Origin of the sequence: Streptomyces sp. NPDC052109, from assembly GCF_040680195.1 — a bacterium.
GTDB lineage: Bacteria > Actinomycetota > Actinomycetes > Streptomycetales > Streptomycetaceae > Streptomyces.
The window spans coordinates 302,220-488,481 of sequence record NZ_JBFAWF010000003.1; the positions used below are offsets into that span (position 1 = coordinate 302,220).

160 protein-coding genes and 16 pseudogenes (1 of these 176 running past the window's edge) are annotated in these 186,262 nt (G+C 71.4%); 95 read left to right on the forward strand and 81 right to left on the reverse strand.

What is annotated here, in order from left to right:
* The 4 genes in view from AB0L59_RS10060 to AB0L59_RS10075 are tightly spaced (at most 13 nt apart) and all read right to left on the reverse strand, a layout consistent with a single transcriptional unit that may run on beyond the window.
* Positions 1 to 323, reverse strand: partial view of an ATP/GTP-binding protein gene (locus AB0L59_RS10060; protein ID WP_365581624.1) — the 5' portion only. Its footprint begins 271 nt before the window's first position; only the first 323 of its 594 coding nucleotides appear in the window; the start codon lies at positions 321 to 323; its stop codon lies off the left edge, out of view.
* A 13-nt stretch (positions 324 to 336) separates the two neighbouring features.
* Positions 337 to 702, reverse strand: a complete 366-nt coding sequence (locus tag AB0L59_RS10065) for a DUF742 domain-containing protein (protein ID WP_365581364.1) — start codon at positions 700 to 702, stop codon at positions 337 to 339.
* Positions 699 to 1,106, reverse strand: coding sequence for a roadblock/LC7 domain-containing protein (locus tag AB0L59_RS10070; RefSeq protein WP_365581366.1), 408 nt, complete (start codon positions 1,104 to 1,106; stop codon positions 699 to 701). The genes AB0L59_RS10065 and AB0L59_RS10070 overlap by 4 nt, the downstream gene beginning before the upstream one ends.
* Positions 1,103 to 3,139 (reverse strand): ATP-binding protein, encoded by a 2,037-nt coding sequence (locus AB0L59_RS10075; protein WP_365581368.1) that lies wholly within the window; start codon positions 3,137 to 3,139, stop codon positions 1,103 to 1,105. Before AB0L59_RS10075 ends, AB0L59_RS10070 begins: the two co-directional genes overlap by 4 nt.
* Before the next feature lie 762 nt (positions 3,140 to 3,901).
* Between AB0L59_RS10075 and AB0L59_RS10080 the strand changes: the two genes are divergently transcribed.
* Together AB0L59_RS10080 and AB0L59_RS10085 are read left to right on the forward strand one after the other, a co-directional pair.
* Positions 3,902 to 4,786: a hypothetical protein gene (locus tag AB0L59_RS10080; RefSeq protein ID WP_365581369.1), complete on the forward strand. Its 885-nt coding sequence runs from the start codon at positions 3,902 to 3,904 to the stop codon at positions 4,784 to 4,786.
* Between the two features lie 157 nt (positions 4,787 to 4,943).
* A complete protein-coding gene (locus AB0L59_RS10085; RefSeq protein ID WP_365581371.1) occupies positions 4,944 to 8,318 on the forward strand; it encodes a pyruvate carboxylase in 3,375 nt (1,124 codons plus the stop codon).
* A 96-nt stretch (positions 8,319 to 8,414) separates the two neighbouring features.
* Here the strand turns inward: AB0L59_RS10085 and AB0L59_RS10090 are convergent, their stop codons facing one another.
* The 7 genes and pseudogenes from AB0L59_RS10090 to AB0L59_RS10120 form a co-directional block, all read right to left on the reverse strand.
* Positions 8,415 to 8,876 carry a hypothetical protein gene (locus tag AB0L59_RS10090; protein WP_365581373.1) on the reverse strand — a complete coding sequence of 154 codons (462 nt, stop codon included), beginning with the start codon at positions 8,874 to 8,876 and terminating at the stop codon, positions 8,415 to 8,417.
* Between the two features lie 91 nt (positions 8,877 to 8,967).
* Positions 8,968 to 9,744, reverse strand: coding sequence for a polysaccharide lyase family 7 protein (locus tag AB0L59_RS10095; RefSeq protein ID WP_365581374.1), 777 nt, complete (start codon positions 9,742 to 9,744; stop codon positions 8,968 to 8,970).
* 111 nt (positions 9,745 to 9,855) lie between these two features.
* A complete protein-coding gene (locus AB0L59_RS10100; RefSeq protein WP_365581375.1) occupies positions 9,856 to 11,064 on the reverse strand; it encodes a chitinase in 1,209 nt (402 codons plus the stop codon).
* A gap of 228 nt (positions 11,065 to 11,292) precedes the next feature.
* A pseudogene (locus AB0L59_RS10105) lies at positions 11,293 to 13,335 on the reverse strand (TIM-barrel domain-containing protein); the annotation flags it as partial.
* 641 nt (positions 13,336 to 13,976) lie between these two features.
* A complete protein-coding gene (locus AB0L59_RS10110; RefSeq protein WP_365581376.1) occupies positions 13,977 to 14,192 on the reverse strand; it encodes a tautomerase family protein in 216 nt (71 codons plus the stop codon).
* A gap of 26 nt (positions 14,193 to 14,218) precedes the next feature.
* Entirely contained in the window at positions 14,219 to 15,127 is a 909-nt protein-coding gene (locus AB0L59_RS10115) for an SDR family oxidoreductase (protein ID WP_365581378.1), read from the reverse strand.
* A gap of 32 nt (positions 15,128 to 15,159) precedes the next feature.
* The gene (locus AB0L59_RS10120) at positions 15,160 to 15,915 is read right to left on the reverse strand and encodes an SDR family oxidoreductase (protein ID WP_365581379.1); all 756 of its coding nucleotides are present in this window, start codon (positions 15,913 to 15,915) and stop codon (positions 15,160 to 15,162) included.
* 141 nt (positions 15,916 to 16,056) lie between these two features.
* Here AB0L59_RS10120 and AB0L59_RS10125 point away from each other — a divergent pair, with 141 nt between their 5' ends.
* From AB0L59_RS10125 to AB0L59_RS10135, 3 genes are all read left to right on the forward strand, one after another.
* A complete protein-coding gene (locus AB0L59_RS10125) occupies positions 16,057 to 16,926 on the forward strand; it encodes a helix-turn-helix transcriptional regulator (RefSeq protein ID WP_365581380.1) in 870 nt (289 codons plus the stop codon).
* A gap of 278 nt (positions 16,927 to 17,204) precedes the next feature.
* Entirely contained in the window at positions 17,205 to 18,329 is a 1,125-nt protein-coding gene (locus tag AB0L59_RS10130) for a GNAT family N-acetyltransferase (protein ID WP_365581381.1), read from the forward strand.
* Positions 18,330 to 18,435: 106 nt separating this feature from the next.
* Positions 18,436 to 21,075: a glycosyl hydrolase gene (locus AB0L59_RS10135; protein ID WP_365581383.1), complete on the forward strand. Its 2,640-nt coding sequence runs from the start codon at positions 18,436 to 18,438 to the stop codon at positions 21,073 to 21,075.
* A 41-nt stretch (positions 21,076 to 21,116) separates the two neighbouring features.
* On the opposite strand, the gene AB0L59_RS10140 is transcribed toward AB0L59_RS10135, so the two are convergent.
* Genes AB0L59_RS10140 through AB0L59_RS10165 form a run of 6 tightly spaced genes read right to left on the reverse strand, consistent with a single transcriptional unit; the run spans position 21,117 to position 26,706 of the window.
* Positions 21,117 to 21,695, reverse strand: a complete 579-nt coding sequence (locus AB0L59_RS10140) for a hypothetical protein (RefSeq protein ID WP_365581384.1) — start codon at positions 21,693 to 21,695, stop codon at positions 21,117 to 21,119.
* 40 nt (positions 21,696 to 21,735) lie between these two features.
* Complete coding sequence (locus AB0L59_RS10145; protein ID WP_365581386.1) at positions 21,736 to 22,488, reverse strand: ABC transporter ATP-binding protein; 753 nt, start codon at positions 22,486 to 22,488, stop codon at positions 21,736 to 21,738.
* A gap of 3 nt (positions 22,489 to 22,491) precedes the next feature.
* On the reverse strand, positions 22,492 to 24,102 hold the full coding sequence (gene mdlC / locus AB0L59_RS10150; protein ID WP_365581388.1) for a benzoylformate decarboxylase: 1,611 nt from the start codon (positions 24,100 to 24,102) through the stop codon (positions 22,492 to 22,494).
* Complete coding sequence (locus AB0L59_RS10155) at positions 24,099 to 24,944, reverse strand: ABC transporter permease subunit (protein WP_365581390.1); 846 nt, start codon at positions 24,942 to 24,944, stop codon at positions 24,099 to 24,101. The genes mdlC and AB0L59_RS10155 overlap by 4 nt, the downstream gene beginning before the upstream one ends.
* Entirely contained in the window at positions 24,941 to 25,741 is an 801-nt protein-coding gene (locus tag AB0L59_RS10160; RefSeq protein WP_365581392.1) for an ABC transporter permease, read from the reverse strand. Before AB0L59_RS10160 ends, AB0L59_RS10155 begins: the two co-directional genes overlap by 4 nt.
* Positions 25,738 to 26,706, reverse strand: a complete 969-nt coding sequence (locus AB0L59_RS10165; RefSeq protein WP_365581393.1) for an ABC transporter substrate-binding protein — start codon at positions 26,704 to 26,706, stop codon at positions 25,738 to 25,740. Before AB0L59_RS10165 ends, AB0L59_RS10160 begins: the two co-directional genes overlap by 4 nt.
* Before the next feature lie 140 nt (positions 26,707 to 26,846).
* Here AB0L59_RS10165 and AB0L59_RS10170 point away from each other — a divergent pair, with 140 nt between their 5' ends.
* Complete coding sequence (locus AB0L59_RS10170) at positions 26,847 to 27,713, forward strand: DUF1932 domain-containing protein (protein ID WP_365581395.1); 867 nt, start codon at positions 26,847 to 26,849, stop codon at positions 27,711 to 27,713.
* A 222-nt stretch (positions 27,714 to 27,935) separates the two neighbouring features.
* On the opposite strand, the gene AB0L59_RS10175 is transcribed toward AB0L59_RS10170, so the two are convergent.
* Positions 27,936 to 28,943 carry a Ppx/GppA family phosphatase gene (locus AB0L59_RS10175; RefSeq protein ID WP_365581396.1) on the reverse strand — a complete coding sequence of 336 codons (1,008 nt, stop codon included), beginning with the start codon at positions 28,941 to 28,943 and terminating at the stop codon, positions 27,936 to 27,938.
* A gap of 203 nt (positions 28,944 to 29,146) precedes the next feature.
* Between AB0L59_RS10175 and AB0L59_RS10180 the strand changes: the two genes are divergently transcribed.
* The 6 genes from AB0L59_RS10180 (at position 29,147) to AB0L59_RS10205 (ending at position 38,148) form a co-directional block, all read left to right on the forward strand.
* Positions 29,147 to 30,061, forward strand: coding sequence for a DNA-3-methyladenine glycosylase 2 family protein (locus tag AB0L59_RS10180; RefSeq protein ID WP_365581397.1), 915 nt, complete (start codon positions 29,147 to 29,149; stop codon positions 30,059 to 30,061).
* Positions 30,062 to 30,420: 359 nt separating this feature from the next.
* A complete protein-coding gene (locus tag AB0L59_RS10185) occupies positions 30,421 to 31,602 on the forward strand; it encodes an FAD-dependent oxidoreductase (RefSeq protein ID WP_365581398.1) in 1,182 nt (393 codons plus the stop codon).
* A gap of 136 nt (positions 31,603 to 31,738) precedes the next feature.
* Entirely contained in the window at positions 31,739 to 33,556 is a 1,818-nt protein-coding gene (locus AB0L59_RS10190) for an RICIN domain-containing protein (protein ID WP_365581400.1), read from the forward strand.
* A 92-nt stretch (positions 33,557 to 33,648) separates the two neighbouring features.
* Positions 33,649 to 34,464, forward strand: a complete 816-nt coding sequence (locus tag AB0L59_RS10195; protein WP_365581401.1) for an inositol monophosphatase family protein — start codon at positions 33,649 to 33,651, stop codon at positions 34,462 to 34,464.
* A 43-nt stretch (positions 34,465 to 34,507) separates the two neighbouring features.
* Positions 34,508 to 35,863 (forward strand): FAD-binding protein, encoded by a 1,356-nt coding sequence (locus AB0L59_RS10200; RefSeq protein ID WP_365581403.1) that lies wholly within the window; start codon positions 34,508 to 34,510, stop codon positions 35,861 to 35,863.
* A 110-nt stretch (positions 35,864 to 35,973) separates the two neighbouring features.
* Complete coding sequence (locus AB0L59_RS10205; RefSeq protein WP_365581404.1) at positions 35,974 to 38,148, forward strand: discoidin domain-containing protein; 2,175 nt, start codon at positions 35,974 to 35,976, stop codon at positions 38,146 to 38,148.
* 55 nt (positions 38,149 to 38,203) lie between these two features.
* On the opposite strand, the gene AB0L59_RS10210 is transcribed toward AB0L59_RS10205, so the two are convergent.
* The gene (locus AB0L59_RS10210) at positions 38,204 to 39,157 is read right to left on the reverse strand and encodes a helix-turn-helix transcriptional regulator (RefSeq protein WP_365581406.1); all 954 of its coding nucleotides are present in this window, start codon (positions 39,155 to 39,157) and stop codon (positions 38,204 to 38,206) included.
* A 133-nt stretch (positions 39,158 to 39,290) separates the two neighbouring features.
* Between AB0L59_RS10210 and AB0L59_RS10215 the strand changes: the two genes are divergently transcribed.
* From AB0L59_RS10215 to AB0L59_RS10230, 4 genes and pseudogenes are all read left to right on the forward strand, one after another.
* Positions 39,291 to 39,632: an ANTAR domain-containing protein gene (locus tag AB0L59_RS10215; protein ID WP_365581408.1), complete on the forward strand. Its 342-nt coding sequence runs from the start codon at positions 39,291 to 39,293 to the stop codon at positions 39,630 to 39,632.
* Between the two features lie 109 nt (positions 39,633 to 39,741).
* Positions 39,742 to 41,197: pseudogene (locus tag AB0L59_RS10220) on the forward strand (ornithine decarboxylase).
* Between the two features lie 480 nt (positions 41,198 to 41,677).
* The gene (locus AB0L59_RS10225) at positions 41,678 to 43,960 is read left to right on the forward strand and encodes a catalase (protein ID WP_365581409.1); all 2,283 of its coding nucleotides are present in this window, start codon (positions 41,678 to 41,680) and stop codon (positions 43,958 to 43,960) included.
* A 143-nt stretch (positions 43,961 to 44,103) separates the two neighbouring features.
* Positions 44,104 to 44,346, forward strand: coding sequence for a chaplin (locus AB0L59_RS10230; protein ID WP_365581410.1), 243 nt, complete (start codon positions 44,104 to 44,106; stop codon positions 44,344 to 44,346).
* A gap of 54 nt (positions 44,347 to 44,400) precedes the next feature.
* Here AB0L59_RS10230 and AB0L59_RS10235 read toward each other — a convergent pair whose 3' ends face one another.
* From AB0L59_RS10235 to AB0L59_RS10250, 4 genes and pseudogenes are all read right to left on the reverse strand, one after another.
* Positions 44,401 to 45,156 (reverse strand): class I SAM-dependent methyltransferase, encoded by a 756-nt coding sequence (locus tag AB0L59_RS10235; protein WP_365581411.1) that lies wholly within the window; start codon positions 45,154 to 45,156, stop codon positions 44,401 to 44,403.
* A gap of 249 nt (positions 45,157 to 45,405) precedes the next feature.
* On the reverse strand, positions 45,406 to 46,587 hold the full coding sequence (locus AB0L59_RS10240; protein WP_365581413.1) for an acyltransferase: 1,182 nt from the start codon (positions 46,585 to 46,587) through the stop codon (positions 45,406 to 45,408).
* 583 nt (positions 46,588 to 47,170) lie between these two features.
* On the reverse strand, positions 47,171 to 47,308 hold the full coding sequence (locus AB0L59_RS10245; protein WP_365581638.1) for a hypothetical protein: 138 nt from the start codon (positions 47,306 to 47,308) through the stop codon (positions 47,171 to 47,173).
* Positions 47,309 to 47,336: 28 nt separating this feature from the next.
* Positions 47,337 to 47,579 (reverse strand): annotated as a pseudogene (locus AB0L59_RS10250) (hypothetical protein); the annotation flags it as partial.
* Positions 47,580 to 47,707: 128 nt separating this feature from the next.
* Here AB0L59_RS10250 and AB0L59_RS10255 point away from each other — a divergent pair.
* Both AB0L59_RS10255 and AB0L59_RS10260 read left to right on the forward strand, forming a co-directional pair.
* Positions 47,708 to 48,268, forward strand: a complete 561-nt coding sequence (locus AB0L59_RS10255; RefSeq protein WP_365581626.1) for a substrate-binding domain-containing protein — start codon at positions 47,708 to 47,710, stop codon at positions 48,266 to 48,268.
* A gap of 774 nt (positions 48,269 to 49,042) precedes the next feature.
* Positions 49,043 to 49,540: a hypothetical protein gene (locus tag AB0L59_RS10260; RefSeq protein WP_365581415.1), complete on the forward strand. Its 498-nt coding sequence runs from the start codon at positions 49,043 to 49,045 to the stop codon at positions 49,538 to 49,540.
* Between the two features lie 35 nt (positions 49,541 to 49,575).
* Here the strand turns inward: AB0L59_RS10260 and AB0L59_RS10265 are convergent.
* Both AB0L59_RS10265 and AB0L59_RS10270 read right to left on the reverse strand, forming a co-directional pair.
* Positions 49,576 to 49,686: pseudogene (locus tag AB0L59_RS10265) on the reverse strand (Ku protein); the annotation flags it as partial.
* 292 nt (positions 49,687 to 49,978) lie between these two features.
* The gene (locus AB0L59_RS10270) at positions 49,979 to 50,932 is read right to left on the reverse strand and encodes a hypothetical protein (protein ID WP_365581416.1); all 954 of its coding nucleotides are present in this window, start codon (positions 50,930 to 50,932) and stop codon (positions 49,979 to 49,981) included.
* A 1,009-nt stretch (positions 50,933 to 51,941) separates the two neighbouring features.
* Here AB0L59_RS10270 and AB0L59_RS10275 point away from each other — a divergent pair.
* The 3 genes from AB0L59_RS10275 to AB0L59_RS10285 all read left to right on the forward strand — a co-directional run bounded on the left by AB0L59_RS10275 (position 51,942) and on the right by AB0L59_RS10285 (position 55,585).
* A complete protein-coding gene (locus tag AB0L59_RS10275; RefSeq protein ID WP_365581418.1) occupies positions 51,942 to 52,379 on the forward strand; it encodes a Fur family transcriptional regulator in 438 nt (145 codons plus the stop codon).
* 33 nt (positions 52,380 to 52,412) lie between these two features.
* Entirely contained in the window at positions 52,413 to 54,638 is a 2,226-nt protein-coding gene (gene katG / locus AB0L59_RS10280; protein ID WP_365581419.1) for a catalase/peroxidase HPI, read from the forward strand.
* Between the two features lie 233 nt (positions 54,639 to 54,871).
* The gene (locus tag AB0L59_RS10285; RefSeq protein ID WP_365581420.1) at positions 54,872 to 55,585 is read left to right on the forward strand and encodes a DUF4232 domain-containing protein; all 714 of its coding nucleotides are present in this window, start codon (positions 54,872 to 54,874) and stop codon (positions 55,583 to 55,585) included.
* Positions 55,586 to 55,704: 119 nt separating this feature from the next.
* Here AB0L59_RS10285 and AB0L59_RS10290 read toward each other — a convergent pair.
* A pseudogene (locus AB0L59_RS10290) lies at positions 55,705 to 55,866 on the reverse strand (heme-binding protein); the annotation flags it as partial.
* A 505-nt stretch (positions 55,867 to 56,371) separates the two neighbouring features.
* Here AB0L59_RS10290 and AB0L59_RS10295 point away from each other — a divergent pair.
* The 3 genes from AB0L59_RS10295 (at position 56,372) to AB0L59_RS10305 (ending at position 61,417) form a co-directional block, all read left to right on the forward strand.
* Positions 56,372 to 57,691 carry a glutamyl-tRNA reductase gene (locus AB0L59_RS10295; protein ID WP_365581421.1) on the forward strand — a complete coding sequence of 440 codons (1,320 nt, stop codon included), beginning with the start codon at positions 56,372 to 56,374 and terminating at the stop codon, positions 57,689 to 57,691.
* The gene (gene hemC, locus AB0L59_RS10300; protein ID WP_365581422.1) at positions 57,688 to 58,653 is read left to right on the forward strand and encodes a hydroxymethylbilane synthase; all 966 of its coding nucleotides are present in this window, start codon (positions 57,688 to 57,690) and stop codon (positions 58,651 to 58,653) included. Before AB0L59_RS10295 ends, hemC begins: the two co-directional genes overlap by 4 nt.
* Before the next feature lie 85 nt (positions 58,654 to 58,738).
* Entirely contained in the window at positions 58,739 to 61,417 is a 2,679-nt protein-coding gene (locus AB0L59_RS10305) for a LuxR C-terminal-related transcriptional regulator (RefSeq protein WP_365581424.1), read from the forward strand.
* On the opposite strand, the gene AB0L59_RS10310 is transcribed toward AB0L59_RS10305, so the two are convergent.
* The 3 genes from AB0L59_RS10310 to AB0L59_RS10320 form a co-directional block, all read right to left on the reverse strand.
* Positions 61,403 to 61,672, reverse strand: a complete 270-nt coding sequence (locus AB0L59_RS10310; RefSeq protein WP_365581425.1) for a hypothetical protein — start codon at positions 61,670 to 61,672, stop codon at positions 61,403 to 61,405. The two genes, AB0L59_RS10305 and AB0L59_RS10310, sit on opposite strands and share 15 nt — an antisense overlap.
* Before the next feature lie 91 nt (positions 61,673 to 61,763).
* Positions 61,764 to 63,224: a catalase gene (locus AB0L59_RS10315; RefSeq protein ID WP_365581427.1), complete on the reverse strand. Its 1,461-nt coding sequence runs from the start codon at positions 63,222 to 63,224 to the stop codon at positions 61,764 to 61,766.
* Between the two features lie 116 nt (positions 63,225 to 63,340).
* Complete coding sequence (locus AB0L59_RS10320; protein WP_365581428.1) at positions 63,341 to 64,039, reverse strand: aquaporin; 699 nt, start codon at positions 64,037 to 64,039, stop codon at positions 63,341 to 63,343.
* On the opposite strand from AB0L59_RS10320, the gene AB0L59_RS10325 reads away from it, so the two are divergent.
* The 3 genes and pseudogenes from AB0L59_RS10325 to AB0L59_RS10335 form a co-directional block, all read left to right on the forward strand.
* On the forward strand, positions 64,038 to 64,160 hold the full coding sequence (locus tag AB0L59_RS10325) for a hypothetical protein (RefSeq protein ID WP_365581429.1): 123 nt from the start codon (positions 64,038 to 64,040) through the stop codon (positions 64,158 to 64,160). The genes AB0L59_RS10320 and AB0L59_RS10325 overlap by 2 nt on opposite strands.
* A gap of 233 nt (positions 64,161 to 64,393) precedes the next feature.
* Positions 64,394 to 64,537 carry a hypothetical protein gene (locus tag AB0L59_RS10330; protein ID WP_365581431.1) on the forward strand — a complete coding sequence of 48 codons (144 nt, stop codon included), beginning with the start codon at positions 64,394 to 64,396 and terminating at the stop codon, positions 64,535 to 64,537.
* Between the two features lie 49 nt (positions 64,538 to 64,586).
* A pseudogene (locus tag AB0L59_RS10335) lies at positions 64,587 to 65,131 on the forward strand (hypothetical protein); the annotation flags it as partial.
* Here the strand turns inward: AB0L59_RS10335 and AB0L59_RS10340 are convergent.
* Genes AB0L59_RS10340 through AB0L59_RS10350 form a run of 3 tightly spaced genes read right to left on the reverse strand, consistent with a single transcriptional unit; the run spans position 65,094 to position 69,067 of the window.
* Positions 65,094 to 66,551: a benzaldehyde dehydrogenase gene (locus AB0L59_RS10340; RefSeq protein ID WP_365581433.1), complete on the reverse strand. Its 1,458-nt coding sequence runs from the start codon at positions 66,549 to 66,551 to the stop codon at positions 65,094 to 65,096. The pseudogene AB0L59_RS10335 and the gene AB0L59_RS10340 overlap by 38 nt on opposite strands.
* Before the next feature lie 57 nt (positions 66,552 to 66,608).
* A complete protein-coding gene (locus AB0L59_RS10345) occupies positions 66,609 to 68,243 on the reverse strand; it encodes a thiamine pyrophosphate-dependent enzyme (protein ID WP_365581435.1) in 1,635 nt (544 codons plus the stop codon).
* On the reverse strand, positions 68,240 to 69,067 hold the full coding sequence (locus AB0L59_RS10350) for a GntR family transcriptional regulator (protein ID WP_365581437.1): 828 nt from the start codon (positions 69,065 to 69,067) through the stop codon (positions 68,240 to 68,242). The genes AB0L59_RS10345 and AB0L59_RS10350 overlap by 4 nt, the downstream gene beginning before the upstream one ends.
* 455 nt (positions 69,068 to 69,522) lie before the next feature.
* On the opposite strand from AB0L59_RS10350, the gene AB0L59_RS10355 reads away from it, so the two are divergent.
* The 7 genes from AB0L59_RS10355 (at position 69,523) to bla (ending at position 77,249) form a co-directional block, all read left to right on the forward strand.
* Positions 69,523 to 70,374: a hypothetical protein gene (locus tag AB0L59_RS10355; protein WP_365581438.1), complete on the forward strand. Its 852-nt coding sequence runs from the start codon at positions 69,523 to 69,525 to the stop codon at positions 70,372 to 70,374.
* A gap of 301 nt (positions 70,375 to 70,675) precedes the next feature.
* A complete protein-coding gene (locus tag AB0L59_RS10360) occupies positions 70,676 to 71,344 on the forward strand; it encodes a fumarylacetoacetate hydrolase family protein (RefSeq protein WP_365581440.1) in 669 nt (222 codons plus the stop codon).
* 18 nt (positions 71,345 to 71,362) lie between these two features.
* Positions 71,363 to 71,935: an NAD(P)H-dependent oxidoreductase gene (locus AB0L59_RS10365; protein WP_365581441.1), complete on the forward strand. Its 573-nt coding sequence runs from the start codon at positions 71,363 to 71,365 to the stop codon at positions 71,933 to 71,935.
* The gene (locus AB0L59_RS10370; RefSeq protein WP_365581443.1) at positions 71,932 to 73,407 is read left to right on the forward strand and encodes a DHA2 family efflux MFS transporter permease subunit; all 1,476 of its coding nucleotides are present in this window, start codon (positions 71,932 to 71,934) and stop codon (positions 73,405 to 73,407) included. Before AB0L59_RS10365 ends, AB0L59_RS10370 begins: the two co-directional genes overlap by 4 nt.
* On the forward strand, positions 73,404 to 73,835 hold the full coding sequence (locus AB0L59_RS10375; RefSeq protein WP_365581445.1) for a heme-binding protein: 432 nt from the start codon (positions 73,404 to 73,406) through the stop codon (positions 73,833 to 73,835). Before AB0L59_RS10370 ends, AB0L59_RS10375 begins: the two co-directional genes overlap by 4 nt.
* A 166-nt stretch (positions 73,836 to 74,001) precedes the next feature.
* Complete coding sequence (locus AB0L59_RS10380; protein ID WP_365581447.1) at positions 74,002 to 75,531, forward strand: MFS transporter; 1,530 nt, start codon at positions 74,002 to 74,004, stop codon at positions 75,529 to 75,531.
* Between the two features lie 788 nt (positions 75,532 to 76,319).
* The gene (gene bla / locus AB0L59_RS10385; protein ID WP_365581449.1) at positions 76,320 to 77,249 is read left to right on the forward strand and encodes a class A beta-lactamase; all 930 of its coding nucleotides are present in this window, start codon (positions 76,320 to 76,322) and stop codon (positions 77,247 to 77,249) included.
* A 206-nt stretch (positions 77,250 to 77,455) separates the two neighbouring features.
* Here the strand turns inward: bla and AB0L59_RS10390 are convergent, their stop codons facing one another.
* Positions 77,456 to 77,845 carry a VOC family protein gene (locus AB0L59_RS10390; RefSeq protein WP_365581450.1) on the reverse strand — a complete coding sequence of 130 codons (390 nt, stop codon included), beginning with the start codon at positions 77,843 to 77,845 and terminating at the stop codon, positions 77,456 to 77,458.
* Between the two features lie 488 nt (positions 77,846 to 78,333).
* On the opposite strand from AB0L59_RS10390, the gene AB0L59_RS10395 reads away from it, so the two are divergent.
* Together AB0L59_RS10395 and AB0L59_RS10400 are read left to right on the forward strand one after the other, a co-directional pair.
* The gene (locus tag AB0L59_RS10395) at positions 78,334 to 78,516 is read left to right on the forward strand and encodes a hypothetical protein (RefSeq protein ID WP_365581452.1); all 183 of its coding nucleotides are present in this window, start codon (positions 78,334 to 78,336) and stop codon (positions 78,514 to 78,516) included.
* 70 nt (positions 78,517 to 78,586) lie between these two features.
* Positions 78,587 to 79,477: an SDR family oxidoreductase gene (locus AB0L59_RS10400; RefSeq protein ID WP_365581453.1), complete on the forward strand. Its 891-nt coding sequence runs from the start codon at positions 78,587 to 78,589 to the stop codon at positions 79,475 to 79,477.
* Between the two features lie 26 nt (positions 79,478 to 79,503).
* Here AB0L59_RS10400 and AB0L59_RS10405 read toward each other — a convergent pair whose 3' ends face one another.
* The 7 genes from AB0L59_RS10405 to AB0L59_RS10435 all read right to left on the reverse strand — a co-directional run bounded on the left by AB0L59_RS10405 (position 79,504) and on the right by AB0L59_RS10435 (position 89,258).
* Complete coding sequence (locus AB0L59_RS10405) at positions 79,504 to 81,057, reverse strand: N,N-dimethylformamidase beta subunit family domain-containing protein (protein ID WP_365581455.1); 1,554 nt, start codon at positions 81,055 to 81,057, stop codon at positions 79,504 to 79,506.
* A gap of 169 nt (positions 81,058 to 81,226) precedes the next feature.
* Entirely contained in the window at positions 81,227 to 82,225 is a 999-nt protein-coding gene (locus tag AB0L59_RS10410; protein ID WP_365581456.1) for a hypothetical protein, read from the reverse strand.
* A 175-nt stretch (positions 82,226 to 82,400) separates the two neighbouring features.
* Positions 82,401 to 83,405, reverse strand: a complete 1,005-nt coding sequence (locus tag AB0L59_RS10415) for an aminoglycoside phosphotransferase family protein (protein WP_365581457.1) — start codon at positions 83,403 to 83,405, stop codon at positions 82,401 to 82,403.
* Between the two features lie 125 nt (positions 83,406 to 83,530).
* Positions 83,531 to 85,360 (reverse strand): alkaline phosphatase family protein, encoded by a 1,830-nt coding sequence (locus tag AB0L59_RS10420; RefSeq protein WP_365581458.1) that lies wholly within the window; start codon positions 85,358 to 85,360, stop codon positions 83,531 to 83,533.
* Positions 85,361 to 85,536: 176 nt separating this feature from the next.
* Positions 85,537 to 86,763, reverse strand: a complete 1,227-nt coding sequence (gene efeB / locus AB0L59_RS10425) for an iron uptake transporter deferrochelatase/peroxidase subunit (protein ID WP_365581459.1) — start codon at positions 86,761 to 86,763, stop codon at positions 85,537 to 85,539.
* The gene (locus AB0L59_RS10430; RefSeq protein ID WP_365581460.1) at positions 86,760 to 88,007 is read right to left on the reverse strand and encodes an EfeM/EfeO family lipoprotein; all 1,248 of its coding nucleotides are present in this window, start codon (positions 88,005 to 88,007) and stop codon (positions 86,760 to 86,762) included. The genes efeB and AB0L59_RS10430 overlap by 4 nt, the downstream gene beginning before the upstream one ends.
* 477 nt (positions 88,008 to 88,484) lie before the next feature.
* Positions 88,485 to 89,258 carry a polysaccharide deacetylase family protein gene (locus AB0L59_RS10435; RefSeq protein WP_365581461.1) on the reverse strand — a complete coding sequence of 258 codons (774 nt, stop codon included), beginning with the start codon at positions 89,256 to 89,258 and terminating at the stop codon, positions 88,485 to 88,487.
* A gap of 510 nt (positions 89,259 to 89,768) precedes the next feature.
* Between AB0L59_RS10435 and AB0L59_RS10440 the strand changes: the two genes are divergently transcribed.
* From AB0L59_RS10440 to AB0L59_RS10450, 3 genes are all read left to right on the forward strand, one after another.
* A complete protein-coding gene (locus AB0L59_RS10440) occupies positions 89,769 to 90,212 on the forward strand; it encodes a hypothetical protein (protein ID WP_365581463.1) in 444 nt (147 codons plus the stop codon).
* Between the two features lie 69 nt (positions 90,213 to 90,281).
* Positions 90,282 to 91,304 (forward strand): prolyl aminopeptidase, encoded by a 1,023-nt coding sequence (pip, locus tag AB0L59_RS10445; protein WP_365581464.1) that lies wholly within the window; start codon positions 90,282 to 90,284, stop codon positions 91,302 to 91,304.
* A 60-nt stretch (positions 91,305 to 91,364) separates the two neighbouring features.
* Positions 91,365 to 92,000, forward strand: coding sequence for a DinB family protein (locus tag AB0L59_RS10450; protein ID WP_365581466.1), 636 nt, complete (start codon positions 91,365 to 91,367; stop codon positions 91,998 to 92,000).
* A gap of 14 nt (positions 92,001 to 92,014) precedes the next feature.
* Here the strand turns inward: AB0L59_RS10450 and AB0L59_RS10455 are convergent, their stop codons facing one another.
* Positions 92,015 to 92,380: a hypothetical protein gene (locus AB0L59_RS10455; RefSeq protein ID WP_365581468.1), complete on the reverse strand. Its 366-nt coding sequence runs from the start codon at positions 92,378 to 92,380 to the stop codon at positions 92,015 to 92,017.
* Positions 92,381 to 92,693: 313 nt separating this feature from the next.
* Between AB0L59_RS10455 and AB0L59_RS10460 the strand changes: the two genes are divergently transcribed.
* On the forward strand, positions 92,694 to 93,260 hold the full coding sequence (locus AB0L59_RS10460; RefSeq protein WP_365581469.1) for a dihydrofolate reductase family protein: 567 nt from the start codon (positions 92,694 to 92,696) through the stop codon (positions 93,258 to 93,260).
* A gap of 77 nt (positions 93,261 to 93,337) precedes the next feature.
* On the opposite strand, the gene AB0L59_RS10465 is transcribed toward AB0L59_RS10460, so the two are convergent.
* Positions 93,338 to 94,129, reverse strand: coding sequence for an SDR family NAD(P)-dependent oxidoreductase (locus AB0L59_RS10465; RefSeq protein ID WP_365581470.1), 792 nt, complete (start codon positions 94,127 to 94,129; stop codon positions 93,338 to 93,340).
* An 83-nt stretch (positions 94,130 to 94,212) separates the two neighbouring features.
* Between AB0L59_RS10465 and AB0L59_RS10470 the strand changes: the two genes are divergently transcribed.
* Positions 94,213 to 94,824, forward strand: a complete 612-nt coding sequence (locus AB0L59_RS10470) for a TetR family transcriptional regulator (protein ID WP_365581471.1) — start codon at positions 94,213 to 94,215, stop codon at positions 94,822 to 94,824.
* Here AB0L59_RS10470 and AB0L59_RS10475 read toward each other — a convergent pair.
* Together AB0L59_RS10475 and AB0L59_RS10480 are read right to left on the reverse strand one after the other, a co-directional pair.
* Positions 94,801 to 96,729, reverse strand: coding sequence for a cellulase family glycosylhydrolase (locus AB0L59_RS10475; RefSeq protein ID WP_365581472.1), 1,929 nt, complete (start codon positions 96,727 to 96,729; stop codon positions 94,801 to 94,803). The two genes, AB0L59_RS10470 and AB0L59_RS10475, sit on opposite strands and share 24 nt — an antisense overlap.
* Positions 96,730 to 96,841: 112 nt before the next feature.
* Positions 96,842 to 98,908, reverse strand: coding sequence for a SpoIIE family protein phosphatase (locus tag AB0L59_RS10480; protein WP_365581473.1), 2,067 nt, complete (start codon positions 98,906 to 98,908; stop codon positions 96,842 to 96,844).
* A 180-nt stretch (positions 98,909 to 99,088) separates the two neighbouring features.
* Here AB0L59_RS10480 and AB0L59_RS10485 point away from each other — a divergent pair, with 180 nt between their 5' ends.
* Together AB0L59_RS10485 and AB0L59_RS10490 are read left to right on the forward strand one after the other, a co-directional pair.
* Positions 99,089 to 101,548: a SpoIIE family protein phosphatase gene (locus tag AB0L59_RS10485; protein WP_365581475.1), complete on the forward strand. Its 2,460-nt coding sequence runs from the start codon at positions 99,089 to 99,091 to the stop codon at positions 101,546 to 101,548.
* Positions 101,549 to 101,665: 117 nt separating this feature from the next.
* Complete coding sequence (locus tag AB0L59_RS10490) at positions 101,666 to 102,472, forward strand: maleylpyruvate isomerase family mycothiol-dependent enzyme (protein WP_365581476.1); 807 nt, start codon at positions 101,666 to 101,668, stop codon at positions 102,470 to 102,472.
* A 12-nt stretch (positions 102,473 to 102,484) separates the two neighbouring features.
* Here the strand turns inward: AB0L59_RS10490 and AB0L59_RS10495 are convergent, their stop codons facing one another.
* A complete protein-coding gene (locus AB0L59_RS10495; RefSeq protein WP_365581478.1) occupies positions 102,485 to 103,654 on the reverse strand; it encodes a PP2C family protein-serine/threonine phosphatase in 1,170 nt (389 codons plus the stop codon).
* Positions 103,655 to 103,721: 67 nt separating this feature from the next.
* Positions 103,722 to 106,625: a lectin gene (locus AB0L59_RS10500; RefSeq protein WP_365581479.1), complete on the reverse strand. Its 2,904-nt coding sequence runs from the start codon at positions 106,623 to 106,625 to the stop codon at positions 103,722 to 103,724.
* A gap of 270 nt (positions 106,626 to 106,895) precedes the next feature.
* Between AB0L59_RS10500 and AB0L59_RS10505 the strand changes: the two genes are divergently transcribed.
* Positions 106,896 to 108,731 carry an arabinofuranosidase catalytic domain-containing protein gene (locus tag AB0L59_RS10505; protein ID WP_365581480.1) on the forward strand — a complete coding sequence of 612 codons (1,836 nt, stop codon included), beginning with the start codon at positions 106,896 to 106,898 and terminating at the stop codon, positions 108,729 to 108,731.
* 40 nt (positions 108,732 to 108,771) lie between these two features.
* Here AB0L59_RS10505 and AB0L59_RS10510 read toward each other — a convergent pair whose 3' ends face one another.
* From AB0L59_RS10510 to AB0L59_RS10530, 5 genes are all read right to left on the reverse strand, one after another.
* Entirely contained in the window at positions 108,772 to 110,418 is a 1,647-nt protein-coding gene (locus AB0L59_RS10510; protein WP_365581482.1) for an APC family permease, read from the reverse strand.
* A gap of 108 nt (positions 110,419 to 110,526) precedes the next feature.
* Positions 110,527 to 111,516 (reverse strand): hypothetical protein, encoded by a 990-nt coding sequence (locus AB0L59_RS10515; protein ID WP_365581484.1) that lies wholly within the window; start codon positions 111,514 to 111,516, stop codon positions 110,527 to 110,529.
* Positions 111,517 to 111,661: 145 nt separating this feature from the next.
* Positions 111,662 to 111,913, reverse strand: a complete 252-nt coding sequence (locus tag AB0L59_RS10520) for a non-oxidative hydroxyarylic acid decarboxylases subunit D (protein ID WP_365581485.1) — start codon at positions 111,911 to 111,913, stop codon at positions 111,662 to 111,664.
* Between the two features lie 36 nt (positions 111,914 to 111,949).
* Positions 111,950 to 113,374, reverse strand: a complete 1,425-nt coding sequence (locus AB0L59_RS10525; RefSeq protein ID WP_365581486.1) for a non-oxidative hydroxyarylic acid decarboxylases subunit C — start codon at positions 113,372 to 113,374, stop codon at positions 111,950 to 111,952.
* An 84-nt stretch (positions 113,375 to 113,458) separates the two neighbouring features.
* A complete protein-coding gene (locus tag AB0L59_RS10530; RefSeq protein WP_365581487.1) occupies positions 113,459 to 114,049 on the reverse strand; it encodes a non-oxidative hydroxyarylic acid decarboxylases subunit B in 591 nt (196 codons plus the stop codon).
* 114 nt (positions 114,050 to 114,163) lie between these two features.
* Here AB0L59_RS10530 and AB0L59_RS10535 point away from each other — a divergent pair, with 114 nt between their 5' ends.
* Positions 114,164 to 115,087 carry a helix-turn-helix transcriptional regulator gene (locus AB0L59_RS10535; RefSeq protein WP_365581488.1) on the forward strand — a complete coding sequence of 308 codons (924 nt, stop codon included), beginning with the start codon at positions 114,164 to 114,166 and terminating at the stop codon, positions 115,085 to 115,087.
* Positions 115,088 to 115,138: 51 nt separating this feature from the next.
* The gene (locus tag AB0L59_RS10540; RefSeq protein ID WP_365581490.1) at positions 115,139 to 115,438 is read left to right on the forward strand and encodes a hypothetical protein; all 300 of its coding nucleotides are present in this window, start codon (positions 115,139 to 115,141) and stop codon (positions 115,436 to 115,438) included.
* Between the two features lie 42 nt (positions 115,439 to 115,480).
* Here the strand turns inward: AB0L59_RS10540 and AB0L59_RS10545 are convergent, their stop codons facing one another.
* Together AB0L59_RS10545 and AB0L59_RS10550 are read right to left on the reverse strand one after the other, a co-directional pair.
* Positions 115,481 to 116,749, reverse strand: coding sequence for a Tat pathway signal protein (locus AB0L59_RS10545; RefSeq protein WP_365581492.1), 1,269 nt, complete (start codon positions 116,747 to 116,749; stop codon positions 115,481 to 115,483).
* Positions 116,750 to 117,923: 1,174 nt separating this feature from the next.
* A complete protein-coding gene (locus tag AB0L59_RS10550) occupies positions 117,924 to 118,535 on the reverse strand; it encodes a TetR/AcrR family transcriptional regulator (protein ID WP_365581494.1) in 612 nt (203 codons plus the stop codon).
* A gap of 193 nt (positions 118,536 to 118,728) precedes the next feature.
* Here AB0L59_RS10550 and AB0L59_RS10555 point away from each other — a divergent pair, with 193 nt between their 5' ends.
* The 4 genes from AB0L59_RS10555 to AB0L59_RS10570 all read left to right on the forward strand — a co-directional run bounded on the left by AB0L59_RS10555 (position 118,729) and on the right by AB0L59_RS10570 (position 121,794).
* On the forward strand, positions 118,729 to 119,748 hold the full coding sequence (locus AB0L59_RS10555; RefSeq protein WP_365581495.1) for an aldo/keto reductase: 1,020 nt from the start codon (positions 118,729 to 118,731) through the stop codon (positions 119,746 to 119,748).
* Positions 119,749 to 119,828: 80 nt separating this feature from the next.
* The gene (locus tag AB0L59_RS10560; protein WP_365581496.1) at positions 119,829 to 120,704 is read left to right on the forward strand and encodes an LLM class flavin-dependent oxidoreductase; all 876 of its coding nucleotides are present in this window, start codon (positions 119,829 to 119,831) and stop codon (positions 120,702 to 120,704) included.
* A 71-nt stretch (positions 120,705 to 120,775) separates the two neighbouring features.
* The gene (locus tag AB0L59_RS10565) at positions 120,776 to 121,210 is read left to right on the forward strand and encodes a heme-binding protein (protein ID WP_365581498.1); all 435 of its coding nucleotides are present in this window, start codon (positions 120,776 to 120,778) and stop codon (positions 121,208 to 121,210) included.
* Between the two features lie 101 nt (positions 121,211 to 121,311).
* On the forward strand, positions 121,312 to 121,794 hold the full coding sequence (locus AB0L59_RS10570; RefSeq protein ID WP_365581500.1) for a carboxymuconolactone decarboxylase family protein: 483 nt from the start codon (positions 121,312 to 121,314) through the stop codon (positions 121,792 to 121,794).
* On the opposite strand, the gene AB0L59_RS10575 is transcribed toward AB0L59_RS10570, so the two are convergent.
* A complete protein-coding gene (locus tag AB0L59_RS10575) occupies positions 121,760 to 122,725 on the reverse strand; it encodes a LysR family transcriptional regulator (protein WP_365581502.1) in 966 nt (321 codons plus the stop codon). The genes AB0L59_RS10570 and AB0L59_RS10575 overlap by 35 nt on opposite strands.
* Positions 122,726 to 122,797: 72 nt before the next feature.
* Between AB0L59_RS10575 and AB0L59_RS10580 the strand changes: the two genes are divergently transcribed.
* Complete coding sequence (locus AB0L59_RS10580; protein ID WP_365581503.1) at positions 122,798 to 123,187, forward strand: RidA family protein; 390 nt, start codon at positions 122,798 to 122,800, stop codon at positions 123,185 to 123,187.
* A 219-nt stretch (positions 123,188 to 123,406) separates the two neighbouring features.
* Here AB0L59_RS10580 and AB0L59_RS10585 read toward each other — a convergent pair whose 3' ends face one another.
* The 9 genes from AB0L59_RS10585 to AB0L59_RS10625 form a co-directional block, all read right to left on the reverse strand.
* Complete coding sequence (locus AB0L59_RS10585; RefSeq protein WP_365581505.1) at positions 123,407 to 124,675, reverse strand: hypothetical protein; 1,269 nt, start codon at positions 124,673 to 124,675, stop codon at positions 123,407 to 123,409.
* A gap of 682 nt (positions 124,676 to 125,357) precedes the next feature.
* On the reverse strand, positions 125,358 to 126,239 hold the full coding sequence (locus tag AB0L59_RS10590) for a DMT family transporter (protein WP_365581506.1): 882 nt from the start codon (positions 126,237 to 126,239) through the stop codon (positions 125,358 to 125,360).
* Positions 126,240 to 126,450: 211 nt separating this feature from the next.
* Complete coding sequence (locus AB0L59_RS10595; protein WP_365581507.1) at positions 126,451 to 128,199, reverse strand: carbohydrate binding domain-containing protein; 1,749 nt, start codon at positions 128,197 to 128,199, stop codon at positions 126,451 to 126,453.
* 198 nt (positions 128,200 to 128,397) lie between these two features.
* Positions 128,398 to 128,679 carry a hypothetical protein gene (locus tag AB0L59_RS10600; RefSeq protein WP_365581509.1) on the reverse strand — a complete coding sequence of 94 codons (282 nt, stop codon included), beginning with the start codon at positions 128,677 to 128,679 and terminating at the stop codon, positions 128,398 to 128,400.
* A gap of 101 nt (positions 128,680 to 128,780) precedes the next feature.
* Positions 128,781 to 129,476: a maleylpyruvate isomerase N-terminal domain-containing protein gene (locus tag AB0L59_RS10605; RefSeq protein ID WP_365581511.1), complete on the reverse strand. Its 696-nt coding sequence runs from the start codon at positions 129,474 to 129,476 to the stop codon at positions 128,781 to 128,783.
* Positions 129,477 to 129,507: 31 nt separating this feature from the next.
* Complete coding sequence (locus AB0L59_RS10610; protein WP_365581513.1) at positions 129,508 to 130,323, reverse strand: ABC transporter permease; 816 nt, start codon at positions 130,321 to 130,323, stop codon at positions 129,508 to 129,510.
* 50 nt (positions 130,324 to 130,373) lie between these two features.
* Positions 130,374 to 131,267 (reverse strand): ABC transporter permease, encoded by an 894-nt coding sequence (locus AB0L59_RS10615; protein WP_365581515.1) that lies wholly within the window; start codon positions 131,265 to 131,267, stop codon positions 130,374 to 130,376.
* 3 nt (positions 131,268 to 131,270) lie between these two features.
* Positions 131,271 to 132,479, reverse strand: a complete 1,209-nt coding sequence (locus AB0L59_RS10620; RefSeq protein WP_365581628.1) for an ABC transporter substrate-binding protein — start codon at positions 132,477 to 132,479, stop codon at positions 131,271 to 131,273.
* Between the two features lie 26 nt (positions 132,480 to 132,505).
* Positions 132,506 to 133,537, reverse strand: coding sequence for an ABC transporter ATP-binding protein (locus AB0L59_RS10625; RefSeq protein ID WP_365581517.1), 1,032 nt, complete (start codon positions 133,535 to 133,537; stop codon positions 132,506 to 132,508).
* Between the two features lie 110 nt (positions 133,538 to 133,647).
* Here AB0L59_RS10625 and AB0L59_RS10630 point away from each other — a divergent pair, with 110 nt between their 5' ends.
* Together AB0L59_RS10630 and AB0L59_RS10635 are read left to right on the forward strand one after the other, a co-directional pair.
* Positions 133,648 to 134,388, forward strand: a complete 741-nt coding sequence (locus tag AB0L59_RS10630; RefSeq protein WP_365581518.1) for a GntR family transcriptional regulator — start codon at positions 133,648 to 133,650, stop codon at positions 134,386 to 134,388.
* Positions 134,389 to 134,425: 37 nt separating this feature from the next.
* Complete coding sequence (locus AB0L59_RS10635; RefSeq protein ID WP_365581520.1) at positions 134,426 to 135,187, forward strand: cache domain-containing protein; 762 nt, start codon at positions 134,426 to 134,428, stop codon at positions 135,185 to 135,187.
* 19 nt (positions 135,188 to 135,206) lie between these two features.
* Here AB0L59_RS10635 and AB0L59_RS10640 read toward each other — a convergent pair whose 3' ends face one another.
* The gene (locus tag AB0L59_RS10640) at positions 135,207 to 135,815 is read right to left on the reverse strand and encodes a flavin reductase family protein (protein WP_365581521.1); all 609 of its coding nucleotides are present in this window, start codon (positions 135,813 to 135,815) and stop codon (positions 135,207 to 135,209) included.
* Between the two features lie 165 nt (positions 135,816 to 135,980).
* Between AB0L59_RS10640 and AB0L59_RS10645 the strand changes: the two genes are divergently transcribed.
* Both AB0L59_RS10645 and AB0L59_RS10650 read left to right on the forward strand, forming a co-directional pair.
* Positions 135,981 to 136,865, forward strand: a complete 885-nt coding sequence (locus AB0L59_RS10645) for an EamA family transporter (protein ID WP_365581522.1) — start codon at positions 135,981 to 135,983, stop codon at positions 136,863 to 136,865.
* A gap of 168 nt (positions 136,866 to 137,033) precedes the next feature.
* The gene (locus AB0L59_RS10650) at positions 137,034 to 137,561 is read left to right on the forward strand and encodes a hypothetical protein (protein ID WP_365581524.1); all 528 of its coding nucleotides are present in this window, start codon (positions 137,034 to 137,036) and stop codon (positions 137,559 to 137,561) included.
* 45 nt (positions 137,562 to 137,606) lie between these two features.
* On the opposite strand, the gene AB0L59_RS10655 is transcribed toward AB0L59_RS10650, so the two are convergent.
* Both AB0L59_RS10655 and AB0L59_RS10660 read right to left on the reverse strand, forming a co-directional pair.
* A complete protein-coding gene (locus tag AB0L59_RS10655) occupies positions 137,607 to 138,395 on the reverse strand; it encodes a thioesterase family protein (protein ID WP_365581526.1) in 789 nt (262 codons plus the stop codon).
* 506 nt (positions 138,396 to 138,901) lie between these two features.
* Complete coding sequence (locus AB0L59_RS10660; protein WP_365581527.1) at positions 138,902 to 139,552, reverse strand: NAD(P)H-dependent oxidoreductase; 651 nt, start codon at positions 139,550 to 139,552, stop codon at positions 138,902 to 138,904.
* A 144-nt stretch (positions 139,553 to 139,696) separates the two neighbouring features.
* Here AB0L59_RS10660 and AB0L59_RS10665 point away from each other — a divergent pair, with 144 nt between their 5' ends.
* From AB0L59_RS10665 to AB0L59_RS10680, 4 genes are all read left to right on the forward strand, one after another.
* A complete protein-coding gene (locus tag AB0L59_RS10665) occupies positions 139,697 to 140,089 on the forward strand; it encodes a helix-turn-helix domain-containing protein (protein WP_365581529.1) in 393 nt (130 codons plus the stop codon).
* Between the two features lie 183 nt (positions 140,090 to 140,272).
* On the forward strand, positions 140,273 to 140,689 hold the full coding sequence (locus tag AB0L59_RS10670) for a nuclear transport factor 2 family protein (RefSeq protein ID WP_365581530.1): 417 nt from the start codon (positions 140,273 to 140,275) through the stop codon (positions 140,687 to 140,689).
* 103 nt (positions 140,690 to 140,792) lie between these two features.
* Positions 140,793 to 141,332, forward strand: coding sequence for a hypothetical protein (locus AB0L59_RS10675; protein WP_365581532.1), 540 nt, complete (start codon positions 140,793 to 140,795; stop codon positions 141,330 to 141,332).
* 280 nt (positions 141,333 to 141,612) lie between these two features.
* Positions 141,613 to 141,972, forward strand: a complete 360-nt coding sequence (locus AB0L59_RS10680) for a S41 family peptidase (protein ID WP_365581533.1) — start codon at positions 141,613 to 141,615, stop codon at positions 141,970 to 141,972.
* Between the two features lie 7 nt (positions 141,973 to 141,979).
* On the opposite strand, the gene AB0L59_RS10685 is transcribed toward AB0L59_RS10680, so the two are convergent.
* The 3 genes and pseudogenes from AB0L59_RS10685 to AB0L59_RS10695 form a co-directional block, all read right to left on the reverse strand.
* A complete protein-coding gene (locus AB0L59_RS10685; RefSeq protein WP_365581535.1) occupies positions 141,980 to 143,458 on the reverse strand; it encodes a glutamate--cysteine ligase in 1,479 nt (492 codons plus the stop codon).
* Positions 143,459 to 143,801: 343 nt separating this feature from the next.
* Complete coding sequence (locus tag AB0L59_RS10690; protein ID WP_365581536.1) at positions 143,802 to 144,263, reverse strand: pyridoxamine 5'-phosphate oxidase family protein; 462 nt, start codon at positions 144,261 to 144,263, stop codon at positions 143,802 to 143,804.
* Positions 144,264 to 144,462: 199 nt separating this feature from the next.
* Positions 144,463 to 144,546, reverse strand: a pseudogene (locus AB0L59_RS10695) (IS5/IS1182 family transposase); the annotation flags it as partial.
* A 133-nt stretch (positions 144,547 to 144,679) separates the two neighbouring features.
* On the opposite strand from AB0L59_RS10695, the pseudogene AB0L59_RS10700 reads away from it, so the two are divergent.
* A pseudogene (locus AB0L59_RS10700) lies at positions 144,680 to 145,929 on the forward strand (IS256 family transposase).
* Entirely contained in the window at positions 145,929 to 146,294 is a 366-nt protein-coding gene (locus AB0L59_RS10705; protein WP_365581537.1) for a hypothetical protein, read from the forward strand. The pseudogene AB0L59_RS10700 and the gene AB0L59_RS10705 overlap by 1 nt, the downstream one beginning before the upstream one ends.
* Positions 146,295 to 146,545: 251 nt before the next feature.
* On the opposite strand, the gene AB0L59_RS10710 is transcribed toward AB0L59_RS10705, so the two are convergent.
* Both AB0L59_RS10710 and AB0L59_RS10715 read right to left on the reverse strand, forming a co-directional pair.
* Complete coding sequence (locus AB0L59_RS10710; protein WP_365581539.1) at positions 146,546 to 146,671, reverse strand: hypothetical protein; 126 nt, start codon at positions 146,669 to 146,671, stop codon at positions 146,546 to 146,548.
* A 676-nt stretch (positions 146,672 to 147,347) separates the two neighbouring features.
* Positions 147,348 to 147,926, reverse strand: coding sequence for a TetR/AcrR family transcriptional regulator (locus AB0L59_RS10715; protein WP_365581540.1), 579 nt, complete (start codon positions 147,924 to 147,926; stop codon positions 147,348 to 147,350).
* A 91-nt stretch (positions 147,927 to 148,017) separates the two neighbouring features.
* On the opposite strand from AB0L59_RS10715, the gene AB0L59_RS10720 reads away from it, so the two are divergent.
* Both AB0L59_RS10720 and AB0L59_RS10725 read left to right on the forward strand, forming a co-directional pair.
* The gene (locus tag AB0L59_RS10720; protein WP_365581542.1) at positions 148,018 to 148,461 is read left to right on the forward strand and encodes a DUF1772 domain-containing protein; all 444 of its coding nucleotides are present in this window, start codon (positions 148,018 to 148,020) and stop codon (positions 148,459 to 148,461) included.
* A 160-nt stretch (positions 148,462 to 148,621) separates the two neighbouring features.
* Positions 148,622 to 149,231: pseudogene (locus AB0L59_RS10725) on the forward strand (transposase); the annotation flags it as partial.
* Between the two features lie 268 nt (positions 149,232 to 149,499).
* On the opposite strand, the pseudogene AB0L59_RS10730 reads toward AB0L59_RS10725, so the two are convergent.
* A pseudogene (locus AB0L59_RS10730) lies at positions 149,500 to 149,681 on the reverse strand (hypothetical protein); the annotation flags it as partial.
* 226 nt (positions 149,682 to 149,907) lie between these two features.
* Here AB0L59_RS10730 and AB0L59_RS10735 point away from each other — a divergent pair.
* The 7 genes and pseudogenes from AB0L59_RS10735 to AB0L59_RS10765 all read left to right on the forward strand — a co-directional run bounded on the left by AB0L59_RS10735 (position 149,908) and on the right by AB0L59_RS10765 (position 154,131).
* Positions 149,908 to 150,453: a DUF4232 domain-containing protein gene (locus AB0L59_RS10735; RefSeq protein ID WP_365581544.1), complete on the forward strand. Its 546-nt coding sequence runs from the start codon at positions 149,908 to 149,910 to the stop codon at positions 150,451 to 150,453.
* 546 nt (positions 150,454 to 150,999) lie between these two features.
* A pseudogene (locus AB0L59_RS10740) lies at positions 151,000 to 151,151 on the forward strand (transposase); the annotation flags it as partial.
* A gap of 169 nt (positions 151,152 to 151,320) precedes the next feature.
* Positions 151,321 to 151,617: pseudogene (locus AB0L59_RS10745) on the forward strand (transposase); the annotation flags it as partial.
* A 476-nt stretch (positions 151,618 to 152,093) separates the two neighbouring features.
* The gene (locus tag AB0L59_RS10750) at positions 152,094 to 152,414 is read left to right on the forward strand and encodes a transposase (protein ID WP_365581545.1); all 321 of its coding nucleotides are present in this window, start codon (positions 152,094 to 152,096) and stop codon (positions 152,412 to 152,414) included.
* A gap of 169 nt (positions 152,415 to 152,583) precedes the next feature.
* Complete coding sequence (locus AB0L59_RS10755) at positions 152,584 to 152,949, forward strand: YbaK/EbsC family protein (RefSeq protein WP_365581546.1); 366 nt, start codon at positions 152,584 to 152,586, stop codon at positions 152,947 to 152,949.
* A complete protein-coding gene (locus AB0L59_RS10760; protein WP_365581547.1) occupies positions 152,946 to 153,380 on the forward strand; it encodes a GNAT family N-acetyltransferase in 435 nt (144 codons plus the stop codon). The genes AB0L59_RS10755 and AB0L59_RS10760 overlap by 4 nt, the downstream gene beginning before the upstream one ends.
* A gap of 43 nt (positions 153,381 to 153,423) precedes the next feature.
* Complete coding sequence (locus tag AB0L59_RS10765; RefSeq protein WP_365581549.1) at positions 153,424 to 154,131, forward strand: SDR family oxidoreductase; 708 nt, start codon at positions 153,424 to 153,426, stop codon at positions 154,129 to 154,131.
* 243 nt (positions 154,132 to 154,374) lie between these two features.
* Here the strand turns inward: AB0L59_RS10765 and AB0L59_RS10770 are convergent, their stop codons facing one another.
* Positions 154,375 to 154,827: a helix-turn-helix domain-containing protein gene (locus AB0L59_RS10770; RefSeq protein WP_365581550.1), complete on the reverse strand. Its 453-nt coding sequence runs from the start codon at positions 154,825 to 154,827 to the stop codon at positions 154,375 to 154,377.
* A gap of 96 nt (positions 154,828 to 154,923) precedes the next feature.
* On the opposite strand from AB0L59_RS10770, the pseudogene AB0L59_RS10775 reads away from it, so the two are divergent.
* The 3 genes and pseudogenes from AB0L59_RS10775 (at position 154,924) to AB0L59_RS10785 (ending at position 157,425) form a co-directional block, all read left to right on the forward strand.
* Positions 154,924 to 156,230, forward strand: a pseudogene (locus AB0L59_RS10775) (MFS transporter).
* Between the two features lie 85 nt (positions 156,231 to 156,315).
* Positions 156,316 to 156,453 carry a hypothetical protein gene (locus AB0L59_RS10780; RefSeq protein ID WP_365581551.1) on the forward strand — a complete coding sequence of 46 codons (138 nt, stop codon included), beginning with the start codon at positions 156,316 to 156,318 and terminating at the stop codon, positions 156,451 to 156,453.
* A gap of 429 nt (positions 156,454 to 156,882) precedes the next feature.
* Positions 156,883 to 157,425, forward strand: coding sequence for a helicase associated domain-containing protein (locus AB0L59_RS10785; RefSeq protein WP_365581552.1), 543 nt, complete (start codon positions 156,883 to 156,885; stop codon positions 157,423 to 157,425).
* A gap of 400 nt (positions 157,426 to 157,825) precedes the next feature.
* On the opposite strand, the gene AB0L59_RS10790 is transcribed toward AB0L59_RS10785, so the two are convergent.
* Positions 157,826 to 159,043: a Fic family protein gene (locus AB0L59_RS10790; protein WP_365581554.1), complete on the reverse strand. Its 1,218-nt coding sequence runs from the start codon at positions 159,041 to 159,043 to the stop codon at positions 157,826 to 157,828.
* A 194-nt stretch (positions 159,044 to 159,237) separates the two neighbouring features.
* Here AB0L59_RS10790 and AB0L59_RS10795 point away from each other — a divergent pair, with 194 nt between their 5' ends.
* Both AB0L59_RS10795 and AB0L59_RS10800 read left to right on the forward strand, forming a co-directional pair.
* Positions 159,238 to 159,642, forward strand: a complete 405-nt coding sequence (locus AB0L59_RS10795; RefSeq protein WP_365581555.1) for a MarR family transcriptional regulator — start codon at positions 159,238 to 159,240, stop codon at positions 159,640 to 159,642.
* A 214-nt stretch (positions 159,643 to 159,856) separates the two neighbouring features.
* On the forward strand, positions 159,857 to 160,477 hold the full coding sequence (locus tag AB0L59_RS10800) for a CGNR zinc finger domain-containing protein (RefSeq protein WP_365581557.1): 621 nt from the start codon (positions 159,857 to 159,859) through the stop codon (positions 160,475 to 160,477).
* A 147-nt stretch (positions 160,478 to 160,624) separates the two neighbouring features.
* Here AB0L59_RS10800 and AB0L59_RS10805 read toward each other — a convergent pair whose 3' ends face one another.
* Entirely contained in the window at positions 160,625 to 161,233 is a 609-nt protein-coding gene (locus AB0L59_RS10805; RefSeq protein WP_365581559.1) for a TetR/AcrR family transcriptional regulator, read from the reverse strand.
* Positions 161,234 to 161,667: 434 nt separating this feature from the next.
* Here AB0L59_RS10805 and AB0L59_RS10810 point away from each other — a divergent pair.
* Positions 161,668 to 162,851 (forward strand): annotated as a pseudogene (locus tag AB0L59_RS10810) (YbfB/YjiJ family MFS transporter).
* Between the two features lie 331 nt (positions 162,852 to 163,182).
* Here AB0L59_RS10810 and AB0L59_RS10815 read toward each other — a convergent pair.
* A complete protein-coding gene (locus tag AB0L59_RS10815; protein WP_365581560.1) occupies positions 163,183 to 164,445 on the reverse strand; it encodes an ATP-binding SpoIIE family protein phosphatase in 1,263 nt (420 codons plus the stop codon).
* A gap of 188 nt (positions 164,446 to 164,633) precedes the next feature.
* On the opposite strand from AB0L59_RS10815, the pseudogene AB0L59_RS10820 reads away from it, so the two are divergent.
* Both AB0L59_RS10820 and AB0L59_RS10825 read left to right on the forward strand, forming a co-directional pair.
* Positions 164,634 to 165,729: pseudogene (locus tag AB0L59_RS10820) on the forward strand (IS701 family transposase); the annotation flags it as partial.
* A gap of 309 nt (positions 165,730 to 166,038) precedes the next feature.
* Positions 166,039 to 166,919 (forward strand): IS5 family transposase gene (locus AB0L59_RS10825; RefSeq protein ID WP_365581562.1). Its coding sequence is split into 2 segments (ribosomal slippage): positions 166,039 to 166,402 and positions 166,402 to 166,919, totalling 882 coding nucleotides; the frame shifts between segments, so codons are not numbered across the junction.
* Between the two features lie 85 nt (positions 166,920 to 167,004).
* Here AB0L59_RS10825 and AB0L59_RS10830 read toward each other — a convergent pair.
* Positions 167,005 to 167,886, reverse strand: a complete 882-nt coding sequence (locus tag AB0L59_RS10830; protein WP_365581564.1) for an alpha/beta hydrolase — start codon at positions 167,884 to 167,886, stop codon at positions 167,005 to 167,007.
* Between the two features lie 101 nt (positions 167,887 to 167,987).
* Positions 167,988 to 168,275 (reverse strand): alcohol dehydrogenase catalytic domain-containing protein, encoded by a 288-nt coding sequence (locus AB0L59_RS10835; protein WP_365581566.1) that lies wholly within the window; start codon positions 168,273 to 168,275, stop codon positions 167,988 to 167,990.
* 809 nt (positions 168,276 to 169,084) lie between these two features.
* Between AB0L59_RS10835 and AB0L59_RS10840 the strand changes: the two genes are divergently transcribed.
* From AB0L59_RS10840 to AB0L59_RS10865, 6 genes are all read left to right on the forward strand, one after another.
* Positions 169,085 to 170,311: an acyl-CoA dehydrogenase family protein gene (locus AB0L59_RS10840; protein ID WP_365581568.1), complete on the forward strand. Its 1,227-nt coding sequence runs from the start codon at positions 169,085 to 169,087 to the stop codon at positions 170,309 to 170,311.
* A gap of 5 nt (positions 170,312 to 170,316) precedes the next feature.
* Positions 170,317 to 171,549, forward strand: a complete 1,233-nt coding sequence (locus AB0L59_RS10845; protein WP_365581570.1) for a CoA transferase — start codon at positions 170,317 to 170,319, stop codon at positions 171,547 to 171,549.
* A complete protein-coding gene (locus AB0L59_RS10850; protein ID WP_365581572.1) occupies positions 171,546 to 172,328 on the forward strand; it encodes a crotonase/enoyl-CoA hydratase family protein in 783 nt (260 codons plus the stop codon). Before AB0L59_RS10845 ends, AB0L59_RS10850 begins: the two co-directional genes overlap by 4 nt.
* Positions 172,329 to 172,388: 60 nt before the next feature.
* Positions 172,389 to 173,375 carry a 3-hydroxyacyl-CoA dehydrogenase NAD-binding domain-containing protein gene (locus tag AB0L59_RS10855; protein ID WP_365581574.1) on the forward strand — a complete coding sequence of 329 codons (987 nt, stop codon included), beginning with the start codon at positions 172,389 to 172,391 and terminating at the stop codon, positions 173,373 to 173,375.
* Positions 173,372 to 174,277: a 3-hydroxyacyl-CoA dehydrogenase gene (locus tag AB0L59_RS10860; RefSeq protein WP_365581576.1), complete on the forward strand. Its 906-nt coding sequence runs from the start codon at positions 173,372 to 173,374 to the stop codon at positions 174,275 to 174,277. Before AB0L59_RS10855 ends, AB0L59_RS10860 begins: the two co-directional genes overlap by 4 nt.
* A gap of 212 nt (positions 174,278 to 174,489) precedes the next feature.
* Positions 174,490 to 174,816 carry a MarR family transcriptional regulator gene (locus AB0L59_RS10865; protein WP_365581630.1) on the forward strand — a complete coding sequence of 109 codons (327 nt, stop codon included), beginning with the start codon at positions 174,490 to 174,492 and terminating at the stop codon, positions 174,814 to 174,816.
* Here AB0L59_RS10865 and AB0L59_RS10870 read toward each other — a convergent pair.
* Positions 174,733 to 175,701, reverse strand: coding sequence for an IS701 family transposase (locus AB0L59_RS10870; protein WP_365581578.1), 969 nt, complete (start codon positions 175,699 to 175,701; stop codon positions 174,733 to 174,735). The two genes, AB0L59_RS10865 and AB0L59_RS10870, sit on opposite strands and share 84 nt — an antisense overlap.
* A gap of 14 nt (positions 175,702 to 175,715) precedes the next feature.
* Between AB0L59_RS10870 and AB0L59_RS10875 the strand changes: the two are divergent.
* The 6 genes and pseudogenes from AB0L59_RS10875 to AB0L59_RS10900 form a co-directional block, all read left to right on the forward strand.
* Positions 175,716 to 176,579: pseudogene (locus tag AB0L59_RS10875) on the forward strand (YihY/virulence factor BrkB family protein); the annotation flags it as partial.
* Between the two features lie 76 nt (positions 176,580 to 176,655).
* Positions 176,656 to 177,228: a phosphatase PAP2 family protein gene (locus AB0L59_RS10880; RefSeq protein WP_365581579.1), complete on the forward strand. Its 573-nt coding sequence runs from the start codon at positions 176,656 to 176,658 to the stop codon at positions 177,226 to 177,228.
* A gap of 152 nt (positions 177,229 to 177,380) precedes the next feature.
* Complete coding sequence (locus AB0L59_RS10885; RefSeq protein WP_365581632.1) at positions 177,381 to 177,752, forward strand: phage holin family protein; 372 nt, start codon at positions 177,381 to 177,383, stop codon at positions 177,750 to 177,752.
* A gap of 56 nt (positions 177,753 to 177,808) precedes the next feature.
* Positions 177,809 to 178,165, forward strand: a complete 357-nt coding sequence (locus AB0L59_RS10890) for a DUF3618 domain-containing protein (RefSeq protein WP_365581581.1) — start codon at positions 177,809 to 177,811, stop codon at positions 178,163 to 178,165.
* A 5-nt stretch (positions 178,166 to 178,170) separates the two neighbouring features.
* Positions 178,171 to 178,437, forward strand: a complete 267-nt coding sequence (locus tag AB0L59_RS10895; protein WP_365581582.1) for a DUF4235 domain-containing protein — start codon at positions 178,171 to 178,173, stop codon at positions 178,435 to 178,437.
* Between the two features lie 319 nt (positions 178,438 to 178,756).
* Entirely contained in the window at positions 178,757 to 180,307 is a 1,551-nt protein-coding gene (locus AB0L59_RS10900) for an ISL3 family transposase (protein ID WP_365581584.1), read from the forward strand.
* Positions 180,308 to 180,318: 11 nt separating this feature from the next.
* Here AB0L59_RS10900 and AB0L59_RS10905 read toward each other — a convergent pair whose 3' ends face one another.
* On the reverse strand, positions 180,319 to 181,065 hold the full coding sequence (locus AB0L59_RS10905; protein ID WP_365581586.1) for a hypothetical protein: 747 nt from the start codon (positions 181,063 to 181,065) through the stop codon (positions 180,319 to 180,321).
* A 1,135-nt stretch (positions 181,066 to 182,200) separates the two neighbouring features.
* On the opposite strand from AB0L59_RS10905, the gene AB0L59_RS10910 reads away from it, so the two are divergent.
* Entirely contained in the window at positions 182,201 to 182,629 is a 429-nt protein-coding gene (locus tag AB0L59_RS10910; protein WP_365581588.1) for a hypothetical protein, read from the forward strand.
* Between the two features lie 304 nt (positions 182,630 to 182,933).
* A complete protein-coding gene (locus AB0L59_RS10915; RefSeq protein WP_365581590.1) occupies positions 182,934 to 183,437 on the forward strand; it encodes an ATP-binding protein in 504 nt (167 codons plus the stop codon).
* Here AB0L59_RS10915 and AB0L59_RS10920 read toward each other — a convergent pair.
* The gene (locus tag AB0L59_RS10920) at positions 183,418 to 184,566 is read right to left on the reverse strand and encodes an IS630 family transposase (RefSeq protein ID WP_365581634.1); all 1,149 of its coding nucleotides are present in this window, start codon (positions 184,564 to 184,566) and stop codon (positions 183,418 to 183,420) included. The two genes, AB0L59_RS10915 and AB0L59_RS10920, sit on opposite strands and share 20 nt — an antisense overlap.
* A gap of 152 nt (positions 184,567 to 184,718) precedes the next feature.
* Here AB0L59_RS10920 and AB0L59_RS10925 point away from each other — a divergent pair, with 152 nt between their 5' ends.
* The 3 genes from AB0L59_RS10925 to AB0L59_RS10935 form a co-directional block, all read left to right on the forward strand.
* Entirely contained in the window at positions 184,719 to 185,444 is a 726-nt protein-coding gene (locus AB0L59_RS10925) for a DUF4839 domain-containing protein (RefSeq protein WP_365581592.1), read from the forward strand.
* 135 nt (positions 185,445 to 185,579) lie between these two features.
* Positions 185,580 to 186,017 carry a hypothetical protein gene (locus tag AB0L59_RS10930; RefSeq protein WP_365581593.1) on the forward strand — a complete coding sequence of 146 codons (438 nt, stop codon included), beginning with the start codon at positions 185,580 to 185,582 and terminating at the stop codon, positions 186,015 to 186,017.
* Positions 186,018 to 186,067: 50 nt separating this feature from the next.
* Positions 186,068 to 186,262: hypothetical protein (locus tag AB0L59_RS10935; protein WP_365581594.1), on the forward strand; the 195-nt coding region annotated here is incomplete at its 3' end.

Below are 186,262 nucleotides of genomic sequence, written 5' to 3' on the forward strand. Positions count from 1 at the left end.
CGGGTGTCCACCAGGACGACCGCGCCGAGCGTGCCGGCGAACAGGCGGTCCCACAGGAACCAGAACCGCTCCTGGCCCGGCGCGCCGAACAGGTACAGCACATTGCGGGCGTCCAGGGTGATCCGGCCGAAGTCGAAGGCGACGGTGGTGGCGGACTTGCCACGCACCTGCCGGATGTCGTCGACCGCCTCGCCCGCCCGGGTCATCGTCTCCTCGGTGGTGAGGGGACGGATCTCGCTGACCGAGCGGACCAGGGTGGTCTTGCCGACGCCGAAGCCGCCCACGACCACGATCTTGAATCCGTTGTCGGCGGAGGCACCCAACGGGGTGCGCGCGTCAGATGTTGCGGAGTCCAACGAGCACCTGCTCCAGGATGTCGGGGTCGGTAATGGCCGGTCTGCGTGGATGGCGGGCGCTGACGCGGCCCGCCGCCAGCAGGTCGCACAGCAGCACCTTGGTGATGCTCACGGGCAGCTTCAGCTCGGCGGCGATCTCCACCACCGAGGTGGGGGACCGGGTCAGCTTCAGGATCGCCGCGTGCTCCGACTGCATCCCGGTCACCGGGTCCGACTCGGCGACGACGAGGGTGACCAGGTCGAAGGGGCTGTCGGGGTCGGTCCGGCTGCGGCCCTGGGTGATGGTGTACAGCCGGTCGGGAGCGTCGTCCCGCCCCGGCCGGCTCGTACCGGGAGCGCCGCTCATGACGTGCGGGGCAGCGCGGTCAGGTACTCGCCGAGCTGCTCCACCAGTTCGCTCATGTTGTGCCCGACGACCCCGGCGTCCGCGTCCTCGGTGGTGACGACGGCGAGATGGGCGCCGGCACCCGCCTCCACGATGAACAGCACGCCGCCGTAGAACTCGGTCATCGCCGAACGCACGCCTCCGCTGCCGTCGCCGAACTCCACGGAGGCCCCGTGGGACAGCGACTGGATACCGGCGGCGATCGCGGCGAGCTGGTCGGCCTGGTCGACGCTCAACTCCGGGGTGCGGCACAGCTTCAGCCCGTCCCGGGAGAGCACGAGCCCGTGCCGGGCGCCCGGGGTCCTCTCCAGCAGGCCCTCCAGGAGCCAGGTGAGCTTGTCGTCGGCGGTGGTCGGGCCGGTCATGAAGTGGTGTCGCCTTCCGGGTGCGCGTGCGGGTGGGAGGGTGAGGGGGAGGCGGGCTCGCCGGGGAGGTCCTGCCGGGCGCCTGCGCGATCGTCCGAGGCGCCGTCCGGTGCGGATCCGCCGGGAGCGTCCGGTGCGCCGCCGTCGCCGGAACGCGGTCCGGCCACGGCGTCCCGGCAGGCGGTCGAGGCATCGCGCGCGGCCCCGGCCGCGTGGCCGCCCCGGGCGCCGTCCGGCGGGGTGCGGTCGGCGGGGTGGGCGGTGTTGCCCCGCGCGGCAGCGGTCGGGGACGGGGCGGCCCCGTCGTCCGAGGCGGCCACCCGCGAGGCGTCGCCGAGGTCCCGGGCCGTCGCCTCCGGCGCGGCGGCCGCGCGACCGTCGTGTGCGGGGCTCTGCCGGCCGTCGGCGTCCGAGGTGCCCGGCGCGGCGCTCTGCCGGCCACCGGCGGCCCCTTCGTCCGATGCCCTGCCCTGTCGGCGGCGGCCTCCTCCGTCAGGCCCGGCCACCTCGGACGAGCCGGGAGCGTGGGTGGGGTGCGCGCCGGCCGGCGTGGCCTCGTCCGGGTCGCCGGTCTGCGGCGCGGCCGCTGTCGGTACGGCCGGGTCGGCGGTGGGGCGGCCGGAGTCCTCTGAGGCGGGGCGGACGGCCCGGCGGAAGCTGCTGAAGCGGGTGGCGCGGGTCCCGCCCCCGTCCGCCGACGCGGGTTGCGGCGCGCCGGAGCGGGGCGCCGAACGGGAGCGCTCGGCCTCGGCGAGCGTACGGCCCCGGCGCCGCTTGGGCAGCCCGGCCGGCCCCTCCTCCGCAGGCGCGGCGGTCTCATGGACCCGGACGGTCTCCACCCCGGCCGGAGCCGCGGCCGGCCCCGCGGTCTCCGGCAGCGGTGTGGCAGCCGCCGGTGCGGGGCCGGTGAGAACGTCCTGCGGGATGAGCATCAACACGCCCGTACCACCGCGCGCGGAGGGCCGGAACGACACCTTCAGGCCGTGCTTGCGTGCCAGCCGCCCGACCACGGCGAGACCGAGCCGGGTACCGGTCAGACCGCCCAGCTCGGAGACGTCGCCGCAGACCGCACGCTCGGCGCGGCGCAGCTGCACATCGCCCATCACCAGCCCGCTGTCCTCCACGGACACGATGACCCCGGACGGCACCTCCTCCACATAGACGTGCACCTCGGCGGTCGGCGGCGAGAAGTTCGCGGCGTTGTCGAGGAGTTCGGCGAGCGCGTGCATCACGCCCTCGGCGGCGTGCCCGGCGACGGCGGTCTCGCTCACCGAGTGCACCCGAACCCGCCGGTAGCCGGCGATGCGCCCCATCGCGCCGCGCAGGATCGACTCCATCCCGATCGGCCGCGCCCAGCGGCGGCCCGAACGCGCCCCGGTCAGCACGGCGATGGAGTCGGCGAGGCGGCCGGCCTGGGCGGTGCGGTGGTCGAGGTGAAGCAGGTCGGCGAGGACGTCCTCGTCGCTGTGCCGGTCCTCCATCGCGCGCAGGTCGGCGAGCGTGGCCGTGGCCAGGGCCTGCATCCGGGCGGCCGCGTTGGAGGTCGCGGAGATCGCCGTGGCACGTTCGCGCCGGGCCTGCTCCAACTCGACCGTCAGCCGGGCGTTCTCCTTGCGGATGCGCTCGGTCTCCGCGCCGCTCTCCTGCTCCAGACGGGCCCGGTCGGCCGCGAACGACTCGCTGAACTCGATTCGCTGCCGGGCGAGTTCGTCGATGAGCCGCTGCTGCTCCAGGCGTGACTCCTCGGTCGTGCGGGCCTGTTGCTGCAGCAGCCGCCCGAGGTCCCGGGTGACGCTCTCCAGCCGGCGCCGGACTCCGCGCGTGGTGCGCAGGGCGTGCGTCGCCGTGGCCACCGCCGCGCTGAGCACGACCGCCGCCGTGCCCGCGCCCCAGGCGAGCGGGGCGCGCACCGAGTCCGGGGCCGCCGCCACGGCCGCGCAGACCACGAGAGCCGACAGCGCACCGGTCACGGCGAGGACGGTGAGGAACGTACGAGGGGAAGGTCGGTCGCCGGGATGCGTGGGCGGGGTCATGGGTCCGGTCCGGTCCTCGCGGCAGAGACGGGCGGGTGGGGGCTGGAAGGAACGTTCGGGTGGTGAGAGGTGACACTCGGTGGTGAACTCGCGGTCACTATACGAGAGTTCGTGATCGAAACGGAAAGGTTCCGCGCTCGCCCCGGGAACCGAGCGGTCATACCCCGCCTCGGCCGTGAAGAGGACGGCCCGCGCGATGCGGGCCCGCGCGCCGCATCGAGCCGCGACGGGGGCCTGCACGGGAGGACGGATCCGAGGGCCTGAAGGTTGCCTTTCCGCCACGGATTCCGCCGCTGTGGCCCTGTGGGTCTTCCCACACCCTCGTGCCTCCGTAATGGATCTTGACGCCCGCCTCCCGGCTCGCTGAACTGTCATCGATCGGGTCTCACCACCACAGAGGCCCACACCGGGGGAGGACCGGGCGCATGTCGGAACGGCAGCGGCGCGACCAGCGGGGGACGGACGAGTCCCGGAACGCGGGCGGCGCGGGGAGCGCATGCCTCGCCTCCCCGGGTTCCAGGACCGGCGCCGGACGCCGTGTACGCGCGCTCACCGGAGACGAGGGCGGCCCTTCCGGGTGAGAGGGCGGTGCCGCGCCCCGCGCGCAGGGGTGGGTCGACCGGGAAAGATCCGTACATCTGTACGGTGACGGCGGAAACGGGCGGACAACGGGAAAACGCCCCGCGACCGGAATGCCGGACGTGGGGTGAAGGGGGCGATGGACATGACGGGGGAGCCGGAGGCGATGGGCTGCCGTGTCTCATGACGACTGAAGGGCGCATCGACTGGTGCCGCGCGCTGCTCGCACGGTTCGCCCGGTTCACCGGGCGCACGCTGCGGGGCGAGTGGCACGCCATCGTCGTCGAACCGGCGCGGAGGCTCGCGCGGCGGGGGTTGTCCGGACTGCTGCTGGCGTTCGTCGCCGCGTTCGGCGTCATCTTCTTCCACGCGATCGCCCAGCACCCGCTCGGCGCGTTATGGGTGACGCGGCTCGGCGGTGTCAAGGCCGACCTGCCGCTGTGGCTGTCGATGCTGCGCACACCCGTCTCGCTGTACGTCCCGGCCCTCGATCTGCCGGTGTGGGCGGGCATCACCCAGCTGTTCCTCGCCTTCGCCTGGGCCGAACTGGCCCTGGGCCGGGCCCGGACGCTGGCGATCTCCTACGCCACCACTCTGGCCGGCACGCTCACTGCCCGCGTGATGATCGCGACGGGCCCCGGCTGGTGGGGCTTCGGGCTGCCGCCCGAGTGCGCGCACGTGCTCGACACCGGACCCTCCGCGGCCGTCGTCGGCCTGTTCACCTATCTCGCGGTGATCAAGCGCGCGCCCGTGGTGTTCACCCTGACCGGCGGCTCGATGGTGTGGGAGTCCATCGCCGTGCCCAACCTGGCCGGACGCGAGCACCTGATCGCGGTGGGCTCGGCGATCGTCCTCGGCCTCCTGCACGGCCGCGGCGCACGACTGCGGGCGCGTCCGCGGTTGCCGCTGCCCACCCGGACCGGCGGGCCCGCGCCCGCGCGGCCGCCGGCGGCTCCCGCCCCCGTGCCGCCACGGGCCGTGCCCGCTCCGGCGACCACCGAGCGTCCGCCCGCTCCGGCGGCCGCCCAGCGTTCGGCGGACACGGCGATGACGTCCCTGGAGTGCTGATCCCAGCGCGCGTGCCTGTGGCGCCGCCCACCCCGGCCATGTGATGGTTTTCGCACGTCGACACGGGCGGCCACCCCCTAAGGTTGCCCCGAGGTACGGCAGGGCGTGGCTGACACCATGGTGTTCGTCGCCGGCAGGCAGCTGAAGGGAATCCAGGATGTTCCGCAAGGTGCTGGTCGCCAACCGTGGAGAGATCGCGATCCGCGCGTTCCGGGCGGGCTTCGAACTCGGTGCGCGCACCGTCGCCGTGTTCCCGCACGAGGATCGCAACTCACTGCACCGGCTGAAGGCCGACGAGGCGTACGAGATCGGGGAGCCGGGACACCCGGTGCGGGCCTACCTCTCCGTCGAGGAGATCGTGGCCGCCGCCCGCCGGGCCGGCGCCGACGCCGTCTACCCGGGTTACGGCTTCCTGTCCGAGAACCCCGAACTGGCCCGCGCCTGCGAGGAGGCGGGCATCACCTTCGTCGGCCCGAGCACGGCCACGTTGGAGCTGACCGGCAACAAGGCCCGCGCGGTCGCCGCCGCCCGCGCCGCCGGCGTGCCCGTGCTCGGCTCCTCCCAGCCCTCCACCGACGTGGACGAACTGGTGCGCGCCGCCGAGGACATCGGCTTCCCCGTCTTCGTCAAGGCCGTCGCGGGCGGCGGCGGGCGCGGCATGCGCCGCGTCGCGGACCCCGCCCAGCTGCGCGAGTCCATCGAGGCCGCCTCCCGCGAGGCCGACGCCGCGTTCGGCGACCCGACCGTCTTCCTGGAGAAGGCGGTCGTCGACCCGCGCCACATCGAGGTGCAGATCCTCGCCGACGGCGAGGGCAACGTGATCCACCTCTACGAGCGCGACTGCTCGCTCCAGCGGCGCCACCAGAAGGTCATCGAGCTCGCCCCCGCCCCCAACCTCGACCCCGAGGTACGGGCACGGATCTGCGACGACGCGGTGCGCTTCGCCCGCGAGATCGGATACCGCAACGCAGGCACCGTCGAGTTCCTCCTCGACCCCGACGGCAACCACGTCTTCATCGAGATGAACCCGCGCATCCAGGTCGAGCACACCGTGACCGAGGAGGTCACCGATGTCGACCTCGTCCAGGCCCAGCTGAGGATCGCCTCCGGGGAGACCCTCGCCGACCTCGGCCTCGCCCAGGACACGATCACCCTGCGCGGCGCCGCCCTGCAGTGCCGCATCACCACCGAGGACCCGGCCAACGGCTTCCGCCCGGACACCGGCCGGATCAGCGCCTACCGCTCCCCGGGTGGCTCCGGCATCCGCCTGGACGGCGGAACCACCCACGCCGGTACGGAGATCAGCGCGCACTTCGACTCGATGCTGGTCAAACTCACCTGCCGGGGCCGGGACTTCAAGGCGGCCGTCGGCCGGGCCCGGCGTGCAGTGGCCGAGTTCCGCATCCGCGGCGTGGCCACCAACATCCCGTTCCTGCAGGCCGTGTTGGACGACCCGGACTTCCAGGCGGGCCGGGTCACCACCTCCTTCATCGAGCAGCGCCCGCACCTGCTCACCGCCCGCTCCTCCGCGGACCGCGGCACCAAGCTGCTCACCTACCTCGCCGACGTCACGGTCAACAAGCCGCACGGCGAACGCCCCGACCTGCTCGACCCCGTCACCAAGCTGCCCCCGCTGCCGGCCGGCGAGCCCCCCGCGGGCTCCCGCCAGCTGCTGGTCGACCTCGGCCCCGAGGGCTTCGCCCGCCGGCTGCGCGAGTCGCCGACCACCGGTGTCACCGACACCACCTTCCGTGACGCCCACCAGTCCCTGCTCGCCACGCGCGTGCGTACCAAGGACCTCCTCGCCGTCGCCCCCGTCGTCGCCCGCACCCTGCCGCAGCTGCTCTCCCTGGAGTGCTGGGGCGGCGCCACCTACGACGTCGCGCTGCGCTTCCTCGCCGAGGACCCCTGGGAGCGGCTCGCGGCGCTGCGCGAGGCCGTGCCCAACATCTGCCTCCAGATGCTGCTGCGCGGCCGCAACACCGTCGGCTACACCCCGTACCCGACCGAGGTGACCGACGCCTTCGTGCAGGAGGCCGCCGCCACCGGCATCGACATCTTCCGCATCTTCGACGCCCTCAACGACGTCGGCCAGATGCGCCCCGCCATCGACGCCGTACGCGAGACCGGCACCGCGATCGCCGAGGTCGCCCTCTGCTACACCGCCGACCTCAACGACCCGGCCGAGCGGCTCTACACCCTCGACTACTACCTGCGCCTGGCCGAGCAGATCGTCGACGCCGGCGCGCACGTCCTCGCGATCAAGGACATGGCCGGCCTGCTGCGCGCCCCGGCCGCCGCCAAGCTCGTCTCCGCGCTGCGCCGCGAGTTCGACCTGCCCGTGCATCTGCACACGCACGACACGGCCGGCGGCCAGCTCGCCACCTACCTCGCCGCGATCCAGGCGGGCGCCGACGCGGTGGACGGCGCGGTCGCCTCCATGGCCGGCACGACCTCGCAGCCCTCGCTGTCGGCGCTGGTCGCCGCCACCGACCACTCCGACCGCCCCACGGGGCTCGACCTGCAGGCCGTCGGCGATCTGGAGCCGTACTGGGAGGGCGTCCGCAAGATCTACGCCCCGTTCGAGGCGGGCCTCGCCTCCCCGACCGGCCGTGTCTACCACCACGAGATCCCGGGCGGCCAGCTGTCCAACCTGCGCACCCAGGCCGTCGCCCTCGGCCTCGGCGACCGCTTCGAGGACATCGAGGCCATGTACGCCGCCGCCGACCGCATCCTCGGCCGCCTGGTGAAGGTCACCCCGTCCTCCAAGGTGGTCGGCGACCTCGCCCTGCACCTGGTCGGCGCCGGTGTCGCCCCGAAGGACTTCGAGGAGACCCCCGACAGGTTCGACATCCCGGATTCGGTGATCGGCTTCCTGCGCGGCGAGCTGGGCACCCCGCCCGGCGGCTGGCCCGAGCCGTTCCGCACCAAGGCGCTCCGGGGCCGGGCCGCGGCCAAGCCGGCGCCCGAACTGTCCGCCGAGGACCGCGAGGGCCTGGCCAAGGACCGCCGGGCCACCCTCAACCGGCTGCTGTTCCCCGGCCCCACGCGGGAGTTCGACACCCACCGGCAGACCTTCGGCGACACCAGCATCCTGGACAGCAAGGCCTTCTTCTACGGACTGCGTCCGGCCAAGGAGTACGCCGTCGACCTGGAGCCCGGCGTCCGGCTGCTGATCGAGCTGCAGGCGATCGGCGAGGCCGACGAACGCGGTATGCGCACGGTGATGTCCACGCTCAACGGCCAGTTGCGGCCCATCCAGGTCCGCGACCGGAACGCGGCCTCGGACGTGCCGGTGACCGAGAAGGCCGACCGCGCCAACCCCGGCCATGTGGCGGCGCCGTTCGCCGGTGTGGTGACCCTCGCCGTGGCCGAGGGCGACGAGGTCGCCGCCGGCGCCACCGTCGCCACCATCGAGGCGATGAAGATGGAGGCCACCATCACCGCGCCCAGGGCGGGCCGGGTCTCGCGGCTGGCCATCAACCGCATCCAGCAGGTGGAGGGCGGCGACCTGCTGGTGGAACTCGACTGACGCCCAGGGCGCCTGACGCACCGCGCGCCGCGGCCGGGGCTCCGGTCGCGGCGCGCCCATCCGTGGCCCCCGGCCCGACCCGGGGAAGGCCGGGTGTCAGTCCCAGAGCGGGTAGGTCATGACCTGGTTGAAGCCGTCCGGCCGGGCGCCGGTGTAGGTCAGGCTCATCTGGGCGTAGCGCTGGAAGGACGGATGCTTCTTCCACTGCTCCCGCCCGGTGAGCCGGATGACGACCGGGTAGCTGTGGAAGGTGCCGGCCGCGCAGTACGGCTTGCAGTCGTTGACCCAGTTCACGCCCACGGCCTTCGCCCCGTTCGGACCCCACTGGGTCCACTGGAGGCCGGCGAGCCGGCTGTTGCCGTCGCCGCAGGCCAGGATGAATTCGGCCGGGCGGACGTTCTTGTGGAAGAAGCAGTCGACGAGCACGGGCCGGGTCACACCGGCCCGCCCCCCGGCCGCGGCCGGGGTCGGCGGACTGGCAGAGGCCGTCGTCATCGCCGCTGTCAGCAGGGCTCCCGCCGCCAGGGTGACCGCCGTTCCCACCAGTGTTCCGCGCATGGCCGCTCCCACCGTCGTGCTGTGTCCGACCGTCCACTCGACGCTACGACCGCGCGGCCGTTTGCACCAATCGCGCAGGTCGCGCGGCGTGTCACCCGTGCTTGACAGTCAGGCCGTAGAACGCGACACGGGCGCCGTTGGTGGTGCTGTCCGAGGACGACTGGTTGTAGGACCCGGCCTTGAAGTACTGCTTGTACGGCTGGAACGACGACGGGATGGCGTAGTGGGTGGTGCTGCCGTTGACGGTCAGGTCGATGGTGTTCCCGCCCGAGACGGCGATGGTGTAGCTCCAGGTCTTGCCGATCGAGACATGTCCCACGGTGTGCGTGGTCTGCCCGCCGGACGGGGAGTTCTCCGTGCCGAGGACGATGTCGCCGTTGGCGTGGTAGTACAGCTCCAGCAGCGGCTTGGTGGAGGAGCCGCCGCTGCCGAGGTGGATCTGGCCCACGCACACGTTCTTCGTCACGGACACCACGCGCAGGGTCGCGTTCATCCTGTGCGACCCGGACAGCGCCCAGTCGGCGGCGCTGCCGTCGCGGTTCATCTCGCGCAGCTCGGAGCGGGCGTAGTTGGAGTTCGGCGTGGTGACGCCCTTCTCCGGCGCCCAGAAGGTCATGGCCCCGTCGCGGGTGTCGGTGTAGAAGTACGCGTCCTGGTAGCCGTTCGCCCCCTGGAGCCGGGACGAGGGGATCGTGGTCGGGCTGCCCGGGGAGCCGACGGGCTCCTGGAGCTCCCAGAGGGACAGGTCGAAGTTGCCGCCGGGGGCGACATGCGGGTCGGCAGCGAGCGCGCTGGGGCTGCCGAGGAGGGCGAGCGCGAGGGCGAGGCCCGTGGTGGTGGGCACCGCGAGGAGCCGTACTCGGGTCATGGTGGGTCCCTTCGTCAGACCGGGATGCGTTCAGCTATGTGAACACTGAACGCATCCTTGGTCGCCGGTGACCCGAGAAGCTAGAGGTCTGAACCAGAGCCGTCAAGTGGGTCAGCAGGCGCCCTCGTCCTGCCACGGGCCCCATTCCGAGGCGCCGGGCACCTCGTTCTGGGTCCACCACTTGGCCTTCCAGTTGTGCTTGTTGTACGAGACCTCGTCCCCGGCCGTGTACACCGCCGACGAACTCCACGCCGTCTTGCAGGTGGTCGGGGTCGGGGTCGGGGTGGGCGTCGGCGTGGTGGTCGGCGGGGTCACCCCCGCGAACTTCACCGAGTACTTGGCGAAGTCCCAGTCGTTCTGCGCCACGCTGGAGCAGGTGCCGGACGTGCGGCCGCCGTTGTCAGGCGGACTGCACTGCCGGTCGCGGTTCAGGGACCAGAACGTGAACCGGTCCATGTTGTGGCTCGTCGCGTAGTCCAGCACGGTCTGGAAGTCCGCCTGGGTGAAGTACTCGCCCGAGTCGCTGCGGCCGTTCATGCCGGAGAAGCCCTCGTGGGCGTACGCGGTCGCCTGGTCCCAGCCGAAGGTGGACTGCAGGATCGCGTTGAAGTTGGTCAGCGCGCTGGTCTGGCTCGCCGCGCCGTTGAAGCCGCCGTCGAACGGCATGATGGAGAAGTTGTTCGGCGTGAAGCCCTGGGACTTGGCCTCCAGCAGCATCTGCTTGCCGAACCAGCCGGTGCCGTCCGCGGTGCCGGCCGTCGTCACGGAGACGTACAGCCCCGGGTTGTTCTGCTGGAGGATCTTGGCCGCGCCGATCTCGTTGTGGATCGCCGCCGTGTTCTCGTACTCCGGCTCCTCCAGGTCGAAGTCGATCGCATGCAGGCCGTACTTGGTGATGACCTGCTGGTACGCCGCCGCCGTGGACGCGGGGTCGGCGCAGGCCTGGCCGAGCTTCGTGCCGCCGTAGCCGCCGATGGAGACCGAGACGTCACCGCCCTTGCCGCGGATCGTGTTGATCATCGACTGCACGGCCGTGTCCGAGGAGACCGGTGCGGTGCCGCCCCAGGTGGGCGAGCAGCCACCGCCGTTGGGGGCGAGGACGAAGGCGAGCTGGAAGGCCTTGAGGCCGGTGGCGTCCATGATGGCGGCCGGGTCCGGCGGATCGTTGTCCAGCGGCATGAGATAGGGAGCGGCGGCGTACCAGCGGTTGCCGAGCGCGGTGGTCGCGCCCGAGGCGTTGCTCGCCACGAGCGCGGTGGTGCCCGCGGCGGCGAGCGTGACGGCGGCCGCCGCGCCCAGACATGCCCGAAGAGGTCTCACTGCGTGCCTCCGGAGGGTGGGGGTGGGGAGGTCCCCGGAACAGGGGGAGCCCCACCCTCCGGGAGCTGTTGCGGTCACGTCAATGAGTTGGACTAGACCAACGCTCACTTTGGACTAGACCATACGATTCTTTTACTTCCCGTCGACCAGGCGCACAAGGAAGCCCCGGTCCAGGGACAGGGTCGGTGTGGTGACGGTCGTGACGTGGGTGCCGGGGTCGTACGACCAGGCGGATGCGGGCAGTTGGCGTCCGTCGAGGAAGACCCGCCGTGGTGCCGTGTCGCCGTGCACGGTGAACCGGTAGGAACGAGCGTCCACCTTGCCCGCGTACGCACCCCTGCTCGCGCCCACCGACACGGTCGTGCCGTCGCCCCCGGTGCGTACGGACACCCGCTGGGCGGCGGCCGCGCCCCGGGTGAAGTCGCGGGTCACCCCGTCGTCCTCGTACAGCGTGTAGTGGCGGGTGCCGTGGGCCGCCGGATACAGGTCCCAGTCCAGCTCGTGCCGGTCCCGGGTCTGCCAACTCGTCGTCCCCTTCGGCCACATCGGCACGATCGCACCCTCGCGTACGAACAGCGGGAGCGTGTCGAGGGGGGCGTGGTAGCCGTTGACCGTGGTCGGGCCCTGGTAGGTGCGGCCGGTCCAGTAGTCCGTCCAGGTGCCCTTCGGCAGGTAGATGCCGTCGCGGGTGTCGGAGTCCTGGTACACCGGGGCGACGAGGAAGTCGGGGCCGGACAGGAACTCGTACGTCGCCTGGTCCGACAGCGTCCCCGGGTCGTCCGGGTACTCCAGCCACAGTGGACGCACCGCGCCCACACCGGTCTTCGCCGCCTCGGCGGACAGTGTGTACATGTACGGCAGCAGCCGCTCCTTCAGCTGCAGGTACTTCCGGTTGATCGAGGTGTACGGCTCCCCGTCCAGCCAGGGCTGCTGGTCGGCGGGCTTCCTGGTCGTGACGTCGGTCGCCCAGCCGTCCATGGTCATGATGGCCGGCAGGAACGCCTTCCACTGCAGGTCGCGGGCGTACATCTTGGCGTCGTGGCCGTAGATGCTGCCCACGTCACCGGTGTTGTACGCGATGCCGGACAGGGTCGCGCCGGCGTAGGTCGGGATCTGCCAGCGGATGTAGTCCCAGGACAGCTTCTGGTCGCCGCTCCACAGCACCCCGCAGCGCTGCGCACCCGCCCAGGACACCGGCAGCCAGACGAAACCGCGGGCGTCGCTGTTGTCCTCGATCCCCTTCTTCGCGGCGTCGCACGCGTCCAGCGCGAACCTGTAGCCGTTGCCGACCCAGGCCACGTCCAGCTTGGCCACCCGCTGGCCCGCCTCGACCTGGTCGGCGAGCTTGTCGATGCCGTCCTGGGTCCACAGGCCGAGCTGGGCGTGGTGGTCCTGCAGGCCCTGGGCGGTCTGCTCCAGGTTCTCGTACCCGCAGCCGTAGCCGTCGTTGACCAGCATCCAGCCGAGCGGCATCTGATGCTGCGTGTATCCGTCGGCGGTCTTCAGCGCGTCGAGGGTGTGCCGTTCGCCCCGGTTGGCGTTGTGCAGATAGCAGTCGGAGTCGCCGGGTTCGAGCCCGTACACCGGCGGCATGAACGGCTTGCCGACCAAAGCGGTGTACTCCCCGATGACTTGCTTGGCGTCGCCGAGGAAGTAGTAGGCGTCCAGGCGCCGTTCCTGCTGGCCGGTGGTCACCGGCGAACCGAAGGTGTACACGCCCGGCGCGAAGGTGTTGCGGAAGGCGCCGTAGCCCGCGCTGGAGAGGTAGAAGGGCTGGGAGTTGTTGTAGCCGCCCTCGTCCCAGTCGAAGCTGTTGGACACGTACATGGTCCGCCCGCGGTGCGAGAAGCTGCCGTTCTGCTCGCCGCCGCCGAAGAACTGCTCGTCCGGGCCCCGCTGGAGGCTCTGCCGCATCCCGCCGGTCGACCAGCGCAGCGGCTTGTCCTCCTGCCAGATCCGGGTGCGGTCGTCGGGCTTGTACAGCCCGAAGCGCAGCGGCTTCTTGTACACGCGCAGCACGGCCTGAGGCGAGCGGATGCCGTAGTAGTCGCCCGCGTCGAACGACGAGGTGTGCCGCTCCGCGGCGGGCTCCTTGCGCACGATCGCCGAGCCCGCCGGATCGCTCAGCGAGCCGGACGGGTCGGCCTGCAACCGCAGTTGACCTCCCGTCAGGAAGTCGGCCTGTGCCACGAGCCGCCCGGCTGCGACGGTGTACCTGCCGGCGCCGCCCGAGAAGGACGTGAGATCGCCGGCGTCCGTGGTCGCGGGCAGGTAGGCGGCACCGGTGAAGGAGTTGGCGTGCACGTCGTACGGCACGACGACCACGTGGTAGGTCCCGGACGCCCGCGGGATCACCGTGGCCTCCGGGTCGGCGGTGCCCGCGCTGGACGCCACCTGCTTGCCGTGGTCGTCGTAGACGTACAGGTCGAAGTCGTCGGAGGGCCTGTCCCACGTGATCGACAGCGGCACGCCGCCCTCGGGGTTGTCGTCCCAGTAGCCCGCCGGCACCGAGACCGTCAGGTCGAAGCGGTCGCAGACCCTGTTGTCCGGATCGGCCGCCGCGTCCGGGCAGCTCTCGGGCCCGCCGCCGGTGCCTTTGGCGTAGACCGGGCTCTGCCAGCCGACGCTTGCGTGGGCCGGGTCGAGTACGGCGCCGGAGGCGGTGGCGGCGGCCTGGGCGGGCGCCGGGACGGCGAGCGCGGTGGCCGCCAGGGCGGTCGCCAGCCCCAGCGGTACCCAGGCCGGCCACGGCACACGGTGTCGAAGTCTTCGCACGGCGGAACAGCTCCCCTCGCAGCACTGCGGACTGACTGTTCTTGCTCTCGATGCGCGTAAGCGCTCGAAATATGCTTCGATCGAGCAGTTTTACGCACGAAGACTCAGGGTTGGCACAGGTTCATGTCAAGAGCGCGTCAGTCCACAGGCGGCTCCTGGAGCATGGCCAGGGTCAGCACACCGCCGCCGATGCCCCAGCCGCCGTCCGTCACCTCCTCGACCAGGACCATGGTGCTGGCGCGGGCCCGGTCGCCGTAGATCTCGGCGTACAACTCGGTCGTGCGGGTGACGATCAGCTCCTTCTGCTGGTCGTCCAGGCTTCCGGCGGGCACCTTGAAGTTCGCGAACGGCATGATGGATCTCCTCACTTGACGGCGGATCAGAGCGAACTGCCCGTGGCGAGCAGGTCGTCGAGGCCGGCACGGCGGAAAAACTCGGCCCGGATGCGGTCGGCGACCGCGGACACGACCTCGCTGCCGTCAGCGGCGGGGTCGACGTGGGTGCGCAGCGGCCGGCGGCCGGCGGGCAGCTCCACCAGCCGTACGACGGCCGCGGCGACCTCCGCCGGGTCCGCGTCCGGCGGGATCAGCGCCGCGAGCCGCTCGTCCAGCCCCGTCAGCAGGGCGCCGTAGCGCTCGTCGTAGGCGGCCGCGCGCCCCGTGTCGGCGGGCGTGCCCGCGTGCAGGAAGTGGTTCGTACCGGAGGTGAAGGCGCCGGGCACGACGATCGCCGTGTCGATGCCGAACCGGACCAGCTCACCGGCGTAACTGACCGCCGGCGCGTCCATCGCCGCCTTCGCCGCGAAGTACGGCCCCAGGAAGGGCGGACAGCCGCCGCGGGTGCTGGAGCTGCCGATCCACACCAGCAGGCCCTCGCCGCGGTCCCGCAGATGCGGCAGCGCGGCCCGGTTCAGGCGCTGGGCGCCCAGCACGTTGACGTCGTACAGCTCCGCCAGTTGCTCGGGGGTGAAGGCTTCGGCGGGGCCGGAGACCATGTGGCCCGCGTTGTGGACCACCACGTCCAGCCGGCCCTCGGCGGCCAGCACCCGGGCCACGGCCGCGTCGGCGGAGTCCTGGGCGGTGACGTCCAGGTCTACGGCGTACAGGCGGACGCCGTGTTCGGCCGCATAGTGGTCCAGGCTCGCCACGGCGGCCGCGTTGCGGTCGGCCGCCTGCCGGATCCCCGCGTAGACGGTGTGACCGGAGCCGGCGAGGGCGCGCACGGTCAGCGCGCCGAATCCGCTGGAGGCGCCGGTGACCAGGATGGTTCGGGGAGTGTCGGTCGTCATGGTTCCTCGCTGCAAGTGGGGGTGGCCGGTGGTCAGACGAGTCCGCCGTTGGCGCGCACGACCTGGCCGTTGATCCAGTGGCCGGCCGGGGAGGCGAGGAACGCCACCACCTCGGCGACCTCCGCGGGCGTGCCGAGGCGTTCCAGCGGCGGCTGAGCGGCCAGGCGGGCCACGGTCTCCTCGTCCTTGCCGTCCAGGAACAGCTCGGTGGCCGTGGGCCCGGGGGCGACCGTGTTCACGGTGACGTCCCGGCCGCGCAGTTCCCGGGCCAGCACCAGGGTCAGCGCCTCGACCGCGCCCTTGCTCGCGCTGTAGACGCCGTACGTGGGAAAGGCCAGGCCCACCACGGACGTGGAGAAGCCGACGAACGCGCCGCCCCGGCGCAGCGTACGGGCCGCCTCCCGGGCGACCACGAACGTGCCGCGGATGTTGGTGCGGTGCAGCGCGTCGAGCTCAGCGAGGTCCAGTTCGGCGATCGGCGCGAGATACATCCGGCCGGCCGTGTGGACCACGACGTCGACTCCGCCGAACTGTTCCGCGGCCGTCCGGAACAACGCGGCGACCTGCTGTTCGTCGGCGACATCGGCGCGCACGGCGACCGCGCTGCCGCCGGCCGCGGTGATCTCCTGGACCGCGGCCTCGGCCAGGTCGCGGCTGCCCGCGTACCCGATCACCACGGCGCAGCCGGCCGCGGCGAGCCGGCTCACCGTGGCCCGGCCGATGCCGCGGGACCCTCCGGTGACGACGGCGACACGGGGCGCCGAGGGGGTGCTTGCTTCGGTGGACATGAGATCTCCTGCCGCTGTGGGGCGTGGCGCCCGGTGGGTGACTCCACCGTGGGCCGCCGCAGCGGCGGCAGCCACGGCTGCGCTCACCCTGGGGCCGGCAACCCCTGGCTCCGCATGTCCCGAGGCGCGACCATGGAGGGCGTGAACCATGCAGAGGTGGCCGCCTTCCTGAAGTCCCGGCGCGACCGGGTCCGCCCCGCCGACGTCGGACTGCCCGTGGGCCCCCGCCGCCGGGTCCCGGGCCTGCGCCGCGAGGAGGTGGCCCAGCTGGCCGGTCTTTCGGCCGACTACTACACCGAGCTGGAGCGGGGCCGCGGCGCCCAGCCCTCCGCGCAGGTCCTGGCCGCCCTCGCGCGTGCGCTTCGGCTCGGCGGAGACGAACGCGACCACCTCTTCCACCTCGCCGACCGTCCGCTGCCCGCCGAGGCGTCCGGGCCCACCGCACTCGCCCAGCCTGCCCTGCTCGGCCTGCTGGACCGGCTCACCACGACACCCGCCCAGGTCATCTCCGACCTGCACGAACCCCTCGTCCAGAACCCCCTCGCCGTGGCGCTGCTCGGCGAGATGCCCCCCGGACGCGGAACCGGGCGGAGCTTCGTGTACCGCTGGTTCACCGACCCCACCGCCCGTGGCCTCTACCCGGCCGAGGACCATCCGCACCACTCCCGCGTTTGCACCGCCGACCTCCGGGCTGTCGCGGCCCGGCGCGCCAAGGACCCCGACGTCACCGGGCTGGTGGCCACACTGCTGCGGCGCAGTACGGAGTTCGCCGAGCTGTGGGAGCAGCGGGAGGTGGCCCTGCGCCGCACCGACCACAAGCGGATCGTCCATCCCTCGCTCGGCGTCATCGAGCTGGACTGCCACAACCTCTTCAGCGAGGACGGCCGTCAGCGCCTGCTGTGGTTCAGCGCCCCGCCCGGCACCGAGGGGGCCGCGCAGCTGGAGCTGCTCTCGGTCATCGGGACCCAGGACCTCAGCGCTGCCGAGGGGGCGGGGCGCCGGCCCAGCTGAGGGAGCCGAGGCCGACTTGTCACGAAGTCGCCACACCCGTGGCGGATCATCCGTCGCCTGAGGCACCCTTGACAGTGTGCGTACTGTTTCGCGACGTTTGAGCAGTCGCGCGCGGAGGGGAATTCTGCGCACATCGGAACCAGCGACAGGACGCGCCCGGCGCGTCATGGGGGGAGCGGTCGCCATGCGATCCATGAGCCACGATCCATACGCCTCACCGGTCTGTGCCGCCTCGGGCACACCGTTCGCCGAGCCTGCGGAAGGACGGTCGAACTGAGGTGGAGATCACCATCCACAGACCCGGTGAGCTGACACCCGAGCAGCGCGGGGCCTGGCACCGTGCGATGGACGAGTCGCCCGAGTACGCCAATCCGTTCCTGGCACCGGAGTTCGCGATCGGCGTCGGCCGGTACCGCGGCGGGGCGCGGGTGGCGGTCCTGCGCGAGGGCGGGGAGGCCGCCGGGTTCTTCCCCTATGAGCGGGGGCCGTTCGGGACCGGGCGGGCCATCGGGCTGGGGCTGTCCGACTGCCAGGCCCTGGTGCACCGGCCCGGGGTCACCTGGAACGCCGAGGAACTGCTGCGGGCCTGCGGGCTCGGCATCTTCGAGTTCGACCATCTCGTCCAGGAACAGCGTCCGTTCGCACCGCACGTCACCGGCACCTTCGCCTCACCCGTGATCGATGTGAAGCCCGGCGACGGCGGCTACCCCGACTGGCTGCGCGGCACTTATCCGGGGCTGGCCAAGACCACGCTGAAGAAGGAACGGCGGCTCGGCCGGGACATCGGCGAGGTGCGTTTCGAGTTCGACGAGCGCGACCCGCAGGTACTGCGCACGCTCATGCGCTGGAAGTCCGCGCAGTACCGCAGGACCGGCCGCATGGACCGGTTCTCCCGGCCGTGGATCGTGGGCCTGGTCGACCATCTCTTCCGCGTCCGTGAGGAGCACTTCACCGGAGTGCTGTCGGTGCTGTACGCGGGCGACCGTCCGGTCGCGGCCCACTTCGGCCCCCGGTCGAACACGGTACTGGCGGCCTGGTTCACCGCCTACGACCCCGAACTGCACTACTACTCACCGGGGTTGATGATGCATCTGCGCACCGCCGAGGCGGCCGCCCGGGCCGGGGTGACCCTGGTCGACCTCGGCCGCGGCGACAAGGAGTACAAGGACTGGCTCAAGACCCGCGAGCTGCGGGTCGCCGAGGGCTTCGCGGCCCGCCGGCACCCGGTCGCGCTGACCTGGCGGCTGTGGCGCAGGCCGGTGCGAGGGCTGCGCAACACGGTCAACGCCCATCCGCAGCTGCGCGAGCCGGCCGACCGGCTGCTGAAGACGCTGGGCAGGGTGCGCAGCCAGGGCGTGGCGGCCCCCTCGGGAGCCCGCAAGAGTCACCTCCCGGAGGGGTAGTCACTGGCAGGTTCTCGTCAAACTTTCGCCAAGCGGCGGACGTTTTCACGCCAACGTGATCGGGTCTCCTGCGTCAGCAGTCTCGCTGCACCTCGGGAGGTCCTTGGTGTCCGTACCAACCCACAGAAGGCGGTGGTTCACCGTCTGTGCGCTCACCGCGTCCGCCGCACTCGTCGCGATCCCTCCGTCTTCCGCCTCCGGGCGCTCGCCGAGCCCCTTCGGTGTCCGTGTTCTCGGCCAACTCGCCAAGGAGCGCGCGCAGTCGGTGGGCGCCATGTCCCCGCACGCGGCGGCGGACGACGACGGCGGCAACGAGGCGGACGAGATCGCCGAGGGCGCGGACCAGTACGCCGAGGCCCGTACGTCGCCGGGTGTGGTCGCCCCGGGCGCGTACGGCGCCGCCTGGCACGACCTGACCAACCTCAGGAGCACAGGCGGCAGATGGCACAACATCACCGACCTGCCGTACAACTCGGACGACCCGCGCTACCGTGACATCGACTCCAACTCCAGCGGTGGAAGCGGCAATGTCACCGGCCGGATGGCCGCGATCGCCGCCGACGACGACGGTTACGTCTACGCGGGCAGCGCCGGCGGCGGGGTGTGGCGCTCGCGCAGCGGGGGCGGCCACTGGCAGCCCATCAGCGACCGGCTCCCCGCCCAGTCCACCGGCGCCCTCGCCCTCGACGGCGCGGGCCGGCTCTGGCTGGGCACCGGCGAGGCCACCACCAACGCCGACGCCTACCTCGGCAGCGGCGTCTACGTCCTCACCCAGCCGCACCACGGCACCTTCTCCGCACGCAGCCGGGTCGGCGGCGACGAGCTGGAGAGCACCACCATCCACGAGCTGCGCTTCGGCGGCGGCAAGGTGTGGGCGGCCACCAGCGAGGGCGTGTGGAGCCACTCCACGAAGAAGCTCGGCGGTCCCTGGAAGCTGGAGTTCGCACCCAACCCCGACTTCATGCCCGGCGGTTCGAAGGCCGACGACCCGGACGCCCCGTACAAGAACATCGCCAACGACATCGCCATCGACCCCAAGGACCCGTCCAAGGTGGTCCTCGCCGTCGGCTGGCGCAGCGGCGACGACTACAACGGCTTCTACACGAAGACGGGCGGCACCTGGACCCGGATCACCAGCGGCCTCGGTGACCTTCCCGCCGACGCGGACAACGTCGGCAACGTCACCTTCGCCCGCTCCGCCGACGGCTCCCGCTACTACGCCATCGAGCAGTCCCCGGAGCAGCTGAACACCAACCCGGACAGCGGCCTGGAGGGCATCTACGTCTCCAGGTCCGGCTCCCCGGCGGGCCCCTGGACGAAGATCGCCGACTACAAGGGCCTGGCCGCCGACAACTCGGCGCTGACGACGGCCGGTTACATGCCCGGCGTCCAGGCCTGGTACAACCAGTTCCTCGCCGTCGACCCCAGCGACCCGCAGCACGTGTACGCGGGCCTGGAGGAGGTCTACGAGACCAAGGACGGCGGCGGCACCTGGTCCACCGTCGGCCCGTACTGGAACTTCACCTTCTCCTGCTGGAGCATCGACCCGGCCAAGCAGACCGGCGACTGCAACCCCACCACCCACTCCGACCAGCACGGTGTCGCGATCGGCCGCTACCACGGCAAGAGCTTCGTGTACGTCGGCAACGACGGCGGCATCTACAGGCGCCCGGTGAACGGCTCCCAGGACGCCTCCGGGCACGCCACCGACTGGACGTCCCTGAACGACGGCACCATCGACACCCTGCAGTACTACTCCGTCGGCATCGGCAAGGACCTCGACCACGGCGGCCTTTCCGTCACCGGTGGCCTGCAGGACAACGGCCAGTCGATCCTGCGCGGCGACGACAGGGTGATGGGCTCCAACTTCGGCGGTGACGGCGGCGACACCCTCACCGATCCCGCCAACGGCTGCGACATCGCCCAGGAGTACGTCTACCTCGCCGTCCAGGTGACACAGAACTGTGCGGTGAACGACGGAAGCTGGGTCACCGACCCGAGCAAGGCCACCTCGTACTCGGTGGCCCCGCCCGACAACGCCACCAGCGAGGCCCGGTTCATCGCCCCGCTGGCGGCGGACATGAAGGACGGCAACACCTGGGTCGCCGGCGGCCGGCACATCTGGGTCCAGACCCACGGCTACGCCATCCGCAGCGGCAAGGAGTGGACCAGCGTCCACGACCTGGGCGCCGGCCGCACCGCGACCGCCGTCGCCGCGTCCGGCGGCAAGGTCTACGCCGCCTGGTGCGGCCCCTGCAACAACCAGGGCTTCGCCCGTGGCATCGCCGTCGGAAACGCGGACGGCACCGGCTGGCACGACATCAACCTGCCGGTGGACGGCACGGTGCCGAACCGCTACCTGAGCGGCTTCGCGGTCGACCCGAAGAACGCCGACCACGTCTTCCTGGCCGTCAACGGTTTCTCCCGGCACTGGACCGAGGGCCCCGGCGCCGGCGTCGGCCATGTCTTCGAGTCCACCGACGGCGGGACGACCTGGAAGGACGTCTCGGCCAACCTGCCGGACGTGCCCACCAACTCGGCGCTGGTGACGGCGGACGGCGGCCTCGCCGTCGCCACCGACCTCGGCGTCGTCTACCGCGCCCCGGGCCACGCCACCTGGCAGCGGATCGGCAGCCTGCCGGCCGTCGCGGTCCTCCAGCTCAAGACGAGCCCGGACGGCGGCACGCTGTACGCCGCCACGCACGGCCGGGGGATCTACACGGTCAAGGTGCGAGACCTGCGCTGACGGATCGATCCATCAGGAGGGGCGGTCCCGGCGCTCCGGGATCACCCCTCCTGCGCGTACGGCACCACCAGCACGTCCAGTGTGAGGACCGGGCGTGCGGCGCCTGCCACGTCGGGTGCCTTGGCGGATGCGGTGACCTCGGCCGTACCGCCCCGGGTGCCGGCGCAGCGCAGGGTCGCGTGCGCCGTGCCGTCCGAGTCCACCCGCCAACCGGACGGCACGACGAGCGCCGGAGCCGAACTCAGCACGCCCGTCCACCGTTTGTCGTCCGGGCGTGGCCGCAGCACGAGCGTCACCACCGTGCCGGGGCGGACGCACAGCCGGCGCCGGACCGGGTCGCCCGGCGAGACGGCGACTTCCGCCTGCCCGGCGACGCAGGCGCGCGCCGAGGGGCCGGCCGGCGCCCCGGAAGGAGGGGCGGCCGGCGTGGTCGTCCCGCCGGAGGACGCGGGGCCGCCCGGAGAGGCCGGGGCGCCGGGCGGCGCCGACGCACGGGGCGACGAGGGCCGCGGTGACCGGCTCCCGGAGGCTCCCGCCTTCGCGCCCCCGCCCCCCGACGCCCCGCAGCCCGCCAGCACGACGACCACCGCGATCGCGCAGCCACCCGCCCACCACCGCATGCCACACCTCCCGGCCTCCTGGTACGCCTCCCAGGATGCCTCAGCCTGCTCCGCGGACGGCCCGTCCGACCTCCGTGCGCAGTCTCACGAACCCGGGAAGGCCCCGCGTGGTGAGCTGGTCCCGCTCGCCGGGGAGGTCGACCGGGAGGTCGCGGACGACGCGGGAGCCAGGGCCGGCGGAGAGGACGACCACGCGGTCGCCGACGTACACGCTCTCGTCGATGTCGTGGGTGACGAACACGATGGTCGTGTCGTCCGAGCGGTGGACCTCCAGCAGCAGGTCCTCCAGATCCTCGCGGGTGCCCGCGTCGAGGGAGCCGAACGGCTCGTCCATCAGCAGCAGGGCGGGCCGGCAGACGAGGGCGCGGGCGATGGCGACCCGCTGCTGCATCCCGCCGGACAACTCGCGGGGATGGCGCCGGGCCACCCCGTGCAGGCCGACGCGTTCGAGGATCGTCTCGGCCTCGGCCCGGCGGGCGGAGCGCCCGAGGCCCCGGCGGCGCAGCGGCAGGGCCACGTTGTCGCGGACGGTGAGCCAGGGCAGCAGCGAGCGGCCGTACTCCTGGAAGACGACCGCGAGCCGCTCGGGTACGCCCGTCACCGGTGTCCCGTCGATCGTGACGGAGCCCTCCTGGGTGGGCAGCAGCCCGGCGATGGTGCGCAGCAGCGTGGACTTGCCGCAGCCCGAGGGGCCGACCACGCTGAGGAACTGCCCGTCGGGCACGGTGAGGCTGATGCGGTCCAGAACGTGCTGGTCGGCGAAGTGACGGCTGACGGAGTCGAGGCGCAGCATCCCTCACCCGGCCCAGGGCTCGTACAGGGTGCCCGCGCTGCCGCTGACCCGCAGGTGCAGCAGGAAGGGGCCGGTGTCGTCACCGCGGGCCAGCGCGTGGTCGAGCGCGGCCGGCAGCTCCCTTGCACGCTCGGCGCGGGCCGCCGGGCAGCCGAAGGACTCCGCGAGGGCCGCGAAGTCGATGCCGGTGATGTCCGTGCCGGGGACGGGCACGACGCCGATCCGGCGGCCCAGGGCGCGGACGGCCGCGTAACCGCCGTTGTCCAGCAGGACGTAGGTGACCGGGGCCGCGTGCCGGGCCGCGCTCCACAGGGCCTGCACCGTGTACAGCGCCGAGCCGTCACCGACCACGCACACCACCCGGCGCCGGTCGGCGAGCGCCCGGCCCACCGCGAGGGGCAGGCCCCAGCCGAGCGCCCCGCTGCCCGTGGTGAGGAAGGCACCGCTCGACTCGACGGGCACGCGCGCGTGCAGCGTGTCACGGTGGCTCGGCGCCTCCTCGACGAGGACCCGGTCGCGCGGCAGCCGGGCGCTGAGCAGATCGAAGAACAGCTCCGGGGTGATGTGCCCCTCGGCGCGCGCCGGGGCGGGGGCCGGCCGGGGCGGCGGCGGGTCGCGGTCGGGCTCCTTCCTCAGCAGCCCCGAGAGCCGTTCCAGGGCGGGCCGCAGGGTGGTGACGATGCTGGTGCCGGTGGGCAGCCAGGCGGCCTGGCCGGCGTCGCAGTCCAGGTGGAACAGCTCGGTGCCGGGCGCGAGCGGCGGCCCGTCGTCCGCCACGTGATAGGTGAACACCGGGGTGCCGAGGGCGACCACCACGTCGTACGGGGCCAGGCGTGCGGCCAGTTGCCGGGGGATCGGCGGCAGGAATCCCTGGAACAGCGGATGCGTCTCCGGGAAGCCGGAACGGCCGGAGAGCGGGCTGATCCACACCCCTCCGTGGATCCGTTCGGCCAGCGACCGGACCTGGTCCAGCGCGTCCTCGTCGTCCACGCCCGGGCCCACCACCAGCGCCGGGCGGGCACAGGTGTCCAGCCGGGCGGCTAGCGCGTCGAGGGCCTCAGGGGCGGCCGTGAACGCGGAGTGCACCGTGCGGGGCGCGACGGGCTCGGCGGGCCGGTCCCAGTCGTCCTCGGGCACCGACACGAACACCGGGCCGCGTGGATGGGTCATCGCGGTCCGGTACGCCTCGGCGAGCACCGCCGGCACGTCCTCGGCCCGCTCCGGCTGACGGGCGGACTTCACATACGGGCGCGGGAACAGGGCCGGTTCGTCGGCGCCGAGGAACGGCCGCAACTGGATCAGCGAGCGTGCCTGCTGGCCCGCCACGATGACCAGCGGCACCCGGTCGCGGAAGGCGTTGAACACCGCGCCGAGCGCGTGCCCGACCCCGCCGGCCGAGTGCAGGCTGACGAAGGCGGCCCGCCGGGTGCCGAGCGCGTGCCCGGCCGCCATGCCGACGGCGACGGACTCCTGCAGGCCCAGCACATAGGTGAAGTCGTCGGGCCAGTCGCGGAACATCGGCAGTTCCGTCGAGCCCGGATTGCCGAAGACCGTGGTCATGCCGGTGTCACGCAGAAGCCGTACGACCGCCTCGCGGACCGTGGCCGTCGTCATGCCGTCCTCCCTGTGGATGTCCTGGGGCCGACGAGCCGCTTCTCGACCGCCAGCAGTCCGGTGTTGAGCAGATGGCCCAGTGCGCCGAGCAGCATCAGCGCGGCCCACACGGTGAGCAGGTCGGAGCGTGTCTGGGCGTCGGTGAGCGTGAAGCCGATGCCGTTGTCGCTGCCCGGCAGCAGCTCGGAGAACACCATCAGGATCAGGCACAGCGACAGGCCGAGCCGGAGCCCCGCGCAGATCCGGGGGAGTGCCGAGGGCAGGACCAGGAACCACAGCCGCTCGGGCGCGGTCAGCCGCAGCACGGCCGCCACCTCGAGCCGTAGCGGGTCGGTGGCCCGGGCGCCCTCGGCCGAGTTGATCAGCACCGGCCATACGGCGCTGAACACGATCGACGCCACCTGCATGGGCGTACCGAAGTCGAAGACGACGACGAACACCGGTACCAGCGCGGGCGGCGGCACGGCCCGCGCGAACTGGAGCACCGGGTTGCACAACGCGTACGCCCGCCGCGAGCGACCCACCGCGATCCCCAGGGTGATCCCGGCGACGGCGGCGAGCGCGAACCCGGCCGCCATCCGCCCCAGGCTCGGCAGGATGGTGTCGACGGCGGCCGAGGTGAGGAACAGATGGCCCACGGGCCCGGAGAACCACAGGTCGCGGGCGTGCCGGGCGATCCGCAGCGGCGGCGGGAAGTAGACGCTGCCCTGCGCCCGGGCGGCCAGCTCCCAGCAGCCGACGGCGACCAGGAGCACCGACCAGCGCAGGAGGAAGGGGACGGCCGTGGCCCGGGGAGAGCCGGCTGCGGATCCGGGCCGTTCGCCGGCCTGTGTCTCCGTCATGGGCGCACCCGCTCCGACTTCCCCGATTCCGGGCGGGGTTCCTGCGCCCAGGCGAACAACCGCCGCTCGGCGCCGACCAGCAGACCGTTGATCACCAGCCCGAGAGCGCCCGCCCACACCACCCCGGCCAGCACGTCCCGGGTGCCGTCCGTCTCCGTCTGGGCCTGGGCGATGAAGATGCCGAGGCCCTGGCCGAAGCCGGAGAGGATCTCCGTCGCGACGGCCAGGATCAGCGCGACCCCGGCCGAGATCCGCACGCCGGCGGCGATGAACGGGGCGGTGGCCGGCAGTTGCGCCCGCAGCAGCACCGCGAGCCGCCCGAACCCGAAGGCGCGCAGGGTGTCCTTGGCGAGCGGGTCGGTCTCGCCGAGGCCGTAGACGGTGTTGAACAGCACCGGCCAGAGCGAGGCGTACGCGATCAGCGTCACCTCCGTCCGCGTGCCCGACCCGAGCAGCAGCGACACGAGCGGGATCAGCGCGACGGACGGCAGCGGCCGCAGGAACTCGATCACCGCGCGCACGGCTGCCTCCACGACCGGCACCACACCCAGCAGCAGCCCCAGCGGTACGGCGATCGCACAGGCGAGCCCCAGTCCCAGCGCCCACGCCCGCAGCGTCATCCCGATCCCATCGAGAAACGCAGGGTCGCCCGCCAACCGCGCGGCGCGGGCGAGGACTTCGGAGGCGGGGGGCAGATAGCTGCGCCGTACGATCCCCGCCCGGGCGACCGCCTCGCAGACCCCGAACGCCCCCGCCGCACCGAGCAGGCCCAGCAGCAATTCCTGACGCCGCGTCATTTCACCAGCAGGGGTGTCGGATCGATGTCCTTCTTCACCATGCCCTGGGCGCGCATGAGCTGGATGAGGCGGTGGAGCGCCGCCGGGTCGGCGGTCGCCGGATAGGCGGGCAGATGGATGGACTTGGCCTGGCCGGCCGTCACCTTGGCGTACTTCGGCAGTTCCGCGCGGACCGCTCCGGGATCGTCGGAGGCGAGCTTGGAGGCCGCCTCGACGGCACGACGGAAGCCCGCTGCGGCCTTCGGGTGCTTCTTCACGAAGTCGGCCGTGGTGACGTATCCGCTGGCGGGCAGCCCGAGCGCCGGTCCCGATCCGCCGTCCAGCAGCACGCGGGCACCCAACTCGCCCTGGATGGCGGTGTCGAAGGGCTCGACCGCGTGGGCGGCGTCCACCTGGCCCTTCTGCAGGGCGGGGCCCATCTGCGGGAACAGGAGCTGCCGGTAGACGGGACGCCCCGCGCCCCGGGCGTCCAGGATGGCGTTCAGGGTCAGGGACTGGATGTTGTTGAGGACGGCGACGGCGACCTTCTTGCCCGCGAGGTCCGCGGGTGACTTCAGGGCGGAGTCCTTGGGTACGAGGACGTCCATCATGTGTGGGGCGATCCGGACGCCCTCGGCGACGATGCGCAGGTCCAGGGTGCCCTTCTCGTACGCCTGGAAGTAGGTGACGTAGTTCGCGCTCGCGATCACGTCCACCTGGCCCTTGAGCAGCGCCGGCAACGCCTGGATGCTCTGCTGCACGGGCTGGATGCGCACGTCCAGGCCTTCCTTGGCGAACAGCCCGCGGTCCCGGGCCAGATAGAGGGCGGCGGAGTCGGTGAGCGGCAGTGCCGCCACGGTCAACTGCTCCCGTCCGTCACCGGGGTGCGACGTCCCGCCGCTGCCGCAGCCCACGAGGACCAGTGCCGCCGCGGTGACGAGCGCGGCGAGCCGTTTCGTTCCCGATCGTGATCGACGTAATGCCATACAGGCATGACTACCCTTCAATTGTCATGATCGCTACAGGCCGGGGGGTGTGGGTTTCGGGGTCTTTGGAGCAGGACGAAGCGGGCGCTCAGGAGGCATGCGGGCCGGGTGGGAGGGCGCGGGGCCGTTAGGGTCGCCGTATGGTTCGACGGGACGTGGGGATCCTGCATCCCGGCGCGATGGGCGCACGGGTGGCCGCGCAGGCGGTGGCGGCGGGCGCGACGGTGTGGTGGGTGCCGGAAGGACGCTCCGCCGGCACCCGGGAGCGGGCCGACGAGGCCGGACTGCGTGCCGCCGCGGACCTGGCGGAGCTGGCCGGGCGGTGCCGGATCGTCCTCGGCGTGTGCCCGCCGGCCGCCGCGCTCGATGTCGCGGCGCGCGTCGCCGCCGCCGGCTTCCGCGGGGTGTACGTCGACGCCAACGCGGTCAGTCCCCAGCGGATGGCCGAGATCGGCGCGTTGTTCGCGGACGGCACGGTGACGCTCGTGGACGGCGGGATCACCGGCCCGCCGCCCCGGACGGCCGGCACCACCCGCCTGTATCTGTCGGGCGACCCCGACGCGGTCACGGCCGTGTCCGCGCTCTTCGACGGCACCCTGCTCACCCCGCACCCCCTGACCGGCCCGGTCGGGCGCGCCTCGGCCCTCAAGCTGTCCTTCGCCGCCTACAACAAGATCTCCTACGCCCTCGCCGCACACGCCTCCGCACTGGCCGACGCCCATGACGTCCTCGACGAGCTGCGGGACCTGGCCGCAACTGCGCTTCCCGGCACACCACTCGCCGATCCCGAGCAGCTGGCGAGCGCCGGGCCGCGCGCCTGGCGCTGGGAGCCGGAGATGGAGGAGATCGACCGGGCCTGCGAAGGAGCGGGCGTGCCGGGGGAGTTCGCGCGGGCCGCGGCCGGGACGTTCGGGCGTTGGGACGCCCACAAGGACGATCCGACGGTGACGGCCGACCGTCTCGTCGCCGAACTCCGGCACGGCCCGGGCCAGGACGGAAACCTGTAGCCGGCCGGGGGAGACCCACGACGCAGCGCTCCGCCGCGACCTGTCGGAAGCCGGCCGGTTCGGTTCGGCCGGGTTGAACTGCGGATATCGGCTGGTGCCGGGTCCGGGTCCGGGTCCGGGTCCGGGACCGGGCCGGTCCGCAGGTGGCGATGCCGATCTCCGCCGGGCCGATCTCCGTCGCGCTCCGGCCCTCCGGCGGGTCCCGTCGTGATCCGATCCCGGTCAGGCCGGTGGGCCGGCGATGCGCAGGGTCGCCGCCGGAGACCGCGCTTCCGTGTCGGCCGCGCCGGTCACGTCCGTCCACCAGTCCGCGCCGTCCTCGATGTAGCGCAGCAGGACGCCCTCGCGGATCGCCCACGGGGAGACGACGGCGCCGCGCACCCCCATGAGTTTCAGCGCGGTGTGCCCGACGACCGCTCCGGCCAGGCTCTGCTCGGCGCGCGGCGCGGAGATCCCGGGCAGCTGGGCACGCTCGGCGGCGGGCAGTGCGGCGAGGGTGCGGACCGCCTCGCGCAGGTCTCGGCGGCGCATCTCCCGCTGCACGAACGGGCCGTGCCGGCCGGGCGCCGCCCCGCACAGCCGCGCCAGCTGCTGGAACGTACGGGAGCTGACCGCGGCGGTGCGCGGCCGTTCCCAGCGGATCCGCGAGGCCACGTCCCGCAGCTCATGGCGGATCCGGCGGCGCAGCTCCCTCAGTTCCTCCGGCCCCGGCGGGTCCTGGGCACCGAGGTACTCCTGGGTGAGCCGCTTGGCGCCGAGCGGCAGGGAAGCGGCGAAGTCGGGCAGCCGGCCCCGGCCGAAGGCCACCTCCAGGGAGCCGCCGCCGATGTCGAGCAGCGCGAGCGGTCCGGCGTGCCAGCCCAGCCAGCGCCGGGCCGCCAGGAAGGTCAGCTCGGCCTCGGTCTCGCCCGGCAGGACGCACATGTTGATGCCGGTTCCCGCCGCCACCCGGCACAGCACCTCCTGCCGGTTCGGGGCGCCGCGCACCACCGCGGTCGCGAAGGCCAGCGGCCCCGGCGCATGCCACCCGCGGGCCGTGGCGCCCGCCGCGGACACCGCCTTCACCAGCCGCTCCACCGCCTCGTCGGCGATGGAGCCGTCCACACCGACGTGTTCGGACAGGCGCAGCTTCCACTTCACGGTGTGCACCGGCAGCGGAACGCCGCCCTCCACATCCGCGATCACCAACCGAACCGTGTTCGACCCCGCATCCAACACGCTCACCCGCATGGCCGGGGAGTACCCACTTTCGCGTCAGGAACCCGTCATTCGAGGGGCGCTCGTGCGCACAGCACGGCCGAGGTGCCTCACGGGGGCGCTGTGCGGGGCGCCCGTGCCGGGTGGCACCGCCCGGGCGGTGGTCTCCCTGCGCGGTCGGGGCTTTCGGGGCAGGATGGTCCTCGTGACCGAGGAATCGCAGACGCAGGCGAGCCATGCACCAGCCCCCCGACCGGTCCCTGCACTGGCAGCCCGGCTTCCCCGTTGACGCGAAGCTGACCCTGAAGGGTCTGCGCCGGGGCCCGGTCGACCCCACCCACCGTGTCGAGCCGGACGGCACGCTGTGGCGCACGGCGCTCACGGGCTCGGGGCCGGTCACGTACCGCGTCCGTCAGCAGCGCCTGGACGACCTCCACATCGACGCCTGGGGGGCGGGCGCCTGCGAACTCGTCGACGCCGTCCGCATCGAACTGGGCGCGGGTGACCGCCCTGACCTCTTCCGGCCCGGGCATCCCGTCCTCGAGGCCGCGTGGCGGCGCATGCCGGGCCTGCGCGTGCCGTGCACCGGGCGCCTCTTCGAGGCGATCGTCCCGGCGATCATCGAACAGCGGGTCGTCGGCCTGGACGCCAGCGCGTCGTTCACCCGTCTGGTCCTGGCGTACGGAGCGCCGGCGCCCGGTCCCGCACCCGCGGGCATGCGGGTCCCGCCTGCGCCCGAGGTCTGGTGGACCATCCCGAGCTGGGAATGGCGCAGGGCCGGCGTCGACCTGCACCGCTCCCGCACGGTCGTCGAGGTCGCCCGCCACGCCGCCCAGCTCGACCGGACCGCCGGCGACCCGGTCCGCGCGTACGAGCTGATGGCGAGGCTGCCGGGCATCGGCGCCTGGACCGCGGCCCAGGTCGGCCACCGCGCGCTCGGCGACGCGGACGCGCTGCCGCTGGGCGACTACCACCTGGGCCGCATGACCGGCATGGCCCTGCTCGGCCGCCCCCTGCGGGACGACGAGATCGAGGAGTTCTACGAGCCCTTCCGGCCGCACCGCTACCGGGTCGTCCGGCTGATCGAGCTCAATCCCCGGCTGGCTCCCCGCCGCGCCCCGCGCGCTCCCCTGGGACGGCCGCTGCGTTGAACGGCAGGGCGCTGATGCGGGTGCCCTGACGCGCCGGCCCGGCGGACGCCGCGAGGAGCGGCCTCGGTGGACGTCCGGCGCCCGCCCGGACCACGCGCCCCGGCTCCCGCAGCGGCACAGTGAGTCACGGCTGCGCCGCCGCGGTGTTCCCGGTCCCGCCGGATCCTCCTGGACGTGGCCACCCGGCCGGCGCACCGCCCGGACGCCTGCCGGCCCGGCATCCGACCCCCCACCGCCGGGCAGCACCGGGTGCCGCGTCCTTGCGACCCCGCGCTGTCCGGATCTCGGCCCCCGGGCCGCCGCCGCGCCCGGCCCTGGCCTTAGATGGTCACGACCACTGTCGGCGCGAGGAGCGGCACTTGAGCGGGACGGACGCGACGAGGGTACTGGTGATCGGCGGCGGCATCGCGGGGACGGCGGCCGCGCTGGGGCTGCACAAGGCCGGCTTCGAGGTCACCGTGTACGAGGCACACCCCGACACGGCCGAGGACATCGGGGCGTTCCTGACCCTGGCGAGCAACGGCATGCGCGCTCTGGCCCAGCTCGATGCCACGGACGCCGTCACGGCCGTCGGTTTTCCGCTGACTTCGCTGCGGCTGCTCGACAGCGACGGCACCGAGCTGACGCACGCACCGCTCGGCGAGGTCGCCGACCCCGGGCTGCGCTACCGCTGTCTGCGGCGCGGCGAGCTGAACGCGGCCCTCCAGGGCGAGGCGGTCCGGCGCGGCGTCCGACTGCGCCACGGCGCCCGCCTGGTCGCCGTCACGGACGGCCCGCACGGCGTCACCGCCCGGTTCGCCGACGGCAGCACCGCCCATGCCGACCTCGTCGTCGGCGCCGACGGGCTGAGCTCCACCGTGCGGCGGATCCTCACCCCCGGCGTGCGGCCCGGGTACGCGGGGCAGCGGGTCTTCTACGGCTACTCCGGCACCGCACCCGGCCCGAACGGCACCGGAGTCATCACCTTCGTCCGGGGCAGCGAGACCACCTTCGGGTACGCTGTGGCGCCGGACGGGCAGACGTACTGGTTCGCCCGGGTGAGCACCGAACCCCTGCCCGTCGGCGGTTCTGCGCACCCCGCCCCGTGGCGCGAGGACCTGCTGCCGCTGCTGCGCAAGGACTCCGCACCCGCCGCGGACATCGTCGCCGCCTCACAGGGCCCCGTCATGGTGGTCAACGCCACCGAGATGCCGCTCGGCGCGGTGTGGCACCGGGGACGCGTCCTGCTCATCGGCGACGCCGCGCACGCGGCCTCCCCGGCGACCGGCCAGGGGGCCTCGATGGCCCTGGAGGACGCCGTCGTCCTCGCCAAGGCGCTGCGCGACCTGCCGGGTGCGCCGGCCGCGTTCGCCGCCTACGAACGGCACCGCCGCCCCCGGGTGGAGCACAACATCACCGTCAGCGGCGGTCTCTCCCGCGGCGCCCGGACCCCGGCCCGGCCGGGCCCCGTCGTCGCCCGTCCCGCGGAGCCGGACGAGACGCTCCTGCGCCAACTGGACTGGGAAAGCCGGCTGTTCGCGGCACCACCCGAGCAGCCCTGACCGGCTCCTCAGGCCCGGGCGAACGCGCGCGAAAGTGCAAGAGGCGGAGCACGGGAGTCCATTGCCGGGGCAACGGCCGGGGCCGGATCGTTCCGTGCAACCGGCCCTTCGGCAACAAGGAGCACAGGTGCGACTCTTGAGCAGAGCAGGCGGCGCCCTGGCCGCGACAGCCGCCCTGGTCGCGGGCGGTGGCATCGCGTCGCCGGCGTCCGCCGTCCCACCCGCCGGCGCCGGCTACACCGTCACCGTGGGGGCCCCGGTACCGTTCACCCACCCCACGGACACCCCCGCCAGCCCCTACCTCGACCGGGACGGCACCTTCCACTACCAGCAGTCCGCCGCGCTGTACGGCGCCAAGGACGCGCGCACCTGGGACTTCTACACCGGCAAGGACTTCGACTCCGCGACCTTCGACAAGACCCTGAGCAAGGCGGTGAACCCCGCCGACCCCGCCGACCGCAACGACGACACCACCTGGCGCTGCGACAACAGCCCCACCGGCCGGGAGGCGACGTACGCGCCGAGCGGCTCCGGCTACGCCCAGAAGAACTACTGCGACCTGTCCGGGGTGTGGGTCGATCCCGACACCGGCGACTGGTACGGCCTGGTGCACAACGAGTTCACCCCGCAGCCCTTCGGCGACGGGCTGCACTACGACGCCATCGACTACGCCGTCTCCACCGACCGGGGCCGCACCTGGACCATCGAGGACCACGTGATCACGTCCCCGTACAGCACCGAGCGCGGGGACACGACGGCCTTCCCGAACCAGACGTACTCCTACGGCGACGGCGACCAGCGCCTCTTCGTCGACACCGCCTCCGGCTACTTCTACGTCTATTACGGCTCCCGGATCATCGACAAGAGCGGCGGCTGGAAGGCGTTCTACGAGCACGTGGCCCGCGCCCCCATCGCCGCCAAGATGGCCCCCGGCTCCTGGCGCAAGTGGTACGACGGCGCCTGGGCCCAGCCCGGCACGGGCGGCAGGGAGAGCAACGTCGTCCCCGTCGACGACGCCCACCCCACCGGCTACACCCCCGCCGCCGCCGAGTACGACCCGGCCAACCCCGGCACCGCCGCCCAGCAGATCGCGGCCGGCACGATGCCCCCGACCTCGCCGCTGTTCGTGATGAACATCGCCTACGACGCCTATCTCGGGCTGTACATCGGCGAACCGCAGGCCGTCGACCAGAGCGGGAACGCGCCGCAGTACCTCTACGCCACCGATGACCTGACCACCCAGAAGTGGCACCTGATCGGGGACACGGGCAGCTACACCGACGCCTCCTGGTACCGCTGGTTCCTCGACAGCGCCAACCGCACCAGCTCCACGATCGTCGGCAGGTCCTTCCGCTCCTACTGCGCGTTCGGCTGCTCGCACGACGCCTCCGGCGAGTACGTCGACCTCACCGTCGACTCCACCGCGCCCGCGGCCGCGCCCATGGACACCACCCGCGGCTACCGCATCGCGAGCGGTGCGGGCCGCATCCTCGCCCAGGCCTCGAGAGGCACCGCCACCACCTCGCTCGCGCGGCCCACCGGATCCGGCCGTGACGCCTGGGTCTTCACGCCGACCGGCGACGGCGCCTTCACCATCGCCAACGCCGCGAGCGGCCGGCTGCTCGGCGTCGACTCCGCCTCCATCGTGGGCCGCGCCTGGGGTGCGAAGCCCGCGGTCACCGCCGCGCGGACCGGCGGGCCCTCCACCGGACAGCAGTGGTTCGTGATCCCGGGCGCCTCCGGCGGGGGCTACCGTCTGGTCAACCGCTACAGCGGACTCGTGCTCGGCCTCTCCGGCAGCTCCGGCCGCCTCGCCGAGACCACGCCGGTGCGCACCTGGACGGACCGCAGCGGGAGTTCCGTCGGCGCCGGACGCACCGCCGCCGAGCAGACCCTGTCCCTCACCCCGGCCGGATACCCGCACATGGGGAAGGGTTCGGCCGGCCACCCCTAGCCGACCGGTCCAGGCCCGCGCCGTGTTCCCACCCCGCCCGGGTCCAACCCCCGCACGAGCTCTGGGAACTTGACCACGGTTATCCTGCGCACATGTCGATCACCAACGGGGACCTTGACGCCGAGCTGGCCGTGTCCGCCGCGCAGGCGGGCGCTGCCGTGGTCCGTGACCTGTACGGCAGCCGGTTCGAACGCTACGACAAGTCCGCCGGTGACTTCGCGACCGAGGCGGACTTCGCCGCCGAGCGGGCCATCCTGGACGTGCTGCGTGCCGCCCGCCCCGACGACGCCGTGACCGGCGAGGAGAGCGGATGCTCCGGCGCCGCCGGCGCCCACCGCCGCTGGCTCGTCGACCCGCTGTGCGGCACCCTCAACTACGCGGTGCGGACCATGCTCGTCGGTGTGAACGTCGCCCTGCGGGAGGGGCCGGCGGTGACGGCCGCCGCCGTCGCCGATCCGTTCGGCGGCGAGGTGTTCTGGACCGACGGCGAGGTGGCCCGGGTCCGCAGGGACGGCTCCGACGAGCGGCTGACTCCCTGGGCCGGGTCCTCGCTGGTGGACGTCAACCTGGACCCGCCGTTCCCCAACGCCCCCGGTTTCCAGGCGGCCCGCCTGCTCGCCGGCCCGGGCTTCGCCGAGCGTTTCCGGCCTCGGGTCATCTCCAGCACCCTCGCGGTGGCCTGGGTCGCCGCCGGACGCCGGGCCGCCTATGTCACCGACGGAGACCTGCGCGACAGCGTGCACTTCGCGGCGGGGATCGCCCTGTGCCGGGCGGCCGGCTGCACGGTGACCGGCCTGCACGGCGAGCCCGTGCTCAGCGGCGCGAACGGGCTCGTCGCCGCGGCCGACGCGGAGACCCACGCCGCCCTGCTCGCCCTCGTCAAGGAGCGGGAAGGCGAGGCTCGTTGACGGCGTTCTCGACGCGCCCCACGCCGTCTGATGTGATTCCGGCATGACGCCGGCCCACCACCTCGCCGCCCGCTTCGGCCGGGCCCTGGACAGCGACCCGGACACCCTGCGGTCGTGCGCGCAGGACTTCGGGCACATCGTGCACGGCACGCCCCTCGGCGTGCTCCGTCCCCGGTCCGCCGCAGAGATCAAGGACCTGCTGGTGTTCGCCGGGCCCCGGGGCATCCCGGTGAGCGTGCGCGGCGGCGGCCACTCGATGTACGGCCAGGGCCAGGCGGATGGCGGGATCGTGCTGGACCTGCGGGCGATGAAGGAGGCGGGTCCCGTCACGGAGGACCACGTCACGGTCCAGGCAGGGGCGTCGTGGCGGGATGTGCTGGCGGCCACCCTGCCGTACGGCCGCACCCCGCCGGTCCTCACCGACTACCTCGGCGCGGGAGTCGGCGGTGTCCTGTCGGCGGGCGGACTGGGCGGCGCCGGCCACCGGCACGGCCTGGTCGCGGACCAGGTGCTGGAGCTGGAAGTGGTGACCGGGGCCGGGGAGCACCGGGTCTGCTCGCCCGACCGGGATCCCGAACTGTTCCACGCCGTGCTCGCCGGACTCGGCCAGTGCGCCGTCATCGTGGCCGCCACCCTGCGCGTGGTCCCCGCGCCCGCCCGGATCCGCCGCTACTGCCTGCACTACGCCGACCTCACCCGGTACCTCGCCGACCAGCGGCGGCTCGCCGAGGAGCAGCGGTTCACCTATCTGGAGGGCCAGGCCCGGCCGGCCGACGGGAACGGCTGGCAGTACATGATCGAGGCCGTGGCCCCGCACGACGGCCCGTGCCCGCCCGACGACGACGCCCTGCTCGCCGGACTCGCGCACGATCCCGTCGCCCTGGAGACGGAGGATCTCTTATTCGGCGAGTTCGCCCATCGCGTGGACACGGACGAGGAGGTTCTTCGGGAGACGGGGGAGTGGCTGCATCCGCACCCGTGGCTCAATCTGCTCCTCCCGCGCGACACCGCCGAGTCCGTCGTCCGGGCCGTGCTCGACGACCCGGCCTTCCACGATCTGCGCGACACCGGTCTCGTCCTGCTGTACCCGCTGCTCTCCGGCCGGCTGCGCGCTCCCCTCTTCCGCCGTCCGTCCGGTCAAGTCCTGTATCTTCTCGCCCTGTTGCGCACGGCTCCGCCCGGCAGCCCGGAGACGGTCGCGGAGATGGTGGCCGCCAACCGCGCCGCCTACGAGCTCGCCCGCTCCCAGGGCGCCGTCGCGTACCCCGTCAACGCGCTGCCCATGTCGGACGCCGACTGGCGGGACCACTACGGCAGCCGCTGGCCGGCCTTCGCCGACGCCAAGCGGCGCCACGACCCCCATGGCGTCCTGGCGCGGGGACACGGTCTGCGGTTCTGAAGGTTTTGATGCCCGAAGACTTGCCGCCCGCTTGTCTCATCACTTAAATCAAAACATGAACTAAGTTGCCGGGTCAGCCGTTTGACCCGTTTCCCCTTGGGAGCCGCCCGATGAGAATCCGGACGAGAAGTCGTACGGGACCCAGATCCCTGGGTGTCGCGCTGGCCGCCACGGCGGCGCTGCTCACCCTGCCCCTCGCCCACACCCCGGCCGCCGCGGCCGGGAGCCAGACCTGCGACACGGCCGATGCCGCCCAGGGACGGCCCGCCACGGCGTCCTCCACCGAGAACGCCGGCACCCCGGCCTCCGCCGCCTTCGACGGCACCGCCACGACGCGCTGGTCCAGCCAGTTCTCGGACCCGCAGTGGCTCCAGGTCGACCTCGGCTCGGTCAAGGACCTGTGCTCGGTCGACCTGAACTGGGAAACGGCCTACGGCAAGGATTTCCAGCTCCAGGCCTCCTCCGACGGGCAGAACTGGACCACCCTCAAGACCGTCACCGGCGCCACCGGTGGCACGACGTCGTACGACGTCAGCGGCTCCGGCCGGTACGTCCGCATGTACGGCACCGCGCGCGGCACCGGCTACGGCTACTCCCTCTGGGAGATGGCCGTGCACACCACCGCCACCGGGACGACGGGGCCGATCCAGGGCGGCGGTGACCTCGGCCCCAACGTCATCGTCGTCGACCCCTCGACCCCGAACCTCCAACAGAAGTTCGACGACGTCTTCAAGCAGCAGGAGTCGGCCCAGTTCGGCACCGGCCGCTACCAGTTCCTGCTCAAGCCCGGCACCTACAACGGCATCAACGCCCAGATCGGCTTCTACACCTCCATCTCGGGACTCGGCCTGAACCCCGACGACACCCAGATCAACGGTGACGTGACGGTCGACGCCGGCTGGTTCAACGGCAACGCCACGCAGAACTTCTGGCGTTCGGCGGAGAACCTCGCCATCAGGCCCTCGAACGGCACCGACCGCTGGGCCGTGGCCCAGGCCGCGCCGTTCCGCCGTATCCACGTCGAGGGCGGCCTCGACCTCGCCCCGTCCGGCTACGGCTGGGCCTCCGGCGGCTACATCGCGGACTCCAAGATCGACGGCACGGTGGGCCCGTACTCCCAGCAGCAGTGGTACACCCGGGACAGCTCCGTCGGCGGCTGGACCAACGGCGTCTGGAACATGACGTTCTCCGGCGTCCAGGGGGCACCCGCGACGAACTTCGACAGCGGCCCGTACACCGCGCTGGACACCACCCCCGTCTCGCGCGAGAAGCCGTTCCTGTACCTGGACGGCTCCACCTACAAGGTGTTCGTCCCGGCCCAGCGCACGAATGCCCGAGGCGTCTCCTGGCCCAACACCCCCGGCACCTCCATCCCGCTCGACCAGTTCTACGTCGTCAAGCCGGGAGCCACCGCGGCCACCATCAACGCGGCCCTCGCCCAGGGCCTCAACCTGCTGTTCACGCCCGGCATCTACCATCTCGACCAGACGATCGACGTCACCCGCGCCAACACCGTCGTCCTCGGTCTCGGCCTCGCCACGCTCGTCCCGGACAACGGCATCGACGCGATGCACGTGGCGGACGTGGACGGCGTACGGCTCGCCGGGTTCCTCATCGACGCCGGACCGGTCAACTCCGACACGCTGCTGCGCATCGGCACGCCCGGCTCGACCGCCGACCACTCGGCGAACCCCACCACCATGCAGGACGTGTTCGTCCGTATCGGTGGCGCCGGACCCGGGCTCGCCACCAATTCCGTGGTCGTCAACAGCAACAACGTCATCGTCGACCACACCTGGCTCTGGCGCGCCGACCACGGCAGCGGCGTCGGCTGGGACACCAACCGCGCCGACTACGGCCTGCGGGTCAACGGCAACGACGTGCTCGCCACCGGCCTGTTCGTCGAGCACTTCAACAAGTACGACGTCTACTGGAACGGAGAACGCGGCCGGACGATCTTCTTCCAGAACGAGAAGGCGTACGACGCCCCGAACGCCGCCGCCATCACCCATGACGGCATCGTCGGCTACGCGGCCTACAAGGTCGACGACTCCGTCACCACCCACGAGGCCTGGGGCCTGGGCAGCTACTGCAATTACACGGCCGATCCCACGATCGTCCAGTCCAACGGCTTCCAGGTACCGCAGACCAGTGGCATCAAGATGCACGACCTGCTGGTGATCTCCCTCGGCGGCAACGGCCAGTACGCCCACGTCGTCGACGGCACCGGCGCACCCACCTCGGGAACCAGCACCGTCCCGTCCAAGGTGACGTCGTTCCCGTAGCCCCACGCCGCGTCCCGGGACGGTGCCCGCCCCCGTCCCGGGACGCACTCCACCCTCAGCCGCCGGACAGGGTCGTGTGCGGGGAGCGCCGGTAGGTGTCGCGGTACAGGGCGGCGAAGCGGCCCGGGTGGTGGAAACCCCAGCGGGCGGCGATCGCCGTGACCGTCTCCCCGTTGCCCGGCCCGGCGGCCGCCAGGTCCTGATGGGCGTGCGCGAGCCGCACCCGGCGCAGATGCGCCAGCGGGGTGGTGTCCAGATGCCGTCGGAAGGCGTACTGCAGGGCGCGCACCGTCACATGGGCCGCCCCGGCGATGTCGGCGACCGTGACCGGCTGGTCGGCGTGATCGTCGATGTAGGCGAGGGCACGGCGCAGCATCGCCGGATGCCCGTCGCGGCGGTCGGTCGCGGTGGGCTCGGCCAGGGCCGTGTTCGGGAAGGCGGCCAGGACACTCGCCGCCAGATGCTGCGCGGCCGTCGCCGCGATCAGCGGTTGGTCGGCGATCTCGGGGTCGGACAGCACATGGTCGCGCAGATGGGTGATCGTGTGGCTCAGCTGGCGGGCGGCGGCCGCCGAGCGCGGCCGGTGGCCGGTCAGCCGTACCGGCCGCGCGCCGTCCGGGCCCGCGGCCACCTGGGCGAGCAGCGCCGGATCCAGCATCGTGATGTTGTAGCGGGCGTGGCAGATCCGCCCCGCGTACGGCAGGTCGGGCTGGGCGAACAGCACCGTCTCACCCGGCCCGAAGGAGTCCTCGACACCCTGGAAGCGGTGGTCCCGCACGGTTCCCTCGTGGACGGTGCACAGGCAGATCCGGCCCAGCGGGGTCACCGAGTAGCTCATCTCGAAGTCCAGTGCGATCTCGTCGACACTCACCGGGGCGATGGCGCTGCGCCGGATCCGGGCCCGGCCGGCATCGGGGGTGCTGCTGCCGATGCGCATCCTGGCGTAGGCCCGGCTGAGGAAATCCTCCGTGACCTCCAGGTCCGCGCTGTCGAAGCTTAGCGTGTCCATATCTCGCGCATCCCCCGGATTCTTCCGAATATGTAATCCCTGACCAGGCGTTTTTCGTTTTCTGTACGACTGCTCGCGGTGTCGTTCGTCTGGTGGCTGGCGCCCGACCGGCGTTCCGCACAGGGTGAGCGGCATGATCGGACGCGATGAGCAGGCGGACCAGCTGACGGCACTCCAGGAGGAAGTGACGCAGCTGCGCCGGGCCGTGGTCTCGCACGCCGTCGTCGACCAGGCGATCGGCGTGGTCATCACCGCGGGCGGGCTTCGCCCGGAGCAGGGCTGGGAGGTCCTCAGACAGGTCTCCCAGCACACGAACGTCAAGGTCCGGGACGTGGCCCGCTGTCTGGTGCTGTGGCCGTCCTCCGGCCGGCTCCCGCACGACGTCCGCCGGGCCCTGTCCGCGGCGGTGGCCCGCGCACGGGACTCCGCGGCCGCCGACGGGGACGACGTCGTGAGCTGCCGGCCGGCCCGCTGAGGGGAGCTTTGCGGCTTTCGAGCGCACGCGGAGTGCAACACGGAGGGGGCGGCCCCGGCAGACACCGGGAGCCGCGCCCTCGGCATGCCCGCGCAGGAAGAGGACGCTCATGGATCACTCGCGCGCACCCGTACTCGAGGCCCTCGAGGAGTTCCGGCGTCGCGGGGACGTGGTGTTCGGACCTCCGGGGCACAAACAGGGCCGCGGTACCGATCCCCGGGTCGCAGACGTCCTCGGCATCGCGTGTTCCGCTCGGACGTACTGACCCTCAACGGACTGGACGACCGCCGTGAGTCCCAGGGGGTGCTGGAACAGGCTCAGGAGCTGATGGCCGACGCGGTGGGCGCCGAACACGCCTTCTTCTCGACCTGCGGCAGCTCCATGTCCGTGAAGACCGCGATGTGCTCGGGCGCGGGCCCGGGGGAGAAGCTGCTGCTGTCCCGCAACGCGCACAAGTCGGTCGTCGCGGCGGTGATCATCAACGGGGTGGAGCCGATCTGGGTCCACCCGAAGTTCGACGCCGAACGGCACATGGCCCATCCGCCGGAGCCCGACGACGTCCGCGACCGGCTGCGCGAGCACCCGACGCCAGGGGCATGCTCCTGATCACGCCCACCGACTGGGGCACCTGCGCCGACATCCGGGGCGTCGCCGACGCCTGCCACGCCTACGACGTACCGCTCATCGGGGACGAGGCCTGGGGCGCCCATCTGCCCTTCCATCCGGATCTGCCGGCCTGGGGCATGGACGCCGACCTGGTGGTCACCAGCGTGCACAAGATGGGCGGTGCCATCGAACAGAGCTCGGTCTTCCATCTGCAGCACGACCGGGTGGCGCCCGAGGTCCTCAAACAGCGCGAGGACCTGCTCGGCACCACCAGCGCCTCCTGTCTGGTGTACGGCGCCCCGGACGGCTGGCGGCGGCAGATGGCCGAGCAGGGCCGCGAGCTGCTGGACGCGGCCGTCCACCGGGCCGAGCGCATCCGCGCGGAGTTGGGGGAACTGCCCGGACCGCGGGTCATGGGCGGCGAGGTCGTCGGAGAGGGCCTGGCGGCCGAGTTCGACCCGATGAAGATCGTCATGGACGTCCGGGGCCTCGGCGTCAGCGGGATGCAGGCGGCCGAGTGGCTCAGGGCGCACCGGCATGTCGACGTGGGCGGCTCGGACACCCGCCGGATCAGCGCCTCGATCACCCATGCGGACGACGACGAGACCGAGAAGGTCCTCCTGGACGCCGTGCGGTCCCTGGTGGAGAACGCCGGTTCCCCCGAACGGCGGCCCGCCGTCCGGCTGCCCGAGCCCCGGGTGCTCGAACTCGAACAGGCGGTCCAGCCGCGCGAGGCGTTCGTCGGGCCCGCCGAACAGGTCCCCGCCGAACGGGCCGTGGGCCGGATCTCCGCCGAGACGATCAGCCCGTACCCGCCCGGCGTGCCCGTCGTGGCCCCCGGCGAGGTGATCACGCAGGAGGTGCTGGACTTCCTGCGCAGCGGAGTGAAGCACGGCTTCCGCATCTCCGACGCGGTGGACCCGTCGCTCGAGACCCTGCGGGTCATGGCCCGCCCGTGACCGGTCACGGGCGCGGACCGACGGCCGGCCGTCCCGCGGGCCGCCGCCCGGGGCCCGCCCGTGTGCGGCCGGCTCCGCCGAACTGCGGGGGCAGGGGGCAGCGCCTAAGGTGGCGGGTGCGGGCGGCCGGGTGCTTGCCTGCTCGGGTCAAGAAGCCGGCCCCCCTGATGAAGAAACCCTCGGCAGGGGTCACTTGGGCCCCGCTCGACGGTCCCCGGGCCCGGACGCACGCGTCCGGCGGGCCTGCCGTCCCGGCTACTCGATGGGAGACGGCCCGACTTCACCCCGACCGGAAGTCCCCCGCGATTCCCGGTTTCGGACGCCCCGGCCCGGGGACCTCGGAACGAGGGCCGCGTCGACCCCCTTTCACCTGATCTGTTCGTGTTGTCGGCCGTATGCCCGGGTGCGGCCACCGTGCGTCGGACACCCCGCCTCGCCGGTGCCGGGCCCGCCCCCGTGACCAGCGAAGGAATGAGAGAGATGAGCGAGACGAACCCCCTCAAGCGAGCGGCGGACAAGGTGACGGACGCCCTGCAGGGAGGTGAGGGCGCGGGCCCGGAGGAGGGCATCCCCGGCAAGCCCGGCGCCCGGACGCCGTCCGTGGCCGAGCCGACCGAACCCCATGAGCCGTACCCGCCCAAGCCCGACCAGACCGGCCCCGACACCGTCTCGCCCACCGGCCAGCCCACCGGCGCCGACCAAGCCCGGATGGCGCAGAGCGGCAGCTACCTCACCAACGCCCAGGGCACGCGGCTGTACGACACGGACCACTCGCTCAAGGCGGGCCCCCGCGGCCCGGTCCTCCTGCAGGACCACCACCTGCGCGAGAAGGTCATGCACTTCGACCACGAACGCATCCCCGAGCGCGTGGTCCACGCCCGCGGTGCGGGAGCGCACGGTGTCTTCCGCAGCTACGGCACGGCGGCGAACGTGACGAAGGCGGCATTCCTGGCGGAGGACGTCGAGACCCCCGTGTTCGTCCGCTTCTCCACCGTGCTCGGCTCGCGGGGCTCCGCCGACACGGTCCGGGACACCCGTGGTTTCGCGACGAAGTTCTACACCAGCGAGGGCGTCTTCGACCTGGTCGGCAACAACATCCCGGTCTTCTTCATCCAGGACGCGATCAAGTTCCCGGACGTCGTCCACGCCGCCAAACCGCACCCCGACCGTGAGATCCCGCAGGCCCAGAGCGCCCACGACACCTTCTGGGACTTCGTCACCCTGCACACCGAGGCAACCCACCACACCCTGTGGAACATGTCCGACCGGGGCATCCCGCGTTCCTTCCGCACGATGGAGGGCTTCGGCATCCACACCTTCCGCCTGGTCGACGCGGCCGGCGGGACGACGCTGGTGAAGTTCCACTGGAAGCCGAAGCTGGGCGTGCACTCGCTGGTGTGGGAGGAGGCGCAGATCATCAACGGCGTCGACCCGGACTTCCACCGCCGGGACCTCGCCGACGCCATCGAGGCAGGGGCCTACCCCGAGTGGGAGTTCGGCATCCAGACCTTCCCCGACACCCCCGACCAGACCTTCGAGGGCATCGACCTGCTGGACCCCACCAACATCGTCCCCGAGGAACTCGCCCCCGTGCAGCCCATCGGGCTGCTCACCCTCAACCGCAACCCGTCGAACTTCTTCGCCGAGACCGAACAGGTCGCCTTCCACCCCGGCCACCTCGTCCCCGGCATCGACATCACCGACGACCCGCTGCTGTCCGGCCGGCTCTTCTCCTACCTGGACACCCAGATCACCCGGCTGGGCGGCCCCAACTTCGCGCAGATCCCGATCAACCGGCCGCACGCGCCCGTCAACGACATGCTGCGCGACGGCATGCACCAGACCGCGGTGCACCGGGGCGCGGCCCCCTACCGCCCCAACTCCCTCGACGGCGGCTGCCCCTTCACGGCCGGCGCCGACGCGGGCGCGTTCGTCGAGGCTCCGGTACGGGTACCGGAGGCGACGAAGGTCCGAGAGGCGCCGGCGTCGTTCGACGACCACTTCAGCCAGCCGCGCCGGTTCTGGCTCAGCATGAGCCCCGTGGAGCGCGAGCACATCATCGGCGCCTACACCTTCGAACTGGCCAAGTGCTACGAACAGGCCATCAGGGAGCGGGCGTTGCAGGTGCTGGCGAACATCGACCCGGAGCTGTGCGCGGGCGTCGCCGCAGGCCTCGGTCTGCCCGCCCCGCGGCCCACCGTGCCCCTGGCCGACGTGGCGCCGAGCCCCGCCCTGTCCCAGGTCGGGCGCACCTGGCCGACCGACGGCCGGGTCATCGGCATCGTCACCGGCCCCGACGGCGACCTGGACGGGGTACGGGCCGTACGCCAGGAGGTGCTGGACGGCGGCATGGTCCCGCTGGTCATCGCGCCGACGGGCGGCACCCTCGGCTCCGGGACGGACGCGCTGAGCGTCCAGCGGACCTATGCCACCGCACGGTCCGTCGAGTTCGACGCCCTGCTGGTGGCCGGCACCCCGGGCGTCGGCGTCGACGCCTTCGGCGCCCGTGACGCCAAGGCGGGCCTGCCCGCCGCCCAGGAGGGCACTCCCGACCCACGTGTGGGACTGCTGCTGGCGGAGGCGTACCGGCACGGCAAGGCCATCGGCGCCACCAAGGGCGCGCAGAGCACGCTGGAAGCAGCCGGCATCCCCGTCGACGCACCCGGTGTGATCGCCGGCGACGGCGCCACGACGGTCCTGCAGCAGCTCACTCAACTGCTCGGCACCCACCGGGTCTGGGACCGCTTCCCGTCCAGCGCCTGACGGCCCGGGCACCATCAGGCGGCGGTGCGGGGGCGCTTGGGGGCCCACTCGGTCCGGGCCCCCGGACGGCGTACCCGGAGAGGCGGACCATGCGAGGCACGGCTGTGATGGAGGGGTCCCTCCGTCAACCAGTGAGGCAGATCATGCGTCTTCGCAGTTTCGCCACGACGGCCGTTCTCGCGGGTGCCCTCGCCGTGGGAGGCACGGCGACCGCTTTCGCGGCCGGCTCGGACACGACGACCGGCACCGCCGCCAACAGCCCGGGCGTCCTTTCGGGCAACGTCGTCCAGGTCCCGGTCGACATTCCGATCAACTTCTGCGGCAACTCCTTCACCATCGTCGGGCTGCTGAACCCGGCCACGGGCAACGTCTGCGTCAACAAGTGACGCCGTAGGCGCGCCGGCTCCCGGAACACGGGAGCCGGCGCACCGCTGTCGGGCCTAGCAGGGGCGGCGGAACAGGGCCGTCCAGAGGAACTCCTCGCCGAACAGCGCGGAGTCCGCCGCTTCCTGGCGCATGGCGCGCAGTTCGATCTCCTGTAGGTCGCAGAAGATCCGGCGCAGTGACTCCGGGGTGTAGGCGAGGCCGCCGTGCAGGCCGGGCTCGCGGTAGAAGGCGGCGTCGGGGAGTTCGGAGCCCATCCGGCCGGCGGCGAAGCAGGTGAGCGCGAAGTGGCCGCCGGGCGCCAGCACGCGCTCCAGCAGCGCCAGATGACTGACGCGGCGGTGCGGCGGCAGGTGGTGGAAGCAGCCCGAGTCGTAGACCAGGTCGTAAGGGCCGCTCAGCTCGCCCATGGCCGGTGAGGTCAGGGCGAAGGCGTCACCGCAGTGGAACCGCACGACGCCGCTCTCCCGCGTGGCCCCCGACTCCCGCGCGCGCTCCTCTGCCCAGGCGAGCGCGGCGGGGGAGAGGTCGACGGCGTCCACTTCGAAACCCCGCGCGGCGAGGTGCAGGGCGTTGCGGCCGGGACCGCAGCCGAGGTCGAGGGCCCGTCCCGGCGCGATCAGGCCGCGGTCCAGGTAGGACACCAGGTTCTCGTCGGGCTTCGCGGCGAAGAACGGCACCGGGCGGTCCCGGTCCGTGTAGAAGCCGTCCCACCACTCGGCCGCGCCCCCGCTCCAGCGGTCGGCCTCGGGCGCGAACAGCCCGTCCAGGAGTCGCAGTACGTCGTCGACCGTGCGGATGTCCCGGTCCATCCGGCCCCCTTCCCCGATGGACAGAACCTAGGGGTGGGGACGGGCGGACGCCAGCTCGCGGCGCCGGGCCGGAGGGCACGGGCGGGCGTGTGGGGGCGCGGCGGAGGGAAGGCGGAGGCGTTCCCCCGGAGCCGGCCCGCAGGCCTTCCGAAACCCTGCGGCGCACCGGCACACGGCCTTTCGGGAGCGAGCCGAGGGCACTTTCTCCTCCGCCCGCCGGTGCCTGCGCGGGTTCTTCGGTGGACCTGCTCAGTCCCGTGCCGCGGCCGGCGCCTCACCTTGGGCCTCGGCCGGGTCCGGCTGCGAGGCGGGGCTCCGGCGCCGCCGCAGCAGCAGGCGTCTCGCGGGGCGCTCCACCGCCTCGTACAGGATCCAGGACAGCCCCAGCGACACCGCGAACGCGGTCGTGGTGACGGCGAGCCCCGCCAACAGCCCGAAATGCGGCTTCGTCCCGAGCAACTGGGTGGCGGACCGGAGCACCAGCAGATGGATCATGTAGAAGGCGAACGACAGCTCGCCGAGCCGCACCAGCCGCCGGCGCCGCCACAGTGAGGGCAGCCCCTGGACGTCCGCGACGGCCGCGGCCGGAATGAGCAGAGCGAACCCGGCGATGGTGCACACCGTGGCGGAGTAGCCGGGCGTGACCTGCGGGACGAGGAAGTAGCCGATGATCGCCAGGGCGAGCGACGCCTCAAGTCCGGGCCCGCGCCACCGGCCGAGCAGCACCAGCCGCGCGGTCACCGCGCCGAGGACGAACTCGGGCAGCCGGGCCGCGGGGAAGGAGTACAGCTCGTAGGCCCACCAGTGGTGGGCGTCCGCCCAGGCCAGTACGACGACCGCCGTGACCGACAGGGCGCCGAGCGCGACCGAGCCGCGCGCGCCGAGCCGGCGCAGCAGCAGGATCAGCAGCGGGAAGGCGGCGTAGAAGAACGCCTCGCACGCGAGGGACCAGCTGACCGGGTTCAGCGTCTGCCACCAGGGGCGCCACCAGGAGTGCAGCAGCAGCACGTTCGACACGGCCTGCTTCGGCGTCGGCCGCGGCTGGTGCGCCAGCGTGTAGGTCATGGCCAGGGCGACGGCGAGGGTGACCAGGTGCACCGGGTAGATCCGCGCGATACGCCGTCTCCAGAAGGCGAGTGCGCGGTCGCGGGGCCGTGCCGACCAGGTCAGTACGAATCCGGACAGCACGAAGAAGAAGGACACTCCGGTGGCACCGGCGCCGAATCCCCAGGACACGAGGCGGCCGCCGGTGCCTGAGAAATAGCCGAAGTTGTTCACGTGCAGTCCGAACACCAGCAGAGCCGCCATCCACCGCAGTCCCGTGAGGGACGGCAGTGAGGGCATGGCGCCGGCTGGGGAATCCCTGGCGGTCGTGTCGCCGGTACGGGCGGGCGGCGTCGTCCGGAGCGCCCGGGTCGTCGCCGTGGTCATCGAATCACCTGCCGCAGAGGGTTGGCGTGGAGCATGAAGGGGTACCTTGCCCGTTCCCCCCTGTTCCATCACGCCACATGGCAAACATCACACTGCTGGCGAACGAGGGACCCCTCCGTATGCCACGGACGGCCGGGCCGGGTGCACCCGTACGAGTGACACCCGGCCCGCCGCCTTGATCGGACGGGGCGGCCGGCTCCTTCCTGATCCGCTCCTGCATGAACGCCGAGGGCTCCGGCGTCCTCCAGGTACTGGTGGATGCAGGCCGTCGTGCCGGGCCGGTTGAGGATGTACCGCAGCCCGAGGGCCACTTGTGGTGGAAGGTGTCCGCGATGCGCGCGTGCTGGAGCTTGTCGCCCGCGTAGCGCATCGTCGCCGCGATGTCCGCCGTGGGGTCGGCCCCGGACAGATGGAAGGAAGGCGGGGCGCAGTACAGGTAGTTGACACGGCTTGTTGATCGGGCGGCCCAGGTCGACCGCGGGCGGGTTCTCCTCACGGAAGCCGTCCGGGTGCGCCTGAAGGTCCAGGGCGATGCCCTTCCCGCTCCTACACAGCCCGACCCCGTGCTCGCGCAGGGACTTCCTCAGCTCCGCGACACGCGCGTCGTCCGCCCGCGCGGGTGCAGGAAGAGCGCCATGCAGTCGGCGCGTGGGGACAACTCGGTGTGCTCGTGATCGAGTTCGGCCACCGTGGGCACCATGTCGTCGATCGGCAGGCGCACGACACGTACGGGTCGAGGGCGATCTCCGCGCGGCACCTGCGTAGAACGCGGGGCGCGGCTTGAGGTCCGTTGCGACGGCGTGCCCCCACTCCAGGGCCTCGACGGTCGCGGCGTCGGTCACGGTGGCGGCGTAGCCGTATCAGGGCCGATGCGGACGCCCTTGGCCGTCTCGCACAGCATGATCTGCGGGTCCTCGAGGTGCTCGAACCGCTGGCTCGTGGCGCGCGGGGTGACCACCTGGGGGGGAGACGATCTCGTCGTCCAGCAGCCGCCCCGGGTCCGACTCCGCCGTCCTGGACCGGCTCGGACACCGCACGGCCACCGTTTCGTCGGCCGCCGGGCGCCCGGGCCCGCGTCGACTTCGTGCACACCGCCGAGGGCGAGGGCGTACGGCAGGCCATGCAGCACCTCGTGGAACCCGGCCACCGCGAGATCGTGCACATCGACGGCGAAGCGGCCCCGGTTCCGCCGAGCGCCGCACCTACCGGGCGGCGATGCGCCGGTACGGGCTACAGGCCGAGCAGCGCGTCGCCTCCGGCGCCCACGCCGGGCGATCCGCCATCGAGGCGGGCCGCCTCCTGCTCGCCGAGCGGGATGCCGGAACGGCCCTGCCCGCGGCCGTCCTCGCCAGGCAGCGACCGCGGCGCCATGGGCCTGTCGACGGCGCCGGCCCGGGTCGGCGCGGAGGTGCCCCGCGGCCTCTCAGTCGTCGGCTACGACCCCAGCCACCCCTTCCGTCTGATGCCGAGCGGCCTGACGGCCGTACGCCAGGGAGCCCGGCTCATGACCGAACACGCCGTGCGCTTCGCCGTCCAGCGCCTGGAGGATCCCGAACTGGCACCAAGGGAGGCGGGGTTGGATCCGAAACTCGTCGTACGGGGCACGAATGGGACGTCGCCGGCCCGAAACCGGCGCGGGGGCGGTCAAGCGGCTTGCCGGGCAAGGGCCTTGACGAGCTGATCCCGTGTCGTCCTCGACCGGCCCGGCACGCCCGCCGCACTCGCCCGTTTCCGCAGCTCCGCCTTCGACAGGGACGCCGGGTCTTCGGTGTCCTTCCGCCCCGCCGCCTTCTTCTCGCCGCAGGCAGGCTTCCCGTCACCCTGTCTGCCGCCCCGGGACCGGCTCTGCTCGACGCGCCGGCTGAGCGCCTCCATGAGGTCGATGACGTTCGTCGCCTCCGGGGGCTCCGGTTCGCCGACGACGTCCAGACCTTGCGCTTCGCGGCGACGAGCTTCCTGACCCGCTCCTCGTAGGTGTCGTGGCACTCGCCGGGGTCCCAGTGGACGGGAGGGCGTCGATCAGCTGCTCGGCGGTCCGCAGCTCCTTGCTGTCGCTCTTGGCGCGCCGCTCCGGCTGGGTACAGCGGACGAAGAGGGACTGGAGCAGCTACATCGCAACGCGAGCCGAGGACCTCATCTCCGCCAGTAAGGTCGGTGGTCAAAATCGGGGCGACGCCCGGTCCGGGCGCATTCGACAATCGCCCGGTGACTGATGAGAAGCGTTGCCTCACCCTTCGCGTTGTCGTTCCTGATCCCGCCCAGAGGGGCGCAAACGTGGAGGTTCGGGCCCTGATTGATGGTAAAGACATCCTGGCTGACGCATTCACAGAGGGTCCGGGCGAAGATCCCCAGTACCTCTTGGTGCCCGGCGGCCCTCTCGCTGCTGCGTCGGAACCGCACGAGGTGCGGCTGGCCCGAGGCATCGTGCACCGAGGGCTGCTGCGGCGCTCTCTACGTGACCATCCAGCGCGACGGCGATGACGTGGTCTGGGACGGGTGGCGCAATCCCGACGAGGACGAGGTCGGCCTGCCCGCCTTCCGCTTTGAGGCTCAGGAGTACCAAAGAGAAGTCGAGCGGGCGACCGCGGACCGCAGCTGGGAATGGCCGGCGCGGACCGTTGCACGGCTGCTGGAACAAGACCTCCGAGAACGCACCGACTGGCTCGCACGGTGGGAATGCGAACTCGGCGCCGTGTCCGCCTGGCCCTGGGAACCGGCCCAGGTCAACGTCTTCCTCTTCCATCCAGGACGCTCTGCTGTCAAGGAAGATCATCCATGGCTGCAGTTTCGGATGATTCTCGCCGTCTCCGGTGACGACCCGGCAGATCAAGCTGACCGGCTCGCCGCCCAACTCGTCGCGGCTGACCCGCGCCGAGCCGCCGAGGTCTGCGGTGGCTCACCGGAGTTCGCCAGGCAACTCGGTTACCCCTGGCCGCAGCGTCGCAGAGCCTGAACACAGGGGGTGGTCTCCGCCGGCACGCAACACCGTCAGGTTTCCTCCGGCTGGACGACCACGTACTCGCGCTCGTCGATCTCGTAGCCCTTGACGATCCGGTCGGTGGCGACCTCCTTGCCCGTGCGCTCGTTGACGTGCTTGGTGCGGACACGGTCCGAGGCGCCGCGCTATGTCGCGTCACCTCCCGTGTCCCCATCCGGGCGCCGATGTCCCACCATCACCCCCTCGCACCGTCGCGCGCTCGCCTCCCACAGCCGGACGACCCCGCCGATCAGGGATGGGCCACGGCCACCTGCCTGGGCGCCCCCACGAGCATCCGTGGCCGATCGGTCACCGCCCTTCCCCCGTCCCCGGACCGACAGCCCACACGACGCAGCCGGACGGCCCCACAACGTGTGGCGGGCGGCAGCCCGCGCCGTGCGAGCCCGTCACGCCTTATGTGCCCCCCGCACCGGCGGCGAGCCGCTCCGCCCGCGCCGTGGCCGCCTCGGCCCGGCGCCGCGCCTCCCGGACGGCACGGTCGCACTGCCGGACCCGCTCCCGCGCGTACCGTTCCTCGGCCCGGGCCTGCCGCAGTTCCTCCTCGGCGTTCCGCAGCGCCGCGCGCAGCTCGCCCACGCGCCCCTCCACCTCGGCCACCCGGTCGCGGTCCTCCTCGGCCTCCCGTCCGGCGGCCTCGGCCTCGGCCTCGCGGGCCCGCAGCTCCCGCTCGGCGTCGCGGGCGGCGCCGCGGGCGTCGGCGAGACGGCGCCGACGGGCGAGCTCGTCCCCGCGGTCCACGGCCCTGCCGCGCTTTCCCTCCGTTCCGCCGCCGCTCTTCGTTCCGCGGACGGCGGACTTCTCCCCCTCGGCGTGCCTCTTCGACCCGGTCGGGGCCGGGGCCGCGGGACGGCGCTGGAGGACGCCCTCGTCGACCTCCGGATAGCCGAACGTCGAGCCGAGCGGCTTCACCAGCCGTCCCGCCGCCCAGGCACGGGCAGCCTCCGGGTCGGCGAGAACGGCGCGCAGGGTCTCCTCCACCTCGCGCTGGACCCCTTCACCCACCGGATGCCCGGCCTCCGCCGCCAGCCGCCGGGCCTGCCGCCCGAGGGCGCCGATCACCTCGCTCTGCCGACGGGCGAGCTTGCGCAGCTGCGGACCGTCCAGTTCGCGATGGGCCCGCCGCAGCTCCTCGCCGAGGCCGAGCAGCGGCTCGACCTCCTCCCGCCGCCGGCGTACGAGCAGATTGCCGGCCCAGGCGGCCAGGCTCGGTCGCCGCAACGCGCCGATCTCCTTGGCGAGGGCCTGGTCTCCGGCCTTGCGGGCCTCCAGGGCGCGGCGGTCGCGCGCGGCGACGAATTCCTCCGGCCGCAGCCCGTACAGCTCGTCGGCGACGGCGTCCAGGTCCACCAGCGTCCCTCTCGACGGCCACCTCGGTGACGGGGTACGAGTCTCTCACCGAGTGCCGTCCACGCGCCTGATGCGGCCGTTCGTCCGGGTGAGGCGGTGGGGCCGCACCAGCGACTTTCGGCGCCGGATCCCCCTCCTTCGGCCCTGCGCCGTAGGCCGTCGGCGGACGGTGCCGGTGCGGCCGGGCCCGGCAGGGTGACCGTATGCAGAGGACCAAGGGGATCGGGCGCGCGCAGTTCCTGGCCGGCCTGGTCTCCGCGGGACTCGCCGCGGCCGTGCTGCCGTCGGGTCCGGCCCGCGCCACAGGCCCGACCTGTTCGGAAGGGGCTGACCTGCCCCGAGCCCGACGTGGCCAGCCTTCCGGCTGCGGCCCGCGCGCTTGCGGCGCTCTCCCGGCGGCCACGGCGGGAACGGGCCGAGGCCGGCGGCGTGCAGGAGGTGCAGACCGGCGCGTTCGACGCCGTTGCACACGGCCCCCGGGCACGGCCGTCGCCGCGACGAGCGGGGTGGCCATGGCGTCGGTGGCCCTCGCGCCCCGGTGCCACACGCGCAGGTTCCGGCCGTGGCGTCCGTGGGCCCGTTCCATCGGGGGAGTGCGATGTCGGTTCCCGGCGGCGGGCGCCGTCCGGACGATCGGTGCGGGGGTCAGGGTCGGGGGCGGGGCGTGCGCGGGGGCGTCGCATCACCCGTTCGGAGGACCGTCCGGCTTGCCGCGCCGACGTCGCCGGGCCGGAGACACATGATGCGGGCATGGCCCCGCCTCGCTTTCCGGCCGCGCTCGCCCCGTCCCGCCGCCGACCGGACCGGCCGCCGCTACCGCCCGCACCTTTCGCTGAGCGAGCGTCGTCCGCCTCGCCGGGCAGAGCCATGCGAAGGCAAACGGGAGGGCAAACACTCGGGCCGGTCGCCGGGGCCGGCGCGGAGGTGGACGGCGGGCGACGCCGGGCGACCAAAATTGCATCGTTCGTTTTCTTGAACCGCTCGTGTTTGTGAGGGTAGGTTCGGCCTCATGACCGCCTCCCCGCCCCCGACCACCGCCGAGGAGCTCCGCGGTGCCGGCCTGCGCGTGACGGCAGCCCGCGTCGCGCTGCTGGAGACCGTCCGGGCGGGCGACCACCTCGACGTCGAGGCGATCGCCTCCGGGATACGCCACCGCGTCGGCCACATCTCCCTGCAAGCCGTCTACGAGGCCCTTCACGCCCTCACCGCGGCGGGTCTCGTGCGCCGTATCGAGCCGGCCGGTCACCCGGCCCGGTACGAGGGACGCGTGGGGGACAACCACCACCACATCGTGTGCCGGTCATGCGGCACCGTCGCCGACGTCGACTGCGCGGTCGGCGACGCGCCCTGCCTGACCGCCTCCGACGACCGCGGCTTCGCCATCGACGAGGCCGAGGTCGTCTACTGGGGCGTGTGCCCCGACTGTTCCACCGGCCGCAGTTCCTGAGCACCGATTTCCGCACAGTTCGGAAGGATTGCCATGACCGAGAACCACGATGCGATCGTCACAGACGCGAAGTCGGAGGAGGGGAGCGGCGGCTGCCCCGTCGCCCACGACCGGGCTCTGCACCCGACCCAGGGCGGTGGCAACCGCCAGTGGTGGCCGGAGCGGCTCAACCTGAGGATCCTTGCCAAGAATCCCCCCGTGACGAACCCGCTCGGTGAGGAGTTCGACTACGCCGAGGCGTTCCAGAGCCTCGACCTTCCGGCCGTGAAGCGGGACATCGCCGAGGTGCTCACCACCTCCCAGGACTGGTGGCCCGCCGACTTCGGCCACTACGGCCCGCTGATCGTCCGGATGGCCTGGCACAGCGCCGGTACCTACCGCATCAGCGACGGCCGCGGCGGCGCGGGCGCCGGCCAGCAGCGCTTCGCCCCGCTGAACAGCTGGCCGGACAACGTCAACCTGGACAAGGCCCGCCGGCTGCTGTGGCCGGTGAAGAAGAAGTACGGCCAGAAGATCTCCTGGGCCGACCTGATGGTCCTCGCCGGCAACGTGGCGCTGGAGTCCATGGGCTTCGACACCTTCGGCTTCGGCGGCGGCCGCGAGGACGTCTGGGAGGCGGAGGAGGACGTCTACTGGGGTCCCGAGACCACCTGGCTGGACGACAAGCGCTACACCGGCGACCGCGAGCTCGAGAACCCGCTCGGCGCCGTCCAGATGGGCCTCATCTACGTCAACCCCGAGGGCCCGAACGGCAACCCGGACCCGCTGGCCGCGGCCCGCGACATCCGTGAGACGTTCCGCCGCATGGCGATGAACGACGAGGAGACCGTCGCCCTGATCGCCGGCGGCCACACCTTCGGCAAGACCCACGGCGCCGGCCCCGCCGACGCGGTCGGTGTCGACCCCGAGGCCGCCGGTCTCGAGGAGCAGGGCCTCGGCTGGAGGAGCACCTACGGCACCGGCAAGGGCCGGGACGCCATCGGCTCCGGTCTCGAGGTGACCTGGACCGCCACCCCGACCCAGTGGGGCAACGGCTTCTTCGACAACCTGTTCCGCTACGAGTGGGAGCTGACCGAGTCCCCGGCCGGCGCCAAGCAGTGGGTGGCCAAGGACGCCGAGGCGACGATCCCCGACCCGCAGGACCCGTCGCAGAAGCGTCTGCCGACGATGCTCACCACCGACCTGTCGCTGCGCTTCGACCCGATCTACGAGCCGATCTCCCGCCGCTTCCACGAGAACCCGCAGGAGTTCGCCGACGCCTTCGCCCGCGCCTGGTACAAGCTCACCCACCGTGACATGGGTCCGAAGTCGCTGTACCTCGGCCCTGAGGTCCCGGCGGAGACGCTGATCTGGCAGGACCCGCTGCCGGAGCGCGAGGGCGAGCTGATCGACGACGCCGACATCGCGGCCCTGAAGGCCAAGCTGCTCGACTCCGGTCTGTCGGTGTCCCAGCTGGTCACCACCGCCTGGGCGTCCGCCTCCACCTTCCGTGGCAGCGACAAGCGCGGCGGCGCCAACGGCGCCCGTATCCGCCTGCAGCCGCAGCGCGGCTGGGAGGTCAACGAGCCCGACGAGCTGGCCCAGGTGCTGCGCACCCTCGAGGGCGTCCAGCAGGAGTTCAACGCCTCCGCCGGCGCCAAGAAGGTGTCCCTGGCCGACCTCATCGTCCTCGGCGGTGTCGCCGCGGTCGAGAAGGCCGCCAAGGAGGGCGGCTTCGAGGTGCGGGTGCCCTTCACCGCGGGCCGTGTGGACGCCACCGAGGAGCACACCGACGCCGAGTCCTTCGAGGCACTGGAGCCGACCGCGGACGGCTTCCGCAACTACCTCGGCAAGGGCAACCGCCTGCCCGCCGAGTACCTGCTGGTCGACCGGGCGAACCTGCTGAACCTGAGCGCCCCGGAGATGACCGTGCTCGTCGGTGGTCTGCGCGTCCTCGGCGCCAACCACCAGCAGTCGCAGCTCGGCGTCCTCACCAAGACGCCCGGCGTCCTCACCAACGACTTCTTCGTCAACCTGCTCGACATGGGCACGACGTGGAAGTCGACCTCCGAGGACCAGACCACGTTCGAGGGCCGTGACGCCGTCACCGGCGAGCTGAAGTGGGCCGGCAGCCGCGCCGACCTCGTCTTCGGCTCCAACTCCGAGCTGCGCGCCCTCGCCGAGGTCTACGCCGGCGACGACGCGAAGGAGAAGTTCGTCAAGGACTTCGTCGCCGCCTGGGACAAGGTCATGAACGCGGACCGGTTCGACCTGGTCTGACCACTGCTCCGAGCACGGCTTCGAGGGCGTTCGGGCCGACCGCACTGGTCGGGCCGGGCGCCCTCGTCGTGTGAGCGGGGATCCGGCTCTTCGGTCACTGAACGGTCACAGGAGATCCACAACGGTCACAGACGATCCACAGCGGAAACCCGGGATCGGGTCCTTCTGTCTCCCTCGGTGAGCACCGGCACGAAAGCCGGTCGAACCACGCACACCGAACATCGGGGGACCTCATGCACCACCGCACCGCCATCCGCCTCGCCGCTTCGGCGACGGCCGTGATCGCCGCCGTGCTGTCACTGACGGCCTGCGGGCCGGACGAGGTCGACGGCGCGGGGAAGACGTCCTCCCCGGCCCCGACCTCCGCGGCCCCTTCCAGCGCCGCCCCCGCTTCCGCGAGCCCCGCGCCCACGGGCGCGCCGGCCTCCGGATCAGCCGGCCGGGGCGCGCCGACCGCCTCGGGTGCCCCGGTCTCTCCCGCGTCCGACACCTCGGCCCGCACGGCGCCGGCCTGTTCGGCGTCGGCCGTGGAGGCGACGGCCCGCCAGGCGGCCCACCGTCCGGACGGCACCGGTACGGGCGCGGCGGTCGTCGAGTTCACCAACGTCTCCGGGCACGCGTGCGTCCTGCGCGGACACCCGACGGTGGCCGGGGCCGGCAACGGTTCCCCCGAGCACAACAGCCCGCTCAAGGTGACCCCCACCGGCCTCGCGTCGCCCGTGCGCCTGTCGCCGGGCGGCAAGGCATGGGTGAAGCTGACCTTCGTGCAGGTCCAGGGCGAGGGCGACGGCTACTGCGCGTCCGGCGCGAAGCCCGCCGTCTACCCGACGCTCGTGGTCGGACTGCCCGGCGCGGGGGCGCACCAGGTCGCGCTTTCGGACGGTGAGTTCGCCGAGTGCGACAACACCGTGACCGCGACCGCGGTCTCGGCGGCGAAGCCTTCCTGACCGGCACGAGCGGGCGGCCGGCCGCGAGTACGCCTCGGCGCGCCGGCCGCGGGGACCGCGCCTCCGGGGCCGGGTACGACTTCGGTGGTGAGGCGCGGAATCGCACCATGAATGTCTCGGCGGCCGAGCACCGCCGCGCCGGCCCGGGCGTCCTTCTCGTCCAGATCGCCGGACCGGGCACCCGCGACACGGATGCCTGCGACCGGGGCACCCTTGGCGGCCACCGGCGCGCCGCCTGCGAGGAACGGCGTGCCCGGGATGTCCTTGTGGTCCGGGGCTTTGGCACTGCCCGTGCCGTCGGGCGTGGCGTTGCCGTGGTGGTCGACCACTGCGGCTGTGTGCAGCGGAGCAGTCGGGAGCGGATCAGGGACCGTACGCCCTCAGGGGTTTCCGGGGAGACTGGTCCGCGCTCATGCAGAAGGGGCTGTCGTCGGCCAGGCGGCCGAGCCGGACGTTCGAGACGCCGACCCCGAACTCGCCGCGGAGAGTTCCGGCGGCGGGTGTTGCAGCGGGCCGGCCAGGCCGATGCCGTCCTTCTGCAGGTGCCGGTGGCGCCGTGGTCGCGGGCGCCCTGGAGGGTCTCGCGTTTCGGGGACGCGTGGACCGAAGCCCCTGATCCTCGACGTCCGTGCCGGCGGATCAAGTCCAGCCTGACACCGAAATCCCGTAGGCGCCGCGCTGCCTCCTCCGCCGCGGCGAAAAGGCCACATCACCAGGATCGGGCGATGTGCGTTCACCAAGCCGCGCCGGAGGCTGGGGTGCGGCTGGCGAACACGAGGAGGAGCGGTGAGCGTATTGGCAGTCGGCCTGAGCCACAAGAGCGCGTCGATGGCCGTCCTGGAACGGGCCTCGGTCACCGGGGACACGCTCGGCAAGCTGCTGCATGACGTGGCGCAGGCCGAGACCGTGGCCGAGGTGTTCGTGGTCTCGACGTGCAACCGGATCGAGGTGTACGCCGACGTCGACCGGTTTCACGCCGGCGTGACAGTGATCTGCGAGCTGCTCGCGCGGCACTCCGGGGTCCCGCTCGACGACCTGACCCCCCACATGTACGTGCACTACGAGGATCGCGCCGTCAGCCACCTGCTGGCCGTGGCCTGCGGGCTGGATTCGGTGGTGGTGGGCGAGGAGCAGGTGGTCGGCCAGGTGCGCGAGGCGATCAAGCTGGCCGCCCGGCAGGGCACCATCGGACGGGGCCTGGGCGACCTGGGCCGGGCCGCGCTGCGCGCGGGCAAGCGAACCCGGGCCGAGACCGGGATCGGCCGAGCCGGGGCCGGCCTGCTGGGCCTGGCGGTGGAGCTGGCCGCGCCGCGCCTGGGCGAGCAGGGTCTGGCGGGCCGGGATGTGCTGGTGGTCGGGGCCGGGTCGATGAGCGCGCTGGCGGTGGCGACCGCGGCCAGGAGCGGGGCGGCCGCGATCGTGGTGGCCAACCGGACACGCCGGAAGGCGGAGCGGCTGGCCGCCCGGCCGGGCGCGGCGGTGACCCGCGTCGTCGGCCTGGAGGACCTGCCCGCCGCCATGGCGGAGGCGGACGTCGTGATCTGCTGCACCGGTGCGGCCGGGTGCGTGATCACCGCCGACATGGTCCCCGCCCGGCGGCGCGGCGGCCTGGTGCTCCTGGACCTGGCGATGCCCCGCGACGTGGAGCCCGCCGTGGCCGACCTGCCGGGCGTGACGGTGATCGGCATGGACGCGCTCAGCGAGCACCGGACCAGTGCCGGTGCCGACGACGTCGCAGCGGTGCGGGCGATTCTGGAGACCGAACTGGCCGCCTACCGGTCGGCGGTCGACGCCGCCCGGGTCGCTCCCATCGTGGTCGCGCTGCGCGCCAAGGCGGCCGGAGTGGTCGACGCCGAACTGGCCAGACTGGCCGGCCGGCTGACTCCCGAGGCGGCGAGCGGCCTCTCCCTGGACGAGATGGCCCAGGCGATGCGGCGAGTGGTGGACAAGCTCCTGCACGAGCCGACCGTCCGGGTGAAGGAACACGCGGGATCACCGAAGGGTGAGGATTACGCGGCGGCGCTGCGCGTCCTGTTCGATCTCGAGCCGCGCGCGGTCCAGGCGGTCACCCGGGTACCCACGCCGGGGCAGGAGGAGCTCCCGTGAACGCACCGACGCTGCGGCTCGGTAGCCGCAGGAGCCCGATGGCCATGGCTCGGTCCGGGCGGGTGGCCGGCGTGATCACCGCGCGGACCGGCCGACCGGTGGACGCCGTCGGGGTGACGACGCCGGGCGACGTCAGCCCAGCGCAGCTGGATCGGATCGGCGGCAACGGAGTGTTCGTCGGCGCGCTGCGCGAGGCGCTGCCCGGTGACGAGGTCGACGTGGCCGTGCATTCGCTGAAGGACCTGCCGACCGGGCCGGCGGCGGGCATCGCACTGGCGGCGGTGCCGCCCCGCGAGGACCCTCGGGACGCGCTGGTCGCGCGGGACGGCGCCAAGCTCGCCGACCTGCCGCCCGGCGCCACGATCGGCACCGGCTCGCCGCGGCGGGCCGCGCAGGTGCTGCGCCTGCGCGGCGACCTGCGATGCGTGCCGATCCGCGGCAACGCGGGCACCCGGCTGGGCAAGGTGAACTCCGGCGAGCTCGACGCGGTGGTGCTGGCCCGTGCCGGGCTGGACAGGATCGGCCGGGCCGACGCCGTGACCCAGGTCTTCGAGCCGGACGAGATGCTCCCGGCCCCCGGCCAGGGAGCCCTCGCCGTGGAATGCCGTGCCGACGAGCTCGAGCTCGCGCTGCTGCTCGGCGCCCTGACCTGTCCGGCCGACCTGGCCGCGGTGACCGCCGAGCGCAGCCTGCTCCAGGCGCTCGGGACCGGGTGCACTGCCCCGGTCGGCGCCTACGCGGCGGGCACGCGGCCGCTCCGGATGCGGGCCGCCGTCTTCGGCGCCGACGGACGGCGGGTGCTGCGCGCGCACGGTGCCGCCCCGCGCGACTCCGCGGCCTGCCTCACCGAAGCCCTGCGACTCGGCCGTGAAGTGGCCGCGGAGCTGCTCCGCGCCGGGGCGCGCGATCTCATGGAAGTGACCGCTTCCGGGCTCTGCGACACGCCGGCCCTCCGGTGGTGAGGCACCCGCCGGAGGGAATTCACCACTGACCTGTGCGATGGTCGGAAGTGCGCACCGTGCCCCTGCCCACTTCACTGTGACCGCCATGAGAACTGCAGGCCGATCCCAGGGCGCCGATGCCCGGACGGCACCTGCTGTCCGGGGTCGGATCGTCTCCCGCCCCGCGCTGTACGCGCGGCTTGCCGGGGCGGCACGCGTCACCACGGTGTCGGCGCCGGCCGGCAGCGGGAAGACCTTCCTGTTGCGGTCCTGGGTCCGCGAGACAGGTCTGGCGGAACGTGCCGCGAGTGTCTCGGTGCAGCGTGAGGAGCGCGACCCGCAGCGGTTCTGGATCAGCGTCTGCGACGCCCTGCGGGCCACGGACGCCGGGTCCGGCCTGGTGCGGCCGTTGACGGAGGCGCCGGACCTGGACGGGTGGGCCATCGTGGAGCGGCTGCTCAAGGACCTGGCACCGCTGGAGGACCCGGTCTGGCTGATCATCGACGACCTGCACGAGCTGCGCTCGACGGAGGCGCAACGCCAGCTGGAACTGCTGCTGATGCGCGCGCCGCCGGAGCTGCGGTTCGTGCTCGCCACCCGGCGGGATCTGCGCCTGGGCCTGCACCGGCTGCGGCTGGAGGCGGGCCTCACCGAGATCCGCGCGGACGGTCTGCGGTTCAGCCTGGACGAGGCGGAAGCGCTGTTCCACGGTGCCGGGGTGGAGCTGTCCGGGGCCACCCTCGCGCGGCTGTACGAGCGGACCGAGGGATGGGCCGCGGGGCTTCGGCTGGCCGCTCTGTCACTGGCCGGGCATCCGGACCCGGAGGGATTCGCGGCCGGGTTCGCCGGCAGCGAGCGGACGGTGGCCGATTACCTGCTGGCCGAGGTGATGGAGCGGCAGAGCGCGGAGGTCCGGCGACTGCTGCTGCGGACCAGCGTGCTGGAACGGGTCAATGGCGAGCTCGCCGACCTCCTGACGGGCGGTTCCGGCGCGGAACGGGCCTTGCAGGACCTGGAGGAGGCCGGGGCGTTCGTCATCTCGCTGGACGCGCGGCGGTCCTGGTTCCGCTACCACACGATGTTCGCGGACCTGCTCCAGCTGGAACTGCGGCGCAGCGCTCCGGACGAGGTGCCCTCGGTACATCGCGCCGCGGCCGGCTGGTACGCGGACCACGGGTGTCCTGTGGAGGCGATCCGGCACGCCCGGGCGGCGGGGGACTGGGGTGCGGCGGGCCGCCTGCTGTCGGACCACTGGATCGGTCTCGGCCTGGACGGACAGGCCGCCACGGCCCACGCGCTGCTGGCCGGGTTCACCGCCGAGATGATCTCGGCCGACGGGGAGCTCACGGCGCTGGCCGCGCTCGACGAAGCCGAACACGGCTCGCTGGCGGAGGCGGAGCGCCGGCTGGTCCTGGCCACCCGAGGCTCGGCGCCGGTGCCCGCGGAGCGGCGGGAGCATGTCGAGCTGATGGTCACCGTGCTGCGGCTCCTGCTGGCCCGCCAGCGCGGCGACCTGCCGGCCGTGGTCGAGGAAGCGCAGCGGCTGCTTGCCTCTGGTGACGCCCTTGACGCGGCGGAGCTCGAACGCGGGGCCGAGCTGCGCGCCCTGGCGCTGATCAGCCTGGGCATCGCCGAGACCTGGTCCCAGCGGCACGAAGACGCCGACCGGCACCTCGAACGGGGTGTCGCGCTGGCCCACCGGATCGGGCGGCCGTATCTGGAGATCCTGGGGCTGGCGCACTGGGCGGTCGTGGCGCTCGGCAGGGAGGTCGCCGTGGCCGCCGAGCGCGGGCGGCAGGCCATGGAGCTGGCCCGCCGGCACGGCTGGACCGACGAGCGGATCGTCACGGCCGCTCATGTGGCGCTCGGCCTGCACATGCTCTGGCGGGGACGGCTCGACGAGGCGGAGCCGTGGCTGGAGCGAGCCGAGCGGGCGGTGCGCCAGGAGGCCGATCCGGTGACGGGCCTGATCCTGTACTACGGCCGCGGGCTGCTGGAGCTAGCCCGTGGCCGGGACGAGGACGCGCTGGCCGGTCTCCGCTCGGCCGAGCACGTGAGCGGTCTGGTCGCCGCCCGTCATCCGCTCGCCACGAAGGCACGGGCGTTCCAGCTGCACACATGGGTGCGGCTCGGTGAAGCACAGCGTGTCGAACAGGCGCTGGCCGAGATGGATCCGGCCGAGCGCGAGAGGGGGGAAACCCGGGCCGCGCTGGCGGCGCTGCGGCTCGCCCAGGACGATCCGCAGGCGGCGACCGCCGCGCTGGCGCCCATCCTCGACGGCTCCGCCCCTCTCATGGAACCCCGTGGCTGGCTGGTGCAAGCCTTCCTGCTCGAGGCGATCGCACGCGACGCGCTCGGTGACCAGGCCGCCACCGGGCATGCCCTGGAACATGCGCTCGATCTCGCCGAGCCCGACGCCACGGTGCTGCCGTTCCTCCTCCACCCCGCGCCGGGCGTGCTGGAGCGCCACGCCCGGCGCGGCACCGCTCATGCCGCCATGATCTCCGAGATCCTCGACCTCCTGGCCGGGAAGCGGGAAGCGCCGGCGGTCGACGCACCGGCGCGTCTGTGCGAGCCGTTGACCCACAGTGAGATCCGCGTCCTGCGCTACCTGCCGACGAACCTGCCGGCCCCGGAGATCGCCGACGAGCTGTCCCTGTCGGTGAACACCGTGCGGACACACATGCGGCACCTTTACGGGAAACTCGGCACACACACCCGTAGTCAAGCCGTGGAGCGAGCTCGGGCCCTGGGCCTGCTCGCACCCTCTTCACGAGGTTCGTGAGCCGGGTCGCTCGCCGCCGGCCCGGCTGCCGGCGGGCTGGCCGCCGCAGCGACGGAGCTCGATCAGCTCCAGGCCGAGCGCCTCGATCTGGCCCAGCACGCCATGCAGCGCGGCACGATCGGGCAGCGTCCCGGTGAGCAGGGTTTCGGCTCCCCGGGACTCGGCACGCAGGCCGGGAAACGCGCTGAGGAAAGTCCGGCTCAGGTGCCCACACACACGGATCTCGTAGCACGCGGATGTCGTCGGATCGTTCATGGCGTCAGCGTTCCGCCCAGATTCTGGGCTGTTGAGGGGCCATGGGCCGGTGCCTGTCGACGCCAGGCCCATGGGTGGTTCGTGTCGCCGGTCAGGACTGCTGCCCGCTGCGGACTGCCTTCTCGACCCTCTCGCCGAGGGTCTGGTCCACGTTCCTCCAGTACTGGAAGGCGCGCTCGAGCACCGGCTCGGACACGCCGCCCAGCAGGTGGCCGGCGATGTTGGACACCAGCCGGTCGCGCTCGGCGTCGTCCAGGACCTCGCGGACCATGGTGCGGGCCTGCCCCCAGTCGTCGTCTTCACGGCGCAGCGTGTAGGCGGACCGGACCATGTCGCCGTCGGCGGACCAGTGCACCTCCGCGGCCGCGACCGGGTCGGCCTGCGGGCCGCCGTAGGAGTTGGGCGCGTACACCGGGTCGGAGACGTTGCGGACACGCATCACGCCGTCCTTGGAGTACGAGTGCACCTCGACCTTCGCCGAGTTCACCGGGATCTGCTTGTAGTTGACCCCGAGCCGGGCGCGGTGCGCGTCGGCGTAGGAGAACCCGCGGGCCAGCAGCATCTTGTCCGGCGACAGCCCGGTGCCGGGCACCTGGTTGTTCGGCTCGAACGCGGCCTGCTCCATCTCGGTGTGGAAGTCGCTCACGTTGCGGTCCAGCGTCAGCCGGCCCACCTCGTGCAGCGGGTAGTCGCCGTGCGGCCACACCTTGGTCAGGTCGAACGGGTTGAACCGGTAGGTCTTGGCGTCCTCGAACGGCATGATCTGCACCTTCAGCGTCCAGCTCGGGTACTCCCCGCGCCTGATCGCCTCGAACAGGTCACGCCGGTGGTAGTCGCCGTCCTTGCCGGCCAGGTCGTCCGCCTCGGCCTGGGTGAGGAACTCGATGCCCTGGTCGGTGATGAAGTGGTACTTGACCCAGAACAGCTCACCGTCGGCGTTGAGCCAGGAGTAGGTGTGGCTGGAGTACCCGTTCATGTGCCGCCAGGTCCGCGGGATGCCCCGGTCACCCATCAGCCAGGTCACCATGTGCGCCGACTCCGGGGACAGGGTCCAGAAGTCCCACTGCATGTCGTTGTCCCGCAGCCCGCTGTCGGCGCGGCGCTTCTGGGACCGGATGAAATGCTGGAACTTCAGCGGGTCGCGGATGAAGAACACCGGGGTGTTGTTGCCCACGAGGTCGAGATTTCCCTCGGAGGTGTACATCTTCAGCGAGAACCCGCGCGGGTCCCGCCAGGTGTCCGGGCTGCCCTGTTCCCCGGCCACGGTGGAGAACCGGATGAGCGTGTCGGTGCGGGTGCCCGGCTGGAACACCGCGGCCTTGGTGCAGGCGCTGACGTCGTTCGTGACCTCGAAGTGTCCGAACGCGCCCGCCCCCTTGGCGTGCGGCTGACGCTCGGGGATCCGCTCCCGGTTGAAGTTGGCCATCTGCTCGATCAGGTAGTGGTCCTGCAGCAGGATCGGGCCGTCGGGGCCGACGGTCAGCGAATGGTCGTCGCTGGCCACCGGGATGCCGGCATCGTTGGTCGTCGGCTTGGGCTGGTTGCTGGTCATGGGTCGTTTCTCCTCTGTGGAGGTGGTGGAATGCGGGGTGGTGGAAAGCGGGGGGGCGACCGACCCGGGGGCCGGCCGCTCCGGGGTGTACAGGGCCGGTGAGGGCCCGTGCTCGGTCACTTGTCGCCGGGGTTGAGCGCCAGGAACGCCAGCCCCGCCGCGATGCCGGCGGCCAGCTGGACGACGAGGTAGACCCAGATCGTCGACCAGCCGAACAACCCTGCGGTGGCGCCGCCGAGCGCGACGGCAGGGTTGAACACGCCGCCGGAGATGCCGCCGACGGCGACCGCGCCGGCCGCGACGGTGAAACCGATCGCGAGCCCGTAGAACCCGTTGCCGGGCTGGTCCTTGCTGGTGGCCACGTTCAGCACGACGTAGCACAGAGCGAAGGTGACCAGCAGCTCGACCACCGCCGTGGCCGCCTCGGTGTGCCCGGACAGCGTCAGGGTCCTGACCGTCCCGGGGTTGACCACGACGCGGCCGATGATCCCGGCGACGATGCCGGCGACCAGCTGCGCGACCACGTACGCGGCCGCGTCCCGGACTCCGATCCGGCGGCGGACCAGTGCCGCCAGCGTCACCGCCGGGTTGTAGTGGCCGCCGGAGATGTGCCCGCCGGCGTAGACCATGACCATCAGGGTGGCGCCCGCCGCCAGCGGCACGAATGCGCTGCCGCTCAATGCGGCCATCGCGACCGCGAACGTCAGGAAGAACGCGCCGATGAACTCGGTGACGTACTTCCGCGCCGCCTCCCCGTACTGCGGGAGAGGGCCCGCGTATGCGGTCGCTTCCTCGCGTGTGATTGCTCCTGCCATGGTGGTGCTCCGTTTCTTGCTGATCGGCCTGACCGACGCCCTCAGCCTCGCGACCGCCCTGGTGAACCGGCATCGCATGGTTCTGGTGGTTTTCGGGCTGAATGTCCGAATCGCGGGCTGAGCTGCCCGCCGCTGTAGGACGACGGATGCCCTGATGGCTGGGCTGGTGGCCGACCGGCCCTTGGTGAGGCACGCGTCATGCGGACTTGGTGAGGCCGGAGGGCGCGGCCGGCGGGGGAACGCGTGAAGGGCCCGCCACGCCGTACCCCAGCGTCGGCCACTCCTCCCGTCTGACCGGAGCGTTCGACGCTGGTTCCTTCGGAGACCGTCCTCGTACACGTGGAGGTCGGCCTCATGGCCGCCAAGCATCTGCCGGTGCGCGACGACGGCGAGGAGCGGGCGTTCTTCTCGGCGGAGGCACGCGTCCCGGCCGGCTCCCACTGGCTGTCGCACGTCCGCGCGATGAGCCGCCGGGGGGAGCCGGATGCAACGGCATGACGCACGGCGGTCGCGGTGCTTACGGACGCGAGGCCTTCGAGCGGCCGGCGGCCGGCTGGTACGGGACCTGGTGTGCCGTCTGATCATCGACGCGCAGGACGTCCTGATCACCCTGGTCGCACCCGCCGGCACCGAACCGGCCGTGGACGCGGTCGCCTACTGGAAGCTCGTGGCCCTCCCGACCGGCGAGGATCCGCTCGATGCGCTGATCCCTCGGCCGGCCGCCGCCTGCGGCGAACCGCGGGGGCTGGAGTTCCACTTGGACGACTGACCGTCGGCGACCGCCTGTCGCCGTACGTGGCCGGGCGGACCCTGCGCCACCTCGACCTGATCGCGCACCTGCCGTGGGTCGCCGGGCCGCCCGCCGAGGCCCGCGCGGCGGCGCGCGGGTCGCCGCAGAAGATCGCCGGCACCACGTTCTCCGCCGCGCTCTCCGACAGGGACGCGCTGCTGATCGGCACCGGGAGGGCCCTCCCCAGCGCCTTCGCGCCGTCCGCGATCGCGCTGTACCAGCGAGTGATCGAGGGCGTGCTCGTGGCCGCTCCCTGCGGACAGGTCAGCAGGGGTAGGCGGGCTGGCTCGCGCGGGCGGTGATCCAGCGGGTCTCGGTGAAGGCCTCGATGTTCGACGCGCCGCCGAAGCGTGCGCCGGTGCCGGAAGCGGCGATGCCCCCGAAGGGGGCCACGGCCTCGTCGTTGACGGTCTGGTCGTTGATGTGCACCAGTCCGGTGGGGATGCGCTCGGCGAGGTCGAGGCCGCGCATCACGTCGGCGGTGAGAATGCCCAGGGACAGCCCGTAAGGGGTGGCGGTCGCAAGGGCGACCGCCTCGTCGAAGTCGGAGAAGGCGCGGACCGGGGCCACGGGACCGAAGACCTCCTGCGCATAGGCGGGCGAGGCGTCGGTCACGCCGGTGAGTACGGTGGGCCGGTAGAAGAGGTCCTCATACGTGCCGCCGGCCGCCAGCCGGGCGCCGCCTTCGACACTGGCCGTCACCAGGCCGTGGATCCTGTCCCGCTGACCGGCGTCGATGATCGGACCGAGCGCGACCTCCTCCTTGGCCGGGTTGCCGACGGGCAGGTGCTCGGCCTTGTGCGCGAGTCGTGCGACGTACTCGTCGGCGATCGAGACGTGGACCAGGTGGCGCCCCGTGGTCATGCACACCTGGCCCTGGTGGAAGAAGGAGCCCCAGGCGGCGGTCGAGGCGGCGCGGTCGAGGTCGGCGTCCGGCAGGACGATCAGGGCGGAGTTACCACCGAGTTCCAGGTGGGCGCGCTTGAGGTGCTCGGCGGCAGCGGCACCGACCTTACGGCCGGCGGCGGTGGAGCCGGTGAAGGAGATCACCCGCACCTGCGGGGCCGCCACCAGCGCGGCCCCGGTGTCGGCGGTGCCCGGCAGGAGGTGCAGGACGTCGTCGGGCAGCCCGGCCTCCTCGAAGACCCGCATGATCGCCACCCCGCCGGAGACGGCCGTACGCAGGTCGGGCTTGAGGAGCACCGCGTTGCCGAGGGCCAGGGCAGGGGCCACAGAACGGATGCCCAGGACGAGCGGCACGTTGAACGGGGCGATGACGCCGACCACCCCGGCGGGCACGCGGCGCGCCAGGCTCAACCGGGGTTCGGCGGAGGGCAGCACCTCGCCCACGGGGCGGGAGACGAGCGCGGCGGCCTCGTAGCACTCCTGCGCGGCGGTCGTCATCTCGAAGGCGGCCTTGCCGGGGATGCTGCCGGCCTCGCGGACGAGCCACCGCTGGATCTCCTCGGCGTGCCGGGTGAACAGGTCACCCGCGCGGCGCAGTACGGCGGCGCGCTCGGTGTACGGCGAGCGGGCCCAGGCCCGTTGGGCGCGGGCCGCGCGTTCGGCGGCGACGGCCACATCGTCGGGGGTGGCGACGCCGATGGTGTCCAGCGTCTCGCCGGTGGCGGGTTCGATCACCTGGGCGCTACCGCCCGTCGGGACCGTCCAGCCGCCTATGTGGGCCTTGCCGGACCAGAGAGAGGGATCGAGCAGGGACATGACGGCCTCCCAGGGGGCGGGTCGGGAACAGCGGGCGGAGCTACGGCTGGTGGCTGGTCAGGGGCGGAACTCACCCGCCGCCGTGACGGAGACTTCGAGGACCAGCGGCTTGGTACGGGACGCCAGGTCAGGGCAGAGGGCGTCGAGGGCCGCGCACAGATCGGCGTAGTCGGTGATCCGGCGCGTGGGGCAGCCGAGCGATTCGGCCAGTCCGGCGACGCTGACCTCCTCGAACGCCGGCCAGGGGGGCTTGCCGCCGTGCTGTGCGGCGAGTTTGTCCATGACGGCGTAGCGGCCGTTGGCGAGGACGACGAAGACGGCACCGACCCCGTAGTGAGCGGCGGTCCACAGGGCCTGGATCTGGTAGAGCGAGGAGCCGTCGCCGACGACCGCGACCACCGGGCGGTGAGGTTGCGCCATGCGTACGCCCACGGCGGCGGGCAGGGCGAAGCCCAGGCCGCCCATGGCGGCGCTGAGGAAGCCGAGCGGGGCCCGGGCGGGGAGCAGGGCGTGCAGATCAGGGCGTGCGGAGGGCGCCTCCTCGACCACGACCGTCTCCGCCGGCAGCCATTCGGCGAGCGTCGCCAGCACCTGCGCCGGGCTCAACGGCTCGCCTGGCTGCGGCGGTTCGGGACGTGGCGGCCGTCGTAGCGTCCGGGAAGCCGCCGGCGTCCGGGGCGGGATGCGGCGGGCGAGCCGGTCGCAGAAGTCGGACAGCGGGGCGACGAGGGCCAGTTCGGCGGGGGAGTGATGGGCTTCGGCCGGGTCGTCGGTGACGACGACGACCCGGGCGTCCGTCAACTTCCCTGGGGCGTAGGGGTACTGGCGCAGGAAGGGGGCGCCCACGCACAGCACCAGGTCATGGGGATCCAGCGTGGTGCGCAACCGAGGGCGGTCGGCGGGCAGGTGGCCGCCGAACAGCCGATGGTCCTGCGGGAAGCCGGCGCGGGCGCCGAAGGGCTCCTGCCATACGGGGCAGTCGAGCCGCTCGGCCAGCACGGTGAGGGCGGCCCAGGTGTCCGCGCCGTCGGCGCCCGAACCCACGACCAGGACCGGTGAGGCCGCCTCGGCCAGCAGCTCGGCCACCTCGGCGACGTCCCGTGGGTTCGCGGCCGCCGATCGCCGCACCGCCGCCGGCGTCGGAATCGGCAGATCCTCGGCCGGCTGCGCCCAGTCGTCCATCGGCACGATCACCAGCGCCGGGCCCCGTGCCTCTCGGGCGGCATGGACGGCCCGCCCGATCGCCCCGGGCACGTCCTGGGCGCGCACCGGCGACTCCACTCGCACCGGGTAGTCCCCGGCCAGCCCTTCCAACCGCCCCGCGAGGAAGGGCTGTTGGGCCAGGTGCCGACGGTCCTGCTGCCCCACGAGGACGACCAACGGCGCCCGGTTGACACGGGCGGTGGCCAGCGCGCCCACCGCGTTGCCGAGTCCGGCGGTGGTGTGCAGCACCACCAGCGCGGGTCGCCCGCGGGTGAGCGCCCAGCCGGTGGCGGTGCCGACCACCGAGCCCTCGTGCAGGGCCAGGACGAACTCCAAGTCCTCGGGCAGATCGGTGAGCAGGGAGACCTCGGTCGAGCCGGGGTTGGAGAAGATGGTCGTCAGGCCGTGCAGACGCAGTACGTCGAAGGCGGCGTCCCGGACCGTACAGCCGGCGGTGGCAGGTCCGTCCGCCGCTTCCGACCCGGTCACGAGAGCGTGCTCCGCGGGGCGGTCACCTGGCCGCCCAGGGTCACGTTCGTGCGCAACCAGGCAGTGAGGGCCTCGGTCAGGCCGGTGTCGCGGGCGGCGCGGTCACCCTCGCCTTCGCGGGTCGAGGTGATCCGTTCGAGGACCTGGCGGTGGTAGTCGCGGACCACGGACGCCGCGTGCCCGGGGTCGCGCGAGGCGATCGCGGCCACGATCCGCATCCGCTCCGTGTGCAGCGGGCCCGCCACCCGTCCGAAGCCGCCGCCCTCACCGCCGGAGAGCTTCACGGCGAGTCCGAGCTGCATCTCGGTGATGAACCGGCACAGGGCGGCGAGCAGAGGGTTGTGCGAGATCTCCGAGAGCACGGCGAAGAACTCGCGCAGCGCAGCGGCGGTCCGCTCCACGCCCTCGGCGGCGGGAATCGCCTGGGCCGCTTCGCGCAACCGGCCGACCTCCTCGTCCGCTGCGTGTTCGGCGGCGAGTTCGGCGGCGTAGGCGTTGAGGGCGCCGAGCAGGCCGAGGACCTCGCGGGCGCCCACCTTCTCGACCTGGACGAGGGAGGCGATGGATACGGCGAGCAGGGTGTCGCCCTGTGCGGTGACGGTTGCCCGACTGCCGTTGCGGGCGTTGACCAGACCCATGGCGGTCAGCACGCGGACCGCCTCGCGCACGGTGGGGCCACTGACGTCGTAGTACGCGGCCAGTTCCCGTTCGGCGGGCAGTCGCGAGCCGTCGGGCAGGGCACCGCTGAGGATCTGTGCGCGCAGGTCCTCCACGATCTGGTCGGCCACCCGGCCGCGGAAGATCTTCGGGGGGTTCTGAGGCACGGACATGTCACTCCCGAGGTTGTCCCAGACGTTGACGGGCCGGGTTGCCTGGATCTCTGTCACCTTGAGGTTAACCTACTTGGTAGGTAGGGGGCAAGGGAGGCTGGCTGCTTGACTCGCTCGGCCGGATCGGCGAAGGGTCGGCGTCGGCGTGTGAGAGGCGAAGGTCTCGTCCATGCCTCGCTGGACGCGCCCGTGACAAGGCCCCTTGAAATTTCATGAGAGCTTGTTGCCTACCTTGACACCAACCTACCAAGAAGGTTTCTTGGATGCGGAAGGACGACCGCGAACGTCGTCGACATGCGACGACCGGAAGCCGTCCAGAGGGCGCGCCCGGCTCGGCCGGCCCGCCCGGACCCCCGAGCGCCGTCGTTCACCACATCTCGCCCGCCTGCCCCCGCACGCCGCCGGCCGCGCGGCCCAGCGGGCCGGCACCCGACCAACGGAGGACTGCGATGAAGATCGCGCCGTACGACCCGAACGCGTTCAAGATGGACCATCCCAGGGGGACGGTCTCGTTCAACTACCTGCTCATGGGCGACCGGGACAAGCCCCTGGAGAACTACCGCTACATCCTCGGCCGCCAGGAGGCCGACTTCTACATGCCCCGGCACTGTCACACCTTCGAGCAGATCCGTCTGCCCCTGGTCGGCGACATGAACCTCGGTGAGCAGGGGATCCTGCGCGAGGGCGAGGTCGGCTACTTCCCCGAGGGCCAGACCTACGGCCCCCAGGACGACAAGCTCACCGACCCCAAGCAGCTCCAGCTCGTGCTGCAGTTCGGCGGCGCCTCCGCGCTCGGCATGGGCGCCGGCCGCGGCCGGGGCCCGGACAACGCGGAGGCACAGGCCGAGCGCCGCGCCCGCCGGGAGCAGAAGTTCCCCAAGCCCCGCTACAACGGCGTCGTCATCAGCGACCCCGAACACTTCAACTGGCTGCCGGTGGCCGGCTGGCCGGGGGTGAAGCGCAAGCACATCGGCACCTACACCGAGCGGCAGTTCTGGGTCGAGTTCGTCAAGATCGAGGCCGGCGCCGAGTGGATCTCCGAGAGCGAGACCGCCAAGCGGCTGTCCGTCGTGCTCTCCGGCACCGGCACGGTCGAGGGCAGCGGGATCGGCCGCCTCGGCGCCGTCGAGGCCGACGCCGGTGAGAAGGCGCGGTACGCGGCGGACGAGGAGCTGGTGCTGTTCGTCGTCGGGCTGCCGCCGATCCAGCCGCCGGTGGAGCCGGACGAGGACAAGTTCGTCACCGTGGTGACGGACGGGGGGATCCGGTTCGAGGACCCCAAGGACGCGGACGGGAAGTAAGCCGAACCCCCTCGGACGAGAAAGCACCGTCTGTGAAAATTGCCTCACGGCGGACGCCCTCCGGCGATCGGCTCCGTTTCGCCGAAGTGGTTCCGCGTCAACTCGTCGACATCCAGGCCGCCTTCGTACGGCGACTGGAGACCGACGGCGTGCACCGGGACGACGCTCTCGCCCGGTCCCGGCTCGCCGTCCCCGGCGATGTCCCCGCCCTGCTCCAGGCGGACCCCGACTCGGGGCCGTACGGTGGCTGTTCGACTGGGTCGTCCTGTGCGCCGACACCGGCGTCCTGGACGGGGACTGCATGTGGTCCGACGAGCCGGAGCGGCTCGGGCCGCCCGTCGGCCGGCCGCACACCGTCTGGTGCATGGGCGGCAACTACCTGCGCCGGCGCCCCGCGCGCGGCGAAAGACCGCCACCCCGGCGCGGGCCCGGCGGCGGCCTCAAGGCCACCGGCGTCCTCGCGGGTCCGCACGACGACCTGCGGTACCCCGCACTCAGCGACAAGGTCGATACGGAGATGGAGCTGGCGGTCGTGATCGGCCCCCGCTCCCGCTTCCTCACCCCCGACAACGCCATGGACGCCGTGGCCGGCTACGTCGGCCTCTGCGACGTCACCTCACGGGATGTCGCCGAACTGGACAACAACCGCATGGACCGCGCCAAGGGTTTCGACACCTACGGCATCTGCGGGCCCTGGTTCGTCACCGCCGACGAGATCCCCGACCCGCACGCCCTGCGGATCCGCCAGTGGGTGGGCGGCGAGGCGCGCCGGGACGGCAGTACCGCCGAGATGTTCCACACCATTCCCGAGCAGCTCACCTGGCTCACCGCCGCGCTCACCCTCGCGCCCGGCGACGTGCTGTCCACCGGAGCCCCGCCCGGCCAGGGCGCCGTACGGCCCGGCGACGTCGTACGCGGCGAGGTCCAAGGGCTCGGAGTCATCGAGAACAAGGTCGTCCTCGACGGCTGAGCGACCGGAGGTCACCCCATGTCCCCACCCAAGCTGCAGATCATCATCGGCAGCACCCGTCCCGGCCGACGCGGCCCGGCGATCGCCGCCTGGTTCCACGCCCTGGCTCTCAAGCACCCCGGCTTCGACACCGAACTCGTCGACCTCGCCGAGGTAGGACTGCCGTTGCTGGACGAACCGCACCCCCCGCAGCGCGGCCGGTACGAGCACGAGCACAGCCGGCGCTGGAGCGAGACCGTGAGCGCGGCCGACGCGTACGTGTTCGTCGTCCCCGAGTACAACCACAGCTTCAACGCCGCCACCAAGAACGCCCTGGACTACCTGGCCAGGGAGTGGCGGGGCAAGCCGGTCGCCTTCGTCGGGTACGGCGGGGTCGCCGCGGGTGCCAGGGCCGTACAGGCACTCGTGCCGGTCGTGACCGCACTCGGCATGGTGCCGCTCAGCGGCGCCGTGCACATCCCCTTCGTCCGGCTGTCGTTCACCGAGGACGGCAGGTTCGAGCCCGCCCCCGGGCTCGACGACAGCGCCACCGGGCTGCTCGACGACCTGCTGCGCATCGCCATGGGCCGCCCCGCCACCCCGGTCCGATGAGCGCGCGCCCGCCCACGGCACCCGCCGACCGCGTACGGGGCGCGGGACGCGGGCCCCGCATCGACGTCAGTCAGAAAGTGGCCGTCTGTGTCGTCTACGTGGCCGGGCTGTTCCTGAGCACCCTCGACATGACCATCGTCAACGTCGCCCTCCCGACGATCGGCCGTGCCTTCGACGTCCCCGCCACGGCCGTCGACATCGTGTCGATCTCGTACCTGGTGAGCCTGGCCGTCTCCGTCCCGGCCTCCGGTTGGCTGGGCGACCGCTTCGGCGGCAAACGCACCCTGCTCACCGCAGTCGCCGTCTTCACGGCCGGCTCGGCACTGTGCGGGATGGCCACGAGCCTCGGCCAACTGGTCCTGTTCCGGGTGGTGCAGGGCGTCGGCGGCGGCATCCTCGCCTCCGTCGGCATGGCGATGCTGCTGCGCGCCTTCGCCCCGCACGAACGGGTGCGGGCCTCGGCGGTCCTCAGCATCGCCAACGGCCTCGCGCCCACCCTGGGCCCGGTGCTCGGCGGCATCCTGGTCACTCAGGTCTCCTGGCGCGCGATCTTCTACGTCAACGTGCCCGTCGGCGTCTTCGCCACCGTCTTCGGCGCGCTGTGCCTGCGCAATCAGCCGGCCCGGCCCACCGAGCGCTTCGACCTCGGCGGCTTCGCGCTCGCCGCGTCCGGGTTCGCGCTGCTGATGTACGGCGTCTGCGAAGGCCCCGAACAGGACTGGGGCACCGCCCCCGTGGTCGCCGCCCTCGCCGGTGGAGCCTCCCTGACCGCCGCGATGACCGTCGTCGAACTGCGCAAGCGGACGCCGATGATCGACGTACGGCTGCTGGGCAACCGGCTCTTCGCCTCCGGCACCGCCGTGATGACCGTCGAATCGGTCACCTTTCTCGGCGCCCTGTTCACCCTCACTCTCTACCTGCAGGACGAACGGGGCATGACCGCGCTGAGCGCCGGGCTCACCACCTTTCCCGAGGCTGTCGGAGTGGTCGCCGGTTCACAGCTCGCCAGCCGGGTGCTCTACCGCAGGCTCCGGCCCCGCCGGCATCTGATGCTCGGCGCCGGCGGAACCAGTGCCGTCATCGCCACCATGGCGCTGATGCTGCGGGCGGACACCCCTGTCCCGCTGGTCGTCCCCCTGCTCTTCGGCATGGGCCTCGCCGTCGGTCAGGTCTTCGTGGGCACCCAGTCCGCGTCGTTCGCGACCGTGTCCTCCGTGTCCTCCGGCCGCGCCTCGAGCCTGTTCAACGTCGGCCGCAGGCTCGGTGGCGCCACCGGGGTCGCGGTGGCCTCCACAGTCCTGGTCGCGGCCGGAGCATCCGGCTACCGCGCCGCCTTTCTCACCCTCGCCGCCGTCAACCTCCTCGGCCTGTACGCGGCCACCCGCGTCAGCGACACCGACGCGGCGAGCACGATCTCCCCTCCCGAGGAAACCAACCACCCGAAAGAGAAAGAAGAGGAGCCACAGCCATGACCGCACTGACGCTGCACCAGGCGTCCGAGATCGTGGACGCCGCCCTGAGCCACGCCCGCGCACTGGGCCTGCGCCCGCTGACCGTCACCGTCCTCGACCCCGGCGGCCACCCGCTGGTCGTCAAGCGGGAGGAGAAGGCCGGCATCCTGCGCCCTCAGATCGCCCACGCCAAGGCATGGGGCTGCCTCGGCACCGGCCACGGCGGCGCCGCCGGCGCCCGGCACGCCACCCGCGACCCCGCCTTCTTCGCGGCCCTCGCCGCCATCTCCGAGGGCCGCATCGCCTCCTCCAAGGGCGGCGCGCTGATCCGGGACGAGGAGGGCGAACTGCTCGGCGCCGTCGGCGTGAGCGGTGACCGTCCCGACAACGACGAGGCCGTCGCCGTCTTCGGCGTCCAGAAGGCCGGTCTGGTCGCCGACGTCGGCTGACGACTCCCTGCACGATCGGGGGCCGGGACCGAGGTCAGGGACGGTACCGGCCCCGACGGAAACGGATGTGGCTCCCAGTGAGAGCCGCATTCCCCGGCGGGGCGCCCCCGCGCCCCCACGGCATCGAACCTCCGCACAGATAGCCGATGGGAAACCGAGGTACACCATGGCACACGCGCCGGACGACCTCAGTGCAACACCACCCACCCCCGGGCACAGGGTACGGCCCGGGACAGCCGAGTACCCCGAACTCACCACCCGGCGCCGCGCCCAAGCCCTGGCCGTGTGCATCGCCGCCGCCTTCCTGACCCTCCTGGACGTCAGCATCGTGACGGTTGCGCTGCCCTCCATGGAGCACCACCTGCACCTGTCGTCCTCCCAGGCCACCTGGTCGGTGGCCGGCTACACGCTCACCTTCGGACTCGTCCTGATACCGAGCGGGCGGCTGGGCGACGAGTTCGGCCGTAGGCGGGTCTTCCTCGTCGGCATCGCGCTGTTCACCGCCACCGGCCTGCTGTGCGCGCTCGCCCCCGACGCCACCTGGCTCGTGGCCGCACGACTCGCCCGAGGTGTCTCCGCGGGCCTGGTCGCACCCCAGGTCGTCGGCTTGCTGCACCAGATGTACCCACCACGCGAACGCGGGCGGGCCTTCGGTTACTACGGCGCCACAGTCAGCCTCTCCACCGCCGTCGGCCCCCTCCTGGGCGGTGCGATCCTCCAGGGCTTCGGCACGGCCGAGGGCTGGCGCTGGATCTTCTACCTCTTCGTCCCCCTCGACCTGATCGCCCTGCTCCTGGCCGTGCGCGTCCTGCCCGCGGGCCGACGCGCCGCACGGCACGGCGGCCTCGACCTCGTCGGCACCCTGCTGCTCGCCCTCGCGGTCACCGCCGTCATGCTGCCGCTGTTGCAGAGCGGAACCTGGGCGAACCGCCTTTGGTGGCCGGCCGGAGCCGGCCTCGCCCTGGTGGCCGTGTTCGTCCTCTGGGAGCGTGCGCTCGCCCGCCGGGCACGCCAACCCCTGGTCGACATCACCCTGTTCCGGGAGCGCACCTACTGGGTCGGCGCACTGGTCGCCGCAGCACTCTACGGCGGCTTCACCGGCATCTTCATCGTCCTGGCGCAATTCCTCCAGCAGGGCATGCACTACGCGCCGTTCAAGGCGTCCCTGTGCACGGTGCTGTTCACCGTCGGCTCCGCCGTCTGCGGCGTCGTCAGCGGCCGTGTCGTGCACCGGGCCGGCCGTCCGCTGGTCATCGCGGGCACCGCCCTCACCGCAGCGGGCCTGGCTGTGACCGCCCTGGTGGTGGGCGGATCCGGCGCCGGGGACAACATGTTCCTGCGGATGGCGCTGCCGCTGCTGGTGGCCGGGTGCGGCGCCGGGTTCGTCATCGCGGCCAACCAGACCCTCGCCCTCCAACAGGTCCCACGGCGGGAGGGCAGCACCGCGGCGGGCGTGTACCAGACCGGCATGAAGATCGGCACCTCGTTGGGCACGGCCCTGGCCGGTTCCCTCTACTTCAGCCGGCTCCTCGCCACCCACCGCGACTTCCCCGCCGCCGCCCGTACGGGCCTGCTCGGCGCGGCCGCCCTCGCCGCCGTCGCCTTCGCCGTTGCCCTGCCGGGCCTCACGGTCCGCGAACGAAGGGACACGGCACCGGCGGCGGACCTCGCGGAGGAGACCGAGCCGGCACGGTGAGCGAGCGCACCCGCCCACCAGTCGGAGAGGCAAGCACCATGACACCCGCGCAGGGCACCGTCGTCGACATCCCCGTCGAGGACGCGACCGCCGACGTCTACCCGTCGACGGTCTGCCCCGTCCCGCGGTGCTCCTCCGCTCGACGCCTTCGGGATGCGCCTCCACGTCCGGTCGACGGCCGACCGGCTCGCCGCGGCCGGCCACACGATGCTCGTGCCCCATGTGGTCCCTCGGCACGCCCGGGCCCCGGTGGGGGAACTGCCCGAGGTCATCGACGCCTCCGCGCCGACCGGTCTGGCACTGCCGGGCCGCCCAGGTACGCGGCGCGTACGTCGGCGATCATCCCGTCCGTGACGGGCTGGGCGGCGCCTTCCGTTGTAGCCGTTCGCTCGGCGGCCCGCAGCCCGTCGTAGCTCAGTTCCCGCTGGAGACCGTCGGAACATCTCGGAGATGTGCACGGTGTCGCCCGGCCGCGCGTACGCGAGCGGCTCGCCGACCTTCGGGCGTTCAAGCGGGTGCACCTCCGCCACGACTGCGCTCGGCAACGGTCTGCCACTTCTGCGCGTGTCCGGGTGGCTCGGACCCAAGGCCATCAAGGAGGCGCCGAAGACGTACGGACACCTCACGGCATGGTCCGGTGCCTTCGCAGGTCGGGGAGGCGACTTCGTATATCAATAAGGCATGAGGTGTTCACACTTCACTCTTGGACATGAGTGATGTCCGGCTGTTTCGCTGTCCCCGTCGAGCATCGCGAAGCCGATACACGGCCGATCAGGAGGACTGTGCTCATGACCAGCTCCCACCACACCGGCTCCCTGGCCCGGCGCGGCCTGTTCAAGGCGGGCCTCGCCCTCACCACCGCGGGCGTGACGGCCACCGCCGTCTCCGCGCCCGCCGCGTCAGCGGCACCCGGCGCCGAACCGCATGGCGCCGAGGCCGACTTGAGCGCACTGGAGCGGCGGCACGGTGCCCGGCTCGGCGTGTACGCGCGCAACGTCCGCACCGGACGGACCGTGTCGCACCGGGCGGGGGAGCGGTTCGCGATGTGTTCGACCTTCAAGGCGTTCGCCGCGGCGGCGATCCTGCGCGACCAGGCCGACTGCGCACCGCTGGACAAGGTGATCCACTATCCGCCGCACGACATCCTGTCCAACTCGCCGCGCACCGAGGAGCATGTGGACACCGGTATGACCGTGGCGGACCTGTGCGCGGCGGCGATCCAGTACAGCGACAACGCGGCGGGCAATCTCCTGCTGCGTCAGATCGGCGGACCCGCCGGACTCACCCGGTTCTTCCGTTCGCTCGGCGACCGGGTGAGCCGGCTCGACCGGTGGGAGACGGATCTGGGCAGCGCGATCCCCGGCGACCCCCGTGACACCACCACCCCGCAGGCCCTCGGCCGCGGCTTCGAGCGGCTCACACTGGGCAGGGCGCTCACCGGGCCCGACCGGGAGCGGCTGGTCGCCTGGCTGAAAGGGAACACCACCAGCGCCGCGCGGTTCCGCGCCGGGCTGCCGCGCGACTGGGTCCTGGCCGACAAGACCGGCACCGGTGACTACGGCAGCGCCAACGACATCGGCGTGGCCTGGACGACCCGCGGGACACCGGTCCTGCTCACCGTGCTCTCGGCCAAGCCGGCCCAGGACGCACCGGCCGACGAGGCACTGGTGGCGGAGGCGGCCCGCATCGTGGCCCGGGTTCTCGCGCCGGGCGAGTAGCGACCGGCGCCTCAGGACACACCACCTCCCGGCGGTCCTCGTACTCCAGGGCCCTCACCCCCGGGCCGACCTCGCGCACGCGCTCGTGCGCGAGGCCCTCACCGACGGGCATGTGCACGCCTGTCTCGACGTACGCACCACCGAGGGCACCCCCCGCCTCCTCGGCGTCCTCAGGAAGGAGGGCTTCGGCAGGTGAGGGCCGCCGGTTACGAAGGCCAGCCGCCGTAGGGGACGGTGATCAGTTCCATGGCGTGGCCCGCCGGGTCCATGAAGTACACGCCGCGACCGCCGTCGTTGTGGTTGATCGTGCCTGGCTGCCGCCGGTGCGGATCGGCGTAGTGCTCGATGCCGCGCTGCCTGATGCGGGTGTACGCCGCGTCGAACTCCTCCTCGGAGACCAGGAACGCGTAGTGCTGCGGTGCGATCTCGTCCTCGGGGACGGTGGCGAAGTCCAGTGTGACTCCGTTGCTCAGCGCGACCGCGACGAACGGGCCCCACTCCCCGGCGATCTCGAGACCGAGCAGTTCGGTGAAGAACTCGGCGGACTCCCGGTTGTCCCGGGCATGGACGATGGTGTGGTTCAACTCGACCGACAAGGAATGCCTCCACGGCATGTCCTGGCACCTCCATGCCTCACCCAGCCGGTGACCGGCACGCGATGCCGCCGTCGATCTTAACCGGCGTGGCGGCACGCGTCGACGGCGTCTCCTCCGGTTCAGCCGGCCGTGTCGCCCGCGGCCACGGGATGTGCCTCGAGTTCCGCGGTGGCGAGCAGATCGCTGATCAGCTCCGACGACCGCCGACATAAGTGCTGGTCAGATCAGCGTCACCGCCCACGCACCAGGCCCGGTCGGCGGGCCACCACGGGTCGGTCGAAGTCCCAGCGGCCGTATCCGTTCCACCGGCCGAGCCAGCACCGCTCGGGGGTGGTGGTGTGCCGGGCCGGCACGGGGACAGCACGGCCCACCGGCGATCCGGCAGTACCAGTTTCCCAGTACCGCCAGTAACATGATCACCTTGTCTTCGGGTGTACCAGTCAGTCAACTTGGCGCGTTCCCCGGACGTGCCCTGCCCGGAGATGGCGATGTCTTCTGTCAACGATGCGCTGGAAAACGCGCGCCTCACCTATGAGCGGCACATGCGGACGTGCCGTCAGTGCCATGCCGACGGCGCGGCCTGCGCCGTGGCCAAACATCTCCTGCGGATCTACAACAACGCCCGCAGGGACCACCTGCGGGCGGGAGGGCGCCACGCCACGACCGACTGACCGGGCTTTTCGGCCCGTCTGATCGGGGGAACCCGGTCGCCGTCCCGTCCCCGAGACGCAGGAGGCCGCCGTGACGGACCAGCACGGTGACCGGCCGAACCCGGTCACGCGGCACGCCCGCCCCGATTTCCCCTCCCAGGACCAGCCGCATCCGGGCTGGACCGGCCCCATGGACCCGCCCCCCGACCACGGCGAGGACTCCTACCGCGGCGCCGGGCGGCTGGAGGGCCGCAGGACCGTGATCACGGGAGGGGACTCCGGGATCGGCCGGGCGGTGGCGCTGGCGTTCGCCCGTGAGGGCGCCGATGTGCTGTTCACCCACCTCGCCGAGGAGGAGGACGAGGCCCGTGAGACGTCCCGGCTGGTGGAGGACGCCGGACGCAAGGCGGTCGCCGTCCCCTGCGACATCCGCGCGGAGGACAACTGCCGGGCGCTGATCGAGCGGGCGGTCGACGAGTTCGGCCGCATCGACGTCCTCGTGAACAACGCCGCCTACCAGATGTCCCAGCCGGACGGCATCGAGGCGATCAGCACCGAGCAGTTCGACCGGGTCGTGCGGACGAACCTGTACGGCATGTTCTGGCTCACCAAGTTCGCCCTGCCGCACATCCCGGCCGGCGGCTGCGTCATCAACTCCACGTCCGTGCAGGCGTACAAGCCCAGCCCGCATCTGCTGGACTACGCCATGACCAAGGGTGCGATCGTCACCTTCACCCAGGGGCTCGCGCAGATGGTGGCCGAGCGCGGCATCCGGGTCAACGCGGTGGCGCCGGGGCCGGTGTGGACGCCGCTGATCCCCTCGACCATGCCGGACACGAAGGAGTTCGGGAAGCAGGCCCCGCTCGGCCGTCCGGCCCAGCCCGCCGAACTCGCCCCCGCCTACGTCTTCTTGGCCTCCCCGCAGGCGAGTTACATCACCGCCGAGATCCTCAACGCGACCGGCGGCACTCCGCTGCCCTGACCTCGGGCCCGTACCCCTCGGGGACATCAGGCCCCGTACACCTCGCGCACGTTGGCGCGCGGCGGCGGGGTGTGCCGGACCGCGGGGCCCTTCGCGAACGCCCGCAGGAGGTTCTCCGTGGTGCGGGTGACGAAGGCGCGGGTACGGGCGTCCATGCCGTGGTCGCGCCCGAACACGCCGGTCCCGGCCGCCAGGGCCTCCACCCAGCGCATGGTCCCGGTCGCGAACACACCGGCGCCACTGCCTGCCGTGTAGTACGCCGAGTCGCTGTGGCTGGGCCGCCCGCCGCAGACCAGCGGGGAATGGGCGACGATCTCCAGTGGGCCGGGGGTGGGGGAGCCGGGGGTGATCCGGTCGTACTCCACGCCGACGAGATGCGCGAAGCCGTCGCCGGGACGGACGCCGGTGCCGTCGTACAGCCAGTGGTCGGCTGCCCGCACGACATAGGGGGCGTCGACGGGATAGCCCTCGTAGAGCACGCCGGTCAGGGAGGACTCGGGATCCGCGGCGGGCGGGAGACGGTAGTCGGTGGTCACCAGGGCCGGCCGTGAGCCGTAGCAGGGGTCGGCCCGGTAGGCGGTCTTGTAGCAGACCACGGTACGGTCGTCCGCCCCTTCCCCGGCCTCCAGCCGGGCCCGGCGGAAGCAGGTGTTCGCGCCGAGGAAGGCGATGTTCGTCCCGGCGTCCCGGGCGGCGGTCACCTCGGCCCGCTGCTCCGGCGTCCAGTATTCGTCGTGGCCCAGGCAGACGACGCAGTGCGCGCCGCGCAGCACTCCGGGATCGCGGTGGACGTCGACGCCGGTGGTGTAGGCGAGCGGTATGCCGAGGCGCTCCGCCAGCACCACCAGCGCCCACTCGTAGACCTGGAACTTCTCGGCGCCCGAGCGGTCGTAGGGCCGGTCGAAGCTCACCGCGAGGGAGCGGGTGGCGTACGCCCCGGACGCGCCGTTGTAGAGGCTGCTGCCGCCCCAGCGGTTGTACGCCTGCCAGGTGGCGGGGGCGTGCAGCAGGACCGTGCGGCCCGTGCCGTCGGTGGAGCGGACGATCAGCGGAACGTACCGCTGGTGACCCGTGTCCGCCTCCAGCCTCAGCAGGTAGGCGCCTTCCGGCCAGCCCGAGGTGTCCACCGGGAGCGTCACCGGCCAGTCGGCGCGCACGGTGCGGGTGGCGGGCAGCACGCGCGGGGCCGGCTGGGCGCGGCCGGGTATGCGCTCGGACGTCCAGATCCGGCGCGCCTGTCTGCCGCCGTACCAGCCGACCCGGAACGCGGACACCCGGAACGCCGGGGCGGTGGTGGACACGTGCAGCCCGAACTGCTCGCCCGGACTCACGCTGACCCGGTCCGGATAGCCGGCCACCGCGTCCGGCGGGCCGGTGTCGCCCAGACGCCACTCGGCGGTGCCCGGCGCGTCCCGCTCGGCCTCGGGCCGGAGCCGCCCGGCCGGGGCCGTGGTGGCGTGCGGATGCGGCGGTGCCGCCGTGCACGCGGCGGCCGTGCCGAGGCCGGCGCCCGCGCAGAGGCTGAGAAAGCGCCGGCGGCCGAGGCCGTCGGGCGGCGTTGTGTCGTGTGCCGGGGCCACTTCACCTCCCGGGGTGTGTCGGCTCCAGCGTCCCGACGCCCACGCGCCCGGCGCAACCCGCGGAGCCCGGCGCACACCGGCCGGCAGGCCGCGCGCACCAGCCGGGCGGGGGCACCGGCGGTACGGCCGAACGGGTGACGCGGCCGGCGCCGTCCGGCACTGTCGGGCGTCAGGTGCGGAACCCGATGTGCACGTGGTCGTGGTGGGTGGCGTCGCTGAAGAACTGACCGGCCCCGCCGCCCGCCAGCGGCACGGGACCGCCCACGTTGTACGACCCGGCGGCCGCCGCGTCCCGCATGAACCGCTCGATCAGACCGCGTGACGTCGCCGGGTCGACGACCGCGTGACCGTCGATCCGCCACACGTCGAAGGCCCGGCCGCGCGGATGGTCGCTGGGCCGGCTGGTGCCGAACACGTCCAGCGGGTGCCCGGAGCGGACGACGCTCACCTCCAGGCGGTACGTCCGCGCCAGCGCGAGCATCGCCCTGGCCACGCTGGTGTGCACCTGACCACTGCGCAGGTCCGCCGCCGCGGCGGGAGGCAGCATGATCCGGTCGTCGGACAGCACGGTCCGGACGGCCGGCGCGGGCGACCGGACGGCCGGACCGGGGCGGGCCGGATGCAGGGCGCCGACCGTCCAGCCGGACCCCGACCGGGAGAGACGCACGTCGACCGTCGTCCCGCCGGCGCTCACCGTGCCACCGCGCCGGGTCCACTGCCGGCACACCACCAGCACGCTGGCCGAGCGGGACAGGATGCCGCCGTACTGCGCGTCCACGACCTGCAGCGCCGCCTGGTCGGCCGTCGGCAGCAACGGCCCGGCCTGTGCCACGAGGGCCGTCGGCAGCCCGAGCGCCGCTACCCGCTCCCGCGCCGCCGCCGCTTGGCCGTGTCCCTCGGCCCAGGCCCCGATCGCCTCCACCAGTCGCACGGCCCGCAGTTTCGCCGCCGGTTGCACCTCTGCGGACGTGGGCCGCCAGGGGGTGGTGCGCGGCAGAGCGGGAGAGGGCGACGGCGACCCGCCGCGGGTCGCGGCCCGCGGCGACGGGTGCGCCACCGGAGCCTTGCCGCCCGAACAGCCCGCCGCCCCGAACGCGACACCGGTCAGCGCCGCGAGAAGGGCACGGCGGCCGGGCGGGGGAGTGGCGGGCACACGCGAGTCGGTCATGGGGACCAGTGTCCGCCGCGCGAGGCGCGCCCGGCGAACGCGAGCGGCACCTCTCCCGCGGGGCACCGCCGGGCGGCCCGGCGCTCCCCGCGCGAGCGACGCTCATGGCTCCCCGCCCGGTGGCACGTGCGGGCGAGGCGGTGACGTCCTCGGCATGCCGGAGGGACCCGGCCGGCTAGGCGAACGGCGGGTCGTCGAGGATCCCCAGCAGGGACTGTGAGCTCTGTTCGGCACCCGGGACGGAGCCGGAGGGATCGGGAAACGTGCGGCCCCAGGACGCGGCGCGGGTGAGGGCGCTCAGGCGCCAGGCGAGGTGAGCGGCGCGGCGCAGGTCCGCCGCCGTGCGACCGGGAGCGGCCCAGGGCTCCAGGTAGGCGTCGAGCAGCCGGGCGAGGACCTGCGGCCCGTACCGCGCGCGAGCCTTGGCGACGGGGATCCGCAGGCTGCAGAACGGGTGGGACACGGCCGCGTCGCCCCAGTCGAAGAAGGTGAACCGGCCCGGCGCCGGGTGGAACAGCTGGCCGTCGTGCAGGTCGGCGTGGTCGAGGGTGTCCTCGATGCCGAGGGACGCGAGTTCGGCGCACCAGTCCGCGAGCCGGGGCCGCAGCTCCTCCAGCCGGGCGCGTGCTTCCGGGGGCAGTGCGGCGCTCCCGGCCAGCAGCCCGTCGAACGCCCCGGGCAGGTCGGCGGTCCGGGCGGAGGGCACCCCCAGCCGTTCCATGTCGGGTACGTGCGGGGTGAGCGCGCGCTGCATGCCCGCGTACCGGCGCAGCAGCTCCTCCCAGGTCCCCGACGCGACCGGCTCCCGGGAGAGCACGGTGCGGAACAGCTCTCCTCCGTCGGGCAGCAGGACCCACGCACGCTCGGCGTCGACGGCAAGCGGTTGCAGCACCTGGCCCGGCACCCAGCGGGCCAGCGCGGCGGTCAACGGGCCCTCGAAGGCGCCGGCCGGCGGATTCGCCTTGAACCAGACGGCGTCCCGCCCCTCGACGGGCACCCGCACCAGCACGGACCACGGCCGCAGCCGCACACTCAGCTCGCCGCTCGTGCGCAGGCCGCGCGCGGCGAGCTGCTCCGCCACCCAGTCGAGGGCCGCGACCCGCCACGACTCCTGCTCCCACGGAGTGGGCGCGTACTGGTGGTTGCTCCGGTCCACGACGAACGAGAACTCACGTTGCACGGCACCATCTCAACATCGCGAACGAAGAGCCGGCCACCCCGTTTCGCGGGGCGCCGACCGCGGGGTGCGCGAACGCGCCCCCGGTCACCGACCGGGGGCGCGTCACTGGGTGCGGAACTGCGGGATCAGGCCTGCTGCTTGCGGCGCAGCGTCAGGTACGTGCCGGTCGCGCCCGCGGCCAGCAGGGCACCGACACCGAGGCCGACCGGCAGGGTCGGGAAGCCGGAGGAGTCGGTCGACGCGGCCGTGTTCTGCATGGCCGGGCCGGGGGTGATGCTCGTGGACACCGGCGCGACGTGCTTGATCGGGCCGACGTGCTCGACCGATCCGTCGGAGTTCAGCAGCACCTGCTTGTTGTTCGGGTGCCGGAAGTCGAACATGCCCGAGAGGGAGCCCGCCGTTGCGTCGAAGGAGTGGTCGCCGACGCGGCCGGTGCGCCAGTTGTCCTCGATGAACCGGGTGATGGACGCCTGGTCCGTCAGGGTGTGGTCGACCTTGTTGACCTTGCTGTACGGCGAGATGACGAGCAGTGGCTGGCGGGTGCCGGGGCCGCAGCGGTCCGCGTAACCGCCGGACGCCTTCGGGCCCTTCTGGCAGGCCGGGCTGTCGGTCGCCTTGCCGTTGGAGCCGAGCGAGGTGTCCGCCGAGCCGTTCTTCGGGGCCACGTAGGCGTGGTCGTACCAGCCGTCGGAGTCGTCGTAGGCGACGACGATCGCGGTGGACTTCCACTGCGGCGAGCTCTGGATGGCGTTGATCTGCTTCACCAGGAAGTGCTGCTCGTCGGTGGGGTCGGAGTAGCCGGCGTGGCCGTCCTGGTACTCGCCGGCCTTGACGAAGCTGACGGCCGGCAGCTTGCCCGCCTTCAGCGCCGCGGAGAAGTCGGTGAGGTCGTAGTTGTGGTTGGCCTGACCGTTGTGGCCGATCTCGGACACGCTCTTCGGGGCCAGGTGGTGCGGGTTGGCCGTCGACTTGTAGTACGCGAACGGGTTGTGGTGCGGGCTGTAGTCGACCGCGGAGGCGCCGCCCACGTTGGTGTGCGCCGTGTCGCACTTGGCGTACGAGCCCGACTTGCCGTCCCAGGCGGTCGACGGACGGAAGCCGCCCTGGAACCAGCCCCAGCTCACCTTCTTGGCGTTGAGCAGGTCACCGACGTTCTTCCCCTGCATCGACGCCAGCGCGTTGCTGCTCGTGTGGTCCTTGTCGGAGCAGTCGTCGAAGGCCGGGTCGGGGTCGTTGATGACCGTGCCCACGCCCTTGGCGTCGGGGGACTTCACCGTGTACGCGTCGGGCGTCGACGTCTGCTTCGGGTTCTCCGTGCCGGAGGCCGGGTCCACGGAGATCACGCCGTGCGTCTGACCGGAGACCAGGTTCAGCGCGCCGGGCGTGGAGGGGCCGTAGACGGAGCTGAAGCTGCGGTCGGACATGGAGTAGTGCTGGGCGTAGTTCCACAGCGCGGTGACGGTGTTGCCGTCGTAGTAGTCCATGACCAGGCCGGGCTCGCCGAACAGGCCGCCGCTGCACTTGTCGACCTCGGTGTTCTGCACGAACTGGTCGGCCTTGCCGCCGTTGTACGCGAGTTGCTCGGCACCGTAGTTGTGGTTCTGGTCGCAGGTCATCGCCTGGGACGGGGACAGCCGCTTCGGCGCGTACTGGTTCGGGTTCTTCTTCAGCAGCCCGGCGTGCGCGAGGGTGTCGATGTCCTTCGGGGTGTTCTTCGACGCCGTGAACTTCGTGCCGTCGGTGTTGGCGGCCTTCGGGTACGTGGCGAAGTAGTGGTCGAAGGAGATGTTCTCGTCGAAGAGCACGACGACGTGCTTGATCGGCGTGGCGGTCGAGGACTGGCCTGCGGACACGGCCGCCCAGCCGGGTGCGTTGCTGCCGAGCACGGTGAGCGCGGCGGCTCCCGCGAGAGCGCCCAGGCTCCGCATCGCGGCTCGTCTTCCTCTGCTGGCCATGGTGGTCTACCCCTTTGGACAGAACGTCTGTGCGTCGTACGAGCAGGGATGCTGCGCCCGTTGCGGGGCGCGTCGGCGGAGCCATGATTGCGCGCAGGTGAACACCGAGTCAGGGATCCTGGGGCAACTCTTGACGATGTGTTGACCCGATCGGGGGCCGAGTTGTCCGGACAGGTTCAGCCGAACAGGGCGCGCCCGTACCAGTCCGCGGCGTCCCGTACGCCGGGCAGCGCGAAGAAGTAACCCCCGCCGAACGGGCTGATGTAGTCCGTCAGCGGCTCACCTTTGAGCCGGTGCTGCACGGTCTCGAACTGCCGCTTCAGGTCCTGCTGGTAGCAGGAGAACAGCAGGCCCATGTCGAGGTTGCCGTTGTCGTCCATGCCCCGGTCGTAGTTGTACGCACGGCGCAGCAGGCGCTGGTCGGCGGTGGCGGCGGTGCGCGGGTTGGCGAGCCGCATGTGCGCGTCCAGCGGGATGACGTCACCCTTGGGGTCGTCGGCGTACTTCGGCGTGTCGTGTTCGTGGTCGCCGTCCAGCGGCGCCCCGGACTCCTTCGCCCGCCCGAACATCCGCTCCTGCTCGCCGAGCGAGACCCGGTCCCAGAACTCCACGAGCATCCGGATGAGTCTGACGACCTGGTAGCTGCCGCCGACCGCCCAGTCTGGCTCGCCCATCCCCCTGTCCACCCACACCAGGCGGTCCATCTCGCGGGCGCTGGTGGTGTCCGGGTTGGCGGTGCCGTCCTTGAACCCCAGCAGATTGCGGGGTGTTCCGGCTGGCCGGGGCGGGCTGGAGAAGCCGTCGAGGCGCCAGCGGACCTGCGCGGCACCCCGGGTGTGCCGGGCGATGTCCCGCAGCGCGTGCAGGGTGGTGTCCGGCTCGTCGGCGTGCAGTTGGAGGCTGAGGTCGCCGTGGCACCAGTCGGCCCGGAGGTCGTCGTCGGGGAAGGCGGGCATGGCGGTGAGCCGCCGGGGCCTGAGCGCGCCGAGCCCGTACCGGTCGTCGAAGAGCGAGGCGCCGACGCCGACGGTCACGGCCAGTTGACCGGCGGGCAGCCGGCCGCCGAGGACGCCCGAGTCGGCGGGCGGGCCGGTGATGCCCACCGGGGACGGCGTCCCACCGGAGGTGAGGAAGCGGGCCCGGTCGGTGAGCGTGCGCAGCAGGTCGGTGAGTTCGGCCCGGCTCTCGGCGGTCACGTCGAGGGAGGCGAACACGCAGGTCCGGCGTGGGGCCGCGATCGCCGACGCCTGGTGCACGCCGTGGAAGGGGGCGACGGACGCCGTCGTCGTGGTGGTGGCGGTGCCGGGGGCGGCGGCGCTCGTGGCGAGGCCGGCGCCCGCCAGGGCGGCGCCGCGCAGGAAGCCGCGCCGGCCCAGGCCGTCGGGTCGTTCGGCGGTGCTCACACGGTCCTCCGGGGGTCGCACAGGGTGGCCACCGACGCCAGGCGCTCCACGAGGTCGCCGAACACCGCGTTCACGTCCTCCCGCTGTGTGCGGGTGAGACGGGCCGGCGGGGTCCAGGTGGCGCCGTGGTGGAAGCCGTCGAGCGTGTGCCGGGCGCGGTCCAAGTCCTTCTGGAGTTCGGCAAGACCGGCGTACCTGGTCGCCAGCAGCGGGCTCAGCCGGGACAGCACCTCGCCGGTGCCGTCCAGATTGGCGCGGGCGGTGGCGAGGTTGCTGCCGCTGCCGTAGTCGGTGCGGGCGGTCAGCTCGAACTGCACGGTGTTCTCCAGGATCTCGTGCGCGCGCAGACCCAGCTGGGCGGGGTCCATGCGGGTCTGCGACCAGTTGTCCCGCAGCCCGGTCACCGCCTTGACCAGCGCGGCCGCCGGGGCGCGCAGGCCGGCGGCCGAGTCGCCGTGCCACAGCCCGTACTCGATGCGGTGGAAGCCGGCGAAGTCCTTGTCGCGCACTCCGCCGGGCAGCCCGGCGTCGGTGCCGTTGATCGCTCCGTCCGCGTCCCCGAAGGCGTCGTACGCCGCCCCCAGCCGCTCGTACTCCAGGTGCGCCGGCAGCCAGGCCGACCGGGCCGCCGCGAGGTCGCCACCGTCGATCGCGTCCCTGAGCTTCGCCGTCAGCCGCACGACGTCGTCGAGTCCGGTGCCGACCCACTTCTGGTAGGCGAGGGCGGGCGGGATCAGATCGTGCTCCGAGAGCGGTGCGGCGCCCGGGCCGCGCTGTCCGCCGGTGATGTGCACGCTGGGTCCGGTGACGGCGTCGGCGTCGTCGGGCACGCACTTGAAGGCGTACGTCCCCCTGCCCAGCCGGACCGTCAACTGCCGTGTCGTACCGGGCCCGATGCCCTCCACCTCGCCGTAGACCACCTGGCTGCCGGGGTCCTCCAGGTACACCTCGGCGGCGGCGTCGGACGAGTTGTGCAGGTCGAAGGTCCGCACGCCCGGCTCGGGACGGGTCCAGCCGTGGCCGCAGCGGCTCTCCGACACCTCGATGACGATGTGCCCCGACGGAGCGCCGGCGGCCCGGCCGTGGCGCGGGCCGCCGAGCGAGGAGCCCAGCAGCGTGCCCGCGAGGGCCACGGCGAGGACGACGAACACGGCGGGAGCCGTCCGCAGACGAACGGACCGCGTGCCGAGGCGAGGCAACGGCATGGCGAGCCTTTCCGGGACGACGTGATGCAGCGGCCTCATGGTAGGCACCCCTCCGGATCCGAACAGCCGTCCCAGGACTTCGATGACCAAGATTTCCCCCGGGGTTCACCGGCGCGTGGCCGGCCGCCGCCGTCCCGCATCGAACAGAGGCACCTCGAAAAGAGGTGTTCGTGCGGCCGATGCCCCCGCCTCGCCTCCCTCCGGCCCACGGCTGTCATCCCGGCCAGGTCGCCGAGCTGTTCGTGCCCCACGTGGGCGAACCGGTCCTGCCGCTCGTGCCGTTCCCGCACGGCGGCTTCCGGCGCACCGAGCGCGACCGGGGCAGTGTCGCCGGACTCGTCCGGGCGCCCGCTGCCGACCCTGCGTGGACCGGCGAACTGGGCAGCGGGCGGGGTGCGGTGGCGGACGTGCTCGGTGGCGGGCGCACCCAGGTCTCAGGTCCCGGGTCCGTGGTCGTCGACGCGGTCCGCGTCCTCGACATCCCCGCAGGCGACGTCGCCCGCCCCGAGGACCCGTTCAGCGCACCGGGAAACCGAAGGAGTAGCCCTGCTGCTTCAGCCAGGGCAGGAGGGCGCGCAGCGCGGCCACGGTCTGCGAACGGTCGCCGCCCGCGTCGTGGAAGAGGAGCGTCGGGCCGTTGGCCAGCTCGCTCTTGACGGTGGTGACGATCGCCTCGGTGCCCGGCCGCTCGAAGTCCTTGGAGTCCACGTTCCAGCCGAGCGGCCGCATCCCGTGCCGGGCCGCCAGGTGCCGGCTGTACGGGGTGAAGGCGCCGCCCGGAGCCCGGTAGTACATCGGGCGAACGCCGCCGGACGCCTTGGTGATCTGCCGCTCGGCGTCCAGGATCTGCTGCGACTGATAGGCCTCGGGCTTCTTGTCCATCGTGGTGTCGTGCGACACCGTGTGGTCGCACAGCCGGTGCCCCGCCGCCACCACCTGCCGGACCAGCTCCGGATGCGCCTGGGCCTGCGGGCCGATCATGCAGAACGTCGCCTTCACCCCGTACTCGCGCAGCACTTGGAGCACCTGAGGGGTCCAGACCGGGTCCGGGCCGTCGTCGATGGTGATGTTCACCGCGTGCGCGCCCCCGTCCGAGGCGTGGGCGATGTCGGCCGACACGGGTGCCGCCTTCGGCGCCGCGGGACGGGCCGCGCTCCCCGTCCCCGCCGCAGTTCCACCGGGCTGGCCGGCCTGCGCGGTCCACACCGACGTGGCGGCCGCCAGCGCCGTGACTCCGACCGCCGCAGCGACCACCCGGCCGTACCATCCCCGCCCGCCATGCCGCGCCATGCCCCGCCCCGTTTCCGTGCCGTGTCCCTGTGGTGTTGTGCACGCGTGTTCCGCGCACCTGTCAGGACGGCCGGGGTTGATCGCGGGATCCGGCTGTTACCGATCACGGACAATTCCGGGGCGCTTTGGCGACAGACTCCCGACCACCGCGGCGGACAGCGGCGGAAGACACCGCGGATAACGGGGTACCCCGTGTCGTACGAGGGACGCAGCAGCACTCATCGGGCCCGAGGGACAGGGTGATTCGGATGCCGCCACCAGCAGCGCCGACGTACGGCTCGGCCGCCGGGCCGCCACGGCCCGAGGCCCTGACGAGGATCATGCTCCGGCCGCCGGCCGGCCGCCTGCCGCTGGGCTTCTTCGCCTTCGGTACCGGCAGCATCCTGTTCAGTGCCGTGCAGCTGCGGTGGGTGCCCCTGGAGCAGAGCCGGCCGGTGATGCCGCTGATCCTGGTGTTCGTCGTACCCCTGGAACTGCTGGCCGGGGTGCTCGCCTTCCTGGCCCGCGACGGTGGCGCGGCCTGCGGCCTGCGGCCTGTCCGTGCTGGGCTGTGCGTGGGCGGGCAACGCGCTGGTGACCCGGTCCGGGCCGCCGGGGCAGCCCGGCGCCGGGGTGGCGGTGTTCCTGCTGAGCGTCGCCCCGCTGATGCTCCTGCTGAGCGTCGCCGCGATCCCCGGCACGCCGCTGTTCTCCGTGTTGCTGCTGGTCGGAGCCTGCCGCTTCGTCCTGACCGGCGCCTACGAGGCGGGCGGCGCGGCGCTCCTGCGCACCGCCGCCGGCTGGACCGGGGTGGCCCTGGCCGCCTTCGCCCTCTACGGCGGCTTCGCGCTCCTGCTGGAGGACTCCGCCCAGCACACCGTCCTCCCGCTGGGTCGCCGGGGCCGTGCCCGTACGTCCCTGCAGGGCGATCTCGGCCACCAGCGGGAGCGGGCCGAGCGGGAGGCCGGCGTATGACGGCAGCTGTGAGCGCGCCTCTCGCGGATCGGCTGTGGGGGGCGTTCCGCCCGGCGCTACGGTGACCTGATGCCCCTCTATCCGGAGATCGAACCGTACGCACACGGCATGCTCGACGTCGGCGACGGCAACCAGGTCTACTGGGAGACCTGCGGCAACCCCGACGGCAAGCCCGCCGTCGTCCTGCACGGCGGACCGGGTTCCGGGTGCACCCCGTACGCCCGGCGGCTGTTCGACCCGGCCGCGTACCGGATCGTCCTGCTCGACCAGCGTGGCTGCGGCCGGTCCACGCCGCACGCGAGCCGTCACGACACCGACATGAGCGTCAACACCACGGCCCATGTCATGGCCGACCTGGAACTGCTGCGCCGGTATCTGGGCATCGAACGGTGGCTGCTGTGGGGCGTGTCCTGGGGGTCGGTGCTCGCGCTGCGCTACGCGCAGACCCGTCCGGGCGCCGTCTCCGAGCTGGTGCTCACGGGCGTCGCCACCGGGTCTGACGCCGAGGTCCAGCTGCTGACCCGGGGTCTCGGCCGGATCTTCCCGGATGCCTTCGAGGCGTTCCGGTCCCAGGTGCCCGCCGACGAGCGCGACGGCAATCTCGCCGCCGCCTACAGTCGGCTGCTCGAGTCGTCCGACCCCGAGGTGCGGGAACGGGCCGCGCGGGCCTGGACCGACTGGGAGACCGCCACGATTCCCGCGCCCCCGCGTTCCGTCGCCCGCTACGAGGATCCCGCCTTCCGCATGGGCTTCGCCCGCACCGTCACCCATTACTGGGGCAACGGCCATTTCCTCGGCGCGGGCAACGCCGAGGGCGTGATCCTGCGCGACGCCCACCTCCTCAGGGGCGTCCCCGGCACCCTCGTCCAGGGCAGCCTCGACTTCGGCAACCTCCTCGGCGTCGTCTGGCGGCTGCGAAGCGCGTGGCCCGACTGCGAGTTGATGATCGTGGACGACACCGGGCACACCACCGGGACGCCCGGTATGGAGGAGGCGTTGGTCGCGGCGACCGACCGGTACGCGGCCCGCACCCGGCCGTCGACGGCACGCGGAAAAGGAGGCGCGAACCCGGCGCCGGATGTGCCAGGCTGACCGGCCGGCACGAAGTCCACGCCGGCCGGATCGGCCGGTGCGTCCACCCGGGAGTGTTCGATGACAACCCCACCGCCCCGACTGCTCCCGCTGCTGGACCAGTTCGACTTCGCGTGCGAACGCCTGCTCGACCGTCTGGCCGGGCCCGTCATGGACAGTGGCGATGGCGGGGACACCAAGGTCGAGCCGCTGACCGACGACGAGTACTTCTGGGAACCGGCCCCCGGCTGCTGGTCGGTCAGGCGACGCGTGGACGGACCGGGACCGCGGGCGATCCTCCTCGCCGGCGGCGGCCCGTGGGGGCGGGACGCCGCGCCGTACCCGCACCCCTGGCCACCGCCTTTGACCACCCTCGCATGGCGGCTGAGCCACCTCACCGAGATGCTGTCCCTGCGCGCCGACCACACCGCCGGCAGCCGCTCGGCGACGCGGGAGAACCATCCCGTCGCCGGGAACGCCGCCGATGCGATCGCAGCCCTCGAGACCGGCGCCGCCGACTGGCGGCAGGCACTGCTGAGCGCCGACGACGCGGCGCTGGACACGGTGGGGTACTGCACCTACCCCTACGGCGGCGACGCGGAGGAACCCTTCCTCGACATCGTCTGGTGGGTCAACCAGGAAGTGCTGCACCACGGAGCCGAGATCGCCCTGCTCCGCGACCTCTTCCGGGCTCACCGGCAGAACCCGGCGAACTGACGGCCGCGGCCGGCTCACTCCCCGGCCAGCGCCGCTCGTACGACCGCGGCGGCCGCCGTGCCCGCGGCGCGTACCGGTTCGGTGCTGCGCGCTGCACGGCCCAGCATGAAGGCCCCCTCCAGCAGGGCGATGACCGAGCTCGCCGTCTCCCGGGCGGCGGGCCCGGGGATGCCGCCCTCGGCGTAGTAGGCGGCGAGGCGGTCGATCCAGTCGGCGAACACCTCCGAAGTCGCCCTCCGCAGGGCGTCGTTGGTGCCGGCGACCTCCATCGCCACCGTCGCGACGGGACACGGGTCGGCGAAGTCCAGTTCGGCGAGGGTGCCCGCCGCGGCCGCGAAGGCGTCGGCGGTGGCCGCCACCCCGTCCTCGTACGGCGTCATGAGCGCGGTGATGAGCTCCAGGTAGACGGCGCCCTAGGTGCGGATCACCTCCTCGCCCAACTGGGCCTTGTCACCGGGGAAGAAGTGGTAGATGGAGCCGAAGGGCGCACCCGCCGCCTCGACTTCGGTCCTTCATGAAGCGAGAGCGGATGCACTGGTGAGCAAGGTGAGCCGGCCACACGGGAACAGGGCCGACAAGCGACCACCGGCAGGGGCAGCGCATCCGGCGGCGTGTCGAAGTGCGCGTGGCTCGTTCGACGCTTGGCTGGAGGCTCGATCCGCCTCGCAGGAACGGACCGACGAAGGAGAGGCCATGAGGATCCGCGCCCGCGTCAGCATGAGCGCCGACGGCTATGTGACCACCCCGACCGGGTGGCCGGCGATGACCGCCGACCCCGCGTTCGTGTCCGGCGAGAGCCACGGCATCCGGGAGTTCCTCGACGGGTGCGAGGCGGCGCTGATGGGCCGGACCACCTTCGAGCCCGCGCTGACCAACAATCGCTGGCCGTGGCCGCGTCTGGAGGTGTTCGTGCTCGGCTCCCACCGCCCGGCCGGCACCCCCGACAACGTCGTCACCGACAGCGATCCGGAGCGCCTTCTGGAGCGGATCCGCGCGGCCAACCGGGGCGGTGACGTCCACCTCGTCGGCGGTCCGCGCACGATCCAGACCTTCCACGCCCTCGGCGCCCTCGACACCCTGGAACTGGTCATCGTGCCGCTGCTGTTCGGCGGGGGGACGCGGCTGACGCCCGCGCTCGATCCGTCCGTCGGGCTCACCTTCCAGCGCGAGCGCGCGCTGCCGGGCGGAGCCGTGGAGATCGTCTACTCCTGCGAGGGCAGCCGGTCCCCGCTGCCGGGCGTCCCCGCCAGTCAGCGCTGAGCACCGGGCGCGGGGCGTGCCGGGCCCCGCCGGCCCGGGCCTGACCTGCCCCGGCGGAGCACACCGGAAGCGGTGCCTCAGCGGCTGGAGCGCTGCGCGGCGACGATCGCGTTCATGGTCGGCTCCGCCCCCGCGAGCCGCTGCACCCGCTCGGCGAATCCCGGGAACTGCGACGCGACCTTGGTGAGGAACCGAAGCTCGGGCGGGGCCACGTTGACCTCGGCGACATCGCGCTCGATCGCGCGCGTCACGCCCCGGCACACCTGCTGCGGCGAGACGGTGCGGACGCGGCCGGGCGTCGAGGAGCCCGTCTTGGCGAACATGCCCAGCTCGCGCACGAAACCCGGCTGGACGATCGAGACGCCGACACCCGTGCCGTGCAGGTCCTGGCGGAAGGCCAGCGAGAAGCCGCGCAGCCCGAACTTCGTCGCGGTGTACAGGGACGACGACTTGGTGGCCGCCATGCCGGACAGCGAGCCGACGAAGCAGATGTGGCCGCGTCCGGCGGCCACCATGCCGGGAGCGAGCAGCCGGGCGAGCATCGCGGGGGCGCGCAGGTTCACCGCGAGGGCCCGGTCGATCTGCTCCGGCGTGTAGTCGAGCACGTCGCCGCTGGAGGGCAGGGCCGCGTTGGCGATCAGGATGTCCGTGCCGGCCGCCTCCTCGGCCAGACGCCGCACGTCGTCGGGGTCGGCCAGATCGGCCGCGATCGTCCGGGCGCCGTAGCGCTCGGCGAGCGGTGCGAGCGCCCCGACCCGCCGGCCGGTGAGAACGAGGCGGGCGCCACGAGCGGACAGCTCCGCGGCGAGCGCGCCGCCGAGGCCGCCGGTGACGCCGGTGAGCAGAACGGTTGACCCGGCAATGTGCACGACTACCCTCCAGTCCTGTTCGTTCGAACGAACGATAGAGAGCCCGGAAGGCCCTGTCCACCGGTGATGGAAGAATGCACGCCATGCCGCACGCCACCCCCTCCGCCCCGATGCGCCAGCGCATCATCACCGCCGTCCTGCGGATCATCGGCGAGGACGGTGTCGCGGCGGTCACCAACCGTCGGATCGCCAAGGAAGCGGGCGTCTCTCTCGGTTCGGTCACCTACCACTTCGAGACCCAGCACGAGCTGCTGCGGGAAAGTCTGCTCCAGTTCGTGCGCGAGGAGGCACGGTACTTCACCGAACTGGCCGAGCAGTGTCGGACGGAGGGGCTGGGCGTCGAGGACGCGGCGAGTCTGGCGGGCCAGGTCGCCTGCGGCTCGGCGCTGGACAGTGCCCATCTCGCCCCCTTCGAGCTGTATCTCCACGCCGGGCGCGACGAGCGGCTGCGGGAGGCGGCCGCCGAGGCCTTCGGGGCCTACGACCTGCTCGCCGCCCGGATCCTCACCGCGCTCGGCATCCCGGACGCGGAACGCCTCGCCGCCACGACGGTCGCCCTCGTGATGGGCCTGCAGCTGCGGCGGCTGGCCACGGGCAGCCCGGCCGACGACCTGGTCGACGCCCTCCTGCTGCTGATGCGGGGGGCCGCCGACCGGTCGGTCACGACTGATTCAGGAAATCCGACGGCACAGTAGGGCGGCGGGCCCCGGGCGGCTGCCCACCCGCGTGGTGAAGGCGATGCCGGCGGCGTACTCGCCGTCGGCGCACTGGCCCTTGTAGTCGCCGTACGCGAAGTCGCCACCGGCGGCGTCGGCGGGGCGGTTGTCGGACCGGTCGAACCACACCGTGCGGCCGGCTCCCGCCAGCGGGTTCCGGGCCGGTACGCACAGGGCCGCCGACACCCGCTCGCCACGGGCGCTGTAACCGATGAGGAAACTGCCCTCGGGGCACTGCAGTTTGGTGTACCCGGACGCCCAGTCGCCGTCGGCCGGGACGTAGCGTTCGTCCGTGACGGCCGTCTGGTCGCCGCCGGCCGCGCGCAGGTCGCCCGGGCCGCTGCCGGTGCTGTCGGTGCACAGCCCCCGGCCGCTGGTGTGGCCGAGGCCGGCGAGCCGCAGTCCGTCGGGACAGGTGGCCTTGTACGCGCCGGGGTCCCAGTCGCCCGCCGCCCGGACGCGCAGCGACTCCACCGCGTCGCCGTGGTCGATGGAGAGCATCCGCCAGGCGGGGACGGCCGCCACCGGACCGGTCCGGCTCGGCGCGGTCATGAGGTGCTGCCAGGCCGCGCCGCGCCAGTCGTCCCCGTCGAGGATGCCGGAGCGGTGCCCCGACTCGTCGTACCGCAGCAGCGCCCAGTCGTCGTGGCCCGCGAAACCGACCAGCGGCCAGAAGGCGAAGTCGGTGTCGTGGTCGGCGAAGTAGTCGGTGGTGTCGCCGAACCAGGTGCGTGCCGCCGGGTTCGACTCGTCGGAACCGATGCCGAACTCGCTGACCCAGACGGGTGCGGTGTAGTGCCGGCCCGACTCCTCGACGAAGAACGCCTCGTCCTGGAGTGCGGCGTACAGGTCGTCGCGGCTCAGGTCCTGGTAGCGCGGGTCGTGCGTCTCGCCGATGCCGGTCGCGCCGCTGTGGTGGGGGCCGGTGTAGCCGTAGAAGTGCGCGGAGTAGACCAGTTTGTGGGCGTCCACGAGGGTGTGGGAGAGAGTGCGGGCGGGGGTCAGCACGGGCCGGCCGTGGGGGAGACCGTCCGCGGGGACGCCGGTCCAGTTGATGCCCTCGATCACGATGAGCAGGCGCGGGTCGGCCTCCGTGAGGATGCGGTCCGCGGCGAGCCGGGCCGCCGCGTACCAGTCGTGGTCGTCGCCCATGCCCCAGTTGGGGTCGTCCAGCACATCGCGCCGCACCTCGTTGTACAGGTCCGCTCCGACGACACCGGGGACACCGGCGTAGCGGCGGGCCATGAAGACCCAGTCGTCGGCCCACGACTGCGTCGACTGCGAACTGTTCCAGCGCTCGTTGCCGTCGATGCCGCAGCACCAGCGCGAGGTGTTGGTGTGGTTGTTGAGGATCACCGCGAACCCGCTGCCGCTGAGCGCCTCCACCACGGCGTCATAGATCTCCAGCGGTGTCCTGCCCCGTAGTTGGGGGTTGGCGGCGACAGCGCTGTCGGGGACCGGGGTCGTACGGTGGATCATCTCGTTCGAGAACGGCAGCCGGATGGTGTTGATACCCAACTGGTGGAAATCGGCCAGCAGTTGGCCGAGCGGCACCCGGTCGAGGCCGAGCGGGATGCCGTGCGAGTCCTGGCCGGCGTGATGGTTGGCGGGGTCGTCGGCGCTGCCACTGCCCGTCCAGGAGCCCTGTGCGCCGTCCCAGTTGGCGCCCTCCAGCCGGAACCGGTTGCCCCGGCTGTCGACGATGTAGCGGCCCTGGGTCGACAGGGGAGGGGACCAGCCTGCGGCGGACGTGGCATCAAACTCCTGTGGAACCGGCACGGTTGGGGTCTGTGCGGTGGCCGACGTCGCGGTGGACGTGGTGGCGGCGAGCAGGAAGCCCGCGACAGCGACGGCCAGGCGCAGCGCGGCAGGGGCGATCGGCATCTGGGGAGCCCTTGACGTGAGGGGATGGGGGGTGTGGGGCGACCAGGGTGACGACGTCGGTCTGGTGGGCGGAGTGTCCACCACGCGACACGGTTCAGGGAAGAGGTGAGGCTCAGAGGGCGCGGGCGACGAGCAGAGCCACGTCGTCGTGGTCGTCGGAGTCGCGCAGTCCGTACAACAAGGCGTCGCAGATCTCCTCCAGCGGCCTGTGCGGCTCGTCCAGGAGGTCCAGCAGGGCGTTCAGCCGGTCGTCGATGGCGTGCTGACGGGTCTCCACCAGGCCGTCCGTGTACAGGATCAGCAGATCATCGGGGCGCAGCTCGACCGTCGAGGTCTCGAACCGGACGCCGCCGACGCCGAGCGGTGCGGCCGTCGGCAGGTCCAGAAGCCTCGGCGCTTCGCCGGGCCGGACGAGCGCGGGCGGCATGTGTCCTGCGTTGGCGATGGTGCACTGCCCGGTCGCGGGCTCGTACACCGCGTACAGGCAGGTGACGATGTAGTGCTCCAGATCGCAGGTGATCTTGTCCAGATGCTGGAGCACCGCTCCGGGCTCGAGGTCGAGATCGGCGTAGGCACAGGTGGCGGTGCGCAGCCGCCCCATGGTGGCGGCCGCGTCGATGCCGTTGCCCATGACGTCACCGACCACCAGGGCGGTCTTCTCGTCGGCCAGCGTGACGACGTCGTACCAGTCCCCGCCGACTTCGCTGGTGGCCTGCGCGGGCTGGTAGCGGGAGGCCAGCTCCAGACCGGTGTGGTGCGGGGAGTGGTCGGGCAGCAGACTGCGCTGCAGGGTGAGCGCGGTGTTGCGGACGCTCTGGAACCAGCGGGCGTTGTCGATGGCCACGGCGGCGCGGCCGGCGAGTTCGGTCGCGAGAATCACGTCGTCCTCGTCGAACGGCGCCGGACTGCGGGTCCGCTTGAGGTCGAGGACGCCGAGCACCTCGCCGTGGGCGATCAGCGGCACGGCCAGATAGGAGTGGACACCGGCCTCCTCGAGCAGGGCACCGGCCGAGGCGTCCCGCGCGATGCGCGGCAGATCGTGCGGCCCGACGTGCCGTACCAGAACCGGCCGCCCGGTGTGGACGCACAGCGTGACCAGGCGGTCACCCTCATAGGCGGCGACGTCGCCGGGAGCGTCGGCGGCGCGCAGCGCGACCGTGGGGTGAGCCGCCTTCAGGGCGAGGGCCCGGAAGAGCTCGGGGCCGTTGTCCGGTCTGCGCAGACGGCGGCACGACAGGGCGGAGTCGAGGACGTCCACGGCGACCACGTCGGCCAGCGCCGGCGCGGCGATCTCGGCCAGTTCACGGGCGGTCTGCTCCACGTCCAGCGCGGTGCCGACCCGCGCGGAGGCGTCCGCGATGAGCGCCAGGCGACGCCGCGCCCGGTCGGCCTCCGCCGCCGCGCGGTGCCGCTCGGTGACGTCGACGACCGAGACGGCCGCGCCCAGGACCCGCCCGCCGGGATCCTCCAGACGGTAGAAGGACAGCGACCAGGCGTGCTCGTGGCCGGGATCGGACGGGGGACGGCCGACGTGGTACTGGTCGAGCAGGGGCGTGCCGGTGGTGAGCACCTGACGCAGCGCGGACTCGACGGTGGCGACGTCCGGGAAGGGCAGGGTCTCCCTCAGCCGGCGGCCGATGTGCTCCTCGGCCCGCATCCCGTCGATCCGCTCCAGCGCCGGGTTGACCAGGAGATACCGGAGGTCGGGGTCGAGGAGGGCCAGTCCGATCGGGGACTGGTTGATCAGCTGCTCGCACAGGGCCAGGTCGGTCTCGACACGCTGGAGCAGGGTGTGGTCGGCCGCGATGCCCAGGGCGTAGACGTCCCCGAGGTCGTCCAGCAGCCGCATGGTCCGGAACTCCGTCAGCCGGCTGCTGCCGTCCTTGTGCCGTACCGGGAACGCGCCGGCCCAGCCCCGGCCCGTCTCCAGCACCTCCGCGAACAGACTCGCCACGGACTGCAGGTGCTCCGGGCGGACGAGCAGGCGCGCCGCGGGCTCGCCGAGGGCCTCCTCCGCCGAGTAGCCGAAGAGGTCCTCGGCCTGAGGGGTCCAGAAGACGATGCGGCCATGGGTGTCCAGGACCACCGCGGCCACGCTCAGCACGTCCAGCAGCCCGGTCGGCCCGGGTGGCTCGTTCGCCTGTTCCTCGTGGCCGGCCTCGAAGGATTCCACTGCCATGCCGGTTCACCTCCACGGGAGGGGTGGGCATCCGCGGGCGCCGGCGGCGCGTCCTTCCATGGTCCCTCCGGCCCGGGCACCACCCGACCGCACGCCGCGTCCGGGCGGCATTCCTTCCTATCTCCGTATCCATGCACAACAGCGGGCAAACAGGCTCATAGTGGTGTATGGGTGGAACTGATGAAATCTGCGCCAGAGGGCTTCGCAGCAGCCGCGCCCCGGGAGCCGCGTGATCTCTTCGATGCGTCCGGCGACGCGGCTGCGGTGATATCGGAACACGGCACCGTGCTCGGCTGGACCCGCAGTGCCGAGGAACTCCTCGGCTACGGGGCGGCGGAGCTCGTCGGCACGCGGGTCGCGCGCCTGCTGACCACGCCCGAGGATCCCGTCCGGCTCGCCGGAGTCGTGCAGCGGTGCCGGGCCGGAAACGGCTGGAGCGGAGAGATCGCCGTACGGCACCGCGACGGCCGCAGCCTCGACCTCGAGCTGCGGGTCTCGGCCTCGTTCCGCATGGGCGACACCGAGTGCTTCCTGCTGTCGGCCCGTGCACAGCGGCAGCGGTGGACCGTGGGACAGTCGGTGCTGGACGGCTTCCTGACCCGCGCACCGCTCGGCATGGCCGTCATGGACACCGAGCTGCGGTACGTCTGGCTGAACGACACCCTGGAACGGTTCGGCGGGGTCCCGCGGTCCGCGCGGCTCGGGCGGCGGCTGAGCGAGCTGCTTCCGGGGGTGCAGGCGGAGGCCCTGGAGGGCCTGATGCGCAAGGTGCTCGCGACGGGCATGCCGGTGACCGACCACGAGTACATGGGCTGGAGCTGGGCCGACCCCCACCGCCGGCACGCCTACTCGGCCTCGTTCTTCCCCCTGGTGGACGCCGGGGACGCGATCACCGGCGTCTGCTACATGGTCCAGGACGTCACCGAGCGCTGGAACGCCCGCCAGCTGCTGACCATGGTCAACGAGGCCGGCACCAGCATCGGCAGGTCGCTCGACGTGATGGAGACCGCTCAGGAGCTCGCCGACTTCGCCGTGCCCCGCTTCGCCGACTTCGTCATCGTCGACCTGCTCGAACCCGTGCTCAGCACCGAGGGTCACGGAGCGTGGCTCACCGACGCGGGACCCGCGTCCATCCGGCCGGTGATGCGCCGGGCGGCGCTGCGCTCGGTGCGCGACGGCTCTCCGGAGGCCGTCGTCCGGATCGGCGAGCGGGTGGACTTCCTCCCGCCGCCCCACAGCGCGCATCTGATCATCGAGGGAGAGCCGCTGCTCATCCCGGTCCTCGACCCCTCCGACAGGCTCTGGGCCACCCGGGAGCCCGAGCGCGCGGAACGCATCCGCGCGTACGGGCTGCACTCGCTCATCGCCGTGCCGATGCGGGCGCGCAACACCGCGCTCGGCCTCACCACGTTCGCCCGGTCGCTCAACCCCGTCTCCTTCGGCCCCGACGACGTCCTGCTGGCCCGGGAACTCGTGGCCCGCGCGGCCGTGTGCGTCGACAACGCCCGCCGCTACACCAGGGAGCACACGGCGGCCGTCACCCTGCAGCGCAGCCTGCTGCCTCCCGCCCTGACGGGCGGCACCGCGCTGGAGGTGGCCTCCTCCTATCTGCCGGCGGACCCCTCGGGCGGCGTCGGCGGCGACTGGTTCGACGTGATCCCGCTGTCCGGCGCACGCGTGGGCCTCGTCGTCGGCGACGTGGTGGGCCACGGCATCACCGCCGCGGCGGGCATGGGCCGGCTGCGGACCGCGGTGCAGACCCTCGCGGCCATGGAGATGCCGCCCGACGAGCTGCTGGCCCACCTCGACGACCTGGTGCTCCGGCTGAGCGACGAGGAGGCCGCCGCCGGCACGGCCTCGCGCAGCACCTTCATCGGCGCGACCTGCCTCTACGCCGTGTACGACCCGGTCACCAGGCGGTGCGCGATGGCCCGGGCCGGACACCCGCCGCCCGTCGTCGTGGCACCGGACGGACACGCCTACTTCCCCGAGATCCCCGCCGGACCCCCGCTCGGGCTGGGCGGCATGGCCTTCGAGGCGACCGAGCTCGACCTGGCCGAGAACAGTCTCTTCGGCCTCTACACCAACGGTCTCATCGCAGGGTGCGACCACGACGTGGAGCGCGGCATGTCGCGGCTCGGGGAGGTCCTCGGCCGCACCGGCGAGGACCTGGAGGCGCTGTGCGCGTCCGCCGTGCGGCAACTCCTGCCCGTGCCGCAGCGCGACGACATCGCCCTGCTCCTGGCCCGTACCCGCGCCCTCGGAGCCGACCGGGTCGCCTCCTGGGACGTACCCACCGACCCGGCCGCCGTCGGCGCCCTGCGTACACGGGCCACCCGGCAGGTCGTGGAGTGGGGCCTCGGCGAGGAACTGGCCATGACCACGGAGCTCGTCGTCAGCGAACTCGTCACCAACGCCATTCGCTACGCCACCCCGCCCATCCGGCTACGGCTCCTCCGCGACACCCGCCTCACCTGCGAGGTCTCCGACGCCAGCAGCACGGCCCCCCGGCTCAGGCACGCCAGGAGCACGGACGAAGGCGGCCGCGGGCTCTTCCTGGTGGCCCAGTTCGCGCATCGCTGGGGCGCCCGGTACAGCGGCGAGGGGAAGATCATCTGGGCCGAACAGGAGATCCCCTGAGCCTGGATTTGCCCTGGAGTGAACTCCAGCGTCCAGACTGGCCCTGACGGGATCCGTACCAAGAGCACACGTACCGAGAACACGCGTGCCGAGAACAGAACAGGATGGCGGCGGCCGATGGCAGTGACCAGCAGGGCGGGGCATCCCCTGCCGTACGACACCTACCGTGAGGCCGTCGCCCGCGAGACCCTGCGCTTCACCGAGGTGGTCGAGGGCGCCGACCCGGCGCGCGCCGTACCCTCCTGCCCGGGCTGGAACCTGGCCGACCTCAGCCGGCACGTGGGAGCACTCCAGCGCTGGTTCTGCACCCTGCTGACCGGGCTGGTGCAGGAGCCTCCCCGCAGCCGCGACGTCGAGCTGGGTCTGCCGGAGCACCCACGGGACTACCCGGACTGGGTGGCGGCGGGGGTGCCCGTCGTGGCGGCCGTGCTGCGGGACACCGACCCCGACGCACCGATGTGGGTCTGGGGCGAGGACCCCCATGCGCGGTTCTGGGCCCGCCGGATGCTCTTCGAGACGCTGGTGCACCGGGTGGACGCGGAACGTGCGGTCGGCCTGGTCTCGGACATCGACCCCGCGCTCGCGGCGGACGGGGTGGACGAGTTCCTCGTCAACCTGCCGCACGCGGGTCTCTTCGCCCCCGCAGTGACCAAGCTGCGCGGCGCCGGCGAGCTCCTCGCGTTCCGATGCGCGGACGTCGGCGGGGGGGCCGGGGAGGAATGGCTCGTGCGGCTGGAGCCGGACGGTTTCCGCCCGGTGGTCCGCGCCGTGGAGGAGTCCGAGCCGGTCACGGCGGCGGTGCGCGGGCAGGCGGCAAACCTCCTGCTCCTCCTCTACGGGCGGCGGTCGTACCAGGACTCCGCCTTCGAGGTCTCGGGACAGACCGCGGTCCTCGACAACTGGTTCACCCACACGGCCTTCTGACCCGGGCCGCGCTCACTCGTCCGGTGGCGGTGCCGCCGCCTCGGGCAGCAGGCAGACCGCGAGCGCCGCGGTGTCGTCCTTGAAGCCGTTGTGGCTGAAGGCCAGCAGGTCGTCATGGAGCCGGTCGAGCAGTTCCTTCGGCGAAAGCGGACCCCAGGCGCGGAGACGGTCGAGGAGCGGATAGAAGGTGCCGGTCGCGTCCCGTGTCTCCGTGACGCCGTCCGTGTACAGCAGCAGCTGGTCGCGGGGCCCGAACGGGTAGGTGTCGACCTGGTACGGCTCCTCGACCAGCATGCCGAGATTGAGGGGTGGCCCCGACCGCCCACGGTCCAGTTCGCGTACCTCGCCGGCGCGCAGTGAGACCGGCGGCGGATGGCCGCAGTTGACGATCCGGACGACCTGGCCGCCTGCGGGGATCTCGGCGAACACCGCGGTGACGAACCGCTCGACGGTCTCGTTCCCGCCGAGCTGTGCCGCCCTGCGCCTCATGCTGGTGTCCACCCGGTCCGCCAGCGCGGGGAGATCGGGTTCGTCGTACGCCACCTCGCGGAACGCCCCGAGCATGGCGGCGGCGGTCTCGACCGCCAGCAATCCCTTGCCACGGACGTCGCCGATGAGCAGGCGGACCCCGAAACGGGTCGGGACCGCCTCGTACAGGTCACCGCCGATGCGTGCCTCCGCCGCGGCGGAGAGGTAGAGGCTTTCCAGGCGGAGGTTGCCGATCCGGTGCGGTACCGGGCGCAGCAGGACGCGCTGCGCGGTCTCGGCCACGAACCGGACGTCGGCGAGCGTGCGCTCACGCCGGACCCGCTCGGCGGCCGCGATCGTGCCGAGGCTGCCCACCAGGGCCGTACAGATGTAGGACGCGACGTAGTGACGGTCCCACAGATAGCCGACCGACCGGCCCGCACAGCACGGCGTACCGGCCAGCACCCCTTCCAGGGCGACGGCGAACACCGCGGCGGCGGCGACGGTCCCGGGCCCGTGCGCGAAGGCGGCCAGTACGGGCACGGCGATCAGCGCGAAGCTCACCGGCCAGTCGACGGGCGTGAGCGGCTCCAGCAGCAGCACGGCCACGACATACAGGATCGGCAGCCAGCGCAGCCACGCCGGAGGCGCCGGCAGCCGAGGTTGCGTGGCTGCCGGCGCCTCCTGTTCCCGTTCCGTCCGTCCGTGCTTCACCCGTCCAGCCTGATGCGGCGCGCCTCCCATCCCCGTGATTGCTCCACTCAACGGCATGTTCCGGTGGTCAGCTCCGTCCCGCTGCCGACGACGCGCCGCCGAAACCGATCGCGAAGACGTGCAGGCCCCCGGCGGCGACGTCGGACGGCAGACGCACGCTGCTGACCGTCTTTCCCGGACTCAGTGCCACCGGCTTCGTGGCGAACACGTACGTCGTGGTGGTGTCGGACGCGGTGCCCGCGTGATTGCGGTACGGCATGGTCACCGCGACGGTGTTGTCGGGGCGCGGCGAGGCGGCGCCCGCGCTCAGCGTCCAGTCGGACAGGCCGAGGGCGACCGCCTGGGTCGTGCCGTCCGTGTAGGTGACGGTCGCGGTGCCGGAGACGGGTCCGTTGTTGGCGGCGCCCAGGAAGGAGATGCTGCCGGAGCCGGACGCCGGCACCGTCTGCCCGTTCGCCTCGTAGTTGTCCGGCGCGCCGGGCGCCACCGCTGGCCAGGTGAAGGAGACCCCGCCGACGGTGACCTTCGAGCCGGGCGTTACCCCCGCGCCGGCCAGGGCGTGGGCGGAGTAGCTGTAGCCCGCGCCGTCGAAGTTGCCCGAGGCCGCGGCGGTGTCGCCGGACGTGCCGACGTCGGTGTAGCCGGGTGTGCCCGGGTAGGAGCGCGGGGCGGCGGAGGCGGCCGAGGCCCAGGAGGTGTTGGGGGAGGTGCCGAGTACGTAGGTGAGAGTGCCACCGCTGCCGACGGCGCCGTCGGGCGCGTGCGCCGCGTTCCACGCCGTGCCGTTCCAGGTGGCCGACTGGACGTACGGAGCGTCGTCCGCGGCACCCGTGCCGTTGATGGTGAGGGTCCGGCCGGCGGGCAGGGTGATCACGGCCTGCGGGAAGAGCGGGCTGCCCAGCGCAAGATCGGCGGTGCCGGGGGTCTCCGGATACATGCCGAGCGCGGACCACACGTACCAGGAGCTCATCTCGCCCAGGTCGTCGTTGCCCGCGAGACCGGACGGGCTGTCGGTCCAGATCTGGTCCTGGACCTGCCGGACGACCTTCTGCGTCTGGTACGGGCGGCCGATGTAGTCGTACTCCCAGGGGATGTTGAGGCTGGGCTCGTTGCCCAGGTCGGTGTATCCGCCTGCGCCCGTCAGCGAGGACAAGTCGGTGTCCAGGAACGTGGCCAGAGCCGCGTCCCCGCCCATGGCGGTGGCCAGCCCGTGCACGTTGAACGGCACCATCGGCGTGTACTGCCAGGAGTCGCCCTCGACGAAGTTCTTGCCCGAGGTCGGCGAGAACCCGGCGGTCCAGGTGCCCGAGGCGTCGCGCGGCTGGACGAACCCGCTGCCGAAGTCGAACAGGTTCCGCCAGTTCTGCGCCCGGTCCGCGAACCGGTGCTGATCAGCGGTGTCGCCGAGGGCGCCGGCGAGGGCCGAGACCGCGAAGTCCGCCGAGTCGTACTCGAGGGTGGTGGAGGCCGGACCGTAGAAGTTGCAGCAGCCGTACTTGCCGTTGCTGGGCAGCCGGCCCAACTGCTCCAGATAGGCGAGCCCGGGCCGGTTGGCGTTGGGGACGGTCGCCTCCGCGATCATGCCCTTGAGCGCGGTGGCGGTGTCGAAGCCGCGGGCCCCGAAGGCGTAGTAGTCGGCGATGATCTCGTCCGCCGGATCGCCCACCATCACATAGGTCTCCCCGTTGTTCTCCGACCACTTGGGGAACAGACCGGTCTGACGGTAGTCGTCGACCATGGACTGGGCGGTGTCGGACGCGGTCCGCGGAGCGACGAGGGCCTCGAGCTGGGCCTGCGAGCGGTAGACGTCCCAGCCCGAGTAGTTGGCGTACGCGGCGCCGTGGCCCTGGTCGACGGTGTGGGTCTTGCCGTCGAAACCGGGATAGCGGCGGTTGGTGTCACTGATCACGTTCGGGTGCAGCAGCGCGTGGTAGAGCGCCGTGTAGAAGACGGTCTGCTGAGCGGGTGTCCCGCCGGCGATCCGCACCCGGCCGAGGAGCGACTTCCAGGCGTCGTGTGCCGCGCCGCGCACCTTGGCCAGGTCCCACCCGGGGTTCTCCGCCTGGCGGTTGCCCACCGCGTCGGCGGCCGACACATAGGAGATGCCGACCTTGGCCTGAACGGCCCGGTGGGTGGTGGTGTCGAACGTGACATAGCCGTCGGAGCCGCTCACCTGGGGAGCGAAGGTGTGCGGCGTGGGCGGCACGGTGCCGTGCAGTACCGGTCTGTTCGGCGCCTCAGGGGCGCTGGGGGAGGCGTTGCTCTTGGGTGTGGTGGGTGTGGCGGCGGCGAGTGCGGTGCCGCTGTGGTGGAACGGCTGGTCGAAGACCATGTCGTAGTAGACGGTGTAGGAGTTGCCCTCGCCGCAGAAATTGCCGCTGGCGACCTTGCCTCTGACCTCGTGGTCGTTCACCGCTTCGAACTGGGTGGCGGTGTCGCCGTTCTGGCTGGAGGTCAGCTTGAACAGAAGGTTCGCCCGAGTGGTGGACGGGAAGGTGAAGCGGGCCATGCCGCTGCGGGTGGTGGCGGTCAGCTCGGTCCTGACGCCGTTGTCCAGGGTCACCTTGTACGAGCCGGGAGTGGCGGACTCGTGGGTGTGCGAGAAGCTGTCCGTGGCGAGTGTGTCGACCGTGCCGACGGTCGGCAGCACCGGGATGTCGCCGGCGGCCCGGCAGCCCGGTCCCGCGATGTGGGTCAGGCCGAATCCGGTGATGGCGGAGTCGGTGTATTCGTAGCCGCCGCCGTCCGGCCGGTGGGGGCTGGTGTCGGGGCTCCACTGGACCATCCCGAACGGGGTGTCCGCCCCCGGGAAGTCGTCGGCGGCGTGCGTGGTCCCGATGAAGGGATCGACGAGGGCGGCCGGATCGGCGACCGGCGCGAGCGGGGCGGGATCGGCGTGGACGGGGGCGGAGGCGGCACCCACGGCCAGGGCACCTGCGGCCAGCACGGACAGAAGTCGGAACGGCACCATCGTGACCATGTCCCTTCGACAACGTTGTCCCGAAAGCTGGCCTCTTCAGCCTCTGCTGTCAAGGACGCGCGGTACGGAACCAGCCGTTCGCCTGACAGGACGTCACATGCATCGAGAAACCGACAGCTTGGCTCAAGCTCAAAACCCGCCACGAGGCCAAAGCGACAAATCTTGACGGCAACCACCAGCGTGCGTACCTTCCGCAGCGATCGGCTCGGTGCTCCAACTCGACCTCGCCAAGCCGCACTTGCCCCCACAGAGGAGCCCAGCATGCGCGGAAGACCCCGACCACTGGCGTCGCTCCTGGCCGTCATCGGTCTCGTACTGGGAGCGTTGCTGGGCCTGCCCGGACCGTCGCTGGCCGCCGGCTCGCTGCCCTGCGACATCTACGCGGCCGCCGGCACCCCCTGCGTCGCCGCGCACAGCACGGTCCGCGCGCTCTTGTCCTCCTACGACGGCCCGCTGTACCGGGTCACCCGCGCCTCCGACGGAGCCGGCGCCGACATCGGGCTGCTGTCCCCGGGTGGTTACGCCGACGCCACCCGGCAGGACACCTTCTGCGCCGACACCACCTGCGCCATCACGAGGATCTACGACCAGTCCTCCCGGCACAACGACCTCACCCCGGGCCCGGCCGGCACCTCCGGCATGGGCGCGGACCGGGGCGCCGACGCCTCCGAGATCGCCGTCACCGCAGGCGGGCACAAGGCGTACGGCGTGTGGATCTCACCGGGAGTCGGCTACCGGTACACCGGGGCGGCCTCCGGTGTCGCCGTCGACGGGCAGCCGGAGGGCGCCTACATGGTGGCCAGCGGCACCCATGTCGGATCGGCCTGCTGTTTCGACTACGGCAACGCGGAGAGCACCCCGGCCGACACCGGCAACGGCCACATGGACGCGGTCAGCCTCGCGACCACCTGCTACTTCGCGCCCTGCACCGGCTCCGGCCCCTGGGTCGAGGCCGACCTGGAGAACGGCATGTTCCAGGGCGACAACGGCTCCAACACCGCCAACCGGGGCAACGGCGGCACGTTCGTCACCGCCGTACTGAAGAACGACGGGCAGACGCGGTACGCGCTCAAGGGCGGCGACGCACAGTCGGGCGGGCTCGCGACCTGGTGGGACGGCGCCCTGCCCAGCCGCGGCGGCTACCGGCCCATGCAGCAGGAGGGCGGCATCATCCTCGGCACGGGCGGTGACAACAGCAACTGGAACATGGGCACGTTCTTCGAGGGCGTGATGGTCTCCGGCTATCCGAGCGACGCGGCCGAGAACGCCGTCCAGGCGAACATCGTCGCGGTCGGCTACGCGGGTCGGACGAACGTCCCCAACGGCCCCCAGGGCACCGTCGCCGGCCCCGGCGGCAAGTGCGTCGACGTCGCCGCCGACGATACGGGGGGCAACGGCGCGGCCGTCCAGCTGTGGGACTGCCAGTCCTACGCGGAGGACCAGCACTGGACCCACCGTGCCGACGGAAGCCTCGCCACCATCGGCCGCTGCCTGGACATCGACGGCAACGGGACGGCCAACGGTACGAAGGTGGAGTTGTGGGACTGCGATGGTGTGGGTGGGCAGAAGTGGGTGCAGCAGGGCGACGGTTCGCTGCTGAATCCGCAGTCGGGGCGTTGCCTGGACTCGCCCAGTGGTGGCACGGCCAACGGGACGCGGCTGCAGATCTGGGACTGCAACGGCTCGGCGGCCCAGAAGTTCTCGGTCGACGGCGGAGCCCCGATCGCCGGCCCGGGCGGCACGTGCGTCGACGTCGCCGCCGACGACACCGGCACCGACGGCGCGGCCGTCCAGCTGTGGGGCTGCCAGTCCTGGGCGGTCGACCAGCACTGGTACCACGAGGCCGACGGCTCCCTGCGCACGCTCGGCCGCTGCCTGGACATCGACGGCAACGGGACGGCCAACGGTACGAAGGTGGAGTTGTGGGACTGCGATGGTGTGGGTGGGCAGAAGTGGGTGCAGCAGGGCGACGGTTCGCTGCTGAATCCGCAGTCGGGGCGTTGCCTGGACTCGCCCAGTGGTGGCACGGCCAACGGGACGCGGCTGCAGATCTGGGACTGCAACGGCTCGGCGGCCCAGAAGTTCCGGCTGGGCTGACGGCGGGCCGGGCGGGTCCGCCGTGCGGCCCGACGGCACGTCAGACGATGTCCTCCTGCTCCGGGACGACCACCTGGTCGATCAGCCGCTGGATCTGTTCGCCGGGCAGGGCGACCGCCATGGCCCAGTAGTAGACGACGAGGCTGAACGCGGCGGTGACCCCGATGTCCCACCACAGGGGGAACCACGGGTGCTTGAGCGGCCCGAAGTCGCTGAGGTAGACGATGAGCCCCATACCCACCAGGTAGACCGGCAGCCACTGCGCGGCCCGCAGGTCGAGCTGCGGGGTGATGGGGTTCATCTTGAACACCCGGTTGGCGACCAGGATGACGTAGCCGATCAGGATGGCGACGCCGAGCTTCCAGTCTGTGGTCCAACCCGACCAAAGTATCAGCAGGTTGGCGACGATGAAGGCGAGCGGCGACAGCCAGCCGCCGCCGGCCAGCCGGTAGGGGCGGTGGGCGTCGGGCAGGCGGTTGCGGAACACTCCGAACGAGAGCGGGGCGCCCGCGTACATGAGCACGCTGGCGCTGGTGATCAGGCCGACCAGCGAACGCCAGCTGGGGAAGGGCAGGAAGCAGATGCACCCGACCACGAAGGCGGTGATCAGGCCGACCCAGGGAACACCGCGCCGGTTGGTGTTCTCGAACACCGACGGCACATAGCCGTTGCGGCTGAGGCCGTAGGAGACCCGGGAGGAGCCGGTGATGTAGATCAGGCCGGTGCCGGCGGGGGAGATCACGGCGTCGAGATAGAGGACCGCGGCCAGCCAGCCCAGGCTGATGAGCGTGGCGACCTGGGCGAACGGCCCGCTCAGCGCGGTGAACGCGGAGTTGGCCCAGTGACTGCCGATCTGGGAGGCGGGCAGCGCGGCGAGGAAGGCGACCTGCAGCAGGATGTAGATCAGGATGCCGAGGAGGATCGACCCGATCACCGCCCGCGGGATGTCCCGCTTGGGGTTGGCACTCTCGCCGGCGAGCTGGTCGGCCTGTTCGAAACCCAGCAGCGCGAAGATGATGCCGCTGGTGGAGACGGCGGAGAGGATGCCCTTCGCCCCATAGGGGTTGAATCCGTCGGCCGCGGTGAAGTTGCCGGTGTGGAACTGGGCGATGGCGAACACGAAGATCGTCAGCAGGGGGATGCCGACCTTCCACCAGGTCGCGGCGCTGTTGGTGCGGGCCAGCAGCCGGATGCTGAGGAAGTTGACGGCCGTGACGACCGCCATCAGCCCGACCGCCACGGCGATGCCGGTCGGGGTCAGGACGTGCTCGCCGCCCTTGACCTTCTCCCAGCCGTTCGCCCAGGAGTAGTGCTGGCCGTACGTGATCATCGCCAGTACCTCGATGGGCGCCACCGTGGCCGCCTGCAGCCAGGAGAACCAGCCGAACGACGCTCCGGCCGCGCCGCCGAAGGCGTAGTGCGGGAAGCGGGCGGTGCCGCCCGACACCGGGTACATGCCGCCGAGTTCCGCGTGCACCAACGCCAGGATGAGGATGGCGAGGCCACCGATGGCCCAGGAGATGATCGCCGCCGGTCCGGCGGCCGCCAGGGCGCCCTGTGCGCCGAAAAGCCACCCGGACCCGATGATCGATCCCTCGGAAGCCCAGATGAGCCCGACGAAGCCGATCTCACGCCGGAGCCCGGGTTTGTGGGTCTTCGGACCCGGTGCCGCCTGTGACACCGCCATGGTCCACACCCCCTCTATAGGGCGATATGCGGCACTATCGTGCCACGCTGACGCGGGCATGGCACTCAGCGTGCAGGCACCGGTTTCTGACGCGGCTGCGTACGCCCGTCAGCCGGAGGCCAGGCGCGGTCCGGCCGGTGGGGCGCCGGTGACCACGGCGCGGTAGAGGGCACGGGTGGCGGTGCCGAAGTAGGCGCTGTAGGAGACCTGGGGGGTGTTGCCGCCGGTGTGATAGCCGCCGATCACTCCGATGACCGCCCATCCGCCGGGCCAGGGTACGAGCATGGGGCCGCCGCTGGTTCCGCCGACGAAGGCGTCGCAGGCGATGCGTGGGAACACACCCGGGTCGGCCGGGTCGTCACTGTCCCACCGGGTGGTCCGGCTCCAGCACTCCAGGGGCTTCTCGGCCCCCGCCGGGTAGCCGATCATCCGGACGGGTGCGTGGTAGTAGCCCGCACCGGTGAGCAGCCGCAGGCCGCCCACCGCGTCCTCGAGGCGCGTTCCGTCCTGGTTGGGCTCGGTGACGGCGAAGGCGAAGTCGTACTCCGCACCGGCGTGTTCGCCCAGGTCGTAGTACTCCTGCGGGACATGGACGCCGTTCGTCCGCACGGGAAAGATCCCGAACGGCTTGAGGGCGTCGTGGTACTGCGGGACGAAGGCCAGACGGCGCTTGGGCGAGGTGCCCGCGGAGCCCTTCAGGCAGTGGCCGGCGCTCAGCACCACGTCGCGTCCCGGACTGCGCACCACGGAGCCGCTGCAGGTGCGGCCGGTACCGGTCGCGTCCGTCCAGAAGAACGTGCCGGCCTGGGGAATGCCCTCGAAGCTCCAACTGGGCGGGATGTACTCGCCCGGCCGGGGGCCGTCCACCGCGGGGGCCACGGCCGTCGCCGTCGGCCCGGGCTCCGTGCCTTTGACGGTGTCAGCGGGCAGCGCGGCCTCCATGCGGGCCGGTGTCCAGTAGGCGTCCAGTTCGTCGGCGAGCAGGTTCGGGCCGGCCGTGGTGCTGTCGGCGGATGCCGCGGTGGGGAGGCCGGCGCAGAGCAGAAGGGCTGCCGCGCAGACGGCGGCGTGTCGCACGAGCCTGGTCCCGGACTCCATCAGTTCTCCTTGGATCCCCTCAGAGCGGACGCACGTGACGGCCCACCATAAGCCCGCGGCCGCGGCCGGCACAGTGCCCGCGGTCGTAACCGGCGGACGGCAGGGTCCGCCGACCGCCGCAGGAGCAGACGAGCATGACGTCCGATCAGCTCCTCCCGGGGCGCAGCGGGGGTACGGTCGGCACCTCGTCGGCGTACGCGAGGTCGGCGGCGGTCAGCCGGAAGCCCTCGGGATAGTCCTCGCGCCGCGTACGCCGGTCGGGTTCGCTGGTGCGCCACATGTACAGGCACCGCGAGCACTGCAGTACGTCCCACACCCCGGGGACGGGGGAGGTGTGGACGTGTTCGAGTTCCGGGTGCGCACAGCGTGGGCAGACGGGGCGGGTGGATTCGGCCATGGCTGGTCTCCTTGCCTGGACGGGGGAGCGGGGCGGTCAGCGGCGGGCGGCGAGGGTTTGCAGCCGGGTGAGCCAGGCGGCCGTCTCGGGCAGGTCGCGGACGGGGGTGCCGTAGGTGCCGCGGCGGTCGGCGCCGACGGGCGTCGTGGCGTCGATGACGAGCTTGTCCACGATGCCGGGGGTCGGTGCCTGCGGGGCCAGTTCGACGACCGGGAGCCGGGGCACGGTGATCAGGTCTCCGGCGGGGTTCATCTTCGTCGACAACGCCCACATCACCTGCGGCAGGTTGAACGGGTCGACGTCCTCGTCCACCACGATCACCGTGGTCGCGTAACCGAGCCCGTGCGGCGTCGTCAGCACCCGCAGGCCCACCGCCTTGGCGAAGCCCCCGTACCGCTTCCGCGTCGAGACGATGACCACCAGTCCGTGCGTGTAGGAGGCGTTGACCGCCTGCACCTCCGGGAAGTCCGCCTTCAACTGCTTGAACAGCGGCACACTCGTGTTGGCCGCGATGAGGTAGTCGCACTCGGTCCAGGGCATTCCGAGGTAGAGGTGCTCGAAGACCGGGTCGGTGCGGTACGAGATCCGGTCCACGCGGATGACCGGCATGCTGCGCCCACCCGAGTAGTGGCCCGTGAACTCCCCGAACGGCCCCTCGATCTCCCGCGCGCGTCCCTCGACGACCCCCTCGATCACCACCTCGCTGCCCCATGGCACGGGCAGCCCGGTCAGCGGCGCCCGGGCGATCGGGGCGGGCGCTCCGCGCAGGGCGCCGGCGAGTCCGTACTCGTTCTCCTCGTACTTCATCGGGGTCGACGCGGCGATGGTGATCACCGGGTCGTTGCCGAGGGTGATGGCCACGGGCAGGTCTTCGCCCCGCTCCTCGGCCGTCCGCAGATGGAGGGCGATGTCGTGCATCGGCACCGGCTGGATGGCGAGCCTGCGCCGCCCCTTGACCTCGACGCGGTAGACACCGAGGTTCTGCTTGCCGCTGTGCTCGGGGTCGTCGGGGTCCTTGGAGACGACCGCGGCCTTGTCGATGTAGAAGCCGCCGTCGCCGTCGTTGAGCCGGATGAGCGGCAGCACCCTGAACACGTCGGCGTCCTCACCCTCCAGGGTGTTCTGTGCCCACGGCGGGTTCTCGCGCCACTCGGGTTCGACCGGGAACGCCTCCCAGCGCCGGACGAACTCGGCGACCTGCTCCTTGGCGCCGGTCTCCTTCGGCAGGCCGAGCGCGAGCGCGTGGTTGGCCCACGAACCGTGGACGTTCATCGCGATACGCGCGTTCGTGAACCCCCTGACGTTGTCGAAGAACAGGGCCGGGGCCGCGTCGCCGAGGCGGGGAGCGGCATTCGCCGCGGCGGCGATGTCGGGCTCCGGCAGCACCTCGTCCGGGACATGGAGCAGCTGGCCCTCCTTGTCGAGGGCTTCGAGAAAGCCACGCAGGTCGTCGTAGGGCACGGGGAGTCCTTTCACACGGGGGAGGGGCGTTGCGGGGCGGGGGAGGGGCGGCCGGGGGAAGAGCCCCGGGAGCGCACCGGGGGCTCAGCCGGTCGAGCGCAGGGCGCGGGCCGTCCGCATGCCCTCCCACCGCCTGGCCGTGGGCACGGGCAGGTCGAACTGGTCGAGGACGCGCGCGACGACATGGTCGACGATGTCGTCCACCGACCGCGGACGGTTGTAGAACGCCGGCATCGGCGGCACCAACTGCACCCCCTTGCGGGCGAGTTCGAGCATGTTCTCCAGATGGATCTCGCTCAGGGGCGTCTCGCGCGGCACGAGGACCAGCCGGCGCCGTTCCTTGAGCACCACGTCCGCGGCCCGTCCGACCAGCCCGTCGGCGTATCCGGCGCGAATACCGGCGAGGGTCTTCATCGAACACGGCACGACGACCATGCCGTCCGTCCGGAACGACCCCGACGAGATGGCCGCGCCCTGGTCCTCCGGTGCGTAGCTGACATCGGCCAGCGCCGTGACCTCGGAGACCGTCAGACCGGTCTCCAGCTCGATCGTGGCCCGTGCCCAACGACTGAGCACCAGATGCGTCTCCACCTCACCGAGTCCCGCCAGATACTCCAGCAGCCGGACGCCGAACACGGCCCCCGTGGCTCCCGTCATGCCCACGATCAGTCGCACGGGATTCGGCTCCTTCGGTTCGTCCGATGCTGACAGCGGCCAACCGTTTCGGTCACCGCCCTCTCGACGCTAAGGGCGGCTTCCGAGGCCAGCGACGTACGCTGAAGACAGACCATGGACAGAAACGGACAGCCCCACTCCACGGACCGGGCCGAGGTCACCCCCGTCCCCTACCGCGCCGCCGTCGGTGCGCCGCCCGGTGCGGAGGTCCTCGACCTCTCCGCGCTGCCCCGCCGTGCCCACGGCCACGGCATCGATCCCTACGCGGCCAAGCGCCCCGCCTTCCACGAGCTGATCGCCGTGCGCGGCGGCGGACTGTGCTGTTCGCTCGACTTCACCGCGTGCGACATGAGCGCGGGTGACTGGCTGTGGGTGCGGCCCGGACAGGTCCATCGGTACGCATCCGACCTCACCGCCGCCGAAGGCGTCGTCGTGCTGTTCACGCCCGGATTCCTCACGCCCGCCACGGTGGAGGCCGCACGCGTCGACCAGCCCGCCTGGCGGTCGCCCCTGACCCCGACGGACACCGAAGCGGCCGCCCTGGACGCCGTACTCCAGGTGCTCCGGAGCGAGTACCGAAGGCTGGCCGACCTGCCGCTGGAGGTCCAGATCGACGTCGTACGCCATCTGCTGTCGGTGCTCGTGCTGCGGCTGTCCCACGCCCGCGGCGTACGCGAGACAGCCGGGGCCGGCAACGAGGCGTTCCGGCGCTTCCAGCACGCCGTCGAGCGCGGCTTCGCCCGGACCCACCGCGTCGAGGACTATGCCCACGCGCTCGGTTACAGCGTCCGCACCCTGACCCGGGCCACCCGCTCGGCCGTCGGCACCGGGGCCAAGGCCTTCATCGACCACCGGGTCCTGCTGGAGGCGCGGCGGCTGCTGTGGCACACCGACCTGCCGGCCGCGGCCATCGGCGACCGTCTCGGCTTTCCCGACGCCGGCGTGTTCACCCGCTTCTTCCGACGGCGCACCGGAGAGACCCCGGCCGCGTTCCGGGCGCGGGCCCGGGGGACGAGTGAGACGCGACCTGAGGGGTAGACGCCCGTACCAGCCAGAGGATCGGCACGGGGGCACGGGAAGGAGCAGACCATGAAGAAGCGGATACGGAGTGCGGGCGCGGTCGGCGCTGTCACCGCGATGGCCGCGGGTGCACTCCTCGTCGGCAGCACTTCCGCGACGGCGGCCGCTCCCGGAGGCACGGCAGATACCGTCGCCGGTGCCACGGCATCGGAGGTCAGCCACGCCGGCCACCACCGCGGTCCGCGGTGCATGGATCCGTGGGTGGCCGGGCAACTGGCGTGGTTCGACGCGACCGCCCGGCACCGCCTGGCGGTGTTCGACCCGTGGGTCAAGGACCAGTTGGCGCGCTACGCCTCCCCGTCCCGATAGCCCCTGTGACACGACAGCCCCTGTGACACGACGCGGCCGTGATCACTTCACGAACACCATGTCCGGGTACCTCGGGGACGGTCCCTCCAGCAGTCGACCGCTGCCGCCGCGCAGCCAGTGGTCGAAGTAGGCGGAGACGTAGGCCTCGTTGGTGCGTATAGCGGTGGCCGGGTCGATGGTGCCGATGTCGTGGGCACGCTCGCAGGGCCGCAGACGCAGCTGGGGCACGAGTGCCTCCGCGTCGGTGAACGAGCTGTGCTCGGAGCCGAGCAGGGTCAGCTGTCGGTTCCATCCCGGGGTGTGGGCGCGGAACGCCTGCCAGCCGGGTCCGGTGTCGGTCGTGCCGTCCTTGCCCATGAACAGGAAGGGCCGGTCGAGGCCATGCCGGGCGACCGGCATCAGCGAGCCGTCGAGGTTGGTCAGATTGCCGTCCATGTCGATGCCGGCGCTGATCCGGTGGTCGGCGTCCATGGCCAGTGCCGCGGCGGTGCCGCCCATCGAATGGCCGAACATGCCCACCTCGGTAACGTCCAGCGCGCCGACCAGACCCTTCGGCAGGGGCTGTCCGTCGGCGTCGGGATTCCGTCCGCTGTTCAGCTCCTGGAGTTGGTCCAGGACGAAACCGGTGTCGGCGACCCGGACGTCCAGCGCCTTGCGCACGAAGGCGTCGTGGTCCGAGGGCAGCGCCAGCGTGGCGAGGGAGCCGTCCGGGAACTCGACCTCGGGCGACTCGTAGGTGTTGTCGACGGTGACGACCGCATAGCCACGGCCGGCCAGATCGGCCGCCAGCGTCGTGCCCCAGGTCCGCGGTTCGCCGAGTCCCGGGGAATACAGCACGACGGGAAGCCGTCCACCGCGGCCGGCGGCCACGGGGGCGCTTCGGGTGACGTGGGTGACGGTGCGGGCCCAGTCCGCCCGGCCGGCCGGGACGTGCAGGTCGAGGTACCCGTCCGCCGTGACGTCGTCGAAGTGGGCGGCGGCCGCAGGCAGCATGTACGGGGCCGGCGGGTGGCCGGCCGTGTGGGCCGCCGGGTAGTACACACTGGCCATCAACTCGTGCCGCACCTTGCCGGCATGCCACGGATCCGGCCGTGAGTGGTCCACCAGGTGCAGGTTCACCTCCCCGACCCGGTACCGGCCGGAGGGGGCGGGAAGGGAGAGCGGCTGTGCGGACGACGGAGCCGGGGCGGCACGGGTGTCCGCGGCGGCGGGAAGAGCGGCGGTCAGTGTGCAGAGCGCGGCGACGGCGCAGGCGGCAAGCGCCCGGCGGGGGGTGACCCTGCGGCGCTCGCGCGGGAGCTGGTTCGTCATGGATCAAGCCTGACGGCTCGTCGGCTTCCCGCGCATCCGGGAACTCCCCCGATCCTGTCCCTCAGGGTATCCGTAGGGGTCTGCCCGATGGCCCGCACCAAGAGGCGGACCTCGTCGGCGATTTCACGCGCGATCGTGCCCCGGCCCGGCCCGATGACCAGGCCGAGCGGCTCGGTACGGCAACGCGAGTAGAGGGCCGGTGCGGCCCCGGACCGGCGGTCCGGCTCGCGGAGGAGCCAACCGGCCGTCCCCGACGGCCCCGTTGCGTCGGCCTCACGTGCCGTCGATGCGGCCCAGCAGCTCGCAGGCTTCGACGGTGCGGCAACGGCGGGAGCCGAACGCGGCCTGACAGGAGTCGAAGGTGGCCGTGCCCCGGGTGCGGGCCTCGGCCTCGCGGCCCAGCCCGAGGGGGCGTTGGCGACGGCCGGCTCGACAGCACCGGTCTCCGCCCGGCCGAGCTCAGCGGGCATCTTCCGACACAGCCTGCCGGCCCGCTCCGCCTCGGCGAGGGCCTCGTCGTGGCGGCCCGGGCCGTTGAGGCTGCGTGTCAGGCCGACTTGCAGGACCAGCGCCGGCGTGCCCGGTTCCCGGTGGGCGGCGGGCGTCTCGCGGGCGAGGGCCTCGGCCTCCTCGTGGCCGCCCTGCTTGTCGAGCGCGAAGATCAGCCCGTTCCGGGCCGCTCCCGCGATGAGCCGTATCCCGGGCCCCGTACCGCGGTCGGCGATCCGGGCGACGGCCGCGCACTCGGCATGCTGTGTGAGTGTTGTCAGCGTGTCGGCGCGGTCCGAGCGAAGTTCGGGCGTCGTCGGGTGCTCGGCCCGAAGGTTTTGCGGAACACCGGCGGCAGTTCGTCGTAGGCGGCGAAGGCCTCGGCGTGGCGGACCTGGGCGCCCCTCGCCGTTGCGGCGACGCACCGTGCCGGCGGTGCGACGGAATCGCGAGGCAGCACGGACCGGGCCTCGGCCACGGCGAGCGCCTCGGTCCCCGGCTCGGCTCAGCGGCCGGCCAGGCAGAGGGCCATGGCCTGGGCCATCGCGGAGGGCGCGGTCGATCCCCCGCCTCGTCTGCCGCGCGGCCGGAGGACTTTCACGGCGGGAGCACACCAATGCCGTGCAGTCGGGCTTCGAGGCGGCGTCGACAGCGGGCCGGGAGCGGCCGCGCTGCGACCCGTCCCTCAGCTGCCGGGCCCATGGCCGGTGTGCGCGGTGCGCAGGCCGGTGATCAGGAGTTCCACCAGTCGCCGTGCGTCGTAGCGAGGATCGCTCTCCGCGCCGATGCAGAGGTTGCCGACGCCGCGCATCAGCTCGTAGGCCGGCAGATCGGAGCGGATCTCGCCGGCGGCGGCCGCCGCTTCGAGCAGTTCGGTGCAGACGGGCACGAGGCGGTCGAGGAAATAGGTGTGCAGGGCATCGAAGCCGGCGTTGTCGGACTTGAGCACAGCGGCGAGGCCGTGCTTGGTGACCAGGAAATCGACGAAGAGGCTGATCCACCGGCCGAGGGCGGCATGGGGCGTGGCGCTGGACGCGAGCAGGGCGGGACCCGCCTCGGCCAGGCTCTCCACCTGGTGGCGGTAGACGGCGATGATCAGGTCCGAGCGTGTCGGGAAGTGGCGGTAGATCGTGCCCACCCCGACCCCGGCCCGGGCCGCGATGTCACGTACCGGTGCCTCGACGCCCGAGCTGACGAAGACCGCCGCGGCCGCGTCGAGCAGCGTCTCCTTGTTGCGCCGGGCGTCGCTCCGCTTGGACCGGGCTGCCTGCCCCGCTCCCTCGCCGCTGCCGTTCACCGCGCCGCTCCTTCCACGCCCTGCTTGCTAAACGGAACAGCGTTCCGTATCGTGATTAACGGAACGATGTTCCGCTTCTTATGATGTCAGAGCGCCGGTCGACGGCCAAGCCGAGCCGAGCCCTCGCCACGACCTTCCCCAACCCTGATCAACTTCCGCGACGCTCCCTTCCCCGCAACGAGGAGACACGGTCATGCAGTACCGCACCCTGGGCCGCACCGGCGTGCAGGTCAGTTCCCTCGCGCTCGGCGCGATGAACTTCGGCCGGATCGGACGCACCACTCAGGACGAGGTCACCGCCCTCGTCGATGCCGCTCTGGAGAGCGGGATCAACCTCATCGACACCGCCGACATGTACGGCGACGGCGAGTCGGAGGAGATGGTCGGCAAGGCCGTCGCCGGCCGCCGCGACGACATCCTCCTGGCGACGAAGGCGGGCATGCCCATGGGTGACGAGCGCAACCACCGGGGCAGTTCCCGCCGCTGGCTGGTCACCGCGCTCGACAACAGCCTGCGCCGGCTCGGCGTGGACCACGTCGACCTCTACCAGATCCATCGATGGGACCCGGACACCGGCGACGAGGAGACGCTGTCGACGCTGACCGACCTGCAACGCGCCGGGAAGATCCGCTACTTCGGATCCTCGACCTTCCCGGCGTACCGGATCGTCCAGGCCCAGTGGGCGGCCCGCGAGCACCGCTTGAGCCGCTACGTCACCGAACAGCCCAGCTATTCCATCCTGCAGCGCGGCATCGAGAGCCATGTGCTGCCCGTGGCCGAGGAGTACGGGCTCGGTGTGCTGGCGTGGAGCCCCCTGTCCTCGGGCTGGCTGTCGGGGGCGATCCGCGAGGGCCGGGACATCGGCACCCACCGCTCGGCGTTCCTGCCGCAGCGCTTCGACCTCGCCGTCCCCGCCAACAGGGCCAGACTCGAAGCCGTCGAGCGCCTGTCCCGGGTCGCCGACGAGGCCGGACTCACGATGATCCAGCTCGCGCTCGGCTTCGTGACCGCGCATCCCGCCGTGACCGGCGCGCTCATCGGTCCCCGCACACCGGAACACCTGCGTTCGCAACTGGCCGCAGCCGACACGGTGTTGTCGGCCGACGTGCTCGACGCGATCGACGCGATCGTGGCCCCAGGCGTCGATCTGGCCCCCGAGGAGAAGCACGACACCCCGCCCGCGCTGCTCGATCCGTCACTGCGGCGCCGATGAGCGCCGCAGGGCAGAAGTCATGCGCTGACACGCACTCGACCTTGTGAACCCAGCCCCCGTGGCGAAAGGACCGACAGCCCATGCCGCGACCGACCCGGCCTCGTTTCGGAATCATGACCGCCCCCTCGCAGGTCGACTACCACGACGTGCTGCGGGTCTGGCGCGAGGCGGACGCGATACCGGAGATCGAGCACGCGTGGTTGTTCGATCACCTCATGCCGATCTTCGGCGACCCGGACGGCCCGGCGTACGAGGGCTGGACGCTGCTCTCGGCCCTCGCCGCCCACACCCGACGCCTGCGCATCGGTGTGCTTGTGACCAGCAACCGGTTCCGGCCACCCGCGCTGCTGGCCAAGATCGCCACGACCGTCGACATCGTGTCCGGCGGGCGGCTCGACTTCGGCATCGGCGTCGGTTCACGCCCCGGTCATCCCCTGGCCCGGCGCGAGTACGCGGCACACGGACTGCCCTTCCACGACTCGGCGCACGCCGTGGAGAGCCTCGCCGAGGCGTGCACGGTGATCCGGCGGTTGTGGACGGAACGCGCGCCCTTCGACTTCCACGGCACCCACCACCGTCTCACCGGAGCGTTCGGCAACCCCAAACCCGTCCAGCGCCCCCACCCGCCGATCCTCATCGGCGGCCGCTCGTCCGCGACGCTGCGCGTGGTCGCCGAGCACGCCGACCTGTGGAACATCCCCGGCGGCGACATCGACGACGTCGTCCGCCGCAGTGCCCTGCTGGACCGCTACTGCGCCGAGATCGGCCGCGACCCCGCCTCGGTCACCCGCTCGATCCAACTGCCCGTCGACTACGACCGGCCCGGTGGCACCCGGGACGCGATCGGGGATGCGGTCGACGCCGGCTTCCGGCACATCGTCCTCGGACTGCCGTCGCCGTACCCCGGCGGCGTGGTGCGCTGGGTCGCCGACGAGTTCATCCGCCCGTCGGCCTGAGCGGCCCCGTGGGCACAGCGGCCCGCTCAACTCCTTTGCCCCGCAGGCCCGTCGACGGTAGTTTCGCGCACGTGTCCGCTACTCCACGCCTCCCCGGACTGACGCTGGCCGAGGCGGACCAGTTGGTGCAAGCCGCGTTGGATGTCGGTGCGGAGCGAGGCTTCCCGCCGCTGGCGGTGGCCGTTGTCGACGTCGCCGGGGAGGTGATCGTCCTGCGACGGGCCGACGGCGGCATGCCTATGACCAGCCGGATCGCCGTGGCCAAGGCGCGCACCGCGCTCCTCGCGCTGCGCTCCTCCGGCGAGATCGAACTGCCCGGCGGGATCGTCGACGGCATCCAGCATCTCTACGGCGGCGACTTCGTCCCGTGGGCCGGCGGTGTTCTGATCACCGACGGTGAGGTGATCCTCGGCGCCGCTGGTGCCTCCGGTGCCCATGCTCTGGAGGACGAAGAGGCCGTGGGGACGGCAGTGCGGCAGTGGCAGGGGCGCGGTCCCGTCACATAGCCCGCGCCTTCGGGGGCGGAAGATCGCCGCACACCGCATGGTAGTTTCGAATTCAACAACTGTAGGGTGGTGATCACAGACCGCACCCCGAGGAGGCCACGTTGACCACTCCCGTCCAGGCCGGCACCGCGCGGCGGATCTTCGTCGACAAGCAGAGCCCCAAGGCGTACCACGCGCTGGTGCAGACCTCCGAGGTGGTCCGGGCGACCGCCGCCGAAGCCGGGCTCGACCGCACCCTGGTGGAGCTGGTCAACCTCCGCGTGTCGCAGATCAACGGCTGCGCGTACTGCCTGCACCTGCACACCCGCGCCGCGCTGCGGGCCGGCGACACCCCGGACCGCCTCGGCGTGCTGGCCGCCTGGCGGGACACCGAGCTGTTCACCCCCGCCGAACGGGCCGCCCTGGCACTGGCCGAGGCGACCACGGCCGCCGCCGACGCCGATGCGCAGGACACCGCCTACGCGGCGGCCCGGGAGGTGCTCACCGACGATCAGACGGCAGCGGTGATCTGGGTGGCCGTCACCATCAACGCGTTCAACCGGGTGTCGATCATGAGCCGGCATCCGGTGCGTGCGGAGCGGTGACGGCAGTCGAGCGCGGTCGGGGCCGCCGCCCTTGAGGCGGGGCCTGGCCGATCGTCTCCAGCAACCGGGCGACCAGGGGGCTGCGGTCGTTCCGGCGCCATGCGACGGCGACCCGTGTACGGGCGGTGCCCGGATCGACCGGGCGGAAGGCGACGCCCCTGAGCCGGATGCGGCGGATGCTCGCCGGGGCCACGGACACCCCCAGCCCGGTCTCCACCAGGGCGCACACGGTCTGCCACTCCACCGCGTGCTGTGAGATCCGGGGGCTGAACCCCACCTCCTCGCACAGGCCGGTGATCCGGTCGTACAACCGTGGACCGACCGCGCGCGGCAACAGGACGAACGGCTCGCCCGCCAATCGCTCGAGCGGCACCGTCCGCCGGGCGGCCAGCGGGTGCGCCGTCGGCAGCACGGCCACGAACGGCTCGCTGAGCACGGTCCTGAAATCCAGCTCGGATGCGTCGGGCGGGGGTTCCCGCAGCAGCCCGATGTCGATCGTCCGCTCGCGCAGGGCGTCGAGCTGAGGTGCCGTGGTCATCTCGCGGATGTCGAGATCGGCGTCGGGGAACCGCTGCCGGAAGTCGCGCAGCAGGCCTGGCAGGACGGTCAGGGCCAGTGACGCGGCGAAGCCGATCCGCAGCCGCCCGGACCGCCCGCTGCCGGCGGCCCGTGCCGCGGCCAGCCCGTCGGCGAGCCCGGCCAGCGTCTGCCGGGCGGCCGGCAGCAGGGCGCGGCCGGCCGGGGTGAGCGTCACGCGCCCCGGTTCACGGTCGAAGAGCGCGTACCCGACCTTCTCCTCCAGCCGGCGGACCTGCTGGCTCAGCGGGGGCTGGGCGATGCCCAGACGGGTGGCGGCGTGGCCGAAGTGGAGTTCCTCGGCGAGCACGACGAAGGCGTGCAACTGCGGCAGCGGAAGTTCGGGCCGGTCCATATCCTCAGAGATATCACTTCATGCCAGTGCTTGTATTAGACGTATCGACGCTGGTCACCTAGCGTTCCGCGCATGACAGAGCGACGTGCGATCCTCAGTGGCTCGGCCTTCGAGGAGCAGATCGGGTATGCCCGTGCGGTGGTCGACGGCGACTGGGTGCATGTGTCCGGGACGACCGGGTTCGACTACACCACCATGACGATCTCGGACGACGTGGTGGAGCAGGCCGAGCAGTGCCTGCGCAACATCGAGGCCGCGCTCACCGAGGCGACGTGCACGTTCGCCGATGTGGTCCGGGTGCGCTATCTGCTGCCGGACCGCGCCGACTTCGAGCCCTGCTGGCCCGTGCTGCGCCGCTGCTTCGGCGGGATCCGCCCGGCCGCGACCATGCTGGAGTGCGGACTCGCCGACCCGCGTATGAAGATCGAGATCGAGGTGTACGCCCGCCGCAACGCCGGTTGACCCCGGTGCCGCAGGGCCCGGCCACGATCAGGACCTCGCACTCGGCCCGGGCCGGCGTCGGTGGGCCGCTTCGCCCTCGGCGGCTCCCAGGCACGGCCGGCCACCGGCCGCGACCGGTTCTGCGGCCCGCCCGGATGCCGCTGCGCGACGCGGTCGGCTCCGACCGGCGGAACTTGGCCTTGAGCGCCGGTGCGTCCCTGAACGTTTCGGGAGGGCCGATCAGCCATCCTCCGTACGCGGCCCGTCGGTGTCCACGCCACCCCGCGAACGCTTCGCGGGGCGCAGGAACGCCGCCCAGCCGCCGTCCGGCTTCTCGCCGACCTCGAGGGTGCGCAGCTTCGCGAGGATCCCGGGGTCCTGGGCGTCGAGCCAGTCGACGAACTGCCGGAAGGAGACCAGGCGTACGTCCTCCTGACCGGCGATCTGCCTGAGGGCCTCCTCGGCCGCGTCCATGTAGATGCCGCCGTTCCACTCCTCGAAGTGGTTGCCGATGAACATCGGCGCCCGGTTCGTCTCGTACGCCCGCTGGAACCCGGCCGCGTACGCCTGTGCCGCCTGGGTGCGCCAGTAGGGGTAGTTGGAGGAGGGCCCCCGGGTGGAGTTCTTGGACTGGTTCGCCAGCATGTTGTAGTCCATGGAGAGCACCTCGAACGTGTGTCCCGGAAAGGGGATGCTCTGCAGTGGAAGGTCCCACACCCCCTCCCGCTTCCTCGGCCAGCGCTGCACTCCGCCCGGCGAGGAGGCGTCGTAGCGCCACCCCAGTTCACGCGCGACGGGCAGCAGGTTCTCCTGTCCGAGCAGGCACGGGGTGCGGCCGCCCACGAGCTCCTTGTCGTAGTCGAACGGCAGGGGTGGATCGTCCTGCCAGCCGGTGTTGGTGCGCCAGGACTTGACGAACTCCCGTGCCTGCAGGATCTCCGAACGCCACTGTGCGGGTGTCCAGTTGGCCACCGATCCGGCACCGGTGCAGAAGTGACCGTTGAAGTGCGTGCCGATCTCGTGGCCGTCGAGCCAGGCCTGGCGCACGTACTTCAGTGTGGCCCCGAGGTGTTCGTCGGTGAGGTAGCCGATGTCGGAGGCGCCCACCGGGTTGTTCGGCGGATCGTAGAGCCGCTTCTTCTCCTCCGGCAGGAGGTAGAGGCCGGACAGGAAGAACGTCATGTGCGCGCCGTGGGCGCGGGCGAGCTCCAGGAAGCGCGGGAACAGTCCGGTGCCCAGCTCGCCGGCGCCGTCCCAGGAGAACACCACGAACTGCGGTGGTGTCTCGCCGGGTTCGAGGGCCACGGGCGGCTCCGGCTGGTGCGGCTGCCGTCCGGTGTACGCAGTCGAGCCGTCCCCGATCAGCCGTGGTGCCCCGTGCAGGGGCTCCGACCCGAGCGAGCCGCCCTGTCCGTCGTGCCCACCGCACGCGGCGAACGAGGCGGCGGCCGCACCGAGGCCGGCATACAGGCCGAGGCGCGCCACGCTCCGGCGGCTGATTTCCGTCATCGCCATCCCAACCCGCGCCCTGCCACGACGCGTTCTGCGCCCCCTCGGTCGATTCCCGATAGCTTGCACCATAGGACCGATAAGTGTATTAAGTGGTCATTCTGGTGCGGTGTGGCGTGCACAGGGGGTCTCAAGCAGCGCTCGCGTCACCCGGTCGGTCCTGTGGCGCACGGCCCGGTTGCGGCATTCACGGGATCTCGGGGCCGATGCCGTGGCCCGCGAGCCGGGTGAGCAGTGCGGTGCGGGTCGCCGACGGCAGCACGTACGCTGCGCTCGCGCCGCCGCGCTCCTGTCCGTATATGCGGGTGAAGGTGTTCCTGTGTTTACCGCTGTCATGCCCGAGGGCGACGGAGTCTTGCGGGCTCGTTGGCGGACCGAGCCGACGCCGAACGACCGGAACTGGCCCCTCCGCCACTCCAAGGGGTGATCGCAGATCACGACGGCTCTGGCGGTGCGGCGGCCGTAGTGGTGCGAGCAGCGGTCGCAAGGGGGGAGTTCCCAGGTGGACAGACTTCTGCTGCGGGAGATCGGATGGCGGTCGGTGATCGCACGGATGGCGGTCACCGCGGACGGTGGCGGTGGGGCCGCCGGCGGGAGGCACCGCATGTGCCCGACACGCGCGTACGGACCCGGGCGTACCGGTTGTCGCCGTCCGTCCCCCTCTTTCTCGTTCAGGGCAGGCTCATGTCGCCAGGTGTCTCTCCTCCGCCGCGACCGGCACCACGGTGATGTGCTGGACGGCCCGGCTGAGGACCACCACGCCCATGACGATCAGCAGGGCACCGCACACCTCCGGTACGAGCCACCAGCCCGTGCGGATCCGTTCCTCGAACAGGGTGATGCCGAGGGCCAGGCTGATCACCGCGTCGCCGATGGTCAGCGCCGGCTGGGCCGCGGCCAGCGGACCGGCCTGGAGCGCGTTCTCCAGCAGGACCACGGCGGCGACGCCGGCGAGCGCGAAGCCGTAGGTCTGCCAGGCTCGCAGGAACGCCGTGAAGCCGTGGTCGGCGAAGGTTCCGCTGGCCGATTTCAGCAGTGCGGCGGTCAGCGCGTTCCCCGCGGCGGAGGCGGCGGCCAGCAGCGCGGCGCGCCGGGCCGGCGACCGGCCCCGGCCGGACAGCAGAACGGCCGCGGCCATGCCGCCGACGCACAGGCACAGCGCCGGGATCCAGCGGGTGAGCGGGGCATGGTCGGCGGCGCCGTGCGGGGCGGCGGCGATCAGGAGTACGGCGAGGCCCGCCACGCAACCGCCGACGCCCCACCAGCCCGAGTGGGGCAGCCGCCGGTGCATCAGCGGCGCGGCGACGAGCAGCGCGAAGGGCAGCTCCAGGATGAAGAGCGGCTGCACCAGTGCGAGCGGGCCGTTGACCAGGGCCAGGCTCTGGAACAGCGCGGCGCCGACGACACCGCACATGCCGATCACCCACAGGGGCCGGCGCACCAGTTCCGCGAGCAGCCGGACTCCGCTGCGGCTGCTCGCGGACGCGGCCTTGCGCTGGAAGGCGGTGCCCACGGCGTTGCTCGCCGCTCCCGCGACGGCGAACGCCGCGGCCAGTTCGATCACGACCGTCTCCTGACTGCGGGCGGCCTCCCGGAGGGAGCTTCCGGTCCTTTCAGCCTACGGAAGGCCGGGCCAGGCCGCCGGATCTGGGCGCGCAGGGCCCGGTCGCGGCAGGGACGACCGCCCCGCGGCCGTCTCGGCGGTCCCGGCCGCCGCGGCGGCGGCGAGGCGGCCCCGCCCGATGATCGGCGGGCGGGGCCGGGGGAGCGGTGATTCAGCCCAGGGTCAGGTCGTCGGCGTAGACCGCGCCCTGGCCGTACCAGCCGTGCACGTACACCGTGACCGTGCCCGAGGTGCCGGTCGTGAACGGCACCGAGAGCTTCGACCACGACGAGGACGAGGCCCAGGTGCTGGCCGTCGCACCACCGCTGACGCCGAGGTACGCGTACGGGCCCTGCACCCAGCCGCTCAGCGTGTAGGAGGTGTTCGGCTTGAGCGTCAGGGTCTGTGCGCACTGGCCGGTCTGTGAGGCGGTCGGTGCGGTCTTGAGAGCGTGGGATCCGCCGTGCACGGGGGAGGAGACCACCGTGGCCCCGGAGTCGCAGGTCCACGGCGTGAGCGAGCCGGTCTCGAAGTCGCCGTTGCCGAGGACGGCCGTGCCCCCGGACCCGTTGACCGTCAGGGTGAGCGTGGAGCTGTGCCGGTTCGAGCCCGCGGTGCCGGTGACGGTCAGGGGATAGGTGCCGGGCGCCGTCGTGGCGCTGGTCTTCACCGTGAGTGTGGCGCTGCCGCCCGCGGTGACCGACGACGGGCTCAGTGAGGCGGTCACCCCGCTCGGGGCGCCGCTCACCGTCAGACCGACCGTCTGTGCGCTGCCGGAGGTGACCGAGGTCCTCACCGTCGCGGTCGCGGTCGCGCCGGGGTCGACGGAGGCGGTGGCGGGGGAGAGGGAGACCGAGAAGTCGTTGGCCGGCGGGGTCGTCGTACCGCCGGTGAAGGGTGCGAAGGTGTGGGTGAAGTACCACGTGTCCTGAGCGATGCCGGAGCAGGTGTCGGAGGCGCCGGAACCCGGGCAGCCGCCGTTGTCGCGCTGGAGGGCCCAGAAGGAGAGGGTGTTGATGCCCTTGGCGACCGCCCAGTCGTACACCGTGGTCGCGTCGGCGGTGGTGAAGGTCTCCGCCGGGCCGTAGTCGTCCACGCCGGGCATCTCGGTGACGCCGACCGTGTTCCACAGCTGACTGTCCGACAGGTTCGGGTAAAGTTCGGCCAGTTGGTCGTGCAGTCCGCTCGCGGCCGTCTCGGTGTCGGTGGCCATGTGGTGGGTGGCACCGTCGTAGTAGTCGAACGTCATGATGTTGACGACATCGATCCTGGCGCCCGCGTTCTTCGCGCTGCGCAGCACGGCGAGACCGCTGTCGGCGAGCCCCGTCGTCGTGGTCGGCAGGGTGTAGGAGAACTGCACCGAGCGGCCGTTGGCGGCGGCCCAGTCCTCCACCTTCTTGATCGCCTGGTTGCGGCGGTCGATGCCGGCGGTGTCGGTGAGGGAGTTGTCCTCGACGTCCATGTCGAGCCGGGAGACGTCGTAGGTGGTGATGATCTTCTCGTACGCGGCGGCGATGGAGTCCACGCTCGTGCAGCTGTCGGCGATCTCCGTGCCGGCGTGGTCGGCGCCGTAACCGCCGAGCGAGGGGATCACGTCGCCGCCGCGCGAGCGGATGGTGGTGAAGTCGGCGCCGAAGACGGAGGAGGTGACGGGCGTGCTGGTGTCGCCGTTCCAGTAGGGGGTGCAGGAGCCCTTCGTGTCGGCCTGCAGGAAGGCCATGGTCAGGTACTTGGCGCCGGAGGCCTGGGACAGCGCGGCGGGGCTGTCGCCGCTGTAGGCCTCGAAGTAGGGCGCGAAGACGTGCGTGGGCAGCGGGGTCGCCGCGTGCGCGGTGCCCCCGGTCCCCACGGCGAGTCCTGCGGAGGCGGCCAGGGTGGCCAGGCCTGCGAGAAGGGCGCGTACGGGTCTCGGACGTGTCATCGGTACTCCCGGATGGCGAACGACACTGTGCGGCCCGGCCGGGGCTATTGGTCTAGGCCATGATTGGTCTGGACCAAACGCCGGTCAAGGTGCGGGGTCCGCCTTTTACGTGTTCATGAGAGAACCGACCGGGCGGCTCGGGGCGGAAGTCGAGGGAGCGGCACCCGTACGGCGCCGCTCCTGACGACCTTCCTCCGCTCAGGTGGCGCGGGTCCCGCCGCCGCGGCGGATACGGCCCAGCAGATCCCGGTGATAGGCGGCGAGTTGCCCGGCGGGCACGGGGGCGGGGCCGCCGGCGAGGGTGTACCAGGTGTCGCTGCCCGAGTGCTGGACGGCGACACGCACGCTGTGACCGTCGGACAGCAGGATGGTCGCCACGGTGAGGTCGCCGGTGATGGCGCCGACCTCGTCCGTCATCGCCCCGCCCGGTCCGGCGGTGACCCGGTCGACGTAACTGTTGATGCTGGGTGGGTTGTTCATGGGTCGCACGTTTCCATCCATCGGGTCGGCCGGACGGGCAGCGCGCAGGTGTCGCCCGGGTGTGTCCCCGGGTTGGGCGTGTGGGCGTGGCTCTGCGTGCCTCAGCCGAACAGCGGGAACCGGTCCGCCGCCGCACCCAGCGCGGCGCGTTCGGCAGGGGTGAGCGCCGCCCGGCCGGTGCCCACGCGCGCGTAGTGCTCGTCGGACCACTCGGGGAACACGGGCCGGCCGAGCAGACCGTCCAGGGTTGCGCGGACCGCGGCCAGCCCCTCGGGCGCCGGGCCCGGCGCGTCCGGGAGCCGGACGGTGAGGTCCAGGTGGTGGACGGTCGCCTCCACCGCGAGGGTGATCAGCAGCTCGCCGGCCGCCAGCACGTGTCCCTGCGTGCCGACGTGCTGGGCGGGGTCGGCGGCGTCCGCCGCGTGCACGGCCGCCGCCAGCGTCTCCAGATAGAGGTCCTGGAGCTGGCCGAAGTCGAGGAACATGCTCGCGTTCACCCGCACCCAGCGCCGGCCGCTGGCCGCCCCGGTGGTGTTCGGTGCCCAGTCCTGCCAGTACGTCACCGAGTCCCGGTCCGCCGGTCCCGGCACCGGTGTGTGCAGGGCCACCAGAGCGCGCTGGGCGTCGTGCAGACAGTGGAAGACGAGGTCGCGGACCGCCCACCCGGTGCAGGCGGTCGGCAGCCACGACTCCTCGTCACCGAGGTCCGCGACGACCGCCGAGGCGGCCTCGTAGGCAGCCCGCAACGTCCGCGCCGGTCCGGCGGCATCCGCTGAACCCACCTGCGCCGAACTCATCCGTCCCCCTGTTCGTCCGCCGTACAGGGTGTCACACCCTGCTCGAGGTCGCCGTGTCCGCCGACAGCCGCTGGGCTACGTAGATCGGGACGACCGAGAGCAGGACGAGCACGGCGGCCACGACGTTCACCACTGGTGCCTGCTGCGGCCGGGTCATGTTGTCGAAGATCCAGATCGGGAGGGTCTCGATGCCGGGTCCCGCGGTGAACGTGGTGACCACGATCTCGTCGAAGGAGAGGGCGAACGCGAGCAGACCGCCGGCCAGCAGCGCCGAGCGGACCAGGGGGAAGGTGACGTCGGCGAAGGCACGGAAGGTGGTCGCGCCGAGGTCCATGGCCGCCTCCTCGTACGAGCCGGCCGTACGGCGCAGCCGGGCCACCACGTTGTTGAAGACCACCACGATGCAGAAGGTGGCGTGGCCGACGATCACCGTGAACAGCCCGAGCCCCACGCCCAGCGGTTGCAGCACCGTGCTGAAGGCCGAGTTGAGGGCGATGCCGGTGACGATGCCGGGCAGCGCGATCGGCAGGACCACGACGAACGACACCGTGTCGCGGCCGAAGAAGCGGTGCCGGGCCACGGCGAACGCGACGAGCGTACCCAGGACCAGTGCGATCGCGGTGGCCCCGAGTCCCGCCTTGACCGAGACCCACAGCGCCTGCCGGGCACCCGCGTCGTGCGCCGCCACCGACCACCAGTGCCAGGTCAGCCCCGGTGGAGGCCAGCTCGCACTGCGGTCCGGACTCAGCGAGTTCACGAGGACGAGCAGCAGCGGGACGTAGATCACCGCGAAGCCGAGCGCGGCGCCGGCGCGCAGGGCGATGCGCGCGGTGCGGCTGAGATGCATGGCTCTCCTCTTTCGGAGTGGTTCCGGCGCGTTTCCGGCGAGTCGGACGGCTACAGGCTGTTCAGGGCACCCGTGCGGCGGATCGCCAGCAGGTACAGGACGATCACCACGACGGGTACGGTGCCGAGCGCGGCGGCCATGGGCAGGTTGAGTTCGATGTTGGAGTACACGAGGTTGCCGATCAGCTGCGTCTTGCCGCCGACGATCTGCACGGTGATGTAGTCCCCGAGGCTGAGCGAGAAGGTGAACACCGAGCCGGCCGCGACCGACGGCAGCACCATCGGCAGCACCACCGAGCGGAAGGTCCGCCAGGCCCGCGCGCCGAGGTCGGCCGAGGCGTCGAGCAGACTGGCGGGGAGCTGTTCGAGCGCCGTGTGGATCGGCAGGATCATGTACGGCAGCCACAGGTACGTCAGGGTGAGGACCGTGGCCGGCAGGCCGAAGCCGGGGCCGCTCAGCCCGAACGGCGCCAGCATCCAGTCGGCGAGGCCGCCCTCGGACAGGATGAGCCGCCAGGCGTACACCTTGACCAGGTAACTCGCCCACAGGGGAGTCAGGATGGCGACCACGAGCAGCGGACGCCACTTCGGCCGGGCCACGCGCGCGGTGTAGAAGGCGACCGGGAAGGCGATCACCGCGCACAGCACGGTCACCGCGAGCGCCACGCCGACACTGCGCAGGATCACCTGACGGAAGACGGGCGTGGTGAACAACTCGTGGAAGTTGTCCGTCGACCAGACCTTCACCACCTGCGAGGTGAAGGAGTTCGTCGTCCAGAAGGCGGAGACGAACAGGACCGCCAGGGAGCCGAGGTAGAGGACGGCGAGCCACAGCAGCGGGGCGGTGAGCAGCAGGGTCAGCCGCAGCCGGGGCCTGCGGTGCAGGCTTCCGGCCAGCCGCCGGACGGTTCCCCGGCCGGCGGCGGTCGTCACGTCGGTCGCCACGGCTCAGCCCTTGATCTCGGTCCAGGCCTGCACCCACTGGGCGTACGGAACGCACTTCACGTCCTTGCGGCCGTCGAGGCACTGCTCGATGGGCGTGTTCCAGAAGGCGATCCTCTTCCAGTAGCTCTCGTCGGCCGCGTGGTAGACGGTGCAGAAGTTCTTGTCACTGGTCTCGGCGCACGCCTTGGAGTTGGCCGGTGCCTCGCCGAAGTACTCGGCGACCTGGGCGTTGACCTTGGGCGAGACGATCCAGTTCAGCCATTTGTAGGCGCAGTTGGGGTGCTTGGCCTTGCTGTACACCATCCAGGTGTCCGACCAGCCGGTCGAACCCTCCTTCGGCACGAACGCCTTGACCCTGGCGCCCTCGGAGGCGGCGAGGCTGGCGATGACCTGCCAGGTGGTGCCCACCACCGAGTCACCGCTCTTGAAGGCGGAGACCTCCTTCAGATAATCGCTCCAGTACTCGCCGACGCTCTTGTTCTGCTGCTTGAGCAGGGCCACGGCCGCGTCGAACTGCTTCTGGTCGAGCGCGTACGGGTCCTTGATCTTCAACTCGGGCTTGGTGGCCTTCAGATAGAGGGCCGCGTCGGCGATGTAGATCGGAGAGTCGTACGCCGTGACGTGTCCCTTGTGCTGGGCGGCGTCGTCGAAGACGGCGGACCAGGACGTCGGCGCGGGCTTGACCTTCTCCGTGTTGTACATCAGCAGGTTGGCGCCCCGGCCGTGCGGGATGCCGTACATCTGGCCCTTCACCGAGTTCCAGGCGCCGTTCTTGAGCCCGCTGAAGATGTCCTTGTAGTTGGGGACCAGGGCGGTGTTCACGGGTGCCGCGTCGCCGGAGGCGATCAGGCGCAGGGAGGCGTCGCCGGAGGCGGAGACGGCGTCGTACTCGCCGGTCTTCATCAGCTTGACCATCTCGTCCGAGCTCGCGGCGACCTTGGAGTGCACCTGGCAGCCCGTCTGCTTCTCGAAGTCGCTGACCCAGTTCACCTTCGGGTCGTTGGAGCCGTCCTCGACGTACCCGGCCCAGGCGACCAGGTTGACCTGGCCCTCCGTCTTGCCGAGCTTCGTCGGGGCTTTGAGGTCGGGCGGGTTGAGTCCGGTGGCCGAGGAGCCGCCGGAGCCGGAGGAGTCGCAGGCGGCGGCGAGCAGCAGTGCGGCGGCACAGGCCGCGACGCGCAGGGGACGGGTGAGACGCACGGCGTTCTCCATGGGGACGTAGAGACGGGTGAGAGCGGTCAGGAGGGCAGCCGGACAGCGTGCCGGCGGTGCCATGTCAGGCGGACCCGGGTGCCGCGGTAGGCGGCCACGTCCTCGGAGGAGGTCTCCAGGTTCTGCTGGAGCGCGGTGAGCCGGCCGCCGCCGTCGAGGTCGACGAGGAAGCGGGTGGCGTCGCCGAGGTAGACCACCTCGGCGACGGTTCCGGTCGCGGTGGCGTGCTCGGGCTCGTCCGCCTCGGCGGACTCCTTCAGGACGCGGATCTTCTCCGGCCGGATGTTGTACGTGTCCGGGGTGCCGACGATCCGGTGGGCCGTCTCTCCGTCGAGCAGGTTCGAGGTGCCGACGAACGAGGCGACGAAGGGGGTGGCCGGCCGCTCGTAGATCTCCGCGGGTGTGCCGACCTGGGCGATGCGGCCCTGGTCGAAGACGGCGATGCGGTCGCTCATCGTCAGGGCCTCGTCCTGGTCGTGGGTGACGAAGACGAAGGTGATGCCGACCTCCCGCTGGATCGCCTTCAGCTCCACCTGCATCTGCTCGCGCAGCTTCAGGTCGAGGGCGCCCAGCGGCTCGTCCAGCAGCAGCACCCGGGGCCGGCCGACGAGCGCGCGGGCGAGGGCGACGCGCTGACGCTGCCCGCCGGAGAGCTGGGCCGGGCGCCGCTGGCCGTAGCCCTCGAGACGGACCTCGGCGAGGGCCTTGCGGGCGCGGACGAGCCGTTCGGCCTTGGGTACCTTGCGCACCTTCAGCCCGTAGGCGACGTTCTGCTCGACCGTCATGTGCGGGAAGAGGGCGTAGTCCTGGAAGACCGTGTGGACGTCCCGCTCGAACGGGGCGAGGCCCGTGACCTCCTGTCCGGCGAGTTCTATCCGGCCCTGGTCCGGTGTATCGAAGCCGGCGACGAGCCGGAGGACCGTGGTCTTGCCGGATCCTGAGGGGCCGAGCATGGAGAAGAACTCCCCGTCCCGGATCTCCAGGTCGACTCCGGCCACGGCGGTCGTCTCACCGAACGACTTCCGCAGGTCCTGCAGCCGGATCGCAATCCCCTCCATGCGGGAACCTTTCTGGCGCGCTGAACGTTGACGGCAAACATATGAAGTCATAGTTCTAAGCTCAAGGTCCCGTTGAGGTAAAGCTTGAGTCAATGCACGAGGTGGTGACCGTGAGACAGCAGGAGATGGACGGCCGGGCCCGCAGGGCCGTCTTCAGCCCGGTGGACAACCGGGCCCGCGTGGACACGGTCGTCCGCCGCATCGGCGACGCCATCGAGCTGGGCCTTCTGGCCGACGGCGAGCAACTCCCCGGCGAGAGCGAACTGGCCGGACAGTTGGGCGTCTCCACGGTCACGCTGCGCGAAGCGCTCATGGCCCTGCGGCAGCAGGGCCTGGTCACCACCCGCCGGGGGCGCGGCGGCGGCAGCTTCGTCTCCCTCCCCGAAGTCCCGGCCGACGACCGGCTGAGGGCCCGGCTCGCCGGCTGGAGCACCGAGGAGCTGCGCGACCTGGGCGACCACTGGGCCGCCCTGTCGGGCGCCGCCGCCCGGCTCGCCGCCCAGCGCACCGAACCCGAGGACCTGCGTCAACTCCGCAGGACCGCCGAGGAGTTGGCACGCGCCGGCGACACGGCGGCACGCAGCCGGCTGTACGGCCGCTTCCACGTCGAACTCGCCGCGGCAGCCCAGTCCGCCCGGCTCACCCGCGAACAGGTCGCCCTGCAGAGGGAGATCGGCGCACTGCTGTGCCTCGTCCTGGCCGACGACGCATATCGTGAAGAAGTTGCGGACCGTCACCGCTCCGTGATCTCCGCCGTGCAAGATGGGGCCCACGAAACGGCCGGCACGCCGGCCGAGCGGTGCGTCAGGGAGTCGACGGCGCGGCTCGTCGCCGTACGCCTCGCCCTCTGACCGCGCCGCGTCAGGTTCCCGTCCGCTGGAGGACACCATGGGCTGGAGCCCCGGAGGCGCCACCCTCGGCACGGACACGGAGACATGGGTGGCCGCACAGGTCGGTGGTGCGCTGGAGGCAGTCTTCGAGACCGTCGCCACCACCCGCACCGCCACCGAGGCCCTGCTCGGCCGGGTGGTCGCCGAGGGCCGGCGGCCCACCAGCGCCGACCTCGCCGCCCTGCGCCCCGGCCTGCATGCCCACCTGACCCGGGAGCAACTCGTCTCCGGCGTCGGCTTCGTCGCGGCCCCCGGCCTGCTGACGGACGTGCCCGCCTGGCTGGAGTGGTGGCAGTCCACCGCCGACGGCGAGGTACGCCCGCTCCTGCTCGACCTCGATCCCGGCCAGTCGGCCTACTCCGACTACACGCACTGGGACTGGTTCGCACTGCCCCGCGACACCGGGCGCCGGGCGGTCGCCGGACCGTACGTCGACTACCTCTGCTCCGACGAGTACAGCCTCACCCTGTCCGAACCCGTCCGGATCCGGGGCGGCTTCGCCGGAGTGGCCGCCGCCGACGTCTACCTGCGGCACTTCGAGACGGCCGTCCTCCCGCTGCTGCGGCGCCTGCCCCGCCCCGCCCACCTCGTCAACGCCCGGGGCCGGGTCGCCGCCTCCGCCGACCCCGCCCACCTGGCCGGCTCCCTCACCAAGGGCCCGGACTTCGGTGAACTGCTCAGTGCGGCACGCCCCGGCGCGTACGACGGCATGCGCCTGGTGCCGTGCCGGGGCGTGCCCCTCGTCCTGGTGCTCGTCTGAGCCGGCGGAGGCGGGCCGCTCAGTCGCGGGCGTCCTTCCGGTACGGCACCCGGGCCAGCTCGTGCACCTCGCCCACCGTGCCCCACTCGTTCGCGCCCAGCCGGGACAGCGGACGCAGCCGCCGGATGTCGGGGTGGCCGTCCACCAGTACGTCCTCGCGGACGGCGGCGTGCACGACCCGGCCGAACACCACCGTCGAATCGCCGAGGCGCAGCGTCGAGTGCAGCAGGCATTCGAGGGCGACCGGAGACGCGGCCACGCGTGGTGGCCGCACCCGCAGCGACGGCTCCCGCTCGATGCCGACGGCGTCGAACTCACCCCGGTCGCGGGGGAAGTCGGTCGCCGTCGCGTTGATCTGGGCGAAGAGCGGCTCGGGGGCGAAGTTGACGACGAACTCGCCGGTCTCCTCGACATTGCGCAAGGAGTCCTTCCGTCCCACGGACGTGAACTGGACGACGGGCGGATCGGTGCAGGCGACGGTGAAGAAGGAGTGCGGTGCCAGGTTCGCCGTCGCGCCGTCCGGCGCGAGGGTGGAGACCCAGGCGATCGGCCGGGGTACGACGACGGCCGTGAGCAGACGGTAGAACGCTCCGGTCCCCATGGACTCGGGTGAGTAGTCGACGCGCATGACAGCACGCTAAGCGGTACCGCCGAGGGCCGGGCCCGCCACCCCACCCGTTGATCACGACGGACGTGGGCCCTAGGGTGCGAGGGCATCGCACGAAGATCCCGGTCAAGGAGTCCGGTCACCATCACCCCGTACCTCGCCCCTCGCACACGCGCCGCTGCGGCCGTGGGCCGGGGACTCGGCGCCGCGCCCGCACCAGGCCTCGTCCTGGGCGGGATCCTCGGCCTGCAGGGCGGCGCCGCGCTGACGACCCGCCTCTACCCCGCGGTGGGACCGGCCGGCGTGGTGACCCTGCGGCTGGCCATCGCCGCGCTCGTCCTCACCGCGCTGTGGCGGCCCCGGATCCACGGCGACCGGGCGACCCTCGGCATCGCGGCCGCCGCCGGCTCCCTGCTCGCCCTCCATCACCTCGCCTACTACGAGGCGGTCGCCCGGCTGCCGTTGGGCGCCGCCACCACCCTGGAGTTCCTCGGCCCGTTCGCCATCGCGCTGTGCGGGTCGCGCCGCGCCCCCGACCTGCTGTGGGCGGGTCTCGCCGGCACCGGCGTCCTCCTGCTCGGCCGCAGCGGTACGGCCCTGGACGCCACCGGCGTCGCCTGCGCCGCCGTCGCCGGATGCTGCTGGGGCGGCTACATCCTGGTCGGCAAACGGCTGGCCGACCGCGTCCCCGACGGCGGCGGACTCGCGCTCGCCGTCACCTGGGGAGCGCTGCTCAGCCTGCCGTACGGCGTCAGGCAGGCCGGCACCCGTCTCCTGGACCCAGGCACCCTCGCCGTGGCCACGGCGGTGGCCGTCCTGTCCAGCGTCGTGCCCTACACCTTCCAGCTGGAGGCCCTGCGCCGCCTCACGCCACGCGCCTTCGGCGTCCTCACCAGTCTGGAACCGGCGATCGGCGCGCTGATCGGGTTGCTCTTGCTGGGGCAGCACCTGGCGGCGGCCCAGTGGGCGGGGGTGGCGGCGGTGGCGGTCGCCTCGGTGGGGGCGACGCGTGGGGAGGGGGCGGGCGAGACACGCAGCGGGTGCGAGGGGGCCGAGGCAGCCCGGGAGTGAGCGGGCGGGCGGCGCGGAGTATCACGCGCACACTCCAGTCGAGTCGGCCCAGGGACGCGGTTTCCGTCACCGCGGGCCGGCGATCAGGCGCCGACGATGCCGAGGCCGCCGCCGGTGCTGCGGGCCGGGGCGGTCGGACCGGCCCGCCCGTGCCCTACGGTGATCTGCATGAGTGGTGGGGGACGTCCGGACGGCCGGTGCCATCGGTACGTCGGGCCCGAGGACGTGAGGGCCGCGGTACGGCCGGGGGACTCCGGCACCGTGATCCGCACGGCGGAGGAGTTCGCACACTGGGCGGCCACCCGGACCCGCGAGGAACTGGCCGAACCCTTCACGTACGTCATCGGCGCGGACGGCGTGCTGCGGCCGGCCCCGCGCCGGTCGGAGCACGCCGCCTGTGCGGGTGGCGAGCCGGTGCTGAGCGCGGGAGAGATCGGCTTCCGGGAGGACGCGGGCCGCTGGTCGGTTCGGGAGGTGAGCAACCAGTCCACGGGGTACTGCCCGGACACCGGATCGTGGACGGCGGTGGCGCGGGCGCTGGACCGGGCCGGGCTCGGCCACCCCGGTGCCTTCACCCACGAGGTGATCTTCCGCCGCTGCCGCACCTGTGGGCAGCACAACATCGTGCGGGAAGACCACTTCGTCTGCGTCTTCTGCGACGCTGACCTTCCCAGGCGATGGAACTTCGACTCCTGACCCGGCGTGCGGCACGGGAGCGCGCCGACCCGCGTTCCCTCGGGGTCACCGCGCGGGCAGCGGGCGCACCGTGAGGGTCTGCTGCGCGTGGCCGACCGGTCCGTGGACGTCGTGCAGGACGCTGCTGGTGAGGCCCTGGCCGGTGGGTCCGAAGGAGACCGTCGTGTCCAGGCCGACCCAGCGGCCCGTCGGCTGGCGGTGCAGATGGACCGTCAGGTCGACGTTGGGGAACATCCACTCGGTCGGTGGCCGGCGTACCGCGATGCCGTTGGCCGTGTCGACGAGGGCGACATAGGAGGCGACCGGGCCGACCCGTTCTCCGGCCACGAGGTCACGGTCCGTCGAGATCCAGACCGTGCCGCGGCCCGGCTCGGCGGGGGTGACCGGACGGACGTCGACGGAGGCGCAGTGGCCGCCGGGCCACATCGAGCCAAGGGAGTGACCGGCGAGCCCGTCCGGCGGGGTGAGGCGCGCCTCGGCTCCGCCGGCCACGGCGCTGGTGTCCACCTCGGTGAGCAGCCAGGCGCGGGCCCGTACCACCGGGCGGTCCGCGATGCGCACGACCGCTTCGAGCAGTTCGATGGTGCGGCCGGGCCGGATCGACTCCACCTCTATGGCGCACTCGTCCAGGGCGAGGCGCCCCAGGATGTCGAAGCTGATCCTGGACAGGAGCATGCTGTTCGGCGGGCGCTCGGCGCGGTACTGGTCGATCGCGTGGACCACGAGTCCGGCAAGCGGGCTGAAGTGCTGCTCGTCGGGGTCCCATGCGCCGCTCGCGTGCGGGGTGGGCTTGTAGCGATGACGGTCGATGCGCTCGAAGTAGCTGGCGGCCAACGGGTGCCTCTCCTCAAGGTGTCCATGAACGGGGGGCTTTGAGCCGGTCGTTGTACCGTACATCCTTGAGTGCGACCGGTTCACGGTCCGGTCTTGACGGTCTTCACGTTGAGCCGCCTTCGGGGACTCGCCCTCCGTCGGGCTGGGCTCGGCTTGGTCCACCTCGGTGTCGCCTTCGGCGCCCTCGTCGCCCACGGGGGAATCGACTGGGGGTGGGCGGGCCTGTCCGGTGCGCTGATCCACGCCGGGTCGGGGCGCATCAGGCCCGGCAGGACCCAGCTCATCGGACCGAGCGGTACCTCCGGCCCCGGATGACCGCCGGGATCATGGTCAACCCGGTGCTGTACTGCCCGCGCGGCCTGCCGCTCGGCGTGCACCTGTGGCGCCGCGACGCCCCGCGGTGGATCGTGGCCGGCACGGTCTTCGCGTGCCGAAGCGACCCGGCCCGGGTGCCGCGCGGGTGGCGGCACCCGGACCGGTCGGACCGCTCGGGCCGGTCGGGCCGGTCAGGCGGCGAAGCGCTGGGCCAACTGCTTGGCCTTCGCGGCGGCCTCCTCGAGGGCGCGGTCACGGGAGGCCTCGTACAGCGGGATCAGCTCGCTCATCGCCGGGTTCTGCGGGGCCATGGTCAGCTCCGGGACGATGAAGTCGACGTCCAGACCGAGTCCGTCGCCGAGGATGGCCGCGAGGTAGTTCTGCACGTACTCGTATCCCTCGCGCGGGGTGCCCGGCCCGTACGCGCCGCCCCGGCTGGCGACGACGGTCACCGGGGTGCCCTTCGCGGACTGCGTCTCGCCCGCGGTGCGGCCGAAGAGGACCACGTTGTCCAGCCAGGCCTTGAGGGTCGACGGGATCGAGAAGTTGTACATCGGGGCGCCGATCAGCACGGCGTCGGCCTGCTCCAGCTCCTCGATCAGCCGGACGCGCTCGGCGAAGGCCGCGGCCTGCTCCGGCGTGTGGGACGCGGGGTCGGCGAAGCCGGCGGTGTGCGCGGCGGCGGTGATGTGCGGGACGGGCTGCGCCGCCAGGTCGCGGTAGACGACCGTGCCGTCGGGGTGCTGCTCCCGCCAGTGCGTGGTGAAGGCCTCAGCCACGGCGCGCGAGGCCGAGGCCTGGGTCGGGAACACGGACGAGTCGATGTGCAGCAGGGTGGCCATGGTGACTCCGGGAAGGACAAAAGGGACACGGATAAGAGTCGGCCCGACGGCAAGAGCCGCGGGCTGAACTTTCGTACTCGACTATCAGTAACACAGGTACTTACTTTTTTTCATCCCCCTACGGTGAGGTAGTACCCTGATCGCATGGCGGCGGACGCGATTCACGACACGGCGGCGTGCAAGCGGGTGGACGAGGGCATCACCCGTGTCTTCCAGCTGCTCGGAAAGCGCTGGAGCGGCCCCATCGTGGCCGTCCTGGTGGAACAGCCCGCGCACTTCGCGGACCTGCGCCGGGCCATCCCCGGCATCAGCGAGCGCATGCTGTCCGACCGGCTCGCGGAACTCGGCGCGGCCGGACTCGTGCTCCGTGAGGTCGACGAGGGCCCACCGCTGCGGGTGTCCTACCGGCTGACCGGGGCGGGCGCCGCCCTGGAGCCGGCGCTCCGTGAGCTGGGCGAGTGGGCGAAGGCGCACCTGCCGGAGGAGCAGCCGTGCCCCGGCATGGTGCGCGAACGGCCGGCCGGGTCGCCGGCATAGGACCGCGCGGATCGTGCGGCCGGCCGAGTGGCACCGCATCCAGTCCGAGGATGCCGGAAGAGCCTCTGCGGCAGGGGGTGCCTCGACGGCTCACCCGCCGCTTCAGCAGCGTCCGCGACGGCCCGGCGGCGGTCCGCGAGGATCGAGGTCCCGGCCCGACGCATCACACCGGAGAGGACGCCCATGGCGCTCACGCTCGAAGACCGCTTTGCCATCACCGAGTTGATCTCCCTGCACGGCCACTTCGTGGACGACGGACAACTCGACCGGCTCGAAGAGCTGTTCACCCCGGAGGTCGTCTACGACCTGACCGACTTCGGGCAGGACCCGCTCGTCGGGGTGGCCGCCATGCGGGCCGCGGCACTTGCGCTGGGCGCCGGGAATCCCGTCGCCCACCACGTCACCAACGTGGTCGTGCTGGAATCGGCGGACGGCCGGGTGCGGGCCCGCTCCAAGGCGCTCGGTGTCAGGGCGGACGGCTCCTGCGGCTCGGCCACCTACGACGACACCCTCGTCCGCACCCCCGACGGCTGGCGCATCAGCCACCGCAGGCTCTGCGCGCGACGCGTCCCGCTGAACGGCGTGACCGGGCCCGGGTGAGGGAGCGGGGGTGCCCCCCGACGCACCGGATTGCCGGATGGAGCGCGCCGGGACGCTTCTGTGACGGTGGACTCCCGTGGACACCCGTCGGGAGGAGACACTCGTGCGCACGCTCACGTCCACCGCCCCGATCCTCGCCGCCGGAGCCGTACCGGCCGCGGCCGCCGCGCGCACGGCACCGTCCGGCACCGACGGGGTGTGCCGCATGGACGGCCACGGCACCGTCCTCGTCCTCCGCGGAGTGCTGCAGGAGTACCAGACGACGTCCGTCAGCTGCCTCAAGGGCGACGCCTCGCGGCAGACCGGTCCCGGGACCTGCACGACGACGGACGGCTCGGTGCTGACCGTACGGACCGCACACGACCGCGATCACGCGCTGCTCGCCGCGGACAGCTCGGTGCGACACCGCCGACTGCTCCGCCTGAGTGCCCTGCCCGCTGACTGCGCCCTCCCGGCCGACGCCCATGTCGCGGTGATCGACGGCGACCGTGTCTTCGGCCAGGGCCGCCCCGGAACGGAGAAGCCGAGCCCGGAACTCGACGCCAGGGTCAAGACGTTCGTCGTGGCCCGCGACCTCGAGGACGCCTCCCACCGGCAGGACTTCGTCGCGGGCCGGATCACCTACGCCGACCTGCCGGGGTGACCTCGGCTACCTGCGCGTCTCCGGGTTCGCCGGATACGCCGGCGAGGACGCGCCGTAACGCCGCCGAACAGGCTGAACTCGACCGGGCGTTGAACACCGTGTCACCGCGGGCCGCACCGAGCGGCTCAAGGGGCTCGTCATCGATCCGCGGATCAACGGCGGTGGTGCCGGCTCCCTCGGCATCCGGATCACCAGCGGCTGACCGACACGACGTACACCGCGTACGCGAAGCGGGCCCGCGACGACCCGGCCGACCCCACCCGGCACCCGCCCCGAACCTGTGCCCGTCGTCCCGGCCGACGCGTCCCGCCACACCGGCCCGGTCGCCGTCCTCGCCGGCGGCTCGACGTTCGGCGCGGGCGAGACCTTCACCCAGGCGCTGATGGACCGGCCCGGGCGGACCGTGCGGATCGGGCGGCCCACTCATGGTGTCTTCTCGGACGTGATGATCCGCAACCTGCCCGACGGCCTGATGTTCGGGCTGCCGAACGAGGAGTTCCTGACCCGTGCCCGCCGCACCTTCGACGGGACGGGCATCCCGCGGCAGCGAACCGAACCGGTCTTTACCGAGGAGGCGTTCGCCGAGAACCGCGACTCGGCCTTCGACCGCGCGGTGAACCTGCTCGGCGGGCGCGGCTGAGCCGCCTTCAGTCCACGGGCCAGGTGTGGACCGGCGCGTTGAGGTGCATGTAGTCGATGTACAGCTGGGTCATCCGGCGCAGCGCCTCGTGGCGGCCGATACGTGTCGTGGCGTCGAGGTGGTGGAACATCTCCTTCTGCCACACGGCGCCGTTGCGCGCCGTCACACACCGCTGCTCGATGATGCCGAGCAGCGGCTCCCGCCAGGCCGCGTCCATGCCCGAGTGCTCCAGCCCCCGGTGCGCCAGCGGCAGCAGCCGCCGCAGGACCAGTTCCGGCACCGGCACCTCGCCCATGCCCGGCCAGTACAGCAGGGCGTCGATACCGTGGCGGGCGGCGGTGTGCAGATTGTCCTCGGCGGCCGCGAACGACATCCGCGACCAGACCGGCCGGTCCTCCTCCACCAGAGCCCGGGTCAGCCCGTAGTAGAAGGCGCCGTTTGCGAGGGTGTCGGCGACGGTCGGGCCGGCGGGCAGCACGCGGTTCTCGACCCGGATGTGCGGCACGTCGTGGGAGACGGCGTACACCGGGCGGTTCCAGCGGTAGATCGTGCCGTTGTGCAGTGTCAGTTCGCCCAGTTCGGGGACGTCGCCGCAGTCCAGGGTCTCCGCGGGGCTCTGCTCGTCGCACAGGGGCAGAAGGGCCGGGAAGTAGCGCAGGTTCTCCTCGAAGAGGTCGAAGACGCTGTTGATCCACCGTTCACCGAACCACACCCGGGGCCGCACGCCCTGCACCTTGATCTCCTCCGGGCGGGTGTCCGTGGCCTGTTCGAACAGCGGTATGCGCGTCTCGTGCCACAGTTCCTTGCCGAACAGGAACGGCGCGTTCGCCGCCAGCGCCACCTGCACCCCGGAGACGGCCTGCGCCGCGTTCCAGTAGCCTGCGAACTCCTCGGGGGACACCTGGAGATGGAACTGGGTGCTGGTGCAGGCGGCCTCCGGGGTGATGGTGTCCGCGTAGGTGCGCAGCCGGTCCACGCCGTCCACCTCGATGCGCAGGTCCTCGCCGCGGGCCGCGAAGATCTGGTCGTTGAGCAGCTGGTAGCGCGGGTTCTCCGAGAGGGCCTCCTCGCCGATGTCCTCCTGGCGCAGGGTGGGCAGGATCCCGATCATGATCAGCCGGGTGCCGATCGAGCCGGCCCGCTCGTCGGCGTGGTTCAGCGCGGCACGGATCTCCGACTCCCAGGCGTCCGGACCGCCCGCCGTCAGCCGCCGGGGCGGGACGTTGATCTCCAGGTTGAAGCGGCCCAGCTCGGTCGACCAGGCGGGGTCGGAGATCGCCTTCAGCGCATCGCTGTTGCGCATCGCCGGCTCGGCGTCGTCACCGACCAGGTTCAGCTCGATCTCCAGACCGACCTGCGGGCGCTCGGACTCGAACCGTGACTCGCGGAGCATCTGTGCCAGGGCGTCCAGGCACTCGTGCATCTTGATCCGGTACCGGCGGCGGTCCTCGCGGGTGAAGACGAGCGCCGGGACGTCGCGTCCCATCGGCCCTCCAGGAAGCCCCTCGTCGCAGATCCTCTCCACCCAGCGTCGCACCATCGCGCGAGCCTCACCAAGCGTGGCCCGCGCCTGCGAGGCGACGCCGCCCCTGTTCAGGAGCGCGGGCACGCCGGACCGGCCTCCGGTGCGGTGTGCCGGCCGGTGCCGGGGATGGGGTGTGCCGTGCGGTGCGGTGTGTCCGGCCGGTGCGCAGCGGCCGTCGTCCCGCCGCGGTGAGCCGCACGTCGTTGAGGGCCAGGTAGCCCACCCACGTGGCGGTGATCGGAAGGCCGGCCACCGTCCGAATGATCTTGTTGGTGAGGAGAGGCGCGTCAGTCAGGGAAAGCCACTATTCCAGCCACGTCCCGTCGCGCATGATGACTCTGCCGCGTATTTCCGGTTCGCCGCGCCAGGCGCGGACACTCTTCGGCACCACGCGCATGTACAGAAAGGAACCTTCCTCCCCACGCGGGTCCCACCCGAACTTGGCGGTGAACGCCTCGGCCGCGTATCCGGGCACGTCCTGGTCCAGGAAGCATTCCGCCTCACCCTGGAGAAGCACCACGTCGAAGGTGTCCGGCAGGGCCAGGCGCACGCGCGGTTCCTCGCGGACGTTCCGCGCAGTCGCCGAAGTCGCACTGGTGCACATCCACACTGCTCGCCCATCCCACATGAACCACAGCGGCACCTGGTGCGGCCCATGATCGGGATGCGATGTCGACACCCATACATCCCGCTCGGTGACGAGCCGTTCCAGAGTGTCGCGCCTACGCTCCGCCGCCTGGCGGCGAACAATTCCCGTGGTCTGCATGAGTGCCGACCATAGCCAGCAGGCACAAAGCGTGCATGAGGCGAGGGACCTACGCCCGCCGACCGATGAACCCCTCAAGCTCTGACTCGGGACGGCCAGTACAGGCCGGCTGACAGCCAGGTGTGGCTACCCGCTGATCATCGTGTGTTGTGCGGACAGACGAAGGGACGGTGGCCGCGGGTCACTGCGTAGACCCTGCCCGCCGGCCCCCGGCCGGCCAGGACACTGTTCTCTCCACGACCCAGCGATGGCGGCCGAACCGGTTCGACGATTCGGTGCCTTTGCCAGTGATCGAGCAATGCTCAAGACCTGTGGATCGGTTCCGGGAGGCGCGCGGAGGGCGTACCTTCCCGAATGATCCTGTGATGGTCACCGAGTAGGCCCGTGTTGCAGCGCGGGTCGGGAAGGCACGCCCCGTGCTCAGCGTGGTCACCGGCGACGGCTCCGCCCGGTCCGGCTCCCTGATCGGCGAGATCGTCCGCGAGGGCGCCCGCCGCATGCTCGCCGCGGCCCCGGAAGCGGAAGTCAACCAGTACATAGCCGAGTTGGCAGCCGAGACGGACGAACGTGGCCGCCGCCTGGTGGTCCGCAACGGCCACCACCTGCCGCGGACCGTGACAACGGCCGCCGGTCCGGTCAAGGTGCGGGCCCCTCGCGTGAACGACAAGCGGGTCGACGAGACGACCGGCGAGCGCAAGCGGTTCTCCTCGAAGATCCTGGCGCCTTCGTGCCGCGAGTCGCCCAGGGCCAGCGAGGTGCTGCCGCTGCTCTACCTGCACGGCCTGTCGTGCGGGGACTTCGTGCCCGCGCTGGAGCAGTTCCCCGGCTAGACGGCCGGGCTGTCGTCGGCGACGGTGACGCGGCTGACACAGCAGTGGGGCGAGGATCACGCCGCCTTCCAGGCCCGCGACCTGTCCGACCGGGACTCGTCTACGCGTGGGCCGACGGGATGCACCCCAAGGTGAGGCTCGGGCAGGCGCACTCGTGCATCCTGGTCCTGCTCGGTGTGCGCGCCGACGGCACGAAGGAGCTGATCTCCCTGGCGGAGGGACTGCGGGAGTCGACCGAGTCGTGGGCGGACCTGTCGCGCGACTGCCGACGGCGCGGCATGCGCGACCCCGAGTTGGTGGTCGGCGACGGCGCGATGGGCTTGTGGATCGCGCTCGGCCAGGTGTTCCCAGCCGGGCGGCACCAGCGGTGCTGGGGCCACAATACTCGTAACGACACGAACGCCCCGCCGAAGTCCGCCCAGCCGGGCGCAAGGAAGGCGATGCAGGAGATCTACAACGCCGAGGACCGCGCTCACGCCGAGAAGGCGATCGATGCGTTCGCGCGCACCTACGGCGCCAAGTGGCCCAAGGCGGTCGGGAAGATCACCGAAGATGCCGAGGAGCTGCTGGCGTTCTACGACTTCCCGGCCGAGCATGGGATGCACCTGCGGACCACCAATCCCATGGAGTCGACGTTCTCCACCGTCAAACTGCGGACCAAGGTCACCCGGGGCGCCGGCAGCCCGGCCGCGGCCCTCGCGATGGTGTTCAAGCTCGTCGAGTCAGCCCAGGCTCGCTGGCGCGCGATCACCGGCGCCCACCTGGTCGCCCTGGTCCGGGCTGGGGCCCGGTTCGAGAACGGCGTCCTGGTCGAGCGCGAGGAGCCGGCGGCCTGATGACCACCCCCGCACCGCTCACCGAGGAGGAGCTGGACGAACTCGACGAGCTCGCGGCCGCCGCGACGCCGGGCCCGTGGTTCGTCCGCGCTCTCGACGACGCCGATGCGATGAACCTCGTTGCCGTGAGCACCGTGCCCGACAGTGGCCTCGGCGAGCGGTGGCCGGGCTTCGATCACGGCGAGATCGTGGCCGCAACCCTTGTCCAGCAGCCCCGATATGTCGACGCCGCCGACGAGCGCTGGGACGAGAACGCGCACTTCATCGCCGCGGCACGCGAGAGCGTCCCCCGCCTCGTCGCCGAAATCAGGCGTCTGCGCCGACAACTGGAAGCCACCCCGAAGCACGATCAAGAAGCGAACTGATCCACAACTCTTGACAATTGCTCGCTCGCCCGCACCACAGCCTCGACATAGGTCTTGAGGCTGACCATCTGGGTGGGATTCTGGCAAGTCGGCAGCGTGGCGGGGATCTGGTCCAGCCAGAAGGAGACTTCGTCTCCGTCGTCCAGACCGGTCCTGTGCTCGAGCAGGCGCTGTGCCAGTGGAGCGAGCAGTGCGTGGCGGCGGGCTGCTTCTTCCTCTTCGCGCCGCTGAGCAGCGGCGCGGGCAGTTGCCTACCGCTCTGCCTGCAGAACAGCTTCCGTGGTGCGGCGTACGGGCCGGTTTTCTCCCGAGGGGTCGGTGAGTACGGCGGCCTTCAGGCGCTGCGCCTTGTTGTACGCCGCACTGGGGGTGTTCACGGCGAGCGTCGGGCACCAGGTCCGCCCCTTCCATGCCCGCCGCGCGCGCATCGCTGATCGCCTTCGCCTGGTGCAGGCCGGCCTGCTCGCGGAGATAGTCCCACAACCTCACGCGTGCGACCGCGGCCTGGCGCTGTGCCTCTTTGCTCTTCAGAGCTCCTGCATTGGCTTCGAGGTACAGCAGTGCCCCGAACAGCTCCTTCCGCCGGCATTCGGCCAACGTTCTGGTGCTCGGCATCTTCGTGCAGCTGACGCAACTCACCGATGACAGCGGCAGTATCGAGCTCGCCGATTCGAACGGGCGGCTTGAAGCGGCTTCGTGGGAGCAGCCGATTTTTGGGCGGAGCGCCTCGAGTCTGCCCGTCCGGAGTGATTCACATTCTGTGAATCGCGTGATCCGTCGGGTGTCAGTGCTGGTCTCTGCGGTCATGGGAGGTGTGACCGCGGATGCGGCCTCCGTGCTTGTCGGCTCGCCGCCCGGATCAGAGAGGCGAGCCGACAAGCACGGAGTTCATGGGCTCGAGGGCGCTGACAGGTCCTTGGCGGGTGCCCGTCTGGGGTGCGGGGCCCGGCGACCTGCGGCTGCGCCGTGTGGAGGCCGGGACCCGAAGCATTGCCGTAGGCGGGAAGCGGCGGAGTCCGAGGGCTCCGGCCGTGTGCCGGCCGGGATGGTGTGTCAGAGCACGGCGAGGCGGTCCACCAGCAGTTCCACCCGCTGCTCGGTGTCCTCCGGCGGCAGCCGTCCCGCCCGGGTCAGGGTCGCGAGTCCGTGCAGGGACGCCCAGAAAACCTCGGTGAACAACCCCGGGTGGACGCCGTCCCCGGCGACCTCGCCCAGGCTCTCCATCAGCGCGGCGAAGGCGTCCTTCAGCGGCTCCGGGGTGTCCTCCTGCGCGTACGCCAGACCGCCGTCGAGCTGGAACAGGGCGTCGTAGACCGCCGGGTTGCGCTCGGCGAAGTCAAGGTAGGCACGGGCAAGGGCGGCGACCCGCTCGCGCGGGCTGTTGGCGGCGGACGCCGCGGCTCGCACCGCCACGGCCATCTCGGCGGCGCCCTCGAGGGCGACGGCGCCGATGATCTCGCGTTTGCCGCGGAAGTGGCTGTAGAGGACGGGCTGGCTGTACTCGATGCGCTCTGCAAGCCGGCGGGTGGTAACCGCGTCCCAGCCCTGCTGCTCGGCGAGTTCGCGGGCCGTCGCCACGATGAGGCGCTCGCGCTCCGCCCGTTCTCGCTGCTTGCGTTCCTGTACCGACATGACCGGATTCTAGCATTGCTAGACAAGCGAGCGATAGCAGCGCTAGCGTTGCCTCATCATCTAGCAGTGCTAGAACCCAGGAGGGGGCATCATGCTCAACGCGCTCGAGGTCGTCACCACTGTGGTCGTCGGCCTGATGGTGGGGGTGGAGTTCTCCGTCGCCTTCGTCATCAACCCGATCCTCAACGCCCTTCCCGACGACGCCAACCAGATGGGCCACAGCCACGGCGGCCGGATGCTCGGCGCCGTGATGCCGTTCTGGTACATCGGCTCGCTCGTCCTCGCAGCGATCTGGGCCATCGCCGGATGGCACCACGGCACCGGCCTAGTCATCACCGCCGCCGCGCTGCTGGTCGTCAGCGTGATCATGTCGCTCCTGCTGCTCGTCCCGATCAACAACCGGAACAAGACGTGGACACCCGAGAACCGGCCTGAGGACTGGAAGGAGCAGATGAACCGCTGGGATCGCTTCCACTACGTCCGCGTCACCGTCATCATCGCCGCCTTCACCCTGCTGGTCGCCGCCCTCACCTGATGCCAAAGTCGCCCGGACATGCACTGGTTCGCCTCTGTGCATCGACAACCTTCGGCCCCGTCGGGGTGAGCCCGACAGGGCTTCGGTTTGCTCACCCCGCGGGCCGACCCCGCGCCGGTGGCCGCACAACCCCCACCCCCGGGCGGCAGCTGGCAACCGACAGCTAAACGGTCTGCTGCGGCGCCTGGTGCGTGCAGCCGAAGGCCGCAGCGTCGAGCCGAGCACCTGCGTGCTTGACGCTCAAAGCGTCAAGACCTCCGCCAACGTGCCCGCGGCCGACCAGGGCATCGACGCGGGCAAGAAGATTGCAGGCCGCAAGCGTCACATCGGCGTCGAAACTCTCGGCCTGCTGCTGATCGTGTGGGCCACCGCAGCGAGCGTCTCCGACAACACCGGCGGCAACCACATGCTCTCCCGGATCTCCGCCGCGAACCTCGCGTGAACCAAGGCAGGGGCCCACACCGGCTCTCGAACGAAAGCCATCGGCCACGGCGCCCGACTCGGAATCGACGTCGAGGTCGTCCCAGGCGACCCTGGCGTCAAAGGGTTGGAGGTGATCCCCCGACAATGGGTGGTCGAGCAACTTCGGCTGGCCGATGCACCGTTTCGCACGCGACTACGAGACCCACTCCCACCGCTCCGAAGCCATAATCCACGTCGCGATGATCGACCTCAGAAGCCGACGACTCACCAGCGAATCAACCCCGAACTGGCGCGACCTCCAGCCAGAGGGCTTCACCCCTCGCCGGACGCTTCACGCAAGGTGGTGAAACGCCAGTCGAGGAGGTCCACGCACTCATGGATCCCCGGCTTCGGGCCGTCGGCGCACTCGCGCATCACCAGAACGGCTTGCACGTTGCGACCAGTTGCGATCAGGCGGTCTACCTCCCGCTGACCCTCGACCGGGAGCCGGCCCCATAGAGAATCGTTCACTCCCGCATTGAACCGCCTGACTCGGCCAGCGGTTACACCGCCTGGCCGGCAGGTCAGAAGGACCTTTACCACAGTGGGTGGCGGCGCGGTGTCGGCCATGGAGTGGGTGAGCTGGTAGAACCGGTGCCGGGCCCGCTTCGACTCGCCCAGGCAGAGGTGGTGCAGGTGCAGGCAGTACGCGGCGGCGCGGCTTCCGGCGCCGGCGGCGAGCTGCCACCAGACGGCGCGGACTCCCGGTGCCCGGTCAGGTACAGCAGGCAGCCGAAGACGAGCGCGCCTTCGACGTCCCTCTCCCTCTGAACAGGCCTGACCCGCCTCAGGGGCTGGGCGAACACCCCAGCGCGTCCCGGCCATGTTCTACGTCACACCCCGCCGGTCACCCCGCGAATGCCACGAACAGCCCGGCGCACCGCGGACGGAGATGAAACCAGACTCGGGCATTGCACGTCTTCGGGTGTGTAGGCGCGCACTGACCTCGCGTGCCGTTTCGTATTCGAGGGGAACCGAAACTTCATGAAGAGCAAGCTGACCGCCGTGGCCCTTGCAGCGATCGTCGTCGCCGGCACTGCCGCTGCCGCCGTCCCGGCCTCGGCCGCCCCCGCCAAGGCCGCCGCCCTGGCCCGCTGCCACACTGCCGACCTGAAGGCCGGCTTCGCCACGGGGGATGACGCGAAGCCGGAGATGGGGCAGACCAAGAAGCAGACCCAGGCGTACATCTGGTTCACCAACCGGAGTAAGCACACCTGCACCCTGTCCGGCTTCGCCGGTGTCGACATGGTCGGCGCTCAGAAGACCGACGGCACTTGGTCGCTGGCGCGCTCCTCCAAGAAGCCCGAAAAGCTGACCCTGGGGCAGGGGGACACGGTGGACTTCAGCATCACCCTGCTCCCGGTGGCCAAGTCCACGCCGCAGAAGGAGAAGTTCGTCCCGGCGAAGTTCCTGGTCACCCCGCCGAACGAGACGACGCACTTCACCCTGAAGTGGCCGTTCGGCGGCCAGATCCTCAAGCAGGACGGCGCCACCCGCCCGGGTACCTACGTCAACCCGGTCGGTCTGTAACCAACTGGACGGCCGCTGAGCTTCCCTTCAGCATCGCTGGTAGCCACCGACGGACTACCGGAATGAGTTGAAGCCTCCGGGTGGTGCGGTGGCCACTTCTGACACGCGGCACGCGCGGCCTCCCACAGAAGCCCCGGCAGAATTCGTCGGGGGACGCCCCGAGGCATGCAGCGAGAGTTCGTGCCCTTCGAGTGCCCGATCTCTTCATGCTCCGATTGCCGAGAGGACGCCGAAACTGTCGCGCCCATGCTGAAGCCCCAGGTCGCCGACCTGGGGCTTCAAGAAGAGCGGGTGACGAGACTGGAACCCGCGCTCTCAGCTGGGAAGCTACGGCGGCTGTGCCGCTCCGCTGCGGTGGGACGAAGTCGGTCGAGGAGTGGGAGAAAAGCACGGGCAGGAATATATGGGGATGGCCGGCTGGGCGGTACCGGCGGAACGGGGCCCACGAGCAGCTCCGGAAACGTCAGTTCCGGCGCCGGAACCAGCTACAACGGCAACCTGTGTGTCTGGGTGGACTCGCTCACACAGGACGTTTGTGAGGGCCGCCGCATCATCAACGTCCACGCGCTCATCGCGGTCGGCGCCAACGCCGACGGGCACCGCGAGATCCTCGGCCTGGACGTGGCCACCACCGAGGACGGCGCTGGCTGGCCTTCCTACGCTCCCTGATCGCCCGCGGCCCGTCCGGCGTCCAACTCAGAGGGCCAGCTCAAGCCTGTGCTTCGTGCTTCGTTCCGTGGCGGCCGAGCTGGGTGGACGGCCTGGGGCACGACTGTGCCGGAAACTCTCGGTTCCAGAAGGTCGGAGTGGCTCCTCGGACATCTGCATGTTCCGGCCGTGCCCGACCGATCCCCCCGCTTGCTCGGCGTGGACGAGTTCGCCTTCCGCCGCGGTCGTCGCTACGGAACGATCCTCGTCGACGTCGAAACCCATCAGCTCGTCGACGTCCTGCCAGATCGAAGTTCCGAGACGCTGGCCGCTTGGCTCCGTGACCATGCCGGTGCCGAGGTCGTGTGCCGGGACCGGGCGAGCGCCTACACCCGTGCCGTCAAGGACGCCGCCCCTGGCGCCACTGAGGTGGCTGATCGCTGGCACCTGCTGCGCAACCTGTCTCTCGCAGGCGAACGGGTCTGCCACGAACACCGCGCCTGCCTGCGGAAATACGCTGAACAACGGCGGCAGGCTCAACCGCGGCAGCTCACCTTGGAGCTCGCGCCGACCACGCTGATCGTGGACCGGGTCCGACGCCGGCACGAGGTGATCAGCAGCATGGTCGAGACCGGCTACCCGGTCAGTGAGATCGCTCGCCGTCTCGGACTCGACCGCAAGACCGTCCGCCGTTACCGCGACACCGACTTCGACGTTCCGCTCGACTCAGCCCGCGGCCGACGGAACGTGCCCCTCGACCGCTTCAAGTCGCACCTCCAGGCCCAGTTCGCCGCTGGCCACACCAACGCCAAAGAGTTGTACGGCCAGATCTGCGAACGCGGCTCCTCCGGCGGCTGCTCAACGCTCTCCCGCTACGTGCGAACACTGCGCGAGGGCTCCGCCGTCCCTGCCCCCACCGATCCCGAGCCCACGCACCATCAGCGGATGGATCATGCGGCCATGCGAAAGGCTCTCACCTTCAAGCCGCTGAGTTGGAACGCGTCCCGCTGGCCTGCCCGGACATCACCGAAGCGTGCAATCTCGCCCGTGCCTTCACCGACCTGGTCCGAAACCGCCGGGGCCATCCGCTCACCGAGTGGATCCGCCAGGGCGAACGATGCGGTCAGCGGTCGATCCGGTCCTTCGGCAGCTTCCTCCGTCAGGACCTTGACGCCGTCACTGCCGGACTTATCCTGCCCTACAGCTCGGGCGTAGTCGAAGGACATGTCTGCAGAGTCAAGCTCTTCAAGAGAAGCATGTACGGTCGCGCGTTCTTCGCGCTCTTGCGAGCTCGCATCCTGGCACGGCCCTGACCTGACCTCGGCTTTCATGAGATCGCTGCCAGAACCCTGAACGCCTCTGCTCGTCCCCCTCACTTGATTGCGATTCCAACCGCGGATACGTCCCGGTGGAGCGGCGTGGCCGACTTCTGCTCCGCAAAAGACGATCAACGCCCGTACAGTGCACGATAATCTCGGCGAGGTGAATGGTCTCGCACAATTCGTCACCCCCGAGGACCGTCTCCTGCTGGCGGTGCTGCCCGGCCATGCGCGGCTGCGGTACGGCGCCCTCGCCCGCGCGACCGGGATCCGCCGAGGCGACCTGTCTCCCGCCGGTGCCGGGCGGCCGGCGCGGGCGGGGATGCAGCCGGGCGGGGTGTGCCCCGTGTCCGCGGATCGGGCTGCGGTGGTGGTGTTCGACTGGACGGTCAGCAGCCTGGGACGTGTCCACTGCGGCAGCGGTCGGCGCGACAGCAGCATCGAGATTGAGGCGGCGGAGCTCATGGCTGCCGTCCCAGGGGCCGCTACGGCGTCGATCGTCGAACTCCCGGCGGACGGGCCGACATGACGACCATCCGCGAGGCTACGCCCTCGGACGCCGACGACATCTACCGTCTGCTGAGCGGGTTCGTGACGAGCTACCGGCCCGACCGAGAGGTCTTCGACGACGCCACGTTCCCCCGGATCATCGAGGCCGCCTCGGACGGCAGCGCCGAGTTCCTGGTCGCCGAGCAGGACTCGTGTGTGGTCGGGTACCTGCTTGCGCTGCGGGTGCCCACCCTGTTCGCCGGCGGAACGATCCTCGAACTGCTCGAACTCACCGTGGCCGAGCCAAAGCGGGGCCGCGGTGCGGGTTCCGCGCTGATCCGGGCCGCACAGGCAAAGGCCCGGGAGGCGAAAGATGTCGAGGTGACCGTGCCGACCCGCAGAGCGGCCGATTTCTATCGCGGTCTGGGGTTCCACGAGACCGCCGTTCATCTCAAATGGTCCACTACATGATCGGGAATCTGTCGACCAATCGGCCGGGCGAGACGGGGAAACCATGCAGATCCAGGGGGCGACGGCACTGGTGACCGGCGCGAACCGGGGACTCGGGCAGATGAGGGCCCGGCTGCTCCTGCAACGCGGCGCACACCGCGTCTACGGCGGGGCCCGCGACCCGCGGTCAGTCCGCGAGCCCGGCGTGATACCGGTCCGCCTCGACATCACCGATCCCGTTCAGGCAGCCGCGGCGGCCGAGACGTGCTCCGACGTGACCTTGCTGGTCAACAACGCCGGCGTCCTTACCGACAGCCCCCTGCTGGCCGCGCCCGACCTGGACGCCGCCCGCGCGGAGATGGAGGTCAACTACTTCGGCACACTCGCCATGTGTCGCGCCTTCGCCCCGCTGCTCATAGGCAACCCGCCCGGCGCCATCGTCAACGTGCTGTCCATCGCGAGCTGGTTCACCAACCCCGCGATGGGCTCCTACAGCGCATCCAAGGCCGCTGCCTGGGCCCTGAGCAACGGGATCCGCAGCGAACTCCACGGCACCGGCGTCCTCGTCGTCGGTGTGCACTGCGGATACATCGACACGGACATGGCCGCCCATGTCACCGGTCCCAAGAACACCCCGGAAGCGATCGCCGAGCAGACTTTCGCCGCCGTCGAAGCGGGTCGGACGGAAGTCCTCGCCGACGAACGCACCCGGCAGGCCAAGGCAGCCCTGGGGCTCACTCCCGGCAAAACAGCTTCCGCCCGGCGCCCGTAACACCCCCCTCGCAACGGCGTGTCCCCCGCCACGGACCACCGAGGGGAGAGGCGGAGAAACTTCCCCGACACCAGCCACCTCGCAGGGCAGGGAACAGGAACACACCCTCGGCCGATATGCAGACATCCCCCATGACCAGGGCATTCCCGTCGGCACAGCACCTTGACCTCGGCTTTCACGAGACGGGCGTCACGTGGGAGTTGCCGCTCGGGCGGCAACTCGGCGTCGAGTCCCCGGCCAAGATCACTGGGTGGCGATCTTGTGGACGGTGGTGTCGTCGGGGTTCAACCGGCGCCCGTCCGCAGACAGCACTTCCAATGGGTGGAGGCGCTGTCCGTGGCGGCGGTCGACCAACTGCGAGTGCGGTTCGCCGGGGGCGAAGAAGTTCTGTTCGCCCCATTGCCGCAGTGCCACGATGACGGGGAAGAGCGCCTTGCCCTTCGGAGTCAGTACGTACTCGCGGTAGGCGCTGCCGTCCGAGGCGGGGACGGTTTCGAGGACACCGCCGTCGACCAGAGTGCGCAGACGTGCGGTGAGGATGTTCTTCGCCACGCCCAGGCTGCGCTGGAACTCTCCGAAGCGGCGGCTTCCGTCGAAGGCGTCCCGCACGATCAGCAGTGACCACCAGTCGCCGATCGCGTCCACCGACCGGGCGACGGGACATTCGCTGTCGTCGAAGCGCGTCCTACTCACCATGGCGTCCCTCACTTTCACAATGGTTGCAACATGCTACCAATGTCGAGTACCGTCGCCAACCGGTAGCAAGATGCAACCAAACGTGTGGAGAGGTGGATACTGATGCGCGACAGCGGTGAGGCTGTGACACCACGGTCCGCGGCCCGAAGCGGGGAAGGTTCCGCATTCGTCCTTTCCCGTGGCGTCGTTCTACTGTTCGCTGTCGCCTGCGGGGCCGCGGTGGCCAACGTCTACTTCTCCCAGCCGCTCCTGGTGACCATGGGCCACGACCTCGCCATGAGCCCTGCACTTGACGGCAGCGTGGTCACCCTCACGCAGGTCGGATACGGGTTGGGACTCTTCTTCCTCGTGCCTCTGGGCGACGTGGCCGAACGTAGAAGGCTCATCGTGGCCCAGTTGCTGCTCCTGGTGGTGGCGCTGGCTGTGGTAGCCGCCGCCCACTCGGCGGCGCTCTTGCTCGCGGGTATGGCCGCGGTGGGGCTTCTCGCGGTCGTCACGCAGACGCTGGTGGCCTTCGCGGCCACACTGGCCCGTCCCGCCGAGCGCGGACGGGTCGTCGGCCTGGTCACCAGCGGCGTGGTCATCGGAATCCTGCTCGCCCGGACCGCATCCGGACTCCTGGCCGATCTCGCGGGCTGGCGCTCCGTCTACCTCGCCTCGGCGACGCTCACCGCCTGCTCGCCCTGGTCCTGTACCGAGTGCTGCCGCGCCACAGTGACGCTGAGCCGACAACCCTGCGGTACGGACAGCTCCTCCGCTCCACGATCACCCTGTTCGCACGGGAACGACTGCTGCGGCTCCGGGCCCTGTTCGGTCTGCTGATCTTCGCCGCCTTCAGTACCCTGTGGAGCAGCATCGCGCTGCCCCTCAGCGAAGCCCCGTACTTCCTGTCCCACAGCGCGATCGGGGCACTGGGACTGGTCGGCGTCGCCGGCGCCCTGGCCGCGACCGTGGCGGGCCGCCTGAACGACCGCGGACTCTCCCGGCGCACCACCGGCATCGCCCTGACACTGCTCGTCGCCTCGTGGTTGCCCTTGTCCTTCACCGGCAGCTCGCTCTGGGCCCTGGTCGTTGGGGTGATCCTTCTCGACCTCGCCGTGCAGGCAGTTCATGTCACCAACCAGACCCTGATCTACGCGCTGCACCCGGACGCGGGCAGCCGGCTGATCGGCGGATACATGGTCTTCTACTCGATCGGCAGCGCCACCGGTGGCATCGCCGCAACCTCCCTCTACACCGTGGTCGGCTGGTACGCCGTATGCGCACTGGGCGCCGCGTTCAGCTGCCTGGCGCTCGTGCTGTGGGCGTTCACTCGAATCGGCACTCCGGACCCCGCCGCCGAGGTCCCCTCTCACAGCGAAGACCGGCACCCCTCGTGTAAGCGATGCTGCAGGCGCCTTTGACGGGCTGCCCCGGCTCGGGCGCTGAACGAGCAGACAACCACGGCTCATCGACGGCCCGTCGCTCGCTGGGCACCGGCTGAAGAAGGTGCTGGTCTACTTCAATCTCGTCTCCGACGCCCGCCGCTTCGCCCGCGAACTGCCCCACACCCTGCGCCTGCTGGCCAGGACCGACCCCAGCCTGTGCCCGGACATCACCCCCCAAGCTGTTCTTCGCCCACGGTGAGCACCCCCCCGCCCAGCGCGCCGACGCCTTCGCCGGCTTCGCCGCCGCCGACTGCGCGATCCTCGCCCAACTCCCGCCTGATCGCCGAAGGCTTCGACATCCCCAGCGTGGATGCCATCGTCTTCGCCGACCCCACCCGCAGCGTCATCCGCTGCGTCCAGGCCCTCGGCCGCTGCGCCTGGAAGTCTCCGGCAAGTCCGCCTCGCTGATCGTCCCCGTCTACATCCCGCCCGGCGCCGACGGCGAGAACATCCTCGGCACTCCTTACGAACCTGTCTGGGCGATCACCTGCGCGCCGGCCGGCCACGACCACCGCGTCCTCGAACGCCTCCCCGACAAGGCCAACCGCCCCCACGCGAGACCAGCGACGTCATCGCACGGCGCTGGCACTTCGACTTCACCGTCCACCCCGAACGCATCGCCCAGGCGATGGACCTGGTCTCCTTCGACCCCCGTGCCCATACCGTCTCCCGCTCCCGCCGCCTCGGCCTTGCCGCCGCCCAGTCCTACCGCGACCAGTACAGCCACCTCGACGTCCTCGCCGACCACACCGGCTACCGGCTTGGCACTTTCATCACCACCATGCGCGACGCCGCTAAAGCCGGCAGCCTCGACGCCAACTGGATCGCCGAGCTCGACGCGCTGGGCATGATCTGGGACAAGCACGACGCCGCCTGGCGTGCCCGCCTGGCCGCCGCAGCCGACTACCACCGGGCCCACGGTCACCTCGCCGCTCCCGCGACCACCCCCGTCGGCGCCTGGCTCGCCGAACAACACCACTTCGCCACCAAGAACGAACTCGACACCGCACGCGCGGACGCCCTCACCGCCCTCGCCCCCGACTGGCGCCCGCCGCACGGCGCGGACTGGCACCGCAAATACCACCTGCTGCGCGCCCACCTCGCCGCCGGAGCCGACCCCGTCCGCCCTCACCCGCGCACCCTCCTGGTCGGGGTCAAGATCGGCTCCTGACTGCACCGCCAGCTCACCACCTGGCCGGCCCTCACCCCCGGCCAGCAGCTGATGACCGTCATCGGCCTCACCCCAGACACCACCCCCCCGCCCCCCGCCCGCCGCGCCCGCCGCACCTTCGCCCAGACCGTCCAGCTCCTGGAGCTCTTCCTGCACCGCGAAGGCCGCATCCCCGCCGCGCGCGAGACGATCCGCGTCGACGGCGACACCGTCAAGATCGGCGCCTGGCCAGCCAAGGCCCGCACGAAGCACCACGCCGGCCAGCTCCCCAACCACCACGTACGCCTGGTCGCCGCCCTGTTCGAGGAGGACTGGACGGCCGAGGACGCCGTTCCGGCCGTTCTGGTGCAAGCGCGCTGCCCCGACTGGTGCGGGCACAGCCAGCGAGGTTGCCACCCGTTCAGGGGGTCGGGTTGGTGGTTCGTCGTCGGGTTTCGCGCAGGTGGAAGTCGATGTACCGGGCGAGGATCAGTGCGTCTTGTGGGTCGTCGGCGTGGAAGGAGATCCGGCGTAGCAGTCGCACGCTGTCGAGTGCGACGCCTTCGCGGGCGAGTACGAAGAGGAGGGTGAGGAGGGCGGAGCGGGCGTTGCCGTCGTCGAAGGGGTGGAAGAAGCAGACGTCGAGGAAGGCGCGTGCGGCCCGGGCGGTCAGCGGGAGGGGCCGGGTGGCGTCCTTGGTGCTTTCGGTGAGGCAGGCGTCGAGACGGGCGCGGGTGTCCGGGGCGATGCCGTAGCGTTCCCGGCCGCCTTTGGCGAAGGCGGGCAGGTTGCGGAACGGTGGCGGCCCGGGTGTGGCCAGGACGTGTTGCTGCCAGCGCTGGATGAGGTCGAAGTCCAGCCGGGCGCCGCGCGCGGCGTCGACCCGCATCAGCTCAAGGGCGGTGAGCAGGCCCTGTCCGCGGGCGGGATCCAGGATCGCGTCGAAGGCGCGGATCTCCTCCGCCATTCCGTCGCGCACTGGTGTCACCGGTGCGTCCCCGGTGCTGCCGGCGGCCTCATGCCACGGCACGGCGTCCCGCACGGCGAGCCAGCGCTTCAGGTGGTCGGGTAGCGGCGACTCGCAGGCTCGGGTGTCCGCGTCGGGCTGTACGGCGGCAGCGAGCTGTTCGGCGATGTCCTCGACCAGCACCGGGTCGGGACCGGTCCAGCTTTCGAACCGGCCGCCGATCGCCCGCTCCACGAGGCGCTCGGCCTCGTCGGCTGGGACGCCCCAGCGGCTGAGGAACCAGCCGAGGACCTGGTGGCAGTGCGCGTACCAGCCGCTGCCGCAGCCGGTGCGGTCGGTGACGTGCAGGATCAGGTTGCGGGCGGTGCGGTCCCACAGGATCCGCTGGTCGTCGATGCCGGCCAGGTCCAGCGGGTAGGCCTCGAACCGTGCGGCCAGGCTCTCCAGCCACTCCCGCCACTCGCACAGTGCAGCGGTCACCCGGTCGAGGGTCTCGTCCGGGGTGGTGACCGAGTACCGGGGGCGGCACCAGTTGCCGACCGGCCCTCCGTCGAAGTCCCCTTCGTCGTGCGCCCAGCGCCAGCCGGCGGCCCAGCGGCCGTAGTGCTCGGCCAGTGCGTGGGTCATGGCGTCGGCCCAGGGCCCGGCCTCCTCCCAACTCCAGTCGTGCACGGCCTGGTCACCCGGCGGTACGTCGGGGCGTCGGGGCACCCGCCCGGCCGGCCCGAGCGATCTGACCACCCGTGCCGCTGCCTCGCTGTCGAAAGGATGGCGGGCGGGGTCCACCTCGTCCCAGGTCAGATTGCGAGCCTCTCAGTCACGAGGAGGAGGCTTTCCTGCGCGCTCTCGGCAGGGTGATCGCGCAAGTGCCCCGCATCGTCGACGCCGACATGCTCAAGGAGCAGTCGATCACCAGCGGCGAGTACATGGTGCTGGTCCACCTTTCGGAAGCGCCCGGCAATCAGCTGCGCATGAGTGAACTGGCCCACGCCTGCGGGCTCTCGCTGAGCGGCATGACCAGAGTGGTCAACCGCCTCGAGAAGCAGTCCCTGGTGCTGCGTCAGAGGTGTCCCGAAGACGGGCGGGCCTGGCTCGCGGTGCTCACCGGTTCCGGCTGGGAACAGCTCGAGCAGGCATGGCCCACGAATCTCGCGAGCGTGCGGCGTCACATCTTCTCCCGTCTCCAGGGCTGTGACATGCCCGCGGCCACCCAGGTGCTGGAGCGCATAGCCCTCGGCCAGGTCGTGTCCGCAACGTCAGGGGAGTCGTAACCACTGGCAGGCGATGTGTCCCAAGCCTGGTAGTCGGGGGCGTTCTCCTAGCGGGTGGCCGGGGTCTACTGATCGTTTCAGAATGAGATCGGTCTGTCGGCTGATGGCGGGTGGTCTTCGCAGGCATGGTCTTCGAGGTGGCCGATGATCTTGTTCCCGACCCCGCCGCCGGCCGGGAGTCCGAGCGGCGGCGGGGCGTCGTCGGGTGTGGGTGATGCTGCTTGCCGTGGTGTTCGTCACCTGTCAGAATGGTGACATGGTGCATACGTTCAAGTGCGGGGCTCCAGTGCTGGATTTCGTGGGCACGCTGCGGGCGCGGCGCAACGCGGTGCCCACCGAGATGCTCACGTCTGCGGAGAGTCTGGAGGCCTGGTTCCGTGAGTCGGGCGTCGTCGACGGGGACGCGCGGTGTGAGCCGTCCGATGTGCGGCAGGCGATTGCTCTTCGTGAGGCGATCTATCTGCTGATCGTGGCCACGCTGCAGGGTGAGGACTGGGACGCCGATGCGTTGGCGCTGGTCAACGACACCGCCCGGACGCCGTCCGCTGTTCCGCGGCTCGTCCGACGGGGGTGTCGTCAGGTCGAGGGTTCGCCGCGGCAGGCGTTGTCGTCGATCGCCCGGCAGGCCGTGGAGTTGCTTGGCGGGCCGGAGGCGGCGCTGCTGAAGGAATGCAGCAGGGGCGAGTGCACTCAGGTGTATCTCGACCGGTCGCACGGCGGTCGCCGGGAGTGGTGTGCCATGGATCCGTGCGGTAACAGGATCAAGGCCGCCGCTTATCGTGCGCGCAAGCGGAACGAGGCGCGGGCGGCGTCGCCGGTGCGGCCGGGCAGGTAGAGCGGGCGTCGGCCGGGCCTCTCGGAGGTTGGTCGGCGGTTTGTCAGCGGAATGCGGTGTTGCAGGTTGCTGTCCCTGCGCGTGGGTGGGCCTGCGGTGGCACTCGTGTGAGTGGTGGTGCTGGTTCGCGAGGCCTGCGGGTGGGGTTCAGGTCCGGGCCGGTGCGTGGGCGCCGAGCAGGGCCAGGCAGTTGGTCCACAGGGTGGCCAGTGGTGAGGTCGTGTTGTAGAGCTTGGCGAACAGTACCTGGCCCTCGAGCTGGGCGACGATCGACTGGGCGGCTGTGCGTGTGTCCTGCACGGTGACCTCGCCGCGCTCACGAGCCTCGGTGATGACGCTGTCGACCATCTGTGCCTGGGCTTCGAAGATCTGCTGGAGCCGTTCGCGTATGGCTTCGGTCTGGTTGCTCATCTCCAGGGAGAGGTTGCCGAACAGGCAGCCCGAGATCACTCCGCAGCTTTCCTGGCCGGCCTGCTGCGTGGCCTGCGTGGCCTCGAACAGCTGCCGCAGCCGCTCGAGCGGCTCGGCGTCACTGTTCAGGATCCGGGTCCACGCGCGGTGCTCCGCGGCCCAGTGTTCCTCGATCACCGCGAGCGCAAGGGCTTCCTTGGACTCGAAGAAATAGTAGAAACTGCCCTTCGGTACGCCTGCCGTCTTGCAGATCTCGGCCACGCCCAGAGCGGAGTAGCCGCGCTGCTCGATCAGTGAGTGCGCAGCGGTGAGGATCTTTTCCTTCGCGTCACTTGTCCGGCCCATACCCACAGTATACGACCGACCGACTATGACGGCTAGACGTCCTCTCTGTTCGTTCCGCCGGCAACCGGGTCCTGTAGGGGGCCGAGCCTCTCAGCAGGGAGAAACGCGGTCGTGGAAGGTCCAGGGGTACCGGCGCATTCCGGGGCATGGTGAGCCGGCGGTGGTACGGCCCCTCGGTACGGGACCGACGTGTCCACGAGCGCGGGCGCACCGCACCCCTTCGCGATGCTGCCGCAGCTGATGACCCCCGCGACGCCTCGAAGCCGCGCCGGACCATCGGCAAAGCTCTCTGCCCCGTACCTGAGGCTCCGAGGACCGTTGAGGAAGATCGCATGACCGCGACACCGTCACAAGGCCACCCGCACGCCGCGAGCGGGCTGCTGCGTTCGCCGTGGGTCCACGTCGCCCAGGCGGCTGTCGCGCTTGCGGCCGGCATGGGCGTCGGCCGCTTCGTGCACACCCCCATCCTGCCGTTGATGCACACCCAGGCCGGTCTGTCGGCAGGGGCGGGAGCCAACCTGGCGACCGCCAATTACGTGGGGTACCTGATCGGGGCTCTGGCCGGGACACTGCTCCCGGCCCTGGTGCGTTCCACGGCCGTGCTGCGTGGCTGCATGGTGGCGCTCGGCGGTTCTCTCGCGGCGATGCCCCTGACGCACAGCACCGCCGTCTGGCTGCTCCTGCGGCTGGGCGCGGGAGTGTTCAGCGCGCTGATCTTCGTGATCGCCGTCAGTTCACTGCTCAGCCATCCGCGCGACCATCCCGCCCACCTGCCCGGTTGGGCGTTCGGCGGTGTCGGTGCCGGCATCGCCTGTCGGGAGTGCTCTTCCTGGTCCTGCGTACGGTCGGTGACTGGGAGACGGCGTGGTGGGCCTCCGCGGCTCTGGCTGTCGCACTGACCGCCGCCGCCTGGAGCCTGCGACCCGAGCCGACCACGCAGCGGACGGCGTCCGCGCCCGAGACACAGCAAGAGGCGTCAGGTCCGCGTACCCATCGCTGGTTCGGTGCCCTGTTCGCTTCCTACACACTGGAGGGCGTCGGCTACGTCATCGCAGGCACCTTCCTGGTCGTGGCCATCGAACAGACCTCGCCCGGTTGGATCGGCAGCGGCGCATGGGTGCTCGTTGGCCTGGCGGCCATCCCTTCCTCCGCCCTCTGGGCGGCGTTGGGGCGCCGTTGGTCCCGTCCGGACCTGCTGCTGGCCGCGCTGGCTGTGCAGGCCGTGGGCATCGCGCTGCCCGCTCTGGTCGGTGGGGTCACCGCCGCACTCATCTCTGCGGCGCTCTTCGGCGCCACTTTCATCGGCGTCAGCACCCTGGCTCTCGGAGCAGGCGCGCCCCTGCGGTTTCCCCGTGCCGTGGCGCTGCTGACCGCCGGGTACTCGGTCGGCCAGATCCTGGGCCCCCTCGTGGTCACCCCCCTGCTGCACCACGGCTGTCACCAGGCGTTCGTCCTGGCCGCTGTCGTGGTGCCGGCCGCGGCGCTCGCCGCCTTCGTCCTGCGCATCGGATTCCCCCACCACCTGCCCGCCTCGCGGCACCAGGGGACGAGCCAGGAGCCTGTTGCGGAACACGGGCTGAGCCCGCCGGACACGGGCGAAACCCAGGCGGTCGAGTGACCACTGGCCGCCCGCGTCGCGGCAGGCTCCGAGGGTACGACAGGACGCTGCCGCCTCCCGGACCGAGTGGACGGTCGGAGCGGTGAGCACTGGGCCCGCCGCACGATGCGGTGCCACGGGAACCGGTGCTGCCGGCCCCTCTCCGCCCGATCGGTGGGACGCCCCCACACCAACAGGCCCCCGGATGTGACGACCCATCAGGGATCGTACGGTGTCATTACCCGGGCGTGGGCGGCCTCCGGCTGTCAGGGAATGCGCCGTGGCCGTCGGCGGTTGTCCCGAGCAATCGCCTCGCCCGGCGCACCGGCGTGTGCCGTGAGCGCTGCGGGCATCAGACATCGACACCTGGCGGGGAGAGGCCATGAAGCGTCCCGAGTCTGCAGACGGTCTTCCAAGGCTGCGCTACATCCGTCTTCCCGGTACCGTCATGACGGCTCCTCCGGCGGCTGCCCGGCGACAGGGTGGGGAGAGGCACACGGACTCCCCTGCACCGGACACGCATCGGAATGCCGCGGAATGGGCCCAGTGGTGGGGGGAGGCGTGTCGTGACTCCCTTGAGTACCCCGCCGTTTGACACCCGGAACGTCGTCGAAAGCTTCGGCTCGGCCGACGTTCGGGAACGGAAAGGACCACGACATTCGGATCTCGTTCTCCCAGTGCGCCTTTCCTTCGCGGACGTCGCTGAGGTGACACCGCCGTCACGTGTCGGCAGTGACGACGGGTGGAAGGGCGTCTGGCCGGTGCCCCGGCGCCCGATTCGGTCAAGGGTGATGGGCATGTTCAGCGACACCGTCTTGCCCAGCCCATTGGGGGAACTGTTCCACATCTCGGCCAGAGCCTCGACGATGAGCAGACCTCGGCCGTGTTCCGCTTCCGCGTTGGTCTCCTCGGTCAGTGACATGCGTGAGGGAACCGGGGGGTTGGTGTCCGAATCGCGTACCTCGAGGCGGATGTGATCCGCGAACGCCCGCAGACGCACGTCGACATCGCTGCCGGCATGCACGAGCGCATTGGTCACGATTTCCGAGACGACCAACTCCATCGCGTCCGACATGGCGTCCAGCCCCCACGAAGCCAGGCGGTCGTGCACGAACGTGCGTGCCTCCCTGACCCCGCGCAGGTCGTGACGCTGAATGTGCAGCCTTCCCACCCGGGGTTCGTCCTGGTCCCTCGTCCCTTCGTACAGGGCGAGAAGCAGGACGGCGTCGTCGCGCCGCTGCCACGGCGCGGACACCTCGGAGATGACCGCGTCCGCCAACTGCTCGAGATCAAGGGGCGATCCCTGGTCTCCCGAGCCGAGCAGTGCCCGGCTGCGGGCCTCGGCATCGGCCGTGTCCCAGCCGACGAGACCGTTGGTGTACAGGATCAGCAGCGCACCGGACTCCAGGGTGTGCTCCCGTCCCTGATAGGCGCCTGCAGGGCACACGCCCAGGGGGACGTTGGCTGGGGCCTCCAGGACGCCGATCTTTCCGTCGGGCCCGCCTACCAGGGGCGGAGGATGGCCGGCCAGGGCCACTTCCGCAGTGCCGTCCACGGTGTCCAGTGACACGACGCAGCAGGTCACCGTCAGATCTTTGCGCAGTCTGCCGTTCACAGCGCATAAGCGGTGACTTCAGATGAGAAAGCTTGGTGACATCGATTGAGAATCTCCAGCGTAGCGAGATGAGAAGCCCATAGGAGTGGCAGTCTGACCTGCAGTTTTCTACCTCAATCCTAGTAGGGCTTGGTCATCTTCACTCGTGAGTGGCGTGTCTGCTTGCTCGTGGGTGTCGTTGGGCTGGTGTGACACCTGAGGAGACTACGGAAGTCCGGGAGGACTTGGAGGCGTTCGCGGCGGGGTTGTTCGACGGGTTCTTCCGTGCCGATCAGCGGCGCTGGGGGCGAGCGTATGTGCGCGGGTTGCTGCTGGACGGGCGGCGCAAGTCGGTGGAGCCGATGGCGGCTCGCTTGGGCGAGGACGGCAACCGGCAGGCGCTGGCGCATTTCATCACTTCCAGCCCGTGGGATCCGGCGCATGTGCGGGCCCGGCTGGCCTGGCGGATGCACGAGGCGATCGGCCCGGAAGCGCTGATCATCGACGAGACCGGCTTCCTCAAGGACGGGGACGCCTCGGCATGTGTGTCGCGGCAGTACACCGGGACCGCGGGCAAGGTCACCAACTGCCAGGTGGGTGTCTCGCTGCACCTGGCCCGCGATCACGCCTCGGCCGCGGTGAACTGGCGGCTGTTTATGCCGGCTTCGTGGTATCCAGCCTCTGCGGTGGCGGATGCGGACAAGGTCGCCCGCCGCACCCGCTGCAAGATTCCTGCCCAGTTGGGGCATGCGGAGAAGTGGCAGCTGGCCCTGGACATGATCGACGAGACACGGTCGTGGGGCATCGATGTCCCCCTGGTGGTCGCGGACGCCGGCTACGGCGATGCCGCTGCCTTCCGCCTTGGCCTGGAGGAACGGGATCTTCCCTCTGCGGTCGGTGTCTCCGGCCGGCACACCGCGCATCCGGCCGACGCCCGGCCCGTCCAGCCGGTTTATGCGGGCGCCGGACGGCCATCGAAAGAGCAGTATCCGAGCCCGCGCAGACGATGAAGGATTTGGTCGTCGCGGCAGGGAAGGCGGCCGCACGGCCGGTCTCCTGGCGGGAAGGATCCCGCCAGGGCAAGGGCCGCAGTGGTTTCAAGCGCATGTACTCGCGCTTCGTCGTCCTCAGGGTCCGCCCGGCCGGAGGCGGCATCCGCAAGGCTGCCGATGATCCCAAGCTGCCCGAACGGTGGCTGCTGGCCAAGTGGCCGGCGAGAGCGAGCCGGTGCAGTTCCGGCTCTCCAACCTGCCCCCGGCGACTTTGGTGCGGCTGGCCAAACTCCGCTGGCGCATCGAGCACGACCAATCCGTTGTTACGGCGGCTCCAGGCCTCGCATCCGGACCGAGGGCCGTTCGGGCGTCGCTCGTGACGTTGGGCGCTCGGGACGCCGGAGGGATGCCTTGAGCACGATGGGCCGGCCAGGTCTAGCGGTAGATCGGCACTCTCCAGCGTCCGCCACCGGTATCTGGGGCTGCACGGTGACCTCTTGCGGCACGCCAGCCGTGAGCTCCTGCACAGACAGAGGCCCGCGCGGTGCGCTGGTGCCGCGAACGACTAGGGCCTGTCCAACGGATCATGTGACCGTCGCGGGCCTGGCTCGTTGGCCTGTCCGTGGGGCGGGGAGATCTGTCGAACGAGGAATGGGCCCGGCTGAAGCCGCATCTGCCGAGGTCCGCTAAGCGGGGTGGTCGTTGGGTGAGCCATCGGAGAGTCATCAACGGGATCTTGTACCGGAATCGCACGGGGGTGCCCTGGCGGGATCTGGCTGCGCGTTTCGGCAAGTGGAAGACCGTGTATGAGAGGCACAGACGCTGGTCGGCGGACGGCACGTGGGACAGGCTCTTCGCTGCTGTCCTGGCTGACGCCGACGCGGAGGGCCGTATCGACTGGTCGATGGTGAGCGTGGACTCCACCTCCTGCCGGGCTCACCAGCACGCTGCCGGCGCCCGCAAGCGACGCCCGCGGGTGCCGGGAAAAGATCAACGCCCCGGCAGCACCGCTCCGACGAGGGGCTCGGACGCTCTCGGGGCGGCCTCACCTGCAAGCTCCACCTCGTTGGGGAAGGCGGACGCCGCCCGCTGGCCCTGCTGATCACGCCGGGCCAGTGGGGCGACGCCCGGCAGTTCATCCCCATCATGGAACGTGTCCGAGTCGCCCGTCTCGACGGCGGACGTCCGCGCACCCGACCGGACCATCTCGGCGGTGACAAGGCGTACTCCTCGCGCCGCAATCGCCGATACCTGCGACGACGCCAGATCAAGCACACGATCCCCGAACCGAAGAACCAGCGGGCAAACCGCCGGAGCCGCGGCAGCAGGGGCGGCCGACCCGCGGGCTTCGACAAGACGATCTACAAAAGGAGGAACGAAGTCGAGCGAACGATCAATGCGCTCAAGAACTGCAGGGCCGTGGCCACGAGGTACGACAAGCGTGCCTACATCTTCCACGGCACCATCATCATCGCCTCGATTCGACTCTGGCTGCGCCCATGATCTGGGCCAGACCTGGCGTACTCGAGGCCGGCACCAGTACCGGAGCGGCCGCATCTCCCCTCAATGCTGCTCTGGACATGCTTGCTCAACCGGTATGGGTCACCACGGCATCGATGAGCTCGGGCCAGAGTGCACGCGGGCGATCGTGGCCCATGTCAGGGACCAGCAGGAGTTCGGCGCCGGGCACCAGCTCCGCGGTGCGTTTCCCGCCACTGGGGTCGATCAGCGTGTCGTCCAGGCCGTGGATGACCAGCGTCGGCACCCGCAGCTCACGCAGTGCATCCGCACGTGAACCGCTGAGGATCATCGCGCCGAGCTGCCGCCCGATCCCCTCGGGGTAGTAGGCGCGGTCGTAGCTCGCGGCGGCCAGCTCACGCAGCACCGAGGCGTCGCCGTATCGCTTGGAGGCCCACACCAGTTCCCGCTCCGCCGCCGCAACGTATCCCTCGCGGTCCGCGGGCTTGGGACTGAACAGCACCGCCTGGGCCTCCGGGCTGGACTGGCCGTATTCGCTCTCGCCGGTCGAGGACATCATCGACGTCAAGGTCAGCACCCGCTCCGGGCAGGAGAGGGCCATCACCTGGGCGATCATCCCTCCCATCGAGGCACCGACCACGTGGGCGCGTTCGATACCGAGCGCAGTGAGCAGGCCGAGGCCGTCACCCGCCATGTCGAGAAGCCGATAGGGAACCATGGTGAGGGCGGCGGGAATGTCTCCCGAGCTGACGGCGGCGATGAACTTGCCCATGTCCACAGGATGATCGTCGAACTTGGTGGACAGCCCGCAGTCCCGGTTGTCGTACCGGATCACGTAACGGCCGCGGTCTGCCAGTGCTCGGCAAAAGTCCTCGTGCCAGGCGAGCATCTGCGCGCCGAAACCCATCACCAGCAGGACTGGCGGGTCTCCAGGGTCGCCGAAACTCTCGTACGCGATGGACACCTCAGGGGACACGTCAACGATCGACATGCACGGAGACTGTCATAGTCATCCATGGAGCGCACCCAGAATATCGCCGGGCGACCTGCACATACTTTCCTGGCTTCTGCCCATGATCCGTCGGACAGGCCCTAGGCGAAGGTGCCGAAGGGGAGCAGGACCGTGTCGCCGGGGCGGACGTCGGTGATGTCCGCCCCCACGGCCAGGACCGTGCCGGCACCCTCATTGCCGATGACGCTCGGCAGTACCGGGCGGACCGGATAGACGCCTTTCGCCAAGAGCAGGTCGTGGTGGTCGAGCGGGGCGTACTCGACCTGGATCAGCGCCTGGCCGGCGGCGGGAGCCGGTGGCTTGGGAACGTCGACCACTTTCAGGCTCTGCTCAGGCTCCCCGAACTGAACGAGATGAATCGCGATCATGTAACTCGTCTCCTGGCAGTCTTGCGGTGAAGCCGCTCCCAGCGGTGGGGGAGGGGTGACCAGAGCAAGATCGGCAGCCGCAGCGCAGCCGAGCGCCACGCCACATGACTGCTGCAACAGAGTCAGACCTGCCGCATTGGCAGGCGGTGCCTGTGTACACATGCTGTCACCTCCGGCGTAGCGCCACATCACGTGCAGTTCGTGGTTGCGCTCCGTGCACCACTACGTGATCGCTGGAAATCAGGCGGGTCTGGGGCGTGCAAGAGGCCGCTGCATCGCCATCAAGGCGGTGATCAGATCACATGACGGTGCCGCAGGGCGAACAGCCACAGCGGGCGAGGCCCCAACCGCCCGAGTGGCTCGCCGGCGCCTTGCCCTGGCACCTCTGCCGCGACGGGGCGCATCCCGACCACTGCCTCGAGACGTTTCTGCAGGCTTCCTAGGAGGAACACCGGCTCCGGCACGGCGGCCGACTCACCGGCTCTCACCAGGCAGCCGAGGAAGAGACGCGGGCCGGGTCTGGCGGAGGCATTTCGCGGGGCCATGTCAGAAGCCGCCGCGGTGGGGCCTGGGCGGATCTTGTACAGACCCGATGGGCTGATGCTGCGCGCCCCGCGCCTCTGTCTCACCGGGCTGCGGCGGGCCACTGGGGTGATACGCGGTGGCAAAGGCACCCCGCAGCGGCGAGGGGCCGGGGAACCGGCCACGACTCCTCGTTCAATCGAGGCAGAGAACCGATTCGCCGCGCAGAAGTCGGCTCCAGGGCGCGGACCTGCGAGCCATGCCCACTGCGTTTGAGGGAGATTGCCATGAGCGGTACGACGACCTTGCCGACACCGTCCGGTCCGTACCTGGACACAGGGCTGCTGCCCGCCGACTTCTACGCCCATGAGGAACTGCTGTCGGAGAAGGAACGGGGGAAGATCGCATCGCTGCGCGACTTCCTGCGCACGCAGGCCGCCCCGCTCGTCGACGACTACTGGGCCCGGGCCGAGTTCCCCTTCCAGTTGGTGGGGGGCTTCGGGAAGCTGGGCTTGATGGAATGGGCCGACCCCGACTCCCCGGAATCAAGGCCGAGCAACCTCTTCTCGGGCTTCACCGCGCTGGAGCTCGCACACTTCGACGCGTCCTTGGCGACGTTCTTCGGCGTTCACACAGGTCTGGCCATGGGCACCATCCTCGCCTGCGGCTCCGGCGAGCAGAAGCGGCGGTGGCTGCCGGCGATGAGCCGCTTCGAGAAGATCGGCGCCTTCGGGCTGACCGAGCCGCACGGCGGATCCGACGTGGCGGGCGGCCTGCGGACGACCGCGCGACGTGACGGCGACGGATGGATCCTCGACGGAGCCAAGCGATGGATCGGCAACGCGACGTTCGCCGACCTGGTCGTCATCTGGGCCCGCGATGTCGAGACACAGCATGTGCTGGGATTCGTCGTGGAGAAGGACACCCCCGGGTTCACCGCGACGAAGATCGAGAACAAGATGGCGCTGCGGATCGTGCAGAACGCCGACATCGTGCTCGACGGCTGCCGCGTTCCGGAGGCCAACCGGTTGCAGAACGCGAACTCCTTCAAGGACACCGCCAAGATCCTGCGCCAGACGCGCAGCGGCGTGGCGTGGCAGGCGGTGGGAGTGATGTTCGGCGCCTACGAGATCGCCCTGAGTTACGCGAAGGAGCGCGAGCAGTTCGGGCGCCCGATCGGGGGCTTCCAGCTCGTGCAGGACCTGCTGGTGAAGATGCTCGGCAACGCCACGGCCTCGTGCGGGATGGTGACGCGCCTGGCCCAGTTGCAGGACGCCGGGGTGTACCGGGACGAGCAGTCCGCGCTGGCGAAGGCCCACTGCACCGTGCGGATGCGCGAGACCGTCGGGTGGGCGCGGGAGCTGATGGCTGGGAACGGGATCGTCCTCGACTACAAGATCGGCCGCTTCGTCGCCGACGCGGAGGCCATTTACTCGTACGAGGGCACACGGGAGATCCAGACCCTCATCGTCGGACGTGCCGTGACCGGTGGCCTGAGCGCCTTCGTGAGGTGACGACCATGACCACCGAATCCGTCTTCACCGGCTTGAAGGTCCTCGACGCGTCGAGCTTCATCGCGGGACCGGCCGCGGCCACCGTGCTCTCCGACTTCGGAGCGGACGTCATCAAGATCGAGCCACCGGGGAAGGGGGACCCCCAGCGGCTGCTGAGTTCCGTGCCGCCCAGCCCCCGGGCCGAGGCCAACTACGGCTGGCACCTCGCCAATCGGAACAAGCGTGGCATGGTGCTCGACCTGAAGTCCCCGGCGGCCATCGAGGTTCTCAAGCGGCTCGTCCAGTGGGCCGACGTGGTGATCACCAATTTCCCGCACGGCACGCGCGAGAAGCTGCACCTCGGCTACGAAGAGGTATCCGGCTGGAACCCGAGAGTCGTCTACGCCGACATCACGGGCTTCGGGGACGCCGGTCCGGACGCCGGACTGCCGGGCTTCGACCTGACCGCCGCCTGGTCGCGCAGCGGGCTGCTGGCCTCCACCCGGGACGCGGGAGCGCCGCCGACGGTGCCGGTCTGGGGCAGCGGCGACTACATGTCCGCGATCGCGATCTACGCCGCGATCCTGACCGCCCTGTACCGCCGCGAGCGGACAGGACAAGGGGCCAGTGTCGGGACCTCGCTGCTCGCCGCAGGCGTATGGGCGACGGGAACACTCGTGGCCGGCGCGCTTGCCGGCGGCACGCCGTTCGAGCTGCACGACCGGAAGGCACCGGCCAACCCGCTGATCAATCCCTACCGAACCGCGGACGACGAGTGGTTCATGCTGGTCGCCTCGCCCTCGCACTGGCCGGGACTCACGCGGGCCGTCGGGCATCCCGAGCTGCTCGATGATCCCCGTTTCGCCGGCATCGAGGGCTTCGTCAAGAACTCCGCCGTGCTGACGGAACTGCTCGACGCCGAGTTCCGCTCACGCCCGTTCGCCCACTGGAAGGACGCCCTGACCCGGGAACGCATCACCTACAGCCTCATCCAAACACCCGAGGAGGCAGCACAGGACCCGCAGCTGCGCGCGAACGACATCGTCGTGCCGCTGGCAGGGGTCAACGGGCTGGACTACACCATCAACAGCCCGGTCAATGTGCGAGGTGTCAAGAAAGTCCCGGCGAAGCGGGCCCCGGACCTGGGCGAGCACAACGACGGGATCCTCGCCGAGCTGGGATTCGGCCCTGCCGACATCGCCGAACTGCGCGCCCAGGGAGCGATTCCCGGCCCGACACAAGCGCAGGCGCCGCGATGAGCACGGCGCCCGAAGCGGCCACCATGGTGCTGCACGAGCACCGCGACGGCGTGCTGACCCTCACCATCAACCGTCCGGCACAGAAGAACGCCGTCGACCACGAGGTCGCGGTACAACTCGCGGCGGCCGTGGATCTGCTCGACGCGGACCCGGAACTCTCGGTCGGCGTCCTCACGGGCGCGGGCGGGGTGTTCAGCGCCGGCATGGACCTGAAAGCCTTCACCAAGGGGGAGCTGCCGGTGCTCCCCGGCCGAGGATTCGGCGGGCTCACCCGCGCGGCGGTGCGCAAGCCGCTGATCGCCGCGGTCGAGGGCTGGGCGCTCGGCGGAGGCTTCGAGATGGTACTCGCCTGCGATCTGATCGTCGCCGCGGAGGACGCCCGGTTCGGGCTTCCCGAGACCACCCGTGGTCTCGTGGCGGCAGAGGGCGGACTGGTCCGGCTGCCGCGCCGCCTTCCGTACCACGTCGCCGCGCGCGTACTGCTCACCGGCGAGCCGCTGACCGCCGCAGAAGCCAAGCAGTACGGGCTCGTCAACGAACTGACCCCGCCCGGCGCCGCGTTGACTGTGGCCCGGGAACTGGCGGGACGCGTCGCGCGGAACGCACCGCTGGCGCTCGCAGCCGTCAAGGAGGTCCTGCGCGAAACCCAGGGCCTGAACGAGAGTGACGCGTTCACACGCCAGGACGAGATCACCAGAGGGCTGGCCACCAGTGAGGACGCCAGGGAAGGCGCACGGGCGTTCGCTGAAAAGCGCGCACCTGTCTGGCACGGCCGTTGATACCAGGCACGTCGGCCCCCTACCGCCCGTATCCGATTCCCTCAGGAGCAGTGACCAGTCATGAATGCGCACAGGCCTGTCCAGCGCGTGGCGATCGTCGGGACCGGCACGATCGGTGCGAGCTGGGCGGCGCACTATCTCGTCCGCGGCTTCGACGTCACGGCGACCGATCCCGCCCCCACCGCGGAGACGGCTCTGCGGTCGTACGTGGAGGCGGCCTGGGACGCGGCCGCCTCGATCGGGCTCGCGGCCGGGGCGTCGCCCGACCGGCTGAGCTTTACCGCGGACCTGCGTCAGGCCGTCGCGGACGCCGACTTCGTCCAGGAGAACGCACCAGAGCGGCCGGAGCTCAAGGTGAAGCTGTTCGCCGACATCGACGAGGCCACGCCGCCGGACGCGATTCTCGCGTCGAGTTCATCGGGCATCACGATGAGCGTCATCCAGGCCGAGTGCCGGCACCCGGAGCGCACCGTCATCGGACATCCCTTCAACCCACCGCACATCGTCCCGCTGGTCGAGGTCGTCGGCGGCACGAGGACCGATCCGGACACGGTCCGGGACGTCATGGCGTTCTACGCCGCGATCGGCAAGAAACCGGTCCACCTCAAGAAGGAACTTCCCGGGCACGTCGCCAACCGCATCCAGGCCGCCCTGTACCGCGAGGTGGTGTACCTGGTCCAGCAGGGCGTGCTCGACGTGGCCGACTCCGACGACGCGGTGTCCTGGGGCCCGGGGCTCAGATGGGGTGTCATGGGACCCCATCTGCTGTGGCATCTGGGCGGAGGAGAGGGCGGCATCCAGCACTTCATGGAGACGCTCATGCCGCGGATGGTGGCGTCCTGGCAGGACCTGGGCACCCCCGAGTTCACCCCCGAGCTCCAGCAGGCGATCGTGGCCGGTGTCCTCGACGAAGCGAACGGCCACTCGGTCGACGAGCTGGCCGACCGGCGCGACGCGATGCTCTCGGCCCTGCTGGCCGTGCGCGCACGGCATGACTTCTCCGGCCCGGGGCTCACAACCGACCCCGTGACAGAGGAGGGGACATGACACAGCGGCAGGAGAGGCTGTTCGTACTCGAAGCCAGCGGTGGCGGCCGGCTGTTCTGCGTGCACCCCGACGGCTCGGGCAAGACGGTCCTCGTCACCGGGTGCAGGGTTCCTGACGGGGTGGCGGTCGATGTGGCGGCCGGGCACATCTACTGGACGAACATGGGTATGCCGGCGGAGAACGACGGCTCGATCGAGCGTGTGGACCTGGACGGAGGCAACCGGACGACGATCGTGCCGAGCGGCGTCACGCACACCCCGAAGCAGCTCCACTTCGAGACCGTGGGCCGGAAGCTGTACTGGGCTGATCGTGAGGGCATGCGCGTGATGCGCTGCGAACTCGACGGCTCGAACGTCGAGACACTCCTGCAGACGGGACAGGGGGCCGACGACCGCCAGGACGAGAGAAGGTGGTGCGTGGGAGTCGCCGTCGACCCGGCCGGCGGACATCTCTACTGGTCCCAGAAGGGCCCGAGCGACGCGGGGGAGGGGAAGATCCTGCGGGCCGGAATCGACCTTCCCGAGGGCCAGAGCGCGGCCGAACGCAGCGACATCGAAGTGCTCTTCGAAGGTCTGCCGGAGCCGATCGACCTCGAACTCGACCACGTGCAGCGCCTGTTGTACTGGACGGACCGCGGCGACCCGCCCCGGGGCAACACCGTGAACCGCGCACCCATGCACCCGCCGAACGCAGTACGTTCGCCCGAGATCCTCCTCACCCACCTGATGGAAGGTATCGGCATCACCCTCGACCCGGACGGCGGCCGCATGTACGTGACCGACCTGGGCGGCAGCATTTACACCGCCGGCCTCGACGGATCGGACCGCAAGGAGATCCTCGTCGCACAGGGCAACCTCACCGGAATCGCCCATGCCGTGCTGGTAACCGGAAAAGGCGTCTGACCAAGTGCTTACGTCACCTCCCATTTGGTTCAAAATTAAATTACACCGAGGGGTGTCGCAAAATTCAAGGAGTCCTTGTGGAGAGCATTGAATCGGCCGGCGTTGACGCGCAGCACTCTGTGCGCGTCTTCAGTAGTGCGGCACGGTGGCTGACTGAGCAGGTCGGGCACGAAATTCGACGTGAGACCGGCATGTGGCAGATCCACTATGAGATGCTCTCTTGGCTGGCGGAAGCCCCTGAGGGGCAATTGGGCCTGACCAAGTTGGCCCGGCGGATGGGCATATCGACCAGCAGACTCTCCCATCTGGTGGACCGCACACGGGAGCACGGCTGGGTGGTGCGCGTACCGGATCCCCTTATTACTCCAGTCAGATTGCGTGTTCTGAGCTGGTTCTTCTTCGGTAGTGGCAGCGGCGGGCGTTGGCTTGGTGGTGTCTGCGCCAGTGGGACCAGTTCAGTGCGTGCAGTTGTCGGTCCTGGTGGGGTCTGGGGTGGGGCAGGAGAGTGTCCAGTAGGCGCCGGATCTCTGCCACGGTGAGGGGGGTGAGGCTGGTGGTGTCGTTTCTGCTGCCCCCTTTGTGGTGTCCTGGGCCTGGGCTGCGAGGACGGCGAGGAAGGCGTGGGCGAGCATGGCCAGGGTGATGTGGCGGTACCAGCCCGCGTAGCGTCGGACTTCGTATTCGTCCAGGCCGCACTGGTTCTTCGCGGCCTGGAAGCACTCTTCGATGGCCCGGCGTGAGCCGGCGACGCGGGCCAGTTCGGCGATCTCGACGCCGGCGGGTGCGTAGGCGAGGTAGTAGGCGAGTTCGGTGGGGTCGGACAGGCTGCGTCGGGCCATCACCCAGCGGTGATGGGTGGGTGGGTCCGGGTCGAAGATGATGTTGGCGGGCAGTTTGGCCGCGGCCCAGTCGTAGGTGCGTGGGCCCTTGGCTCCGTCGCCGCAGGACAGGGTCTGCCAGGCGTCGTCGGGTGCTTCGTCGATGAGCTGGTCGATGCGCCAGAAGCCGGCCAGGGACTTGATCTGCTGGGACTTCGGCACCGCCACGACATAGCCGACGTCGAGCTGTTCGAGCAGGCGGCGGAAGGACCAGTCCTGTCCGTAGGCTTCATCGGCAGTCACCCACGCGGCGGGCAGTCCTGCGGCGATGCAGCGGCGGACCAGGCCCTTGGCCGGCTCGCCCTTGGTCGCGAAGGTGCGTTCGTCGGGGATCTTCGCTTCCCGGCACCGCTCTCGGTCCGTGGTCCAGCACTTGGGCAGGTGGAGCTCGCGGTCGACGAGGGCTCTGCCATGGCCGGTGGCGTAGGCCGCGAAGACACCGATCTGGCAGTTGTCGATCTCTCCGGATGTGCCGGTGTCCTGCCTCGACACCCCGGCTGACGTGGTGCCCTTCTTGATGAATCCGGTGTCATCGATGATCAGCACTCCCCCCGGACCCAACCGACCGGGCCGCAGCGCTGACGTACTACGGGTTGCTGTCGCTCTTCCCGGCCCTGCTTGTCCTGGTGTCGATGCTCGGCGTCGCCGGCAAGTCCACCACAGCCACGGTGCTGAGCAATCTCAAACGGTTCACTCCGGGCTCCGCCCGGGACATCATCACCGGGGCCGTCTCGCAGCTGCAGAACAACGCCGGCATCGGTTCTCTCATGGCGATTGTCGGGATCGTCCTGGCGGTGTGGTCGGCCTCGGGGTACGTGGCCGCGTTCATCCGCGCGGCCAACCAGGTCTACGACATGCCCGAAGGTCGCCCGGTGTGGAAGATCCTCCCCGTGCGGGTCGGGCTGACGGTCGTCCTGCTGATACTCGCCGTCGTCAACGCATTGATCGTCGTCTTCACCGGCACTCTGGCCCGCCAGGCCGGAAAGGCGCTGGGGATCGGGGACAGCGCGCTGACGGTGTGGTCGGTCGCCAAGTGGCCCGTCCTGGTGGTCCTGGTCACGATCATGATCGCCCTTTTGTACTGGGCCACCCCCAACGCCCGGGTGAAGGGGTTCAGGTGGATCACACCTGGCAGCTTCCTCGCCCTGGTCATCTGGCTGATCGCATCCGCCGCCTTCGCGTTCTACGTCGCCAACTTCGCCTCGTACAACAAGACCTACGGCACCATGGCCGGGGTCATCGTCTTCCTCATCTGGCTGCGGATCAGCAACCTCGCCATCCTGCTCGGCCTGGAGTTCGACGCCGAGACCGTCCGGCAGCGGGCGGTCGCCGGCGGCCTGCCGCCGCACAAGGAGCCCTACACCGAGCCGCGTGACACCAGGAAGTGGACCGAGGAGGACCTGCGCCGCCTGGACGCATCGTGACCGTGGCACAGCGGTGACGGGCTGATTCTTAACGCTCGGGCGCTTACCCACCAGCGCTCGCGGATATCCGCAGCTCATGAGGTTGCTGACGGGCTTGCGTGAGGCTGACCGTGTTGTGACGCGGCGGGCGGCCTCCCGCATCCCGCCGGGCGTGGCCAGGGCGTTGTCGGCGGTGGAGGAGTCCGCGGAGAGCTCGAAGCTGTGGTGCGGGGCGGCGGCCGCGATGGCCTGGTGGGGCGGGTGGCGGGGCCACAAGGCGGCGGCCGCCGGGCTGGGGGCCCTGGTGGTGGCGCAGTTGGCGTCGAACGGCTTGTGCAAGCAGCTCGCCGACCGCCCCAGGCCGCCCGCGCAGTGGATCCCGCACGACGAGGTCGCCGACCGCCCCGACTCTTCCTCCTTCCCCTCAGGGCACACTGCGGCCGCGGTCGCCTTCACTGCCGCCGTTGCCCGCACCTGGCCGGCCGCCGGCGCGCTGTGCGCGGTGCCAACCGCCCTGGTGGCTCTCGAACGGGTGCAGTCCGGTGCCCACTACCCCGGCGATGTCGCCGCCGGCGCCGCCATCGGCCTGGCCAGCGCCTGGCTCACCCGCCACGCCCCGAAGTCGTTCCTGCGCCAAACGAATTCCCGCCCCGGCTCGGGCCTGCCCTGAACTGGGTCGTTCGGGGTACTCGCGCGCCGTGAAAGGGGTCGGGCCACCGGCCCCGCAGGAACGAGATGGGAGGGGAGGTGACCGCCGTGTCGAGCACGCAGCCGTTCTCGTCGGGGACCGACCATAGCCCGCACCATGCCGGTCAGGAGCCGGTGAGCGAGCTGGTGCAGAGGGCTTCGCAGCAGCTGACGGAGCTGGTGCGCGGTGAAATGCGCCTGACGCAGGCGGAGATGAGGGAGAAGGGCAAGCGTTACGGCAAGGGCGGCGGCCTGTTCGGCGGAGCCGGAGTGGTCGGCTTCCTGATGGTGCAGGCTCTGGTGGCGACTGGCATCGCCGCGCTGGCGCTCCTGCTTCCGGTGTGGGCCGCGGCACTGATCATCACAGCGGTGCTGGGTGTGATAGCCGCCGTCATGGCAATGAGCGGGAAGAAGCAGGTCGACCAGGCCGCACCGCCGACACCGCAGCAGACGGTCGAGAACGTGAAGGCCGATGCGGCCGAGATCAAGGAGAGCGCACACCGATGACCCAGCCGCCCCACGACGAGCCCACTGCCGACAGCCCTGAGGAGCTGCGCGAGTAGGTGGAGCAGACCCGCGAGGAGCTCGGCCAGACGGTCGAGGCCCTCGCGGCCAAGACCGACGTCAAGGCACGCGCCCAGGAGAAGGCCACCGCGGTCAAGGAACAGGCCGCCGTCAAGGCCGGCGAGCTGAAGGCCAAGGCCGCCCACCTGGCACATCAGGTCCAGGACAAGCTGCCCGACCCGGTCAAGGGCAAGGCCGCCCAGGCCGGCCAGCTGTGGCAGGACAAGGCCCCCGAATCCGTGCAGCAAAGGACGGCTCAGGGTGCACGGATGGCGCGGGAGAACCGCAACCTGCTGCTGGCAGCCGCCGGTGTGGCCGTCGTGGCGTGGATGGTCTGCCGCCGTCGCAAGGGGTGAGCGGTGTGAAAGCCTCGAAGATCGCTTACAAGCCGGTCGGTCTGACCCTGGGTGCCATCAGCGGCGTGATCGCCGGAGCGGCGTTCAAACAGGCGTGGAAGATACTCGGCCACGACGACGACGCGCCCGACGCCACCGACGAGGACCGTACCTGGAGCGAGGTCCTGCTCGCCGCCGCCCTGCAAGGCGCCATCTTCGCCGGGGTCAAAGCCGCCGTTGACCGCGCCGGAGCGGCCTCCACCCGCCGTCTGACCGGCACCTGGCCCGGCTGACGCAATCATGGAGGGGTGCCGGTACACGGCTACCGGCACCCCTCCCCGCCCCGGAAAGAGGCCGAGCCGTCTCCCCCTTCCACGCGCTGCCTGCTCTGGCCGCCGCGACGGTCACCTGCCTCGTCCTGGCTGGCCGCTAGGCCACCAGCCGCCGGCACGACCGCACCGCGGCGCGCCTTTCCGCACCGGGGCAGCAGCAACGCATCCCCACGGACAGCACGCCTGATGAGGCTCCCTGAAAGTGGTTCTGACCGCAGTTCCGTGAAAGCCCAGGTCAGAGGGTGAATGCAGGAACGTTCACTCGGGGCAGTTCTCGATCATGGGGGTCTCCTCGATCGAAGACGTTCTGTTTCCCGGGATCGATGTGCGGTTGGAGGGTGTGAGCGTCACCACCACGATGCTGTTCGTCGATGCTGCGGCGTGTGGACGTCCACCGTCTTGCCCGGGCTGTCGATGGCGGGGACGCAGAGTACATTCGACCTACCGCCGTAACCTGTCCGAACGTCCCTTTGGCGGGCAGAAGTTGGTTGTGCGTCTGCAGGTGCGGCGATTTTTCTGCGATCGGAATTCATGCGCCCGTAGGACGTTCGTTGAGCAGGTCGACCGACTGACGGAACGTTACCGACGCTTCAGCCTCGGGCTGAAGGAGTGGCTGACGACGGTGGCCGTCGAGCGGCTGTGCCGCAAGCTGAACCTGGCGGCGGGCCGGACCTGCCTGGTGGAGCTGCTGGAGGAACCGCCGGCGCCGGAGCAGGCACCGCGGGTCCTCGGGGTGGACGAGTTCGCCCTCCGACGCGGGCGCCGGTACGGCACCATCCTGGTCGACGTCGAGGCCGGGCGGGTGGTCGACGTCCTGCCCGACCGTACCTCGGAGACCTTCGGCGCCTGGCTGACCTCCCACCCCGGAGCGGAGATCATCTGCCGGGACCGTGCCAGCGCCTACACGAAAGCGATCAAGGAAGCCGCGCCGGACGCCATGGAAGTCGCGGACCGCTGGCACCTGCTCCAGAACCTCTCCGACGCGATCGAGAAGACCTGCCACCAGCACCGGCCGTGCCTGAAGAAGCACGCGGAACGGGGAGGTGACCGCCCGATCCAGATGCCGCTGGTGGACGCACTGCCGCCCACGCGGATCGTGCAGCGCGTTCTCCAGCACCACGCCGAACTCACCCGCATGGTCGCGGCCGGCCACCCGCTCAGTGACATCGCCCGCCGCCTCGGTCTCGACCGCAAGACGGTCCGCCGCTACCGCGACACCAGCCTCGACCACCTCCTCGACAGCGCCCGCGACCGCCGCCCCGAGAAGTTGGACGCCTTCAAGCCCTTCCTGCAGCAGCAGTACGCCGTAGGCATCACCAACGGCCGCATACTGTTCCAGCAGATCCGCGAACGCGGATTCCGCGGCGGCTACTCGACTCTCACCCCCTACCTCCGAACCCTGAAAGCCGGCACGGCCCCGACCGCACCAGCGGAAATCCCAAGCCCGCGCCGGATCACTTCCTGGATCATGCGCAACCGCGAGCTCCTCAGCACTCAGGAGGTCGAACACCTCGACCAGGCCCGCCTCGCGTGCCCGGACATCGCGCGGGCCTGCGACCTCGCCCGGGCCTTCACGGACCTCGTCCGCAACCGCCGAGGCCAACTGCTGCCTGCCTGGATCCGCCAGGCCGAACACTCCGACGTCCTCCCGGTCGCCAAGTTCGCCGCGTTCCTCCGCCAGGACTTCGACGCTGTCACCGCCGGCCCCACCCACGAATGGAGCTCGGGCAAGGTCGAAGGCCATGTCAATCGCGTGAAAACGATCAAGCGGGCCATGTACGGGCGGGCCGGCTTCCGACTACTACGGACCCGAACCCTCTCCCGCACATAGCCTCGGGCCGGTCACGGAATCCAGCCGGCCGCCACACGCTCGGCCACCGAGAAGTCGGTCCCGCAGTCCGGGCAGGAGGCCCGCCCGAACAGGTAACGGACGCCATGTGCCAGGCCCTCCTGACCGTCCGCCGAGGCCCGCGTGAACAGCCTCCGCGGCAGCCCTTCCAACTGCAGCGTTCGCGCCGGTTGGAGGGGTGACTTCAGCACTTCTGGCAGCGCGTAGTCGTCGGTGCAGCAGAAGGAGTCGTCCTGTCCGATGACGACGAACATGTTGACGCCGCAGTAGGGGCAGTCGACCTCGTACTCCCCGGTCTGCAGGCCGTCCAGGGAGCGATCCCAGATCTCGACGCCCTCGAAGGAGAGCAGGGCCTGCAGCAGGTTCACGTACTCCTCGGCCTCGGCCGTCTGGCTCAGGCGGCGATCGGTGAGGTCATGCAGAACCGCAATCGGAGCCGAGAAGACCGTCAGAGGGCTGTCGGAATCGGACAACCCCGGCGAGCAGGAAGTGATTGCTCCCGCCGCCAGCAGCACCCAGCCCAGGGTCTCCGGCCTGCCCGCGGTCGCGATCTCGGCCAGGCGCGGAAGTGCTGCGAAGCTGGCGGCGAAGGCGGTGTCCAGCTGCGGACACAGGTGGTCCATCAGCTCGGACCACACACCGCTCGGATCGGCCTCGAATCGATCCAGGAGAGCAGGCACGTGCTCTGCCGAGCCGCACGCGTCGGTGAGTGTCGACCAATCCGTCATGCGTTCATACAACCAGGCGGCTCCGGACGGGCTGCACCGGGCCGAGAGACTCCAAGATCCTTCACGGAACTGCGGTCAGAACCCTGAAAGTGGCCACCCCCTGCTCTGGCGGGACCCCACACTTGCTCGATGGATCTCCCCACCCCCATACCGTCTGACTTGTGGTCGGGAGCCTGCGGACACCCGTGAATTCCCCTTGCACAACCGGTGCTTCGCCTCGGCGGCCGGTTCCAGCTTCCACAAGACGCCCATCCCCGACCCCTGGACACGTAGTCGCCACGCAGCCGACAGCCCGGCTGACCCCACCCTGATCACCGATGGTGAGCGCATATGCGTCTCCGGTAAAGACCGCGTACCAGCCGCGCCGCCCGGCCCGGCCCTCCGCGGAGGCAGCAAGGTGCTGGAGATGACCCCGCGTCTTGCCTTCGCCAGCTCACAGTCGAGTTGGATGCCCCCTTCCGCGAATATTGTCATGTAATGTTAGCGATCTATGCCACTGCACCACCCGGAACGTCATTGTTCGATGACCTCGAGGGGGAGCTGTGCTGACCGGCACTCACAGAAACATCAGAACTGTCCGTAGCACCGTGCCGCGTTCGGTGATCACGGTCTCGTTCACCGCATCTGTCGCACTGGTGGGCGGCGTGGCGGCCGCGGACCCCGCGCCGCCGTCCGCGGCCAAGGCCGATCCCGTTGTGGAGTTACAGGCCGGAAGTGCCACGGGGAATCCTGTGGACGACACTGTGACCTGCGACTTGTTCGCGAACAAGGCGAACTACAGCGGCGTGAAGATCACTGGCACGGGCGGGATCCGCTCCTGCACCCCGCATGCACCGTTTTCCTGCAGCAGCGAGGCGGATCTGCAGATCTACCTGAGCGGGCCCGGCCGTTGGGAGACGCAGGCGGCAGGCCCGCGGCAGAGCAACTGTCCGCCCCCGGCACGCTCGACGACAGCGGCGTCCAGCTGCCGCTCGTCCTCAACGACGTACTCATATCGCACCGAGACGTTGGGGGACGATCTACTACGGCACCACGGACAGCGGCACCGCCTACAGCTCGGTGTTCAACGTCAAATACCTGTAGGAGAGTTGCTGCGGGGCGGGCGTCGGAGCGCGTCCCACGGTGTGTCACGAGAGGCGAAGCCGCAATGGCCATGAACGACGTGATAGCGGCAAGTGAGCGGCTCGCCCAACGGATCACGGACGGACGCCTGAGTGACGAGGCGTTCGAGGTGTGGGTGAATGAGGGCTGCTCGGTTTGGGGAGTGGATCGTGACGACCTGCTCGCCCAGGTCGAAGCAGTCGCGTTGATCGCGCTCATCACCACCGCCCTTGACACTGGTGCAGGTACGGATGAGACCGAGTGGCGGGCGAAGGCCCTGGCGAAGCTGCGAAGCCAGGATGATGTGGAACTTTTTGCCGCGCTGCCCCGCCCCCTGCCCGCCAAGTTGGTGACCCGGGTGGAACAACTGCGCCTGGTGTCTGCGGGCCTGACCTCCGGCTCCGCCGCGCGCTGGCTGCGCCTGGTCGACACCGCCAGCGAATTCCTGGGCGACGGGCCACCGCCGCGAGACTAGGCATCGTGCTGACGGTCGTCGCGCGCCTCGCCCATCGGAGCCCGGGCACCTCCGGGACCACTGAGCCGCAGACGGCGGCCGCCGCGCCCTGGGGGAGCTACAGCAGCCCCGGCAGCGGCAGGACGCGCTCGGTGAGCTGGCCGCGCAGTCTTGCGCCGGCGGTGTCGGCTTCGGCGAGCCAGTTCCCGTCGCTAGTGCTGTGACCACATAGGTTCGCCGGGTCTGTAGGCCGCTGTGGGCCCGCTGCGAGTGGGTCCCCTTGTTGCCACGGAGGCGAGCGTGTTCTTGGGTCTAACCTGGCTCCGTGACGCAGCAGATGAGCACGGTGGTCCTGATGTGCGGTCTTCCGGGGGCGGGCAAGACCACCTACGCGATGGAGCTGGTGCGACGCGGTTTCGCCCGGCTGTCGATCGACGAGGTGGTCTGGCAACGACTCGGGCAGCGTGACGCTGGCCTGGTACTGGAAGCCAAGGCATTCGACCAGCTCAAGGAGGAGGTCCGCCGCGAGCAGCGGCAGGAGCTGGTCGAGCTGATGCTGGCCGGGCGCGACGTAGTGGTGGACTACAGCTTCTGGAGTCGCGCCGCCCGCGACGACTACAAGGCGCTGATCGAGAGCCACGGCTGCCGCTGGGAACTGGTCCACCTCAAGGCCGACCGGACCACGCTGGAGCGTCGCCTTGAGCGACGCAACAGCGTGGGGGGCGCCAACTCCGTCACCGTGGATGAGACGCTGTTCAACCGCTACATGGCCAACTTCGAGGAGCCGAGCGGAGAGGGTGAGCAGGTCGTCATGCGGCCCTCGACCTGAGGATCTGACGCTGCTCGGCGGGGAGGGTACGGCTGCCCCAGCGGATGCCTTTTTCGCTGCGGATGCGAGCGCGTTCCTTCCGCTGGGCGGCGAGGACGTCGGGGTGGCGGGCGTTCTTGTTGCGCCAGCGCAGGTAGGCGTGCAGGGTCCGGGTCTGGACGGAGTGGTTGCGGTGGTTGGAGTTGGCGATGGTGAACTGCCGCAGCGGCCCGAAGTGGGCCTCGATCGGGTTGGCCCAGGACGTATAGGTCGGGGTGAAGCACAGCCCGACCCGGTTCTTCCTCGCCCAGCGCCGGATCGCCTCACCCTTGTGTGCGGACAGGTTGTCCAAGATGACGTAGATCGGGGCGCCGTCCGGGCGGGCCGCGCGGATCGACCTCAGTGCCGCCAGGGTGTTCGCGGCCCCCTTCTTCCCGCGGTTGACGCCCCACAGAGTGTCGTCGCCGACGGAGTAGTAGCCGTGGAAGTAGCGGACGCCGTGGGTGCGGTGGTAGGTCGCGGGGTGCCGCCCGGGGTGACCGGCAGGGGCCCAGCACGACCCGGCGGCGGGACGGATGCCGAGTGGGCCGAACTCGTCGAACGCGAAGACGCGATCCGGGAAGCGCTCCAAGACGTCCTCGATGCGGTCGAGCTTGGTGTCACGATCGGGGTCCGGGGACTCCTTCCAGGTCTTGGTGCGCTGGAAAGTGACGCCGCGGCAGGCGAGCAGGCACCGTAACGCCTCCCGGCCGATCCGGATCACGTGGCCGTGCACTTTCCGCAGGTAGGCGGCGAGTTTGCGGATGGACCAGCGGGTGAAGGGCTGGGCGGGCTTGGTCGGGCGGGTGGTGGCCGTCTGGACGACGAAATCCTCCTCGTCAGGACTGAGCAGGCGGGGACGGCCTCCCGCCCACCGAGGGTCCAAGCAGGCGAGGCCGATCTCGTTGAACCGGTGGATCACGTCGCGGACGGTGTCCTCGTCGGCCTGCACCAGCTTCGCGATCACCGGGACCCGGTTCCCGCCGGCCGATGCCAGCAGCATCATCGCCCGCCGGTAGCGCACCGAACTGGTGCTGCCCCGGCGCACGGTCTGCTGCAGCTTCTGCCCCTCCTGGTCGGTCAGCCTGCGCACACGGACAGGCTCGGCCACCACACCCCCAACGATCGGACGGACGAACGTCACGCACATCCAACCGCCACGACCACCAACGCGGCGAACCTTCCCGGTCAGAGCACTAGCGGAGTCCCCTATGCTCGCGAGGCAGTTGGTGTGAACAGTTCATGTAGGGGGCGCGGAGTCGCATGGCCGACGAGATCAGGTACGAGTACAAGACCGTGAAGACAGTTCGCGGCACTGACGGCTTGGTGATCTCGAAGATGCAGAAGGATGGCTGGGAGCTCGTGGAACAGTCCCAGGGCACGCTTCGCTCCACCCTCAACTTCCGTCGGCCGAAGAAGCCGCAGCCGTGGCTCCTGATCGGTACGGCGACCGCCGCCCTCGTGATCCTGGCCATCGTCATCGGCGTTGCCTCTGCACTCAGCGACGGAGGCGAGAAGAGGGACGAGTCAGACAAGTCGACGATCGCTGCGAGCGAGAAGCCTTCCGCTACGCCGACTTCGACCGCGGCCGAGTCGGCTACCACTGAGGTGATCACGCCGCAGAACAACCCGGAATTCGCAGCACTGCTGAAGGCGGACTCGTGCGACGACGCGAACCTGAACTTCGCGACCAGGCACAAGGGCCAGACGGTCACATTCAACGGCTCGATCGTTAACATGGCGCCCCACGGTCACTACGACACCCGCTACGACTTCCTCCTGGGCCCGGGCGACAAGGGACCGAACACGACGGTCGGCCCGGCCTTCAAGTACGAGGACGTCAACATCCTTGACCTGAAACTGACCGGTAAGAAGATCCCAGCTACCGTCGGCTCAGGCGACAAGTTCCGCTTCATCGCCAAAGTGGGCGAATTCAACGCGGACCAGTGCCTCTTCTTCCTCGATCCGATCTGGACGGAGCTCCGGTAGTCAAGCTGGCAGCCGCGTCTTCACGGACCAGCGTGCCGAACCGCTTTCTTCGCCGGTCAGGAAGGGTACGGTCTGATCTGTCGTCAGTGACGCTCTGGAGGTGTGGTGACGGGCATAGAGATCGCTGTCGGGTACGTGTTCGCCTGGCTGCTCCGCAAAGCGAAACGGGTAGCGGGGCGGGCCGATCAGGAGGTTGACCGCACCCTCGATGCCGCGATGGACCAACTCCACGAGCTGGTCAGCCGCAAGCTGGGTGAGGACCCCGCACTGCACCGGCTCGCCGAGGAGGCCCGGGCGGGACAGGACCAGGCCAGCGACCGTACCCGGCAACGGGTGCAACTCGCGTTGGAGGACGCCGCCGAGGAGGATCCCGGCTTCCGCGAGGCCATGGACCGGGCGGTGAAGCAGTTGCAGAGCCTGAGTGGCACATCTGGTGGAGCGTCGGCAGGCGATGGCGGAATGGCCGTCGGCGGGAATGTGGACATCCGCGCCGACCACGGCTCCGCCGCCGCCTGGAGCATGGGGGATGTGAGCCTGGGAAACCCTCCGCAGCCGGGAGCATCCCAGGGCTGAGCGCACCCGGCGCCATTTCCGCCCATCCCGCGCCCGGCGACGGACGCGCCGTGGTCTTCGCCGACCGCGGCAGCATGGCCTTCCAGCACGCCGACCAGGTCCGCTACTACGCGGTCCCCCGCACCCCGGCCAGCTGGCCGCACCAGGTCGGGACGCTCCCGCCCCGGGTCCTGTCCTTCCAACGCCGTCCCGTCGCCGACCGGCTGCGCGCGGCGGTCGGCGGCGGGGGGTCGGGGGGGCTGTGC

Bases quoted from the DNA above. Each gene is read 5' to 3' on its own strand.
- bla (WP_365581449.1), top strand. From the start codon at position 76,320: ATGACCAGCTCCCACCACACCGGCTCCCTGGCCCGGCGCGGCCTGTTC.
- AB0L59_RS10320 (WP_365581428.1), bottom strand. From the start codon at position 64,039: ATGGCAGGAGCAATCACACGCGAGGAAGCGACCGCATACGCGGGCCCT.
- AB0L59_RS10830 (WP_365581564.1), bottom strand. From the start codon at position 167,886: ATGTCGATCGTTGACGTGTCCCCTGAGGTGTCCATCGCGTACGAGAGT.
- AB0L59_RS10805 (WP_365581559.1), bottom strand. From the start codon at position 161,233: ATGGGCCGGACAAGTGACGCGAAGGAAAAGATCCTCACCGCTGCGCAC.
- AB0L59_RS10310 (WP_365581425.1), bottom strand. From the start codon at position 61,672: ATGAACGATCCGACGACATCCGCGTGCTACGAGATCCGTGTGTGTGGG.
- AB0L59_RS10115 (WP_365581378.1), bottom strand. From the start codon at position 15,127: ATGACGACCGACACTCCCCGAACCATCCTGGTCACCGGCGCCTCCAGC.
- AB0L59_RS10545 (WP_365581492.1), bottom strand. From the start codon at position 116,749: ATGACGAACCAGCTCCCGCGCGAGCGCCGCAGGGTCACCCCCCGCCGG.
- AB0L59_RS10165 (WP_365581393.1), bottom strand. From the start codon at position 26,706: ATGGCATTACGTCGATCACGATCGGGAACGAAACGGCTCGCCGCGCTC.
- AB0L59_RS10230 (WP_365581410.1), top strand. From the start codon at position 44,104: ATGCGTCTTCGCAGTTTCGCCACGACGGCCGTTCTCGCGGGTGCCCTC.
- AB0L59_RS10170 (WP_365581395.1), top strand. From the start codon at position 26,847: ATGGTTCGACGGGACGTGGGGATCCTGCATCCCGGCGCGATGGGCGCA.
- AB0L59_RS10690 (WP_365581536.1), bottom strand. From the start codon at position 144,263: ATGCAGACCACGGGAATTGTTCGCCGCCAGGCGGCGGAGCGTAGGCGC.
- AB0L59_RS10880 (WP_365581579.1), top strand. From the start codon at position 176,656: ATGAGGTTGCTGACGGGCTTGCGTGAGGCTGACCGTGTTGTGACGCGG.
- AB0L59_RS10210 (WP_365581406.1), bottom strand. From the start codon at position 39,157: ATGGACACGCTAAGCTTCGACAGCGCGGACCTGGAGGTCACGGAGGAT.
- AB0L59_RS10470 (WP_365581471.1), top strand. From the start codon at position 94,213: ATGCCGCACGCCACCCCCTCCGCCCCGATGCGCCAGCGCATCATCACC.
- AB0L59_RS10460 (WP_365581469.1), top strand. From the start codon at position 92,694: ATGAGGATCCGCGCCCGCGTCAGCATGAGCGCCGACGGCTATGTGACC.
- AB0L59_RS10370 (WP_365581443.1), top strand. From the start codon at position 71,932: ATGAGCGCGCGCCCGCCCACGGCACCCGCCGACCGCGTACGGGGCGCG.
- AB0L59_RS10610 (WP_365581513.1), bottom strand. From the start codon at position 130,323: ATGCATCTCAGCCGCACCGCGCGCATCGCCCTGCGCGCCGGCGCCGCG.
- AB0L59_RS10485 (WP_365581475.1), top strand. From the start codon at position 99,089: ATGAAATCTGCGCCAGAGGGCTTCGCAGCAGCCGCGCCCCGGGAGCCG.
- AB0L59_RS10225 (WP_365581409.1), top strand. From the start codon at position 41,678: ATGAGCGAGACGAACCCCCTCAAGCGAGCGGCGGACAAGGTGACGGAC.
- AB0L59_RS10660 (WP_365581527.1), bottom strand. From the start codon at position 139,552: ATGGCCACCCTGCTGCACATCGACTCGTCCGTGTTCCCGACCCAGGCC.
- AB0L59_RS10140 (WP_365581384.1), bottom strand. From the start codon at position 21,695: ATGCGGTGGTGGGCGGGTGGCTGCGCGATCGCGGTGGTCGTCGTGCTG.
- AB0L59_RS10180 (WP_365581397.1), top strand. From the start codon at position 29,147: ATGCACCAGCCCCCCGACCGGTCCCTGCACTGGCAGCCCGGCTTCCCC.
- AB0L59_RS10560 (WP_365581496.1), top strand. From the start codon at position 119,829: ATGCCGCGACCGACCCGGCCTCGTTTCGGAATCATGACCGCCCCCTCG.
- AB0L59_RS10640 (WP_365581521.1), bottom strand. From the start codon at position 135,815: ATGCGCGTCGACTACTCACCCGAGTCCATGGGGACCGGAGCGTTCTAC.
- AB0L59_RS10625 (WP_365581517.1), bottom strand. From the start codon at position 133,537: ATGGAGGGGATTGCGATCCGGCTGCAGGACCTGCGGAAGTCGTTCGGT.
- AB0L59_RS10620 (WP_365581628.1), bottom strand. From the start codon at position 132,479: ATGGAGAACGCCGTGCGTCTCACCCGTCCCCTGCGCGTCGCGGCCTGT.
- AB0L59_RS10850 (WP_365581572.1), top strand. From the start codon at position 171,546: ATGAGCACGGCGCCCGAAGCGGCCACCATGGTGCTGCACGAGCACCGC.
- AB0L59_RS10175 (WP_365581396.1), bottom strand. From the start codon at position 28,943: ATGCGGGTGAGCGTGTTGGATGCGGGGTCGAACACGGTTCGGTTGGTG.
- mdlC (WP_365581388.1), bottom strand. From the start codon at position 24,102: ATGACGACGGCCACGGTCCGCGAGGCGGTCGTACGGCTTCTGCGTGAC.
- AB0L59_RS10275 (WP_365581418.1), top strand. From the start codon at position 51,942: ATGACCGCCTCCCCGCCCCCGACCACCGCCGAGGAGCTCCGCGGTGCC.
- katG (WP_365581419.1), top strand. From the start codon at position 52,413: ATGACCGAGAACCACGATGCGATCGTCACAGACGCGAAGTCGGAGGAG.
- AB0L59_RS10555 (WP_365581495.1), top strand. From the start codon at position 118,729: ATGCAGTACCGCACCCTGGGCCGCACCGGCGTGCAGGTCAGTTCCCTC.
- AB0L59_RS10090 (WP_365581373.1), bottom strand. From the start codon at position 8,876: ATGCGCGGAACACTGGTGGGAACGGCGGTCACCCTGGCGGCGGGAGCC.
- AB0L59_RS10900 (WP_365581584.1), top strand. From the start codon at position 178,757: ATGGGGGTCTCCTCGATCGAAGACGTTCTGTTTCCCGGGATCGATGTG.
- AB0L59_RS10395 (WP_365581452.1), top strand. From the start codon at position 78,334: ATGTCTTCTGTCAACGATGCGCTGGAAAACGCGCGCCTCACCTATGAG.
- AB0L59_RS10205 (WP_365581404.1), top strand. From the start codon at position 35,974: ATGAGAATCCGGACGAGAAGTCGTACGGGACCCAGATCCCTGGGTGTC.
- AB0L59_RS10605 (WP_365581511.1), bottom strand. From the start codon at position 129,476: ATGAGTTCGGCGCAGGTGGGTTCAGCGGATGCCGCCGGACCGGCGCGG.
- AB0L59_RS10765 (WP_365581549.1), top strand. From the start codon at position 153,424: ATGCAGATCCAGGGGGCGACGGCACTGGTGACCGGCGCGAACCGGGGA.
- AB0L59_RS10500 (WP_365581479.1), bottom strand. From the start codon at position 106,625: ATGGTGCCGTTCCGACTTCTGTCCGTGCTGGCCGCAGGTGCCCTGGCC.
- AB0L59_RS10285 (WP_365581420.1), top strand. From the start codon at position 54,872: ATGCACCACCGCACCGCCATCCGCCTCGCCGCTTCGGCGACGGCCGTG.
- AB0L59_RS10215 (WP_365581408.1), top strand. From the start codon at position 39,291: ATGATCGGACGCGATGAGCAGGCGGACCAGCTGACGGCACTCCAGGAG.
- AB0L59_RS10365 (WP_365581441.1), top strand. From the start codon at position 71,363: ATGTCCCCACCCAAGCTGCAGATCATCATCGGCAGCACCCGTCCCGGC.
- AB0L59_RS10325 (WP_365581429.1), top strand. From the start codon at position 64,038: ATGGTGGTGCTCCGTTTCTTGCTGATCGGCCTGACCGACGCCCTCAGC.
- AB0L59_RS10845 (WP_365581570.1), top strand. From the start codon at position 170,317: ATGACCACCGAATCCGTCTTCACCGGCTTGAAGGTCCTCGACGCGTCG.
- AB0L59_RS10075 (WP_365581368.1), bottom strand. From the start codon at position 3,139: ATGACCCCGCCCACGCATCCCGGCGACCGACCTTCCCCTCGTACGTTC.
- AB0L59_RS10375 (WP_365581445.1), top strand. From the start codon at position 73,404: ATGACCGCACTGACGCTGCACCAGGCGTCCGAGATCGTGGACGCCGCC.
- AB0L59_RS10065 (WP_365581364.1), bottom strand. From the start codon at position 702: ATGAGCGGCGCTCCCGGTACGAGCCGGCCGGGGCGGGACGACGCTCCC.
- AB0L59_RS10330 (WP_365581431.1), top strand. From the start codon at position 64,394: ATGGCCGCCAAGCATCTGCCGGTGCGCGACGACGGCGAGGAGCGGGCG.
- AB0L59_RS10315 (WP_365581427.1), bottom strand. From the start codon at position 63,224: ATGACCAGCAACCAGCCCAAGCCGACGACCAACGATGCCGGCATCCCG.
- AB0L59_RS10760 (WP_365581547.1), top strand. From the start codon at position 152,946: ATGACGACCATCCGCGAGGCTACGCCCTCGGACGCCGACGACATCTAC.
- AB0L59_RS10585 (WP_365581505.1), bottom strand. From the start codon at position 124,675: ATGACGGAAATCAGCCGCCGGAGCGTGGCGCGCCTCGGCCTGTATGCC.
- AB0L59_RS10305 (WP_365581424.1), top strand. From the start codon at position 58,739: ATGAGAACTGCAGGCCGATCCCAGGGCGCCGATGCCCGGACGGCACCT.
- AB0L59_RS10200 (WP_365581403.1), top strand. From the start codon at position 34,508: ATGACGCCGGCCCACCACCTCGCCGCCCGCTTCGGCCGGGCCCTGGAC.
- AB0L59_RS10475 (WP_365581472.1), bottom strand. From the start codon at position 96,729: ATGCCGATCGCCCCTGCCGCGCTGCGCCTGGCCGTCGCTGTCGCGGGC.
- AB0L59_RS10670 (WP_365581530.1), top strand. From the start codon at position 140,273: ATGGCGCTCACGCTCGAAGACCGCTTTGCCATCACCGAGTTGATCTCC.
- AB0L59_RS10450 (WP_365581466.1), top strand. From the start codon at position 91,365: ATGACAACCCCACCGCCCCGACTGCTCCCGCTGCTGGACCAGTTCGAC.
- AB0L59_RS10430 (WP_365581460.1), bottom strand. From the start codon at position 88,007: ATGAGGCCGCTGCATCACGTCGTCCCGGAAAGGCTCGCCATGCCGTTG.
- AB0L59_RS10085 (WP_365581371.1), top strand. From the start codon at position 4,944: ATGTTCCGCAAGGTGCTGGTCGCCAACCGTGGAGAGATCGCGATCCGC.
- AB0L59_RS10540 (WP_365581490.1), top strand. From the start codon at position 115,139: ATGAAGAAGCGGATACGGAGTGCGGGCGCGGTCGGCGCTGTCACCGCG.
- AB0L59_RS10840 (WP_365581568.1), top strand. From the start codon at position 169,085: ATGAGCGGTACGACGACCTTGCCGACACCGTCCGGTCCGTACCTGGAC.
- AB0L59_RS10860 (WP_365581576.1), top strand. From the start codon at position 173,372: ATGACACAGCGGCAGGAGAGGCTGTTCGTACTCGAAGCCAGCGGTGGC.
- AB0L59_RS10535 (WP_365581488.1), top strand. From the start codon at position 114,164: ATGGACAGAAACGGACAGCCCCACTCCACGGACCGGGCCGAGGTCACC.
- AB0L59_RS10575 (WP_365581502.1), bottom strand. From the start codon at position 122,725: ATGGACCGGCCCGAACTTCCGCTGCCGCAGTTGCACGCCTTCGTCGTG.
- AB0L59_RS10735 (WP_365581544.1), top strand. From the start codon at position 149,908: ATGAAGAGCAAGCTGACCGCCGTGGCCCTTGCAGCGATCGTCGTCGCC.
- AB0L59_RS10255 (WP_365581626.1), top strand. From the start codon at position 47,708: ATGCAGCACCTCGTGGAACCCGGCCACCGCGAGATCGTGCACATCGAC.
- AB0L59_RS10770 (WP_365581550.1), bottom strand. From the start codon at position 154,827: ATGGTGAGTAGGACGCGCTTCGACGACAGCGAATGTCCCGTCGCCCGG.
- AB0L59_RS10835 (WP_365581566.1), bottom strand. From the start codon at position 168,275: ATGATCGCGATTCATCTCGTTCAGTTCGGGGAGCCTGAGCAGAGCCTG.
- AB0L59_RS10715 (WP_365581540.1), bottom strand. From the start codon at position 147,926: ATGTCGGTACAGGAACGCAAGCAGCGAGAACGGGCGGAGCGCGAGCGC.
- AB0L59_RS10650 (WP_365581524.1), top strand. From the start codon at position 137,034: ATGAGTGGTGGGGGACGTCCGGACGGCCGGTGCCATCGGTACGTCGGG.
- AB0L59_RS10705 (WP_365581537.1), top strand. From the start codon at position 145,929: ATGACCACCCCCGCACCGCTCACCGAGGAGGAGCTGGACGAACTCGAC.
- AB0L59_RS10515 (WP_365581484.1), bottom strand. From the start codon at position 111,516: ATGGAGTCCGGGACCAGGCTCGTGCGACACGCCGCCGTCTGCGCGGCA.
- AB0L59_RS10490 (WP_365581476.1), top strand. From the start codon at position 101,666: ATGGCAGTGACCAGCAGGGCGGGGCATCCCCTGCCGTACGACACCTAC.
- AB0L59_RS10420 (WP_365581458.1), bottom strand. From the start codon at position 85,360: ATGGCCAGCAGAGGAAGACGAGCCGCGATGCGGAGCCTGGGCGCTCTC.
- AB0L59_RS10600 (WP_365581509.1), bottom strand. From the start codon at position 128,679: ATGAACAACCCACCCAGCATCAACAGTTACGTCGACCGGGTCACCGCC.
- AB0L59_RS10685 (WP_365581535.1), bottom strand. From the start codon at position 143,458: ATGGGACGCGACGTCCCGGCGCTCGTCTTCACCCGCGAGGACCGCCGC.
- AB0L59_RS10160 (WP_365581392.1), bottom strand. From the start codon at position 25,741: ATGACGCGGCGTCAGGAATTGCTGCTGGGCCTGCTCGGTGCGGCGGGG.
- AB0L59_RS10480 (WP_365581473.1), bottom strand. From the start codon at position 98,908: ATGGCAGTGGAATCCTTCGAGGCCGGCCACGAGGAACAGGCGAACGAG.
- AB0L59_RS10235 (WP_365581411.1), bottom strand. From the start codon at position 45,156: ATGGACCGGGACATCCGCACGGTCGACGACGTACTGCGACTCCTGGAC.
- AB0L59_RS10785 (WP_365581552.1), top strand. From the start codon at position 156,883: ATGGACCTGGTCTCCTTCGACCCCCGTGCCCATACCGTCTCCCGCTCC.
- AB0L59_RS10240 (WP_365581413.1), bottom strand. From the start codon at position 46,587: ATGACCACGGCGACGACCCGGGCGCTCCGGACGACGCCGCCCGCCCGT.
- AB0L59_RS10360 (WP_365581440.1), top strand. From the start codon at position 70,676: ATGTGGTCCGACGAGCCGGAGCGGCTCGGGCCGCCCGTCGGCCGGCCG.
- AB0L59_RS10510 (WP_365581482.1), bottom strand. From the start codon at position 110,418: ATGGCGGTGTCACAGGCGGCACCGGGTCCGAAGACCCACAAACCCGGG.
- AB0L59_RS10505 (WP_365581480.1), top strand. From the start codon at position 106,896: ATGCGCGGAAGACCCCGACCACTGGCGTCGCTCCTGGCCGTCATCGGT.
- AB0L59_RS10355 (WP_365581438.1), top strand. From the start codon at position 69,523: ATGAAGATCGCGCCGTACGACCCGAACGCGTTCAAGATGGACCATCCC.
- AB0L59_RS10720 (WP_365581542.1), top strand. From the start codon at position 148,018: ATGCTCAACGCGCTCGAGGTCGTCACCACTGTGGTCGTCGGCCTGATG.
- AB0L59_RS10595 (WP_365581507.1), bottom strand. From the start codon at position 128,199: ATGACACGTCCGAGACCCGTACGCGCCCTTCTCGCAGGCCTGGCCACC.
- AB0L59_RS10435 (WP_365581461.1), bottom strand. From the start codon at position 89,258: ATGGCGCGGCATGGCGGGCGGGGATGGTACGGCCGGGTGGTCGCTGCG.
- AB0L59_RS10155 (WP_365581390.1), bottom strand. From the start codon at position 24,944: ATGACGGAGACACAGGCCGGCGAACGGCCCGGATCCGCAGCCGGCTCT.
- AB0L59_RS10910 (WP_365581588.1), top strand. From the start codon at position 182,201: ATGGCCATGAACGACGTGATAGCGGCAAGTGAGCGGCTCGCCCAACGG.
- AB0L59_RS10800 (WP_365581557.1), top strand. From the start codon at position 159,857: ATGCTGCTTGCCGTGGTGTTCGTCACCTGTCAGAATGGTGACATGGTG.
- AB0L59_RS10145 (WP_365581386.1), bottom strand. From the start codon at position 22,488: ATGCTGCGCCTCGACTCCGTCAGCCGTCACTTCGCCGACCAGCACGTT.
- AB0L59_RS10925 (WP_365581592.1), top strand. From the start codon at position 184,719: ATGGCCGACGAGATCAGGTACGAGTACAAGACCGTGAAGACAGTTCGC.
- AB0L59_RS10520 (WP_365581485.1), bottom strand. From the start codon at position 111,913: ATGGCCGAATCCACCCGCCCCGTCTGCCCACGCTGTGCGCACCCGGAA.
- AB0L59_RS10665 (WP_365581529.1), top strand. From the start codon at position 139,697: ATGGCGGCGGACGCGATTCACGACACGGCGGCGTGCAAGCGGGTGGAC.
- AB0L59_RS10195 (WP_365581401.1), top strand. From the start codon at position 33,649: ATGTCGATCACCAACGGGGACCTTGACGCCGAGCTGGCCGTGTCCGCC.
- AB0L59_RS10635 (WP_365581520.1), top strand. From the start codon at position 134,426: ATGGGCTGGAGCCCCGGAGGCGCCACCCTCGGCACGGACACGGAGACA.
- AB0L59_RS10410 (WP_365581456.1), bottom strand. From the start codon at position 82,225: ATGACCGACTCGCGTGTGCCCGCCACTCCCCCGCCCGGCCGCCGTGCC.
- pip (WP_365581464.1), top strand. From the start codon at position 90,282: ATGCCCCTCTATCCGGAGATCGAACCGTACGCACACGGCATGCTCGAC.
- AB0L59_RS10380 (WP_365581447.1), top strand. From the start codon at position 74,002: ATGGCACACGCGCCGGACGACCTCAGTGCAACACCACCCACCCCCGGG.
- AB0L59_RS10865 (WP_365581630.1), top strand. From the start codon at position 174,490: ATGCTCTCTTGGCTGGCGGAAGCCCCTGAGGGGCAATTGGGCCTGACC.
- AB0L59_RS10095 (WP_365581374.1), bottom strand. From the start codon at position 9,744: ATGACCCGAGTACGGCTCCTCGCGGTGCCCACCACCACGGGCCTCGCC.
- AB0L59_RS10080 (WP_365581369.1), top strand. From the start codon at position 3,902: ATGACGACTGAAGGGCGCATCGACTGGTGCCGCGCGCTGCTCGCACGG.
- AB0L59_RS10580 (WP_365581503.1), top strand. From the start codon at position 122,798: ATGACAGAGCGACGTGCGATCCTCAGTGGCTCGGCCTTCGAGGAGCAG.
- AB0L59_RS10455 (WP_365581468.1), bottom strand. From the start codon at position 92,380: ATGACGCCGTACGAGGACGGGGTGGCGGCCACCGCCGACGCCTTCGCG.
- AB0L59_RS10070 (WP_365581366.1), bottom strand. From the start codon at position 1,106: ATGACCGGCCCGACCACCGCCGACGACAAGCTCACCTGGCTCCTGGAG.
- AB0L59_RS10340 (WP_365581433.1), bottom strand. From the start codon at position 66,551: ATGTCCCTGCTCGATCCCTCTCTCTGGTCCGGCAAGGCCCACATAGGC.
- AB0L59_RS10120 (WP_365581379.1), bottom strand. From the start codon at position 15,915: ATGTCCACCGAAGCAAGCACCCCCTCGGCGCCCCGTGTCGCCGTCGTC.
- AB0L59_RS10855 (WP_365581574.1), top strand. From the start codon at position 172,389: ATGAATGCGCACAGGCCTGTCCAGCGCGTGGCGATCGTCGGGACCGGC.
- AB0L59_RS10110 (WP_365581376.1), bottom strand. From the start codon at position 14,192: ATGCCGTTCGCGAACTTCAAGGTGCCCGCCGGAAGCCTGGACGACCAG.